Annotated in this window: 217 protein-coding genes and 3 tRNA genes (2 of these 220 only partly in view); 124 read left to right on the forward strand and 96 right to left on the reverse strand. The window is 59.8% G+C overall.

Annotated elements, in window-relative coordinates; translation table 11 throughout:
• The 3 genes in view from ACA071_RS05730 to plsB are tightly spaced (at most 52 nt apart) and all read right to left on the reverse strand, a layout consistent with a single transcriptional unit that may run on beyond the window.
• A protein-coding gene (locus ACA071_RS05730) for a DUF4197 domain-containing protein (RefSeq protein WP_169371412.1) crosses the window boundary here: on the reverse strand, positions 1-43 show its start. Its footprint begins 647 nt before the window's first position; only the first 43 of its 690 coding nucleotides appear in the window; the start codon lies at positions 41-43; its stop codon lies beyond the left edge, outside the window.
• A gap of 28 nt (positions 44-71) precedes the next feature.
• Positions 72-470, reverse strand: a complete 399-nt coding sequence (locus tag ACA071_RS05735; protein ID WP_497643508.1) for a YbaY family lipoprotein — start codon at positions 468-470, stop codon at positions 72-74.
• 52 nt (positions 471-522) lie between these two features.
• Positions 523-3,027, reverse strand: coding sequence for a glycerol-3-phosphate 1-O-acyltransferase PlsB (gene plsB, locus ACA071_RS05740; protein WP_497643509.1), 2,505 nt, complete (start codon positions 3,025-3,027; stop codon positions 523-525).
• Positions 3,028-3,192: 165 nt separating this feature from the next.
• Between plsB and ACA071_RS05745 the strand changes: the two genes are divergently transcribed.
• Positions 3,193-3,402 carry a cold-shock protein gene (locus ACA071_RS05745; RefSeq protein ID WP_123405723.1) on the forward strand — a complete coding sequence of 70 codons (210 nt, stop codon included), beginning with the start codon at positions 3,193-3,195 and terminating at the stop codon, positions 3,400-3,402.
• A gap of 127 nt (positions 3,403-3,529) precedes the next feature.
• On the opposite strand, the gene ACA071_RS05750 is transcribed toward ACA071_RS05745, so the two are convergent.
• From ACA071_RS05750 to ACA071_RS05765, 4 genes are all read right to left on the reverse strand, one after another.
• A complete protein-coding gene (locus tag ACA071_RS05750) occupies positions 3,530-3,907 on the reverse strand; it encodes a hypothetical protein (protein WP_497643510.1) in 378 nt (125 codons plus the stop codon).
• A gap of 75 nt (positions 3,908-3,982) precedes the next feature.
• Positions 3,983-4,792: a putative RNA methyltransferase gene (locus ACA071_RS05755; RefSeq protein WP_497643511.1), complete on the reverse strand. Its 810-nt coding sequence runs from the start codon at positions 4,790-4,792 to the stop codon at positions 3,983-3,985.
• Entirely contained in the window at positions 4,792-5,943 is a 1,152-nt protein-coding gene (gene dapE / locus ACA071_RS05760) for a succinyl-diaminopimelate desuccinylase (RefSeq protein WP_497643512.1), read from the reverse strand. Before dapE ends, ACA071_RS05755 begins: the two co-directional genes overlap by 1 nt.
• Before the next feature lie 197 nt (positions 5,944-6,140).
• Positions 6,141-8,732 (reverse strand): glycosyltransferase, encoded by a 2,592-nt coding sequence (locus ACA071_RS05765; RefSeq protein ID WP_497643513.1) that lies wholly within the window; start codon positions 8,730-8,732, stop codon positions 6,141-6,143.
• A 219-nt stretch (positions 8,733-8,951) separates the two neighbouring features.
• On the opposite strand from ACA071_RS05765, the gene tcdA reads away from it, so the two are divergent.
• Entirely contained in the window at positions 8,952-9,761 is an 810-nt protein-coding gene (tcdA, locus tag ACA071_RS05770; protein ID WP_173860471.1) for a tRNA cyclic N6-threonylcarbamoyladenosine(37) synthase TcdA, read from the forward strand.
• Between the two features lie 113 nt (positions 9,762-9,874).
• Here tcdA and ACA071_RS05775 read toward each other — a convergent pair whose 3' ends face one another.
• The 4 genes from ACA071_RS05775 to ACA071_RS05790 form a co-directional block, all read right to left on the reverse strand.
• Positions 9,875-10,279, reverse strand: coding sequence for a SufE family protein (locus tag ACA071_RS05775; protein ID WP_497643514.1), 405 nt, complete (start codon positions 10,277-10,279; stop codon positions 9,875-9,877).
• Positions 10,276-11,481 (reverse strand): aminotransferase class V-fold PLP-dependent enzyme, encoded by a 1,206-nt coding sequence (locus ACA071_RS05780; protein ID WP_497643515.1) that lies wholly within the window; start codon positions 11,479-11,481, stop codon positions 10,276-10,278. The genes ACA071_RS05775 and ACA071_RS05780 overlap by 4 nt, the downstream gene beginning before the upstream one ends.
• A 155-nt stretch (positions 11,482-11,636) precedes the next feature.
• Positions 11,637-12,671, reverse strand: a complete 1,035-nt coding sequence (gene dapD, locus ACA071_RS05785) for a 2,3,4,5-tetrahydropyridine-2,6-dicarboxylate N-succinyltransferase (RefSeq protein WP_497643516.1) — start codon at positions 12,669-12,671, stop codon at positions 11,637-11,639.
• Between the two features lie 33 nt (positions 12,672-12,704).
• Positions 12,705-13,067 (reverse strand): ArsC family reductase, encoded by a 363-nt coding sequence (locus ACA071_RS05790; protein ID WP_497643517.1) that lies wholly within the window; start codon positions 13,065-13,067, stop codon positions 12,705-12,707.
• Positions 13,068-13,343: 276 nt separating this feature from the next.
• Here ACA071_RS05790 and ACA071_RS05795 point away from each other — a divergent pair, with 276 nt between their 5' ends.
• Entirely contained in the window at positions 13,344-14,975 is a 1,632-nt protein-coding gene (locus ACA071_RS05795) for a Na+/H+ antiporter (protein WP_497643518.1), read from the forward strand.
• Here the strand turns inward: ACA071_RS05795 and ACA071_RS05800 are convergent.
• The 5 genes from ACA071_RS05800 to map all read right to left on the reverse strand — a co-directional run bounded on the left by ACA071_RS05800 (position 14,968) and on the right by map (position 21,464).
• A complete protein-coding gene (locus tag ACA071_RS05800; protein WP_497643519.1) occupies positions 14,968-15,729 on the reverse strand; it encodes a hypothetical protein in 762 nt (253 codons plus the stop codon). The two genes, ACA071_RS05795 and ACA071_RS05800, sit on opposite strands and share 8 nt — an antisense overlap.
• Positions 15,730-15,773: 44 nt before the next feature.
• Positions 15,774-16,517 (reverse strand): M12 family metallopeptidase, encoded by a 744-nt coding sequence (locus ACA071_RS05805; protein WP_497643520.1) that lies wholly within the window; start codon positions 16,515-16,517, stop codon positions 15,774-15,776.
• Between the two features lie 174 nt (positions 16,518-16,691).
• Positions 16,692-17,891, reverse strand: a complete 1,200-nt coding sequence (gene dapC / locus ACA071_RS05810; RefSeq protein WP_497643521.1) for a succinyldiaminopimelate transaminase — start codon at positions 17,889-17,891, stop codon at positions 16,692-16,694.
• 43 nt (positions 17,892-17,934) lie between these two features.
• Entirely contained in the window at positions 17,935-20,637 is a 2,703-nt protein-coding gene (locus ACA071_RS05815) for a [protein-PII] uridylyltransferase (RefSeq protein ID WP_497643522.1), read from the reverse strand.
• Between the two features lie 44 nt (positions 20,638-20,681).
• Positions 20,682-21,464 (reverse strand): type I methionyl aminopeptidase, encoded by a 783-nt coding sequence (gene map / locus ACA071_RS05820; RefSeq protein WP_123508101.1) that lies wholly within the window; start codon positions 21,462-21,464, stop codon positions 20,682-20,684.
• Positions 21,465-21,837: 373 nt separating this feature from the next.
• Between map and rpsB the strand changes: the two genes are divergently transcribed.
• From rpsB to ispD, 23 genes are all read left to right on the forward strand, one after another.
• Positions 21,838-22,575: a 30S ribosomal protein S2 gene (gene rpsB / locus ACA071_RS05825; protein WP_003219330.1), complete on the forward strand. Its 738-nt coding sequence runs from the start codon at positions 21,838-21,840 to the stop codon at positions 22,573-22,575.
• 192 nt (positions 22,576-22,767) lie between these two features.
• A complete protein-coding gene (tsf, locus tag ACA071_RS05830) occupies positions 22,768-23,631 on the forward strand; it encodes a translation elongation factor Ts (RefSeq protein ID WP_497643523.1) in 864 nt (287 codons plus the stop codon).
• 210 nt (positions 23,632-23,841) lie between these two features.
• Positions 23,842-24,585 carry a UMP kinase gene (gene pyrH / locus ACA071_RS05835; RefSeq protein WP_003172271.1) on the forward strand — a complete coding sequence of 248 codons (744 nt, stop codon included), beginning with the start codon at positions 23,842-23,844 and terminating at the stop codon, positions 24,583-24,585.
• On the forward strand, positions 24,582-25,139 hold the full coding sequence (gene frr / locus ACA071_RS05840; protein WP_131059158.1) for a ribosome recycling factor: 558 nt from the start codon (positions 24,582-24,584) through the stop codon (positions 25,137-25,139). The genes pyrH and frr overlap by 4 nt, the downstream gene beginning before the upstream one ends.
• Before the next feature lie 13 nt (positions 25,140-25,152).
• Positions 25,153-25,908, forward strand: a complete 756-nt coding sequence (gene uppS / locus ACA071_RS05845; RefSeq protein WP_497643524.1) for a polyprenyl diphosphate synthase — start codon at positions 25,153-25,155, stop codon at positions 25,906-25,908.
• Entirely contained in the window at positions 25,908-26,714 is an 807-nt protein-coding gene (locus ACA071_RS05850) for a phosphatidate cytidylyltransferase (RefSeq protein ID WP_497643525.1), read from the forward strand. Before uppS ends, ACA071_RS05850 begins: the two co-directional genes overlap by 1 nt.
• Positions 26,711-27,901: a 1-deoxy-D-xylulose-5-phosphate reductoisomerase gene (gene ispC, locus ACA071_RS05855; RefSeq protein ID WP_497643526.1), complete on the forward strand. Its 1,191-nt coding sequence runs from the start codon at positions 26,711-26,713 to the stop codon at positions 27,899-27,901. Before ACA071_RS05850 ends, ispC begins: the two co-directional genes overlap by 4 nt.
• 54 nt (positions 27,902-27,955) lie before the next feature.
• Positions 27,956-29,308 (forward strand): sigma E protease regulator RseP, encoded by a 1,353-nt coding sequence (gene rseP / locus ACA071_RS05860; protein WP_497643527.1) that lies wholly within the window; start codon positions 27,956-27,958, stop codon positions 29,306-29,308.
• 74 nt (positions 29,309-29,382) lie between these two features.
• The gene (bamA, locus tag ACA071_RS05865; RefSeq protein WP_497643528.1) at positions 29,383-31,773 is read left to right on the forward strand and encodes an outer membrane protein assembly factor BamA; all 2,391 of its coding nucleotides are present in this window, start codon (positions 29,383-29,385) and stop codon (positions 31,771-31,773) included.
• A 45-nt stretch (positions 31,774-31,818) separates the two neighbouring features.
• Complete coding sequence (locus ACA071_RS05870; protein ID WP_092272436.1) at positions 31,819-32,322, forward strand: OmpH/Skp family outer membrane protein; 504 nt, start codon at positions 31,819-31,821, stop codon at positions 32,320-32,322.
• A gap of 3 nt (positions 32,323-32,325) precedes the next feature.
• Positions 32,326-33,381: a UDP-3-O-(3-hydroxymyristoyl)glucosamine N-acyltransferase gene (lpxD, locus tag ACA071_RS05875; RefSeq protein ID WP_497643529.1), complete on the forward strand. Its 1,056-nt coding sequence runs from the start codon at positions 32,326-32,328 to the stop codon at positions 33,379-33,381.
• Between the two features lie 108 nt (positions 33,382-33,489).
• Entirely contained in the window at positions 33,490-33,930 is a 441-nt protein-coding gene (gene fabZ / locus ACA071_RS05880) for a 3-hydroxyacyl-ACP dehydratase FabZ (RefSeq protein ID WP_017336708.1), read from the forward strand.
• Positions 33,927-34,703 (forward strand): acyl-ACP--UDP-N-acetylglucosamine O-acyltransferase, encoded by a 777-nt coding sequence (gene lpxA / locus ACA071_RS05885; protein ID WP_497643530.1) that lies wholly within the window; start codon positions 33,927-33,929, stop codon positions 34,701-34,703. The genes fabZ and lpxA overlap by 4 nt, the downstream gene beginning before the upstream one ends.
• A gap of 2 nt (positions 34,704-34,705) precedes the next feature.
• Positions 34,706-35,836, forward strand: coding sequence for a lipid-A-disaccharide synthase (gene lpxB, locus ACA071_RS05890; RefSeq protein WP_497643531.1), 1,131 nt, complete (start codon positions 34,706-34,708; stop codon positions 35,834-35,836).
• Positions 35,833-36,474: a ribonuclease HII gene (gene rnhB, locus ACA071_RS05895; protein WP_497643532.1), complete on the forward strand. Its 642-nt coding sequence runs from the start codon at positions 35,833-35,835 to the stop codon at positions 36,472-36,474. The genes lpxB and rnhB overlap by 4 nt, the downstream gene beginning before the upstream one ends.
• A 76-nt stretch (positions 36,475-36,550) precedes the next feature.
• Positions 36,551-40,072 carry a DNA polymerase III subunit alpha gene (dnaE, locus tag ACA071_RS05900; protein WP_497643533.1) on the forward strand — a complete coding sequence of 1,174 codons (3,522 nt, stop codon included), beginning with the start codon at positions 36,551-36,553 and terminating at the stop codon, positions 40,070-40,072.
• A gap of 140 nt (positions 40,073-40,212) precedes the next feature.
• Positions 40,213-41,160 carry an acetyl-CoA carboxylase carboxyltransferase subunit alpha gene (locus tag ACA071_RS05905; protein WP_497643534.1) on the forward strand — a complete coding sequence of 316 codons (948 nt, stop codon included), beginning with the start codon at positions 40,213-40,215 and terminating at the stop codon, positions 41,158-41,160.
• Positions 41,161-41,287: 127 nt separating this feature from the next.
• Positions 41,288-42,601, forward strand: a complete 1,314-nt coding sequence (gene tilS, locus ACA071_RS05910; RefSeq protein WP_497643535.1) for a tRNA lysidine(34) synthetase TilS — start codon at positions 41,288-41,290, stop codon at positions 42,599-42,601.
• 274 nt (positions 42,602-42,875) lie between these two features.
• Positions 42,876-44,507 (forward strand): CTP synthase, encoded by a 1,632-nt coding sequence (gene pyrG, locus ACA071_RS05915; RefSeq protein ID WP_497643536.1) that lies wholly within the window; start codon positions 42,876-42,878, stop codon positions 44,505-44,507.
• A 5-nt stretch (positions 44,508-44,512) separates the two neighbouring features.
• Entirely contained in the window at positions 44,513-45,358 is an 846-nt protein-coding gene (gene kdsA / locus ACA071_RS05920) for a 3-deoxy-8-phosphooctulonate synthase (RefSeq protein ID WP_054047163.1), read from the forward strand.
• A 156-nt stretch (positions 45,359-45,514) separates the two neighbouring features.
• Complete coding sequence (gene eno / locus ACA071_RS05925) at positions 45,515-46,804, forward strand: phosphopyruvate hydratase (RefSeq protein ID WP_169371384.1); 1,290 nt, start codon at positions 45,515-45,517, stop codon at positions 46,802-46,804.
• Between the two features lie 172 nt (positions 46,805-46,976).
• Complete coding sequence (ftsB, locus tag ACA071_RS05930; protein WP_008028992.1) at positions 46,977-47,255, forward strand: cell division protein FtsB; 279 nt, start codon at positions 46,977-46,979, stop codon at positions 47,253-47,255.
• Positions 47,252-47,959 carry a 2-C-methyl-D-erythritol 4-phosphate cytidylyltransferase gene (ispD, locus tag ACA071_RS05935; protein WP_497643537.1) on the forward strand — a complete coding sequence of 236 codons (708 nt, stop codon included), beginning with the start codon at positions 47,252-47,254 and terminating at the stop codon, positions 47,957-47,959. Before ftsB ends, ispD begins: the two co-directional genes overlap by 4 nt.
• 67 nt (positions 47,960-48,026) lie before the next feature.
• On the opposite strand, the gene ACA071_RS05940 is transcribed toward ispD, so the two are convergent.
• Positions 48,027-48,923: a LysR family transcriptional regulator gene (locus ACA071_RS05940; RefSeq protein ID WP_497643538.1), complete on the reverse strand. Its 897-nt coding sequence runs from the start codon at positions 48,921-48,923 to the stop codon at positions 48,027-48,029.
• Positions 48,924-49,030: 107 nt separating this feature from the next.
• Here ACA071_RS05940 and ACA071_RS05945 point away from each other — a divergent pair, with 107 nt between their 5' ends.
• The 8 genes from ACA071_RS05945 (at position 49,031) to rpoS (ending at position 56,165) form a co-directional block, all read left to right on the forward strand.
• Positions 49,031-50,143, forward strand: coding sequence for an S-(hydroxymethyl)glutathione dehydrogenase/class III alcohol dehydrogenase (locus ACA071_RS05945; protein ID WP_033059912.1), 1,113 nt, complete (start codon positions 49,031-49,033; stop codon positions 50,141-50,143).
• Between the two features lie 8 nt (positions 50,144-50,151).
• Positions 50,152-50,997, forward strand: a complete 846-nt coding sequence (gene fghA, locus ACA071_RS05950; protein WP_497643539.1) for an S-formylglutathione hydrolase — start codon at positions 50,152-50,154, stop codon at positions 50,995-50,997.
• A gap of 43 nt (positions 50,998-51,040) precedes the next feature.
• Complete coding sequence (gene ispF, locus ACA071_RS05955) at positions 51,041-51,514, forward strand: 2-C-methyl-D-erythritol 2,4-cyclodiphosphate synthase (RefSeq protein WP_010462780.1); 474 nt, start codon at positions 51,041-51,043, stop codon at positions 51,512-51,514.
• On the forward strand, positions 51,511-52,569 hold the full coding sequence (gene truD / locus ACA071_RS05960; protein ID WP_497643540.1) for a tRNA pseudouridine(13) synthase TruD: 1,059 nt from the start codon (positions 51,511-51,513) through the stop codon (positions 52,567-52,569). Before ispF ends, truD begins: the two co-directional genes overlap by 4 nt.
• A complete protein-coding gene (surE, locus tag ACA071_RS05965) occupies positions 52,557-53,306 on the forward strand; it encodes a 5'/3'-nucleotidase SurE (protein ID WP_497643541.1) in 750 nt (249 codons plus the stop codon). Before truD ends, surE begins: the two co-directional genes overlap by 13 nt.
• Positions 53,307-53,347: 41 nt before the next feature.
• On the forward strand, positions 53,348-53,983 hold the full coding sequence (locus tag ACA071_RS05970; protein ID WP_173860469.1) for a protein-L-isoaspartate(D-aspartate) O-methyltransferase: 636 nt from the start codon (positions 53,348-53,350) through the stop codon (positions 53,981-53,983).
• A gap of 211 nt (positions 53,984-54,194) precedes the next feature.
• Positions 54,195-55,052 carry a peptidoglycan DD-metalloendopeptidase family protein gene (locus ACA071_RS05975; RefSeq protein WP_497643542.1) on the forward strand — a complete coding sequence of 286 codons (858 nt, stop codon included), beginning with the start codon at positions 54,195-54,197 and terminating at the stop codon, positions 55,050-55,052.
• Positions 55,053-55,157: 105 nt separating this feature from the next.
• On the forward strand, positions 55,158-56,165 hold the full coding sequence (gene rpoS, locus ACA071_RS05980; protein ID WP_054047143.1) for an RNA polymerase sigma factor RpoS: 1,008 nt from the start codon (positions 55,158-55,160) through the stop codon (positions 56,163-56,165).
• Positions 56,166-56,624: 459 nt separating this feature from the next.
• Here the strand turns inward: rpoS and fdxA are convergent, their stop codons facing one another.
• Positions 56,625-56,963, reverse strand: coding sequence for a ferredoxin FdxA (gene fdxA, locus ACA071_RS05985; RefSeq protein ID WP_497643543.1), 339 nt, complete (start codon positions 56,961-56,963; stop codon positions 56,625-56,627).
• A 142-nt stretch (positions 56,964-57,105) separates the two neighbouring features.
• Complete coding sequence (mutS, locus tag ACA071_RS05990; RefSeq protein ID WP_497645274.1) at positions 57,106-59,673, reverse strand: DNA mismatch repair protein MutS; 2,568 nt, start codon at positions 59,671-59,673, stop codon at positions 57,106-57,108.
• Positions 59,674-59,883: 210 nt separating this feature from the next.
• On the opposite strand from mutS, the gene ACA071_RS05995 reads away from it, so the two are divergent.
• The 23 genes from ACA071_RS05995 (at position 59,884) to recX (ending at position 77,585) form a co-directional block, all read left to right on the forward strand.
• On the forward strand, positions 59,884-60,618 hold the full coding sequence (locus ACA071_RS05995; protein WP_497643544.1) for a LexA family transcriptional regulator: 735 nt from the start codon (positions 59,884-59,886) through the stop codon (positions 60,616-60,618).
• 524 nt (positions 60,619-61,142) lie between these two features.
• Positions 61,143-61,484, forward strand: a complete 342-nt coding sequence (locus ACA071_RS06000; protein WP_497643545.1) for a phage holin family protein — start codon at positions 61,143-61,145, stop codon at positions 61,482-61,484.
• A 37-nt stretch (positions 61,485-61,521) separates the two neighbouring features.
• On the forward strand, positions 61,522-62,028 hold the full coding sequence (locus tag ACA071_RS06005; protein WP_497643546.1) for a hypothetical protein: 507 nt from the start codon (positions 61,522-61,524) through the stop codon (positions 62,026-62,028).
• Positions 62,029-62,031: 3 nt separating this feature from the next.
• A complete protein-coding gene (locus ACA071_RS06010; protein WP_497643547.1) occupies positions 62,032-62,643 on the forward strand; it encodes a phage baseplate assembly protein V in 612 nt (203 codons plus the stop codon).
• A 10-nt stretch (positions 62,644-62,653) separates the two neighbouring features.
• Positions 62,654-62,986: a phage baseplate protein gene (locus ACA071_RS06015; protein ID WP_497643548.1), complete on the forward strand. Its 333-nt coding sequence runs from the start codon at positions 62,654-62,656 to the stop codon at positions 62,984-62,986.
• The gene (locus ACA071_RS06020; RefSeq protein ID WP_497643549.1) at positions 62,983-63,978 is read left to right on the forward strand and encodes a baseplate J/gp47 family protein; all 996 of its coding nucleotides are present in this window, start codon (positions 62,983-62,985) and stop codon (positions 63,976-63,978) included. Before ACA071_RS06015 ends, ACA071_RS06020 begins: the two co-directional genes overlap by 4 nt.
• Positions 63,975-64,610: a phage tail protein I gene (locus ACA071_RS06025; RefSeq protein WP_497643550.1), complete on the forward strand. Its 636-nt coding sequence runs from the start codon at positions 63,975-63,977 to the stop codon at positions 64,608-64,610. The genes ACA071_RS06020 and ACA071_RS06025 overlap by 4 nt, the downstream gene beginning before the upstream one ends.
• On the forward strand, positions 64,611-66,545 hold the full coding sequence (locus ACA071_RS06030; protein ID WP_497643551.1) for a phage tail protein: 1,935 nt from the start codon (positions 64,611-64,613) through the stop codon (positions 66,543-66,545).
• Positions 66,546-66,555: 10 nt separating this feature from the next.
• A complete protein-coding gene (locus tag ACA071_RS06035) occupies positions 66,556-66,981 on the forward strand; it encodes a phage tail assembly chaperone (protein ID WP_497643552.1) in 426 nt (141 codons plus the stop codon).
• 97 nt (positions 66,982-67,078) lie between these two features.
• Positions 67,079-67,264: a hypothetical protein gene (locus ACA071_RS06040; RefSeq protein WP_149657352.1), complete on the forward strand. Its 186-nt coding sequence runs from the start codon at positions 67,079-67,081 to the stop codon at positions 67,262-67,264.
• Positions 67,265-67,266: 2 nt separating this feature from the next.
• Entirely contained in the window at positions 67,267-68,433 is a 1,167-nt protein-coding gene (locus ACA071_RS06045; RefSeq protein ID WP_497643553.1) for a phage tail sheath protein, read from the forward strand.
• Positions 68,433-68,939, forward strand: coding sequence for a phage major tail tube protein (locus tag ACA071_RS06050; RefSeq protein WP_497643554.1), 507 nt, complete (start codon positions 68,433-68,435; stop codon positions 68,937-68,939). The genes ACA071_RS06045 and ACA071_RS06050 overlap by 1 nt, the downstream gene beginning before the upstream one ends.
• 93 nt (positions 68,940-69,032) lie before the next feature.
• Entirely contained in the window at positions 69,033-69,632 is a 600-nt protein-coding gene (locus ACA071_RS06055) for a phage tail assembly protein (protein ID WP_497643555.1), read from the forward strand.
• Between the two features lie 128 nt (positions 69,633-69,760).
• Entirely contained in the window at positions 69,761-72,052 is a 2,292-nt protein-coding gene (locus ACA071_RS06060; protein ID WP_497643556.1) for a phage tail tape measure protein, read from the forward strand.
• Positions 72,052-72,435, forward strand: coding sequence for a phage tail protein (locus tag ACA071_RS06065; protein WP_149657347.1), 384 nt, complete (start codon positions 72,052-72,054; stop codon positions 72,433-72,435). Before ACA071_RS06060 ends, ACA071_RS06065 begins: the two co-directional genes overlap by 1 nt.
• Entirely contained in the window at positions 72,428-72,640 is a 213-nt protein-coding gene (locus ACA071_RS06070; protein WP_149657346.1) for a tail protein X, read from the forward strand. The genes ACA071_RS06065 and ACA071_RS06070 overlap by 8 nt, the downstream gene beginning before the upstream one ends.
• A gap of 9 nt (positions 72,641-72,649) precedes the next feature.
• Entirely contained in the window at positions 72,650-73,666 is a 1,017-nt protein-coding gene (locus ACA071_RS06075; RefSeq protein ID WP_497643557.1) for a phage late control D family protein, read from the forward strand.
• A 264-nt stretch (positions 73,667-73,930) separates the two neighbouring features.
• Positions 73,931-74,326: a phage tail assembly chaperone gene (locus ACA071_RS06080; RefSeq protein ID WP_497643558.1), complete on the forward strand. Its 396-nt coding sequence runs from the start codon at positions 73,931-73,933 to the stop codon at positions 74,324-74,326.
• A gap of 27 nt (positions 74,327-74,353) precedes the next feature.
• The gene (locus ACA071_RS06085) at positions 74,354-74,893 is read left to right on the forward strand and encodes a glycoside hydrolase family 19 protein (protein WP_497643559.1); all 540 of its coding nucleotides are present in this window, start codon (positions 74,354-74,356) and stop codon (positions 74,891-74,893) included.
• On the forward strand, positions 74,875-75,393 hold the full coding sequence (locus tag ACA071_RS06090; RefSeq protein ID WP_497643560.1) for a lysis system i-spanin subunit Rz: 519 nt from the start codon (positions 74,875-74,877) through the stop codon (positions 75,391-75,393). The genes ACA071_RS06085 and ACA071_RS06090 overlap by 19 nt, the downstream gene beginning before the upstream one ends.
• A gap of 79 nt (positions 75,394-75,472) precedes the next feature.
• A complete protein-coding gene (locus ACA071_RS06095; protein WP_497643561.1) occupies positions 75,473-75,973 on the forward strand; it encodes a CinA family protein in 501 nt (166 codons plus the stop codon).
• 83 nt (positions 75,974-76,056) lie between these two features.
• Positions 76,057-77,109: a recombinase RecA gene (gene recA / locus ACA071_RS06100; RefSeq protein ID WP_403106900.1), complete on the forward strand. Its 1,053-nt coding sequence runs from the start codon at positions 76,057-76,059 to the stop codon at positions 77,107-77,109.
• Positions 77,110-77,117: 8 nt separating this feature from the next.
• Positions 77,118-77,585, forward strand: a complete 468-nt coding sequence (gene recX, locus ACA071_RS06105) for a recombination regulator RecX (protein WP_497643562.1) — start codon at positions 77,118-77,120, stop codon at positions 77,583-77,585.
• A gap of 51 nt (positions 77,586-77,636) precedes the next feature.
• Here the strand turns inward: recX and ACA071_RS06110 are convergent, their stop codons facing one another.
• On the reverse strand, positions 77,637-78,755 hold the full coding sequence (locus ACA071_RS06110; protein ID WP_497643563.1) for an LOG family protein: 1,119 nt from the start codon (positions 78,753-78,755) through the stop codon (positions 77,637-77,639).
• Between the two features lie 349 nt (positions 78,756-79,104).
• On the opposite strand from ACA071_RS06110, the gene ACA071_RS06115 reads away from it, so the two are divergent.
• Positions 79,105-79,299: a hypothetical protein gene (locus ACA071_RS06115; RefSeq protein WP_054047053.1), complete on the forward strand. Its 195-nt coding sequence runs from the start codon at positions 79,105-79,107 to the stop codon at positions 79,297-79,299.
• Here the strand turns inward: ACA071_RS06115 and ACA071_RS06120 are convergent, their stop codons facing one another.
• On the reverse strand, positions 79,300-79,725 hold the full coding sequence (locus ACA071_RS06120; protein ID WP_497643564.1) for a PA3611 family quorum-sensing-regulated virulence factor: 426 nt from the start codon (positions 79,723-79,725) through the stop codon (positions 79,300-79,302).
• Between the two features lie 190 nt (positions 79,726-79,915).
• Here ACA071_RS06120 and ACA071_RS06125 point away from each other — a divergent pair, with 190 nt between their 5' ends.
• The 3 genes from ACA071_RS06125 (at position 79,916) to ACA071_RS06135 (ending at position 81,961) form a co-directional block, all read left to right on the forward strand.
• The gene (locus ACA071_RS06125; protein WP_497643565.1) at positions 79,916-80,674 is read left to right on the forward strand and encodes a tRNA-uridine aminocarboxypropyltransferase; all 759 of its coding nucleotides are present in this window, start codon (positions 79,916-79,918) and stop codon (positions 80,672-80,674) included.
• Positions 80,675-80,871: 197 nt separating this feature from the next.
• Complete coding sequence (gene erdR / locus ACA071_RS06130) at positions 80,872-81,522, forward strand: response regulator transcription factor ErdR (protein WP_010462704.1); 651 nt, start codon at positions 80,872-80,874, stop codon at positions 81,520-81,522.
• A gap of 76 nt (positions 81,523-81,598) precedes the next feature.
• Positions 81,599-81,961 (forward strand): diacylglycerol kinase, encoded by a 363-nt coding sequence (locus tag ACA071_RS06135; RefSeq protein ID WP_007947182.1) that lies wholly within the window; start codon positions 81,599-81,601, stop codon positions 81,959-81,961.
• Here ACA071_RS06135 and ACA071_RS06140 read toward each other — a convergent pair.
• The gene (locus ACA071_RS06140; protein WP_497643566.1) at positions 81,958-82,884 is read right to left on the reverse strand and encodes a LysR family transcriptional regulator; all 927 of its coding nucleotides are present in this window, start codon (positions 82,882-82,884) and stop codon (positions 81,958-81,960) included. The genes ACA071_RS06135 and ACA071_RS06140 overlap by 4 nt on opposite strands.
• Before the next feature lie 142 nt (positions 82,885-83,026).
• Between ACA071_RS06140 and fpr the strand changes: the two genes are divergently transcribed.
• Positions 83,027-83,806, forward strand: a complete 780-nt coding sequence (fpr, locus tag ACA071_RS06145) for a ferredoxin-NADP reductase (protein ID WP_003443014.1) — start codon at positions 83,027-83,029, stop codon at positions 83,804-83,806.
• A 167-nt stretch (positions 83,807-83,973) separates the two neighbouring features.
• Here fpr and tsaA read toward each other — a convergent pair whose 3' ends face one another.
• From tsaA to rimO, 6 genes are all read right to left on the reverse strand, one after another.
• Positions 83,974-84,675: a tRNA (N6-threonylcarbamoyladenosine(37)-N6)-methyltransferase TrmO gene (tsaA, locus tag ACA071_RS06150; RefSeq protein ID WP_497643567.1), complete on the reverse strand. Its 702-nt coding sequence runs from the start codon at positions 84,673-84,675 to the stop codon at positions 83,974-83,976.
• A 141-nt stretch (positions 84,676-84,816) separates the two neighbouring features.
• Complete coding sequence (locus tag ACA071_RS06155) at positions 84,817-85,587, reverse strand: SDR family oxidoreductase (protein ID WP_497643568.1); 771 nt, start codon at positions 85,585-85,587, stop codon at positions 84,817-84,819.
• A gap of 193 nt (positions 85,588-85,780) precedes the next feature.
• Positions 85,781-86,248: a YehS family protein gene (locus ACA071_RS06160; RefSeq protein ID WP_497643569.1), complete on the reverse strand. Its 468-nt coding sequence runs from the start codon at positions 86,246-86,248 to the stop codon at positions 85,781-85,783.
• A 75-nt stretch (positions 86,249-86,323) separates the two neighbouring features.
• Entirely contained in the window at positions 86,324-87,034 is a 711-nt protein-coding gene (locus ACA071_RS06165) for an rRNA pseudouridine synthase (protein WP_497643570.1), read from the reverse strand.
• A gap of 82 nt (positions 87,035-87,116) precedes the next feature.
• Entirely contained in the window at positions 87,117-87,590 is a 474-nt protein-coding gene (locus tag ACA071_RS06170) for a GNAT family N-acetyltransferase (protein WP_497643571.1), read from the reverse strand.
• A 112-nt stretch (positions 87,591-87,702) separates the two neighbouring features.
• The gene (rimO, locus tag ACA071_RS06175; RefSeq protein WP_497643572.1) at positions 87,703-89,040 is read right to left on the reverse strand and encodes a 30S ribosomal protein S12 methylthiotransferase RimO; all 1,338 of its coding nucleotides are present in this window, start codon (positions 89,038-89,040) and stop codon (positions 87,703-87,705) included.
• 289 nt (positions 89,041-89,329) lie between these two features.
• On the opposite strand from rimO, the gene ACA071_RS06180 reads away from it, so the two are divergent.
• Positions 89,330-91,231, forward strand: a complete 1,902-nt coding sequence (locus tag ACA071_RS06180) for a potassium transporter Kup (RefSeq protein WP_497643573.1) — start codon at positions 89,330-89,332, stop codon at positions 91,229-91,231.
• Positions 91,232-91,491: 260 nt separating this feature from the next.
• Here ACA071_RS06180 and ACA071_RS06185 read toward each other — a convergent pair whose 3' ends face one another.
• The 5 genes from ACA071_RS06185 to ACA071_RS06205 all read right to left on the reverse strand — a co-directional run bounded on the left by ACA071_RS06185 (position 91,492) and on the right by ACA071_RS06205 (position 96,402).
• Positions 91,492-92,790: a virulence factor family protein gene (locus tag ACA071_RS06185; RefSeq protein WP_497643574.1), complete on the reverse strand. Its 1,299-nt coding sequence runs from the start codon at positions 92,788-92,790 to the stop codon at positions 91,492-91,494.
• Positions 92,790-95,432, reverse strand: coding sequence for a bifunctional lysylphosphatidylglycerol flippase/synthetase MprF (gene mprF / locus ACA071_RS06190; RefSeq protein WP_497643575.1), 2,643 nt, complete (start codon positions 95,430-95,432; stop codon positions 92,790-92,792). The genes ACA071_RS06185 and mprF overlap by 1 nt, the downstream gene beginning before the upstream one ends.
• A 277-nt stretch (positions 95,433-95,709) precedes the next feature.
• Positions 95,710-95,786 (reverse strand) — tRNA-Met (locus tag ACA071_RS06195).
• Between the two features lie 230 nt (positions 95,787-96,016).
• Positions 96,017-96,093, reverse strand: a tRNA-Met gene (locus tag ACA071_RS06200).
• A gap of 232 nt (positions 96,094-96,325) precedes the next feature.
• Positions 96,326-96,402 (reverse strand) — tRNA-Met (locus tag ACA071_RS06205).
• A 300-nt stretch (positions 96,403-96,702) separates the two neighbouring features.
• Between ACA071_RS06205 and dinB the strand changes: the two genes are divergently transcribed.
• A complete protein-coding gene (dinB, locus tag ACA071_RS06210) occupies positions 96,703-97,764 on the forward strand; it encodes a DNA polymerase IV (RefSeq protein ID WP_497643576.1) in 1,062 nt (353 codons plus the stop codon).
• 99 nt (positions 97,765-97,863) lie between these two features.
• Here dinB and ACA071_RS06215 read toward each other — a convergent pair whose 3' ends face one another.
• From ACA071_RS06215 to ACA071_RS06230, 4 genes are all read right to left on the reverse strand, one after another.
• The gene (locus tag ACA071_RS06215; protein WP_497643577.1) at positions 97,864-98,817 is read right to left on the reverse strand and encodes a hypothetical protein; all 954 of its coding nucleotides are present in this window, start codon (positions 98,815-98,817) and stop codon (positions 97,864-97,866) included.
• Between the two features lie 17 nt (positions 98,818-98,834).
• On the reverse strand, positions 98,835-100,550 hold the full coding sequence (locus ACA071_RS06220) for a proline--tRNA ligase (RefSeq protein WP_497643578.1): 1,716 nt from the start codon (positions 100,548-100,550) through the stop codon (positions 98,835-98,837).
• A 130-nt stretch (positions 100,551-100,680) separates the two neighbouring features.
• Positions 100,681-102,240, reverse strand: coding sequence for an AmpG family muropeptide MFS transporter (locus tag ACA071_RS06225; protein ID WP_497643579.1), 1,560 nt, complete (start codon positions 102,238-102,240; stop codon positions 100,681-100,683).
• A gap of 43 nt (positions 102,241-102,283) precedes the next feature.
• Complete coding sequence (locus ACA071_RS06230) at positions 102,284-102,637, reverse strand: MGMT family protein (protein WP_497643580.1); 354 nt, start codon at positions 102,635-102,637, stop codon at positions 102,284-102,286.
• A gap of 163 nt (positions 102,638-102,800) precedes the next feature.
• Between ACA071_RS06230 and ACA071_RS06235 the strand changes: the two genes are divergently transcribed.
• Positions 102,801-103,808, forward strand: coding sequence for a DUF481 domain-containing protein (locus ACA071_RS06235; RefSeq protein WP_497643581.1), 1,008 nt, complete (start codon positions 102,801-102,803; stop codon positions 103,806-103,808).
• 66 nt (positions 103,809-103,874) lie between these two features.
• Here ACA071_RS06235 and ACA071_RS06240 read toward each other — a convergent pair whose 3' ends face one another.
• Both ACA071_RS06240 and ACA071_RS06245 read right to left on the reverse strand, forming a co-directional pair.
• Positions 103,875-105,335 carry a toxin-antitoxin system YwqK family antitoxin gene (locus tag ACA071_RS06240; protein ID WP_497643582.1) on the reverse strand — a complete coding sequence of 487 codons (1,461 nt, stop codon included), beginning with the start codon at positions 105,333-105,335 and terminating at the stop codon, positions 103,875-103,877.
• Between the two features lie 131 nt (positions 105,336-105,466).
• Positions 105,467-105,676: a cold-shock protein gene (locus ACA071_RS06245; protein WP_002554837.1), complete on the reverse strand. Its 210-nt coding sequence runs from the start codon at positions 105,674-105,676 to the stop codon at positions 105,467-105,469.
• Positions 105,677-106,031: 355 nt separating this feature from the next.
• On the opposite strand from ACA071_RS06245, the gene dcd reads away from it, so the two are divergent.
• Positions 106,032-106,598, forward strand: a complete 567-nt coding sequence (gene dcd / locus ACA071_RS06250) for a dCTP deaminase (protein ID WP_054047011.1) — start codon at positions 106,032-106,034, stop codon at positions 106,596-106,598.
• A 106-nt stretch (positions 106,599-106,704) separates the two neighbouring features.
• Positions 106,705-106,914 carry a hypothetical protein gene (locus tag ACA071_RS06255; RefSeq protein WP_497643583.1) on the forward strand — a complete coding sequence of 70 codons (210 nt, stop codon included), beginning with the start codon at positions 106,705-106,707 and terminating at the stop codon, positions 106,912-106,914.
• A 49-nt stretch (positions 106,915-106,963) separates the two neighbouring features.
• On the opposite strand, the gene pdeM is transcribed toward ACA071_RS06255, so the two are convergent.
• The 11 genes from pdeM to ACA071_RS06310 all read right to left on the reverse strand — a co-directional run bounded on the left by pdeM (position 106,964) and on the right by ACA071_RS06310 (position 120,945).
• Complete coding sequence (pdeM, locus tag ACA071_RS06260) at positions 106,964-107,620, reverse strand: ligase-associated DNA damage response endonuclease PdeM (RefSeq protein ID WP_497643584.1); 657 nt, start codon at positions 107,618-107,620, stop codon at positions 106,964-106,966.
• The gene (locus tag ACA071_RS06265; protein ID WP_497643585.1) at positions 107,620-110,106 is read right to left on the reverse strand and encodes a ligase-associated DNA damage response DEXH box helicase; all 2,487 of its coding nucleotides are present in this window, start codon (positions 110,104-110,106) and stop codon (positions 107,620-107,622) included. The genes pdeM and ACA071_RS06265 overlap by 1 nt, the downstream gene beginning before the upstream one ends.
• Before the next feature lie 120 nt (positions 110,107-110,226).
• A complete protein-coding gene (locus ACA071_RS06270) occupies positions 110,227-110,991 on the reverse strand; it encodes an ABC transporter ATP-binding protein (protein ID WP_403017677.1) in 765 nt (254 codons plus the stop codon).
• Positions 110,992-111,004: 13 nt separating this feature from the next.
• Positions 111,005-112,123, reverse strand: a complete 1,119-nt coding sequence (locus tag ACA071_RS06275; protein ID WP_497643586.1) for a succinylglutamate desuccinylase/aspartoacylase family protein — start codon at positions 112,121-112,123, stop codon at positions 111,005-111,007.
• A 13-nt stretch (positions 112,124-112,136) separates the two neighbouring features.
• Positions 112,137-112,847 (reverse strand): ABC transporter permease, encoded by a 711-nt coding sequence (locus tag ACA071_RS06280; protein WP_497643587.1) that lies wholly within the window; start codon positions 112,845-112,847, stop codon positions 112,137-112,139.
• On the reverse strand, positions 112,844-113,572 hold the full coding sequence (locus ACA071_RS06285; RefSeq protein ID WP_497643588.1) for an ABC transporter permease: 729 nt from the start codon (positions 113,570-113,572) through the stop codon (positions 112,844-112,846). Before ACA071_RS06285 ends, ACA071_RS06280 begins: the two co-directional genes overlap by 4 nt.
• Positions 113,573-113,628: 56 nt before the next feature.
• Positions 113,629-114,411, reverse strand: a complete 783-nt coding sequence (locus ACA071_RS06290; protein ID WP_497631413.1) for a transporter substrate-binding domain-containing protein — start codon at positions 114,409-114,411, stop codon at positions 113,629-113,631.
• A 310-nt stretch (positions 114,412-114,721) separates the two neighbouring features.
• Positions 114,722-116,410, reverse strand: a complete 1,689-nt coding sequence (locus tag ACA071_RS06295; RefSeq protein WP_497643589.1) for an ATP-dependent DNA ligase — start codon at positions 116,408-116,410, stop codon at positions 114,722-114,724.
• Complete coding sequence (locus ACA071_RS06300; RefSeq protein WP_497643590.1) at positions 116,407-117,438, reverse strand: ligase-associated DNA damage response exonuclease; 1,032 nt, start codon at positions 117,436-117,438, stop codon at positions 116,407-116,409. The genes ACA071_RS06295 and ACA071_RS06300 overlap by 4 nt, the downstream gene beginning before the upstream one ends.
• Positions 117,439-117,620: 182 nt before the next feature.
• Positions 117,621-120,071, reverse strand: a complete 2,451-nt coding sequence (locus ACA071_RS06305) for a penicillin acylase family protein (protein ID WP_497643591.1) — start codon at positions 120,069-120,071, stop codon at positions 117,621-117,623.
• A gap of 229 nt (positions 120,072-120,300) precedes the next feature.
• Positions 120,301-120,945 (reverse strand): glutathione binding-like protein, encoded by a 645-nt coding sequence (locus ACA071_RS06310; RefSeq protein ID WP_497643592.1) that lies wholly within the window; start codon positions 120,943-120,945, stop codon positions 120,301-120,303.
• Positions 120,946-121,090: 145 nt separating this feature from the next.
• Here ACA071_RS06310 and ACA071_RS06315 point away from each other — a divergent pair, with 145 nt between their 5' ends.
• On the forward strand, positions 121,091-121,648 hold the full coding sequence (locus ACA071_RS06315) for a cysteine hydrolase family protein (protein WP_497645275.1): 558 nt from the start codon (positions 121,091-121,093) through the stop codon (positions 121,646-121,648).
• Between the two features lie 130 nt (positions 121,649-121,778).
• Here ACA071_RS06315 and ACA071_RS06320 read toward each other — a convergent pair whose 3' ends face one another.
• The 4 genes from ACA071_RS06320 to ACA071_RS06335 form a co-directional block, all read right to left on the reverse strand.
• Entirely contained in the window at positions 121,779-121,994 is a 216-nt protein-coding gene (locus tag ACA071_RS06320; protein WP_054046981.1) for an SEC-C metal-binding domain-containing protein, read from the reverse strand.
• 5 nt (positions 121,995-121,999) lie between these two features.
• Positions 122,000-122,485 (reverse strand): LEA/WHy family protein, encoded by a 486-nt coding sequence (locus tag ACA071_RS06325; protein WP_497643593.1) that lies wholly within the window; start codon positions 122,483-122,485, stop codon positions 122,000-122,002.
• Positions 122,486-122,649: 164 nt separating this feature from the next.
• Positions 122,650-123,126 (reverse strand): YchJ family protein, encoded by a 477-nt coding sequence (locus ACA071_RS06330; protein ID WP_497643594.1) that lies wholly within the window; start codon positions 123,124-123,126, stop codon positions 122,650-122,652.
• Positions 123,127-123,130: 4 nt separating this feature from the next.
• A complete protein-coding gene (locus tag ACA071_RS06335; protein ID WP_497643595.1) occupies positions 123,131-123,628 on the reverse strand; it encodes a DUF6231 family protein in 498 nt (165 codons plus the stop codon).
• A 190-nt stretch (positions 123,629-123,818) separates the two neighbouring features.
• Here ACA071_RS06335 and ACA071_RS06340 point away from each other — a divergent pair, with 190 nt between their 5' ends.
• The 4 genes from ACA071_RS06340 (at position 123,819) to ACA071_RS06355 (ending at position 126,509) form a co-directional block, all read left to right on the forward strand.
• On the forward strand, positions 123,819-124,514 hold the full coding sequence (locus tag ACA071_RS06340) for a PA1041 family peptidoglycan-binding anchor lipoprotein (protein WP_497643596.1): 696 nt from the start codon (positions 123,819-123,821) through the stop codon (positions 124,512-124,514).
• Positions 124,515-124,606: 92 nt separating this feature from the next.
• Positions 124,607-125,329 carry a PA1041 family peptidoglycan-binding anchor lipoprotein gene (locus ACA071_RS06345; RefSeq protein ID WP_497643597.1) on the forward strand — a complete coding sequence of 241 codons (723 nt, stop codon included), beginning with the start codon at positions 124,607-124,609 and terminating at the stop codon, positions 125,327-125,329.
• Positions 125,330-125,479: 150 nt separating this feature from the next.
• Positions 125,480-125,758 (forward strand): DUF1145 domain-containing protein, encoded by a 279-nt coding sequence (locus ACA071_RS06350; RefSeq protein WP_427632536.1) that lies wholly within the window; start codon positions 125,480-125,482, stop codon positions 125,756-125,758.
• Positions 125,751-126,509, forward strand: a complete 759-nt coding sequence (locus tag ACA071_RS06355) for a collagen-like protein (protein WP_497643598.1) — start codon at positions 125,751-125,753, stop codon at positions 126,507-126,509. Before ACA071_RS06350 ends, ACA071_RS06355 begins: the two co-directional genes overlap by 8 nt.
• A gap of 110 nt (positions 126,510-126,619) precedes the next feature.
• Here ACA071_RS06355 and ACA071_RS06360 read toward each other — a convergent pair whose 3' ends face one another.
• Positions 126,620-127,078 carry a CopD family protein gene (locus ACA071_RS06360; RefSeq protein ID WP_497643599.1) on the reverse strand — a complete coding sequence of 153 codons (459 nt, stop codon included), beginning with the start codon at positions 127,076-127,078 and terminating at the stop codon, positions 126,620-126,622.
• Between the two features lie 99 nt (positions 127,079-127,177).
• Between ACA071_RS06360 and dinG the strand changes: the two genes are divergently transcribed.
• The 5 genes from dinG to pdxH all read left to right on the forward strand — a co-directional run bounded on the left by dinG (position 127,178) and on the right by pdxH (position 135,160).
• Complete coding sequence (gene dinG, locus ACA071_RS06365; protein ID WP_497643600.1) at positions 127,178-129,322, forward strand: ATP-dependent DNA helicase DinG; 2,145 nt, start codon at positions 127,178-127,180, stop codon at positions 129,320-129,322.
• Positions 129,323-129,417: 95 nt separating this feature from the next.
• Positions 129,418-131,913, forward strand: a complete 2,496-nt coding sequence (locus ACA071_RS06370) for a beta-agarase (protein ID WP_497643601.1) — start codon at positions 129,418-129,420, stop codon at positions 131,911-131,913.
• A 204-nt stretch (positions 131,914-132,117) separates the two neighbouring features.
• Positions 132,118-133,263, forward strand: a complete 1,146-nt coding sequence (locus ACA071_RS06375; RefSeq protein ID WP_497643602.1) for a serine hydrolase domain-containing protein — start codon at positions 132,118-132,120, stop codon at positions 133,261-133,263.
• Positions 133,264-133,376: 113 nt separating this feature from the next.
• Positions 133,377-134,489: an OmpA family protein gene (locus ACA071_RS06380; protein ID WP_497643603.1), complete on the forward strand. Its 1,113-nt coding sequence runs from the start codon at positions 133,377-133,379 to the stop codon at positions 134,487-134,489.
• Between the two features lie 23 nt (positions 134,490-134,512).
• Positions 134,513-135,160, forward strand: a complete 648-nt coding sequence (gene pdxH / locus ACA071_RS06385; RefSeq protein ID WP_497643604.1) for a pyridoxamine 5'-phosphate oxidase — start codon at positions 134,513-134,515, stop codon at positions 135,158-135,160.
• Between the two features lie 5 nt (positions 135,161-135,165).
• On the opposite strand, the gene ACA071_RS06390 is transcribed toward pdxH, so the two are convergent.
• Positions 135,166-135,402: a hypothetical protein gene (locus ACA071_RS06390; protein ID WP_497643606.1), complete on the reverse strand. Its 237-nt coding sequence runs from the start codon at positions 135,400-135,402 to the stop codon at positions 135,166-135,168.
• 167 nt (positions 135,403-135,569) lie between these two features.
• On the opposite strand from ACA071_RS06390, the gene ACA071_RS06395 reads away from it, so the two are divergent.
• A complete protein-coding gene (locus tag ACA071_RS06395; protein ID WP_497643608.1) occupies positions 135,570-136,034 on the forward strand; it encodes an outer membrane lipoprotein in 465 nt (154 codons plus the stop codon).
• A 71-nt stretch (positions 136,035-136,105) separates the two neighbouring features.
• On the opposite strand, the gene ACA071_RS06400 is transcribed toward ACA071_RS06395, so the two are convergent.
• From ACA071_RS06400 to nhaA, 4 genes are all read right to left on the reverse strand, one after another.
• Entirely contained in the window at positions 136,106-136,375 is a 270-nt protein-coding gene (locus ACA071_RS06400; RefSeq protein ID WP_497643609.1) for a pyocin S6 family toxin immunity protein, read from the reverse strand.
• Complete coding sequence (locus tag ACA071_RS06405; protein WP_497643610.1) at positions 136,372-136,626, reverse strand: colicin E3-like toxin immunity protein; 255 nt, start codon at positions 136,624-136,626, stop codon at positions 136,372-136,374. Before ACA071_RS06405 ends, ACA071_RS06400 begins: the two co-directional genes overlap by 4 nt.
• A gap of 7 nt (positions 136,627-136,633) precedes the next feature.
• Entirely contained in the window at positions 136,634-137,854 is a 1,221-nt protein-coding gene (locus tag ACA071_RS06410; RefSeq protein WP_497643611.1) for a colicin E3/pyocin S6 family cytotoxin, read from the reverse strand.
• Between the two features lie 120 nt (positions 137,855-137,974).
• Positions 137,975-139,162 carry a Na+/H+ antiporter NhaA gene (gene nhaA / locus ACA071_RS06415; RefSeq protein WP_497643612.1) on the reverse strand — a complete coding sequence of 396 codons (1,188 nt, stop codon included), beginning with the start codon at positions 139,160-139,162 and terminating at the stop codon, positions 137,975-137,977.
• A 258-nt stretch (positions 139,163-139,420) separates the two neighbouring features.
• Here nhaA and ACA071_RS06420 point away from each other — a divergent pair, with 258 nt between their 5' ends.
• Complete coding sequence (locus tag ACA071_RS06420) at positions 139,421-140,515, forward strand: PLP-dependent cysteine synthase family protein (RefSeq protein ID WP_497643613.1); 1,095 nt, start codon at positions 139,421-139,423, stop codon at positions 140,513-140,515.
• A 134-nt stretch (positions 140,516-140,649) separates the two neighbouring features.
• Here ACA071_RS06420 and ACA071_RS06425 read toward each other — a convergent pair whose 3' ends face one another.
• From ACA071_RS06425 to ACA071_RS06435, 3 genes are all read right to left on the reverse strand, one after another.
• Positions 140,650-142,263, reverse strand: coding sequence for an NAD(P)/FAD-dependent oxidoreductase (locus ACA071_RS06425; RefSeq protein ID WP_497643614.1), 1,614 nt, complete (start codon positions 142,261-142,263; stop codon positions 140,650-140,652).
• A gap of 94 nt (positions 142,264-142,357) precedes the next feature.
• The gene (locus ACA071_RS06430) at positions 142,358-143,011 is read right to left on the reverse strand and encodes a COG3650 family protein (protein ID WP_497643615.1); all 654 of its coding nucleotides are present in this window, start codon (positions 143,009-143,011) and stop codon (positions 142,358-142,360) included.
• 59 nt (positions 143,012-143,070) lie between these two features.
• On the reverse strand, positions 143,071-143,670 hold the full coding sequence (locus ACA071_RS06435) for a short chain dehydrogenase (protein WP_497643616.1): 600 nt from the start codon (positions 143,668-143,670) through the stop codon (positions 143,071-143,073).
• Positions 143,671-143,775: 105 nt separating this feature from the next.
• Between ACA071_RS06435 and ACA071_RS06440 the strand changes: the two genes are divergently transcribed.
• Positions 143,776-144,696, forward strand: a complete 921-nt coding sequence (locus ACA071_RS06440; RefSeq protein ID WP_497643617.1) for a LysR family transcriptional regulator — start codon at positions 143,776-143,778, stop codon at positions 144,694-144,696.
• A 130-nt stretch (positions 144,697-144,826) separates the two neighbouring features.
• Here ACA071_RS06440 and ACA071_RS06445 read toward each other — a convergent pair whose 3' ends face one another.
• The 6 genes from ACA071_RS06445 to ACA071_RS06470 all read right to left on the reverse strand — a co-directional run bounded on the left by ACA071_RS06445 (position 144,827) and on the right by ACA071_RS06470 (position 150,674).
• A complete protein-coding gene (locus ACA071_RS06445) occupies positions 144,827-145,072 on the reverse strand; it encodes a DUF6124 family protein (protein ID WP_497643618.1) in 246 nt (81 codons plus the stop codon).
• Positions 145,073-145,671: 599 nt separating this feature from the next.
• Entirely contained in the window at positions 145,672-146,373 is a 702-nt protein-coding gene (locus ACA071_RS06450; protein ID WP_201201292.1) for an ABC transporter ATP-binding protein, read from the reverse strand.
• The gene (livG, locus tag ACA071_RS06455; RefSeq protein ID WP_497643619.1) at positions 146,374-147,141 is read right to left on the reverse strand and encodes a high-affinity branched-chain amino acid ABC transporter ATP-binding protein LivG; all 768 of its coding nucleotides are present in this window, start codon (positions 147,139-147,141) and stop codon (positions 146,374-146,376) included.
• Positions 147,138-148,394, reverse strand: a complete 1,257-nt coding sequence (locus ACA071_RS06460; protein ID WP_497643620.1) for a high-affinity branched-chain amino acid ABC transporter permease LivM — start codon at positions 148,392-148,394, stop codon at positions 147,138-147,140. Before ACA071_RS06460 ends, livG begins: the two co-directional genes overlap by 4 nt.
• Positions 148,391-149,314 carry a high-affinity branched-chain amino acid ABC transporter permease LivH gene (livH, locus tag ACA071_RS06465; protein WP_497643621.1) on the reverse strand — a complete coding sequence of 308 codons (924 nt, stop codon included), beginning with the start codon at positions 149,312-149,314 and terminating at the stop codon, positions 148,391-148,393. Before livH ends, ACA071_RS06460 begins: the two co-directional genes overlap by 4 nt.
• 232 nt (positions 149,315-149,546) lie before the next feature.
• The gene (locus ACA071_RS06470; protein ID WP_497643622.1) at positions 149,547-150,674 is read right to left on the reverse strand and encodes a branched-chain amino acid ABC transporter substrate-binding protein; all 1,128 of its coding nucleotides are present in this window, start codon (positions 150,672-150,674) and stop codon (positions 149,547-149,549) included.
• Positions 150,675-151,013: 339 nt separating this feature from the next.
• On the opposite strand from ACA071_RS06470, the gene ACA071_RS06475 reads away from it, so the two are divergent.
• A complete protein-coding gene (locus ACA071_RS06475; RefSeq protein WP_133837346.1) occupies positions 151,014-151,319 on the forward strand; it encodes a DUF2288 domain-containing protein in 306 nt (101 codons plus the stop codon).
• A gap of 345 nt (positions 151,320-151,664) precedes the next feature.
• Here ACA071_RS06475 and ACA071_RS06480 read toward each other — a convergent pair whose 3' ends face one another.
• Entirely contained in the window at positions 151,665-153,860 is a 2,196-nt protein-coding gene (locus ACA071_RS06480) for a hypothetical protein (RefSeq protein WP_169371284.1), read from the reverse strand.
• Positions 153,861-154,056: 196 nt separating this feature from the next.
• Between ACA071_RS06480 and ACA071_RS06485 the strand changes: the two genes are divergently transcribed.
• Positions 154,057-154,953, forward strand: a complete 897-nt coding sequence (locus tag ACA071_RS06485) for an NAD(P)-dependent oxidoreductase (RefSeq protein ID WP_497643623.1) — start codon at positions 154,057-154,059, stop codon at positions 154,951-154,953.
• On the opposite strand, the gene ACA071_RS06490 is transcribed toward ACA071_RS06485, so the two are convergent.
• Together ACA071_RS06490 and ACA071_RS06495 are read right to left on the reverse strand one after the other, a co-directional pair.
• Positions 154,844-157,126, reverse strand: a complete 2,283-nt coding sequence (locus tag ACA071_RS06490; protein ID WP_497643624.1) for a putative bifunctional diguanylate cyclase/phosphodiesterase — start codon at positions 157,124-157,126, stop codon at positions 154,844-154,846. The genes ACA071_RS06485 and ACA071_RS06490 overlap by 110 nt on opposite strands.
• A 149-nt stretch (positions 157,127-157,275) precedes the next feature.
• On the reverse strand, positions 157,276-157,641 hold the full coding sequence (locus ACA071_RS06495) for a YkgJ family cysteine cluster protein (protein ID WP_032834782.1): 366 nt from the start codon (positions 157,639-157,641) through the stop codon (positions 157,276-157,278).
• Between the two features lie 300 nt (positions 157,642-157,941).
• Between ACA071_RS06495 and ACA071_RS06500 the strand changes: the two genes are divergently transcribed.
• Entirely contained in the window at positions 157,942-159,291 is a 1,350-nt protein-coding gene (locus ACA071_RS06500; RefSeq protein WP_497643625.1) for a spinster family MFS transporter, read from the forward strand.
• A 200-nt stretch (positions 159,292-159,491) separates the two neighbouring features.
• Here the strand turns inward: ACA071_RS06500 and rapA are convergent, their stop codons facing one another.
• Positions 159,492-162,338 (reverse strand): RNA polymerase-associated protein RapA, encoded by a 2,847-nt coding sequence (gene rapA, locus ACA071_RS06505; RefSeq protein WP_497643626.1) that lies wholly within the window; start codon positions 162,336-162,338, stop codon positions 159,492-159,494.
• A gap of 240 nt (positions 162,339-162,578) precedes the next feature.
• Here rapA and ACA071_RS06510 point away from each other — a divergent pair, with 240 nt between their 5' ends.
• The gene (locus tag ACA071_RS06510) at positions 162,579-162,920 is read left to right on the forward strand and encodes an aspartate-semialdehyde dehydrogenase (RefSeq protein ID WP_497643627.1); all 342 of its coding nucleotides are present in this window, start codon (positions 162,579-162,581) and stop codon (positions 162,918-162,920) included.
• A gap of 76 nt (positions 162,921-162,996) precedes the next feature.
• Here the strand turns inward: ACA071_RS06510 and ACA071_RS06515 are convergent, their stop codons facing one another.
• The 3 genes from ACA071_RS06515 to ACA071_RS06525 form a co-directional block, all read right to left on the reverse strand.
• A complete protein-coding gene (locus ACA071_RS06515; protein WP_497643628.1) occupies positions 162,997-164,187 on the reverse strand; it encodes an aminotransferase class V-fold PLP-dependent enzyme in 1,191 nt (396 codons plus the stop codon).
• Positions 164,184-164,654, reverse strand: a complete 471-nt coding sequence (locus ACA071_RS06520; RefSeq protein WP_497643629.1) for a RidA family protein — start codon at positions 164,652-164,654, stop codon at positions 164,184-164,186. Before ACA071_RS06520 ends, ACA071_RS06515 begins: the two co-directional genes overlap by 4 nt.
• Positions 164,655-164,742: 88 nt before the next feature.
• Positions 164,743-165,615, reverse strand: a complete 873-nt coding sequence (locus tag ACA071_RS06525; protein ID WP_497643630.1) for a LysR substrate-binding domain-containing protein — start codon at positions 165,613-165,615, stop codon at positions 164,743-164,745.
• Between the two features lie 169 nt (positions 165,616-165,784).
• Between ACA071_RS06525 and ACA071_RS06530 the strand changes: the two genes are divergently transcribed.
• Positions 165,785-165,946 (forward strand): hypothetical protein, encoded by a 162-nt coding sequence (locus tag ACA071_RS06530; protein ID WP_008016476.1) that lies wholly within the window; start codon positions 165,785-165,787, stop codon positions 165,944-165,946.
• Positions 165,947-166,090: 144 nt separating this feature from the next.
• On the forward strand, positions 166,091-166,204 hold the full coding sequence (gene ccoM / locus ACA071_RS06535) for a cytochrome c oxidase subunit CcoM (RefSeq protein WP_054046898.1): 114 nt from the start codon (positions 166,091-166,093) through the stop codon (positions 166,202-166,204).
• Between the two features lie 247 nt (positions 166,205-166,451).
• On the opposite strand, the gene ACA071_RS06540 is transcribed toward ccoM, so the two are convergent.
• Together ACA071_RS06540 and ACA071_RS06545 are read right to left on the reverse strand one after the other, a co-directional pair.
• Positions 166,452-167,927 carry an inorganic phosphate transporter gene (locus ACA071_RS06540; protein ID WP_497643631.1) on the reverse strand — a complete coding sequence of 492 codons (1,476 nt, stop codon included), beginning with the start codon at positions 167,925-167,927 and terminating at the stop codon, positions 166,452-166,454.
• Positions 167,928-168,303: 376 nt separating this feature from the next.
• Positions 168,304-168,504: a hypothetical protein gene (locus tag ACA071_RS06545; RefSeq protein WP_133837358.1), complete on the reverse strand. Its 201-nt coding sequence runs from the start codon at positions 168,502-168,504 to the stop codon at positions 168,304-168,306.
• A gap of 674 nt (positions 168,505-169,178) precedes the next feature.
• On the opposite strand from ACA071_RS06545, the gene pcaR reads away from it, so the two are divergent.
• From pcaR to pcaC, 11 genes are all read left to right on the forward strand, one after another.
• The gene (pcaR, locus tag ACA071_RS06550; protein ID WP_133837359.1) at positions 169,179-170,021 is read left to right on the forward strand and encodes a pca regulon transcriptional regulator PcaR; all 843 of its coding nucleotides are present in this window, start codon (positions 169,179-169,181) and stop codon (positions 170,019-170,021) included.
• Between the two features lie 186 nt (positions 170,022-170,207).
• On the forward strand, positions 170,208-171,554 hold the full coding sequence (gene pcaK, locus ACA071_RS06555) for a 4-hydroxybenzoate transporter PcaK (protein ID WP_497643632.1): 1,347 nt from the start codon (positions 170,208-170,210) through the stop codon (positions 171,552-171,554).
• A gap of 280 nt (positions 171,555-171,834) precedes the next feature.
• On the forward strand, positions 171,835-172,692 hold the full coding sequence (locus ACA071_RS06560; RefSeq protein ID WP_054046891.1) for a CoA transferase subunit A: 858 nt from the start codon (positions 171,835-171,837) through the stop codon (positions 172,690-172,692).
• Positions 172,692-173,471 carry a CoA-transferase subunit beta gene (locus tag ACA071_RS06565; protein ID WP_169371271.1) on the forward strand — a complete coding sequence of 260 codons (780 nt, stop codon included), beginning with the start codon at positions 172,692-172,694 and terminating at the stop codon, positions 173,469-173,471. The genes ACA071_RS06560 and ACA071_RS06565 overlap by 1 nt, the downstream gene beginning before the upstream one ends.
• Positions 173,468-174,673: a 3-oxoadipyl-CoA thiolase gene (pcaF, locus tag ACA071_RS06570; RefSeq protein WP_497645276.1), complete on the forward strand. Its 1,206-nt coding sequence runs from the start codon at positions 173,468-173,470 to the stop codon at positions 174,671-174,673. Before ACA071_RS06565 ends, pcaF begins: the two co-directional genes overlap by 4 nt.
• A 35-nt stretch (positions 174,674-174,708) precedes the next feature.
• Positions 174,709-175,413, forward strand: coding sequence for a protocatechuate 3,4-dioxygenase subunit beta (gene pcaH / locus ACA071_RS06575; RefSeq protein WP_497643633.1), 705 nt, complete (start codon positions 174,709-174,711; stop codon positions 175,411-175,413).
• Position 175,414: 1 nt separating this feature from the next.
• On the forward strand, positions 175,415-175,981 hold the full coding sequence (gene pcaG, locus ACA071_RS06580) for a protocatechuate 3,4-dioxygenase subunit alpha (protein ID WP_497643634.1): 567 nt from the start codon (positions 175,415-175,417) through the stop codon (positions 175,979-175,981).
• 192 nt (positions 175,982-176,173) lie between these two features.
• Positions 176,174-177,478 (forward strand): MFS family transporter, encoded by a 1,305-nt coding sequence (locus ACA071_RS06585; protein ID WP_497643635.1) that lies wholly within the window; start codon positions 176,174-176,176, stop codon positions 177,476-177,478.
• A gap of 45 nt (positions 177,479-177,523) precedes the next feature.
• Entirely contained in the window at positions 177,524-178,888 is a 1,365-nt protein-coding gene (locus ACA071_RS06590; RefSeq protein ID WP_497643636.1) for a 3-carboxy-cis,cis-muconate cycloisomerase, read from the forward strand.
• An 11-nt stretch (positions 178,889-178,899) separates the two neighbouring features.
• Complete coding sequence (gene pcaD / locus ACA071_RS06595; RefSeq protein ID WP_497643637.1) at positions 178,900-179,706, forward strand: 3-oxoadipate enol-lactonase; 807 nt, start codon at positions 178,900-178,902, stop codon at positions 179,704-179,706.
• Between the two features lie 10 nt (positions 179,707-179,716).
• The gene (pcaC, locus tag ACA071_RS06600; protein ID WP_010462533.1) at positions 179,717-180,109 is read left to right on the forward strand and encodes a 4-carboxymuconolactone decarboxylase; all 393 of its coding nucleotides are present in this window, start codon (positions 179,717-179,719) and stop codon (positions 180,107-180,109) included.
• 98 nt (positions 180,110-180,207) lie between these two features.
• On the opposite strand, the gene ACA071_RS06605 is transcribed toward pcaC, so the two are convergent.
• The 4 genes from ACA071_RS06605 to emhA form a co-directional block, all read right to left on the reverse strand.
• Positions 180,208-181,467 carry an OprD family porin gene (locus ACA071_RS06605; RefSeq protein ID WP_497643638.1) on the reverse strand — a complete coding sequence of 420 codons (1,260 nt, stop codon included), beginning with the start codon at positions 181,465-181,467 and terminating at the stop codon, positions 180,208-180,210.
• A gap of 382 nt (positions 181,468-181,849) precedes the next feature.
• On the reverse strand, positions 181,850-183,310 hold the full coding sequence (gene emhC, locus ACA071_RS06610; RefSeq protein WP_497643639.1) for an efflux RND transporter outer membrane subunit EmhC: 1,461 nt from the start codon (positions 183,308-183,310) through the stop codon (positions 181,850-181,852).
• Positions 183,307-186,456, reverse strand: a complete 3,150-nt coding sequence (gene emhB, locus ACA071_RS06615; protein WP_497643640.1) for an efflux RND transporter permease subunit EmhB — start codon at positions 186,454-186,456, stop codon at positions 183,307-183,309. Before emhB ends, emhC begins: the two co-directional genes overlap by 4 nt.
• 3 nt (positions 186,457-186,459) lie before the next feature.
• Positions 186,460-187,614: an efflux RND transporter periplasmic adaptor subunit EmhA gene (emhA, locus tag ACA071_RS06620; RefSeq protein WP_497643641.1), complete on the reverse strand. Its 1,155-nt coding sequence runs from the start codon at positions 187,612-187,614 to the stop codon at positions 186,460-186,462.
• 265 nt (positions 187,615-187,879) lie between these two features.
• Here emhA and emhR point away from each other — a divergent pair, with 265 nt between their 5' ends.
• Entirely contained in the window at positions 187,880-188,512 is a 633-nt protein-coding gene (emhR, locus tag ACA071_RS06625) for an efflux system transcriptional repressor EmhR (RefSeq protein WP_497643642.1), read from the forward strand.
• 249 nt (positions 188,513-188,761) lie between these two features.
• Here the strand turns inward: emhR and ACA071_RS06630 are convergent, their stop codons facing one another.
• The 4 genes from ACA071_RS06630 to ACA071_RS06645 all read right to left on the reverse strand — a co-directional run bounded on the left by ACA071_RS06630 (position 188,762) and on the right by ACA071_RS06645 (position 192,167).
• Positions 188,762-189,418, reverse strand: a complete 657-nt coding sequence (locus ACA071_RS06630) for a hypothetical protein (RefSeq protein ID WP_497643644.1) — start codon at positions 189,416-189,418, stop codon at positions 188,762-188,764.
• A gap of 186 nt (positions 189,419-189,604) precedes the next feature.
• Complete coding sequence (locus tag ACA071_RS06635; protein ID WP_497643645.1) at positions 189,605-190,654, reverse strand: alkene reductase; 1,050 nt, start codon at positions 190,652-190,654, stop codon at positions 189,605-189,607.
• A gap of 22 nt (positions 190,655-190,676) precedes the next feature.
• Positions 190,677-191,843: an MFS transporter gene (locus ACA071_RS06640; protein ID WP_497643646.1), complete on the reverse strand. Its 1,167-nt coding sequence runs from the start codon at positions 191,841-191,843 to the stop codon at positions 190,677-190,679.
• Positions 191,844-191,846: 3 nt separating this feature from the next.
• Positions 191,847-192,167: an ArsR/SmtB family transcription factor gene (locus ACA071_RS06645; RefSeq protein ID WP_497643647.1), complete on the reverse strand. Its 321-nt coding sequence runs from the start codon at positions 192,165-192,167 to the stop codon at positions 191,847-191,849.
• Between the two features lie 170 nt (positions 192,168-192,337).
• Between ACA071_RS06645 and ACA071_RS06650 the strand changes: the two genes are divergently transcribed.
• Positions 192,338-192,910: an acyl carrier protein phosphodiesterase gene (locus ACA071_RS06650; protein WP_497643648.1), complete on the forward strand. Its 573-nt coding sequence runs from the start codon at positions 192,338-192,340 to the stop codon at positions 192,908-192,910.
• Positions 192,911-193,000: 90 nt separating this feature from the next.
• Here the strand turns inward: ACA071_RS06650 and ACA071_RS06655 are convergent, their stop codons facing one another.
• Complete coding sequence (locus ACA071_RS06655; RefSeq protein ID WP_497643649.1) at positions 193,001-193,795, reverse strand: lysophospholipid acyltransferase family protein; 795 nt, start codon at positions 193,793-193,795, stop codon at positions 193,001-193,003.
• The gene (gene olsB, locus ACA071_RS06660; RefSeq protein WP_213937402.1) at positions 193,795-194,550 is read right to left on the reverse strand and encodes an L-ornithine N(alpha)-acyltransferase; all 756 of its coding nucleotides are present in this window, start codon (positions 194,548-194,550) and stop codon (positions 193,795-193,797) included. The genes ACA071_RS06655 and olsB overlap by 1 nt, the downstream gene beginning before the upstream one ends.
• 154 nt (positions 194,551-194,704) lie before the next feature.
• On the opposite strand from olsB, the gene ACA071_RS06665 reads away from it, so the two are divergent.
• The 5 genes from ACA071_RS06665 to ACA071_RS06685 all read left to right on the forward strand — a co-directional run bounded on the left by ACA071_RS06665 (position 194,705) and on the right by ACA071_RS06685 (position 199,134).
• A complete protein-coding gene (locus ACA071_RS06665) occupies positions 194,705-195,583 on the forward strand; it encodes an acyl-CoA dehydrogenase middle domain-containing protein (RefSeq protein WP_497643650.1) in 879 nt (292 codons plus the stop codon).
• Between the two features lie 176 nt (positions 195,584-195,759).
• Positions 195,760-196,854 (forward strand): serine hydrolase domain-containing protein, encoded by a 1,095-nt coding sequence (locus ACA071_RS06670; RefSeq protein WP_497643651.1) that lies wholly within the window; start codon positions 195,760-195,762, stop codon positions 196,852-196,854.
• Positions 196,851-197,174: an amidase gene (locus ACA071_RS06675; protein ID WP_497643652.1), complete on the forward strand. Its 324-nt coding sequence runs from the start codon at positions 196,851-196,853 to the stop codon at positions 197,172-197,174. The genes ACA071_RS06670 and ACA071_RS06675 overlap by 4 nt, the downstream gene beginning before the upstream one ends.
• 210 nt (positions 197,175-197,384) lie before the next feature.
• The gene (locus tag ACA071_RS06680) at positions 197,385-197,975 is read left to right on the forward strand and encodes a YceI family protein (RefSeq protein WP_497643653.1); all 591 of its coding nucleotides are present in this window, start codon (positions 197,385-197,387) and stop codon (positions 197,973-197,975) included.
• A 1-nt stretch (position 197,976) separates the two neighbouring features.
• Positions 197,977-199,134: a phospholipase D-like domain-containing protein gene (locus ACA071_RS06685; protein WP_497643654.1), complete on the forward strand. Its 1,158-nt coding sequence runs from the start codon at positions 197,977-197,979 to the stop codon at positions 199,132-199,134.
• Positions 199,135-199,259: 125 nt separating this feature from the next.
• On the opposite strand, the gene bglX is transcribed toward ACA071_RS06685, so the two are convergent.
• Positions 199,260-201,551, reverse strand: coding sequence for a beta-glucosidase BglX (bglX, locus tag ACA071_RS06690; protein WP_497643655.1), 2,292 nt, complete (start codon positions 201,549-201,551; stop codon positions 199,260-199,262).
• 239 nt (positions 201,552-201,790) lie between these two features.
• Here bglX and ACA071_RS06695 point away from each other — a divergent pair, with 239 nt between their 5' ends.
• The 5 genes from ACA071_RS06695 (at position 201,791) to ACA071_RS06715 (ending at position 206,387) form a co-directional block, all read left to right on the forward strand.
• A complete protein-coding gene (locus tag ACA071_RS06695) occupies positions 201,791-202,399 on the forward strand; it encodes a LemA family protein (protein WP_497643656.1) in 609 nt (202 codons plus the stop codon).
• The gene (locus ACA071_RS06700; RefSeq protein ID WP_497643657.1) at positions 202,399-203,355 is read left to right on the forward strand and encodes a TPM domain-containing protein; all 957 of its coding nucleotides are present in this window, start codon (positions 202,399-202,401) and stop codon (positions 203,353-203,355) included. Before ACA071_RS06695 ends, ACA071_RS06700 begins: the two co-directional genes overlap by 1 nt.
• A gap of 33 nt (positions 203,356-203,388) precedes the next feature.
• Complete coding sequence (locus ACA071_RS06705; protein WP_497643658.1) at positions 203,389-204,147, forward strand: TPM domain-containing protein; 759 nt, start codon at positions 203,389-203,391, stop codon at positions 204,145-204,147.
• Between the two features lie 28 nt (positions 204,148-204,175).
• On the forward strand, positions 204,176-204,793 hold the full coding sequence (locus tag ACA071_RS06710) for a TPM domain-containing protein (RefSeq protein WP_497643659.1): 618 nt from the start codon (positions 204,176-204,178) through the stop codon (positions 204,791-204,793).
• Positions 204,794-205,169: 376 nt separating this feature from the next.
• Positions 205,170-206,387, forward strand: coding sequence for a class I SAM-dependent methyltransferase (locus tag ACA071_RS06715; RefSeq protein ID WP_497643660.1), 1,218 nt, complete (start codon positions 205,170-205,172; stop codon positions 206,385-206,387).
• Positions 206,388-206,480: 93 nt separating this feature from the next.
• Here the strand turns inward: ACA071_RS06715 and ACA071_RS06720 are convergent, their stop codons facing one another.
• The gene (locus tag ACA071_RS06720) at positions 206,481-207,371 is read right to left on the reverse strand and encodes a DMT family transporter (RefSeq protein ID WP_497643661.1); all 891 of its coding nucleotides are present in this window, start codon (positions 207,369-207,371) and stop codon (positions 206,481-206,483) included.
• A 318-nt stretch (positions 207,372-207,689) separates the two neighbouring features.
• Here ACA071_RS06720 and ACA071_RS06725 point away from each other — a divergent pair, with 318 nt between their 5' ends.
• The 3 genes from ACA071_RS06725 to ACA071_RS06735 all read left to right on the forward strand — a co-directional run bounded on the left by ACA071_RS06725 (position 207,690) and on the right by ACA071_RS06735 (position 209,099).
• The gene (locus tag ACA071_RS06725) at positions 207,690-208,271 is read left to right on the forward strand and encodes a DJ-1/PfpI family protein (RefSeq protein WP_054046826.1); all 582 of its coding nucleotides are present in this window, start codon (positions 207,690-207,692) and stop codon (positions 208,269-208,271) included.
• A gap of 14 nt (positions 208,272-208,285) precedes the next feature.
• Entirely contained in the window at positions 208,286-208,591 is a 306-nt protein-coding gene (locus ACA071_RS06730) for a ribbon-helix-helix domain-containing protein (RefSeq protein ID WP_201195320.1), read from the forward strand.
• Between the two features lie 163 nt (positions 208,592-208,754).
• Entirely contained in the window at positions 208,755-209,099 is a 345-nt protein-coding gene (locus tag ACA071_RS06735; protein ID WP_497643662.1) for a YegP family protein, read from the forward strand.
• 132 nt (positions 209,100-209,231) lie between these two features.
• On the opposite strand, the gene ACA071_RS06740 is transcribed toward ACA071_RS06735, so the two are convergent.
• Both ACA071_RS06740 and ACA071_RS06745 read right to left on the reverse strand, forming a co-directional pair.
• Positions 209,232-210,119, reverse strand: a complete 888-nt coding sequence (locus ACA071_RS06740; RefSeq protein WP_497643663.1) for a dihydrodipicolinate synthase family protein — start codon at positions 210,117-210,119, stop codon at positions 209,232-209,234.
• A gap of 31 nt (positions 210,120-210,150) precedes the next feature.
• Complete coding sequence (locus tag ACA071_RS06745; protein ID WP_497643664.1) at positions 210,151-210,933, reverse strand: aldolase; 783 nt, start codon at positions 210,931-210,933, stop codon at positions 210,151-210,153.
• 159 nt (positions 210,934-211,092) lie between these two features.
• Between ACA071_RS06745 and ACA071_RS06750 the strand changes: the two genes are divergently transcribed.
• Positions 211,093-211,635 (forward strand): helix-turn-helix domain-containing protein, encoded by a 543-nt coding sequence (locus tag ACA071_RS06750; RefSeq protein ID WP_497643665.1) that lies wholly within the window; start codon positions 211,093-211,095, stop codon positions 211,633-211,635.
• Between the two features lie 113 nt (positions 211,636-211,748).
• Here ACA071_RS06750 and ACA071_RS06755 read toward each other — a convergent pair whose 3' ends face one another.
• Positions 211,749-212,768: a DUF4917 family protein gene (locus ACA071_RS06755; protein WP_497643666.1), complete on the reverse strand. Its 1,020-nt coding sequence runs from the start codon at positions 212,766-212,768 to the stop codon at positions 211,749-211,751.
• A gap of 157 nt (positions 212,769-212,925) precedes the next feature.
• Here ACA071_RS06755 and yiaY point away from each other — a divergent pair, with 157 nt between their 5' ends.
• Complete coding sequence (gene yiaY, locus ACA071_RS06760) at positions 212,926-214,074, forward strand: L-threonine dehydrogenase (protein WP_497643667.1); 1,149 nt, start codon at positions 212,926-212,928, stop codon at positions 214,072-214,074.
• Here yiaY and ACA071_RS06765 read toward each other — a convergent pair.
• Positions 214,071-215,237: an MFS transporter gene (locus ACA071_RS06765; RefSeq protein WP_497643668.1), complete on the reverse strand. Its 1,167-nt coding sequence runs from the start codon at positions 215,235-215,237 to the stop codon at positions 214,071-214,073. The genes yiaY and ACA071_RS06765 overlap by 4 nt on opposite strands.
• A gap of 17 nt (positions 215,238-215,254) precedes the next feature.
• Positions 215,255-216,481 (reverse strand): aminotransferase class I/II-fold pyridoxal phosphate-dependent enzyme, encoded by a 1,227-nt coding sequence (locus ACA071_RS06770; protein ID WP_497643669.1) that lies wholly within the window; start codon positions 216,479-216,481, stop codon positions 215,255-215,257.
• 200 nt (positions 216,482-216,681) lie between these two features.
• Here ACA071_RS06770 and ACA071_RS06775 point away from each other — a divergent pair, with 200 nt between their 5' ends.
• The 4 genes from ACA071_RS06775 (at position 216,682) to ACA071_RS06790 (ending at position 221,398) form a co-directional block, all read left to right on the forward strand.
• Positions 216,682-217,590: a LysR family transcriptional regulator gene (locus ACA071_RS06775; protein ID WP_497643670.1), complete on the forward strand. Its 909-nt coding sequence runs from the start codon at positions 216,682-216,684 to the stop codon at positions 217,588-217,590.
• 175 nt (positions 217,591-217,765) lie between these two features.
• Positions 217,766-218,959 (forward strand): CaiB/BaiF CoA transferase family protein, encoded by a 1,194-nt coding sequence (locus tag ACA071_RS06780; protein ID WP_497643671.1) that lies wholly within the window; start codon positions 217,766-217,768, stop codon positions 218,957-218,959.
• Positions 218,956-219,882, forward strand: coding sequence for a hydroxymethylglutaryl-CoA lyase (locus tag ACA071_RS06785; RefSeq protein WP_497643672.1), 927 nt, complete (start codon positions 218,956-218,958; stop codon positions 219,880-219,882). Before ACA071_RS06780 ends, ACA071_RS06785 begins: the two co-directional genes overlap by 4 nt.
• A 184-nt stretch (positions 219,883-220,066) precedes the next feature.
• Positions 220,067-221,398: an MFS transporter gene (locus ACA071_RS06790; protein ID WP_497643673.1), complete on the forward strand. Its 1,332-nt coding sequence runs from the start codon at positions 220,067-220,069 to the stop codon at positions 221,396-221,398.
• A 78-nt stretch (positions 221,399-221,476) separates the two neighbouring features.
• Here the strand turns inward: ACA071_RS06790 and ACA071_RS06795 are convergent, their stop codons facing one another.
• Entirely contained in the window at positions 221,477-221,965 is a 489-nt protein-coding gene (locus tag ACA071_RS06795; protein WP_497643674.1) for a DMT family transporter, read from the reverse strand.
• A gap of 78 nt (positions 221,966-222,043) precedes the next feature.
• Here ACA071_RS06795 and ACA071_RS06800 point away from each other — a divergent pair, with 78 nt between their 5' ends.
• From ACA071_RS06800 to ACA071_RS06825, 6 genes are all read left to right on the forward strand, one after another.
• Positions 222,044-222,961 carry a LysR substrate-binding domain-containing protein gene (locus tag ACA071_RS06800; RefSeq protein WP_497643675.1) on the forward strand — a complete coding sequence of 306 codons (918 nt, stop codon included), beginning with the start codon at positions 222,044-222,046 and terminating at the stop codon, positions 222,959-222,961.
• 1,668 nt (positions 222,962-224,629) lie between these two features.
• A complete protein-coding gene (locus ACA071_RS06805; protein WP_497643676.1) occupies positions 224,630-225,367 on the forward strand; it encodes a PA3715 family protein in 738 nt (245 codons plus the stop codon).
• Positions 225,364-226,119, forward strand: a complete 756-nt coding sequence (locus tag ACA071_RS06810; protein ID WP_497643677.1) for a PA3715 family protein — start codon at positions 225,364-225,366, stop codon at positions 226,117-226,119. The genes ACA071_RS06805 and ACA071_RS06810 overlap by 4 nt, the downstream gene beginning before the upstream one ends.
• 6 nt (positions 226,120-226,125) lie before the next feature.
• Positions 226,126-226,566: a fosfomycin resistance glutathione transferase gene (gene fos / locus ACA071_RS06815; RefSeq protein WP_497643678.1), complete on the forward strand. Its 441-nt coding sequence runs from the start codon at positions 226,126-226,128 to the stop codon at positions 226,564-226,566.
• Between the two features lie 34 nt (positions 226,567-226,600).
• Entirely contained in the window at positions 226,601-227,239 is a 639-nt protein-coding gene (locus ACA071_RS06820) for a LysE family translocator (protein WP_497643679.1), read from the forward strand.
• Positions 227,240-227,319: 80 nt separating this feature from the next.
• Positions 227,320-227,864, forward strand: partial view of a sensor domain-containing protein gene (locus ACA071_RS06825; protein ID WP_497643680.1) — the start only. Its footprint extends 805 nt past the window's final position; only the first 545 of its 1,350 coding nucleotides appear in the window; the start codon lies at positions 227,320-227,322; its stop codon lies off the right edge, out of view.

Consider the following 227,864-nt stretch of genomic DNA (forward strand, 5'->3'; position numbering starts at 1 on the left):
AGCCTGCGCACAGGCCGGCGAAGCGAAGGGTAGGGCGGAGCATGGCGGCTTCCTTGTACGGAGAAGGGAAATTAGCGGACGGCGTCGACGCGGATTTTCAGCGGTTGCGGGTCGTTGCCATCGAGTTGCACAGCATGGTTTTCGGTGGTGATGAACATCAGCTCACCGTTCACTTCGATGCGCGCGCTGACCGAATAACGGTGGCCAGGTTTGACCTGTGCCGGGTCGTAGCTCAGATGAAACGGCAGCGGCACCTGGCCTTTGACCGGACCTTTCTGCTCGTCGAGGACCACGGCCGGTGCGTCGGCCAGGGACACGTCCTGCAGGCTGACGCTCAAGGTGGCGCTGGGCGGCAGGGCGATACGTTGCAGGTAGAACACTTCGCCATCGAGGCTGGTTTTAGCGGCGGGGTGCATGGATTGGCAAGCTCCCAGCAAAGCGGTCATGGCCAATAGAGAGAGTTTTTTCATCGGAGATCTCCGTATCGAAGGCGCCAGAAATAGCCTGGCGCCTGTAGGGGATTTAATCAGCCTGCGTCGGAGTGACGACCTGATCTGCCGCATCTTCACTGCGATGCAACGCCACCTGACGGATCGACAAGCGAATCTCCGCCGGTAATACGCGCTTCGCCGCGCCTTCCGCCAGTTCACCGAGCAACTCGTGATAGCTCAGCTTGCCGGCTTCATCGCGCTTGAGTACGTCGAGATCGAGCAGGGTCTGGATGAAGTGGCGGAACAGGCTCTTGTCGAAGAATTCCGGGGCGTTCAGGCCATGGAGGATCGACAGGCGCTGGGCCATGACCGTGCACAAGTCTTCCAGTTCTTCGGCGCTGACGCTGTTCTGGCCGCTGTTGAGCAGCAAGGACACAGTCATGTAGAAGCGTTGCAGGGTCTGGGCGATGCTTTTCGACAGCAGGGTCAGCAGCACGAAATGCCGCGAGCTTGGCGCCGGACGCAGGTACACATCGTTCTCGAAACGCAGCAGGCCTTGCTCGACAAAGGCTTCGAGCCATTGATCGACCACGGCCTCCAGTTCATCCATGGACCAGCGAATGAACAGTTCCGATTGCAGGTACGGATACAGCGCGCGGGTATAGCGCAGGATCTGTTCGCGGCTCATGCGCGAGGCGCTCTGGAAGAAACTCGCCAGCAGCGCCGGCAACGCGAAGATGTGCAAAACGTTGTTGCGGTAGTAGGTCATGAGGACGGCGTTCTGCTCGTCCAGATACAGAATCTTGCCCAGGGCATCGCTCTGCTCGGACAGCAGGTCCATGTCCTTCACATGTTCGATCAGCGCCCGACCGTCACCTTCCGGTAACGTGGTGTGCGGCGAGTACGGAACCTTGCGCAACAGCGCCAGGTACAAATCGAGTACCCGCGCCATCGCGCGATCGTCCAGAGCCAGTCGGCTGGTGGACAGCAGCGCCAAAGCCACGAGGTTCACCGGATTGATCGCGGCCGCTTCGTTCAAATGCTGCGCAACTTTCTCCCCTAGACGGTTAGTGGTTTCGTTGAGCCAGGCCGGTTTGAACTGCGGGCCGAGTTCCTGTTGGCGCCAATCCGGCTGCTCGCTGTCGAGGAATTCCGCCAGTTTGATCGGTTCGCCGAAGTTCACTGCCACTTGGCCGAAGCGCTGCTTGAGGGCGCCGATGACTTTGAAGATGTCGAAGATCGACTCTTTCTTCTTGCTCGCGCCACGCAGTTCGCCGAGGTAAGTCCGGCCTTCCAGGACACGCTCATAGCCGATGTACACCGGGATAAACACGATGGGCATGCGCGACGAACGCAGGAAGCTGCGCAGGGTGATCGCCAGCATCCCGGTTTTCGGTTGCAGCATGCGCCCGGTGCGCGAACGGCCGCCTTCGACGAAGTACTCGACCGGGAAGCCTTTGGTGAACAATGTGTGCAGGTATTCGTTGAACACCGAGGTATAGAGCGGGTTGCCCTTGAAGGTGCGGCGCATGAAAAACGCACCGCCACGGCGCAATAGGCTGCCGATCACCGGCATGTTCAGGTTGATCCCGGCGGCGATGTGCGGCGGGGTCAGGCCGTTGCGGAACAGCAGATACGAAAGCAGCAGGTAATCGATGTGGCTGCGGTGGCAGGGCACGTAGATGACTTCGTGACCCTGTGCGACGTTCTGCACGCCTTCGATGTGGTTGACCTTGATCCCGTCGTAGATCTTGTTCCAGAACCAGCTCAGCACCACTTCCAGAAAACGGATCGCGGTGTAGGTGTAGTCGGAGGCGATCTCGTTGCCGTAGCGCAGGGCCTGGGCCTTGGCTTTCTCCGGGGAGATGTTTTCGCGCTCGGCTTCATCGAGAATCGCTTGCTTGACCAACGGCTGATTGAGCAAGCCTTTGACCAGGTTGCGACGGTGGGAAATGTCCGGGCCGATGACGGCGGCTTTGAGGTTGCGGAAGTGCACCCGCAGAATCCGCTGGGCCATGCGCACGGTGCGTTCGTGGCCCTTGTTGTGCTCGATCAGTTCGCGCAGATGGATCGGCGCCGAGAACTGTACGCGGGTCTTGCGCCCCAGCACGATGATGCTCAGCAACCGGCGCAAACGCCCGGTGACCGCCCAGCTGTCGGCGAACAACAGCTTCCACGGGCTCGACTCGCTGTCCGGCGACTGGCCCCAGAACACGCTGACCGGAATGATCTGCGCATCTTCGGCGGCATTCTGGCTCAGGGCACTGACCAGTCGGGTCAGGGTCGGCGGCGCGCCGCGTTTGTCCTGGCGGCCTAGCCAATCGGGCTCGGGTGTCAGGTAAAAGAACGCGGCAGGCTCTAGCAGATTACCTACCGAAACCGGCAGCACCGGGCGTGGTAGGCCGGCCTTGGTGCACTCGGCGTCGACCACGGCCAGGTCGGTCAGTGAAGGGTTTTGCAGGACGTAGAACACCGGACGGCTGCGGTCGAGGTTGAGGGTAAAGGACGACTGGTTGATCGTCTCCGAGCGAACCCAGAGGTACAACAGTCGGCGCAGGGTGCCAAACACAAGACGACGGAACGGGGAGCGGGTCATACGGCTTCTGCGTGAGTGAATAAAACCGAGCAAATGCTCGGGCGGCCGATAGTGTGCCGGATTCATCGAAAATCGGCAAAAAAGCGCTCAAGTAATCTTGAGTTGAGAGTTTTGGTGCCTGTCATATACTCGACCGCTCAAAATAAAAAGAAGAGGGACTGATACATGGCAACGCGCGAAACCGGCAGTGTGAAGTGGTTCAACGACGCCAAGGGCTACGGCTTTATTCAGCGCGAGGACGGGGTGGACGTGTTCGTGCACTACCGCGCGATCCGTGGCGAAGGCCACCGTTCGTTGGCTGAAGGCCAGCAGGTTGAATACGCCGTGGTGACGGGGGAGAAGGGTTTGCAGGCTGAGGATGTGGTGGGGTTGTAAACCCACTCTCTAGATCGTTCCCACGCTCTGCGTGGGAATGCAGCACGGGACGCTCTGCGTCCCTTTCACAGCCGAACGCGGAGCGTCCGTTGAGGCATTCCCACGCAGAGCGTGGGAACGATCGGTGTCAGGCGGTTTTCCAGGTGATCTCTTCTTCGCCATCAACGCTGATGCGCATCCAGCGATCCGCCGACTCTTCACCTTCTTCCTCGACCCACGTACCCGGCGCGCAACGCACTTCGACGTTCAGCGCGGCAAAGGCGGCGCGGGCGCAGGCGATATCGTCTTCCCACGGGGTCTGGTCGCTGTCCAGGAACAGGCTGTTCCACTTGCCGACAGCTTTCGGCAGCCAGGTCACGGGCACGTTGCCGGCCTTGCACTTGTAAGTCTGGCCCTTCTTGACCCATTCACTGCACTGGCCCAACGCTTCGCTAAGCCAGTCGGCGACGGCTTTGTAGTCGACGTCAGCGTCTTTCAGGTAAATCTCGATATCGGGTTGGCGCATGGATGTCCTCACTGCGGTCTTGAAAAATCCATTCGCGGATTTAGCCGGCCTCAAGCTGTTGCTCAAGACCAAAAATTATTGAAGTACAAAGTAATCGTAACGCATCGACACAGTGACCTCGAACGGCTCGACCTGTTCGATGACGGCCGCGCGGCGTTCGGCACTGGCGCGCCAGCCGTGGGGGGTCATGGCCAACAGGTTGGCACGATCCTGACCACTTTCCAGTATCAGTTCGAATTCCAGGGTTTCGCTGTGCGCCAGCGCCATGCCTTCCGGCACCAGGGCCAAATGCTTGTCGTCGGTGTATTCACGAACTTCGTCATACAGCCGTTCGCGCAATTCCATCAGGTGGCCGCTGGTCGGCCCGACTTTCATCAAGCCGCCGCCAGGGCTGAGCAAGCGTTTGGCTTCTTCCCAGTCCAACGGGCTGAAGACACTGGCGAGGAACTGGCAACTGCCGGACGCCAATGGCACCCGCGCCATGCTGGCGATCAACCAGGTCAGTGCCGGATTGCGTTTGCAGGCGCGTTTGACCGCTTCCCGGGAAATGTCCAGCGCGTAGCCATCGGCATTCGGCAAGGCTTCGGCGATTTGCGCGGTGTAGTAACCCTCGCCACACCCGATGTCGAGCCAACGCTGGGGCGCGTACTGCGCCGCCAGTTCCGCCAGGCGCTTGGCCACCGGCGCGTAATGGCCGGCGTTCAAGAAGTCGCGACGGGCCTCGACCATCGCCAGGTTATCCCCAGGGTCGCGGCTATTCTTGTGCTGCACCGGCAGCAGGTTCAGGTAACCCTGGCGCGCGCGGTCGAAACGATGCCCGGCGGGGCAAGCCACGCCGTTGTCCACCGCGTTCAGCGGTTCGCTGCAGATCGGGCAGGCCAGCATCAGGCGAGCAACTTGATCAGGGTCTGGTAATAGATTTCGGTCAGCACATCGAGGTCGGCGGCCAGCACGCGCTCGTTGACCTGGTGGATCGTCGCGTTGACCGGCCCCAGTTCAACCACTTGGGTGCCCATGGTCGCGATGAAGCGCCCGTCAGAGGTGCCACCACTGGTGGAGGCCTTGGTTTCGCGACCGGTGATGTCCTTGATGCTCGACGCGACGGCATCCAGCAAAGCGCCCGGCTCGGTGAGGAACGGCAGGCCCGACAGCGCCCAATCCACGTGCCAGTCCAGGCCATGCTTGTCGAGGATATCGGCCACACGTTTCTGCAGGCCTTCGACGGTGGATTCGGTGGAGAAGCGGAAGTTGAACACCGCCACCAAGTCACCTGGAATCACATTGGTCGCGCCGGTGCCGGAGTTCACGTTGGAAATCTGGAAACTGGTCGGCGGGAAGAAGTCGTTGCCGTGGTCCCAATGCTCTGCGGCCAGTTCAGCCAGCGCCGGGGCGGCGAGGTGGATCGGGTTTTTCGCCAGGTGCGGATAGGCTACGTGACCCTGAATACCGCGTACGGTCAGCTTGGCGCCGAGGGAGCCGCGACGGCCATTCTTGACCACGTCACCGACCAGGGTGGTGCTCGACGGTTCGCCGACGATGCACCAGTCCAGACGCTCTTTACGGGCGGCGAGGCGTTCGATCACAGCCTTGGTGCCGTGGTGCGCCGGGCCTTCTTCGTCGCTGGTGATCAGGAAAGCGACTTTGCCCTTGTGATCCGGGTAGTCGGTAACGAAACGCTCGGCGGCTACGGTCATGGAGGCGAGGCTGCCTTTCATGTCCGCCGCGCCACGACCGCACAACATGCCGTGTTCGTCGATCAGCGCGTTGAACGGGTCGATCTGCCAAGCCGTGACAGGACCGGTCGGGACCACGTCGGTGTGGCCGGCGAAGCACAGCACCGGGCCGTCGTGTTTGCCGTGGGTGGCCCAGAAGTTATCCACATCTTCGATGCGCATTGGTTCAAGCATGAAACCGGCATCGCCCAGGCGCTGCATCATCTGCTTCTGGCAATCGGCGTCGACCGGCGTCACGGACGGACGGCGGATCAGGTCGATGGCGAGTTGAAGGGTCGGCGAAAGGTCGGCGTGGGCCGTCATGGAAAACTCCGGAAGCTAATTGTGTAGGAGCAAGGCTTGCCCGCGATGAACGATGATGGGGTCTTTCTGTTACACCGAGTCGCATCAATCGCGAGCAAGCTTTGCTCCTACAGGAATTGGTGCTGGGCGCGCAAAATGGCGGTTATCTTAAAGCAAAACGGCGGCCATTGGCCGCCGTTTAGTGCATCTGTACTGATTTAGACAGCCGGTGCAGGCTCAGGCTCGGCAACCGGTTTCGGCAGCGAAGACAGGAACGCCATGATCAGCGCCGCCAGGTACGGCAACGACTGTACCAGCAACATGATCACCCAGAAGCGCATGTCGTTGCTCGGCAAACCGTTCACCAGGAAGATCCCCAGCGCCGCGCCCCACAACAGCAGCATGATGAACATCTCTTCACGAGCCTCCGAAATCGCCACCCAGAAGCCGTGGTTATCGGCATTTTTCGGTGTACGGAAGAACGGAATGCTGCTGGTGAAGAAGCCGTACAGCACGGCTTTGGCGATGGTGTGCGACAACGCCAGCCCGGCCAGTGCCGCGCAGAACGCATCCTTCAGGTTGACCCCGACCGCACGGCGGTACAGGAAAATGATCTTACCCACCTTGAACACGAACAGCGCCAAAGGCGGGATCGCGAAAATCAACAGCGGTGGATCGACCCGTTGCGGCACGATGATCATCGCCGCAGACCACAACAGGGCGCCGACGGTGAAGAAAATATTCATGCCGTCCGCGACCCACGGCAACCAGCCCGCGAGGAAGTGGTAACGCTGGCCACGGGTCAGCTCGGTGTCCTTGCCGCGCAGCAAACTGGCAGTGTGACGCTTGATGATCTGAATCGCGCCATAGGCCCAGCGGAAACGCTGTTTCTTGAAGTCGATAAAGGTATCGGGCATCAGGCCTTTGCCGTAGCTGGTGTGGTAATACGCCGCCGACAAGCCTTTTTCAAACACCCGCAGACCCAACTCGGCGTCTTCACAGATGCACCAGTCGGCCCAGCCGAGTTCCTCGAGCACCGAGCGACGGGTCATGGTCATGGTGCCGTGCTGGATGATCGCGTCACGGTCGTTACGGGTGACCATGCCGATGTGGAAGAAGCCTTTGTATTCGGCATAGCAGAGCTTCTTGAAGGTGCTTTCGTTCTGGTCGCGATAATCCTGTGGCGACTGCACCACGGCGATTTTCGGGTCGGCGAAGTGCGGCACCATATGCTTGAGCCAGTTCGGGTCGACGCAGTAGTCCGAGTCGATCACCGCAATCACTTCGGCATCCTTGGCGGTGTGCGGAATCAGGTAATTCAGCGCGCCACCCTTGAAACCGGCCAACGGGGCGACGTGGAAGAACCTGAAGCGCGGGCCGAGGGTTTCACAGTAATCGCGCACCGGTTCCCAGACCGCCGGGTCCTTGGTGTTGTTGTCGATGATCAGGACTTCGAAGTCCGGATAGTCGAGGTTGGCCAGGGCGTTGAGGGTCTGTTTGACCATCTCCGGCGGCTCGTTGTAGCACGGTACGTGAATCGACACTTTCGGTCGGTAGTCCGAATCACCTTCGACCGGCAGGAATTCTCGCCGGCGCTTGTGGGTCCAGACCGCTTCGGCCAGTTCGTGGGCTTCGGTCAGCAATACGATAAACACCCCGAGCGCACCGAGGGCGAGCAAAAAGCCCACCGTCAGGCTGAACCAGGTGCTGTATTGCTGGCTGTAGTCGTAACCGATCCACACCAGAACCGAACCGCACAAGAACGCGATGAAGGTCAGGAAGGTGCGGCCACGTTGGCGCAGGGCCGAGCCGTCGATCATCAGCAAAGTCAGGGACAGCAAGGCCAGCACCGCCGAGCCGATCGCCAGCACCCGCCATTGCGGGATCGCGACCACCGGGCCTTCGAAGTTGAATTTCTGCTGGCGTGCGGCGTTGAACACGCCCCAATACGCGCCTACCGAGCCTTCGTCGCTGGCCTTCCACGGCTGGTCAAACGCTTCGATCACGAAGTAGTTGAAGCCCTGACGGTTCAGCTTGTTGACCAATGTCCGCAGGTAGATCGCCTGATCTGCCGGGCTCGCGTCGGTGCCACCACGCATGCGGCCGTTGCTCGGCCAGCCAACCTCCGAGAGCAGCAGCGGTTTTTTCGGGAACATCTTTTTCAGGTCCCGGGCACGGTCGAGGACGAACTGACCGGCCTTGTCCACCGGGATGAATTCCCAATAAGGCAGAACGTGCGCGGCGATCAGGTCGACGTGCTTGGCCAGTTCCGGGTGTTCTTCCCAGACGTGCCATTGCTCGGACGTGGTCACCGGCACTTTCACGGCGGCGCGGACCCGGTCGAGGATGACGCTCAGCTCGGCGGCGGTAATTTCCTTACGGAAGATCGCCTCGTTGCCTACAACCACCCGAACCACGCTGCGGGAAGTGTTGGCCAGTTCGATGGCGCGCAGGATCTCGCGCTCGTTGCGTTCCTGGTCCGGGCTGATCCAGATACCCAGGGTCACCCGCAGGCCGAACTCTTCCGCCAGTTTGGGGATGTCCTCCAGCGTGCCGTCGACCGAGTAGGTACGGATGTTGTCCGTCAGCTTGCTCATGATCTCCAGGTCGCGACGCATTTCATCGTCGTTCGGGAATTGGTCTTTCTGTGGGTACTGGCCTTGTTGAAACGGCGAGTAGGAAAAACCGGAGATCTGTTCAGGCCAGTTGGGGGCGGTGACCGGGCGGTTGATCAACGCCCAGAAGCCAGTAAACAAGGCAGCGATGGCGAGCACCACGACCAGGTTGAGTCCAAATTTACGCGATGACATAGCTTTTTCGGGTTCCAGAGGCTGTGGAACGAAGGAACGGTCGGCATGCTGCCAAGGGGCGCGCATCCTACACCGTGCTTTCCCTTACCGTACAGCAGGCGGGGAAAAGCCTCACATTTGGCACTCAAGTTTGTCTTAAGTTCTTACACTTGTAGCTTGAGGCTTAAAACTTGTCGCTGCGAAGCCCTATAATGCGCGCCGGTTTTTGGGGTAATGGTCATGAGTACAGAAGATCCGCGGTTTGCCGGCATCGCTCGGTTGTATGGCATCGAGGGCCTGGAGCGCTTGCGCGCGGCCCATGTGGCGATTGTCGGCGTCGGTGGCGTCGGTTCCTGGGCGGCGGAAGCGGTGGCCCGGTGTGGCGTGGGCGAGATTTCGCTGTTCGACCTGGACGACGTCTGCGTCAGTAACGCTAACCGTCAGTTGCATGCGCTGGACAGCACCGTTGGCAAACCCAAGGTCGAAGTGATGGCCGAGCGCCTGCGCGGGATCAACCCGGACTGCACGGTGCACGCGGTGGCGGATTTCGTCACCCGTGAGACCATGGCCGAGTACATCACGCCGAACATCGACTGCGTGATCGACTGCATCGACAGCGTTAACGCCAAGGCTGCGCTGATCGCCTGGTGCAAACGCCGCAAGATCCAGATCATCACCACCGGCGGTGCGGGCGGGCAGATTGACCCGACGCTGATCCAGGTTTGCGACTTGAACCGTACCTTCAACGATCCGTTGGCCTCGAAAGTGCGCTCGACATTGCGCCGCGACTACAACTTCTCCCGCACCGTGACCCGCCATTACAGCGTGCCGTGCGTATTCTCCACCGAGCAACTGCGCTACCCGAAACCGGATGGCAGCATTTGCTTGCAGAAGAGTTTTGTCGGCGATGGCGTGAAGCTCGACTGCGCCGGTGGGTTTGGTGCGGTGATGATGGTGACGGCGACGTTCGGCATGGTCGCGGCGACCAAGGCTGTGGATAAGATTGTGGCGGGTGTGCGGCGGCCGGCGGATCGTATCAAACCTGCCTGACCCCGATCATTCCCACGCTCTGCGTGGGAATGCAGCCCGGGACGCTCCGCGTCCCATCCAGAGCCGAACGCGGAGCGTCCGTTGAGGCATTCCCACGCAGAGCGTGGGAACGATCAGCCAGCCAACTCGTTCATTCGCTGTAACACGGCATTGAGACCATTACTGCGCGAAGGCGACAACTGCCGGCTCAATCCAAGCTGACTGAACCACTCTGGCAAATCCACCTGCTGCAACTCTGCGGCCGACAACCCGTTAACCCGCGCCAGCAGCAACGCCACCAGCCCCCGAATCAACCGCGCATCGCTGCCAGCGCTGAACTGCCAGTGGCCATCCTGCAGCGCGCCCACCAACCACACTTGGCTTTCACAGCCATGCACTCGGTTAGCCTCGACTTTATCCACATCGCTCAACGCCGGCAGGCGCTCGCCCCATTGCATCAAAAGGCGCGCCCGCTGTTCCCAGCTTCCGGCCTGTTGAAAGGCTTCCAGTGCCGCAACGGCATCGGCCGGCAAACTCATCGCAGCAACTCCAAAGCCTGATCCAGAGCTTCGAAAAACCGCTCCAGGTCTTCGGAATCGTTATAAAGCGCCAACGACACCCGAATCGCCCCGGCCAGTTCGAAGCTTTTGAGCAACGGCATGGCGCAGTGATGACCGGCGCGCACAGCGATCCCTTGTTCGGTCAGCAGATGCGCCAGATCCGAGTTATGCACACCCTCGACGATAAAACTGGCCAACGCCAGTTGCGGCTTGCCCAACAAACGGATGCCATTGCGCGCCTGAAGGCCTTTGAGCAGATAGTCATGCAGCGCCGCTTCGTGGGCAGACACCGCGTCCTGATCCAGACCGGCGAGGTAACCCAGGGTCGCCCCAAGGCCAATCACACTGGCAATCGGCGGTGTGCCGGCCTCGAAACCCAACGGTGCCGGGCGGAAGCGGGCGTCGTGGTAGTTGGCGTCCAACACCATTTCGCCACCGAATTGCCATGGCCGCAGCTGTTCAAGGGCCGCATTGCGCCCGAACAGCACGCCCAGGCCATCGGGGCCGTAGAGCTTGTGGCTGGAAAACACATAGAAGTCGCAACCCAGCGCCTGCACGTCATGCCGGCCGTGGACCACGCCTTGGGCGCCATCGACCACGGTCAGCGCGTTGTGCGCCTTGGCCAGCGCCAGCAATTCGGGCAACGGCTGCCAGGCGCCTAACACGTTTGACAGCTGACTGACCGCCAGCAACCGGGTGCGCGGGCCGATCAACTGCGCGGCAGTCTCGAGGTCGATCACACCGTCGGCGTCCAGCGGCAAAATCAGCAGTTTCAGATCGCGACGCAAGGCCAGTTGCTGCCAGGGCAGCAGGTTGGCGTGATGCTCCAGGGCGCTGATGACAATTTCATCGCCCGGATTGAATAAGTGTTCCAGGCCATAGGCCAGGAGGTTCAGCGCAGACGTTGCGCCGTGAGTGAAGATGATCTGCCCGCAATCGCCGGCATTGAGCCATTGCGCGACTTTGCTGCGGCTGTTCTCGAACGCCTGGGTCGCATGAGCGCCCGGCAAGTGTTGCGCCCGATGCACGTTGGCCGCGCCGTTGGCGTAGTAATGCCCCAGGGCGTCCAGCAGAGCTTGAGGTTTTTGCGTGGTGGCGGCGTTGTCCAGATAGGTCTGGTCTTGCCGTTGCAAGGCGGCGATGGCCGGAAAATCGGCGCGCCAGGGAGAGGGAATCATCATGGTGTTCGGCCCTGGTAAACATGGGCGGGGTATACGCCTGACCTTCCTGGCCTTGTAGGAGCAAAGCTTGCTCGCGAAGGGGCCCTTGAAACAGCCAAAAGCTTCGCGGGCAAGCCTTGCTCCTACAAAGTGCAGGGAATCGTTTGACGCTCTGCTTAGTTGTGAGCGTGCAGCGCTTCGTTCAGTTCGATGGCCGATTTGTGGGTTTTGCATTCCACGGCACCGGTTTCCGAATTGCGACGGAACAGCAGGTCTGGTTGACCGGCCAGTTCACGAGCCTTCACGACTTTGACCAGTTTGTTGTTCTCGTCCAGCAGCGCCACTTTGGTGCCAGCGGTCACGTACAGGCCCGATTCAACAGTGTTGCGGTCGCCCAACGGGATACCGATACCGGCGTTGGCGCCGATCAGGCAGCCTTCGCCGACCTTGATCACGATGTTGCCGCCGCCCGACAGGGTGCCCATGGTCGAACAGCCGCCGCCCAGGTCCGAACCCTTGCCGACGAAAACGCCAGCCGAAACACGACCTTCGATCATGCCCGGGCCTTCGGTACCGGCGTTGAAGTTGACGAAACCTTCGTGCATCACGGTGGTGCCTTCGCCCACGTAGGCGCCCAGGCGGATACGCGCGGCGTCAGCAATACGCACGCCGGCCGGAACCACGTAGTCGGTCATTTTCGGGAACTTGTCCACCGAGAACACTTCCAGCAGCTCGCCGCGCAGGCGCGCTTCCAGTTGATGTTCGGCCAGTTCGGCCAGATCGATCGCGCCCTGGCTGGTCCAGGCAACGTTCGGCAGCAGCGGGAACACGCCGGCCAGGTTCAGGCCGTGCGGCTTGACCAGACGATGGGACAGCAGGTGCAGCTTGAGGTAAGCCTCAGGCGTGGACGTCAGTTGCGCATCTTCAGCCAGAATGGTCGCGACCAGCGGCTTGTGGCTTTCGGCTAAGCGGGTCAGCAGCGCGGCTTGGCCTGCGTCGACACTTTTCAGCGCTTCAGCCAGTTGCGAGGCCTGGGCGGTGGTGAACGCGATGGCCTGATTGCCTTCGGTGTAGCCCAGAACCGGGGCAATGGCAGCGACCAGTTCAGCCGATGGATTGAGCAGCGGCTGTGCGTAAAACACTTCCAGCCAGGTGCCTTGACGGTTTTGAGTGCCGACACCAAAGGCCAGGCTGAACAGAGAATTGGACATGTTGATACCTCTAACAAAAAGGAACGGGCTGCCTTACTTGAGTGCGGCCGCGTAGATATCTGGCTTGAAGCCAATCAGGGTTCGGTCACCGAGATCAAGCACCGGGCGCTTGATCATCGAGGGTTGTGCGAGCATCAGTTCGATGGCTTTCGCTTGGTCGAGATCGGCTTTGCGTTCGTCGTCGAGTTTGCGAAAGGTCGTGCCTGCACGGTTCAACACCACTTGCCAGCCGTGCTCGTCGCACCATTGGGTCAGGTGTTCACGGTCGATTCCGACCGCTTTGTAATCATGAAAGTCATAGCTGACAGCGTGTTCATCGAGCCAGGTGCGCGCCTTTTTCATGGTGTCGCAGGCTTTGATGCCGAAAAGGTGCAACGTTTTACTTGAAACGGTCAAGGAATTGCCCCCTTTACAGGTGCTGGAAAAAAATGGTGACGGATTATGCCATGGCCTTCCGGTTAAAGCGCAAAACCTGTAGGAGCAAAGCTTGCTCGCGATGGCGGAGTGTCAGGCAACATTGATAGCGACTGACCCACCGCTATCGCGAGCAAGCTTTGCTCCTACAGGTTTTGCGGTGTTTGTGGGCGATGCGACATTGGTGCAACGGCCAGCCGCCAGTCTAAGCGGCTAATATGGCACTTCAATGCTGTCGATTGCCTGGGAAAACGCTTTATGCAGACCGCCTACACCGTCCTGATCCTGTTGATGCTGGTCGGCGTCTCACGTCTGATCGGACGGGTGATCCCGTTGCCATTGCCGCTGGTGCAAATCGGCGCGGGCGCGTTACTGGCCTGGCCGACGTTGGGGTTGCACGTGGCGCTGGATCCAGAGCTGTTCCTCTTTCTGTTCCTGCCGCCGCTGTTGTTTTCCGATGGCTGGCGCATGCCCAAGCGTGAACTGTGGCGGTTGCGCGGGCCGATCCTGACGTTGGCGGTCGGCCTGGTGCTGTTCACCGTGGTCGGCGCCGGGTATTTCATTCATTGGTTGATCCCGAGCATTCCGCTACCGGTGGCGTTTGCCTTGGCGGCGGTGCTGTCGCCGACCGATGCCGTGGCGGTCTCGGCGATTTCCCAGAACCGTCTGCCGACGCCGCTGATGCACATGCTGCAGGGCGAGGCCTTGATGAACGACGCCTCGGGCCTGGTGACCTTCAAGTTTGCCCTGGTTGCCGCCGTCACCGGTGTGTTCTCCCTGGCCAACGCCAGTCTGACGTTTGTGTTAGTCGCTGTTGGCGGCCTGGCGACCGGTGTGGCGTTGAGCTGGCTGGTCGGGCGCTTGCGATCGTGGATGATCGCCCGCGGCTGGGATGATCCGGCGACTCACGTGGTTTTTATGTTGCTGTTGCCGTTCGCCGCTTATGTACTGGCCGAACGTCTTGGGGCCTCGGGGATTCTGTCGGCGGTGGCGGCGGGGATGATGCAGAGCTGGCTCGACCTGTTGCCGCGCCAGACCAGCACCCGGTTGCTCAATCGCAGCGTCTGGTCGTTGTTGGAGTTCGCCTTCAACGGTTTGATCTTCCTGCTGCTGGGCTTGCAATTGCCGGACATTATCAAGGCCGTAGCCAGCCACGAAACCTCGTTGTGGCCGACGCTGCTCTATCGGTGCCTGGATGTGGTGGCGATTTTCCTGGTGTTGCTGGTGCTGCGGTTTGTCTGGGTGCAGAGCACTTGGCGGATGTCGGGCCTGCTGCGGCGCTGGCGTGGCAAGGGTGAGCTGACGCTGGTGCCCACGGCGCGTTCGTGCTGGTTGCTGACAGTTGGCGGCGTTCGCGGTGCGGTGACTCTGGCGGGCGTGCTCTCGGTGCCGTTGCTGATGGGTGCAGACGCATTTCCTGAGCGTGACCTGCTGATTTTCATCGCCGCTGGGGTGATTCTGTTGTCGCTGATTGCCGCGTGCATTGCTTTGCCGCTGTTGCTGCGAGGCATCGAGAAAAGCCCCGACGACAAGCGCCGCAATGAAGTGCGCGAGGCCTGGCGCAAAACCGCTGAAGCGGCGATTCATGCGCTGGAAATCGAAGAGGCCAAGCCTGCGGATGCGGCTGAGGCAGCGCTGGCGGCTGAACTCAAAGCGCGGATCATGTCCGAATATCGTCATCAACTGGAGGTGTTCAACGATTCCGCCGAAGCCCAGGCGCTGGCGTTCCAGATGGATCTGCTGGAACGACGTCTGCGCTTGAAGGCGTTGCGGGCGCAACGCCTGGAGTTGTACAGCTTAAGTCGTCATCACCAGATTGGTGATGACGTATTGCGTGAGGTGTTGGGGGAACTGGATTTAAGTGAGGCCAACCTGGGGCAGGTCAAATAGTGTCGGGGTAAGGGTAGGCCTCAGCCATGAACGCCTTGTCCTTCTCACTGAGCACCAGGTTGAGGTCAATCTTGAAGTCGCCGTGGGTCCATTCCTGACGGATCGCATAGTGCATGATCGACTTCGGGTCATAGGGCGAGTGTCGGACTTCGTTGCCATCGAGGCGATTGAAGTAACGTTGATTAATAACATCGCGCACGTAATCGTAGTGGTCGCCGTCTTCCTCGTAATCGTCCGCATTCCCGCCATGCGCCTCGTAGACCGCGGGCTTGTTCCAGGGAATGTTCGCCTCGGGATGCTGATGCTCATGCTGGGCGCCCAACACATGGCCAAACTCGTGCATCACATTGGCGGCGAAAAACCCCGGCATGCGCATGTCCGGCGACAGGCCCATGGTCGGGCCCTCTTCACGCAGCAACGCATCGGTGCCGACAGTCGACCAGTAAGTGCCGGGAGTACAGCTGATGCGGATGTCACCTTCTTCACCGTCAACGAAGTCGAATTTCAGGTTGATATGCGGCAGCCAGTGATTGGCGGCGGCGATGGTGGCCTCTTTGAAGGCTTGATCCCCGTCCAGAAAAGCAATGCGCAAGGTGCGGCCAGGTGCCCAGAAGTGCGTGTGCTTGATGGCGGCACGCTTACCGCGACCGGGTGCCGCCATACGCCGATTTGCAGGGTTTTCGCTGATGGCAACGTCATAAGAAACATGGATGTCTGCAGCTTCTTTAATCAAGCAAGGTGTTGCGTTATTCATGCGGTAACTTCCGTGTTAGTTGTTGGGGCATGGCGTGGCAATTATCAGGCATCGACAGCGGGTGTCGGTTTTGGATAGGCTCGGCGCATATTGCGTCGATCAAGTTTGCTGATTTGAGTGTTGTCACCTACTTCCCAGTCACCGAGGGTCAACTCATTGATTACTTTGTAATGCATGACCGAATCCCGGTCATAGGGGCCATGGAGAACTTCATCGTTGGGCAGGGTATTGAACACGTTGAAGTCAATTTGTTCTTCGGTCCATAAGTAGTGGGTCTTATAAAACTCATAGACCTTGGGTTTGTCCCACGGAATATTCGCCTTGGGGTGCTGATGTTCGTGTTCGAGGCCTAACGCATGCCCGAATTCGTGAAGTACGGTGACATCAAACTCAGGGTGTTCAGGCATCGTGCCCAGGCTCAGCGTGGGCTTGTCCTCAGCGATGAGCAATGCGTCGGTGCCGATAAAAGACTCGTTGTATTGGCCGTGGGTGGTGATGCGGATATGACCGGGTACCGTCTCGTCAAAGGTGAACGTCAGGTGAGTGGAGGGCTCCCATTGGCGGATGAGACTTTCTATCCGGCGTTTAAGGCTATCGGGTAACGCTTCCATAAATGTAATGTTTAGCACCCGGCCAACGCGCCAGAACTTGTTCCAAGTACCGACCGAACGTTTATGGCGTCCACCGGGAGCTGTCTGTTTTTCGTTGTTAGGGTTTTCTTCTACAGCGACAAAGTAAGACGCCAGCTCATTGGCGGGCTTCATTATTTTGCAAGGTGGGTTATTCATAGTTGACGTCCATGTGCTTAAAAACAACAACCGAGTCATTCGGGTGTCGAGCGAGCAATGGAAGGCTAAGCGAGATACGCCAAGTTGTTAAGTTTAAATAAGGGTGAGGCTGTTACTTGATGTTGATGCGGCCCGCACGGCATTGCACCGTGCGGGTTGTCTTGTTGTTTCTGTTTATGCCTTGCTGGCAATAAACGCGCGAATCCGCTGAGCGGCTTCTACACACTCCGCCAGTGGCGCGACCAGTGCCATGCGCACGCGACCGGCCCCTGGATTGAAGCCTTCGACTTCTCGGGACAGGTACGAGCCAGGGACCACAGTGACATGTTCTTGCACAAACAAATCACGGCAGAACGCCTCGTCATCACCTTTAACGTTCGGCCACAGGTAGAAACCGCCGTCCGGGCGCTGCACGTCCATCACCGGGCTGAGAATTTCCAGCACTGCATCGTACTTTTCGCGATACAACGCACGGTTGGCCCGGACATGCACTTCATCGTTCCACGCGGCAACGCTGGCCAGTTGCGTCTGAACCGGCATCGCGCAGCCGTGGTAGGTGCGGTACAGCAGGAAGCCCTTGAGGATATCGGCATCACCCGCCACAAACCCCGAACGCAGGCCTGGCAGGTTGGAGCGCTTGGACAGGCTGTGGAACACCACGCAGCGCTTGAAGTCCTTGCGGCCCAGTTCCACGCAGGCGCTGAGCAGGCCCGGCGGCGGGGTTTGTTCGTCGAAGTACAACTCGCTGTAGCACTCGTCGGCGGCGATCACGAAGTCGTATTCGTCGGCCAGGGCGATCAGTTTTTTCAGGGTGTCGACCGGGATCAACGCGCCGGTCGGATTGCCTGGCGAGCACAGGAACAGGATCTGGCAACGTTTCCAGATGTCTGGCGAGACGGCATCGAAATCCGGGTTGAAGCCGTTTTCGTCCAGGCACGGCAGGTAGTGCGGCTTGGCGCCCGCCAGGAACGCGGCACCTTCGTAGATCTGATAGAACGGATTCGGGCTGACCACCAGGGCGTCATCGCCACGGTTGACCACGGTTTGGGTGAAGGCAAACAGCGCTTCACGGGTGCCATTGACCGGCAGCACGTTGCGCGCCGGATCGAGCCAGCCGCTCGGGACGTTGAAACGACGTTCACACCAGGCAGCGATGGCCTCACGCAGGGCCGGAACACCGAGGGTGGTCGGGTACACGGCCATCTGATCCAGATTACTGGCCAAGGCTTCGGCGACAAAGCTTGGCGAGCGGTGCTTCGGCTCGCCAATGGACAGCGCGATAGGGCGCTTGTCCGGGTTTGGCGTGACGCTGCCAAGCAGGGCGCGGAGTTTCTCGAACGGGTAGGGCTGCAGCTGGTTCAGAGCGTTGTTCATCGGTGTGGGGTCTCGTTCAAAGCGGCTGAATCCTGGCGCGCGGCTAGATGCTGATGCGCGACAGTTTGATCTCGGGTTCGTGGCTGACGCTCAATTGTTCGACGATCGCATCCTGCAAACGGCTGCACAGCAACGGGTCGGACAACGGCTGGTTATGCGCGTCGGTGATGAAGAACACGTCTTCCACACGCTCGCCCAACGTGGCGATCTTGGCGTTTTGCAGCGACAGGTCGAATTCGAGGAAGATCGTGCCGATCCGCGCCAGCAGGCCCGGGCGGTCGGGGGCGCTGAGCTCCAGCACTGTGACCGGACGCTGGGCGTCGTTGTGGATCGTCACCTGTGGCGCAAACGCGAAGTGCTTGAGCTGGCGTGGCACCCGGCGCTGGATGATCGTCGGGTAGTCGTCCGGGTTGCGCAGGGCTTCGGTCAGGCCTTCGCGGATCTGCTTGACCCGTGTCGGGTTGTCGCCGATCGAATCGCCATCGGTATCGAGCACGATGTAGGTGTCGAGGGTGAACTGGCTGCTGGAGGTAATGACCCGGGCGTCATGAATGTTCAGGTTGAGCTGGTCCATCGCCGCCACGGTCACGGCGAAGAAGTCATGCTGGTCCGGCGCATAAATGAAGATCTGCGTGCCACCCTCGAATTCGCGCTGGGTGGTTTCCTTGATCAGCACCAGGGGCCCGCCATCGGCCGGCTGCTGCAGGATCGCGTCACTGTGCCAGGCCACGTCGCCGGCGGTGTGGCGCAGGAAATAGTCGTCACCCAATTGCGCCCACAGTTGCTCGACGTCGTCCGGATCGGTGCCACCGCGCACCAGAATGTCCAGGGCCGCGCTCTGGGTCTGGCGGATCTGTTCTTCGCGATCTACCGGGTTTTCCAGGCCACGGCGCAAGGCACGCTTGGTCTCGGTGTAGAGCTGGCGCAACAGGCTGGCGCGCCAGGAATTCCACAGCGTCGGGTTGGTGGCGTTGATGTCGGCGACGGTCAGTACATACAGGTAATCGAGATGGGTTTCATCGCCGACGATCTGCGCGAAATCGTGGATCACCTGCGGGTCGGACAAGTCTTTGCGCTGGGCAGTGGTCGACATCACCAAGTGGTTCTGCACCAGCCAGACGATCAGGCGACTGTCCCACGTCGGCAACTGATGACGCTGGCAAAAGGCTTCGGCATCCACCGCGCCGATGTCCGAATGATCGCCATGCCGGCCCTTGCCGATGTCGTGGTACAGGCCGGCCAGGTAGATCAGTTCGGGTTTGGGCAGCTTGGCCATGAGCTTGCTGGCCAGCGGGAATTTTTCCGACACCTGGGTGTACTGCAACTTACGCAGGTGCTTGATCAGGTTCAGGGTATGGGCATCGACCGTATAGATGTGGAACAGGTCGTGCTGCATCTGCCCGACGATAAAGCCGAACTCCGGCAAATAGCGCCCGAGGATGCCGTAACGGTTCATCCGCCGCAGGTTGCGGTGGATGCCGATCTTGCACTTGAACAACTCGATGAACAGGCTGGTGTTGCGAATATCGTTGCGGAAATCGTCGTCGATCAGGTGGCGGTTTTCCCGCAGCAGCCGAATGGTATCGGCGCGCACGCCTTTGATTTCCGGCTGCTGGGCCATCAGCACGAAGATTTCGAGCATGGCGAACGGCGTACGACGGAACACGTTGTCGTTGCGCGCCTCGATGTAGCCATCGTGCAGCTGGAACCGCGAGTTGATCGGCTGCGGCGGCGCTTCGTCTTCCGGCGCGAGGATGACTTCCTCGAAGTGCTGGATGATCAGGTCGCTGAGCTGGGCGATGCTCATGACCACCCGGTAATACTGCTGCATGAAGTTTTCGATGGTTTGCTTGGCGTCATCGCCCTCGAAACCCAGCAGCCCGGCGATGGAGCGCTGGTGATCGAACAGCAAGCGGTCCTCGGAACGCCCGGCGAGCATGTGCAAGGCGTAACGGACCTTCCACAGGAACTCCTGGGACGAGGCCAGCAGGGCGTTTTCGCTCTCTACCAAAAAGCCTTCGCCGGCCAGGGCCCGCAGGTTCAGGGTGCCGTATTCGCGACGGGCCACCCACAAAATCGTCTGGATATCCCGCAGGCCGCCGGGCGAGCCTTTGACGTTGGGTTCCAGGTTGTATTCGGTGTCGTTGTATTTGTGGTGTCGGGCCTTCTGCTCGGCGCGTTTGGCCAGGAAGAAGTCCTTGCTCGGCCACATGTGCGCAGTGCTGGTGACGTCCAGCATGCGCTGGCGCAGGCGCTCGGGGCCGCAGATGGTGCGGCTTTCCATCAGGTTGGTGACCACCGTCAGGTCGGCGCGGGCCTCGACGGCGCATTCGTCCACCGAGCGCACGCTCTGACCGACTTCCAGGCCGATGTCCCACAACAGCGTCAGAAAACGCTCGATGGAATCGCGGAAAACTTCGTGGTCGGCGCTGTCCAGCAGGATCAGCAAGTCGATGTCGGAATAAGGGTGCAACTCACCGCGACCGTAACCGCCAACCGCGACCAGCGCGATGTCGGCGTCTTCGCTCCAGTTGAACTGCTCCCAGGCTTTTTGCAGGATGTTATCGACGAACCAGGCGCGATCCTCGATCAGCCGGCGAATGTCGCGGCCGCTGCGAAAGCGCCCGTCGAGCACCTCGCGGGCCTGGCGAATCGCCTTCTTGAAGGCCGCGATCGGGCTGGCCTTCAGGGCCAGTTCAGCCTGGAACTGGCCACGGTCGAAGAGTTCGGGATCCACCTGCGGCATCGATTGGCTTTCCTTTCTATAAGGCTAGGGGCAGAACGCGGCTATCAGGCCGAAACGCGCGGGATGGTGTCATCGGCGCGCAGGGTGAAGATCTCGTAGCCGGTGTCGGTCACCAATAGCGTGTGTTCCCACTGGGCGGAAAGCTTGCGGTCCTTGGTGATCGCGGTCCAGCCGTCGCCCAGGACCTTGGTGTCGGCCTTGCCCTGGTTGATCATCGGCTCGATGGTGAAGGTCATGCCGGCCTTGAGTTCCATACCAGTGCCGGCGCGGCCGTAGTGCAGGATCTGCGGCTCTTCGTGGAACACCTTGCCGATGCCGTGGCCACAGAACTCGCGAACCACCGAGAAACCGTTCTTTTCAGCGTGCTTCTGGATCACTTCGCCGATGTCGCCCAGGCGGCAGCCGGGTTTGACGATTTCGATGGCCTTGTACATGCATTCCTGGGTGACCTGCGACAGGCGCTCGGCCCAGACCGGCACAGTGCCGACGTGAAACATGCGACTGGTATCGCCGTGGTAGCCGTCCTTGATCACGGTCACGTCGATGTTCACGGTGTCGCCATTCTTCAGCGGCTTCTCGTTCGGGATGCCGTGGCAGACCACGTGATTGATCGAGGTGCAGATCGACTTCGGGAAACCCTTGTAGTTGAGCGGGGCAGGGATGGCTTGCTGCTCGTTGACGATGTAGTCGTGGCAGATGCGGTCCAGCTCTTCGGTGGTGATGCCCGGTTTGACATGTTCGGCAATCATTTCCAGCACATCGGCGGCCAGTTTGCCGGCGATCCGCATTTTGGCGATGTCCTCGGGGGTTTTGAGGGTGACGGTCATACAGGCTCTCTCTGCGCACAACGGCGCTTACTAATTCGGGATGGGCATTGCGCGATCGATCTTCGCGGCCCTGAAAAACGCGATTCTAACAGACGATCAGCGCAAATCTGAGCCTCTGTGCATCGCTTCTCTCTATAGATAGGCGCATTCTTGAGCGATTCCAAGGGCGCTGATAAAGGCGCGCGCCAGGAATTGAGAATCCGGGTTCCGTTTTTTGCAGCCCTGTGATATAAAATGCGCCGCTTTCCGGGGATACCCCGAAAGGCTTAAATCCACACACGTGTCGACACGATGACCTGGGTGCCTTCAGCTGATGCTGCTGGTTGGTCATTGGGATACGTGGAGGCCAAACCCGACTTATTAAGGAACTATCATGTCCCAAGTCAACATGCGCGATATGCTGAAGGCCGGTGTGCACTTCGGTCACCAAACCCGTTACTGGAACCCGAAAATGGGTAAATACATTTTCGGCGCGCGTAACAAGATCCACATCATCAACCTTGAAAAAACCCTGCCAATGTTCAACGAAGCTCTGACTTTCGTAGAGCGCCTGGCCCAGGGCAAAAACAAGATTCTGTTCGTCGGCACCAAGCGTTCCGCTGGCAAGATCGTTGCTGAAGAAGCAGCACGTTGCGGTTCGCCGTACGTCGATCACCGCTGGTTGGGCGGCATGCTGACCAACTTCAAAACCATCCGTGCTTCCATCAAGCGTCTGCGTGACCTTGAAGTGCAAGCCGAAGACGGTACTTTCGCCAAGCTGACCAAGAAAGAAGCGCTGATGCGCACTCGCGATCTTGAGAAGCTCGATCGTTCCCTGGGTGGTATCAAGGACATGGGCGGTCTGCCAGACGCTTTGTTCGTTATCGACGTTGATCACGAGCGCATCGCGATCACCGAAGCCAACAAGCTGGGCATCCCGGTTATCGGCGTAGTCGATACCAACAGCAGCCCGGAAGGCGTTGACTACATCATCCCAGGCAACGATGACGCAATCCGCGCTATCCAGTTGTACATGGGTTCGATGGCTGACGCAGTAATCCGCGGTCGCAACCACGTTGCTGGCGGCACCGAGCAGTTCGTTGAAGAAGCTCCGGTAGCAGCAGCTGAGTAATTGACGCCTTGGCGTTGACTCAGTAAGCAAAAAGGGGGCTTGGCCCCCTTTTTGCCACCTCGGAAACCATTTGTCGGCAGCACAGCTACAGCTTCTGTAACGTGCAGCGGCTTACAAGGGTGGTTCGGGAAGAATTGAACGCCCGTTCGATCGGGTGGAATGGTTGATAACCTATCCAAGAGGATTTTTGAAATGGCAGAGATTACTGCAGCGTTGGTTAAAGAACTGCGTGAGCGTACTGGCGAAGGCATGATGGATTGCAAAAAGGCCTTGACCAAGGCCGGCGGCGACATCGAAAAAGCCATTGATGACATGCGTGCTTCCGGCGCTATCAAGGCTGCCAAGAAAGCTGGCAACGTTGCCGCTGAAGGCGCGATCTCTCTGAAAGAAGACGGCAAATCTGCCGTTCTGCTGGAAGTGAACTCGCAGACCGACTTCCTGGCTCTGCAGGACGACTTCAAGGCATTTGTTGCTGCAAGCGTTGAAAAAGCGTTCGCTGACAAGCTGACTGAAGTTGCTCCGCTGATCGCCGCTCAAGAAGCTGATCGCCTGGTACTGGTCGGCAAGGTTGGCGAAAACGTCAACATCCGTCGCCTGGCTCGCGTTGAAGGTGACGTTGTTGGTGGTTACCTGCACGGCAACAAGATCGGTGTTGTGGTTGCCCTTAAAGGCGGCAGCGTCGAGCTGGCCAAAGACATCGCCATGCACGTAGCGGCGACCAACCCTGAATTCCTGCTGCCATCGGAAGTTTCCGCTGAAGCGGTTGAGCGTGAGAAGGGCGTGTTCCTGACCCTCAACGCTGACAAGATCGCTGGCAAGCCAGAAAACATCGTTGAAAACATGGTCAAAGGCCGTATCAGCAAGTTCCTGGCCGAAGCCAGCCTGGTTGAGCAGGCGTTCGTTAAGAACCCTGAAATCAAGGTCGGCGAACTGGCCAAGAAAGCCGGTGCTGAAATCGTTTCCTTCACCTACTTCAAAGTAGGCGATGGCATCGAGAAGCCGGTCGACAACTTCGCTGAAGAAGTTGCTGCCCAGCTGGCTGCCGCCAAGCAATAAGACGGTTTTTTAACTGTCGCCCTGAAGAGGCTGCCCGCTTACGCGCGCAGCCTCTTTTCAGATGGGCCACCAATTTTTATTGGTTTCCCTTTGGAACTGGCTTACAAAGCCATGTTCCGATGGCGCTGAAGCAGCGCCAAGCTAGAGTGAACGCCAGCTGTAAACAGCTCGCAAAGAATTTTTTACAATACGCCGCAGGAGAGATTCGCAATGGCTCAGCAGGGCAGTGGTTATCAGGCTCGCTATAAACGCATTCTACTCAAGCTTAGCGGCGAGGCCCTGATGGGCTCGGAAGAGTTCGGGATCGATCCGAAAGTTCTGGATCGCATGGCGCTGGAAGTCGGCCAACTGGTCGGCATCGGTGTGCAGGTCGGTCTGGTGATCGGCGGCGGCAATCTGTTCCGTGGGGCAGCGCTGAGCGCGGCCGGCATGGATCGGGTCACCGGTGACCACATGGGCATGCTGGCCACTGTGATGAACGCCCTGGCCATGCGTGATGCGCTGGAACGTGCCAATATCTCGGCCATCGTGATGTCGGCCATTTCCATGGTTGGCGTGACCGATCACTACGATCGCCGCAAGGCCATGCGCCACCTGAACGCCAAGGAAGTGGTGATTTTTGCGGCCGGTACGGGCAATCCGTTCTTCACTACGGATTCGGCCGCTTGCCTGCGTGCAATCGAAATCGATGCCGATGTCGTGCTCAAGGCGACCAAGGTCGATGGCGTCTACACCGCTGACCCATTCAAAGACCCGCATGCCGAGAAGTTCGATCATCTGACCTACGATGAAGTGCTGGATCGCAAGCTGGGTGTGATGGATCTGACGGCTATTTGCCTGTGCCGCGACCACAAGATGCCATTGCGCGTATTTAACATGAACAAGCCCGGCGCCCTGCTGAACATCGTACATGGCGGCGCTGAAGGGACCCTGATCGAGGAAGGCCAACAATGATCAACGAAATCAAGAAAGACGCTCAAGAGCGCATGCAGAAATCTCTGGACTCTCTGAACCATGCATTTGGTCAGATTCGTACCGGCAAGGCTCACCCAAGCATTCTGGGCAGCGTGATGGTGCCGTACTACGGCGCAGACACCTCCATTACCCAGGTGGCCAACATCACGGTAAAAGACTCCCGGACCCTTCAGGTCGTGGCGTTTGAGCGCAATATGCTCGCGGCAGTCGACAAAGCGATCCAAAGTGCCGGTTTGAACCTCAACCCGACCAACCTGGGTGAGTTGCTGCTGATCTCCATGCCTGCCCTGACTGAAGAAACCCGCAAGGGCTTCACCAAGCAGGCGCGTAGCGCAGCTGAAGATGCTCGTGTTGCCGTACGCAATATTCGTCGTGATGCACTTGGCGACCTGAAGAAGCTGGTCAAGGACAAGGAAATCAGCGAAGACGAAGAGCGTCGTGCCGCTGCTGATATCCAGAAGCTGACCGACAAGGCTGAGGCCGATATCGACGCAGCGACCAAGCAAAAAGAAGCGGACCTGATGGCCGTATAAGGGTCGCGTTTTCATGGATAAGACCAAGCAGACTGCGCCGTCCGCGGTGCCGCGCCATGTCGCGATCATCATGGATGGTAACAATCGCTGGGCGAAAAAACGCTTTATGCCGGGTGTCGCCGGGCATAAAGCGGGTGTGGATGCGGTTCGTGCGGTAATCGAGGTGTGCGCCGAGGCCAAGGTCGAGGTGCTGACCCTGTTCGCCTTTTCCAGTGAAAACTGGCAGCGCCCGGCCGATGAGGTCAGTGCCTTGATGGATCTGTTCTTCAAGGCGCTGCGTCGCGAGGCCAAGCGCCTCAACGACAACAACATCAGCCTGCGCATCATTGGCGACCGTTCGCGTTTTCACCCCGAGCTTCAAGCAGCCATGCGCGAAGCCGAGGCAATTACCGCCGGTTCCAATCGTTTTATCCTGCAGATCGCCGCCAACTACGGCGGTCAGTGGGATATTGCGCAAGCTGCGCAGCGTCTGGCGCGAGAAGTTCAGGCCGGGCATCTGCGCCCGGAAGACATCACCCCGGAACTGCTGCAAACCTGTCTGGTAACCGGCGATCTGCCGCTGCCGGACCTGTGCATCCGTACCGGTGGGGAACACCGCATCAGCAATTTCCTGCTGTGGCAGCTGGCTTACACCGAGCTGTACTTCTCCGACCTGTTCTGGCCGGACTTCAAACACGAAGCCATGCGCACCGCGCTGGCCGATTTCGCTTCTCGTCAGCGCCGCTTCGGTAAAACGAGCGAGCAGATCGAGTCTGGAGCCCGGGTTTAATGCTTAAACAACGAATTATTACTGCGCTGATCCTGCTGCCGATTGCCTTGTGCGGGTTTTTCCTGCTCGAGGGCTCCGGTTTTGCGCTGTTCATCGGGCTGGTCGTGACCTTGGGTGCATGGGAGTGGGCCCGCCTGGCAGGTTTCACCGCCCAACCGATTCGCGTTGCCTATGCCGCTGTGGTCGCGCTGATGCTGTTCGTCATGTATATCCTGCCCGGGCTCGCGCCTTGGGTGTTGGGCGCCTCTGTGCTCTGGTGGGTAGTGGCGACGTATCTGGTGCTGACGTACCCGCGCTCCAGCGAACACTGGGCCAGCGCGGCCTGCAAGCTGGTGATCGGTTTGCTGATCCTGCTGCCGGCCTGGCAAGGTCTGGTCCAGATCAAGCAAGAGCCCTTGGGTAACTGGCTGATCATGGCAGTCATGGTGCTGGTCTGGGGCGCCGATATCGGTGCGTACTTTTCCGGCCGCAAATTCGGCAAGCGCAAGCTGGCACCGCAGGTCAGTCCCGGCAAAAGCTGGGAAGGCGTCTATGGCGGCCTGGCACTGAGCCTGGTGATCACGCTGGTGGTCGGTCTGGTTCGCGACTGGACGGTGGCGGAACTGCTCAAAGGTCTGGTCGGTGCCGCATTGATCGTGTTCATTTCGGTGGTGGGCGACCTCACCGAAAGCATGTTCAAGCGTCAGTCCGGGATCAAGGACAGCAGTAATCTGCTGCCAGGTCACGGCGGCGTGCTGGACCGTATCGACAGCCTGACGGCAGCGATTCCGGTCTTCGCGGTGCTGTTGTGGATGGCGGCACCGTGAGCCGTCCACAGCAGATTACCGTCCTGGGGGCGACGGGCTCGATTGGCCTGAGCACCCTGGATGTCATCGCGCGTCATCCCGAGCGTTATCAAGTGTTCGCATTGAGCGGTTTTACTCGACTGAGTGAGCTGCTGGCCCTGTGTGTACGGCATACACCGCGGTTTGCGGTCGTGCCTGAAGCGGGTGCTGCCCGTACGCTGCAGGACGACTTGCGCGCTGCCGGCCTGTCGACGCGCGTTCTGGTGGGGGAGGCGGGCCTGTGTCAGGTCGCTGCCGATCCTGAAGTCGACGCGGTCATGGCGGCCATCGTCGGTGCGGCGGGCTTGCGTCCGACCCTGGCGGCGGTCGAGGCGGGCAAGAAGATCTTGCTGGCTAACAAAGAAGCGCTGGTGATGTCCGGCGCGTTGTTCATGCAGGCCGTGCGCAAAAGCGGTTCGGTGCTGCTGCCGATCGACAGCGAGCACAACGCGATTTTCCAGTGCATGCCAAACGATTTTGCCCGTGGGCTGGGTGCGGTTGGCGTGCGTCGGATTTTACTGACAGCCTCTGGTGGACCGTTCCGACAGACGCCGATGGCCGAGCTGGCGCATGTTACTCCCGATCAGGCCTGTGCTCACCCGAACTGGTCCATGGGTCGCAAGATCTCGGTCGACTCAGCCAGCATGATGAACAAGGGGCTTGAGCTGATCGAAGCCTGCTGGCTGTTCGATGCCAAGCCCTCCCAGGTCGAAGTGGTGATTCATCCGCAGAGCGTTATCCACTCGCTGGTCGACTATATCGATGGTTCGGTATTGGCCCAGTTGGGTAACCCGGATATGCGCACACCGATTGCCAACGCCCTGGCCTGGCCAGAGCGGATCGACTCGGGTGTTGCCCCACTGGATCTGTTTGCCATTGCGCGCCTGGATTTCCAGGCGCCCGATGAAGAACGTTTCCCGTGCCTGCGCCTGGCGCGGCAAGCGGCAGAGGCGGGCAACAGCGCGCCGGCCATGCTCAATGCGGCAAATGAAGTGGCGGTCGCGGCGTTTCTCGACGGACGGGTTCGTTACCCGGAAATCGCGAGTATCATCGAGGAAGTCTTGAATCTCGAGCCTGTGGTTGCGGTGAATGATCTCGAGGCGGTGTTCACCGCAGACGCCAAGGCGCGTCTGCTGGCCGAACAGTGGTTGAGTCGTCACGGGCGATAAGTGCTGCCGTACGTTAGCCCCATGCAGCACTGGATAGGATTGCGGAGAAAGTAGATGAGCGCGCTCTATATGATTGTCGGCACCCTGGTAGCCCTGGGCGTGCTGGTCACCTTCCACGAATTCGGCCACTTCTGGGTCGCGCGTCGCTGTGGGGTCAAAGTGCTGCGTTTCTCCGTGGGCTTCGGTATGCCGTTGCTGCGCTGGCACGACAAGCAAGGCACGGAGTTCGTGCTGGCGGCCATCCCGCTGGGCGGCTACGTGAAGATGCTCGACGAGCGCGAAGGCGAAGTGCCGGTCAATCAGCTCGATCAATCCTTTAATCGCAAATCCGTGCGCCAGCGCATTGCCATCGTTGCGGCGGGTCCGATTGCCAACTTTCTGCTGGCGATGGTGTTTTTCTGGGTGTTAGCCATGCTCGGCAGCGAGCAGGTGCGCCCGGTTATCGGCGCGGTCGAGTCGGGCAGTATCGCGGCCAAGGCCGGTTTGAGCCCGAATCAGGAAATCGTTGCCATCGATGGTGAGCCGACTTCCGGATGGGCCGCCGTGAACTTGCAACTGGTCCGCCGCCTTGGCGAGAGCGGTACCTTGCAGTTGCTGGTGCGTGAACAGGGTTCTACTGCCGATTCGCCGCGAGAGCTGGCGCTGGATCATTGGCTCAAGGGCGCCGATGAGCCGGACCCGATTCGCTCGCTGGGTATTCGCCCATGGCGTCCGGCGTTGCCGCCGATCCTGGCGGAACTCGATTCGAAAGGGCCGGCGCAAGCCGCGGGCCTGAAGACCGGTGACCGGTTGTTGGCGCTTGATGGCAAGTCACTGGATGACTGGCAGCAAGTAGTCGATACCGTGCGTATGCATCCGGATACCAAAATCATGCTGCGCGTCGAGCGCGATGGTGCTCAAATCGACGTCCCTGTGACGCTGGCGGCTCGCGGCGGGAGCAAGGCACCCACAGGTTACCTGGGTGCTGGAGTGAAAGCAGTCGATTGGCCACCAGAGATGATTCGCGAGGTCAGCTACGGTCCGGTGGCGGCAATTGGGGAGGGTGCCCGACGCACCTGGACCATGAGTGTACTGACCCTCGATTCGCTCAAGAAAATGTTGTTCGGCGAGCTCTCGGTAAAAAACTTGAGTGGACCGATAACCATTGCTAAAGTGGCGGGCGCTTCTGCCCAGTCGGGTGTCGCTGATTTCCTGAATTTCCTTGCTTATCTGAGTATTAGCCTGGGAGTTCTGAATTTGTTGCCCATTCCAGTACTGGATGGGGGGCATTTGTTGTTTTATCTGATCGAGTGGGTGCGTGGTCGCCCCTTGTCAGATCGGGTGCAGGGTTGGGGGATACAGATCGGTATCAGTTTGGTGGTCGGGGTGATGTTGCTTGCTCTGGTCAATGATCTGGGTCGACTGTAACGCTTCGCTGAATTGCGAATCTGCCGCATTTTGCGGCAGTTTGTTTATTGCCAGTTGGAATAAGAAAGGACTTCATGAAACGTCTGCTGCTAACTGCGGTTCTCACCGTATTGATGATCGCCGAAGTTCACGCCGAGTCCTTCACTATCTCTGATATTCGCGTCAATGGCCTCCAGCGGGTCTCCGCGGGTAGTGTCTTTGGTGCTTTGCCGTTGAACGTCGGTGAACAGGCGGATGATCGTCGCCTGGTGGAATCCACTCGTGCGTTGTTCAAAACCGGTTTCTTTCAAGATATCCAGCTGGGTCGCGAAGGCAATGTCCTCGTTATCACGGTAGTCGAGCGGCCGTCGGTCGCCAGTATCGAGATCGAGGGTAACAAGGCCATCTCCACTGAAGACCTGATGAAGGGCCTCAAGCAATCCGGGTTGTCCGAAGGCGAGATCTTCCAGCGTGCCACCCTTGAAGGTGTGCGTAACGAACTGCAGCGCCAGTATGTCGCTCAGGGCCGTTACTCGGCGACCGTCGACACCGAAGTGGTGGCGCAGCCGCGTAACCGCGTGGCGTTGAAGGTCAACATCAACGAAGGCACCGTTGCCGCTATCCAGCACATCAACGTGGTGGGTAACACGGTCTTCGCCGATGAAGACCTGATCGACCTGTTCGAACTCAAGACCACCAACTGGCTGTCGTTCTTCAAGAACGATGACAAGTACGCTCGTGAAAAGCTCTCCGGTGACCTGGAGCGTCTGCGCTCCTACTACCTGGACCGCGGCTATATCAACATGGATATCGCTTCGACCCAGGTGTCCATCACCCCGGACAAAAAACACGTCTACATCACCGTCAACGTCAACGAAGGCGAGAAGTACACCGTTCGTGACGTGAAGCTCAGCGGTGACCTGAAAGTGCCTGAAGACCAGGTCAAGTCCCTGCTGCTGGTCCAGAAAGGCCAGGTGTTCTCGCGCAAGCTGATGACCACCACTTCCGAACTGATCACCCGTCGTCTCGGTAACGAGGGTTATACCTTCGCCAACGTTAACGGCGTGCCTCAGCCTCATGATGACGACCACACGGTAGACATCACTTTCGCTGTTGATCCGGGCAAGCGTGCCTACGTGAACCGCATCAACTTCCGTGGCAACACCAAGTCCGAAGACGAAGTGCTGCGTCGTGAAATGCGTCAGATGGAAGGCGGTTGGGCTTCGACCTATTTGATCGACCAATCCAAGACCCGTCTTGAGCGTCTGGGCTTCTTCAAGGAAGTCAACGTCGAAACCCCGGCCGTTCCGGGCGTGGACGACCAGGTTGACGTGAACTACAGCGTTGAAGAGCAGGCTTCCGGTTCGATTACCGCCAGTGTCGGTTTCGCCCAGAGTGCCGGTCTGATCCTCGGTGGCTCGATCACCCAGAACAACTTCCTGGGTACCGGTAACAAGGTCAGCATCGGTCTGACCCGAAGCGAATACCAAAGTCGCTATAACTTCGGTTATGTCGACCCGTACTGGACTGCTGACGGTGTGAGCCTGGGTTACAACGCGTTCTATCGCACCACTGACTACAAAGACCTCGACGTCGATGTAGCAAGCTATGCGGTAGACAGCCTGGGTGCTGGCGTAAGCGTCGGTTACCCGATCAGCGAAACGTCGCGCCTGACGTTCGGCCTGACTGCTCAACAGGACAAGATCAAGACCGGTCAATACACCGTCGACGAGATTTTCGACTTCGTAAACCGTGAAGGCGACAGCTACCTGAACTTCAAGGCCTCGGCCGGTTGGTCCGAGTCGACGTTGAACAAAGGCGTACTGGCGACCCGTGGCCATTCCCAGAGCCTGACTCTGGAAACCACGACCCCTGGCAGCGACCTGTCGTTCTTCAAACTTGATTACCGCGGTCAGTTGTTCCAGCCAATCACTGAGAACTACACCTTACGCCTGCATACCGAGCTCGGTTATGGCGATGGCTACGGTTCCACCGATGGCTTGCCGTTCTATGAAAACTACTATGCTGGTGGTTTCAACTCTGTTCGTGGCTTCAAGGACAGTACCCTTGGCCCGCGCAGTACGCCAAGCCGTGGCTTTGATAAGACGGGTAACGCCGGTACCCTCGCCGACCCGGACCAGGATCCGCTGCCGTTCGGTGGTAACGTCCTGATCCAGGGTGGTGTCGAAGTGCTGTTCCCGCTGCCATTCGTCAAGGATCAGCGTTCCCTGCGTACTTCGGTATTCTGGGATGTGGGTAACGTATTCGATTCCAAGTGCGACAAGACGACTAACGCCAATGTCGGTTCGACCTCTCAAACAGAGTGCAACGACATCAGCCTGAGCAACGTAGCCAGTTCCGTCGGTGTCGGCGTGACATGGGTTACCGCACTGGGTCCTCTGAGCTTCGCGTTGGCCATGCCGATCAAGAAACCGGATGACGCTGAGACTCAAGTGTTCCAATTCTCCCTCGGCCAGACGTTCTAAGCGTCTGACCCAAGATAACGACAATGGATTTTGTAGGAGTGCATCGTGCGTAAGTTGACTCAATTGGTTCTCCTGGCGACCGTACTGGTAGCAGGTCCGGCTTTTGCCGACATGAAAATCGCCGTCCTGAACTATCAGATGGCCCTGCTGGAATCCGACGCGGCCAAGAAATACGCCGTGGATGCGGAAAAGAAGTTCGGCCCGCAGCTGAGCAAACTCAAGACACTGGAAAGCAGTGCCAAGGGTATCCAGGACCGTCTGGTGGCCGGTGGCGACAAGATGCAGCAAGGCGAACGCGAACGCCTGGAGCTTGAGTTCAAGCAAAAGGCCCGTGACTTCCAGTTCCAGTCCAAGGAATTGAACGAAGCCAAAGCCGTTGCCGACCGTGAAATGCTGAAGCAGCTCAAGCCGAAACTGGACAGCGCTGTGGAAGAAGTCATCAAGAAAGGTGCTTTTGACCTGGTCTTCGAGCGTGGCGCAGTGATTGATGTCAAACCTCAGTACGACATCACTCGCCAGGTTATCGAGCGCATGAATCAGCTGAAGTAATCCATGACAGCGACTATAAAGCTCGGCCAATTGGCCGAGTTCCTCGGCGCCACCCTACGTGGCGACCCGGAGAAAGAAATTACTGGGCTAGCCACTTTGCAAGAGGCTGGCCCAGCTCAGTTGAGCTTTCTGGCAAACCCGCAATACCGTAAATACCTGCCGGACAGTAAAGCCGCAGCCCTGTTGCTGAAGGCCGCTGACGCTGAAGGATTTGCCGGTAATGCGCTGGTCGTGCCTGATCCGTACCTGGCTTACGCCCGTGTTTCCCATCTGTTCGATCCCAAGCCAAAGGCGGCTGCCGGTATTCATCCGACAGCCGTGGTAGCGGCGGATGCGGTGGTCGATCCGGCGGCAAGCATCGGGGCTTTTGCGGTGATCGAAAGCGCCGCGCATATTGCGGCGGGTGTGACCGTCGGGGCGCATTGCTTCATCGGTGCGCGCTGCGAGATTGGTGAGGGCGGCTGGCTGGCTCCGCGGGTCACGCTGTACCACGACGTGCGCATCGGCAAACGCGTAGTCATTCAGTCGGGTGCCGTACTCGGTGGCGAAGGTTTTGGTTTCGCCAACGAGAAAGGTGTCTGGCAGAAAATCGCCCAGATCGGTGGTGTGCTGGTCGGCGACGACGTGGAGATTGGCGTAAATACCGCCATCGACCGTGGTGCGCTGGCCGATACTATCCTCGGCAATGGTGTGAAGCTCGACAATCAGATTCAGATCGCCCACAACGTCCAGGTCGGTGACCACACCGCCATGGCCGCGTGCGTGGGGATCTCCGGCAGCACCAAGATCGGCAAGCACTGCATGCTCGCCGGCGGTGTAGGGCTGGTGGGGCATATCGAGATTTGCGACAACGTTTTCCTGACCGGGATGACCATGGTGACCCACTCGATTACCGAGCCGGGTTCCTATTCTTCCGGTACAGCCATGCAACCGGCTGCCGAGTGGCGCAAAAGCGCGGCACGCATCCGTCAGCTCGATGACATCGCGCGACGTCTGCGACAGCTGGAAAAGCGAGTAGGGGAAGTGACCCCTGGCGGTAATGCTTCATCAGATGGCTGATACCATTTCCATATCAAGTGTGCACAGCCGCTAGACTGCCTCCTTGATTTGCTAGAGGGGTGCGCGTCAGTCGCGCTCTCCCAATCTTTACATAGGCTTCCCCCCGAAATGATGGACATCAACGAGATTCGCGAATACCTGCCTCACCGTTACCCGTTCCTGCTGGTGGACCGGGTCGTGGAACTGGATGTGGAAGGCAAGCGCATTCGCGCCTACAAGAATGTCAGCATCAACGAACCGTTCTTCAATGGTCACTTCCCTGCGCATCCAATCATGCCGGGCGTACTGATCATCGAAGCGATGGCTCAGGCTGCCGGTATCCTTGGTTTCAAAATGCTCGACGTGAAGCCTGCTGACGGCACGCTTTACTACTTCGTCGGCTCCGACAAGCTGCGTTTTCGCCAGCCTGTCACCCCAGGCGATCAGTTGATCCTCGAAGCCCGCTTCATCAGCTGCAAGCGCCAGATCTGGAAGTTCGAATGCCAGGCTTCGGTCGATGGCAAGCCAGTCTGCTCCGCTGAAATCATCTGCGCGGAACGCAAACTATGAGTTTGATTGACCCTCGCGCAATCATCGATCCGACAGCCATCCTGGCTGACGACGTCGAGGTCGGCCCCTGGTCGATCATCGGCGCAGGTGTGGAAATCGGCGAGGGGACAGTGATCGGGCCGCATGTGATTCTCAAGGGCCCGACCCGAATCGGTAAGCACAACCGCATCTACCAGTTTTCCTCGGTAGGTGAGGACACGCCCGATCTGAAATACAAAGGCGAAGAAACCCGCCTGGTCATCGGCGACCATAACGTCATCCGCGAAGGCGTGACGATTCATCGTGGCACTGTTCAAGACCGTTCGGAAACCACCCTGGGTGATCACAACCTGATCATGGCTTATGCCCACATCGGCCACGACAGCGTTATCGGCAACCACTGCATCCTGGTCAACAACACCGCGCTGGCGGGCCATGTGCACGTTGAAGACTGGGCGATCCTGTCCGGCTTCACCCTGGTTCATCAGTATTGCCACATCGGCGCCCACAGCTTTTCCGGTATGGGCACCGCCATTGGCAAGGACGTTCCAGCGTACGTCACGGTATTCGGCAACCCCGCCGAAGCCCGCAGCATGAACTTCGAAGGCATGCGCCGTCGCGGTTTCAGCGAAGATGCGATCCATGCGCTGCGTCGTGCCTACAAGGTGGTTTACCGTCAGGGCCTGACGGTCGAACAGGCGCTCGGCGAACTGGCCGAACCCTCGGCACAGTTTCCGGAAGTCGCGGTGTTCCGTGATTCCATCCAGTCTTCGACCCGCGGCATCACTCGTTAATCATGGCTAATCTGCGTATTGCGCTGGTGGCGGGTGAGGCTTCCGGCGACATTCTGGGCGCCGGTTTGATGCGCGCGCTCAAGGTCCGGCATCCAGCGGTGGAGTTCATTGGTGTCGGTGGTCCGTTGATGCAGGCCGAAGGCCTGACTTCGTACTTCCCGATGGAGCGCCTTTCCGTGATGGGCCTGGTCGAAGTGCTGGGTCGCTTGCGTGAGCTGCTGGCTCGGCGCAAGAAGCTGATCGCGGATCTGATCGCCGAGAAACCGGACGTATTCATCGGTATCGACGCCCCGGATTTCACCCTCAATATCGAACTCAAGCTGCGTCAGGCCGGGATCAAGACCGTGCATTACGTCAGCCCGTCGGTCTGGGCCTGGCGACAGAAGCGCGTGCTGAAGATTCGCGAAGGCTGCGACCTGATGCTGACGCTGTTCCCGTTCGAAGCGAAATTCTACGAAGAGAAGGGCGTGCCGGTGCGGTTTGTCGGGCATTCCCTGGCCGATGCGATTCCGCTGGAAGCCGATCGCGCTGCGGCGCGGGCTGAGCTTGGCTTGCCAGACGGTCCGTTGGTGGCGCTGATGCCCGGCAGCCGTGGCGGCGAAGTGGGTCGTCTCGGTGCGTTGTTCCTCGATACCGCCCAGCGTCTGCGGGCCCTGCGTCCGGGCGTGCGATTCGTCATGCCTTGCGCCAACCCCGAGCGCCGTGCGCAGCTCGAAGAGCTGTTGGCCGGTCGCGATCTGCCGCTGACCTTGCTCGATGGCAAATCCCATCTGGCCCTGGCGGCCTGCGATGCGGTGTTGATCGCCTCCGGCACGGCGACACTCGAAGCGTTGTTGTACAAACGACCGATGGTGGTCGCCTATCGCCTGGCACCGCTGACGTTCTGGATTCTCAAACGCATGGTGAAAAGCCCCTACGTCTCCTTGCCGAACTTGCTGGCCCAGCGCCTGCTGGTGCCCGAGTTATTGCAGGACGATGCGACGGTCGAAGCCCTGGCCCAGACGCTGTCGCCGCTGATCGACGGTGGCGAAGAGCAGACCCGTGGCTTCGATGAAATTCACCGGACCTTGCGTCTGGATGCCTCCAACCAGGCGGCGGATGCCGTGCTGAACCTAATCGGCAAATCCCAATGAGCAAAACAAGCGTACAGATGGGCCTGGACTTCACCCTGGTCGCCGAAGTTGATGATCTGGTCGCCGGTGTCGACGAAGTCGGTCGCGGCCCGCTCTGCGGCGCCGTGGTCACGGCTGCGGTGATTCTCGACCCGAATCGGCCGATCCTCGGCCTGAACGACTCGAAGAAGCTAACCGAGGCTCGCCGCGAAAAGCTCTACGACGAAATCTGCGAGAAAGCGTTGAGTTGGTGCATCGCCCGCGCAGAAGTCGAGGAAATCGACGAGCTGAACATTCTGCATGCCACCATGCTGGCCATGCAGCGCGCCATCGAGGGCCTGCACATCCAGCCGAAACTGGCGATGATCGATGGCAACCGTTGTCCGAAACTGTCCATGCGCGCCGAAGCAGTAGTGCAGGGCGATGGCAAGGTCCCGGCCATCGCTGCCGCGTCGATTCTGGCCAAGGTCAGCCGCGATCGTGAAATGGCCGCTTTCGAATTGATTTATCCGGGTTACGGCATTGGCGGCCACAAAGGCTATCCGACGCCCGTTCATCTGGAAGCCCTGGCCCGTTTGGGGCCGACGCCGATCCACCGCCGCTCGTTCGCCCCGGTACGCCTGGCCTACGAAGCGCGGGAAAACCTGATCGAGAGTTAGTCGCAAGGCTGATGTTTTTCCCAAGGCCCGGTACAATCCGGGCCTTGTTGTTTTCATGACATAACGCAGGATCACTATGCCGGCTTCATTCGTTCACCTACGCCTGCACACTGAATATTCCCTGGTCGACGGTCTGGTGCGGATCAAACCGCTGGTCAAGACCCTGGTCGGCATGAACATGCCCGCCGTGGCGGTCACTGATCAGAACAACATGTGTTCCCTGGTCAAATTCTATAAAGCCTCGATGGGCGCAGGCATCAAGCCGATCTGCGGCGCCGACCTGTGGCTGTCGAACAAGGATCCGGATAACGCCCTGAGCCGGATCAGTCTGCTGGCGATGAACGCTGTGGGTTATCGCAACCTTACCGAACTGATCTCCCGCGGCTTCATCGACGGCCAGCGCAACGGCTCGATCATCATCGAGCGCGAATGGGTGGCCGAAGCCAGCGAAGGCTTGATCATGCTGTCGGCGGCCAAAGAGGGCGAAATCGGCCTGGCCATGCTCGGCGGCAACCCGGCGGAAGCCGAAGCCCTTGCGCGTGAATGGATGGCGGTGTTCCCGGATCGTTTCTATCTGGAAATCCAGCGCACCAGCCGCCCCAACGACGAAGAGCAACTGCACGGCGCCGTGGCCCTGGCCGAGAAGATTGGCGCGCCTTTGGTTGCGACCAACGACGTGCGCTTCATCAAGCAGGAAGACTTCGAAGCCCACGAAACCCGCGTTTGCATTGGTGAGGGCCGTGCCCTCGACGATCCGCGGCGTTCGAAGAATTATAGCGATCAGCAATACCTCAAAAGCGCTGAGGAGATGGCGGAGCTGTTCAGCGACATCCCCGAGGCGCTGGAAAACACCGTCGAGATCGCCAAGCGCTGCAACATCGAAGTGAAGCTGGGCAAGCACTTCCTGCCCAACTTCCCGATCCCTGATGGCATGACCATCGACGAGTATTTCCGCAAGGTGTCGTTCGATGGCCTGGAAGATCGCCTGAGTGTTCTGCTGCCCAAGGACACCACTGAAGACTACGAAGCCAAGCGCCAGGTTTACGTTGATCGGCTGAATTTCGAGCTGGATATCATCATCCAGATGGGTTTCCCCGGTTACTTCCTGATCGTGATGGACTTTATCCAGTGGGCCAAGAGCAATGGCGTCCCGGTAGGTCCGGGTCGGGGGTCGGGTGCCGGGTCGCTGGTGGCCTATGTGCAGAAAATCACCGACCTCGACCCGCTGGAATATGACCTGCTGTTCGAACGTTTCCTTAACCCGGAACGGGTATCGATGCCCGACTTCGACGTCGACTTCTGCATGGACGGGCGTGACCGGGTTATCGAATACGTGGCCGAGAAGTACGGCCGCAACGCGGTAAGCCAGATCATCACCTTCGGTTCCATGGCTGCTAAAGCGGTGGTCCGCGACGTGGCGCGGGTGCAGGGCAAGTCCTACGGCCTGGCGGATCGTCTGTCGAAGATGATCCCGTTCGAAGTCGGCATGACCCTGGAAAAAGCCTACGAGCAGGAAGAAATCCTGCGGGACTTTATCAAGGTCGATGAAGAAGCCGCGGAAATCTGGGAGATGGCCCGCAAGCTTGAAGGCGTTGTGCGTAACGTCGGTAAGCACGCCGGTGGTGTAGTTATCGCGCCGACCAAACTCACGGACTTCTCGCCGATCTATTGCGACGAGGCCGGTGATGGTCTGGTAACCCAGTTCGATAAAGATGACGTTGAAGCCGCCGGTCTGGTGAAGTTCGACTTCCTCGGCCTGCGGACCCTGACAGTCATCGACTGGGCGCTGAAAACCATCAACCGCGACCGTGCCAAGGTCGATGAGCCGCCGCTGGACATCGCGTTCATCCCGCTGGATGACAAGCCGACTTACCAGTTGCTGCAAAAAGCCGAAACGACTGCGGTATTCCAGCTTGAATCCCGCGGCATGAAAGAGCTGATCAAAAAGCTCAAGCCCGACTGCCTGGAAGATTTGATCGCACTGGTGGCCCTGTTCCGTCCGGGCCCGCTGCAATCGGGCATGGTGGACGACTTTATCAACCGTAAGCACGGTCGCGCCGAACTCGCGTACCCGCACTCGGACTACCAGTACGAAGGCCTCAAGCCAGTACTGGCACCGACTTACGGCATCATCCTGTATCAGGAACAGGTGATGCAGATTGCCCAGGTCATGGCCGGTTACACCCTCGGCGGTGCGGACATGCTGCGTCGAGCCATGGGTAAGAAAAAACCCGAAGAAATGGCCAAGCAGCGCGGCGGTTTCATTGAAGGCTGCACCGCTAACAACATCGACCCGGACCTGTCCGGTAACATTTTCGACCTGGTAGAGAAGTTTGCCGGTTACGGCTTCAACAAATCCCACTCCGCCGCTTACGGACTGGTGTCTTACCAAACGGCGTGGCTGAAAACGCATTACCCGGCGCCGTTCATGGCCGCGGTACTGTCGGCGGATATGCACAACACCGACAAGGTCGTGACCTTGATCGAAGAAATTCGCACCATGAAGCTGCGTCTCGACGCGCCGGATGTGAATACTTCGGAATTCAAGTTCACGGTGAACGACGAAGGCCGGATCATTTACGGCCTCGGCGCGATCAAAGGTGTGGGTGAAGGTCCGGTGGAGGCGATTACCGAAGCGCGTCAGGCTGGTCCGTTCAAGGATCTGTTCGACTTCTGCGCCCGTGTCGATCTCAAGCGCATCAATAAGCGTACCCTCGATGGTCTGATCCGCAGCGGTGCGCTGGATCGTCTCGGTCCTTACTTCCATGATGAGCAGAAAGCCTATCAGGCCAATATCGACCGCAACCGCGCGGTCTTGCTCAACGCGATGGAAGGGGCGATCAAGGCCGCCGAACAAACCGCGCGTACCAAGGACAGCGGTCACGTCGATCTGTTTGGCGGCCTGTTCGTTGAGGAAGACGCCGACGTCTACGCCAATCACCGCAAAGCCAAGGAACTGACCCTCAAGGAACGCCTGAAGGGCGAGAAAGACACCTTGGGCCTGTACCTGACCGGTCACCCGATCGACGAATACGAAGGCGAGATCCGCCGTTTCGCCCGTCAGCGCATCATTGATCTGAAACCGGCGCGGGATACGCAGACGGTCGCGGGCATGATCATCGCCTTGCGGGTCATGAAGAACAAAAAGGGCGACAAGATGGGTTTCATCACCCTCGACGACCGCTCGGGCCGGATTGAAGCGTCGCTGTTTGCCGAGGCGTTCCACTCCGCGCAGTCGCTGTTGCAGACTGACGCGATGGTGGTGGTTGAAGGAGAAGTCAGCAACGACGACTTCTCTGGTGGCTTGCGTCTGCGGGTCAAACGGGTGATGAGCATGGAAGATGCGCGCACCAACCTGGCCGAAAGTCTGCGCCTGAAGCTGCACACCAAGGATTTGAAAGGCGATCAGCTACGCTGGCTCGGTGAGCTGTTCAAGCGTCACCGCGGTGCGTGCCCGATCACCATGGAGTACACCAGTCCGGATGCGAAGGCCTTGCTGCAGTTCGGCGAGACCTGGCGGATCGACCCGGCGGATACCTTGATTCAAGCCCTGCGTGACCAGTTCGGGCGAGACAACGTCTTCCTCCAATACCGTTGACGGCCAGGCCCTATCGTTAGGGCCTGATCTCGACCTGAATTTTTAATCTCGACCTGAACGCGCCTCTCCCTTAAGGTAGGGCGCGAATAGACAACCGGCCGGCCCAAGCTCTCTTGGATGTCGACCCAAGACGGACGCCTATGAACCCGAATTTTCTAGATTTCGAACAGCCGATCGCCGACCTGCAAGCCAAGATCGAAGAGTTGCGCTTGGTCGGTAATGACAATTCGCTGAATATCGGCGATGAGATCTCCCGCCTGCAGGACAAAAGCAGCACCTTGACCGAAGACATCTTCGGCAAGCTGACCAGCTGGCAGATCGCGCGTCTGGCGCGTCACCCGAAACGTCCATACACCCTGGACTACATCGAACACATCTTCACCGAGTTCGACGAACTGCACGGCGACCGTCACTTCTCCGACGACGCTGCCATTGTCGGCGGTATTGCCCGTCTGGACGATGAGCCGGTGATGATCATCGGTCACCAGAAAGGCCGTGAAGTGCGCGAGAAGGTTCGCCGCAACTTCGGCATGCCGCGTCCGGAAGGCTACCGCAAGGCTTGCCGCCTGATGGAAATGGCCGAACGCTTCAAGATGCCGATCCTGACCTTCATCGATACCCCGGGCGCTTACCCAGGCATCGACGCCGAAGAGCGCAACCAGAGCGAAGCGATTGCCTGGAACCTGCGGGTCATGGCGCGCCTGAAGACTCCAATCATCGCCACCGTGATCGGTGAAGGTGGTTCCGGCGGTGCGTTGGCCATCGGTGTGTGCGATCAACTGAACATGCTGCAGTACTCGACCTACGCGGTGATTTCGCCGGAAGGTTGCGCTTCGATTCTGTGGAAAACCGCCGAGAAAGCCCCGGATGCCGCTGAAGCCATGGGCATCACCGCCGAGCGCCTGAAAGGCCTGGGCATCGTCGACAAAGTGATCGGCGAGCCGTTGGGCGGCGCCCACCGAAATCCGGCGGCTGCGGCGGCATCGATCCGTGCCGAGCTGAGCTCGCAACTGGCGATGCTGAAGAAGTTCGACAACGAGGCGCTGCTGGCCCGTCGCTATGAGCGTCTAATGAGCTACGGTCTCTGATCGATCGCTCCTGCATCACCCTGTAGGAGCAAGGCTTGCCCGCGATGGGGACGCTGCGGTTTAACTGACCGACCGCGTTATCGTTCATCGCGAGCAAGCTTTGCTCCTACAAGGTTTTGGTGTGCCCATGTCTCTACACGCAAAATTGCTCAAGCAACTTGCCCCCTGGCACGCTGCCACAACCTGGCGTATCGCCTTCTCCGGCGGCCTCGACTCCACCGTCCTGCTGCACCTTCTCGCACACCTCGCCAAAACCGAATCCCTGCCGGCGCTCAGCGCCATCCATGTCCATCACGGCCTTCAGGCTGCGGCTGATGCGTGGCCGGATCATTGTCAGTCGGTCTGTGATGCCTTGGGTGTGCCGCTGGAGGTTGTTCGCGTCCAGGTTCAGCCCGGCGCGAGCCTTGAGCGTGTCGCCCGGGATGCGCGTTATGGCGCCTTCACTGCGGCGACTCAAGTCAACGAAGTGCTTCTGACCGCTCAGCACCGTGACGATCAGGCCGAAACCCTGTTGTTCCGATTGTTGCGCGGGGCTGGGGTGCGGGGGTTGTCGGGGATGCCAAGTGAGCGGGCGTTGGGGCGGGGGCATTTGCTGCGGCCGCTATTGGATGCCAGTCGGGCGGAACTTGAGGCGTATGCCGCTGAACATCAATTGAGCTGGATCGAAGACCCTTCGAATGAGGATCGGCAGTTTTCGCGCAATTACCTGCGTCATCAAGTGTTCCCGGTGCTGACCGAGCGCTGGCCGCAAGCGCAGGCGACCATGGCCCGCAGCGCGGCGCATCTGCGCGAAGCCCAAGGGTTACTCGATGAATTGGCCTGGATCGATCTGCTCGAGGCGGGCAGCAGCAGTGATTTCGATTGGCTGGGATTACCGTCCCTGGAACTGGCTGCATTGGAAAAGCTGTCCGCTGCACGTCAACGTAATGCCTTGAGTTACTGGTTAAAGACGCGGTCACGCCTGCCGGACAGTGACCATTGGTCGGGTTGGCAAGATCTGCGCGATGCCACTGGCGATGCCCGTCCAGTCTGGCGGCTGGCGGACGGTGAACTGCACCGGGCGGGCGGGCGTATCTGGTGGTTGTCCGGTGCCTGGCTGCGTACGCCACCGGTGGCCGAACGCTGGGCGGACCCCACGTTGGCGCTGGCGTTGCCGGACAATGGCTTGCTTACACTGACCGGGCAAATCCCCGATGGCCCGCTGCATATCCGCTATCGTGAGGGAGGCGAGATTATGCATTTGCCGGATCGCGGTCACCGCGACCTTAAGCGTTTGCTTAACGAAAGGGCTGTCCCGGCATTCGCCCGTGGCAGATTGCCGCTGCTCTATCGCGGTGAGCAATTGCTGGCTGTGGCGGGGCTGCGGGGGTTGAATGGCAGTGCACGGGACGGCTGGAATTTGCATTGGCAGCCGCTGAGCGAAGATCAAGGTTTGAGCTGAAAGGGGCTTTCCGGTAGACTACGCTCCCTTCTTGATACAACTTCTGTGGATTCGCCTGAATTGCAGGAGTTGCCGATTACCAAGCAGTCTTTGCTGGGCGATTCCAAAAAATGTGTAGCGAGCAACGCACCGGTGTTTCATCTCCCGGTCTGTCCCAACGCGGCGGTTTTTTTGAAAGATGCACTGTGATTAATGCAGGTGATCGGGGGCTTCGGCCTTCCTTCGCTTTCCCCGGCGGCTCGGACCGCTTTAACGCAGACTTCTAGGGTTTTTCATGACGCGCTACATATTCGTCACGGGCGGTGTTGTTTCTTCATTGGGGAAAGGCATTGCCTCGGCTTCATTGGCGGCCATCCTGGAGGCGCGGGGACTTAAGGTCACCATGCTGAAGCTGGACCCGTACATCAACGTTGACCCGGGCACCATGAGCCCGTTCCAGCACGGTGAAGTGTTCGTCACCCACGACGGCGCCGAGACCGACCTGGATCTGGGCCACTACGAGCGGTTCATCCGCACGACCATGACCCAGAACAACAACTTCACCACTGGCCGTGTCTACGAACACGTCCTGCGCAAAGAGCGCCGTGGTGATTACCTGGGCGCCACCATCCAGGTGATCCCGCACATCACCGACGAAATCAAGCGCCGGATCATCAAGGGCGCCGGCGATGCCGACGTAGCGATGGTCGAGATCGGTGGCACCGTGGGTGACATCGAGTCGCAACCGTTCCTCGAAGCGATCCGCCAATTGCGTTTCGAAGTCGGCGCCAAGCGCGCGATGCTGATGCACCTGACGCTGGTGCCGTACATCGCCACTGCTGGCGAAACCAAAACCAAGCCAACCCAGCACTCGGTCAAGGAACTGCGTTCCATCGGCCTGCAGCCTGACGTGCTGGTTTGCCGCTCCGACCACCCGATCGACATCTCGTCGCGTCGCAAGATCGCCCAGTTCACCAACGTTGAAGAACGTGCGGTGATCGCCCTGGAAGACGCCGACACCATCTACAAGATCCCGGGCATCCTGCACTCCCAGGGGCTGGATGATTTTGTTGTCGAGCGTTTCGGCCTGCAATGTGGCGGCGCCGATCTGTCCGAGTGGGAAGCCGTGGTCGACGCCAAGCTCAACCCTGAGCACGAAGTCACCATCGCCATGGTCGGCAAGTACATGGAACTGCTGGATGCCTACAAGTCGCTGATCGAAGCGATGAGTCACGCCGGCATCAGCAATCGCACCAAGGTCAACCTGCGCTACATCGATTCCGAAGACATCGAAAACCAGGGCACTGCGCTGCTGGAAGGCGTCGACGCAATCCTCGTACCGGGCGGCTTCGGTCTGCGTGGCGTGGAAGGCAAGATCACTGCCGTTCAATTCGCTCGCGAAAACAAGGTTCCGTACCTGGGCATCTGCCTGGGCATGCAAGTGGCCGTGATCGAGTTCGCTCGTAACGTGCTGGGCTGGAAAGACGCCAACTCCACCGAGTTTGATCGTGCAAGCGGTCACCCGGTCGTGGGTTTGATCACCGAGTGGGAAGATGCCACCGGCGCCGTCGAAACCCGTACCGAAGCGTCCGACCTGGGCGGCACCATGCGCCTTGGGGCACAGGATTGCCTGCTGGAGCCGGGTTCGCTGGTTCACGATTGCTATGCCAAGGACGTGATCGTTGAGCGTCACCGTCATCGCTACGAAGTGAACAACAACCTGCTGCCGCAAATCATGGAAGCCGGCCTGAAAGTCTCCGGTCGTTCCGGTGATGGTGCGCTGGTTGAAGTGGTTGAAGCACCGGATCACCCATGGTTCGTTGCTTGCCAATTCCACCCTGAGTTCACCTCGACACCGCGCGACGGTCACCCGTTGTTCACCGGCTTCGTCAAAGCAGCGTTGACTCAACACCAGAAGAAGGCGTAATTCCTATGGCGCAGAAGATCATCCGTGTAGGCGATATCGAGATTGCCAACGACAAGCCAATGGTGCTTTTCGGTGGCATGAACGTGCTGGAAAGCCGCGACATGGCGATGCAGGTCTGCGAAGAGTACGTAAAGGTTACTGAGAAACTCGGTATCCCTTACGTGTTCAAGGCCAGTTTCGACAAGGCTAACCGTTCCTCCGTGACCTCTTACCGTGGTCCCGGCCTGGAAGAGGGCATGCGGATCTTCCAGGACATCAAGCAAGCCTTCGGCGTGCCGATCATCACCGACGTCCACGAGCCTGAGCAGGCCGCGGTCGTCGCTGAAGTCTGCGACATCATCCAGCTGCCGGCCTTCCTGTCGCGCCAGACCGATCTCGTGGTCGCGATGGCCAAGACCGGCGCGGTGATCAACATCAAGAAAGCCCAGTTCCTTGCACCGCACGAGATGAAACACATCCTGAGCAAGTGCGTGGAAGCGGGCAACGATCAGTTGATCCTCTGCGAACGCGGTTCGAGCTTCGGCTACAACAACCTGGTCGTCGACATGCTCGGCTTCGGCATCATGAAGCAGTTCGAATACCCGGTGTTCTTTGACGTGACCCACTCGTTGCAAATGCCCGGCGGTCGCTCCGATTCCGCTGGTGGTCGTCGCGCCCAGGTCACCGATCTGGCCAAGGCTGGCATCAGCCAGTCGCTGGCGGGTCTGTTCCTCGAAGCCCACCCGGATCCGGACAACGCCAAATGCGACGGCCCTTGCGCCTTGCGTCTGGACAAACTGGAGCCATTCCTGGCCCAGCTCAAAGCGTTGGACGAACTGGTGAAGAGTTTTCCGACGGTAGAAACCGCGTAAACCTCATTTCTCCGGTAAAGTACCGCACGATTTAATGTTCAGGCCCTCGGGCCTGAGCCTTATCGTCCGCAAGACTGCCCGCTGCACATCACTTGCCGACGGTAAAAGATTTCCTCTAGCTGCGTCGTTTTCGTCAACTTTGGAGTGTTTACAACAATGGCAAAAATCGTCGACATCAAAGGTCGTGAAGTTCTCGACTCCCGTGGCAATCCCACCGTCGAAGCGGACGTGCTTCTCGATAACGGCATCATCGGTAGCGCTTGCGCGCCGTCCGGTGCTTCCACTGGCTCGCGTGAAGCACTCGAGCTGCGTGATGGCGACAAGAGCCGTTACCTGGGCAAGGGCGTACTCAAAGCCGTAGGCAACATCAACGGTCCGATTCGCGACCTGCTGTTGGGTAAAGACCCAAGCGACCAGAAAGCCCTCGATCACGCGATGATCAAGCTCGACGGTACTGAAAACAAAGGTTCCCTGGGCGCCAACGCGATCCTCGCCGTTTCCCTGGCTGCGGCCAAGGCCGCAGCACAGGACCAGGACCTGCCGCTGTACGCTCACATTGCCAACCTGAACGGCACCCCGGGTGTTTACTCGATGCCGGTTCCGATGATGAACATCATCAACGGTGGCGAGCACGCCGATAACAACGTCGACATCCAGGAATTCATGGTTCAGCCGGTTGGCGCCAAGTCTTTCTCGGAAGGCCTGCGCATGGGCACCGAGATTTTCCATCACCTCAAAGCTGTGCTGAAGGCCCGTGGCCTGAGCACTGCCGTCGGTGACGAAGGCGGTTTCGCACCAAACCTGGCCTCCAACGAAGACGCGTTGAAAGTGATCTCCGAAGCCGTGGCCAACGCCGGTTACAAGCTGGGCACCGACGTGACCCTGGCTCTGGACTGCGCGGCCAGCGAATTCTACGAAGACGGTAAATACAACCTGTCCGGCGAAGGCCATGTATTCACCTCTGAAGGTTTTGCTGACTACCTCAAAGGCCTGACCGAGCGCTACCCGATCATCTCCATCGAAGATGGCCTGGACGAATCTGACTGGGCTGGCTGGAAAGTTCTCACCGACAAGATCGGCGAGAAAATCCAACTGGTAGGCGACGACCTGTTCGTGACCAACACCAAGATCCTGAAAGAAGGCATCGATAAAAAGATCGCCAACTCGATCCTGATCAAGTTCAACCAGATCGGCACCCTGACCGAAACCCTGGAAGCCATCCAGATGGCCAAGGCCGCTGGTTACACCGCCGTGATCTCGCACCGCTCCGGCGAAACCGAAGATTCGACCATTGCCGACCTGGCTGTGGGCACCGCGGCTGGCCAGATCAAGACCGGCTCCCTGTGCCGTTCCGATCGCGTTTCCAAGTACAACCAACTGCTGCGTATCGAAGAGCAGTTAAATGGCAAAGCCAAGTACAACGGTCGCAGCGAGTTCCGCGGCTGATCGGTACGTGGTAAAAAAAGACACCGGATTGTGTCGAAAAACCGCGACAGCGACGTTTTTGCCACTAATCTGATGCCTTAAGAGCACAAGCCTGGGTCTTCCAGGCTTCGTGCTATCAGAAGCTTCATAGTTTTGGCATGGCTGTTTTTTTTCACTGGATACCTGATATTCGATGCGCAGTCCCAATTGGTTGTTCCTCGTCTTGCTCTTGTTGCTGGCTGGCCTGCAATACCGCCTGTGGGTGGGAAATGGCAGTCTGGCGCAAGTGGCCGAGCTGACTCAGCAGATCGCGGATCAACACGCTGAGAATGAAGGCTTGCTGGAACGCAATCGGGTGATGGACGCCGAAGTCAGCGAGTTGAAAAAAGGCATGGAGACCGTTGAAGAACGGGCTCGTCATGAGTTGGGCATGGTCAAGGACGGTGAAACCCTTTACCAGTTGGCTCAATGATCCAGTCGTTACCGGCCTTCTGGGCCGTGATTCCTGCCGCGGGCGTCGGTGCCCGTATGGCCGCGGACCGTCCCAAGCAATACTTGCAACTGGGCGGGCGCACTATTCTCGAACACAGCCTCGGCTGTTTCCTTGATCATCCTGCCCTGAAAGGATTGGTGGTCAGTCTTGCTGTTGATGATCCTTATTGGCCGAACCTGGCCTGTGCTTCCGACGCTCGTATTCAGCGGGTCGAGGGTGGTGCGGAGCGTTCCGGGTCGGTGCTTAATGCGTTGCTGCACCTGCACGCGTTGGGTGCTGATGATGAGGATTGGGTGCTGGTGCACGATGCCGCGCGGCCGAACCTGGCTCGGGACGATCTCGATAAGTTGTTGAGTGAACTGGCGGACGATCCGGTCGGTGGTTTGTTGGCGGTTCCTGCGCGGGACACCCTCAAGCGCGTCGACAAGCACGGTCGCGTCGTCGAAACCGTGGATCGCAGTGTGATCTGGCAGGCTTATACGCCGCAGATGTTTCGCCTGGGGGCGTTGCATCGGGCGTTGGCGGACAGTCTGGTCGCGGATGTTGTGATTACCGATGAGGCGTCGGCGATGGAATGGTCGGGGCTGGCGCCGCGCTTGATCGAAGGGCGCTCCGACAATATCAAAGTCACACGCCCCGAAGACCTGGAATGGTTGCGCCAGCGTTGGGCTAACCGCCGCTAAAAGATCGCAGCCTTCGACGGCGCCCATAGACGCGTAGGAGCTGCCGAAGGCTGCGATCTTTTGGTCTTCAATCCCGATACTCCGGCCGCTCAGCCAACCCTTCCTTCAAATAATCCACCAACTTGCGCACCTTCGGCGACAGATGACGTTGCTGCGGATAAAGCGCCCACACCGCCGTGTTCGGCGGTTGATGCGCTTCCAGCAGCGAAATCAATGCGCCGCTATTCAAGTGCTCCAGCACGTAATAGTCCGGCAACTGACACAGCCCGACCCCTTGCAATGCCGCATCCAATACCGCTTGCCCACTGTTGCAACGCCAGTTTCCCTGTACCCGTTGGGAAAATTCCCGCCCGTTCTGTTCCAGTTGCCAGAGGTCCGAACTGCCGATGAGGCAGTTATGCCGGCTCAATTCCGACAAGCTATGTGGCCGACCGTACCGTTCCAGGTAGGACGGCGATGCGCACAGGTACATGCGTCGCGGTGCCAGGCGTGTCGCCACCAGTCGTGAGTCTTGAAGGCGGCCGAGACGGATTGCCAGGTCCAGCCCTTCATGCACCAAATCGAGTTGGCGGTTGCTCAGTTCGATGTCGATCTTCAATTGTGGGTAGAGCCCCATAAAGCGCGTCACCAGAGGCACGATGAATCGCTCGCCGTAAGCCACCGCACAGGTCATGCGCAGCATGCCTTTGGGTTCGCTGGTCAGATCGCCGACCGCGCGCAACGCTTCTTCGCGACCATCCTGCAAGCGCTGGCAATGCTGCAGGAACGTTTGCCCGGCTTCGGTCAGGGTGACCCGGCGGGTACTGCGGTAAAGCAGTCGCGTCTGAAGGCGCTCTTCCAGGCGTACGATTTGTCGACTGACATGGGAGGAAGAAACCCCAAGACGCTCCGCCGCCGCGGTGAATTGACTGCATTCGGCGACGGCGACGAACTCGTCGATTCCTTCCCAGCGGTTTTCGGACATTTAGGATTATCCCTGTACGGCAATAATATTTTGCATTTGCCCCGATTATTCATCGTACGGCGGTGTATTACACTCCTTGTCTCGTTTTTATTCACTGGAGAGTCAGCATGATCAAGTCGCGCGCCGCCGTTGCCTTCGAGGCCAAGAAACCCCTCGAGATCGTTGAAGTCGATGTCGCCATGCCGAAAGCCGGTGAAGTCCTGCTGCGCGTGGTGGCGTCCGGTGTTTGTCACACCGATGCCTACACCTTGTCCGGCGCTGACCCGGAAGGCATCTTCCCGTCGATCCTCGGCCACGAAGGCGGTGCCGTGGTTGAAGCCATCGGCGAAGGTGTGACCTCGGTCGCTGTCGGCGATCACGTGATCCCGCTTTACACCCCGGAATGCCGCCAGTGCAAATTCTGCCTGTCGGGCAAAACCAACCTCTGCCAGGCCATTCGCGCCACCCAGGGCAAAGGCCTGATGCCGGATGGCACCTCGCGCTTTTCCTACAAGGGTCAGCCGATTTTCCACTACATGGGCACCTCTACGTTCTCCGAATACACCGTGCTGCCGGAAATCTCTGTCGCCAAGATCCCTAAAGAAGCGCCACTGGAAAAAGTCTGCCTGCTGGGCTGTGGTGTCACTACCGGCATCGGCGCGGTGCTCAATACTGCCAAGGTAAAACCGGGTGACACCGTGGCCATTTTCGGCCTGGGCGGCATTGGTCTGTCGGCCGTGATCGGCGCGGTCAAAGCCAAGGCTGCACGCATCATTGCCATCGACATCAACCCGGCCAAGTTCGAGATCGCCAAGCAACTGGGTGCAACCGATTGCGTGAACCCGAAAGACTTCGACCGTCCGATCCAGGAAGTCATCGTCGACATGACCGATGGCGGCGTCGACTTTTCCTTCGAATGCATCGGCAACGTCCAATTGATGCGCGCGGCCCTTGAGTGCTGCCATAAGGGTTGGGGCGAGTCGGTGATCATCGGCGTGGCCGGTGCCGGCCAGGAAATTTCCACCCGTCCGTTCCAGTTGGTGACCGGTCGCGTCTGGCGCGGTTCGGCGTTCGGCGGCGTGCGTGGTCGCACCGAATTGCCAAGCTACGTCGAAATGGCGGAAACCGGCGAGATCCCGCTGGATACCTTCATCACCCACACCATGGGCCTGGAAGATATCAACAAGGCGTTCGACCTGATGCATGAAGGCAAGAGCATCCGTTCCGTCATCCATTTCTGAGGTCGGTCATGAGCCTGGAAAATATCTCCTGCCAGAAAAGCTTCGGCGGCTGGCACAAACGTTACCGGCACCGCTCCGACGTGCTCGGCTGCGACATGACGTTTGCCGTGTACCTGCCGCCGCAAGCGGAGCAGGGTGGCAAGTTGCCGGTGCTGTACTGGCTGTCCGGCCTGACCTGCACCGACGAGAACTTCATGCACAAGGCCGGCGCCATGCGCATGGCCGCCGAGCTTGGGCTGATCATCGTTGCGCCGGACACCAGCCCGCGTGGCGCTGATGTGCCGGGTGATCCGGATGGCGCCTGGGACTTCGGCCTCGGCGCCGGGTTCTACCTGAATGCCACGCAGGAACCGTGGTCCCGGCACTATCGGATGCATGACTATGTCGTGCAGGAGTTGCCAACATTGGTCGAGGCGCATTTCCCGGCGTCGGATAAGCGCGGCATCAGCGGTCATTCCATGGGCGGTCACGGCGCACTGGTCTGTGCGTTACGCAATCCGGGGCGTTATCAGTCGGTGTCGGCGTTTTCGCCGATCAACAATCCGATGGATTGCCCGTGGGGTCAGAAGGCGTTCTCCCGTTACTTGGGTGAAGACCGTTCTAAGTGGCGCGAATGGGATGCTTGCGTCCTGATCGCCGAGGCCGATGAGCAGTTGCCATTGCTGGTCGATCAAGGTGATCGCGACGACTTCCTCGCCACCCAACTCAAGCCTGAAGCCCTGCAACAGGCTGCCAAACTGGCCGGTCATCCGCTGACGTTGCGCTTGCAACCGGGCTACGACCACAGCTATTTCTTCATCGCCAGCTTCATAGACGATCACTTACAGCATCACGCGCGCGCCCTAGGCGTGTAATGCAGGTAGAATCACGCCCTGACAAAAATCGGGGCGTTTTTTTATGCGTATTGGCCACGGCTATGATGTGCACCGTTTCGCTGAAGGCGATTTCATTACTCTGGGCGGCGTGCGCATTGCACACGGCTTCGGGCTGCTCGCTCACTCCGACGGTGACGTCCTGCTGCACGCCTTGAGCGATGCCTTGCTCGGCGCCGCGGCGCTGGGTGATATCGGCAAGCACTTCCCGGACACCGATCCAACTTTCAAAGGCGCCGACAGCCGCGTGCTGTTGCGTCACGTCGTCGCACTGATCCACGCCAAGGGCTGGAAAGTCGGCAATGTCGATAACACCATTGTTGCCCAGGCGCCTAAAATGGCCCCGCATATCGAATCGATGCGCGCGCTGATTGCTGCGGATCTTCAAGTTGAGTTGGATCAAGTGAACGTGAAAGCTACCACCACCGAAAAGCTCGGCTTTGTCGGTCGCGAAGAAGGCATTGCCGTGCATTCCGTTGCCTTGTTGCTGCGCGCATGAACGAACTGCAACTGCTCGGCCCACGGGCCTATGGTGAAGCCCTCGGCACGGCGGTACTGAAAGCCACGGCAGAAGATTTTCAGGTCGATGAAGTGCTCAACATCCCGCTCAGCGGCGATGGCGAACACCTGTGGATCTGGGTGGAAAAACGCGGTCTGAACACCGAAGAAGCCGCACGGCGCATTGCCAAAGCGGCGGGTGTGCCGTTGCGTACCGTCAGCTATGCGGGCCTCAAGGACCGTCAGGCGCTGACCCGTCAGTGGTTCAGCGTGCAACTGCCGGGCAAGGCCGACCCTGATTTGTCGGCGGCCGAAAACGATACGCTGAAAATCCTCAAGACCGGCCGACACAAACGCAAGTTGCAACGCGGTGCCCACTCGGCCAATGGCTTCACCTTGCGCCTCACCCAGTTTGCCGGCGACAAGGCGGCGATCGAAGCACGTCTGCAACTGATCGCCCAACAAGGTATTCCCAATTATTTCGGCGCCCAGCGCTTCGGCTTTGATGGCGGCAACGTAGTCGATGCCCGCGCCTGGGCTGCGCGCAAGGCGCTGCCGGAGCAGCGCAACGTGCGTTCGCGTCTGCTTTCCACCGCCCGCAGTTTTCTGTTCAATCAGGTGCTGGCGGCGCGTGTTGCAGATGGCACCTGGCAGCGTGCCCAGGTCGGCGATCTGCTGGCCTTCACCGACAGCCGCAGCTTTTTTCCGGCAGGTGAAGCAGAGTGCAGCGATCCGCGGCTGGCGATTCTCGACCTGCATCCGACCGGTCCGCAGTGGGGCGAAGGTGACTCGCCGACCACGGGCGCTGTCCATGAACTGGAGCAGGCAATCGCCAGCCGCGAAGCAGACTTGCGCGATTGGTTGATTAACGCCGGAATGAGCCACGAACGTCGCATCCTGCGGCTGCCCATTGGTGGGTTGACGTGGCATTATCCCGAGCCTGACATTCTGCAACTGGAATTCGTCCTCCCGGCCGGATGCTTCGCCACCGTATTGGTGCGCGAACTCGTCGATCTGGTGCCGGTGGGGCAGACGGACAGCCCATGCGTATTCTGATTTCTAACGACGATGGGGTAACCGCACCCGGTCTCGCCGCGCTTTATGCTGCGCTGGCGGATTTCACCGAGTGCGTGGTTATCGCCCCGGACCAAGACAAAAGCGGCGCCAGCAGCTCGCTGACGCTCGACCGTCCGTTGCACCCGCAAACCCTGGCCAACGGCTTTATCAGTATCAATGGCACCCCCACCGATTGCGTGCACTTGGGCCTTAACGGCTTGCTGGAGCACCAGCCGGACATGGTGGTTTCCGGTATCAACCTGGGTGCCAACCTGGGGGACGACGTGCTGTATTCCGGCACCGTGGCGGCAGCCCTTGAAGGTCGCTTCCTGGAGCGCCCTTCGTTTGCCTTTTCGTTGGTCTCACGGCAAGTGGAGAACCTTCCCACAGCCGCCTACTTTGCGCGCAAACTGGTCGAAGCCCACGCTGACCTCCAGCTACCCCCGCGCACGGTACTGAACGTGAATATTCCGAACCTGCCGCTGGACCACATCCGCGGTATCCAGTTGACCCGTCTCGGGCATCGCGCCCGCGCCGCGGCACCGATGAAAGTCGTCGATCCGCGCGGCAAATCCGGTTATTGGATTGCTGCCGCAGGGGACGCCGAAGACGGCGGTCCGGGTACCGATTTCCATGCGGTGATGCAGGGCTATGTCTCAATCACTCCACTACAACTGGATCGCACCTTCAATGATGCCTTCAGAAGTCTCGATGGCTGGCTGGAGGGGCTGCACTAATGGGTCGTGAACAAGACGATATGCTGCGTCGCGGCATCGGCATGACCTCTCAGCGGACCCGCGAGCGTCTCATTCAGCGGCTATATGAAGAGGGGATTTCCAACGCCAAGGTGCTGGAAGTCATCCGCCGTACACCGCGTCACCTGTTCGTCGACGAGGCGCTGGCTCACCGCGCCTACGAAGACACGGCGCTGCCGATCGGTAATAACCAGACCATCTCCCAGCCTTATATGGTGGCGCGCATGAGCGAGCTGCTGCTGGAGGCGGGTCCTCTGGATAAGGTGATGGAGATCGGCACCGGCTCGGGTTACCAGACGGCCGTGCTTTCGCAGCTGGTGGAGCGGGTGTTTTCCGTGGAGCGCATCAAGGTGCTGCAAGACCGGGCCAAGGAACGCCTGGTCGAGTTGAACCTGCGCAACGTGGTCTTCCGCTGGGGTGATGGTTGGGAAGGTTGGCCGGCGCTGGCACCTTATAACGGCATTATCGTCACCGCCGTCGCTACCGACGTACCCCAGGCACTGCTCGATCAGTTGGCGCCGGGTGGACGCTTGGTGATTCCGGTCGGCTCCGGTGAAGTCCAGCAATTGATGCTGATCATCCGTGAAGAACAGGGCTTTTCCAGGCGCGTTCTGGGGGCGGTGCGCTTTGTGCCATTGCTCAATGGACCGCTGGCCTGAGCATTTGTTTTCGCGCGCTGAATTCTCTTCGATCGGCCGTGTCTTACAGCGGCATCGATACGTTAAACGCAGTTCATCGTCAGGCAGCAAACGTGTGCGCGAAGCCATTTTGCTTCATTAAGGGTAAAGCCTGTACGGCCCGTTATACTTGCGACATTTCGTGCCGGAACACGGCAATCCACATTTTCAGCCACCACAAAGGGAGCGGCGGGTGAGTCTCACAGTCATTGCGCAGCGTATGGGTACAACAAGCTTTCAGCGCCTGGTGACTGGCCTTGTCTTGAGCACGTTGCTGGTCGGTTGCTCCAGCACCAAGTCGAGCACAGTCGGCGTGGTGGATCGCAACAACAGCGTCGCCCAGCGTCCGGCAGTGACCACGGGTCAATATGTCGTTCGACCTAAAGACACCCTGTTCTCTATCGCCTTTCGCTACGGTTGGGACTACAAAGCCCTCGCAGCACGGAACAATATTCCTACGCCTTACACGATCCATCCGGGTCAGACGATTCGCTTCGATGGTCGTAACGGTTCAACGCCTACGGCGGTCGTCAGTTCGTCCAATTCAACGCCATCGTCGTCGCTGAAAACCACGGTAATCCGGCGCCAGCCTAATGGCGCAACGACCAGTACAGCGGTGGTTGCACCGTCCGTCGCGAGCAAGCCAGCCCTCGCACCACTGCCTCCTGCAGGTCCGGCCCCGACCGGCTGGGGGTGGCCTTCTAATGGCATATTAATTGGAAAATTCTCTTCAAACGGTAGTTTGAATAAAGGAATTGATATCGCCGGGGATTTGGGACAGCCTGTTTTAGCTGCGTCTGATGGGACGGTGGTATACGCCGGGAGTGGCTTAAGGGGCTACGGCGAATTAGTCATCATCAAACACAGCGATACCTACGTCAGTGCCTACGGACATAACCGCAGGCTGTTGGTTCGGGAGGGGCAGCAGGTCAAAGTCGGACAGACAATTGCCGAAATGGGGTCAACAGGTACAGACCGGGTGAAACTGCACTTTGAGATTCGCCGACAAGGTAAACCTGTAGATCCGCTGCAATTCCTGCCACGTCGTTGATTTGTTGTCAGCCTGTTCCGTCGCGTAGAGGGAACAGGCTCCAGCGTTGCCAAGGATAAAGGCGCCGCTTGAGCTTGAGGTCGAACTCACCAAAGGACTATAACAATGGCTCTCAGTAAAGAAGTGCCGGAGTTTGACATCGACGATGAGGTTCTCCTTATGGAGACCGGCATCGCTACGGATTCGATGTCGAATGATGAAGGGGCTGCACCGCCTTCCGTTCGTGCCAAATCCAAACACTCCGCTTCGCTAAAGCAACACAAGTACATCGACTACACTCGGGCACTCGATGCCACGCAGCTGTACCTCAACGAAATCGGCTTTTCCCCACTGCTCTCTCCGGAAGAAGAAGTTCATTTTGCGCGCTTGTCGCAAAGTGGAGATCCGGCCGGGCGCAAACGCATGATTGAAAGTAACCTTCGGCTGGTGGTGAAAATCGCCCGGCGTTACGTCAATCGTGGCTTGTCGCTGCTGGACCTGATCGAAGAGGGCAACCTCGGGCTGATCCGGGCCGTGGAAAAGTTCGACCCTGAGCGCGGCTTCCGCTTTTCGACCTACGCAACCTGGTGGATTCGTCAAACCATCGAGCGCGCGATCATGAATCAGACCCGGACCATCCGGTTGCCGATCCATGTGGTCAAAGAGCTGAACGTGTACCTGCGGGCTGCACGGGAGCTGACGCAAAAGCTCGATCACGAACCTTCACCCGAAGAAATCGCCAACCTGCTGGAAAAACCGGTAGGCGAGGTCAAGCGTATGCTCGGCCTGAACGAGCGGGTTTCTTCGGTCGACGTCTCGCTGGGTCCGGATTCGGATAAAACCCTACTGGACACCCTTACCGACGATCGTCCAACCGATCCATGCGAACTGCTGCAGGACGATGACCTGTCCCAGAGCATCGATCAGTGGCTCTCGGAGCTGACCGACAAGCAACGCGAGGTGGTCATACGCCGCTTCGGCCTGCGCGGTCACGAGAGCAGTACGCTTGAAGATGTAGGCCTGGAAATCGGTTTGACCCGGGAGCGGGTCAGGCAAATCCAGGTGGAAGGGCTCAAACGCCTTCGAGAGATTCTCGAGAAGAACGGCCTGTCGAGTGAGTCGCTGTTTCAATAAGCCTTCACTCAATGGCACCCAAAAGCCCCGACTGGTTCGGGGCTTTTTGCTGCCTGGGAGAAATATCGGGTTCGTAGACTCGCGTTGTAAGACTTTGCTTACTCTTTCGTAAGTGTTCGTTATTTTTACAGGTTGGCAGTTGTCTATTTCGACCGCAGCATCATTTTAACTGGCTGTTTTATATGGTTATTTTGTTTTGTTTCGCGCATATGACAAGCCGTTTCAGCCGTGAAGGGCGGTTGCTCATGCCGGGGAATTCTCTAGTATCTGGGTTGTGTCGACGGATCGACACGCCCTTCAAGGAAGAGGGGAAAGGACATCGCAGGACGCGGTTCATCAGGACGATGAAAAGGAATACAGGGAATAGGGAAAAAATGTGGGCGGGTCAAACCGCCCCTTTTTTTGCCTTGAAAAAAGCAAAAAGGCCCGCAAGGGGCCTTTTCGAGAACGCGGGGTAAATCAGCGTTCGAGGTCTTTCAGCTTGCTGCCTACAGATTTGTTAAGCACGCGATCAAACACTTCTGCATCAGGCATCGATTCTTTCTTCTCGGTGATGTTCGGCCAGATTTCGGCCAGATCAACGTTAAGCTGAATGAATTCCTGCATGTCTTCCGGGACTTCATCTTCGGAGAAGATGGCCACGGCCGGGCATTCTGGTTCGCACAGTGCGCAGTCGATGCACTCATCCGGGTGAATCACCAGGAAATTCGGGCCTTCGTAAAAGCAGTCCACCGGACAGACTTCTACGCAGTCGGTGTACTTGCACTTGATGCAGTTGTCGGTGACGACGAAGGTCATTTCTAATTTTCTCCTCAGGCGGCGGCAGCGGAGCCCCTTCACGTTGGGGTCGCCAGGTTCGGGAGCGATAGTCTGCTGGCCAGGCTATGAGCCAGCAGCATCCCAAACCGCGCGAGATTCTAACAGCTTGCACGCAAGTGCGTTAGATCCGTGTCTTTAGTGTATAGAGCATTTCGAGCGCGCGACGCGGACTCATATCGTCCAGATCCAGTTTGGCCAGTTCATCCAGCACCGGATGCGGCAGACTGGCGAACATGTCGCTCTGCTGCGGCGCCGCCGGTTTGCCTTTGACAGCCTTGGGCACTTCGTGGGGCAGGGCTGTGGCTTCCAGTCGACCCAAGTGCTCACGAGCACGCACGATCACTTCGCTCGGTACACCGGCCAACTGCGCGACGGCCAGGCCGTAGCTCTGGCTGGCAGGCCCCGGCAGCACATGGTGCAGGAACACGATGCGTTCGTTGTGCTCGGTCGCATTGAGGTGCACGTTGGCCACCAGCGGCTGGGCTTCCGGCAACACTGTCAATTCGAAGTAGTGAGTGGCGAACAGCGTGTAGGCGCGCAGATGCGCCAGACGCTCGGCCGCAGCCCAGGCCAGGGACAGACCATCGAAGGTGCTGGTGCCGCGTCCGACTTCGTCCATCAGCACCAGACTGCGTTCGGTGGCGTTGTGCAGGATGTTCGCGGTTTCGCTCATCTCGACCATGAAGGTCGAGCGGCCGCCCGCCAAATCATCGCTGGAACCGATCCGGGTGAAGATGCGATCCACCAGGGACAATTCACAACTGGCCGCCGGTACGAAGCTGCCGATATGTGCCAGCAACACAATCAACGCGGTCTGACGCATGTAGGTGGATTTACCGCCCATGTTCGGACCGGTGATCACCAGCATGCGCGTATTGTCGTCGAGGCTCAGGTCGTTGGCCACGAACGGCGTGCTCAGCACTTGCTCGACCACCGGGTGACGACCCTGGCTGATGCGCATGCACGGCTCGTCGACGAAGCGCGGGCAGTTCAGGTCGAGGTTCAGCGCGCGTTCGGCGAGGTTGCTCAGCACGTCCAGTTCGGCCAGTGCGGCGGCGGTGTCCTGCAACGGCGGCAGTTGCGAAATCAGATCCTCGAGCAGCGCTTCGTAAAGCATCTTCTCGCGGGCCAGGGCGCGGCTCTTGGCTGACAGCGCCTTGTCTTCGAACGCCTTCAACTCCGGCGTGATGAAACGCTCGGCGCCTTTGAGCGTCTGGCGACGGATGTAGTCTGCCGGCGCCGACTCTGCCTGCTTGCTTGGCAACTCGATGAAGTAACCATGAATGCGGTTGTAGCCGACTTTCAGGTGCGACAGACCGGTACGAGCCTTCTCGCGGGCTTCGAGGTCGATCAGGAACTGCCCGGCGTTTTCGCTGAGCGATTGCAAATCGTCCAGCTCGGCGTCGTAACCGGTTTTCAACACGCCGCCGTCACGGATGACCGCCGGCGGGTTGTCGATAATGGCTTTTTCCAGCAACGCCGCCAGTTCCGGGTAAGTGCTGGTGGTCGCGGCCAGTTGAATGATGTGCGGGGCTTCGAGTTCGGTCATCGCCACTTGCAACTCGGGCAGTGCGCCGAGGGCATCGCGCAGACGCGCCAGGTCACGAGGGCGGGCATTACGCAGGCCGATCCGCGCCAGAATCCGCTCGATGTCGCCGATTTCCTTGAGCTGTGGTTGCAGCTTTTCGAAACGGTAGCCGTCGAGCAGGCAGGTGATCGAGGTCTGACGCGCCAGCAACACGGTCAAATCCCGCAGCGGACGGTTCAGCCAGCGGGTCAGCAAACGGCTGCCCATGGCGGTCTGGCAGCGATCGACCACTGATTGGAGGGTGTTCTCGCGGCCACCGGCCAGGTTGGTGTCCAGTTCCAGGTTGCGACGACTCGCGCCGTCCAGCACCACGGTGTCGTCCAGACGTTCATGACGCAGGCTGCGCAAGTGCGGCAGGGCAGTGCGCTGGGTTTCCTTGGCATAGCTGAGCAGGCAACCGGCAGCGCCGATGGCCAGGGTCAGGTTCTCGCAGCCGAAGCCTTTAAGGTCTTGGGTGGAAAACTGCTGGCAGAGACTTTTCAGCGCAGTGTCGCGCTCAAAATCCCACGGCGCCCGACGACGAACCCCACGGCGTTTTTCCGCCGGCAGGTCCTTCGGCCAATCATCCGGGATCATCAGCTCCACCGGATTGACCCGCTCCAGTTCCGCCAACAGGTTTTCCCAGCCTTTGATCTCCAGCACGGTGAAGTTGCCGCTGGTGATGTCCAGCACCGCCAGACCGAACAGACGCTCGTCGCCCAGCACCGCCGCGATCAAGTTGTCCCGACGCTCATCCAGCAACGCTTCATCACTGACTGTACCCGGCGTGATGATCCGCACCACCTGACGATCCACCGGCCCCTTGCTGGTAGCCGGGTCGCCGACCTGCTCGCAGATCACTACCGACTCGCCGAGCTTAACCAGTTTCGCCAGGTAACCTTCGGCGGCGTGGTAAGGAATCCCACACATCGGAATCGCCTGGCCGGCCGATTGCCCACGGGCGGTCAGGGTGATGTCCAGCAACTTGGCGGCCTTCTTCGCGTCTTCATAGAAGATCTCGTAGAAGTCACCCATGCGGTAGAACATCAGCTGGTCAGGGTGCTGATTCTTCAGGCGCCAGTATTGCTGCATCATCGGCGTGTGCGAGGACAGATCGGAGATAGCTTTATTCATCGGAAATCAGGAAAACTCGTTGAAAGGTGTAGGGCAAAGGAGGGGCATCGGCCCGGCTTTTCCGCGATGGGCGCAAGGTTAACATGAGCGGTCTGCCGGACGCAGGCATCTAGGCTCTGTGGCCTATTACGACTATTTTTTGCGTTTTATGCATATCTGCATTTGTTTTCCGGAAAAAGATCAAGCACTATTCGCGTTATGCAAAAACGCAATGTTTCTTCAGTCTTAAGAGCGCTGCTCGATCAGCACGGGATCTCCCCCACGGAGCTTCACCGTCGCACCGGCGTGCCTCAATCCACACTCTCGCGCATCCTCAGCGGGAAGATCGTCGATCCTTCGGATAAGCACATCTCGAAAATCGCCGAATACTTCGCCGTGAGCACCGATCAATTGCGCGGGCGCGCGGATGTTGCGCCGGCCGCAGGTATAGGGCGCGAGCCCATACATTCCGAACTCAAGGACATAAGCTTGTGGGACGACGATACCCCTGTCGATGACGACGAGGTGTCGGTCCCCTTTCTTCGCGAGGTTGAATTGGCTGCGGGATCAGGAAGATTCGTCATCGAAGAAAGCGAGCGCTCCAGCTTGCGCTTCGGCAAGCGCAGTCTGCGTCACAACGGCGTGCAGTTCGACCAGGCCAAGTGCGTGACGGTGCGCGGCAACAGTATGTTGCCGGTGCTGCGCGATGGTGCCACGGTCGGTGTGAATGCCGGTAAATGCGGAATTGGCGACATCGTCGACGGCGACCTGTACGCGATCAACCATAACGGCCAGTTGCGGGTGAAACAGCTTTATCGCCTACCCACCGGTATTCGTTTGCGCAGCTTCAATCGCGATGAGCACCCGGACGAGGACTACACCTTCCAGGAAATCCAGGAAGAGCAGATCGTCATCCTCGGTCACGTCTTCTGGTGGGGCATGTACGCCCGCTAACCTCAACGCTGTCAGATAAAACCCGCCACCCGGCGGGTTTTTTTTCGCCTGCCGAAAGCCATCCAGCGCCTTTGCTGCCGGGGCTTTCATGCGCCTGTGCATTGACTTCGCATAAATAAATGCATTTATGCATTGACTGTATATGCATCCATGCATATTCTTTGTCTCAAGCCGCTCAACAAAGCAGCTCGAAACGAAGCTCTTTAGTTCCACCACAAAGGCAGCGATGAACCGGCCTCAACGGTTCAGAGGGTTGGCAACTGACCCGGGTGTGCAGCGTAAAGCACCAGAAGCAGTTATCCGGCGGGCAGGGACCGCGGTCGGAAAAACAATTTGAATGGACTCGTACCGCGCCAGTAGCGCCGAAAAGTCAGCTTCCTTTTTCGCACACAGGATTAAAGGGAAGGCGAAGGACCGCATTGCTGAAAAGCCCGGCGATTGCCGGGCTTTTTGGAATGCCTACCTGAAGAAACATCGTTTGAAACCAACCTGCATCACTCATCAATTACCTACGGAGGCGTGACATGACAAACGAGCAACAAGCGTTGCTGGACATGCCGATCTGGCTTGTCATCGTCCTCGCCCTGGTGGGCGGGGTGTCCGGCGAAATGTGGCGCGCCGACAAGGAAGGCGCCCGAGGCTGGGCGCTGTTGCGGCGCCTGGCGTTGCGCTCCGGGGCCTGCGTGATCTGCGGGGTCTCCGCGATCATGTTGCTGTACGCCGCCGGCGTGTCGATCTGGGCCGCATGTGCGTTTGGCTGCCTCACGGCGATGGCGGGGGCGGACGTGGCCATTGGGCTTTATGAGCGTTGGGCGGCGAAGCGGATTGGTGTCTGCGACGTCCCGCCGCGTTCGGATCAACAGTAAAAAGCTCGACCCGTGCTACCGAAACAGGAGGCCATTAATGCCCGTTGTCATCGAAAAACCTTCACAGCTTGTGTTGGCCATTACCGAGGCGTTGCGCATCGCCATTCCCGCCGTGAAGGTCGGGAGTCCTCAAGACTTTACCGACGACTCGACATGGGTGTTTATCACCATCGAGCAAGATGCGCCGGGCAGCCGCGCCAATAACGGACGCATCGCCCATGTCCTGAGCATTTCATTGCAAATCGTGTCGTCCGCGACAGGGCTATCGACCTGCGACCTGGCCAGCGACCTGAAAAACCTCATCACCGACAACAGCTGGAAACTGCCGGCCGATCAATGCGACCTGCCGCTGAGCATCAACGTCCTGCCGTCCACCTTCCTTAGCGGCACCCGGGAATACAACGCCTGGACCGTTTCATTCACCCAGACGCTGTACCTCGGGCCGCTGCTGCTGGAAGACCCGACGGGCATCCCGAAATTCGTCCGGACCTGGGAAGTCTCGAACATCGACGACCCGGATCAATACACCGCCCTCGAGGACTAGCCCATGTTTGACGCGCTGTTACGCATGCAACTGGGTCCGATCATCGAGCGCCTGGCGCAGATGGAGACCGAGCTGGAGGACCTGTATCGGCGCGCCGACAGTTTTTGTCGGATCGGCGTGTGCCAGGAAGTCGATGCCGCCAGCAACACCTGCAAGGTGCGCCACGGTGAATTGTTGACCCCGGCCATCCGTTTTTTCAACCCGAGTGCCGGGGCACAACGCGAGTCGCGGATCCCCTCCGTCGGCGAGCAATGCCTGCTGCTGAACCACGGCGGCGGTGAGGGCGGTGGCCAATCCGTCGCGCTGTTCGGCCTTAACGGCGACCAGTTCCCTCCGGCTTCGACACAGGCTTCGCTGACCCGTCGCCTCTATCAGGACGGCACGGAAAGTGGCTACGACGACGCCAGCCATGTCTTGCACTGGAACAACGGCCCGGCGGCCTTCACCGGTTCTCGCGAATCACTTGAACTGAGCATCGGCCCGGCCCGACTGGCGATGACGCCCCAGGCGATCACTTTGCAACTGGGCGCGGTCGGTTTGCTGATCGACGCTGCCGGTGTGCACCTGAGCGGTCCGGTGGTGGATCACCAGGGCCGTGTCATCAGTACCGCATAAAGAGTTTCCCATGATCGGAATCGATAGAAACACCGGAGCCACCGTCGACGACTGGCTGCAGTTTGTGCAGCGCGCCACCCGGGCCTTGACCACGCCGTTGGGCACTCGTCAGAAACGTCCTCTGTACGGAAGCACACTCCCCGAATTGCTCGGGCAGAACCTCGGCGACGACGTGCTGATCCTGGCCCAGAGTCATGCCGCACAGGCGTTCTACAGCAAACAGAACGGCATCGACGATTTTCAACCGCAGGTCATCGTGGCCAGCCGCCATGGCGCGGGGTTGTTGCTGCGCTTCGCCGGTACCTGGAAAAACCGTCAACAATCCTTCGAGGTGGTGACATGAGTATGTTGATCCCCGGCCAGAACCAGTTGGCCGAGCCAGCCATCGTCACCGTCGAAGTCTTCGAGGACTTGCTCGCCGAGTTCAAGACCTTCGTCGTTGAATACGTCGGCGCCCGCTCTCCCGAGAGCGCGGCAAAACTGCTGGTCAGCCTGGAAAACGAAAGCGAATTGCTGACCCTGGCCCTTGAGGCTTTTTGTGTGCGGCTGCAAACCCAGGAACGCAAATATAACGCCCGGATCAAGCAGATGCTGGCGTGGTGGGCTACCGGCAGCAACCTCGATGCGCGGTTGGCGGACATGGGCCTCGAGCGTCAACTGCTGGACCCGGGCGACCCGGCGGCATTCCCGCCGATCCCCCCGGTTTTCGAAAGCGACGACGATGCACGTTTGCGTTATTACCTGGCGCCCCATGCCCCGGCAGCGGGTTCGCGGATGCAGTATCGCCGGGAAGTATTCACCCTAGGCGAACGGCCGGCGGTGAAGGTCGAAACCGCCGCGGCGGGCGTGGTGACAGTCACCTACACCTTCGACCCGGACGGCTATGCCGCGCAGGTCAAGGACGGCAACGGACGCCGCACTGCGCCCGGCGAAGTGATGGTCACAGTGCTGGCCCGGGAGGGCGATGGCACGCCATCCGCCGACCTGCTCGACGGTGTTCGCCAGCATTTCGCCCGGCCGGATGTACGTCCCGAAACAGACCTGGTCACGGTGCAGGGCGCGCAAATCAAGAACTACAAAATCCGTGTGGTGGCGAAGATCAACGCCGGTCCTGATTCGGGGTTGACCAAGGTCGCCGCGCAACAGCAGTTGCAAGCCTATGCCGATACTTGTCATCGCCTGGAAGGGCGAGTCGACCCGAGCTGGATCGACTACACGCTGCACAGCGCCGGCGCGGTGCAACTGCAAATCCTGGAGCCGCTGGCGCCAATCGTGACCAGCGCATTTCAAGCCCCGTACTGCACGGGTGTCGAGGTTGAGGTGGACACGTTATGAGTGACGACTCACCTCGCCCAAGCCTGTTGCCGGCCAACAGTTCGCCGCTGGAAAGAGTGCTTGATCTTGGTTTCGGCCGATTGCTTGAGCGCATTACCCCTCCGTTTCCGCAGTTGATGAACCCCACCGAAACACCGTTGGCGTTCCTGCCGTACCTCGGCGCGGATCGCGGGGTCAGTGAATGGAGCTCTGAGGCTGGCGAGTCTGAAAAACGGTTAACGGTAGAACTCGCCTGGCCCACTGCGCGACAGGCCGGTACTCGAAAGGCCCTGGAAAACGCGGCCAAAGGTTTGCAACTGATTCCCGAGGTGCGCGCCTGGTACGAACAGTCGCCTGCGGGCCAGCCTTACAGTTTTTCCGTCAGGGCTTTTTCCGAGCAGCCCTACAGCGAAGAAATCGATGCGCGTCTTGACCGACGCCTGGCCGACGCCAAAAGCGAACGCGACACCTTGACCGTCTCCGTCGGCCTGAGCGCCTTCGGCAATCACGTCATCGCCGCCGCCACCGTGTGCGGCGAACTGACCACGGTTTATCCGATTGTCATCGAAGGGCTCGAAGCCTCGGGCCAGGTCTTCATGGCCGCCGGGTTCTACACCGTCGAAACCTCCACTATTTATCCTCAGGGGTCCTAAATGGCCGACTACTACACCCTGCTTACCAACGCGGGGATCGCCTACGAAACTGCCTGCAAAGCGGCGGGCCTGCCGATCAAGTTGTCACAGATTTCCGTCGGCGACGGCGGTGGCGCGGTTTACAACCCGGCGGCAACCGACACCGCGCTCAAGCGCGAAGTCTGGCGCGGGCCGCTCAATGCACTGTTCCAGGATGAGAAAAATCCGAGCTGGTTGCTCGCTGAAGTGACCATCCCGCCGGATGTTGGCGGCTGGTATGTGCGTGAGGCCGGGATCTGGACCGATACCGGCATTCTCTATGCCATCGTCAAATACCCGGAGTCGTTCAAACCGGTTTTGGCAACGTCGGGGTCGGGCAAAGAGTTTTACATTCGCTCGATTTTCGAGACCAGTAATGCGTCGTTAGTAACGTTGTTGATTGACGACACCGTGGTTAAAGCGACGCGTGCGTGGGTGACTTCCTATGTCGCGGACGAACTCGCCAAACTCGACAGCAAGCAATCGGTGCGTGTAGCGACTACCGCCAACATTACGCTCGCCGGGCCTCAAACAATCGATGGCGTGGCCGTAGTTGCGGGTGATCGTGTTCTGGTTAAAAACCAGACGGCCGCGAAAGATAACGGCATTTATGTGGCGGCGGTTGCTGCCTGGGTTCGAGCGAAAGACGCGGACATAAGCGCAGAGGTGACGCCGGCCTTGGCCGTCTCCGTAGAGCAGGGGGCGACGCAGGCCTACACTCGCTGGCAACTGGTCACTGACGGGGTGATTGTCCTGGGCACCACGGCGCTGACGTTCCAGAACGTGACGCAAGGTTTCGCACCGCTCAATTCGCCGGTATTGATCAGTCCCACGGCGACATTTACACCGCCTCAATTCGATAGCAGCAAGTGGCTCGCAACGACTGAGTTTGTGAAGCGTCAAGGTAAGCAGTTTTCCGTCAGTACCAGCATCAACGGTAGCGGGGCGATCCCGGCTACTTCTGTCGGTCAGTTGTTCGCGCTGTTTGGTAGTGTGGCAAGTACCATCAATCTCCCATCAGCCGTCAGTCTGCCGGTGGGGGCGACGGTAACGATCAACAGTTACAACACGGCAACGGCGGCGATAACCCGTGCTGGTACTGACGTTATCTACGGTGCCGATCCTGGGCAGTCCGTTAGCGTGCCGAGTATGTCGATGCTCTATGGCGACCTTCTTGAGTTGACGTTACTCAGCAATACTACCGGCTCGGGGGCGTGGTACGTCAGCGGCGGTAATATGGTGGTTAGCGCTGCTGTCCCGCAGTTTGATAGCAGTAATCGGACAGCATCCACGCAGTTTGTGCAGCGTGCCCAAGGGAGTTTCAGTGGACAAACGACCATCGCTGCTCTTCCTGCCTCGCTGACTCCCGCTATGGCCGGGCGCAGGATTGTCGTCACCGGGCCGGGGACGCTTACCCTGCCGCCATTGGTCGCGAGCCCTGTCGGGACCAAGTTCTACATTCTCAATATTGGAACCGGTGACATCACTGTCAATCGTCAAGGTGCCGACACGATTGTAGCGCTTGCCAAGTCGCTCACGAGCGTTACGATTCAAAGCGGCTCTAACGTCGTATTTACTTGCGGCGATCTCAACTATGTCGTTGAGGAAGGCGTTTCTTCTCTGAAGTATTCAAACGAGTTTGCTTCATCGTTAGCTACAAATGGTTATCAGAAGCTACCGGGCGGAATGATTATCCAGTGGGGCGTTAAAGCTGCGTCGGCCTCGACGGGCAACAACCCGATTGTGTTCCCCATCGCATTTCCTAACGCTGCTTTGGTCGTAACTCTTGGGTTTTGGCTGACCTCCACGGCGAACTATTACATGACAGGAATCAACTCAAAATCGACAACAGGATTCAATCTTTATAACCCGCAGGCCGCGACATTGGTGCATGACTGGATTGCCATCGGCTACTAAGGAGAAGTCTATGTTTGCTTCAAAAGAAACCCGGGGGTTCTACGACACAGCAACCCATGCCTGGATGCCGGACGACGTGGTTGAAATCTCTGAAGAGCGTCACGCTGAGCTACTGGCGGGGCAGTCGAAAGGCCTGGTGATTACCTGGGGTGATGATGGATATCCGGTATTGGTCGATTCGCCGCCGCCTTCCTTGGAAGACACCGCAGTGGTCGAGCGCGCATGGCGTGATTTGCGGCTTTCCGTCACCGACGGTGTGGTTTCCCGCCACCGCGACGAACTGGAGGAAGGCATTGCGACCACCCTCACGGCTGAGCAATACGCTGAGCTGCAAGTCTATCGCCGCTTATTGCGTGACTGGCCTCAAGGGACTGAGTTTCCCCTGGCGAATCACCGCCCGGTTGCGCCGCCCTGGTTGACTGGATCGCTTCAATAAACGCCCCGCACCGTCGGGGCGTTTTCTTATCCGCTAATCAACACCCAACAGCCCCTTCCTAAAACCAAGGGGCTTTTTCGTCTCTGGAGAAACCCAAATGGCAGAACGCCAAACCTACACCGTCCTCGTCCCGTTCCCCGTCGGGCGTGGTCACTGGTCGACCGCTGGCCAGGACCTTGACCTGCTCGACGTCGAAGCCAATGCACTGCTCAGCGCCGGTCGCCTGGAGCTGAAATCCACATCCACCCAGGCCAAAAAGGCCGCTGCCAAGAAGGCTGAATAACCATGGCTGAGGTTTTGAACTTCGAGCACAACGGCATTACCGTCAATGCCACTGAATCCCCCGAGGCCATGGGTGGCCTGGGCGATAACGTGATTGGCCTGGTCGGCACCGCGCCGAAAGCCGATCCGCTGATTCCGCGTAACTCCCCGTTCCGCATCAACAGCTTCACCACTCAAAGCCTGCTCGATCCGACCGGCGCCGAGTCGGGCACGCTGTATCACGCGGTGTACCAAATCCTCAAAGTGGTGAAGGTGCCGATCTATGTGGTGATCGTCGAAGAGGGCACCGCCCCGGCGGACACCATCAACAACGTGATCGGCGGCATCGACCCGGTGACCGGTCGCAAACTGGGCCTGGCCGCGCTGGGCGGTGTGCCGGAAGACCTGACCATCATCGGTGCTCCAGGCTTCACCGGCACCAAGGCTGTGGCCAGTGAATTCGCTTCCTTCGGCAAGCGCATCAAGGCTCGGGTAGTGCTCGACGGCAAGGACGCCGCGGTCGCTGATCAAGTGACTTACAGCCAGGAATTGGGCGGCGCCGACCTCGGTTTCGACCGTTGCCTGGTCGTGCACAACATGCCGGCCGTTTACTCCAAAGCGGCGAAGAAGAACGTGTTCCTCGCGCCTTCCAGCCTGGCGATTGCCGCACTGGCCAAGGTCAAGCAATGGGAGAGCCCGGGCAACCAGGTGACCTACGCCGAAGACGTGTCGCGGGTCGTGGAATACAACATCCTCGACACCTCCACCGAGGGCGATCTGCTCAACCGCTACGGCATCAGCTACTACGCCCGCACCATCCTCGGCGGCTTCTCGCTGCTGGGTAACCGCTCGATCACCGGCAAGTTCATCAGCTACGTCGGCCTCGAAGATGCGATCAGCCGCAAGCTGGTGAAAGCCGGGCAGAAAGCCATGGCCAAGAACCTGACCAAGTCCTTCATGGATCAGGAAGTCAAACGCATCAACGACTGGTTGCAAACCCTGGTCGCCGACGAAACCATCCCGGGCGGCAGTGTGTACCTGCACCCGGAATTGAACAGCGTCGAGAAGTACAAGAACGGCACCTGGTTCATCGTCATCGACTACGGCCGCTACGCGCCGAACGAACACATGGTTTACCAACTCAACGCCCGCGATGAAATCATCGAGCAGTTCCTGGAGGATATTCTCTAATGTTTACCAACCGCGTAAGACAGGCCATCGCGGCCACCCTGCAAGGCCTGCCGTTGTCGGCGACGGTGGAAGATTTCCTGCCACCGAAGATCGAATTCGAAATGGAAGATATGCGCGGCGGGCGCTTTATCACCGAGCAAATGGCCAAGAGCGCCAAAGCGCTCACGTGCATCCTGACCCTCCAGGGCATGGGCCCGGAAATCATGCTGGCCTTGGGTGTAAAACTGGGTGACGACATCCTGCTGAACGTCCGCGAGGCCGGTCAGGATCAGGACGGTAACACCTGGTTCACCTACCACACCGTCGGCGGCAAGCTGAAAACCCTGACCGAGACCAAGATGGAGATGAGCAAAAAGCCCACGACGGCGCTGGAGCTCTCTTGCCGCACCTACAACCGTATCGAAAACGGTATTCCGGTGATCGACATCGACGTGCGCACCCAGAAGTTCATGCTCAACGGCGTCGACATTCTGGGTGACGCCCGCCGCGCCGTATTGCTGCCGTAACCCTCGCGACACCGTCCTGTCTGGCCGCCTTCACCCGCCGATGTCCTGGTCTGCTGCGGGCGGCTTTTTTGTACCCACAAGGAATTTTCTTTCATGTCCTGGATGCCTCCTAAACATGTCCTGTTGTCGCCGATCACCGGTGACGACGAGTCGCAGATCGAGCAGATCCAACTCAAGCCGCTGTTTTACGCCGCGCAAAAAGAGGCTCTGGCCCGTGCCGGCGAGGATGAGGACGATCAGTTTTTCGAGCTGGCGAAATTGGCCACGGGCTTGTCGATCAAGGAACTGGATCAGCTTAAGCGCCCGGACTACGTGAGCATCGCGCAATACGTGCATGAGATGTCGACTCGGCCAACGTCGTATTTCCTGCAGCAGGCTGGCGAGGCTGATGAAGTATTGGACGTCGAGCTGTCTGACGATCCCGATCAGGTGCGACTGCTGCAACCGCTCAACGTGACGGGCCGTAGCATGACCTCGCTAAGCCTGGAAATGCCCGTGCTGCGCGCCACCAAAGCCATGAAGAAACTGAAGACGGCCAAGGAACGCGCCGAGTTCATTACCGCGCACTGCACCGGGCTGATGCTGCCCGATCTGGCCTCGCTGACCGTCCCCGACTGGACGCAGTTGCAGGTGCGCATCGACGATTTTTTAAACAAACCGGCGGACTTCTTTCGGAGCGCGACATCGAAGTAATCCTCGATGTGGTACCGCTCATTTACTCGGTAAGTGAGGCGGAAATTCTGGAGTGGGACGCCGGCAAGGCATTGCGCCGCTACGACATCGCGGTGACTCGCCTTGGCGTGAAACAGGAGTAGAGCGGGATGGCGGAAGATACCTATTCGCTCAAGTTCACAGCAGTCAATCAGGACGACTGGGCGTTGAGTGGCGCCGGCAAAACCGCCGATCTGATGCCACCTGATGCGTCTGCCAGGTCGCAACAGCTTGTTTCGGGTGCTGGTCAGCCAATGCCCGGTTTAAATCAGGCGTTTGCTGGGCTGAGTCTGGCGTTGGCGCAAGCCAGCCTGGAAATCAACTCATTGTCGGCGGAGCAGGCCCGGCTCAGAAACGTGCTTGAATCGATCAATACGACGATCTCGTCGCAGCGTTCGCTGTTGCAGGCGATGAATGACAAGCCTGCCGCCACGGGCAGCTCAGGCTCTGGCGCTGAACAGAAGACCAACGGATCGGGCGGTGACAATCCGCCATATGAGGGCTTGAGGCCCGCCATTAATCTGGATGCGGCCATGGCCGAGTTGGGGTTGGTGATTCGCTTTGAGGGCGATCAACGCCAGGCATTGGCAATCACCAACGAGAAAATGGCCAGTGAGCGGCTGGTGGCCCCGAGCAAGGCGACAGCCGTTGATTTGGCGCGGGTCGAATACGCCGCCGCCAAGGCCGGCGTAGGCAACGACCAGCGCGACAAACAAGGCAACGTCGATACGGTTGCGCGGCAGGCCACGATTGTCGATTTCACCCGCGATGCAGCAATCACGGCGTCGGCGTTCAAGCTGCAGGTGCAGGATGCCGCCGAGCTATTGATCGGCTGGCGCACCTCGATGAACCTCGATCGTTTGCAGACCCAGGACCTGGCGGATGCCACGAGTGTGCTCGGCAATAGTATGAGTGCTTCCGAGGCGGACATCGGCGCCATTCTCACCAATTATGGTGCCGCAGGGACCAACGCGGGGCTGGCTCCCGAGCAAGCCGCCGCGTTCTCGGCAGCCTTGCTCAATGCCGGCGTTAAACCGGCCGATGCGGGTGTCGCCTTCGAGAAAATCACCACGACGCTAGCGCGGGGCGAGGCGACGACGCCAGGTCAGCAAGCCGCCTGGGCGCAACTGGGGCTCGATCCCAAGGCGCTGGCTGGTGGGATGCAACAGGATGCACCCGCCACCATCGTCTCGGTACTCGAGGCGCTGAAGGCGCAACCCGCCGCGGAACGCGCAGGGCTGGCCACGCAGTTGTTCTCGGTCGACAGACCGATCCTGCAGATGCTGCAGAACACGAGCGAAGTCGAGCGCGCCTTTTCGTTGGTCGCCAACAAAAAACTGTATGCGACATCGGAGCTGCACGATCAGGGTGCGGCCCAGCAATCGGCGCTGAAACTCTCGGACAGTTCGCAATCGCACTGGAACGTTTTCAACGCCCAGTTGGACCGTCTCAAGACCTCAAGCGGTAATACGGTGCTGCCGGTGTTCGATGCACTGCTGGCGCCGACCGGTGCGGTCATTGATGGCCTGAGCCGTTTTGCCGAAGCATTCCCGGTCGCGACCGGTGCACTCCTGGTGGGCGCCGCGGCGTTCAAAGGGGTGAAAATCGTCGACAAGGTCAAAGACTGGTTGGGCGGGGGAGGCGGTAGCAGCGCCGGCAAAGGCACCGGCAGTGGTGCTAGCGCGGGCAGTCTCGGCGGCAGATTGATGAGCCGCGCATCGGCGCTGGGCAGTCTTGCGCTGACCCGACTACAAAACGTTCAGGCGGGAGTGATGACCCGTGCCCGGACGCTTGCCACCGCCGCCAACAGCAGGATGGCGGGCCTGATGTCCGGCTCTGGCAGGCGCTTGATCAGCCAGGGGACCAGGATCGGTCGCGTGGCGGGCCCGCTGGCCCTCCCTTTGATGTTGGTCGATGCCGGCCTTGAAGTCGCGGAAGGGATACGCAAGGACGATGCCCGAATGGTCGGCGGCGGCCTCGGCTCTGCGGCGGGTGGGCTGGCGGGTTCTTACGCCGGAGCCGCGGCTGGTGCAGCGATTGGCACGTTTATCTTTCCGGGCCCGATGACCTTGGTCGGTGGTCTGCTTGGTGGAGTGCTGGGCGGTATGGCGGGCAGTGAGGTCGGGCATCAGGCCGGTTCGTGGCTGGGCGAGAAGCTTGGCAAGCCGGTTGACCGCCTCGACCCACCGGACCAGGTGAGCAAGAACCTGGCCGGCGCCCAGGCGAATAACCGGCAGATCAACTTCGCGCCGGTCATTCACATCACTGGCCAGGATCCGACCCAGGCCAGGAAGATCGCCAACCTGGTCACCCAAACGATTCAGGCGCAATTCGTGCCCATGATGATGGGCAATCCACTCGCCGCGCGACGTAATGCGGCCCTGACTGATGGAGGTGTTTGATGCGACAGCAAATGGCCCTGGGCAGCTTCATTTTTGGCCTGTCCAGAGACTTCGCCTACAGCGGCCTGGTTCGTAAGACGGACGGCGGTTGGGTGGATCTGAACATCCTCATCAGCAAGCCTAAATCCAGTCAGGTCGGACAGGCCCTGGAGACGCTGAGCATCACGGGGAAGTCGATGTATGCGGTAGCCATGGAACGACTCGACGAGTTGCGTGCGCTGCAGGCGCTGCGCGTGCCGCTGCCATTGGTTGACGGTATCGGGCGCAACTGGGGTTTGTGGCGAATAACCAGCGTGACGGAAACCCAAAGCGAGATCATTGATGACGGGACCGCGATGTTGAATGCATGGGCTATCGAGTTGACGGAGTTCATCCATGCGTAGGGTCAGGAGTATCGCCGGCGACTCGGTCAACCTGTTGCTCTTTCGTGAGCTTGGCCGCAGTGACGACGCCGCCGAGGAAGCCCTTTGGCGACTCAATCCGACCCTGGCCGAACAAGGGGCGGTTTTGCCGGCGGGAGTTTGGGTGGTGCTGCCCGAGATGACCACGCAGACGACGGCCACGGCTCCCGTGTCGGCCTGGGATTAAGGAGGACGTATGACACTTGGATTTACGCCCGCCGTGGAAATCTACGGGGCCAATGCTGCGCTGCTCAACGAGCGGCTGGTCCAGTGGGAGTATATCGATGCTTCCGGGATCCAGTCCGACCAGATCAAGCTCCTCATCGATCTTGAAGGGCTGGAGGGCCTGCCCAGCCTGGGCGGCAGGATCGGCTTTCAGGTGGGCTACAAAGAGTCGGGCCTGGTGGACAAGGGGGTGTTTGTCATCACCCAGCGCACGCCTTTTCTGTATCCCTTGCAGCTGTCGCTGATCGCCATGTCGGCGCCTTTCAGCGAGCACGATGAGACCGAGTTCATGCAACGCCGATCCGCCAGTTACGGCCCCACGACACTCGGTGCGCTGTTTCGCGAGCTGACCATGCGGCATGGATTTTCGCCGCGTGTGGCACCGCTGCTGGAGACGCAAAAAATTGATCATATCGACCAGTGCAACGAAACGGACATGGGCTTTCTGACTCGCGTCGCCCACATCTATGGCGCAGTTACCAAACCGGTGAACGGCCTGTATGTGTTGGCTTCGGGGGGGCAGTTGACGTCCATTTCCGGCAAGCCCCTGAAGGAAGTGCTGCTCTCGGTGACAAAGGATAATCGCCCCGGTGACCAAGCATTTACCACGGCGGTTATCGATGAAACAGCCCGATCAAAATACAAGGGATGCCGTACCACCTGGTGGGACGCGGCGGCCGGCAAGGAGCGTGAGTTTCACCTGGGTATCAAGCCGTTCAAGACGTTTCCACGGCGTTGCCAGAATGAAGACCAGGCCAAGGCCGCCGCCGAGGGCGAGTTACGTCGCCTGGAGCGCGACGCTTTCAAGCTGACCATCAGTTGCCCGGGACATCCGGACCTGGCAGCGGAAGGCGTGATCCTGCTCGATGCCAGTTGGCCCCGGATCATGCAGGGTCGATGGTCGGTCACCAAACTGACGGCCAGTGGCAGCCGCAAGGAAAGCTATCGATGCATCGTTGAGGCCCATTGCCTGGATCCCCGGCAGTAACGATCGCATTCCCGGTCCGGGTCTTCATGAACAGAGCCTTTTACGGGTTTTGCAGGTGGTATCGCAAAACAGCAAAAGCCGAAGTCGAAGATTGACGCAGATTGAACTGCAACCCGGTTTCCCGAAAGTCATCGATTGGCCGACCGCGCCTGACGCCGTTGTTGTGCTCGCCCAGGTTTAATTCACAACAGTCTATGGACTTTAATCCGTGGCGCACTGTTGTTAGTGCGTCACTCCTTATGAAGTGGTGAATAGGAGGTTCTCGTGGGTTATCTGAAAAGTGCAGTAGGCTCTGGTTGGATGAATAGTCAGTCAGTAGACGATATTTCCGTGGCCGGTGCGCCTGAATCATTGATTCCGGTGCAATGGGATAATGCAGTTGTCGACGAATTGGTTAATCGCAATCAATTGGAAAACCATCGACAAGATGCGGCGCGCACATGGCGAGATGAACAAATTAATGCCAGTCAATGGCTGCTGGATCGCGATCGTGATGAAATCGCAGCGGGTATGTCGCTGACACTAACCACAGAAGATTTTTACGAGTTGATTGAGTATCGGCAGGAACTGCGGGATTGGCCTCAACGCTCCGGATTCCCCAAAAAAACCAGTAAACCATTGCCTCCGGACTGGTTGATGAAAATGCTCCAGGGAGTATAAGCAATTCCTCTTGAACAACAGCAACTGATGCAGATATTTCCCAACGCCCGCTCCCAAGCGGGCGTTTTCATTTCCGCCCTCAACACCGCCATGACCCACCGCAACATCAACACCCCCAAACGCATCGCAGCTTTCCTCGCGCAAGTCGGCCACGAATCGGGGCAGTTGCAGTACGTGCGGGAACTGGGCAATAACCAATACCTGAGCAAATACGACACCGGCACCCTGGCCTTGCGGTTGGGCAATACCCCGGAGGCTGACGGTGACGGCCAGAAGTACCGTGGTCGTGGGCTGATCCAGATCACCGGTCGCGACAACTACCGCCAATGCAGTCTTGGATTGTTCGGTGACGATCGTTTGCTGTTTTTACCCGAACTCCTGGAAAAACCGCAATGGGCCGCCGAATCCGCCGCGTGGTTCTGGGAGCTGAACGGCCTGAATGAACTGGCCGACCGCGACCAGTTCAACAGCATCACCCGGCGGATCAATGGCGGTCTGAACGGGCTCGAGGATCGCCTGCAACTCTGGGCACGGGCGAGGGCGGTGCTATGCCAGCCTTCGGTCTGATCTCCTGGCGGGTGATTGGCGTCGCCGTGTTGGTCGGGTTTTCGGCGGTGCTGGCCTGGCACGTTCAGGATTGGCGTTATGGCCGGCAACTGGCGGAACAGGCCAGGTTGCAGGCCGAGACGCTGAATCAGCTGACCCAGGCCGCCGCAACGCAACAACAGGCCGAACAAGGCAAGCGTCTGGCCTTGGAACAATGGCTGTCCGCCAGTGAACAAACCCATTATCGAGCGCTTAGCGATGCCCAACGTGATCAAGGTCGCCTGCGCGATCGTCTTGCCACTGCTGATGTGCGCCTGTCAGTCCTCCTCGATGCCAATGACGTTGCCGCAAGCTGCGCAATGCCAGCCGCCTCCAGCGCCAGCGGCGTGGATCATGGCGCCTCGCGAGCCCGACTTGACCCGGCGCATGCTCAACGAATTATCGCCATCACCGACGCCGGCGACCGCGGATTGATTGCCTTGCAGGCTTGTCAGGCCTATATCAAGGCCATCGTTCGCTAACATTTTGATCGGTTCTGTATCTTGCAAGCGCGATGTGCTCGTGTACGGTGGTTCCATTCAGCCCGATCAGGAGAGGACCGTGAAAGAAATCACCCAGCTGGCCGCTGAACTTGGCAGGCGCTTGCAGGTTCTCAATGCCCACGTCACCACCGCCGAGTCCTGCACCGGCGGCGGGATCGCCGAGGCGATCACCCGCATTCCCGGGAGTTCGGCGTGGTTCGAGGCCGGTTACGTGACGTACTCCAACCGCCAGAAAACCCAGCAACTGAATGTGCCCGAAGAGTTGTTTGCGACGGTGGGGGCGGTCAGTCGCGAGGTGGTCGAGGCCATGGTTCTTGGCGCGCAAGACAAAAGCCATGCGCGTTTTGCTGTAGCGGTCAGCGGTGTGGCGGGGCCGGACGGTGGTTCTGCGAGCAAACCGGTGGGCACAGTCTGGCTGGCCTGGGGCGTCGGGGAAGCGCTATTCAGCGAGGTCCAGCACTTCCCCGGCAACCGCGACGAGGTCCGCCGACAAACGGTTAAGGCCGCGCTAGAGGGGCTGCTGCGCCATGCCGCTGGAGAAATCTCAAATCAGGGGTAGGCGATCCTGAAACGCTGTGGAATAATACTGGCTACTTATACAGGTGTTGGCCGTCAGGCCTTATTGATTACGTGAGGACTTTAATGGACGACAACAAGAAGAAAGCCTTGGCTGCGGCCCTGGGTCAGATCGAACGTCAATTCGGCAAAGGTGCCGTAATGCGTATGGGCGATCAGGACCGTCAGGCGATCCCGGCTATTTCCACTGGCTCTCTGGGTCTGGACATCGCGCTCGGCATTGGCGGCCTGCCAAAAGGCCGTATCGTTGAAATCTACGGTCCTGAATCCTCCGGTAAAACCACGCTGACATTGTCCGTGATCGCCCAGGCTCAAAAAGCCGGCGCGACCTGCGCATTCGTCGACGCCGAACACGCCCTCGACCCTGAATATGCCGGCAAACTGGGCGTCAACGTCGACGACCTGCTGGTTTCCCAGCCGGACACCGGCGAGCAGGCCCTGGAAATCACCGACATGCTGGTGCGTTCCAACGCGGTTGACGTGATCATCGTCGACTCCGTAGCCGCTCTGGTGCCGAAGGCCGAGATCGAAGGCGAAATGGGTGACATGCACGTGGGCCTGCAAGCCCGCCTGATGTCCCAGGCGCTGCGTAAAATCACCGGCAACATCAAGAACGCCAACTGCCTGGTTATCTTCATCAACCAGATCCGTATGAAAATCGGCGTGATGTTCGGCAGCCCGGAAACCACCACCGGTGGTAACGCGCTGAAGTTCTACGCTTCGGTTCGTCTGGACATCCGTCGTACTGGCGCGGTGAAAGAAGGTGACGAGGTTGTCGGTAGCGAAACCCGCGTCAAGGTTGTGAAGAACAAGGTCGCTTCGCCGTTCCGTCAGGCCGAGTTCCAGATTCTTTACGGCAAAGGCATCTACCTCAACGGCGAGATGATCGATCTGGGTGTTCTGCACGGTTTCGTCGAGAAGTCCGGTGCCTGGTACGCCTATGAAGGCACCAAGATCGGTCAGGGCAAGGCCAACTCGGCCAAGTTCCTGGCAGACAATCCGGAAATCGCCGCGAAGCTCGAGAAGCAGCTGCGTGACAAGTTGCTGACCCCAGCGCCGGACGTCAAAGCATCGCCAGTCAAAGCGACTGCTGATGACCTGGCTGACGCGGATATCTGATTGATCCGATGACCGCCGTACTCGATACACTCGTCGCGGTGCGGCGAACCGCCATGGACCTGCTCGCGCGACGCGAGCACGGTCGAGTCGAGCTGACGCGTAAACTGCGTCAGCGCGGCGCTCTCCCTGAGATGATCGACACAGCACTTGACCGACTGACGGAAGAGGGGCTGCTGTCCGAATCCCGTTACCTCGAAAGCTTTGTGTCCTACCGTGCCCGTTCCGGTTACGGCCCTTTGCGCATTCGTGAAGAGTTGGGCCAGCGCGGCCTGCAACGTACCGACATCGAGCTCGCCTTGCGCGAGAGCGGTCTCAACTGGCAGGAACAACTGGAAGATACCTGGCGACGCAAATTTGCCGGGCATTTACCGATAGACATGCGCGAGCGTGCCAAGCAGGGGCGGTTCCTGGCTTATCGGGGGTTTTCCATGGAGATGATCAACCGATTGTTCAGCGGTCGAGGAATGGACGACTAAATAAAAACGGCCCGCTATTTCGATAGCGGGCCGTTTTTTTTTGCCTGTTGTTTACGTCACCTTGGACGGTTCCCGCGTGCGCTGTTGCGCCTGGGGTTTGGGCTGCGCCCAGTTTTCCGGCAGGTTGATGAAGTCCACCAGTTCCCGCAGACGCCCATGATCACGGGCATTGAAGGTAAAGGCCAGTCGCGCCAGATGGCTGAACTGCGGCTCATCGTGCTCCTCGCCGCTGTAGACGTGCTGATGGAAGTGATCGCTCAGGCACAGGTCGGCGAATGCCGTCTGCATGTGTTCGAGCGCTCCGTCGCTGAGCTGGTGATTCATGCGAATCACGAATTGATGCTTGAGCCAGCGGCTGGAGTGGAAGTTGCTGTAGAACTGGTTGATCTGCTCAACCGCCTCTTCGGCGCTGTAGACCAGGCTCACCAGCTTCATGTCGGTGGGCAGGATGTAACGGTTTTCCTCCAGTTGATGGTGGATGAAGTCCAGCGCTCCCTGCCAGAACGTGCCACCCGGCGTATCCAGCAACACCACCGGCACCAAGGGGCTTTTGCCGGTCTGGATCAGCGTCAGCACTTCCAGTGCTTCGTCCAGCGTACCGAAACCGCCCGGGCACAGGACCAGCGCGTCGGCTTCCTTGACGAAGAACAGCTTGCGGGTAAAGAAGAAGTGGAAGGACAGCAGGTTGGTGGTGCCCTGCACGGTAGGGTTGGCATGCTGCTCGAAGGGCAGGGTGATATTGAACCCCAGACTGTGTTCCAGGCCCGCGCCTTCGTGGGCGGCGGCCATGATGCCACCGCCGGCACCGGTGATGACCATCAGGTCCGAACGCGCCAGCGCGGCGCCGAGTTCCCGGGCCATGCCATACAGCGGATGTTCGATCGGTGTTCGGGCCGAGCCGAACACAGTGACTTTGCGCCGACCCTTGAACTGCTCCAGCACACGGAATGCGTGCTCCAGTTCGCGCAGGGCCTGCAGGGTGATCTTGGCGTTCCAGCGGTTGTGATCTTCCTGGGCCATGCGCAGCACGGTCAGGATCATGTCGCGGTAAATCGGGATGTTGGGGCTGTTGGGTGAAACCAGGTTGAGTTGCTCTTCGACCTTGCTGGTGAGGTCGTGGCCGCTTTCTTCAAAATGACGGCTGAGGAGGTCATTCGGTAGGTAAGGCATTCAACTTCTCCTTGCATGCAGGCTGTGTTTTTTCCATCGCATGAAAAAAACCTTCGCAACAACAAATGCACAACGGGCCGCTCCTTTTCGGCCTCAAAGACAATGTGAATACTCTGAATCTAGACCTTCGCGGTGATTTGCGCTGACTTGATCATTGCGCCGCAAAGTCTTTCCTGGCAACCGCTTATTGGCGATTTGCAAGGTGGTTTCACCGCTCGTCTGAACGCAAGCCCACTGGCTGTGGCTCTGATTTACTAAGTTACAGGCGTGACACGACAACTTTGCGTCAAAGGCAGTACGCCAAGTTCATGCGGTTCAGGGATTTGAGTGTGCAGGGAGGCGGGAAATCATGGCCAGATTGATTCTGGAGATCGATGCGCAACTGTATCGATTATTGAAATCGTCAGCCGAGACCAATCATTTGAGTCTTGAAGAGGAGTGCTGCCGGCGTCTGGGCGGTGGTGAGCGCCGTTCGCGTTATTTGCAGGCCTTGCTGGCAGAACTGCGCGCCGAGGATGAACAGCGGCGCGCCAATTCCCGATGATTACTTCTTCTTGGCCGGGGCCGCTTTCGGGCAATCCGATTCCTGATAGCTGGCGGAACCGACCGAGCGGTTGGTCTTCACCTCAGTGAAGTCGTAACGCATTACTGCGCCCTTGGCCATCAGCTTACGGAACGATGGGTTGTTGCAGACAGAGGCACCCAGCTGGAAATACACAGCTTTCGGATCGGCACGCATCTTGTCGGCGTGGCTGCTTTGCACGCTCAAGTGGTTGATCAACGTATTGCCTTCGGCGGTGTAGCCCTGATCAAGAATGTCCTCGTTGATCGCCCGCGGTGTGCCGACACTGCTTTGTACGGCGACGTTTCGCAGCTCTCTGTTGAGGTTCTGCTCACTCAAGGAAGCAGCCTGAGCGCTGAAGGACGACGCCAATAGAACGGCAGCGGTGGGAACGATAAGGCGCAGCATGAAACTCTCCTGGTTCAGTGACTGGTTGGTTCGACCCGTCACGTGACTGTGCGTTCAGTGGCGGCGAATTATAGGGGAGCGGGTCCGGACGGTACAGGCTTGCGCCGGCCGCTCTGATAAACTGCCGGCACTTTCTGCCTTGCCGAGTGTTTTTTGTGTCGATTTTCCTTACCTGTCGGCGTTGCCTGCGATGAACCTTGAAACCCCACGCTTCGCGGCGAACGCCGTGGCCCGCTTGCGCGATGAGCGCGAGGAGGAAGGCATCAAGCCGATCCAGGCCCGTGGCTGGCGGGCAACCCGTTGCCGCGCCTGCCGGGTGATCGAGAGCCATTGCCTGTGTGCCTGGCGCCCGCAGGTCGAGACCCGCTCCGGGGTGTGCCTGATCATGACCAACAAGGAAGTGTTCAAGCCGAGCAACACCGGTTGGCTGATTGCTGACGTCGTGCGTGACAACCATGCATTCATTTGGTCGCGCACAGAGACCGATCAAAAACTGCTGGACCTGTTGACTGACCCGCAATGGCAGCCCTACCTGGTGTTTCCGGGCGAGTACGTGGAGCCCGAGCGCGTGACCAACACCGTGGACATCGAGAGCACCAAGCGCCCGCTGTTTATCCTGCTGGATGCGACCTGGACCGAGGCCCGGAAGATTTTTCGCAAAAGCCCTTATTTTGACCGGTTGCCAATCCTCAGCCTGCTACCGGAGAAACTCTCCCGCTACCGCTTGCGCCGTTCGACCCGCAGCGAACATCTATGCACCGCCGAGGTGGCGGCGCTGTGCCTCGATCTGGCGGGTGATACCGACGCGGCCTCGGCACTGGACGCTTACTTCGATGTGTTCAGCCAGCACTACCTGGATGCCAAGCACCAATTGGATATGAACGTTGCAACGCCGGCCCACGCCGAGTTGATGCCTTTCGTGCAGAACACGGTTCCGGTCATCAGCTGATTGTCGCCCATACTGCAAAGAACTGTACCGGCCATGCACCTTGACCACCCCGACTTCGCTGGGCATGCTTGGCGCCGATTAGGGCGCGGCCAGAGTTTGAAACGCCGCTTGATCACGTGATTGGCGTTGAACGTGCCCTGTTGGTGCAGCTCCGTGGCTGTACCTTGAGTTGTTTGAAAAACAGGATCATTTGAAAAATGGCCACATACGAAATCCTGATTGCCGATGACCACCCTCTTTTTCGAAGTGCATTACACCAAGCGTTGACCCTGGGCCTGGGCCCGGATGTCCGTCTGGTAGAAGTGGCGAGCATTGCCGAACTGGAAACCCGCCTGGACGAAAAATCCGACTGGGACCTGGTGCTGCTGGACCTGAACATGCCGGGGGCCTACGGATTTTCCGGGCTGGTGCTGTTGCGCGGTCAGTACCCGCAGATTCCGGTGGTGATGGTCTCGGCCCAGGAAGAAGCCTCGATCATGGTCAAGTCCCGTGAATTCGGCGCCAGCGGTTTCATTCCCAAGTCGAGCGACCTGAGTGTCATTCAAAAAGCTGTGCGTGCGGTGCTTGATGGCGACGTCTTCTGGCCGCCCCAGGCATTCGAAGCGGTCAGCGTGTCCGCCGAAGCCAAGGCTGCCAGTGAGGGGCTTGCGAGCTTGACGCCCCAGCAGTTCCGGGTGCTGACTATGGTCTGTGAAGGGTTGCTGAACAAGCAGATTGCCTATGAGCTGAGCGTGTCCGAAGCGACAATCAAGGCGCATGTGACGGCGATTTTCCGCAAGCTCAACGTGCGGACCCGAACTCAGGCGGCGTTGCTCCTGCAACAACTTGAGTCAATTTCCAGCCATTAAAGCGTTACGTATTCACGCTTTTTTGACTTTATTTACTCTAGCTTTCCCACTCCCTTTTGGTTCAGTTGCCTACCCTATGTCACCTTTTAAAGGCCAGACCGGCCTAAAACGCATCCTCAACGCCTCCGGCTACTCGCTGGATGGCCTGCGCGCAGCCTTTACCGGTGAAGCGGCGTTTCGGCAACTGGTGTTGCTCAACGTCATCCTGATTCCGATTTCGTTCTTCCTGAACGTCAGTCGGGTCGAACAGGCGCTGCTGATCGCCGTGTGCCTGCTGGCCTTGATCGTCGAGTTGCTCAATTCGGCGGTAGAAGCGGCCATCGACCGCATTTCCCTTGAGCTGCACCCACTGTCCAAGAACGCCAAGGACATGGGCAGCGCCGCGCAGTTCGTGGCGTTGACCATGATTGCGCTGGTGTGGGCGGTGATTCTGCTTTAAGCGATGGTGGGCAGCACGATCTCGTCGCTGCGCTGCACCCCGGCGGTGAAGGCGCGGCACAGGTCGAGGAATTCGCGCATCGCCGGCGTCTGGAATTTCTGTTTGTGCCAGATGAAATAGAACTGCCGCGCCAGGTCCAGATCCGGCGTCTCCACCGCCACCAGGCTGCCGCGGCGGAACGCATCACGCAACGCCAGCCGCGAAATGCAACCGATCCCCAAGCCTGACTCGACCGCGCGTTTGATCGCTTCGGTGTGTTCCAGCTCCAGGCGAATATTCAGCGCGCTGCGATGATGACGCATGGCCTGGTCGAAGGTTAGCCGCGTGCCAGAGCCCTGTTCGCGCAGGATCCAGGCCTCGTGGCTCAGTTCTTCCATGGTCGCGATGCCGCGTTTGGCCAGCGGATGCTGGGGCGCGCAAAACACTACCAGCTCATCCTCGACCCAGCTCTGCACTTCGATGTCCGGGTGGCTGCAGTCGCCTTCGATTAGACCCAGATCAATTTCATAGTGGGCGACTTGTTGCACGATGTTGGCAGTGTTCTGTACGTGCAGCTTCACTTGGCTTTCCGGGTGGCGCTGCATGAAGCTGCCGATCAGCAACGTCGCCAGGTAATTGCCGATGGTCAGGGTCGCGCCGACCGCCAATGAGCCGAAACCAGACTTGCCGTTGAGCAGGTTTTCGATTTCCTTGGACTGGTCGAGCAGCGCCACTGCCTGGGGCAATAGCTGTTTACCGAGGGCGTTGAGGCTCAGCCGTTTGCCGGCGCGGTCGAACAGCTGACAGCTGGACTGACGCTCTAGCTCGGTGATTGAGGTGCTGGCCGCCGATTGCGAGAGGTTGAGCAGGCCCGCAGCACGGGATACGCTTTCCTGCTGAGCGACGGCGACGAAGACTTGAAGTTGACGTAGAGTAAATCGCATATCTATATAACCGATAACCCTTATCTTAATAATCCAGTTAACAGATATTGTGGCTGCCATTAGAATGCGATGCAATTGCGCGCGGCTGGTTCTCTTTCTTTAGAAGAGCAGCGCAGACCCAATCTCCAGGAGTCCCACGTACATGAGCAACATGAACCACGAGCGTGTCCTCAGTGTTCATCACTGGAACGACACTCTGTTCAGCTTCAAGTGCACCCGCGATCCGGGCCTGCGCTTCGAGAACGGTCAGTTCGTGATGATCGGCCTGCAACAGCCCAATGGCCGCCCGCTTATGCGCGCTTACTCGATTGCCAGCCCGAACTGGGAAGAACATCTCGAGTTCTTCAGCATCAAGGTGCCTGATGGTCCGCTGACTTCCCAGTTGCAGCATCTGAAGGAAGGCGACGAGATCATCATCAGCAAGAAGCCTACCGGCACGCTGGTGCTGGATGACTTGAAGCCTGGCAAACATTTGTACCTGCTCAGCACCGGCACCGGTCTGGCGCCGTTCATGAGCGTCATCCAGGACCCGGAAACCTACGAGCGTTTCGAAAAAGTGATCCTGTGCCACGGCGTGCGTTACGTCAACGAAGTCGCCTACCGCGAATTCATCACCGAGCACCTGCCGCAGAACGAGTTCTTCGGCGAGGCCCTGCGTGACAAGTTGATCTACTACCCGACCGTGACCCGCGAGCCGTTCGAGAACGAAGGCCGCCTGACCGACCTGATGCGCAGCGGCAAGCTGTTCAGCGACATCGGCCTGCCTCCGATCAACCCGCAGGACGACCGCGCCATGCTGTGCGGCAGCCCGAGCATGCTCGACGAAACCAGCGAAGTGCTGAATAGCTTCGGCCTGAAAGTTTCGCCGCGGATGCGCGAGCCGGGTGATTACCTGATCGAGCGAGCGTTCGTCGAGAAATAAGCTTTGGGTGACGCAGAGCGTCACTGGATGCATTCCCACGCAGAGCGTGGGAACGATCAGCCCCCGTTGCCTGTGCAGGCAATGGGGGCTTTTTTATGCCCGACGCAATCTCTGTTGGAAATACGTGCGTCGGGCGCCATCGCTGTAGGAGCAGCCTTCGGCAGCTCCTACGGGTTGGGAATCGGGATGACTTCGAGGACGCGGATCATTCCGACTTCGGGGTAATGCCAACGCACATCGACATCCCAGAACTGCGCGCCATATTCCCTTTCCGGTGTAGGAGTCTGGTAGGCGGGACGTGGGTCTTGTGCCAGACATTGCTCGATCAATTCCACCAGCGGCTCGTCAAGGCGCTGAGCGTGCTCGTGAGCCTGTTGCAGCGCTGAATCCGTCCACTGCACGGGAATCAGCAGCGGCGCAGCGCTGGCGATGTTGTTGGAGGCGCTGTCGATGATGTCGGCGTAAGGCACGTAGGGTTTGATGTCGAGTATCGGCGTGCCGTCCAGTAAGTCGATGCCGGAAATCCACAGTCGATTGGCTTCGACCTTGTCCAGTTTGACCACTGACTGGCCGATCCCGTTGGGCCGGTGCGTCGCGCGGGTAGCAAACACGCCCATGGATTTGTTACCGCCCAGGCGAGGCGGGCGGACTTTCAGGCGTGGCTTTTCTTCCAGGGCCTGATGAAACAGGAACAGCAACCAGACGTGGCTGACCTGCTCCAGCCCCTGCACCGCATCGCCCTGGTCGAACGGCGCCACCAATTCCAGCACACCGCGAGCGGCCGGGGCCAGTTGCGGTTGGCGCGGGATGGCGAATTTCTCCTTGAAGCAGGAGCGCACGAAGCCGATGGGGGAAACGCTGTAGGTCATGGTTTTGGGGTCGAAGCGGGATCAGGGTGGGCATGATAACCCACCCCATGATCGTTCCCACGCTCCGCGTGGGAATGCAGCCCGGGACGCTCCGCGTCCCCAAAGCGGACGCAGAGCGTAGGAACGATTATGGTGAGGCGATCAGAGGCTGAACCCACCATCCAACGGAATGATATTCCCCGTCATATACGCTCCGGCGGTACTCGCCAGGCTGATCGCCAGCGCCGCCATCTCTTCCTCCCGGCCCCAGCGCTTCATCGGAATCAGCGCCGTGTCCTCCGCCAACGCCTGTTCATCATTACCAATGTGCTGAGTCATCTTGCTCGGAAACCGCCCAGGCGCGATCACGTTGACGTTGATGTGCTGGCTCACCAGTTCCCGCGCCAGAATCCGCGACAGTTGATGTAAGGCAGCTTTACTTGGCCCATAGGCGTAAGCCTGTTCACCAAAGGAAGAAATCCCCGCCACCGAGCCGATGTTGATAATCCGCGCCGGATTGGCTTCAGAACCTGCTTTGCGCAGCAACGGCAAAAACTGCTGGATGCAGTTGAACACCGACGTCACGTTCAACTGCATGACCTTTTCCCAGCCCTTGATCGGGTAACTTTCCAGCGGCGCACCCCAGGTGGTGCCGGCATTGTTGACCAGTATGTCCAAGTGCTCGATCTGCTCACCCAAACGCGTAGCCAGTTGTAGCACACCTTCTTCGGTAGCCAGATTGGCCGATACACCATGGCAGCGACCGAAGGCACTCAGCTCCTCGGCCGTTTGCAGGCAGGCCTCGGCATCCCGGGCGCAGACATACACGGTGGCGCCGGCCTCGACATAAGCCTTGGCGATCATTTTGCCAATACCACGGGTGCCGCCGGTCACCAGAGCGGTGCGGCCTTGCAGGGAAAAGTACGGGTGCATGGCGAATCCTGAGAGCTGAGGGTCAATACACCCTAGTCGTCAGCCGCCAGAAGCGGAGCCACTATTTTTGCGAGGAATGGGGGGCCATTCGGCCCAGCTGCAAGTTTCAAGTTTCAAGCTACAAGCTACAAGCTACAAGCAGACACGATTCACTTGCAGCTTGCAGCTTGCAGCTTGCAGCTTGCAGCTGCCTTTATGCTCTCACTCGAAGAGTGAGCCCCTTGAGGAAGTTGCGCAGCAACTGGTCGCCACAGGTACGGTAGTTGGTGTGGCCAAACTTGCGGAACAGCGCGCTCAGCTCAGGCTTGGACACCGGGAACTCGGAGGCCTTGAGGATCGCGTGCATGTCGTCTTCTTTCAGCTCGAAGGCCACGCGCAGTTTCTTCAGGATGATGTTGTTGGTCACTGGGGTTTCGATCGGCTGTGGCGGACGGCTTTCGTCCTTGCCGCGCTTGAAGATCACCAGGCCATCGAGGAAGTGTGCGATGACTTCGTCCGGGCAACGAACAAAGCCTTCCTCGTCTTCTTCTTTCTTGTCGAGGTACGTCACCAGGTCTTCCATGGTCACGTCCATGCCGCCGAGCTTGATGATCTCGATGACTTTCTTGTCGCTGATGTCGAGCATGTAGCGCACGCTGCGCAGTACGTCGTTATGAATCATGGTGTGCAATCCTGATATTCAGCAGTGGGCGTCGCATAAAACAGCGACGCCGAGATGTAGGGCGGCGTGAAAGTCTTAGAACTTCTCTTTGCCGGACAGATAGCGCCATTGCCCCAACGGCACTTTGCCGATGGACACGCCGCCGATGCGAATACGGCGGATGGCGACGACCTTCAGGCCCACGGCTTGGCAGAACAGGGCGATCACGCCCGGTTGTGGGTTCTTCATCGCAAAGCGCAGACGGTTTTCGTTCTGCCAGCTGGCCTTCACCGCCGGCAGTTCCTTACCCTTGTAAGTCAGGCCATGGTTCAGGCGATTGAGGCCGTGAGCGACCATGTCGCCTTCAACCTCGACCACATACTCTTGCTCGATCTTCGCGGAGTCGGCAGTCAGCTTGCGCAGAATCTTCCAGTCCTGGGTGAACACCAGTAAACCGCTGGCGTTGGCCTGCAGGTCGGTGCTGGCGGTCAGGCGCAGGAAGTGGCCCTTGAGCGGACGTTTGCTGAAGCGGTGTTCTTCGCTCAAGGTCTCGGCGCTGATGGATGCCATGGCCGTTTCCGCGTCCATGCCGGCCGCGACGTTGAACAGAATGGTCACAGGCTCCGGCGCGGTGGCCTTGGCCTCCGGGTCGAGCGCGACGGTCTGATTGTCGACCTTGAACTGCGGCTCGTCGATGACTTCGCCGTCCACGGTGACCCAGCCGCCCTCAATGAACAGCTCAGCCTCCCGACGGGAACAGCCGACGAGTTCGATGAGGCGTTTGGAGAGACGAATCGGGTCAGTCATGACAGGGCCGTAACAAAAAGGGGGTGGGCATTGTACCTGCTGGGCGCCGGTTAATCGCGGGTCCATTTGCGCCATGTGGCTTTTAGCCGCGATGAGCGCGCAGATTCGCCTGTTTCATGCGCATATGCAGCAGCGGATAAGGCTGGCCCATGCCGTCGTGCTCGGTGCGGCCGATCACCTCGAAACCCTGCTTGAAGTAAAATCCGAGGGCTTGCGGGTTCTGTTCGTTGACATCCAGTTCATCGGCGTTCAGGTGTTCCAGGGCATAACGCAGCAGCTGCTTGCCCAGGCCCTGGCCGCGATGGGCCGGGTCGATAAAGAGCATTTCGATCTTGCCCGCCGCGACGCCGGCGAACCCGGTAATGCGCTGGCGCGAGTCTTTGGTGCAGATCAGCATCACCGCGTCGAGGTAGCGAGTCAGCACCAGGTTCTTCAGCAGATCGATATAACTGTTCGGCAGAAAATCATGGGTGGCACGTACCGAGGCCTCCCACACCTGGGTGAGTTCTTCGTAGTCGCTCTGTTTCGGTGTGTGGATGACCGAATGTTGGCGCATGCCCGCCTGCCCCTCGTTGTGTGAATGATGCGAATCCGTTCTCCACAAAACGATAGACGTAAAAAAGCCCCGCATCTCGTCAAGAGAGCGGGGCTTTTCGTATTTTTTGCGTTTAGATCTGTTCAGCCCACAGGTCGTATTCGTCGGCGTCGGTCACTTTGCACCAGACTTTGTCACCTGGCTTCAGGTTGCTGCCGTTGTCGATAAACACGTTACCGTCGATTTCCGGGGCGTCGAAGAAGCAGCGGCCGACCGCGCCTTGCTCGTCGACTTCGTCCACCAGCACTTCGATTTCACGGCCGACGCGCAGTTGCAGGCGTGCCGAGCTGATGGCCTGTTGGTGCGCCATGAAGCGGTCCCAACGGTCTTGCTTGACGTCGTCCGGCACGATGGCCGCGTCCAGCAGGTTGGCCGGTGCGCCTTCGACCGGCGAGTACTGGAAGCAGCCAACGCGATCAAGCTGCGCCTCGGTCAGCCAGTTCAGCAGGTACTGGAAGTCTTCTTCGGTTTCGCCGGGGAAGCCGACGATGAAGGTCGAGCGGATGATCAGGTCCGGGCAGATCACGCGCCAGTTCTTGATCCGCGCCAGGGTCTTGTCTTCGAAGGCCGGGCGTTTCATGGCTTTGAGGACTTTCGGGCTGGCGTGCTGGAACGGGATGTCCAGGTACGGCAGGATCTTGCCGGCGGCCATCAGCGGGATCAGCTCGTCGACGTGCGGGTACGGGTAAACGTAGTGCAAGCGAACCCAGACACCGAGGGAACTCAGGGCTTCACAGAGTTCGGTCATGCGGGTTTTCACCGGCGCGCCGTTCCAGAAACCGGTGCGGTATTTCACGTCGACGCCGTAGGCGCTGGTGTCTTGCGAGATCACCAACAGCTCTTTGACGCCGGCCTTGACCAGGCGCTGGGCTTCGTCGAGCACGTCACCGACCGGACGGCTGACCAGTTTGCCGCGCATCGACGGGATGATGCAGAAGCTGCAGCTGTGGTTGCAGCCTTCGGAAATCTTCAGGTACGCGTAGTGGCGCGGGGTCAACTTGATGCCTTGCGGCGGCACCAGGTCGATCAGCGGGTTGTGATCCTGGCGCGGTGGCACGGCGTCGTGCACGGCGTTGACCACTTGCTCGTACTGCTGCGGACCGGTCACGGCCAGCACGCTCGGGTGCACCTTGCGAATATTGCCTTCTTCGACGCCCATGCAGCCGGTCACGATGACCTTGCCGTTTTCCTTGATGGCTTCGCCGATCACTTCCAAAGATTCAGCCTTGGCCGAGTCGATGAAACCGCAGGTGTTGACCACCACGACATCGGCGTCCTCGTAAGTGGACACGACGTCATAGCCTTCCATGCGCAGCTGGGTAAGGATGCGCTCGGAGTCGACCAGTGCTTTGGGGCAACCCAGGGATACGAAGCCAACCTTTGGATTGGCCGGCGCAGGAGTGGTGGACATGTCTAACCTCGGTATTTGTGACGCCTCCAGCCGTGATCGGCAAGGCGACAAACGGGCGCTTTGTTGCGCCTCTGATCAAAAAGTGCGCAATTCTAGCGATGAGAGGCGCACTTGACCAGCTTTATGCAGGGAAATACGACGAGTGCTGCGCTATGCTTCGCGCCGTTACGCTTTACCGAATTTTTACAGTCAACGAAACGTCTGTAACCTTAAGTAAAACAGCGCATGCTGCACGGCAAAGCATAGTGCTTCTTATAAGAAGTCCGGGTCTTAGTAGTAGGAGTTTTGGATGGGGCAGGCAAGTAGTCAGGCGACGAGCGCTGAGCATTCGGCAGCAAAACCGATCGGCATGCTGGTCGCGGCGGTCGGGGTGGTTTACGGCGATATCGGCACGAGCCCGCTGTACACCCTGAAAGAAGTGTTCTCCGGTGCCTACGGCGTACCGGTCAACCATGACGGCGTGTTGGGCATCCTGGCGCTGATCTTCTGGTCGTTGATCTGGGTCGTCTCGATCAAATACATGATGTTCGTGCTTCGCGCTGACAACCAGGGCGAAGGCGGGATCATGGCCTTGACCGCACTGGCCAGGCGGGCGGCGGCGGGGCACCCGAAGTTACGTTCCCTGCTGGTGGTCTGCGGGTTGATCGGTGCGGCGCTGTTTTATGGCGACAGCATGATCACTCCGGCGATTTCTGTACTCTCGGCGATTGAAGGCCTGGGGCTGGCATTCGATGGCATCGACCATTGGGTGGTGCCGCTGTCGTTGATCGTGCTGGTGGCGCTGTTCCTGATTCAGAGTCACGGCACCGCGCGGATCGGCATTTTGTTCGGGCCGATCATGGTCACCTGGTTTGTGGTGCTCGGTGCCTTGGGCGTCTACGGCATCCTGCAGCACCCGGAAGTGTTGCACGCGATGAACCCGGTGTGGGGCGTACGTTTCTTCGTCGCCCACCCAGGCATGGGAGTGACCATTCTTGGTGCCGTGGTGCTGGCATTGACCGGTGCCGAAGCACTGTATGCGGACATGGGCCACTTCGGTCGCAAGCCGATTGCCCGTGCGTGGTTCATCCTCGTGCTGCCGGCGCTGGTGTTGAATTACTTCGGCCAGGGCGCGTTGCTGCTCGGTGATCCGGAAGCCGCCCGCAACCCGTTCTATCTGTTGGCGCCGAGCTGGGCGTTGATTCCGTTGGTCGGCTTGTCGACCATGGCGACTGTGATCGCCTCTCAAGCGGTGATCTCCGGTGCGTTCTCCCTGACCCGTCAGGCGATCCAGCTCGGTTACATTCCGCGCATGCACATCCGGCACACCTCCAGCGCTGAACAAGGCCAGATCTATATCGGCGCAGTGAACTGGGCGCTGATGGTCGGCGTGATTCTGCTGGTGCTGGGCTTCGAATCCTCCGGTGCCCTGGCCTCGGCTTACGGTGTGGCGGTGACAGGCACCATGCTGATGACCACCATTCTGGTGTCGGCGGTGATACTGCTGCTGTGGAAATGGCCGCCGATCCTCGCGGTTCCATTGTTGTTCGGATTCCTGTTGGTGGACGGTCTGTACTTCGCTGCCAACGTGCCGAAGATCATTCAGGGCGGGGCGTTCCCGGTGATCGCCGGTATCGTTCTATTCGTGCTGATGACCACATGGAAGCGAGGCAAACAACTGCTGGTCGAACGTCTCGACGAGGGCGGATTGCCGCTGCCGATCTTCATCAGCAGTATCCGCGTACAACCGCCGCACCGCGTCCAGGGCACCGCCGTGTTCCTCACCGCGCGCCCGGACGCCGTGCCCCACGCGTTGTTGCACAACCTGCTGCATAACCAGGTGTTGCATGAACAAGTGGTGCTGCTGACGGTGGTGTACGAAGACATCCCGCGGGTGCCGGCATCCCGGCGTTTCGAGGTGGATTCCTACGGCGAAGGGTTCTTCCGGGTGATCCTGCACTTCGGCTTCGTCGACGAACCAGACGTGCCGCAAGCGCTGAAACTGTGTCATCTCGACGACCTGGACTTCAGCCCGATGCGCACCACCTACTTCCTCAGCCGCGAGACGGTCATCGCCTCCAAACTCGAAGGCATGGCCCGCTGGCGTGAGGGGTTGTTCGCCTTCATGTTGCAGAATGCCAACGGTAATTTGCGCTTCTTCAATCTGCCGCTGAACCGGGTGATTGAGTTGGGGACTCAGGTGGAGATGTAAACCTCGCTAAAAAGCCCCCGTTGCCATTGAGGTAGCGGGGGCTTTTTTGTGTCTGGGCACATCACCCCAATGCAATGAAGATCCTCTGTGGGAGCGAGCTTGCTCGCGATAGCGGTGGATCAGTCGCTATCCATGTTGCCTGTGCCGACGCTATCGCGAGCAAGCTCGCTCCCACAGGGGGATTGGTGGTGTGGCTGCCAGAATGAAAAAGCCCCCGCAACCATAAGGCTGCGGGGGCTTTTTATTCGGCGGGGCTCAGATCACTCCTGCGCCGTCGCTTCTTCCTTGGCCTGGCGCTTGACGATGATGTCCACCAAGCGCTGTGCCAGCGCCGGGTAGTTCTCGTCGAAGTGGTGACCGCCAGGCAGTTTCATGGCTTCGCCCACGGCGGTCTTGTCGGTGCAGCCGCTTTCGTCGACTTCTTCTTCGCCGTAGATGCACACCACTTTCTCAGGTGGCAGCTTGGCCATTTCCGGGCCGGTGGCGGCTTCTTTGCCGGCGTTGCCGAGCCAGCCTTCGACTTCGATTTCGAAGCTGCCGGTGCGGGCGAAGGCGAGCAGGATGATGGCGTCGACCCGTTGTTGTTCCGATTCCGCGAGGCGGTTGTAGATCGCCGGCAGTACGTCGGCGCCGAACGAGTAACCGGTCAGGATGAAGCGCTTGGTGCCCCACTTCTGACGGTAGTGCTGCATTAGCTCGGCGAGGTCCAGGGCGCTTTGCTCCGGGCTCTTGTGCTGCCAGTAGTAGCGCAGGGTGTCGATGCCGACCACCGGGTAGCCGATCTTGGCCATCTCGCCCGCGACGTCGCGGTCGAGGTCGCGCCAGCCGCCGTCACCGGAGAGGAACAGGGTGACGGTGTCTTTGGCTTGCCCGGCCGGCACTTCAACCACTGGAATTTGCAGGCCGCCAGCGGCTTTATCGCCACCGACGAGGATTTTGCGCAGTTCGTTGTTCAGCACTTGCGGCAGGTTGATGTCGTAGTCGCTGATGCTGGTTTCGGCGTTGGGTTGGTCGCGCACGAAGCCCGCGCTGGCGTCGTCCGGGTTGTCGTTCCAGGCCACCAGCCAATGGCCGTGGGCGGCGCTTTTTGGCAGCAGGTGCGTGCAGCCACCCTTTTCCAGAGCCAGGTCCACCGACACGGCCTGGGCCTTGTCGTTCTTCTGCTCGGACAACCAGCGCCAGGCCAGTACGGCGCCAGGGCCGATGCCACTGACCAGGGTCGCCGGGCCTTTCAGCTCGCGCAGACCGGATTGCAGGGCACGACTTTGCAGCAGGCAGTCTTTGGGCAGGATCACTTGAACGATTTGCGCCGCAGCGCTGCGGCTCAGGGACTTCAGTTGTTGATCGCTGAGCTTCTGTTCAGCAGTGACCGCCACCAGCACCTGAGCCTTGGGCGTGGTGCCGGGAATAACCCGGGTCATGGCGGCGCCGTCGGCCGGCGTCAGCAGTTCGAGGGTCGGTTCCGGTGCCGGGCGTTTCATGTACCAGTAACCGCCACCGACAATCAGGGCCAGCACTACCAGTGTGGCCAGTACGTACCGCAAGGAGCGTTGAATCATCAGCGTTTCACCAATCCAGTCAAGCCGCCCGCAATCAGGGCAGCAGTATCGGCCAGGGCAACCAGCGGATCGAGTCCGGCGGGCACGGCCATATAACGGGGTTCCCAGTCAGGCTGGAATTTGTCTTTGAAGCGGCGCAAGCCTTGGAAGTTATAGAGCTGCTCACCACGGCGGAAAACCATCGAGCCCAGGCGCTGGGTCAGTGGCGCGCCGCGACGGGGTTGTAGACCCGACAGCGGCACCATGCCCAGACTGAAACGCGCATATCCATGATTTTTATAATGTTGAATCAGACCGACCATCATGAACTCCATGGTCAGCTTGGGGGCGTCCGGGTGCGCGCGCATCAGGTCGAGGCTGGCCAGGTCATGGCCGTAGGTCTCGAGCAGGTTGGCGAACGCCACCGGGCGCCCTTCGAAACGGATCACCGCCACGCGGAAATGCTTGAGGTAGTCATCGCTGAAGCGGCCGAGAGAGAAGCCTTTCTCGCGCACGTTCTTGCCGGTCAGCCAGGCATCGGAAATCACCTTGAGCTCATCCATCGGCGCGTGGCCAGGCTCGTGGATTTCCAGCGACAGGCCGTCACGGGTGCCGCGATTCCAGGTGTAGCGCAGGTCTTTCATCTCTTTGCCCTTGGCTTCGAGATCAAAGCGATGCAGATCGACCCGGGCTTCTTCGCCGAGCTTGATCGCGGTCAGGCCGATGTCCATGTAGTACGGCAGATTCTCGGCGCGTACTTGATAGAAAACCGGGCGGGCGTGGTGGATGTCGCAAAGGTCGCGGAACTGCCAGATCATTTCCGCCCGTTGCTGGGTCGGGCCGATCGGGTCGTACAGCGCCACCAGGCTGCGGCCACGGCGGGCATACATCAGGAACGCTTCGTCGTTAGGGTGAAACAACAACGCCTTGTCACCGGTCAGGGCGAGGCCACCGTCGGGTTGCGATGAGGCCATGAGGATCTTTACTGCGCGATCCAGTTCATCCGGCGTTGGCAGATGAATGACTGGGCGCGCGGTGCGCAGCAGCCAGGTCAAGGACACCACCACCAACAATACCGCAGCGCCCAACAACGAACGCAAGCCACGTGGCGCGTCAGCGTCGAGGGTGAACTGCCACCACAGTTGATGGCTGTAGGGAACGTCCTGATAGGCAAACAGCAGCAGCCAGATCGACGCGCCAAGTACGCACAGGCTGGCGACCAGGTACAGCGGCGAGAAGGGCAGTTCAGTCAGACGGCTGGCGCGATAGAACGAACGGCGGAACACCCCGAGCAAGCTCGCCGTCAGGGTCATCAGGCAAGCTTCTTCCCAGTCGAAACCCTTGAGCAGCGAGAGCAGGGCGCCGACCAGCAACAGAATCGTGGTCAGCATCCACGCCGCCGACAGTCGACGGCGCAGGCCCTGGGCTAGCAATAGACAGAGCACGCCGATCAGGCTGGCACCAAAGTGCGAGGCGTCAACCAGGCGATGAGGAATCAGGAAGCCGATGTGCTCCAGGCGCGTGTCGATTTCCGGGGTCGCGCCGGAGAACAGCAGCACCACGCCGGACAAGAACACCAACAGCGCCAGAATCGGTGCAGCCAAGCCAGAAGCCGCCCGCAGCGACTGACGGGACTGGAACAGGCGCTGGCCTTCGTTGATCAGCAAGAATACGCAGGCCACCAACAACGGCAACACCACATAGATCAGTCGATACAGCAGCAGGGCGGCGGCCAATGGCGCGGCACCGAGGGTGTCAGCGAATGCGGCCAGCAGAATCGCTTCGAACACTCCGACACCGCCGGGTACATGGCTGAGCACGCCAGCGGCCAGGGCCAACAGGTAGACCAGCAGGAAGGCGCCAAAGGGAGGGGCTTCCGGCAGCAACAGATAAAGCACGGTCGCGGCGGCGGCCACGTCCAGTGCGGTGATGACCAGTTGCAGGAAGGTCAGGCGCCGGCCCGGAAGGCGCAGCGTGCGGCGCCCGGCCTTGACCAGCAGGTTGTCCGGATAAGGCTGCTCCGGCAGTCGACGGCGATAGATGCCGATGGCCAGCACGGTCGTGAGCAACAGCACGGCGGCGGCAATCACGCCCAGCAATGTTTCGGAGAGGCCCAGGGCGGCGGAGGCGGCGGGCAGGTTGCTCAGGGTCGCCAGTGCTGCCAGAGGGGGCAGGGCGCAGCCGAGCGAAAGGCTGGCAAACAGCGTCATGTGGGCGACGTCGGAAGCCCCCAAACCATGACGTGCATATAAACGGTAGCGAACCGAGCCGCCCGAGAGCATCGACAGACCGATGGCATTACCGATGGCGAAAGCGGTGAAACCGCCCAGAGCGAGGGTTCGTGGCGCCAGGGTGACGCCGGCATAGCGGCTGGCGGACCATTCATAGCCGAGCAAAATGATGAAGCCGACGACGGTCGCGCCCAAAGCACCGATCAATGCCGGTTTCGGGACGTCCAGGATCGAGTCGTGAAGCGCATACAGATCGAGTTCGCTTAATAGATGGCGACAGGCAATCAGCGCGATAGCGAACAACAGCAAAGTAACCGCAAGACCTATGGGCTGACGGTATTTACTGACCCGATCAAGCAGGCGCAAACGCTCGGGCTTGATAGGTTGTGTCGCTGTGACGGTGTCTTGTGTATCAGACGAGTTGGCGCGCATCAATCACCTCTTGGATTGTGCGCGACAGGATGGAGGTATCGAGCCAAGTTACCAATCCCTGTAGAAAAAAATAATCACAAATATTAACGCTTTTCGCCGGTTCGAGGCGATGGCGCGTCATCGGTCGTAGAGGGCCTGCCTGGCACAGAGCATAGTCTGAACTCAGAGCCTTGGTGATCCCGAACGGTTCACTGCACAGTGACAGATCATTGTTGCGAAAGGACTTTTTCAACAGATACAAAAAAGGCCACTCTTTCGAGTAGCCTTTTTTGATGTTTGGTTGCGGGAGCCGGATTTGAACCGACGACCTTCGGGTTATGAGCCCGACGAGCTACCAGACTGCTCCATCCCGCGTCTGTGTGGCGGCATTCTACAGGCGAACGACGGAGTGTCAACCGTTAATCCTGAATAGGGTCAAATAAGCGTAAGTGAGCGGCGAGCGGTCGCAGGGGAGGCCTAAGTTTCGGAATAGGAACGATTTCTTGTTTCTGCGTCGTCAGCCGTTACTTGCTCGTTTCTATTCAAATTTATAAAAGAGACGCGCACAAAAAAGGCCACTCTTTCGAGTAGCCTTTTTTGATGTTTGGTTGCGGGAGCCGGATTTGAACCGACGACCTTCGGGTTATGAGCCCGACGAGCTACCAGACTGCTCCATCCCGCGTCTGTGTGGCGGCATTCTACAGGCGAATGCCTGAGTGTCCACCGTTAATCCTGAATAGGGTCAAATAAGTGTAAATGAGCGGCGAACGGTCGTGGGGGAGACTTAAGTTGCGGAATCGGAGCGATTTCTCGTTTCTGCACCGTCAGCCGTTACCCGCTCTTTCCTATCTAGTATTTACAAAAAGCGACGCGCACAAAAAAGGCCACTCTTTCGAGTAGCCTTTTTTGATGTTTGGTTGCGGGAGCCGGATTTGAACCGACGACCTTCGGGTTATGAGCCCGACGAGCTACCAGACTGCTCCATCCCGCGTCTGTGTGTCGGCATTCTACAGAGGATCGGCGATCTGTCAACCTTCAACTCAGAGAAAACCTCTTCCCGTTCAATCGCTTAGCTTGAAATTAGGGCTGGGTGATTGGCTGCAAGGTCGGTGTGGCAAGGCTTTAAGCTCTATCGGGTGAGGCTTGACGATTGAAAAAATAAATTCAACTGGCACTTTTCCTACGGGGGGAAAGAACATTCAGAGTACTGGTGCTATATACAGGTGTCAGTGAGATACTGCCGATCCGGCTCGTCATCACGTCATTTCCTTGCCATGAACACTGCCTTTATATGACTCAGCGCAAAATCATCCACGTCGATTGTGACTGCTTCTACGCTGCCATCGAGATGCGTGATGACCCGCGCCTGGCCGGTAAGCCACTGGCGGTGGGCGGGTCGGCGGACCGACGCGGGGTGATTGCCACCTGTAATTATGAGGCGCGGGCCTATGGTGTGCGCTCGGCGATGTCTTCCGGGCATGCCTTGAAGCTGTGCCCGGACCTGACCATCGTCAAGCCGCGGATGGACGCCTATAGAGAAGCGTCGAAGGAAATTCACACGATCTTCAGCGATTACACCGACCTGATCGAACCGCTTTCCCTGGATGAGGCGTACCTGGACGTGTCGGACAGCGCGCATTTTGGCGGCAGCGCCACGCGAATTGCCCAGGACATCCGCCGTCGCGTCTCCAATCAGTTGCACATCACGGTCTCGGCGGGTGTGGCGCCGAACAAGTTTCTCGCCAAGATCGCCAGTGACTGGAAGAAGCCCAACGGCTTATTCGTCATTACACCGGATCAGGTGGAAGACTTTGTCAGCGGATTGCCGGTGAGCAAGCTGCACGGCGTGGGCAAGGTCACCGCCGACAAGCTCGCCAGGCTCGGCATCATTGATTGTTCGCAGCTGCGTGAGTGGAACAAGTTGGCACTGGTGCGCGAATTCGGCAGTTTCGGTGAGCGACTCTGGAGCCTGGCCCGTGGGATCGATGAGCGACTGGTGCACAACGACAACCGTCGGCAATCCATCAGCGTCGAAAATACCTACGACGTCGATCTACCGGATCTGGTGAGTTGCCTGGACAAACTGCCTGAATTACTGGAAACCCTCGCCGGACGCATGGCGCGGGTCGACAGCAGCTACCGGCCGGGCAAGCCGTTCGTCAAAGTGAAATTCCATGACTTCACCCAGACCACGCTGGAGCAGGCCGGGGCAGGGCGGGATCTGGGGAGCTATCAGTTGTTGTTGACCCAGGCGTTCAATCGCGGCGGTAAACCGGTGCGGTTGTTGGGGGTCGGGGTGAGGCTGGAGGATTTGCGCGGTGGGTTTGAGCAGATGGAGTTGTTTGAGCGGTGAGATTCTAAAAAGCAAAAGATCGCAGCCTTCGGCAGCGCCTACAGGATGTATATCGATCCAATGTAGGCGCTGCCGAAGGCTGCGATCTTTTAAAGGCTGTTAATTCGGGTTTGGATCAGCCACCAGTCGCCCGGCATCCCTGGTCAAGGACTTGAGGAATTCGGTCTGCAGCTCAGGATCGTTGCGCGTCAGTTCGATCAGGCTCTGTTCCAGCTCACTGGCTTCTTCTTCCAGACCCAGCTCCGACAGACGTTTGACCCGGTGTACCCACTGGCTCACTTCGTCGTCTTCGAGGTCGTCGTAAATCAATCCGTGGGCTTCGAGCAGTTTGCCGCGCAAACCGCTGCTGACCGCCAGGGACGAGTCGGTGTGCACATCGTCCTGGGCATCTGCGACGGTAATCAACAGCCGGCTCAGATGGTTGATGTCATGTTCAGCGAACGGACTGTCCAACAGGTTCAGGCGCAATACGCCGTTTTTGTCGGTGCTCAGTTCGAAGGTTTCCTTGCCGGCCTTGACCTGCACCGGGCGCTCGCTCCAGGGCAGGCTCGAGTATTCCGTGCGTTTGTCGCGCTGGACTTCGTCGATGCCAGCCAGGTTTTGCTGGGCGCGACCGTGAGACTGCACGTTCATGAACGGGTTGATCCCGGCAACACCGTAGCTCAGCCAGTCCTTCGTCACGCTGTCGGGAAGATTGCCGAGGGCAAACACGTTGACCACATTCGCGCCGACGCCAGCCACTACGGCCACCATGCCCAGCGGGATCTCGTAGACCTCCCGCCAGGGTTGGTACGGCGTGTAGCGGTCGTAATGACGCGTGACTTCGAATTCGGTGACTTCGAAGGTTTTTTGCTCGTGGATTTTCACCCGACGTTGTGGCAGCTCAAGCACCTTGGGCTCACCGACATCGATCTGCAGGCTGTGATCGAGCAATTTTCGCTCGACCCGTTCCTCGTGCTCGCTGCGTTGTGACATCTGATTGGCACAACCGCTGACCAGCAGGGTGCCGCACAGGGCAGCACCACCGAGGCCTAAGGTGTTTCGCTTGAACATGACTTCTCTATCTGGTGTCAGCGGCGGATACGGGCCTGGAGGAAGGACAGCACGTCAGCGACCGGCAGGGCTTGCGCCTCGGCCTCGGTGCGGCTCTTGTATTCCAGATTGCCTTCGGCGAGGCCGCGGTCACTGACCACGATCCGGTGAGGAATGCCGATCAGCTCCATGTCCGCGAACTTGATGCCCGGGCTGGTTTTCTTGTCGCGGTCGTCCAGCAGCACTTCAAAACCGGCCGCAGTCAATTCTGCGTACAGCTTGTCGGTGGCTTCGCGAACCTGCTCGTTGTCGTAGCGCAGCGGTACCAGGGCAATCTGGAATGGTGCCAGTGTGTCGCTCCAGATAATCCCTTTGTCGTCGTTGCTCTGCTCGATGGCGGCTGCCACCACGCGGGAAACGCCGATGCCGTAGCAACCCATTTCCAGGGTGACCGGCTTGCCGTTCTCGCCCAGCACTTCGCACTTCATCGCTTTGCTGTACTTGTTGCCCAGCTGGAAGATGTGCCCGACTTCGATGCCGCGCTTGATTTCCAGGGTGCCCTTGCCATCCGGGCTTGGGTCGCCGGCCACGACGTTGCGCAGGTCGGCCACGGTCGGAACCGGCAGGTCGCGTTCCCAGTTCACGCCGAAGTAGTGCTTGTCGTCGATGTTGGCGCCAATACCGAAGTCGCTCATCAGCTCGACCGAACGGTCGATGATGATCGGTAGCGGCAGGTTCAACGGGCCGAGGGAGCCGGCACCGGCGCCAATCGCATCACGCAATTCGCTTTCCGAAGCCATCACCAGCGGGCTGGCAACGCCTGGCTGTTGGGAGGCCTTGATTTCGTTCAGCTCATGGTCGCCACGGATGATCAGGGCAATCAGCTTGCCTGCTTCTTCAGCGTGAACCACGAGGGTCTTGATGGTCTTTTCGATCGGCAGATTGAAGCCTTCGACCAGTTGCGCAATGGTCTTGGCGTTCGGGGTGTCGACCAGACGCAGCTCTTCGGCCGGAGCGGCGCGGGAGGTTTCACGCGGTACGGCCTCGGCTTTCTCGATGTTCGCGGCGTAGTCGGAGCCGTTGCTGAACACGATATCGTCTTCGCCGGACTCGGCCAGTACGTGGAACTCGTGGGAGCCGGCACCGCCGATGGAGCCGTTGTCGGCTTCAACAGGACGGAACTTCAGGCCCAGACGGGTGAACACGTTGCAGTAAGCCTGGTGCATGCGATCGTAGGTGATCTGCAGCGATGGCTGGTCTGCGTGGAAGGAGTAGGCGTCCTTCATGATGAATTCGCGACCGCGCATCAAGCCGAAGCGTGGACGGATTTCGTCACGGAATTTGGTCTGGATCTGGTACACGTTGATTGGCAGCTGTTTGTAGCTGCTTAGCTCATTGCGCATCAGGTCGGTGATCACTTCTTCGTGGGTCGGACCGGCGCAGAAGTCGCGACCGTGGCGATCCTTGAAGCGCAGCAGTTCAGGGCCGTACTCTTCCCAACGACCGGATTCCTGCCACAGCTCAGCCGGTTGAGTGCTCGGCATCAACACTTCAAGCGAGCCGGCGGCGTTCATTTCTTCACGAACGACGGCTTCGACCTTGCGCATCACTCGCAAACCCATGGGCAGCCAGGTGTACAGGCCCGAGGCGAGTTTGCGGATCATGCCGGCGCGCAGCATCAGCTGGTGGCTGATCACGACCGCGTCGGAAGGCGTTTCTTTCTGTGTGGCGAGCAAAAATTGACTGGTGCGCATGGTTGGCCGTTGTCGGTTGCTGATGACGAGAAATGACGGAGCATTGTACGGGCGAGATCTGCTGACGTACAGAAGTGCGGCCGGCGGTGTGGCTCGATGGCGGGAAACCTCCCGCCATTCGGGACATTTCCTACGACTCTTCCACGGCCGGCGTCTGCACCGGTTCAGGCGTCGGCTTCGGGCCGGCCCGGCGGCTCTCCTGGAACCAGTGCAGAGCGATCAGCAGCAATGTCGGAACACCGAGCAGGGCGGTGATCAGGAAGAAGTTGTGATAGCCGAATTTCTCCACCATGACCCCGGAGTAGCCGCCGATCAGGCGCGGCAGCAAGAGCATGATCGAGCTGAGCAGGGCGTATTGGGTGGCGGAGAACTTGAGGTTGGTCAGGCTCGACAAGTAAGCGACGAACGCCGACGTCGCCAGGCCCGAGCTGAAGTTGTCCAGGGAAATGGTCAGGATCAGCATGTTCAGGTTGGCGCCCATGTCGGCGAGCATCAGGAACAGCAAGTTGGTGCCGGCCGATGTGATACCGCCGATGAGCAGAATCGGCAGGATACCGAAGCGCACGATCAGCAGGCCGCCCATGCCGGCGCCGACCAGGGTCATGATCAGGCCGAAAATCTTGCTGACGCTGGCGATCTGATCCTTGGTGAAGCCCTGATCGATGTAGAACACGTTAGCCATCACGCCCATGACCGTATCGGACATCCGGTAGGTGGCGATCAGTCCGAGCAGCAGGAACGCTTGCCAGCGGTACCGCAGAATGAAGTCGTTGACCGGTGTCAGCACCGGCGCCAAGCCGCGGCGACCCATGGCCGACAGGCACAGGGCTGTGAGCGTGATGTAGAGGATCGCCCGCAGGAACGCGCGGTCTTCTAGCAGCAGGTCAAGCAGGCTCTCGCCCTGGAACAGCACGGCGGCGAAATCAGTGTTGTAGAGCTGGGTGAACATGGCCGGTACGGACACCAGCAGTACGATCAGGACAAACACCGAGGCCAGTTGATGCGCAAAGCTGTAGCGCCCCGCTTGCAACTGAGTGCGCAGCGGTACTGGCGGTTCGCGCATGAACAGACTGGTCAGCAGTGCAGGAATCATCAAGGCGCCGAACAGCACATAAGTGCCGGCCCATGCCGAATGTTGGTAGTTGAAGCCCGTGGAGCCGAAGCCTTCCGCGAAGAACAGGGCGCCAGCGGTGGCCAACAGTGCAGCGATGCGGTAGCCGGACATGTAGCTCGCGGCCAGCGCAGCCTGACGACTGTCTTCGGCGATTTCCAGGCGATATGCGTCCACAGCGATGTCTTGTGTCGCCGAGGCGAAGGCCACGATCACGGCGATGGCGATCAACCAGGACAAATGCTTTTGCGGGTCGCAGAAACCCATGCCGATCAGGCCGAGGATCACCAGCGACTGGGATAGCACCAGCCAGGAGCGTCGTCGACCCAGCTTGCCGAGGAATGGCAGGCGCCATTGGTCGAGCAGCGGGGACCACACCCATTTAAAGGCGTAGGCCAGGCCTATCAGGCTTGCGTAGCCAATGGTTTCGCGGGCCACACCGGCCTCGCGCAACCAGACCGACAGCGTCGAAAACACCAGCATGTAGGGCAGGCCGGCGGCGAAACCAAGCAACAACAGCACAAGTGTCGAAGGGCTGGCATAGGCGGCGAGCGCGGCGCGCCAGGTTTTACGGGGCATGGGCTGGAGTCTGCCTCAAGATTACGGAAACAAAGCGCGCACTCTAACCGCTGTGCTCTACCGGGCGCCAGCCATGACGCTGAATATCAACACGATTGTTCAGGATACTAATGCCCTCCATGCGCAAGCGTGCCCGTTGTTCATCCCCCGACGGGCTGCCCACCGGCAGGCTGATCCGACCACCGGCACCCAGCACCCGGTGCCAGGGCAACTTGGTGTCGCCGGGCAACTGGCTCAGTGTGCGTCCGACCCAGCGCGCCGCGCGGCCCAGTCCTGCCAACTCGGCCAGTTGCCCGTAACTCACGACTTTGCCCTCGGGTACTTGGGCCAGGGTCAGATAGAGCGCCGTGCGTCGGATTTGCGCCGGGTCTTCGGTTTCGGTGGTCGGGTCTGTCACGTCCGCAGTTCCTGAAGAAATTCGCTTTGCAGCCAACAGATTAAGTCCTGACGTGCCAATTGAGAAATGAACTCAATAGAAATAGTCGGGTCAGTCCTTGCTAGCGCCTTATTCCTAGGGATAATGCCGACTTTTTTCGCAAACCAGAGCCTTTGATCTGCTTATGTTGCCCAGAACCTTGCTGTGCCTCGCTGTTTTCAGTGCTTCCACGCCTTTGCTCGCCGACACCGTATGGTTGAAAAACGGTGACAAATTGAGCGGCAAGATCACCGTATTCGATGGCGGCAAGCTGCTGATCCAGACCGAATATGCCGGTGCGGTTCCGATTGACTGGAAACAGGTCAAAACCCTCGAAAGCGATCAGGAATTACTGGTCAAGCAGGATGCCTACAACGGCGAGAAAGCCAAATCATTGAAGGCTGCCGAAGATGGCAAGGTGACTCTGGCCAATGGCGAGGCGCCGAAAACCGTTGAGTTGGCGAGTATCCAACAGATCCTCAAGCCTAAACCGGTGGTCGAAGATCTGGTCTGGAAGGGCAATGTCGACATGGCCCTGGATTACCAGCGCGCCGAGAAGGACACCGACGACTACGATGTCGGCTTCAAGACCTCGGCGCGGCATGGCCGCTGGCGGCATACGGCCGAGGGCGAGTACAACCGCGAGTTCCAGGATGACGTGGTCACCACCGACAACTGGCGTGCCGAATACTCCCTTGACCGATTCCTCACCGAGCACTGGTACTGGGATGGTCGCGTGAACTACAAGCGCGACAAGGTCGAAGAGCTGTCCCGTCAGCGCGTGGTCGGTACCGGTCCGGGGTATCAGTTCTGGGATAACGAGCTTGGCGCATTCTCGCTCGGTTCGCTGCTCAACCGCACCGATTACGAATACCGCGATGGCGGCAAGGACAACTTCTATTCGGTGGCCATGAAGTGGGACTACAACCGTTACCTGATTGGCAAAAAGGTCGAGTTCTTCACCAATGGCGAATTGGGCAAGCCGCTGTCCGGCGTGGCCGATTACGCGCTCGATGCCGAATTGGGCTTGCGCTACAAAGTCACCGACTGGGCTTCGCTTAACCTCAAGGCCGAGCGCGACATCATCAGCGGCACCGATGATGCTGATTTGAGCAAGACTCGCTATACCGCAGGGTTTGGCGTGGCCTGGTAACTGTCGTATTTGCACAAAAAAAGCCCCGTCACCGTAAGGTTGCGGGGCTTTTTCTTGGGCGGGCGATTAGCTGGCTGTAGGCGCTGGTGATTCGGGTCGAGTGCATTCACCCTGACGGACCCCAGCCTCATATCGGCATTCGCCGTTCGGGCTGCCATCCTCTTTCCACATGTGCATCACACCTTGCTCGCGGCCCTCGACGTAATCGACCGACGTATTCATCTGGCCGTTTTCCCACCAAGTGATGGACGGGCCTTCAAGTTTGCCGTCCTTGTAAGTTTTTTGTTCCTTGAGCTGGCCGTTGGCGTACCACTCTTTGAAGTCGCCCTGTTCGCGGTGCTGCTCATCCCACTGCCATTGCACGGTTTGTACACCCTGGACGTTCCAGCTGGCATGACTGCGCTGGACGGAGTGCTCGTCCACAAAGACTTTCTGTTTCACCGTTGCATTCGGGTGATACTCGATTTGCCAGCCCTGCGGCGCGTTGTCGACGTAGTCCGTGCTGCTTTCCAGTGAGCCGTCCGGAAAGTAGGAAAGGTTGGGGCCGACCATTTTGCCGTTGACGTATTGAGCGCGCGATTTGATTTTGCCATCGGGGTAATAGCCGAGAATCGGGCCGTTCAGAACATCATTGTCATAGGTGAGGCGGCCGATCACTGCGCCGTCTTCGTCATATTCCAGATACTCGCCATCCACGTGCTTGCCGGCGTGCCAGTTGTAGGACTCAGCCTTTTTGCCGTTATCGTGGTAGGTGGTCTCCCAGCCTTCCAGTTTGTCATTCAAGTAATGGGCGCGCTTGGTGACAATCCCGCTTTCGGAATAGGTGATTACCTCGCCCTGGGTTTGGCCCTTGGCGTCGTTCTGATAGCTTTGTCCGAGCTTTCCATTCGAGTAGTAGGATTTTGAGGCAAGGACCGGCTTGCCTGACACATAGTCCTTGGCATCGACGTAATAGTCGCGACGCACGCTGCCTGATTCGATGTAAAAGACTTTGGCGTGCCAGGCTTTGCGCTTGCTGTCGTAGGCCATCGGCATTTTCAGGAAGAAAGACGCCTGGCCTTTGCTGGTCGGTGCATAGTCCTCGTCCAGATACAACGTTCCGTCTACCAAGGATGCTGTCAGGTCACCGCATTCTTCGGGCGTGCAGGGGCGGACCTTTTCAAAAAAAGCCCGTTTGCCGTCACATTCCGAGAGCGTGATCAGCAGCGGGGTTTCGTCGTCGATCAGTTGCTGGACTTCATTAAGCAGTCGGCCAAACGATTCGTTGGGTACGCCCACCGATTCTGGTGTGAGGTAGACCTCGTTGCTGCCGCAGGCGTGTGCCGTAGAGAGTTCCAGCAAAGCCGCCGCACGCAGTTCTGCCTGAGGGACGCCTTGAATGGCTGGGCCTTTGGCGATATAGGTGGCGTGGGTATCCATGCCGACGATGATGGTCGGATGGTCGGGGCGGGGATTGGCGTGAGTCGAGAAGGGGAGTGCGAGCGTGATCAGCGCTGCGCCCAGGGTTTTCCATTGGTTGAACGGCATCCTGCTGCTTCCATGTGATTTCCAGGTGGCGAATCATATAGAAGGACGAGAGGAGGGCGTAAGGCAAAAACAGACGCCCACAAAAAAGCCCCGCTTTTAAGGGCGGGGCTTTTTACTAAAGCAAGTACAAGTTAGATAACTTGAACTTCTTCAGCTTGCATGCCTTTCTGACCGCGGGTAGCGATGAAAGAAACCTGTTGGCCTTCTTTCAGGCTTTTGAAGCCGTCGGATTGGATAGCTTTGAAGTGAACGAACAGGTCGTCACCGGATTGTGGAGTGATGAAGCCGAAGCCTTTTTCATCGTTGAACCACTTAACGGTACCAGTTTGGCGATTAGACATGGTGTAACTCCTTGAACAAAGATAACTGCGACGCAGGAAGAACCCTGGCCGAGACTGAGTGCAAAGAGCAGGAAAAATTCTTGTAGATGGTTGGATCGAAATTCAACATATCGTGTAGAGATTCTCAGTGACACAAGCAGCACAGTGGCGCCACCTTAACCCTTTTTCCGGAACGTGCCAATGCTTCCTGCGAAGGTTTCTCTGTTTTCGTGACTGACGGTGCATCGTTTTGGCGGAAAGAGCCGGCAATCAGGGGGGATCGGCGAGAATTACGCCTCGCACTTTGAACCCGGAGCGCGCGCCTAGTAAGATGCCGGACAGAATTTTTCCACCTCGCTATTCAGGACACCCCGCCATGAGCATCAAATCGGACAAGTGGATTCGCCGCATGGCGCAAGAGCACGGCATGATCGAACCGTTCGTCGAGCGCCAGATGCGCGGCGAAGGTGCCGAGCGCCTGATTTCCTATGGTGTGTCGAGCTACGGCTACGACGTACGTTGCGCCGGTGAATTCAAGGTGTTCACCAACATCAACTCGGCCATCGTCGACCCGAAGAACTTTGACGAAAAGAGCTTCGTCGACGTAACCAGCGACGTCTGCATCATCCCGCCGAACTCGTTTGCCCTGGCGCGCACCGTGGAATTCTTCCGCATTCCGCGCAACGTACTGACCATCTGCCTGGGTAAAAGCACCTACGCCCGTTGCGGCATTATCGTCAACGTGACGCCGCTCGAACCTGAATGGGAAGGCCACGTGACCCTGGAATTCTCCAACACCACGACCTTGCCGGCGAAAATCTACGCCAATGAAGGCGTGGCACAGATGCTGTTCTTTGAATCCGACGAAGAGTGCGAAGTCTCCTATAAGGACCGTGGCGGCAAGTATCAGGGCCAGCGCGGCGTCACTTTGCCACGCACCTGATCCGTCCATCTGACAGTTGCCGGGAATTCTTCAGCAGGTAGACACTCTATTGGGTGTACTGCCCGGTTTGCGCACAGTAAACCGGGCCACTGCTCAGGAGTGCTCCATGAAGATCGATCCCCGAATAAGTGCCGAACTGGCAAGGCTTGAGCCCAATCAGATTGGCGTTATGGCCTGGTCCTTGTTGGCACATCCGCCCATCAGCATGGCTGGGGGCATTCCCGGTCAGCCTGATCCCGATACCCCCAACGAACAGCCCACCGAGCCCGGTGAGCCGACCCTGCCGGACGAGCCGCCTCCGGCGCCTGTTGCCTGACACGTGCTGTTGAAAATGAATGGCCAGTCAGCTGTAGTCCTTAAAGACTTCAGCTGACTGGCCATATTTCGTTGTCGCCAATAACAAAGATCTTACAACTGTCCTCCTGCGCGATCTGATACCCGCCGGTAAACGCGCCGAACGCGGGCAACAGGCTGATTTCCGTCCCGAGCCTGAAACACGGCAATCGCAAGCTTTGACGTCCTCTGCCATTCAACCGGTAGACCGGATGCACATGCCCCGCGAGTACATGGCGGCTCGGGTGAGGATCAGGTTCGTGCTGCAGGGCAAATGGCCCCAGTAGCAGAGGTTCTGGTACCACGCGGATGTTCAACGACAACGGTGGATCGCCAGCGCGCTTGTCATGATTACCGCGAATCAGCGTTATAGGCAGCTCGAGGTGGCGTCCTCGCCATTCTGCCAGGGCCTTCAACGTCTCCTTTGCGTGGGAGCCGGGACCATGAAGGAAGTCGCCGAGGAAAATCAGCTGACGACAGGGCAGGGCACTCAGCAACTCATCCAGCACCGCGATGTTTTGTCCGGTGGTACCCCGTGGTACGGGCTGACCGAGACTGCGATAGGCCGCGGCCTTGCCGAAATGCACATCGGCGATCAACAGCGCTTGCTGCACCGGCCAGTAGATGGCTTTCTCGGGCAGCAACCAGAGTTCTTCGCCGGCCAGACGCACTGGATAAGGCGCGCTCATCAGGCTTTCCCGGTTTCAGCGGTTTTTTCCAGATCGCCGACCATTCGCCGGATGCGATCCGCCAGTTTCTCGGAACTCATGCTCTCGCGCATCCGTTCCACCTGCAGCGGAAAGCCCAGCGGCGTAGGACGCTTGATCTGATGCAGGTCGAATCTCAAGCTATTGATGCGTTCCAAGGTCTGCTCCAGTCGTCGAATATCCAGTTCTTCTCGTAGGACTTCTTCCCCGGCTTGGGCCAGCAACAAGTTGTCGGCGTCGTATTGTTTGAACACTTCAAAGAACAAACCGCTCGATGCTTGAACCTGTCGCGTGCTTTTGGGCGCGCCGGGGTAGCCGGCGAACACCAGTCCAGCAATTCTTGCGATTTCCCGAAAACGCCGAAGCGCCAATTCACCGGCATTGAGGCTGGCGAGCACATCGGCCAGCAGATGTTCGGCGCTGAACAAATCGGGATTCAGGTGATGGGACCAGTCGATAGCGGTCGCGCTGAGCAGTTCCAGTCCATAGTCGTTGACTGCGATAGAGAATGTCACCGCTTGCCGCTGACTGACCCGCCAGGCCAGCAGGCTCGCCAGCCCCAGATGCACCTGGCGCCCGGCGAAGGGGTAGAGGAACAAGTGCCAGCCCTCGCGGGATTTCAGCGCTTCGGCCAACAGGCTGGTCTCGGTCGGCAGCCCGGACCAGCGCTGTTGCACTTCCAGCAGTGGACGCAACGCGATCATTTCAGGGCCGACAAAGTGACCCGATGCCGCCGCACTGAATCGCGCAACCACCGCTTGGGCCAACTCGCTGGACAGTGGCATACGCCCGCCATTCCAGCGCGGCACTGCGGCTTTTTTCACGTTGCTGCGCCTGACGTACGCGGTCATGTTTTCAACCCGTACCAGTTCCAGCAAACGCCCTGCGAACAGAAGGCCGTCGCCTGGTTTGAGCCTTGCGATAAAACCTTCCTCGACACTGCCCAATTGCTTGCCGCCACCACCCTTGCTCCAGAACTTCAGCGCAATGCTCGCATCGCTGACGATGGTGCCGATGCTCATGCGATGCCGGCGCGCCAGCCGCGCATCCGGCACACGCCAGACGCCCTGTTCATCCGGTTCGACCCGGCGATAATCCGGATAAGCCGTCAGGGAAAGTCCACCGTGGCGTACGAAAGCCAATGCCCAGGCCCAATCCGCCGGCGTGAGGTCCCGATAAGCCCAGGTGCCGCGCACTTCTTCGTACAGCTCATCCGGCATAAACCCACCGCCCAACGCCATGCTGACCAGATGCTGCACCAGCACATCCAGCGGCTTGTGCGGCGACTCCCGAGGTTCTATACGGCGTTGCGCCACGGCGCCTTCAGCGGCAGCCGCTTCGATCAGTTCCAGGCTGTGCGTCGGCACCAGCGTCACCCGCGAAACCCGCCCCGGCGCATGCCCGGAACGCCCTGCACGCTGCATCAGCCGCGCCACGCCTTTGGCCGAGCCGATTTGCAGCACGCGTTCCACCGGCAGGAAATCCACGCCCAAGTCGAGGCTGGAGGTGCAGACCACCGCTTTGAGCTGCCCGTCCTTGAGCGCGCGCTCGACCCAGTCTCGGGTGTCCCGGGACAGCGAACTGTGATGCAAGGCGATCAACCCGGCCCAATCCGGGCGCGCCTCCAGCAGCGCCTGATACCAGATCTCCGACTGGGCGCGGGTGTTGGTGAAAACCAGAGTGCTGGGGCTGGAGTCGAGTTCGGCGACCACCTGCGGCAACATCTTCAAGCCGATGTGCCCGGCCCAGGGAAAACGCTCGATGGCAGGCGGCAACAGCGTATCGACCCGCAGCTCCTTGCCGTTTTCGCCTTGAACGCTGATACCGCCACCTTGTGGGATTAATACCTGTTCGGCGTGGGCCTGATTTCCCAGCGTTGTGGAAACGCCCCAGACGATCAAGTCCGGATGCCATCGGCGCAAACGTGCGAGGGCCAATTGCAGTTGCACGCCACGCTTGTTGCCGAGCAACTCGTGCCATTCATCGACCACCACCATGCGCAATGTCGACAACGCGGTTTGCGCATCGGCACGGGCGAGCATCAGGGTCAGGCTTTCCGGGGTGGTGATCAGTGTGGTCGGCAGGCGCCGGCTCTGGCGGGCGCGTTCGCTGCTGCTGGTGTCGCCGGTGCGCAGGCCGACGCTCCAGGGGATTTGCAAGGCGTGTAGCGGCGCTTCCAGCGCTCGCGCAGTGTCGGCGGCCAAGGCACGCATGGGCGTTATCCACAGCATTGTCAGCGGTGGTGCCACCGGTTTGCGTTTGCGAGGCGTTTCAACAGGTGCAACAGACGAGGCGAAGCGATTGAGCGCGGCAAACCACACCGCATAGGTTTTACCGGCACCGGTACTGGCATGCAGCAACCCGGACTCGCCCCGCTTGACCGCCGCCCACACCTGTTTCTGAAAGGCGAACGGCTTCCAGCCGCGAGCGGTGAACCATTGCTTTGCGTAGTCGGGGGAGGTTCCCATGCCGGCCGTGTGCGCTCTGAAAGTCTTCTTTCAGTGACCGCGCCGCGATGCGAAAGGTTTAATGGCGGTGCGCGGTCCTGTAGGAGCAAGCCTTTGCTCCTACAGGGTCAGGACGGTGTATTACTTGAGGTTGCCGCTCAGAAACTGCTTCAACCGCTCACTCTTCGGACTGCCCAGCACATCCTCCGGCGCCCCTTCTTCCTCCACCAACCCCTGGTGCAGAAACAACACCTGGCTCGACACTTTGCGGGCAAAGCTCATCTCGTGAGTCACCATGATCATGGTCCGGCCTTCTTCGGCCAGGCCCTGGATCACGCGCAGTACTTCGCCCACCAGTTCCGGGTCGAGGGCCGAGGTCGGTTCGTCGAACAGCATCACTTCCGGCTCCATGGCCAGTGCTCGGGCGATAGCTACCCGTTGCTGTTGGCCGCCGGACAGAAATGCCGGGTACTGATCGGCTACGCGCGCCGCCAGGCCCACTTTGTCGAGATATCGCCGGGCGCGGTCTTCCGCTTCCTCTTTGCTGCACCCCAACACCCGGCGCGGCGCCATGGTGATGTTTTCCAGCACCGTCATGTGGCTCCACAGGTTGAAATGCTGGAACACCATCGCCAGGCGCGTGCGGATCCGTTGCAGTTCATCGGGATCGGCCACGTGCATGCCGTGACGATCCTTGACCATGCGGATGTCCTTGCCATCCAGGCTCATGGCGCCGTCATTCGGTTGTTCGAGGAAGTTGATGCAGCGCAGGAAGGTACTTTTCCCCGAGCCGCTGGCGCCGATCAGGCTGATGACGTCGCCGGTGTTGGCCTTGAGCGAAACACCTTTGAGCACATGATGGTCGCCATAGCTTTTATGCAGGCCGTCGATGGTCAATTTATACATGGGGCATGCATCCTCAAGGCGAAAGTAGGTAGCCGCTGCGATAGGCTTCGGTGCCCGCGACGTGGGCGATCACCATGCCGGCAGTGGCCATGCGGCGCAGCGAGCGGGCGTACATCAACCCGGCGGCGTTGCAATGGATAGGGGTGACGCGGTCAAGGATCGGGTCGATGACTTCGGCAATCAGTTGCCCAGCTTCCAGGTATTGCCCCGGCACGGCGGTGAACACCAGCAACCCGCCGACGGGCGTGGCCACGGGTTCCACACCGGCCAGCGGGGTGGCCGGGTAGGGCAGCTCGGGCAAAGGCGCAGGTGTGCCGGCAATGGCGCCGAAGTGAATCAGGTAATCGATCAGCGCCTGGCAATCGGCGCTGGCCAGCGGATGATAGACGTCGCCCTGGCCGCGCAATTCGACGGTGACCGAAAAGCTGCCCAGCGGAATATCGAAGTGCTCGCCGAAGCGCTCCTTCAACTGCCACCAGAGCAAGGTGAAGCATTCATCGAACGACTGGCCGCCGGAATCGGTGGCCAGCAAACTCGCCTCGGCGCCGATGTAACGCGCCAGTGGCTCGACCTGCGGCCAGGCCTCGGGCGTGGTGTAGAGGTGCGCGACGGCTTCGAAATCGCAATGCAGGTCCAGCACCATGTCCGCGTCGCAGGCCAGGCGTTGCAGGGTCAGGCGCTGGGATTGCAGTTGGGTGCCGGCGGTCTGGCGGGCGAGGGCGTTGCGCAGACTGGTGCGGATCAGTTCGAGGTTGTGCTGCGGATCGTCGCCAAGCTGGCCTTCGATCTCGTTACCAACCTCTTCGCTCAAATCGACGAACCAGCGGTTGAAGTTCTGCCCGCTCTCCAGTTCGTAGCGGCCCAGCGGCACGTCCATCAGCACTTGTTCGAGGCCGACCGGGTTGGCCACGGGCACCAGCACGATTTCGCTGCGCAGGCGGCCGGCGGCTTCGAGCTGCGTCAAACGCTGCTTGAGGTGCCAGGCCACCAGCATGCCGGGCATTTCATCGGCGTGAAGGGACGACTGAATGTAGATCTTGCCTTTGGCCGACGAAGGGCCGAAGTGAAAGCTGTGGATCTGTCGTGCGGTCCCCGGCAGCGGGGCCAGCAAGTCATGTTTCTGGTGGCGCATGTTGTAAGAAATCCTAGTGAGTCGGCCCGAGGAAGGCCAGCCATCGGCGTTCGGCGAGACGGAACAGGCCGACCAGCGCAAAGGTCACGGTCAGGTAGATCAGCGCGGCGATGCCGAACGACTGGAAGGTCAGGAAGGTCGCCGAGTTGGCGTCCCGCGCGACTTTCAGGATGTCCGGGATGGTCGCGGTGAACGCCACGGTGGTCGAGTGCAGCATCAGAATCACTTCGTTGCTGTAATAAGGCAACGAGCGACGCAGGGCCGACGGCATGATCACGTAGGCATAGAGCTTCCAGCCTGTCAGACCGTAGGCCTTGGCGGCTTCGACTTCACCGTGGTTCATGCTGCGGATCGCCCCGGCGAAAATCTCCGTGGTGTAGGCGCAGGTGTTCAGGGCGAAGGCGAGGATGGTGCAGTTCATCGCATCGCGGAAGAACGCGTCCAGCACCGGTTGCGCACGAATGGCCGCCAGGCTGTAAATCCCGGTGTAGCAGATCAGCAACTGGATATAGAGCGGCGTGCCGCGGAACAGGTAGGTGTAGAACTGCACCGGCAAGCGGATGTAGAAGTGCGGCGAAACCCGGGCGATGGACAGCGGGATCGACACCAGGAAACCGATGAAGATCGAAGCGCTGAGCAGCCACATGGTCATGGCCAGGCCGGTGATGTGATAGCCGTCGGTATAAAGGAAGGGTTTCCAGTATTCCTGCAAGAGTTCGATCATCGTACGGCCTCCCGGGAGCCGGCGGCGTAGCGGCGTTCAAGCCAGCGCAGGACGAAGTTGGAAGCACTGGTGATCAGCAGGTAAATCAGCGCGGCCAGGACCAGGAAGTAGAACAGTTGATAGGTGCTTTTACCGGCGTCCTGCGCGGCTTTGACCAGGTCGGCGAGGCCGATGATCGACACCAGCGCGGTGGCCTTGAGCATCACCATCCAGTTGTTACCAATGCCTGGCAGGGCGAAGCGCATCATTTGCGGGAACACCACGATCCAGAAGCGCTGGCCGCGTTTGAGGCCATAGGCAGTGGCGGCTTCGACTTGGCCACGTGGCACGGCAAGGATCGCCCCACGGAAGGTTTCAGTGAAATACGCGCCATAAATGAAGCCCAGGGTGATGACCCCGGCGCTGAACGGGTTGATCTCGATGTATTCCCATTCCATGAAATCGGTAAACGACGTCAACCAGGTTTGCAGGCTGTAGAAAATCAACAGCATCAGCACCAGGTCCGGCACGCCGCGGATCAGCGTGGTGTAGACCTGCGCGGGCACGCGCACCAGTTTGACTTTGGACAGTTTGGCACTGGCGCCCAGCAAGCCGAGTAACACGGCCACCAAGAGCGACAACACCGATAATTTGATGGTCATCCAGGTGCCTTCCAACAGCAAAGGACCGAAGCCCTTAAGGCTGAAGGCTGAGAGCCCCAGGTTTTGTAAGAGGTTTTCGAACATAAATCAGCAACCTGATCGAGTAAAAAAAGCGCCCATCGCGAGATGGGCGCCGGGCATTATTTGCCGCTGTACAGATTCAGATCGCCAAAGTGTTTCTTCTGAATGGTGGCGTAGGTGCCATCGTCGTGTAACGCTTTGATACCTTTATCCAAAAGTGCCTTCAGGTCTTTGTTACCTTTAGAGATACCGATAGCTGTTTTGGCAGGCAGCAATTCGCTGTCCACCGGCTTGCTGATTTCGTAACCAGCGCCATTGGGTGACTTCAAAAAGCCCAATTCGGCTTGCAGCATGTCCTGGATCCCGGCGTCGAGACGACCGGAAGTCAGGTCGGAATACACCTGATCCTGGTTCTGATAGGCCTGGGTTTTCACGCCAGCCTTGTCCAGAACGGCTTTGGCATAGGCTTCTTGAATGGTGCCTTGTTCGTAGCCGACGGTTTTGCCCTTGAGCGAAGCGACGTCTGCCGTTACGCCAGAACCTTTTTTGGACACGTACGCGGTCGGGCCGGAGAACAGCTCGCTGGAGAAGTCGATGACTTTTTCGCGAGCCGGGGTGACGGTCATCGAAGAGATCACACCGTCGAATTTATTGGCCTTGAGGCCCGGAATCATGCCGTCGAAATCGCTTTCGACCCATTTGCACTTGACCTTCAGCTCGGCGCAGATTGCGTTGCCCAGATCGATATCGAAGCCCACCAGGCTGCCGTCGGCCGCTTTCGACTCGAATGGTGCGTAGGAAGGGTCAACGCCAAAACGCAATTCTTTGTATTCCTTGGCCAGCGCGGAGCCGGCAGCCATGCACAACGCCAGTGCAGAAAGGGTCAGCAATGCTTTTTTCATTATTCAATCCCTAAGAACCAATATGAGCGCTTGTGGCGCAGAATTATTGTTACTGGAAAGCGTAAGACCTAATGAAAGTAGCAATTTCCGAACCAGAGTCCCGAACAAGCGTTTTAAAAGGTGAAGAAAGAAAGGGCACGGGCGGATTTGTGCACGAAAATGGGCGTCGGAAATTTCCTGCACCAACTTGGTTCGCCGGATCGTTCCCACGCTCTGCGTGGGAATGCAGCCCGGGACGCTCCGCGTCCCAAGAGCGGACGCGGAGCGTCCCTAGAGGCATTCCCACGCAGAGTGTGGGAACGATCGGGTGTCAGCTAAGCAGGTCCTGCAGTGTGGCCAGGCTATCGGCTTCTTCCACCGACTTATCCTGTCGCCACCGCAACATCCTGGGAAACCGCACCGCAATCCCGCTCTTGTGCCGCCGGGACAGGGCAATCCCTTCAAATCCCAGCTCGAACACCAGGCTCGGCTTCACGCTGCTCACCGGCCCGAACTTTTCTACTGTGGTTTTGCGCACAATGCCATCGACCTGACGCATTTCCTCATCGGTCAGCCCTGAATAAGCCTTGGCAAACGGCACCAGCGTCCGTTCGCTTGCGTCGGGCGGTCCGTCCCACACAGCGAACGTGTAATCGCTGTAGAGACTTGCCCTACGGCCGTGCCCCCGTTGGGCATAGATCAGCACCGCATCGACGCTGAACGGTTCGACTTTCCATTTCCACCACACGCCCATGTCCTTGGTCCGACCCACGCCATACAGCGCATCCCGAGCCTTGAGCATCATGCCCTCGACCCCCAATCGACGCGACGCTTGCCGTTGCCCGGCGAGGTCGAACCAGTCTTCACCGGTGAGCACCGGAGATGCCCGCAGCACCGGGCTGTTGCAACTGTCGATGACTTGCTCCAGTTGAGTGCGACGTTCTGCCTGAGTGTGGTTGCGCCAGTCTTCCCCTTGCCATTCCAGCAGGTCGTAGGCGAGTAACACCACCGGCACTTCATCGAGGATTTTCTTGCCGAGGGTTTTACGGCCGATGCGCTGTTGCAGCAGGGCGAAGGGTTGCACCGCGGGAGGATTTGGGAATTGCGGGTCGAAGGCATCCTCGGTGGTGGGTTGGGCAGATTTCCAAGCGACGATTTCTCCGTCGATCACTGTGCCGTCCGGCAAACCGTGGGTCAGCGCCTCCAGTTCGGGAAAACGCTCGCTGACCAGTTCTTCACCCCGGGACCAGATCCACAGCCGCCCCTCACGCTTGACCACTTGGGCGCGGATGCCGTCCCACTTCCATTCGACTTGCCATTGGCTGGCCGGTCCGAGAAGTGCCTCAAACTGCTCCACCGGTTGTGACAAAGCGTGGGCGAGGAAAAACGGATACGGCTGACCGCCCCGTTGGGCATGTTCGTCGGCGGATTGCGGCGCGATGAGTTTCAGGTAACTGGTGGCACTCGGACGGTTGGACAGGTCGGTGTAACCCACCAGCCGCTGCGCCACTCGTTTGCTGTCGAGCCCGGCCATGCCGGCCAGCGCCCGAGTGACCAATAGCCTGGAGACGCCGACGCGAAAACTGCCGGTGATCAGTTTGATGCACAGCATCAGGCTCGGGCGGTCCAGTTGCGCCCAGAGGGCGGGCAGTCGCCGGGCCAGGAACTCCGGGGTTTCACCGCGCAAAGGCAGCAATTTGTCTTCGATCCAGGTCGCCAGCCCATCGGTAGAACTGTGGGGCGTTTCGGGTAGCACCAGCGAGATGGTTTCCGCCAAATCACCGACGGCTTGATAGCTCTCTTCGAACAGCCACGACGAGAGCCCGGAAATCTCCACTGCCAGCTCACGCAGCGCACGCACCGGCACCAACTGCCGAGGCCGACCGCCCGAGAGAAAGTACACCGCCCACGCGGCATCTTCCGGTGCGGCTTGGGCGAAGTAAGCCTGCATCGCCGCCAGTTTGGCGTTGCTCGAAGTGGTGGCGTCGAACTCGGCGTACAACGCGGCGAAGGCTTTCATGGCAGCACCTCGGCGGTTTCCACCGCGACGGCGTGGTCTTCTTCATTGTCGCCGTACTCGGTGCTGAAACCTTGGGCATCCAGCCCTTGTTCGCGCAGATGCCGCACCAGCACGCCGATCGAGCCGTGGGTGACCATCACTCGCTCTGCCCCGGTCTGGTCGATGGCCCAGAGCAGGCCCGGCCAGTCGGCATGGTCCGAGAGGACGAAACCGCGATCCACACCGCGCCGCCGCCGAGTACCGCGTAAACGCATCCAGCCGCTGGCGAATCCATCGCTGTAATCGCCGAAGCGGCGCATCCAGCTGCTGCCAGCGGCCGAAGGTGGGGCGAGAACCAAAGCCTGGCGCATGATCGGATCGGTCTTTTTTAATTCGCCGGCGTAAATCGTTGGCGGCAGATAAATCCCTGCTTCGCGATACACCCGGTTGAGCGGTTCCACTGCGCCATGCACCAGAATGGGGCCGATGCTGGCGTCGATGCCGTGGAGAATGCGTTGCGCCTTACCGAAGGAATAGCAGAACAGCACACTGGCTTTTTCGGCCGCGATGTTCGCCCGCCACCACTGATTGATCTCGGCAAATACCTGCACCTGGGGCTGCCAGCGGTAGATAGGCAGGCCGAAGGTCGATTCGGTGATGAACGTGTGGCAACGCACCGGTTCGAACGGCGCGCAGGTGCCGTCGGGCTCGATTTTGTAATCCCCAGAGGCGACCCAGACTTCACCGCCGTATTCCAGGCGCACTTGGGCCGACCCGAGGACATGGCCGGCCGGGTGAAAACTCAAGGTGACGCCGTGGTGCAGCAGGCGTTCGCCGTAGGGCAGGGTTTGCAGGTTGATGTCCTGGCCCAGACGCGTGCGCAGAATCCCTTCGCCGGGGGCCGCTGCCAGGTAGTGTTGATTGCCGGTTCGAGCGTGATCGCCGTGGGCATGGGTGATCACCGCGCGCTCCACCGGGCGCCACGGATCGATATAGAAATCCCCGGCGGGGCAGTACAAACCTTCGGCGCGCGCGATAACAAGATCCATGTCGTTACCAAAATGGAGGGACTTGTTAGCTATGAGGTTTGCGCGAGGCTAGAAGTTCTATCGAGCTGATCGTTCCCACGCTCTGCGTGGGAATGCCTCTAGGGACGCTCCGCGTTCCAATGGGACGCGGAGCGTCCCGGGCTGCATTCCCACGCGGCGCGTGGGAACGATCAGTCAGCGGGTTATTTACCCGGTGTCAGGGTCAACCGCGTCTTGCCATACGCCTTGTCAAAGTTCTGTGGCTGCATCGGCAGGCTCATGTACTGGCCCTTGAGCCACGGATCGATGCTGTCGAGGTAGTTCGGGCTGGCCGGGTTGCCGGACTGGCCGCTGCCGTTCTGGCCCATCAACGGTTCGGCCTGGCCGAAGTCGACGATAAAGCGCATGGACGGCGCCAGCGTGGTGTTGAAGTCCTGGCCCCAGGCGAACGCGGCGGTGTTCAGCGTGGTGTGATCGCCACCGGCCGCGAGCGGACCGCGCACGGTCTGGCCACTGGCATTTTTCCACTCGTAGCGATGCAGTTTGCCCCACTGCCAGGCCTTGTGATCGCCGCCCAACTGACTGTCGCCGGCACTGATCGCCGCCGCCAGGCTGCGGGCGAGGATCGCCGGTTTGTCTTCTTTCTGCGGCGTGCGCGCGTCCTCCCAGAACGGGCTGTCTTCGCGACCCAGCAAATGATCGGCCTGGGCCGCGTAGGACAACTTGCCGTTGGCAACAAAGGCTTTCCACGCCGGGCCGCTTTCCGGGCCCAGTTCGTCGAGGAAAATCTGCTTGGCGCTTTCCTGCAAGAACAGCTCATAAATCGCCGCATCGGCAGACGTTGGACTGAGCTTGCCGTCGAACGCCATCAAGTGCGCCAGCGCCTCACGGGCCTTGCTGCGATCAGCTTCCGGCAACGCGTCGATCGCCTGTTTCAGCGGCTGGGCCATTCCCGGCGCTGTAAACATTTTTTTCAGTTTGGCGGCGAAGGTGGTGGTCTGGTCGTACTGCATGGCGATCAGGCTGCGGGTGTCGTGCTTGCCCACGCCGGCCAATTCGGCCAGACGTTCGCCACGTTCCGGGGCGGACCAGGAATTAGACAACTGCATGCCGTAACCATGGGGGATGACCCGCTGGTTGGCGGTGCCGAGCCAGCCCTGGGCCGGATCCTGGTCATACGGGTGCAGCATCGGGTCGGCGTAACCGTCCCAATCGTAGCGACCTTCCCAGCCCGGCGACGGCAGCAGGCCTTCGCCTTCGCGGCGGTTCGGGTAGCGACCGGTGACTTGCCAGCCAATGTTGCTGGCGTCGGCGAAGACCAGGTTCAGGGCGATGGCGCGGATTTCACGGCTGGCGTCCGAGGCTTTCTCGACGGTCTGCGCGCGGGACAGGTCGAAAAACGCGTCCAGGGTCTTGTCGTCGGTGAAGCTCGGGGTTTGCAGCGCCAATCCGAAACCATTGGCCATGCTCAGGCCCTGGGCGCTGTTGAGCAGCGGCCCGTGGCGGGTTTCGTACACCGCTTCGCGAATCGGCCGCTGGCCTTTGACGAAGTAGGTTTCGTTGCGCACGACCACCGGCTGCCACTTGCCGCCGACTTCGTAGGTAAGGCCATTGCCCTGGCGTTTGATTTTTTCCAGGAACAGGTCCTGGTTGTCGCCCATGACCGTGGTCATGCTCCACGCCACTTTGCCGTTGAAGCCGCCGAGCACCATCGGCAGACCGGCGATGCTGACGCCGGCCGCCTGATATTTCGGCGCGCGGATCTGCACGTAGCTGAACAACGACGGCACGCCCAGCGGCCCGTGGCTGTCGCTGGCCAGCAGGCTTTTGCCGCTGCGGCTGCGTTGCGGGCCGATGGCCCAGTTGTTCGACGACGTGGCGCCGAGCAGATTCAGATCGGAGAGTTGCCCGGTGGCCTTGGTGATTTCCACCAGGCCGGGGATCGCGCCGTTGAGCTTGATGCCCTGGAGCTTGTCGGCTTCGCCTAGCGGCAGTTTTTCGTCGGGCGCGGACGGCGTCAGCCACGGCAGCTTGTCGGTAGTGACCGTTTGCGCCAGCACCAGCGAGGAGATTTCTTCCGGCAGGTTGGCCGATTGGCTGAAATTCAACAGGCAGAAAATCAGCGCCGAGTCTTCCGGCTTCCAGTATTCAGGCTTGTAACCGCTGGCCGCGAGGTCGGCCGGCAGTTTGTCGCGGTAGCGGAACAGGTAAGCGTTGACGCCCCGGGCATAGACTTCGAAGAAGCGCTTGAGCCGCGGCGACGAGGCTTTGTACAGCTCGCCGGCGCTTTTCTTCAGGTTGATCGCGCGCATATAGCGGTCAGCGTCGAGCAGGTCCGCGCCGGACATTTCTGACAGACGGCCTTCGGCCAGCAGGCGCATGGTCACCATTTGCGTGAGGCGGTCGCTGGCGTGGACGTAGCCGAGGGCGAACAGCGCGTCGTGGAAGCTGTTGCTTTCGATCAATGGCATGCCCATGGCATTGCGTCGAACCGACACGTTCTGCGCCAGGCCCTTGAGCGGCTGCACGCCTGAGTTGGGCGGGAGGGTGTCCTGGGTGTTCCAGGTCTGACAACCGGTCAGGCTCAAAACACCGGCCACTGCTGCGGCAACGCCGAACCGGGGAAGAAAATGTGTGAGGGCTGGCGAGGCCATGGCAAAGCTCCTGCGGGGGTAGTAACGCAATAAAGGCGCTACGTTAGTGAGCAGGAGGTGGCCGCGCAAGCGGCGGCGGGGTTATTTCTTCACCGTGATCGTCGTGATCGTTCCCACGCTCTGCGTGGGAATGCAGCCCGGGACGCTCCGCGTCCCATCCAAAGCCGAACGCGGAGCGTCCGTTGAGGCATTCCCACGCGGAGCGTGGGAACGATCGGCGGACAAACGGTCAGGATTTAGGCGGGTTGACCTTCGCTGCCAGTGCATACGCCTTCACCGTCGCCGGGCGGTTCTGGATGTGGTTGAACCAGCGCAGCACGTTGGGGAAGTCTTCGAGGTTCTGGCTCTGCCACTTGTGGGACACGATCCACGGGTAGATTGCCATGTCGGCAATGCTGTATTCGTTGCCGGCGACGAATTCATTGCTCGCCAGCTGCTTGTCGAGCACGCCATAGAGGCGAGCGGTTTCGTCGATGTAGCGTTTAATCGCGTAGGGGATTTTTTCCGGTGCAAACTGGCTGAAGTGATGATTCTGCCCGGCCATCGGCCCCAGACCGCCCATCTGCCAGAACAGCCATTGCAATGCTTGCTGGCGCCCGCGCAGGTCCTTGGGCAGGAACTTGCCGGTCTTCTCGGCCAGGTACAGCAGAATCGCCCCGGACTCGAACAGCGACAAAGGCTCACCACCATCGGCCGGCTCGTGATCGACGATCGCCGGGATTTTGTTGTTTGGGGAAATCTTCAGGAATTCAGGTTTGAACTGATCGTTCTGGCTGATGTTGATCGGGTGCACGTCGTACTTGAGGCCGGCTTCTTCGAGGAATATCGAAATTTTGTGGCCGTTCGGGGTGGTCCAGTAATACAGGTCGATCATGGAGTGCTCCAGAAAATGGACGTCGTTAGGTACGGACAGCAACCGCTCGCATTAGGTCGTCCTGTTTGCACCGCAGAGCTTGCCTGTAGGAAGAGGTGATGCTGAAGTGCGTGAAATTCAATGACCCGGCATGAGAAAAGTCAGCATGGAGCTCAAGAACAACGCGGCGCTGATCATCATCGATCAACAGAAAGGCATCCTGCATCCCAGGCTGGGGCCTCGAAATAATCCTCAGGCCGAAGAGCGAATTCTCGATTTGCTGGCGCACTGGCGGCGCACCGCACGGCGGGTGATTCACGTGCAGCACCTGTCCCGTTCACCGGATTCAGTGTTTTGGCCAGAGCAATCGGGCGTGGAGTTTCAGGAACGGTTTCAGCCGTTGGCCGGTGAGCAACTGATTCAGAAACAGGTGCCGGATGCGTTTTGTGCGACGGCGCTGGAGGCGAGTTTGCGTGAGGCGGGGATTGAGCAATTGATCATCGTTGGCGTGGCGACGAACAACTCGGTGGAATCCACGGCGCGAACGGCCGGCAATCTGGGGTTTGAAGCATGGGTGGTGGAGGATGCGTGTTTTACCTTCGACAAGGCTGATTTTTTCGGCAACCCGCATTCCGCCGAGGAAGTGCATGCCATGTCGCTGGCGAATCTGCACGGCGAGTACGCCACCGTCGTCAGCACCGCAGCGATCCTGAACAACGACTGAAAACCTGTAGGAGCGAGCGGTGCGACGATTCGACTGGCCCGCGAAAAAGGCACCGCGGTCACTCAGGCAGACCTCGTCATCGTTCTTCGCGGGCAAGCTTTGCTCCTACCTGAAGCAATGCATCAACGCGTTACGCGCCGTGGCACTTCTTGAATTTCTTGCCGTTGCCGCACGGGCAAGGGTCGTTGCGGCCGACGTCTTTCAGAGCGTTGCGCACCGGTTCCTGGTGGGCGTGGCCGCAGTTCGGGCCGTGGACATGGCCGTGGTCGTGATCATGGTGGTCGTGGGCATGATCGTCGTGATCGTGGTTGCAGTCAGGGCCATGAACATGGGGTTGCTGGGTCATCGGGGTTACTCCGGAATTAAATCGGCGGGGATTATCACGCCATTACGCGCCAGGTGCACGTAGTGCGCGATGAATAAGCCGGTTTCCAGTTCACCTTCCAGACGATAGGGGATGGATTGCTTGGGGCTTTTCAGCAATTTCACCAGGTCCCGCACTTTGGGCCACAGGTTGGTGCGGATCGGCACCTTGAAATAGGCGCTGCGTTTGGGGCCAACGGTGAACCAGTGCTCGTGCTCGCCTTCGGTCAGTAGCATCTCGCCCAAATGGATGCGGTATTCCAACCCGCGCACGGTCAAGTCACTGTCGTTGGGGTTGTCGACGCGAAAGTGCAGGAGGAATTTCTGTTCCAGCAGTTTGGCCCGCACCACCTCGACCTTGACCAGGTGCACCTGGGGCTCCGGTTCATCGTCGCTGAACCAGGACGCACAGCCGCCGAGGCTCAGGATTGCGAGCAGGGTGAGCAGATGTATGAAGCGGGGCTGACGGGGCATGGTGATGTTTCTCCCTTGTGTAGCAGCTGGCGAAGCCTGCGTTCGGCTGCGAAGCAGTCGCCCTCCTGGCAACCCGATCTGACTGACACACCACTGCGCCTGATTTCACGACTGCTGCGCAGTCGAACGCAGCCTTCGGCAGCTGCTACAGGGTGACCATCATCTCAACTACCGAAATACCCCGCACAACACTTCTTGTATTTCTGCCCGCTCGCGCACGGGCAGGCGTCGTTGCGCCCGGCCTTGAGCTGCACAGTCGGGTCGATGAAGTACCAGTGGCCGGTGTTCTGCACAAACGAGGAGCGCTCGCGGTGGCTGTGTTCGCCGGCGCCATCGTGCCAGCGTGCGGTGAAGGTCACGAAGGCGTGTTCCGGTTGCCCGCCAAACACCTCGGAGCTTTCCACCTCAAGGCCCAGCCAGGTGCTTTGGGCGCTCCAGTCGCTGATGGACTGACGATCCAGGCCAGCCTGTTGGGCGGGCAGGGTGGTTGCCACCAGATAATCCACCAGCCCCAACACATAGGCGCTGTAGCGCGAACGCATCAAGGCTTCGGCGCAGGGAGCCGGGTGGCCGGCATGGTAATGACCGCAGCAGGCGTCGAGCAGGGTGCCGCTGCCGCAAGGGCAAATGGATGTACTCATTGCGTTACCACCAGTGTTTCCCGAAGTTTTCCGGATTGGCCCAGAACCGTGCGTTGAGCCAGTCGGGCACCTGTTTATAGTCAAGCAGATCATAGGTGAAGAGCGTCAGCACCTGATCGTCGCGCTGGAAACGTTCGCTGGCTTGCAGGGCCAGGGAGAAAAAGTCGGTTTCCTGCCAGCCGCTGGCCGGCAAGTCCGCCAGCACTGCGATGCGACTGGCGTTGAGATTGCGGATCCCGCCCAGCAAATTCAGGCCATCGCGCTTGGGCAAGTGCTCCAGGCAATCGACCACCAGCGCCAGGTCAAAGCGCCTTGCCGCCAGCTCCGCCGGCAATGGCCCGGGTGCGGCATGGGCGACGCAACTGTCCGGGTGTGCGAGCTTGAAAGCCTCAAGCGCCGGGAACTGGCTGGCACCAATCAGCAACAGGCGCGCGGGGGCGTAGCGGTCAAGCAAAGCGGCCAACGCCTGCTGGGGCGTGCGCGAAGAAATACCTGCAATCATCGAAGATCCTCAATCAGAGCTGCCAAGACTAGCCTGCCCCAACGTTCGGGCCTAGAGCCACTGTGCGGCAAAAGTGCCGATCTGCCGTGAATACGGGGCGAAACGGCATTGGCCTATTGCTGGCGGAGATTAAAACTCGGGTCTTTACTCCCTGAATCGGTTTTAAGCCGATCCCTCAGGAGAACACTAGATGAGCATAGTTCGGACAGCATTACCCTTGGTTCTGCTAACCAGTGTGTTGACTGGTTGCGCAGGTTTGCAGAAAACCGACTGGCCGACCTGTGCGGCAGTCGGTGGCGTCGTCGGTGCGGGGCTGGGTGCGACGGAAAGCGCCGCCTGGGCTGGCGGCGGTGCGCTGTTCGTCGGCGGCATGGCGGCGGCCTATTGCTGGGTGCACGGTGATGGCGACGAAGACGGCGATGGCGTGCCGGACAGTCGCGACAAGTGCCCGGGTACGCCTAGAGGCGTGCAGGTCGATGCTGACGGCTGCCCACCACCCGTCCCTGCACCAGTGGTCGAGGAAGTCGTCGTGGTCAAGGAAGAAACCATCGTGATCCGCGATGTGCACTTCCAGTTCGACAAAGCCACGCTCACGCCTTCCGATAAAGAGGTGCTCGATAAAGTCGCCACCCGCCTGAAACAGGAATCGTCCACCGCACGCCTGACCGTGACCGGCCACACCGACAGCGTCGGCAGCGATGCCTACAACCAGAAACTGTCGGATAAACGTGCGCATTCGGTGGTGGAGTACCTGATCCACGATGGCGTGCCACGCAGCAGCTTCGTGTCGGTAACCGGTAAAGGCGAAAGCCAGCCAGTGGCCGATAACAAAACCGCTGATGGCCGCGCGCTGAACCGTCGCACCGAAATCAAAATCGAGCGTTAAAGTCCCTTCCGCTCCGCGGCTTGTGCAGTCGCGGATGCGGGTCTTTACTCCTGTGTAACCGGTATGGGCCGGTAACACAGGAGCATTCACAAATGAGCGTTCTCACAAGGACCGTCTTGCCGGTTCTGCTGCTTGGCAGCCTGTTGACCGGTTGCGCCACTCACAGCGATGGCACTGCCCCCCTGAATCAACGTACCTGGCCGATCTGCAGCGTTATAGGCGGCCTGGTCGGCGGTGGCCTGGGCGCTATCGAAAGTGGCGGTTGGGCGGCCGGTGGTGCGGCGCTCGGTATCTTGACCGGCGGTTTGATCTGCTACGCCCAGGATGGCGACGAAGACAGCGACGGGGTCTTTGACCGCCGTGATCGTTGCCCTGATACGCCGGAAAATACCCCGGTCGATCATCGCGGTTGTCCGTTGCCGCAATACCCGGTCAGCGTGAAACCCGTCGAACCGGCACCGGTCTCCGAAGTCATCACCTTGAGCGATGCCGGCAACGTGCTGTTCGCTTTCGACAAGTCCGACCTGACACCAGCAGCACGCAGCCAACTGGATGCGCTGATGGCCAAGCTGCAAAACGCTGATGTGGTCAGCATCAAGGTAGTGGGCCATACCGACAGCACCGGTTCGGATGCCTATAACCAGGCTTTGTCGGAACGTCGCGCCAGCAGCGTGGCCGCTTATCTGTTGAGCCAGGGCCTGGCGCCTAACAAACTCACCAGTGAAGGCAAGGGCGAAAGCCAGCCAGTAGCCGATAACGAAACAGAAGAAGGGCGGGCGCAAAACCGACGTGTGGAATTGCACATCAACCGCTGACGCATGACGTAGAGCCTCGATCTAGAGCCGCCGGGCGACCAAAGTCGCGAATCCGGCGGCCGTCTGGATGAATTTTCTCTTGCCCACTGGCGTATCCCTTGCGGAAGCCGTTACTGTGCGCTCAAAGAATAATTCTCAACGGGGGAGCGTATGAAGGTGTTTTGGGGGCTGGGGAAGCTGTTGACCCTGCTGTTCTGGTTGGTGGTGCTGGTCAATCTGCTGATCCCGTTTATCAATCCGCTGCACCTGCTGGTCAACATGGCCGGGGCGCTGCTGGCGGTTATTCATTTTCTCGAAGCGCTGCTGTGTTTCCGCAGCCTCAGAGGTCGCGCCCACCCGTGGCGTGATCGGCTGAAGATTCTGTTTTTTGGCGTTTTCCACCTGCAAACCATTCCGGCCCCGGCCGTACCAGGGGCTTCCCATGCGTAAACTCTGCCTGCTCGCTGCATTCATCAGCCCACTCGCCTGTGCCCAAGTGGTGAGCGTCGAAACCAACTCGCTGATGCGCTTACCCAATACTGCGAGCACCTTGCAGCTGGAAAAACTCGACGTCGCCGACTACGGCACCTTGCTGATTCCCTCGAACGTGACTGAAGTGACGGTCGGCGAATTGCACCTGGGCCGTGACGCGCGGATCGCCATCGTGCCCGGCGAACAGGCGCTGGAACTGAAAGTCAGCCGCGCCAATTTGTCTGAAGGCAGCCTGATCACCGCGCGCGGTGCACCGGGTACTTACCTCAAGGCTGCCCGTTCCGGGCGCAACCTGAACTTGCAGATCAAAACGCTGAGCGCGCCGACATTGACGGTCGATGCGCGCGGTGGTGCGGGTGCGCCGGGTTTTGTCGGTCTGGATGGCGCCAACGGCGAAGAGCCCGGCTGCACCTGGGGCCAGGCCGGTCGTGGGTTCGACGGCACCAATGGCAGCGATGGTCAGCCAGGGGCGGCCGGTGCGCTGGTGCGCCTGGAAGTGCCGCGGGATTACCCCGCGGAACAAATCAAGGTTCAGGTTGCCGGCGGTGCCGGTGGTCTGGCCGGCCCTGGCGGTAAACCGGGGGCGGGCGGCAAGGCCAAGGGTTGCCTGGTTTACAAGGCCGATGGCGGCAAGAGCGGGCGTCCAGGCGTTGATGGTCAGCCAGGACCCGTCGGCGCGGCGGGGGCGGTGACGGTTCAGCGGTTGTAACTTCTACACGGATTGTTCCCACGCTCTGCGTGGGAATACAGCCCGTGACGCTTCGCGTCACTGGACGCGGAGCGTCCCTTGAGGCATTCCCACGCAGAGCGTGGGAACGATCACGGCCGAGCCGCCGCAATCGCCACCAGCACCAACCCAACCAGCAGATTAATGCCCACCAACTTGCGAATCTTCCCCAGCGCAGCGGCACCCGCCGGCCAATCCTGCGCGTCCACTGCCGTGCGCAACTCCGGCAGCAACAACGCCTGAATCCGGATAAACAGCGCGGTCATCACCACGTACAAGCCCATCATCACCTGTACATAGCGCGGCGCCATCTCAAACCCGGCGAACTGCAGATGAATCATGCCCACGCCGCTGATCGGCAAAAGGACCACCGCCACCCAGACCCAGCGGAAAAAACCTTGAAACACTTCTACCCACAGCTTCAACCGGCCGGGGCCTTCCAGGGCCTTCATCGCCGCCGGGCGCAGGACCATCCAGGCGAAAAACATGCCACCCACCCATACCAGGGCGGACAGGACATGCAGGGTATAAACAAGGCTAAAAGCGGTCATTGAGGTACTCCGTTCTGCGCGGGATTAATTAGCGCGGTATGATAGCCGCCGATCCGAACCACTGAAAATTTATCCAGCGTTTTTTGCGCCCGACAATCCATGATCAGCACCGAACTCAAAACCACGATCCAGGGCGCCTACACGCGTTTTCTTGAAGCCAAGAGCCTCAAGCCGCGCTACGGCCAACGCCTGATGATCGCCGAAATTGCCAAAGTCCTCGGTGACATCGACACCGACGACGAAGGCCGGCGCAGTGGCGATCCCGCGATTGTCGCGGTGGAAGCCGGCACCGGTACCGGTAAAACCGTGGCCTACAGCCTGGCGGCGATCCCGACAGCCAAGGCGGCGGGCAAACGCCTGGTGATTGCCACGGCCACTATCGCCCTGCAAGAGCAGATCGTCTTCAAGGATTTGCCCGACCTGATGCGCAACAGCGGGCTGAATTTCAGCTTCGCCCTGGCCAAGGGCCGTGGGCGCTACATGTGCCTGTCCAAGCTCGACATGTTGCTCCAGGAAGGTCACGCGCAAACCGCCACGGCGCAGTTGTTCGAAGAAGAAGGCTTCAAGATCGAGGTCGATGAGGCCAGCCAGAAGCTCTTCACCAGCATGATCGAGAAGCTGGCCGGCAATAAGTGGGACGGCGACCGCGACAGTTGGTCCACCGCTTTGGAGGACGCCGACTGGGCGCGCCTGACCACTGATCACAGCCAATGCACCAACCGTCATTGCCCGAACTTCGGCCAATGCGCCTTTTACAAGGCCCGCGAAGGCATGGGCAAGGTCGACGTGATCGTCACCAACCACGACATGGTCCTGGCCGACCTGGCCCTGGGCGGCGGCGCCGTGCTGCCGGACCCGCGCGACACCATCTACGTGTTCGACGAAGGCCACCACCTGCCGGACAAGGCGATCGGTCACTTCGCCCACTACACGCGCCTGCGTTCCACCGCCGACTGGCTGGAAACCACCGCCAAGAACCTCACCAAATTGCTCGCCCAGCATCCGCTGCCGGGCGATTTGGGCAAGTTGATCGAACAGGTGCCGGAGCTGGCGCGGGAGATCAAGACCCAGCAGCAGTTCATGTTCACCGCCTGCGAGCAGGTCGCCGATTTCAAACCCGGCGAAGACGTCGAAGGCCGTGAGCGGCCGCGTCACCGCTTCGTTGCCGGGGTCATCCCCGAGCACATGCGCGAGATGGGCATCGAGCTGAAGAAAGCCTTCGCCCGCCTGACCGATTTGTTCACCCGTCTCACCGAACTGCTCAAGGAAGGCATGGACGGCGAGGTCAACATCGGCATCGCCAGCAATCAGGCCGAAGAGTGGTATCCGCTGTTCGGCAGTCTGTTGTCGCGCTCTTCGGGCAACTGGGAGTTGTGGACCGCGTTCACCGCCGAAGACCCGGAAGACAACCCGCCGATGGCCCGTTGGCTGACCCTGGCGGAAAGCGGTTCGTTGTTCGACATCGAGGTCAACGCCAGCCCGATCCTCGCGGCGGAAATGCTTCGCCGCAACCTGTGGAACGTGGCCTATGGCGCCTTGGTGACGTCGGCAACGCTGACGGCACTTGGCACGTTCGACCGCTTCCGCATGCGCGCCGGCCTGCCGAAAAAAGCTGTCACCGCTGTGGTCCCGAGCCCGTTCCACCACGCCGATGCTGGCGTGCTGCGGGTACCGGACTTGAAAGCCGACCCGCGTGACGCGCCGGCCCATACCGCCGCAATCATTCGTGATCTGCCATCACTGGTCGAAGGTTCGCGCGGCACCCTGGTGCTGTTCTCCTCGCGCAAACAGATGCAGGACGTGTTCGACGGCCTGGACCGCGACTGGCGCAAGCAAGTGTTCATTCAAGGCAACCTGTCGAAGCAGGAAACCCTGAACAAGCACAAGGCGCGGGTCGATGGCGGCGACTCCAGCGTGCTGTTCGGTCTGGCGAGTTTTGCCGAAGGCGTCGACTTGCCCGGTGCCTACTGCGAACACGTAGTGATCGCCAAGATTCCGTTCTCGGTGCCTGACGATCCGGTGGAAGCCGCATTGGCCGAATGGATCGAAGCCCGGGGCGGCAATCCGTTCATGGAAATCTCCGTGCCGGACGCCTCGCTGAAACTGGTCCAGGCTTGCGGTCGTTTGCTGCGTACCGAAGAAGATCGCGGCACCATCACCTTGCTCGATCGGCGCCTGGTCACCCAGCGTTATGGCAAAGCGATCCTCAATGCGTTGCCACCCTTCCGACGTGAAATTTCCTGATACACGCGTGGGCAGTTTTGCCCACCGCGTTGTCTATCTCTCTGCCATCGCTTTTCCACTGGCCATCGCTGGTCGTTAGGGAGAACTTCGTTCTTATGATTCGCCGTTCGTTGCCTGCTGTATTCGCCCTGTTGTTCGCAACGCCCTTGCTCGCCGCTCCTGCCGGCCAGCAGACGCTGTTCAACTTTGTGCGCCCCGCCGACGTGGTCCAGGTGGCGACCCAGGACGCCAGCCTGCCGCAATCCAACGCCGAGCAAACGGCCGAAGGCGAAGTGCTGCGCCGGGTAACCTTCAATCCGGTAGCCCAGCCAACCTTACGCCTGACCCCGCAAACCGGCGCCTGGGACTGGTCGCAGTCGGGCGTCATGACCTTGCGGGTCCAGAGCGCCATGGACTGGGCCGTGACCCTCTACGTGAAAATCCAGAGCAACGACGGCAAGACCCTGATCAGCCGCGTCGACCTGCCGGCCGGCCCGGCGCAAACCTTGTTGGTGCCATTGGTCGCCAGTTCGCCGTTGAGCCAGGGCATGAAAGCCGGACCGCCGATGCCGATGACCGTCGACGGTCAGCGTGTGTTGCTCGCCAGCAGCAGCGGTGAGCTGGATCGCAGCCAGGTGGTGTCGGTGAGCTTGTCGATGGATCAGCCGAAAGTCGCCCAGAGCATCCTGCTGGAGCGCTTCGGCGTGCAGGACGGCGAGGACGTGAGCAAAGCCGTCTACGGCGGTCTCGTCGATGCTTACGGTCAATCGACCCGCGTCAAATGGCCGGAAAAAGTCAGCAGCGACGAGCAACTGAAATCCGCTGCCGCGAAAGAACAGCAACAACTGAAAACCTGGCTGGCCGAGCGCGAGAAGTCGTCCCTGGACAAATTCGGTGGCTGGAACAAAGGCCCGGCGTTCAAGGCCAGCGGCTTTTTCCGCACCGAGAAACGCGATGGTCGCTGGTATCTGGTGACACCCGAAGGGCATCCGTTCTATTCCCTGGGTGTGAACACTGTTGCCCCGGACGTCGATCAAACCTACATCGCCGGTCGCGAGTGGATGTTCGACAACCTGCCAAAACCCGACGAACCGCTGGCCAGTCACTATGGCGAAGGCGACAACCGTGGCGGCAACGGCGCCGACCAGGGCCGTGCCTATAACGTTGGTCGCTGGTACGACTTTTACGGCGCCAACCTGCAGCGTCTCTATGGTCAGCCGTGTGCGGTGACCAGCGACACCAAGGCCGGCGTTGCCGAAGCAGCCAAGGCTGATGCGGTGGCACAGACGGCTGAAAAAGCCGCTGAGCAACCTGTCGCGCCTTCGACGACCGAATCCGGTATCGCCGAAGCAGCCAAGACTGGTGCAGTCGACGCAACAGTCGCAAAAGTGGCCGAACCTTGCAAAGCCGTGGTGGATGAACAACGCTGGACCCGCCACACCCTGGATCGCCTGCAAGCCTGGGGCTTTAACACCGTCGGCAACTGGAGCGCCCCGGCGCTGGGTGACGCGGATCGCGTGCCATACACCTTGCCGCTGTCGATCGTCGGCGATTACGCCAGCATCAGCACTGGCACCGACTGGTGGGGCGGCATGCCCGATCCGTTCGACCCGCGTTTCGCCATGGCCACCGAACGTGCCGTGGCCATTGCCGCCCGGGATCACCGCGACGATCCGTGGCTGATCGGCTACTTCGCCGACAACGAACTGGCTTGGGCCGGGCCCGGCGACGAACCGAAGGCCCGTTACGCCCTGGCCTACGGCACCTTGAAAATGACCACCGACGTGCCGGCCAAACGCGCGTTCCTCAAGCAATTGCGCGACAAGTACCGCAACCAGGCGGGCCTGTCGAAAGCCTGGGGCATTGACCTGCCGGCGTGGGAGTTGATGGAAGATCCGGGCTTCGAAGCGCCGCTGCCAAGCGCCGATCACCCGGAAATCGAAGCCGACTTCAAATACTTCCAGAAGGTCTTCGCCGACACTTACTTCAAGACCATTTCCGATTCGCTCAAGTGGCACGCGCCGAACCAGCTGTTGCTGGGCGGCCGCTTCGCCATCAGCACCCCGGAAGCCGTCGAGTCCTGCGCGCAGTATTGCGATGTGTTGAGTTTCAACATGTACACCCTGCAACCGCAGGACGGTTACGACTTCGCCAAACTGCGCAGCCTGGATAAACCGGTGCTGATCACCGAATTCAACTTCGGCTCGGCGGATCGCGGCCCGTTCTGGGGCGGCGTGACGCAACTGGCGAAAGAAGAAGACCGTGGCCCGGCTTACGCCAACTTCCTCAAACAGGCGATGAGTGAGCCGTCGATTGTCGGGGTTCACTGGTTCCAATACCTCGATCAACCGGTGACCGGTCGCCTGCTGGATGGCGAGAACGGGCACTTCGGCCTAGTGGGTATTACCGATCTGCCGTTCCAGGGCTTTGTCGACAGCGTGCGTAAAAGCAATCTGCTGACCGTTGATCAACTGGGCAAAGAGGCCGAAAAGGCCAAGGCCGAGGCGGATAAAGCCAGCCATGCCGCCGAGGGCGGCCGTAAAGGCGACGCCGGTAAAGGCCCGGGGCAGGGCGCCGGGCATGCGGGTGGGCATTCTGGCAACGGGCATTAAAATCTGAGAAAGCCAAGATCGCAGCCTGCGGCAGCTCCTACAGTGGGATTGTGTTCACCCTGTAGGCGCTGCCGCAGGCTGCGATCTTTTGATCTTGACCGTTGGGAGGACGGGGCAACCGCCCAGCCCGCCCCTGTTCCCAAAAAGCTCTAGGGCTGGAACAATGCGGACCACTTTGTAGAGCGTTTATCCGGGGAGTTGCGTTTGCAGATTCAGGGTCATTACGAGCTTAAGTTCGAAGCAGTGCGCGAAGCCTTTGCCGCACTGTTCGACGATCCCCAGGAACGTGGCGCGGCGTTGTGCATCCAGGTCGGCGGTGAAACCGTGCTCGACCTCTGGGCCGGTACCGCCGACAAGGACGGAACCGGAGCCTGGCACAGCGACACCATCGCCAACCTGTTCTCCTGCACCAAGACCTTCACCGCCGTCACCGCGCTGCAACTGGTGGCCGAAGGCAAGCTGCAACTCGATGCCCCGGTGGCCCGCTACTGGCCCGAATTCGCCGCCGCCGGCAAAGAATCCGTGACCCTGCGCCAATTGCTCTGCCATCAGGCCGGTCTGCCGGCCCTGCGCGAGTTGCTGGCGCCCGAAGCCTTGTATGACTGGCAAACCATGGTCGACGCGCTGGCCGCCGAACAACCCTGGTGGACGCCGGGCCAGGGCCACGGTTATGCCGCAATTACTTACGGCTGGCTGGTGGGCGAGTTACTGCGCCGTGCCGACGGTCGTGGTCCGGGGGAATCCATCGTCGCGCGGGTCGCCAAGCCTTTGGGCCTGGACTTCCACGTCGGCCTGGCTGACGACGAGTTTCACCGCGTGGCGCACATCGCGCGCGGCAAGGGCAATGTCGGCGATGCCGCGGCCCAGCGCCTGTTGCAAGTGACCATGCGCGAACCAACGGCCATGACCACCCGGGCCTTCACCAACCCGCCGTCGATCATGACCAGCACCAACAAACCGGAATGGCGGCGTATGCAACAACCCGCCGCCAACGGCCACGGCAATGCCCGCAGCCTGGCCGGGTTCTACGCCGGCCTGCTGGACGGCAGCCTGCTGGAAAGCGAAATGCTCGATGAGCTGACCCGCGAACACAGCCTCGGCGAAGACAAGACTTTACTGACCCGGACCCGTTTCGGCCTGGGTTGCATGCTCGATCAACCGGATGTGCCGAATGCCACCTACGGTCTCGGTCCACGGGCGTTCGGCCACCCTGGCGCGGGCGGTTCCATCGGTTTTGCTGACCCAGAGCACGATGTGGCCTTCGGCTTTGTGACAAATACCTTGGGGCCGTATGTTTTGATGGATCCACGCGCGCAGAAGCTCGTACGTGTGCTTGCCACTTGTCTGTAAAGCTTCGTTGAAAGGTCCTGCACCGGAACCTCGTTACCTTTTTCGATTCAAAGCGTCTGTTTATGCAGTCCCGATGTGGGCTTGTGTTTATTACTTCATTTTGTGGATATCCAATGTCATCCAATAAAACTCTTGCTCTGGCACTGTGCTTCGCCGTTACCGGTTGTGCGCAAACTCCGCAAAATGACGCCGACGGCGCCAGCCACTGGTGGCAGTTCGGTTCTTCCGACAAAGTCGCCGCCAAAGCGCCGGCCCCAGCCGTCGATCCACTGAAAGCGGCGATCACCGCACCCGTGGTCAAGGCTGAAAGCAGCAGCCGTTGGTACTGGCCGTTCGGCTCCGATGAAAGCGCCGACAAACCTGCGGCCAAGGCCGACGTCAAAGCTGAAGCCAAACCGGCAGCCGTCGCCAAGGCTGACGCCGACGCGGGTGACAAGTGGTGGTGGCCGTTCGGTGGCAAAGATCAGAGCACCGCCAAAGCCGTGCCGATGCCCGATCCGAAAGTCACCCAGGCCTGGCTCGACGATTACGAACCGCGCCTGCGTGAAGCGATCAAGGACAGCAACCTGCAACTCGAACGCCGAGACAACGTGCTGGTGGTAACGGCGCCGGTGGACGGCTCGTTCAACCCGGATCGCCCGGCCATGCTGCTGCCGGTCACCCTGGGCCCGTTTAGCCGCGTTGCGAAAATCCTTGAAGTCGATCCGAAGACCGCTGTATTGGTCCTCGGTCACAGCGACACATCCGGCGCGGCTCCGGCCAACGTCAAATTGAGCCAGGAACGCGCCCAGGCTGTGGCGGCGATCTTCCGTCTCAGCGGTTTGCAGCGCGATCGCCTGATGCTGCGCGGCATGGGCGGTGAAGCACCGCGTGCGGCCAACGACAGCAATGAAGGCCGTGCCTTGAACCGTCGCGTGGAACTGCTGGTGACCCCGCAGAACACCATGGTGGCGTTGCTGAGCAAATACAACATGCCAGCGCCGGCACCGGTCAGAATGGTGGCCGTCCAGGACGTCAAGCCAGTGGCCAAACCGGTCACCCCGGCGCCAGCGGCCAAGAAAGCCGCTGTGCCCGCCGCGAAAAAGGCTCCAGTCAAGAAAGCCGCAGCCAAAGCTCCCGCCAAAAAAGCGCCAGCCAAAGCCGCGACCCCGGCGAAAAAGCCTGCGCCGGCCAAGGCCGCTGCTGACTCGAAGAAAGTCGTCGCCGCGGATGCTGCGAAGAACTGATCGTTAACCAGAAGGAATGTGCCATGACCCAGGCCCTGGCTGATATGCGTCGCGACTACACCCGTGACGGCCTGACCGAGGCGCAAGCCCCGGCCGAGCCGTTCGCGCTGTTCCATCAGTGGTTCGCCGACGCGGTGAAAACCGAACAGGTGCCGGTCGAGGCCAATGCAATGACCCTGGCCACCGTCGATCTGGACGGTCGGCCCCATTGCCGCATTCTGCTGCTCAAGGGCCTGGATACTCAGGGCTTTACTTTCTTCACCAACTACGACAGTGCCAAGGGCCAACATCTGGCGGTGAATCCGTTCGCGGCCATGACGTTCTTCTGGCCAACCCTGGAGCGCCAGGTGCGCATCGAGGGGCGCGTGGTCAAGGTCACGCCCGAGGAGTCCGACGCCTACTTTCAGGTGCGGCCCCTGGGCAGCCGCCTCGGTGCCTGGGCTTCGCCCCAGAGCCGGGTGATTGCCGATCGTGGTGAGCTGGAAGAATTGCTCAAAATCACCGAGCAGCGCTTCACTGATACCCAGCCGCATTGCCCGGAACACTGGGGCGGTTACCGTTTACTCCCCGAGCGCATCGAGTTCTGGCAAGGCCGTCCGAGCCGCCTGCACGATCGCCTCAACTACCGCCTGCAAGGCGCCGACTGGATTCTTGAACGTCTGGCACCCTAAGCAGTCTACCGACCGGGATAGCCTGCCGCAGCGGCCTCAAGCCACTGTGGCAGGTCCCGACGCTTGATCTTCTGCGCCTGAGCGTTCGTTAGTTGCTGGAGCATGAAGGCTTTTTTATGCTCGTCCTTCCCGGCCAGCGCTAACGCCAGATCGCGGTCCATCCAGCGTTTGATCCGTACGTACAGCCACCAGTGGAAGTACAAACCGGCCACGGTCGTGACGACAATGATGAAGTAATCCATGAAAAATCCTTGGGTCAATGGCGCAGGTTTTGGTAATTGCCGCTACTGTGGTGTGAGTTCGAGGTGTCTGTACCGGGCCTGAATGAAACCAATTTTATCCGGGCGATGCCGTGACAGGCGTCAAGCTGCGGAGTTTAATGAATACCTGTCCTTTGGAGTTTGATGCTATGCGTAAGTCTGTTCTGCTGGTTGCTTCCTTTTCCACGATGGCGATGTTGCTCACCGGCTGCCAATCCAGCCTGACCGGTGACTCCTACTCCCGTGACGAAGCGCGTCGCGTGCAGACGATTCGCATGGGTACCATCGAATCCCTGCGCCCAGTGAAAATCGAAGGCACCAAGACCCCAATCGGCGGTGTAGCCGGTGCCGTAGTGGGCGGTGTTGGCGGCAGCGCCATCGGTGGCGGTCGCGGCAGTATCGTTGCCGCGGTGATCGGTGCCGTTGCGGGTGGGCTGATTGGTTCGGCCACTGAAGAAGGCCTGACTCGCGCCCAGGGCGTAGAAATCACCGTGCGTGAAGACGACGGCAGCATGCGCGCCTATGTGCAGCAGGTTCAAGAGAATGAAGTGTTCCGTGTGGGCGAGCGGGTGCGGATTTCCACTGTTGGCGGGACGAGTCGCGTTTCGCACTAAGCGCAAGCGAGTAACAAAACAAAACCCCGATCAGGTGACTGGTCGGGGTTTTTTGTGTCTGTGGTTTCCGCTTAGGTTTTATTCAGCACCGTTAGGCGTTGGCAAAGTCCCAAGTAATAAACCAAATCGTTCCTGAAAGAACTACCAACGATTTCCATAATCGCAACAGCTTGAGTGTGGGATAACTCGTGCTCACCTTCAGGTATATCCCACAAAGTCGACCAGCCCATTGCCTTAAGCACCGCTCCTTCTAAGGCTTGCGGTACATCCTTTTCGTACTGTAGTGAATCGTCGGTATTGGGTTCAGGGAAGAATCCAGAGAGTGCGATAAAGATGTTCACCAGGCCTTCCTATACCGAAATGATATTTGGTAATCGAAGGTGGCTGGTTCAATTCTGTGAGTAAACAGGGGCTGAAGTTTCGGAATCCAGTCCGCTTTTACATCGAAACCACCATCATAAATATTGCCGTCACCCATCAAGCCCAATGCGTCAATTGTTGAGCCGTCGTCGCCTAAATCTGCGGAGTATTCTTTCCCTTCTGCTACTTCTGTTTTTTTATCGTACCAATCCAAAATGACTTTCAAGCCCATACATTCCTCACAAGTACTTTTTAATGCTTCGTTTCTTCTTGGGTGGATCTATTTGCTCGCCCGTCGTGTGATCGAATGAGCCTAGATGACTGCCATCGCTAGCGAGGTATGCCTCTAATTCACCGTGCAGGGAATCCCATTCATAAATCGTCCGTCCTTTAGCATCCATCCAGCGGGACCTGAGCCCACCGCCCCCTTGTTTGGGCGTTTTCTTTTTAACCTCCTTCAACCCTGAAAAGCCTGTGATCTCTTCTGTTTCAGGTGGTGAGTGATAGTCGTGATCAGGGTTCGGAGGTTTTCTTCCAGATACGTTAACCACAATGTAAACCGGCGATACCCCCGATCCAGCCGGAAACACAAGAATGAAATCCTTGTACTCAGGTGGATAAACCGGGTTCACGATGATGCTGTCCGCCGCTTTCGTCGGCGGGTAAACCCAGATGTGCGGCGCTTGTGGCGCGGCTTCCAAAGCAGGAATACCGAGGATGTCGGAACCGTCCACCGCCGGGGTCCAGATCAGCTCAACGCCATCCCCGAGATGGGCCACTTGCTGACTGTCGCGCAACTCGAATTTCGCGACATCCACCATTTCCCAATCACGATTCTTGCCGGTGTAGAAGGCGTAGCCCTTGAGGCTGCCATCAGCCTGTTGCTCGACCCTTAGCCGAACACGCGTGCGCGCCTGTTTCAGCGCGCGCAATTGGTCTTCGGTATAGAGCGCGCTATCGCCCAGGCTTGGCGTCCAGAACAGCGCGACCAAACCGGTCAACGCGGTTGCCCCAGCCACGCCGAGGGTTGGCAAGGCAGGAATGGCCGGGGCGCGTAAAGCGATACGTCCGATGCCAAGTGGGAGGCTATTGGCGCTGATGGTCTGCAGATTCAGCAGCCCTGCATCGTCCACCTCGCGGGCACCAAGCCAGGCGACTTCCCCGTAATCCTTGAGGCTGTCGGTGGGCACCATGCCCGACGGGTTCGAGTAATCGATGATGGCGTTAGGCAGTTTGCAGGACTTGGCAAAGATACAGCCTGCGCGAGGCATTTCATCTTTAGAGGAAGGGGGCGAAAGACTGCGTTCGAAGGCGTCTTGCCGGGCAAGCATGGCCTCGTAGGCACTTTGCCGGGCGTCCCGCTCAGCCAGTTCGGTGCTGGTCATGAAGCGGTGGGTGACGCGATGCCCGTCACCAGACGGCGGGTTTTTAACCCGGGGAATGTCCTTGTTGCCAGCCACTGATCGTCCTTTCATTCGTCCATCGGCAACCCCGCTAAAGGGGCTGCACGACGTTAACGAATGTGACTAATCGTGGCTGTAGGACGAGTCTCTGATGGTCCTAGGAGTGTTCTCCGTTACTCAGGATTGCAGAGCAGTGCGCTTGCGACTCGCCGCCGCCGTCACCGCATAACCAATCAACGCCGCCAATATCGAACCGGTCAAGATTCCCATCCGGTCCATCCCGGCGTATTCACTGGCGCCCGGCACAAACGCCAGGGAACCGACAAACAGGCTCATGGTGAAACCAATCCCGCAGAGAATCGCCACGCCCAACACCTGGCCCCAGTTGGCGCCCTGGGGCAGGGCGGCGATGCCGATTTTCACGGCCAGCCAAGTCAGCCCGAACACGCCGACGGTTTTGCCCAGCAGCAGGCCGACGGCGATGCCCATCGGTACGTGATGAGTGAAGCTTTCCACGGTCACGCCGCTCAGGGACAAGCCGGCGTTGGCGAAGGCGAACAGCGGCAGGATGCCGTAGGCCACCCACGGATGCAGCGCGTGCTCCAGGGTCATCAGCGGTGAAGGCTCGGCATTCTTGGTGCGCAATGGAATGCAGAACGCGAGGGTTACGCCGGCCAGTGTTGCGTGGACACCGCTCTTGAGCACGCACACCCAGAGGATAAGGCCGATGATCATGTACGGCCCGAGCTTGACCACGCCGAGCCGGTTCATCGCGATCAGCGCCACAATGCACGCCCCCGCTAATGCCAAGGACAGCGTCGACAGTGTGCCGGAATAGAAAACCGCGATGACGATAATGGCGCCAAGGTCATCGATGATCGCCAGGGTCATCAGGAACAGCTTCAGCGACACTGGCACGCGCTTGCCCAGCAGGGCGAGTACGCCGAGGGCGAAAGCAATGTCGGTGGCCATCGGGATCGCCCAGCCGCCCAGCGCTGCCGGGTTGTCACGGTTGAGGAACCAGTAGACCAACGCCGGCACCACCATGCCGCCAATCGCCGCCGCACCGGGCAGGACGATTTGCGACGGTTTCGACAGCTGACCGTCGAGGACTTCGCGCTTCACTTCCAGGCCAATCAGCAGGAAGAACATCGCCATCAGGCCGTCGTTGATCCACAGCAGCAAGGGCTTGGCGATTTTCAGCGCGCCGATCTGGGCCACCACGGGGGTGTCCAGCAGGCCGTTATACAGCCACGACAGCGACGAATTGTTGATGATCAGAGCCAGGGCTGCGGCGGCGATCAATAACAGACCGCTGGCAGCTTCCAACTGAAAGAAACGCGTGAACGTGCTACGCAGAGGCAAGGTCGCTCTCCATCGATGAATTCAAAAGGTGGCACACCCTAACCCGTACCGTTAGTTGTTAAAACAAAAGTTATATTCTTTTTTGTTATATGCCGTTACAACGCCAACGGCTGCAAGGCCCAACGAGGACTGAGCCTAGCAGTTGCCGGACGTATTGGACCTCAGCTGTATCTGTGCGTGATGCAGGAATTTTCCTAAGCTTGTGGGCTGAGCCTTGAAACAAGGCCGACTCTTGCCTGATTCAACGAGATCACCACCATGAGCGACAACCGACAGTGGGCCCGCGAAGCCATCCGGATCATCGAAGCCGACTTCCAGCGCAGCGCCGACACCCACCTGATTCCCTTGCCACTGCCGGGGCTGCCAGGCATCGAGTTGTACTTCAAGGATGAATCCAGTCATCCCACCGGCAGCCTGAAACATCGACTGGCCCGTTCGCTGTTCCTGTATGCGCTGTGTAACGGCTGGCTCAAGCCCGGCGCGCCGGTGATCGAGGCGTCCAGCGGTTCGACGGCGATTTCCGAAGCGTACTTCGCCCGTTTGCTCGGTTTGCCGTTTATTGCGGTGATGCCGGCGACCACTTCCAAAGAGAAGATCGCGCAGATCGCTTTCTACGGTGGCAAGAGCCATTTGGTGGACGATCCGACCCAGATCTACGCCGAATCCGAGCGCCTGGCTCGGGAAAACGATGGCCACTTTATCGACCAGTTCACTTACGCCGAACGCGCCACCGACTGGCGGGCGAACAACAACATCGCTGAGTCGATCTTCCAACAGATGCGCTTCGAGCAGCACCCGGAGCCGAGCTGGCTGATTTCCAGCCCCGGCACCGGCGGCACCACGGCGACCTTGGGCCGTTACGTGCGTTATCGCCAGCATTGCACCCGCGTGCTGTGCGCTGATGCCGAGCGTTCGGTGTTTTTCGATTACTACCAGACCGGCGATGCCAGCCTGCGTTTGGATTGCGGTTCACGGATTGAAGGGATTGGCCGGCCACGGGTGGAGGCGTCGTTTCTGCCCAAGGTGATTGATGCGATGGTCAAAGTGCCGGACGCGCTGTCACTGGCGGCCATGCATTACCTGGCGCAACGTTTGGGCCGGCGCGTGGGCGGGTCGAGCGGAACCAACCTGATCGGCGCCTTGATCGCAGCGCAGCAGATGGTAGCGGCGGGGGAGTCGGGGTCGATCGTGGCGATTCTGTGCGACGGCGGCGAACGCTACGCCACCACCTATTACGACCAGGATTGGCTCAAGGGCCAGGGGTATGAGTTGAGTGGGTTGATCGATGCCGTGGCGGCGAGTGTCGAGCGCGGTGAGCCGCTGCCGGCCACCGTACTGCGCGCCAACATTTAAAACCGTCCCTCTGATGATCGTTCCCACGCTCCGCGTGGGAATGCCTCACCGGGCGCTCTGCGTCCGCTTTTGGGACGCGGAGCGTCCCTGGCTGCATTCCCACGCGGAGCGTGGGAACGATCGCCATGCTGATATCAGGCTTCGAGGCCAAGAATGTCGCGAGCTACCGCTTCAGCAATCCGAATCCCATCGACACCCGCCGACAAAATCCCGCCCGCATAACCCGCGCCTTCACCGGCCGGGAACAAGCCTTTCACGTTCAAACTCTGCATCGATTCGTTACGGGTAATCCGCAGCGGCGACGAGGTGCGCGTCTCGATCCCGGTCAACACCGCGTCGTGCAGCGAGTAGCCACGAATCTGCTTCTCGAACGCCGGCAACGCTTCACGAATCGCTTCGATGGCAAACGCAGGCAAGGCCAAGGCCAAATCACCGAAGGAAACACCCGGCTTATAGGACGGTTCAACGCTGCCCACTTCGGTGGACGGCTTGCCTGCGATAAAGTCGCCGACCAGTTGCGCCGGCGCTTCGTAGTTGCTGCCGCCCAGAACAAAAGCGTGGGATTCCAGGCGTTCCTGCAACTCGATGCCGGCCAGCGGACCGCCCGGGTAATCGACTTCCGGGGTAATGCCGACGACGATCCCGGAGTTGGCGTTGCGCTCGTTACGCGAGTACTGGCTCATGCCGTTGGTGACCACGCGGCCCGGCTCGGACGTCGCCGCCACCACCGTGCCGCCGGGGCACATGCAGAAGCTGTAGACCGAACGGCCGTTCTTGGCGTGGTGCACCAGTTTGTAGTCGGCGGCGCCGAGTTTCGGGTGTCCGGCGTATTTGCCCAGGCGCGCGCGGTCGATCAGCGACTGCGGGTGTTCGATACGGAAACCCACCGAGAACGGCTTGGCTTCCATGAACACGCCACGGGCGTGAAGCATGCGGAAGGTGTCGCGGGCGCTGTGGCCCAGGGCCAGAATCACGTGTTTCGAATGGATCTGCTCGCCGCCATTGAGCTCGACGCCAACCAGTTGGCCGTCTTCGATCAACACGTCGGTGACCCGTTGCTGGAAGCGTACTTCGCCGCCCAACGCACGAATCTGCTCGCGCATGTTTTCCACCACGCCGGTCAGGCGGAACGTGCCGATGTGCGGTTTGCTGACGTAGAGGATTTCTTCCGGCGCGCCGGCCTTCACAAACTCATGCAGGACTTTGCGTCCGATGAACTTCGGATCCTTGATCTGGCTGTAGAGCTTGCCGTCGGAGAACGTCCCCGCGCCGCCTTCACCGAACTGCACGTTGGATTCGGGGTTGAGCACGCTTTTACGCCACAGGCCCCAGGTGTCCTTGGTGCGCTGGCGCACTTCGGTGCCGCGTTCGAGGATGATCGGCTTAAAGCCCATTTGCGCCAGCAGCAACCCGGCGAAAATCCCGCAGGGGCCGAAACCGACGACAATCGGGCGCTGCGCAAGATCAGCCGGCGCCTGGCCGACCACTTTGTAGCTGACATCCGGCGCCACGTTGACGTTACGGTCATCGGCGAACTTGTGCAGCAACGCCGCCTCATCCTTGGCGGTGAGGTCGATGGTGTAGATGAAACACAGTTCGGAGGACTTTTTGCGCGCATCGTAGCTGCGCTTGAACAAGGTGAATTCGAGCAGGTCATCACTGGCGATGCCCAGGCGCTGCACGATGGCAGGGCGCAGGTCTTCTTCGGGATGGTCGATCGGCAGCTTGAGTTCGGTGATTCGTAACATGACAGGATCCGGTTCGCGGGGCGCACAACTGCGCCAAGGCGTTTGAAGGCGGCGATTATAAGCCCCAAACGCCGGTCCCGTGAGGCAAAAACGATCAGTCGTTACGCGAGCCGCCGAAATACCCGCAGCCGCGCTGCACCTGGCCGTCGATCCGCAGTTCGGCGCTCATGTGCTGGATGCTGCCGGTGCTGCTGTCGACGCAACGATTGGGCGCGACCCACAGTTCGATGTGCTTGCCGTTGGCTTCGCTGCTGAGGTTGAAACGACCGTCGCCCAGTTGCTCTTCAACATACGGCACGGCCAACGGTGGTTCGCCAGCGCGGTCGATGGCCATGCCTTTGCCGCTGACTTTGACGTTCCACTCAGGCCCATGGCCGGCGGCCCGCAGGATCAACAGTTTGAAATTGGGATCGTCGCACGCCGTGCCCGAGCGTTCGACGCGGTACAACTGCGCAAGATCCAGGCGGCCGCCCTCGATCCGGCCACGCACGTCGGCGAACAACTTGCCCTGGTCATCGGCCAGGCTCGCGGCCTCTTGCAGGACGCTGGTGCCGCCGGTGTCGTTGACCTCCAGGCTGCGCTGTTCATTGCACGGCTGGAACATCAGCTTGCCGTCCGCCGCAGTCAATTGCCCCTGCATGCGGGTCTGGCCGACATGGGAGGCGCTCTGCCGCGGGCCATCGAACAACTGGCACGCGGCGAACAACGGAAGCAGGGCAACAAGGACGAGGGAACGGGCAACACGCATCTTTGGTTCTCCAGACAAGTGCCGCCACGTTACGCAGCCTGACCGTTCATCACAAGGGTTTAGCCCACGTGAAAGGTCTGACCTGTTTGCAGGCCTTCGACACTTTTGGCGTAGGCCAACGCCACATCCGCTGCGGGAACCGGCTTGTAGCCACGGAAGTACGGCGCGTAACTGCCCATGGCTTCCAGCAGCACAGTCGGGCTGATCGAGTTCACGCGCAGACCGCGAGGCAGTTCGATAGCAGCGGCACGGACGAAGCTGTCCAGCGCACCGTTGACCAACGCGGCCGAGGCGCCGCTGCGGATCGGATCGTGGCTGAGCACGCCGGAGGTGAAGGTGAACGAGGCACCGTCACTGGCAAATTCGCGGCCGATCAGCAGCAGATTGACCTGGCCCATCAGCTTGTCTTTGAGGCCCAGGGCAAAGCTGTCGGCGGTCATTTCGTCCAGCGGGGCGAAGGTTACGTTGCCGGCGGCGCAGACCAGCGCATCAAACTTGCCGGTTTGTTCGAACAGCTTGCGGATCGAAGCGCTGTCGCTGATATCCACGTTGAGATCGCCGCTGTTACGGCCAATGCGGATGACTTCGTGGCGCTGGGACAACTCTTTGTCGACTGCCGAACCGATGGTGCCGCCTGCGCCTATCAACAGAATTTTCATCGTGCCGTTCCTCGTATCAGTAGAAAGAGTGCCCAGTCTAGAGTGGATTTTCCTATTGATAAGCGCGCTAATAGGCAACCTTTGGTTTTCTAATGGAAACAATCCATGAGCGAAATGGATGACCTGGCAGCGTTCGCCGTGTTGATCGAAGCCGGGAGTTTTACCCTGGCAGCCCAGCAATTGGGTTGCAGCAAGGGCCAGCTCTCCAAGCGCATCAGCCTGCTGGAGACGCGGTTTTCCGTGGTCTTGTTGCAGCGCACCACTCGCCGTTTGAGTCTGACGGCAGCGGGCGCGGCGTTGTTGCCGCAAGCCCAGGCGCTTGTAGTCCAAGTGGAGAGAGCGCGTCAGGCATTGGCCCGGTTGAAGGACGACATGGCCGGGCCGGTGCGTATGACGGTGCCGGTGTCGCTGGGAGAAACCTTCTTCGATGGCTTGTTGCTGGAGTTTTCCAGTAAATACCCCGAGGTGCAGATCGAGCTGGACCTGAGCAACAGCTATCGCGATTTGTCCCGTGACGGTTTTGACCTGGCGGTTCGCTCCGAAGTCGGTAATGACGAACGTCTCGTCGCTCGGCCGCTGTTGGCCTGGCATGAAATGACCTGCGCCAGCCCGGCTTACCTTGAGCAGTACGGCGAACCGACGACGCCCCAAGCGTTGGCCGAACACCGCTGCCTGCTCAACAGTCACTACAGCGGCCGCGAAGAATGGCTTTATCACCAGCAACACGAGCTGTTGCGGGTGCGGGTGTCGGGGCCGTTCGCCAGTAACCATTACAGCCTGCTGAAAAAAGCCGCACTGGCCAGCGCCGGCATCGCGCGATTGCCGTCGTACCTGCTGCAAGCGGAATTGGCTGACGGCCGATTGCGTTGGCTCCTGCGTGATTATCAGACCCGGCGTATGCCGATGTACCTGGTGCATCCGTATCAGGGTGGGCTGCCGAAGCGCACCCAGGTGCTGGCGGATTACCTGATTGGCTGGTTCAAGCGCAGTGGTGAGGCGTTGGATCGCCTCCAACGTAGCCCATGATCGTTCCCACGCGACCCGTGGGAATGCCTCAATGGACGCTCTGCGTCCGCCGTTGGGACGCGGAGCGTCCCTGGCTGCATTCCCACGCGGAGCGTGGGAACGATCGGGTCGGGGCGTGTTGGCGAGTTGGTTATTGCGGGTCGATCTGGTCCAGCGCCTGATTCACCGCCAGTTCACCGAGCATGATGCTTTGCTGGATGCCGAGCAGCATGTGGCGGTCCGAGCCTTCGAGGAACGCGGCGAAGTTGCTGGCCATGACGCTGGCCGACGCCAGTGATTCACAGGCATGGCCCAGCAGGGACTGCACGTCTTTACCGGGCGCGACGATGAACATCGGGTTGGCGTTATGTGGAGGATTGGGAGTGTTATTGAACATAACGGGTGCTCACTAGTTGAGGCTGAAACCCTGTTCGCGATCAACTGAAGTTAGGGTGGCAGCGGTGTGCAGGTTAGTCGACCGATGAGCACAGAAACTCGGCGCGCCCGAGGGCGCCCTGCACACAGCCGCCATCAAGTGCAGGGAAGGGATGCCTGACTTTTTTGGCACTTATGCGTTTCTGTGAAAAACAACCGAGCGACTAAACCCGACCACTGATCGGCAGTGGCAGGCAAACGATAAAGACTGGCCCCCAAGCGCACAAGCCGGCGGATTCTGGCTTGGCTGTAGGCAATGACGCAAGGCGCTGTAGCTTGCAGGAAGTAACAGCTGACACTGATTAAACACTCTCTCCACCCACCACAAATCCAACCGTAGGAGCTGCCGAAGGCTGCGATCTTTTGACTTTGATCTGATCGTTCCCACGCTCCGCGTGGGAATGCCTCGATGGACGCTCTACGTCCGCTTCTGGGACGCGGAGCGTCCCGAGCTGCATTCCCACGCAGAGCGTGGGAACGATCAGTCATGAGTTCTTGTGAGGTGTGCGGCATGCATAAAAAAAACGGCCCGAAGGCCGTTTTTTTGTTCACCGCAAAACCTCAACCCCCCAGATACGCCTCGCGCACTTTCGGATCGGTCAGCAGCGCTTCACCGGTGCCTTGCATCACCACCCGGCCGTTCTCCAGAACGTACGCGCGGTCAGCGATTTTCAGCGCCTGGTTGGCGTTCTGCTCAACCAGGAACACCGTCACACCGTCCTTGCGCAGCTGTTCGATGATGTCGAAGATCTGCTGGATGATGATCGGTGCCAGACCCAGCGAAGGCTCGTCGAGCAACAGCAGCTTGGGCTTGCTCATCAGCGCGCGGCCGATGGCGAGCATTTGCTGTTCACCGCCGGACATGGTGCCGCCGCGTTGGGCAAAACGCTCTTTCAGGCGTGGGAAAAGTCCGAGGACCTTGTCCATCTGTTCCTGATAATCGCCCTTGTCAGTGAAGAAGCCGCCCATGGCGAGGTTTTCTTCCACGGTCAGACGGGCAAACACCCGACGACCTTCCGGCACCACGGCAATGCTCTTGCGCATGATCTGCGCCGAGGTTTGCCCCACGAGTTCTTCACCCATGTACTTGATGCTGCCGCTGTGGGCCTGCGGCGAACCGCAAAGCGTCATCAGCAAGGTCGATTTGCCCGCGCCGTTGGCACCGATCAGGGTGACGATTTCGCCCTGGCGGATTTCCACGTTGACGCCGTGCAGGGCCTGGATCTTGCCGTAGAAGGTGGAAACGTTTTCGAATTGCAGCATTTACGCTTCCCCCAGGTAGGCTTTGATCACTTCAGGATTGTCGCGGATCTGTTCCGGCGTGCCGTTGGCCAGGGGCGTGCCCTGGTTGATCACGACGATGTGGTCGGAAATGCTCATGACCAGTTTCATGTCGTGTTCGATCAGCAGCACGGTGACGTTGTGCTCTTCGCGGAGCATGCTGATCAGCGCCTTCAGGTCTTCGGTTTCCTTCGGGTTCAGGCCGGCGGCCGGTTCGTCGAGCATGAGGATCCGCGGACGGGTCATCATGCAGCGCGCGATTTCCAGGCGACGTTGCTGACCGTAGGCCAGGGTGCCGGCCGGACGGTTGGCGAAGGCCTTGAGGTTGACCTTGTCCAGCCAGTACTCGGCAAACTCCATGGCCTCGCGTTCGCTTTTGCGGAACGCCGGGGTCTTGAACAGACCAGCCAGGAAGTTGGTGTTCAGGTGACGGTGCTGGGCGATCAAGAGGTTCTCGACCGCGGTCATGTCCTTGAACAGCCGCACGTTCTGGAAGGTGCGCACCACGCCTTTGCGGGCGATCTCGTGGCCGGGCAGGCCCTCGATGGCCTGGCCATCGAGGATGATGCTGCCGCCGCTCGGCTTGTAGAAACCGGTCAGGCAGTTGAACACGGTGGTCTTGCCGGCGCCGTTAGGGCCGATCAGCGCCACAACCTGCTTTTCGTACACGGTCAGGGCCACGCCGTTAACCGCGAGCAAGCCGCCGAAGCGCATGCTCAGATTTTCGACTTTAAGAATCTCGCGGCTCATTTGCGCAACTCCATATGAGGGCGTTGCATCGGCAGCAGACCTTGAGGACGCCAGATCATCATCAGCACCATCAAGGCGCCGAACATCAACATGCGGTATTCACTGAACTCACGCATCATTTCCGGCAACAGGATCATCACCACGGCGGCGAGGATCACGCCCAACTGCGAGCCCATGCCACCCAACACGACGATGGCGAGAATGATCGCCGACTCGATGAAGGTGAAGGACTCCGGCGTCACCAGGCCCTGGCGGGCAGCGAAGAAACTGCCGGCGAAACCGGCGAAACTGGCGCCCAGGGTGAATGCTGAGAGCTTGATGACCGTAGGATTGAGACCCAGCGCACGGCAGGCGATTTCGTCTTCACGCAACGCTTCCCACGCACGACCGATCGGCATGCGCAGCAAACGGTTGATCACGAACAGCGCACCCAGGGCCAGCAACAGCGCAACCAGGTAGAGGAAAATCACCTTGTTGATCGAGTTGTATTCCAGTCCGAAGTACTCGTGGAACGTCTGCATGCCTTCAGCCGCTTTACGTTCGAAGGTCAGGCCGAAGAACGTTGGCTTTTCGATGTTGCTGATGCCGTTCGGGCCGCCGGTGATGTCGGTCAGGTTGCGCAGGAACAGACGAATGATTTCACCGAAGCCCAGGGTCACGATCGCCAAGTAATCACCGCGCAAGCGCAATACCGGGAAACCGAGCAGGAAGCCGAAGGTGGCGGACATCAAGCCGGCAATCGGCAGGCATATCCAGAAACTCCAGCCGAGGTAATGCGACAGCAGCGCATAGCTGTAGGCGCCGACGGCGTAGAAACCGACGTAACCCAGATCGAGCAGGCCCGCCAGACCGACCACGATGTTCAGGCCCAGGCCCAGCATCACGTAGATCAGGATCAGGGTTGCGATATCCACCGCGCCGCGAGAGCCGAAGAACGGCCACACCAGGGCGCCGATGATCAACGCAATGATGATCCAGCGCTGGGTAGTCGGCAGGGTCAGGAAGTTGCTGGCCTTGGCCGGAATCAACGGCATGGATGGCGAGGACTTCCACGCCTTGCTGATGGTGTCGTTGAACAGCACCCGCAGGAACATCAGGACCGAGCAGATCGCGATGATCGAAAGGGTCATGTTGCTGGTGCCGTGAACTTCCAGGTTGATGCCGACGATGGTCAGTTTCAGACCGAGTACCGGGTAGGCCACAGCCCAGACCAGCAGGGCGCTGAAGAGCGCCTGTTTGAGATTCCTAGTCATACTTTCTCAACCTCCGGACGGCCCAGAATGCCGGTCGGCCGGAATAACAGAACCAGAACCAACAAGCCGAATGCCACGACGTCCTTGTACTGGTCGCCGAAAATATCGGCACCAAAGGCTTCCGCCACCCCAAGCACCAGCCCGCCGAGCATGGCGCCGGGGATGCTGCCGATGCCGCCCAGTACCGCAGCGGTGAAGGCCTTGAGGCCGACGAGGAAACCGGCGTTCGGGTTGATCACGCCGTATTGCATGCTCAACAAAACAGCCGCGATGGCCGCCAGTGCCGCACCAATGACGAAGGTCAGAGCGATGATGTTGTTGGTGTTGATACCCAGCAGGTTGGCCATCTTGATGTCTTCGGCACAGGCGCGGCAGGCGCGACCCAGGCGAGAACGGGAGATGAACAGCGTCAGGCCGAGCATGGCGATCAGGGTCACCACGAACACCACGATTTGCATGTAGGAAATCAGCACTTCTTGTGCGCCACCTGGCCCGAAGGAGAGATTGCCGGGGATCAGGTTGGGGATGGATTTGTCCTTGGAGTCTTGCGCCAGCAGAACGGTGTTCTGCAGGAAAATCGACATGCCAATGGCGGAAATCAGCGGAATCAGACGGTTGCTGCCACGCAAAGGGCGATAGGCAATCCGTTCGATGCTGTAGCCGTAGGCACTACAAACGACGATGCTCGCGATAAAACCGGCGGTCATCAACAGAGGGACACTGTCGAGTCCCATCATGGCCAGGCCCGCGATGGCGATGAACGCCACGTAGGAACCGATCATGTACACCTCGCCGTGGGCGAAGTTGATCATTCCAATGATGCCGTAAACCATCGTATAGCCGATGGCGATCAGGGCATACGTGCTGCCAACGGTCAGACCGTTAACCAGCTGCTGGAAGAAGTGATAGATGTCAGGCATTACAGCGCTCCTAAAAACCTGATACGCATTTCACTGGTGGAGTCATTTTCCCGCTCGAGCCCCGTGGATCTGCATCCACTTCGAATTCGAGGTTTGCCAGCGAACCGCTGATGACGGTTTTGAGATTTTCAGGTGGGGAGACTGGCGGATCACGCCAGCGCGGCCCTATACGTTCGTAAAACAAAGCCCACGGCACGCCGTGGGCTTTATTGGCAGTCAGTCAGGCAACGCCTTACTGAGGCGAAACTTCAGTTTTAGGTTTGCCGAAGTGCCACTCGTAAACCACGAATTTGAAGTCTTTCAGGTCGCCCTTGGCGTCGAAGCTCAGGTCGCCAGTCGGGGTCTTGAAGGAACCTGCGTGGATGGCCGCGGCCACTTTGGCAGGGTCTTCGCTCTTGGCGGCAGTGATACCACCGGCGATGACTTCAACAGCCGAGTAGGCCGGGAACACGAACGGACCGCTCGGGTCTTCTTTCTTGGCTTTGAACGCGTCAGCCAGGGCGATGTTGGCCGGATCCTGATCGAAAGATTTCGGCAGGGTCACCAGCAGGCCTTCGGAAGCGTCCTTGGCGATCTGCGAAATGGAGTCGTTACCCACGCCTTCCGGGCCCATGAACTTGGCTTTCAGGCCTTTTTCCTGGGATTGACGCAGGATCAGACCCAGCTCCGGGTGGTAGCCGCCGTAGTAGACGAAGTCGACGTTGGCTTGCTTGAGCTTGGAGATCATCGAGGAGAAGTCTTTGTCGCCGGCGTTGATGCCTTCGAACACGGCAACTTTCACGCCTTTGCTTTCCAGGGTTTTCTTCACGGCGGTGGCGATGCCTTCACCGTATTGCTGTTTGTCGTGCAGCACAGCAACGATTTTCGGTTTCACGTGATCAGCGATGTAGTTACCGGCGGCAGGGCCCTGGGCGCTGTCCAGACCGATGGTACGGAAGATCATTTTGTAACCACGGGCGGTGATGTCCGGGCTGGTAGCAGCCGGGGTGATCATGATCACGCCTTCGTCTTCGTAGATGTCCGAAGCGGGTTGAGTGGAGCTGGAGCACAGGTGACCGACCACGAACTTGACGCCGTCGTTGACGACTTTGTTCGCTACAGCAACCGCTTGTTTCGGATCACAGGCATCGTCGTATTCAACGGCTTCGAGTTTCTTGCCGTCGACACCGCCCTTGGCGTTGATTTGTTCAATGGCCATTTTGGCGCCGCTGAACTGCATGTCGCCGTATTGGGCTACCGGGCCGGTCTTAGGGCCGGCGATACCGATCTTGATGGTGTCAGCTGCGAACGAATGGCTGGCAACCCCGGCCAGAACCATAGCGGCAAACAGTTTGGAAATCTGCTTAGTAGCCTTAGTCATAGTGCTCCACTCTTACTGTTGTAGTTTTTATAGTCCTGGCGCCGTAGCAGCAGAACCGGGTCAGATATCTTGGATATCCTCCGGAAAATGCCCCCGGCAACTGTACCGGTACAGTGTAGAGCGCCGATTGTTAGCCTGGGAAGGCAGCGCCGGGGGGCAAAACCTGAGGGTGTCGCTTTTTTGAAAGAAAAATACAGAATTGCGGCGGGGGTTCAGGCTGTATTCACAGCAATCCTTGGCTTTCCTGCGCTTTTCATTCGATGACTCAATTGCATCCGGGTTTTTCTGCCGGACCACCGACGTTATCATTCGCGTCGATTTCTTTTCCGGACAGGACCCATGACTCAAGAACCTAGCACCCTCTATGCCAAGCTGCTTGGTGAGACCGCATCTATTACCTGGAAGGAACTGGAACCGTTCTTTGCCAAGGGTGCCCTATTGTGGGTCGACCCAAGCCTGGATTTGATCGCCGCCGCCGAAGCCGTGGCCACGGATGAAGGCGAGAAAGTGGCTGCCTGGCTGGCCGCCGACACCCTCGCCAAGCTCTCTGAAACGCGGGCGCTGGATCTTTTCGAGCGCGATCCCGAGCTATGGGCGGTGGTGGTTTCGCCGTGGATTCTGATCCAGGAAAGGGCGACGAGCTGACGCCGAGCACCAAATCAGTGCGCGACCTGGCTGGCTAAAAGTGTGTAGGCGAGTAGCGTGATGGCATGTTGCCGTAGAGAAAGGCCACAGAAGGGTCTTGGCGAGGGTGACGTAAACGTAACGGGAACAGTTTAGTGAGCAGCCTAACGGCTGCTTAATTGTTTCTGGATGTGATCGTTCCCACGGTCTGCGATCGTTCCCACGCTCCGCGTGGGAATGCAGCCCGGGACGCTCCGCGTCCCATCAGAAGCCGAACGCGGAGCGTCCATTGAGGCATTCCCACGCAGAGCGTGGGAACGATCTAACGGGGCTGCCGAAGGCTGCGATCTTTTCGGGCATTCCCCGTTAAGCGGTTTTACCGGTGTGGTTATTCAGGGAAATAACCTTGGTCTTGCCAATCCGGTGACGATAAATCTCACGCAAGTACTTGATCGCCTTCTTCACACAATCACGGGACAAGCGTATGTCGTTGATCGACACAAACTTGTCCTTGTCGTTGATCAGCTCGCGGTACTTCTTCTCGTACATCGGTTTGATCGCGTACCAGTTGGTGTCGAGGATCTTCGCCGGGTTCTCAAACTCGTTGAGCAGGTCGTCGATCAGGTCTTCGTCGAAGTCTTCATGAATGATGAAGTCGAGGATCGAGTTGTCCAGGGTCTCGTCGAAGCGGTACGGGTTTTTCGCGAAGCAGCGTTTGATGAAAGCCACGATCAGGGTCAGGAAGTCGTCCGACAGGCACGGGCTCTTGGCGATCAACGTGGTCAGCGACAAGTTGGCCGAGGCGCCGATCACCAGCGCATAACGCTTGAGCGTGGTGTTCGGGAACAGGCTGTTGAGGTGCGTCTTCAACCGGTTCAGGTCCATGTAGGACAGCTTGTAGTCCTTGGGCAGCGACACGATCGACACCACCGACGAGCAGTTCTTGAAGAAGTGCAGGTCGTGCAACGCGGCGGCGTCATAACCGGAATTCTTGTACTGCTCCAGCGAGGCGCGATAGCGCTTGGACTCGATCGGCAACAGGCTGATGCCTTCGATGGCCTGGGTGACCTTGTTGAAGTGCGGCAGGTCGATGGAGCGGAAGAACAGGTCGTCGATGTTCAGGCGCTGCGGCTCTTTATCGAACACCTTGAACTTGTCGCTGCTCGGCGCCGGGGTTTCCGGCACCACGGACTCGGCGTAGGCAATCGCCACCGGGCCGGCCAGGCTCATGAACAGGTCGTTGGCGTCCAGGCGAATGGTTTCGCCGATGTCGATGCCGGCGCGACGGAAATAGTTCTGGTCGTAGTCAGTCGTGACCGCCTGCGCCGTCAGAATGTTGAAGATCTGCTGCGAGATGTATTGGTTGGCGTGTTTTTCCATCGCATTGACATCAATGTTCTGGATATTGCCGTCATCGCTCTCTTCTGCGTAACGCATGATGTCGTTGGAGATCAGCATCATCGCGTTCCATGGGCGGATACGGCCCATGACGCTGGCTTCGCTGCTGTCTTCATTGTCGAAGTTGTACGAGAAGTCCCATTCCTCCGACAAGTATTTGCACAGCAGGCGACCGGCGTTGATGTGCAGCGCCTCGGACATTTCGCTGCGGTGGTCGGAAATGTTCGGCAGCACGCAGATGCCGCTGGTGAAGATCGGCTCAAAGACAAAGGCGTGGCCGCTTTTGCTGTCGTGCTCGTCCATCGGCTTGGTGTCGAACGTCTTGTTCATGTACGAGTGCTGCTGGGCCAGGCCGAATTCCGAGGCCATGCCCGAACCGGTACCGCCGCCGGCGCTGAAGATCGAGAAATACAGGCGCGACTGGTTGGCCTTGATCCCGCAGCTGTCGATCAGGTACGAGTGAATCATCTTCCAGTCAGGGCTGGAGAAACGCTGGGTGTCCTTGTTCAGGATGATCTTGGCCAGGTATTGGCCGAGGATCGGCGCGTTACCGGCGCCACCGGCGTGGACTTCCGACAAGTCCATGATTTTCATTTTGCTGTAGTCGCGCAGGAAGCCGCTTTTTTCGCCCTTGCGCGAGAAACGGATGCGCCCGGCGATGTCCTTGTCCAAGTCGCCGAGCATCACCAGCGGCTCGACCAGGAACACCGGTTTGGTGGCCTTGTTCGGCCCCAGGCGCAAGTTGTTACGAATCCACTGGGCCGGGCTGTAGCCTTTTTCGGCGTAGCGTTTGTCCGGCGACAGGCGATCTTCGTTGTTGAATTCGTTGAGGTAGAACTTGCGCGCGTTGTACACCAGTTCGGCCACGTCCAGCGCGATGTTCGAACCGCAGCGGCCGAGGCCGATCAGGCACACCGACGGGAATTCCTGCTCGCTGTGCTGTTCGCTGTCGCCTTCCAGGTGCGGTGGGCGCGGGAACACCATGTCGCGCAGGCCATCGAGGTTATCGAGGATGCGGTCGGTATTGGTTTCGGTGAAGTACAGGTACTGCTGGGTCGCCAGCGGGCGCGACGGGATCAATGGCTTCGACGCTGAAGGGCTGTTGGCCGCCGGGCTCAAGGTCAGATCGGATACCGCAGTGGCCGGATTGTTTTTAGAAGTCATTGTGCGCCATGTACCTGGACTGGTTGGCTCGACGACAAGGCGTCATCGAACTTCACGGAATGGGATCTCGCGTCTTTTTGCGCGCGTATTTTGCCCAAGCGACAAGGTGTTGGCTGGTGCGTCGCTCGGGGGAGTCCTTTCCTGATTTATGATGGATCGGCCATTATTCGGCGATCTTTAATCAAAAGGAGGCAAAATGATGGCCGCTTTACCTTCCCTCGGATTCGCCGGGATCGGCTTGATGGGCTTGCCGATGTGCCGGCGTCTGTTGGCCGCGGGTTATCCGCTGACGGTGTGGAATCGCAATCCGGAAAAGTGCGCACCGTTGGTGGTAGCGGGGGCGCGGCAGGTGGCGACGCCCGCTGAACTCTGTCAGCACGCGGAGGTGGTGATGCTGTGTCTGGCGGACACGGCGGTGGTGCGTGAGGTGGTGTTTGGCCCGGCTGGTATTGCCGAGGGTGGGAAAAGTGCTCAACTGCTGGTGGATTTTTCCAGCCTGGAGCCCACCGCCACGCGGGAAATGGCGACAGCACTTGCCAGCAAAAGCAGCATGAGTTGGCTGGACGCTCCGGTGTCGGGCGGAGTGGTCGGTGCCGAGGCGGGTAGCCTGGCGATCATGGTTGGCGGTGAAGTGGCGGACCTTGAACGCGTGCGGCCGATCTTGCTGAGTCTGGGTCCACGGGTTACCCACATGGGTGCCGTCGGTGCCGGCCAGGTGACCAAGGCCTGCAATCAGATGATCGTCGCCTGCAATGCCCTGGTGATCGCCGAAGTGGTAGCACTGGCCGAACGTTCCGGCGTCGATGCCAGCCTGATCGCCGAAGCGCTGGCCGGCGGTTTCGCCGATTCAAAACCGTTGCAGATCCTCGCCCCGCAAATGGCCGAGAGCCGCTTCGAACCGGTGAAATGGCATGTGCGCACGCTGCTCAAGGATCTGGACACGGCGGTGAAATTTTCTCGCGAACAAGGCTCGGCCACGCCGATCAGCGGATTGGCCGCACAATTGATGCGCCTGCATGGGGGCCAGGGTTTTTTGGAAAAGGATCCGTCAACGTTAGTGCAGTTATACCGCGAGCCAGACTCAGTGGACTGACCGTGTGTGAGTGCTTGCGCTGGTTGATTTCGTTCAGCACCGGGCGTAATTCCTCCAGCGGTACCGGGCGGCTGAGCAGGTAGCCCTGGACGAAATCGCAGCCCAGGCGTTCGAGAAACTCGTATTGCTCGACGGTTTCGACCCCTTCGGTGACCACCTGCAGATGCAGGGTGTGCGCCATGACGATGATCGCCTGGACGATCTCCATGTCCTGAGTCGCCTTGGGGATGTCCTGAATGAATGAGCGATCAATCTTCAGCGTGTTCAACGGCAGGCGCTTGAGGTAGGCCAGGGATGAATAACCGGTGCCGAAGTCATCGATCGACAACGACACCCCGAGGGCGCGAATCTGCCGCAGCAGCACCAGGGTGTTGGCGATATTGCCCATCAGCGCGTTTTCCGTAACTTCCAGTTCCAGGCGCTGGGGTTCAACCCCGGTCACGTGCAGGGCATGTTCGATTTCGTCGGCCAACTCTTCGCGCGCCAGGTTCAGGGGCGAGCAGTTCACCGCAATCTTCAGGGATTCACAGCCGTGACGGGACAACTCGCCCAGGTCTTCACAGGCTTTGCGCAGCACCCAGTTGTCCAGTTCGGCGATCAGCCCGTTGGCTTCGGCGATGGCGATGAAACGCTCGGGGGTGAGCAAACCGTGAGTCGGGTGTTGCCAGCGAATCAACGCTTCGAGCTTGGTGACCTGGCCGGTTTTCAACTCATAGATCGGTTGGTAGTACAGCATCAGCCCCGTGTCTTCGCGCAGGGCATGGCGTAATTCTTCTTCCAGTTGCAGTTCCATCGTCGCCCGGGTCCTGAGGTTCGAGCTGAAAAAGTTCAGGCTGTTGCGACCGTTGCCCTTGGACTGGTACAGCGCCAGGTCGGCGTTTTTCAACAGTTCTTCGCAGGTCTTGCCGTCCTCGGGGAACAGGCTGATGCCGATGCTGGTGGTCATGACCATGCGCCGGCCGGACAGCTCGATGGGCTCTTTCATTTTGTGCATGATGCGCTGGGCCATGTGCCGCGCTTCTTCACGGTCGTGCAGGCCGATGAGGATGCAGAACTCGTCGCCACCGAAGCGCGCCACCACATCGTCGTGGCTGCGTACCGAACCCTTGATGTGGCCGGCTAATACCTTGAGCAATTCGTCGCCGGCGTCATGACCGAGACTGTCGTTGATGCGTTTGAAATGGTCGATGTCGAGGAACAGCACCGCCAGCATGCCGCCTTCGTTGGTCTTCTCGATCAGTTTCTCGGCAAAGATCTGATTGAAGCCGCGGCGGTTGATCAGGTTGGTCAGGGCGTCGTAATGCGCCACCTGTTGCAGCGACATGCGCGCCTGGTCCAGTTGGGTGAGCAGGGTGTTGACCCGACGCAGGTCGTGTTCCTTGATTTGCAGCTTCTTGTCGGCCAGTGCCGCGCTGATGCAACTGCCGATGATCAACAGGGTCATGACCGCCACCGTCAGCCCCAGTTGCAAATGGTTATTTTCACCGGGCAACATCGGCAGCAGGCCGATGGGCAGCACCAGCGTGAGCGCCGCCATGCCGGTGAAATGCATGCTGACGATGCCGGCCCCGAGCACCAGGCTGGCGGTGAATTTGAGCAGTTGGTGATACAAACCGGTGCCATCGCGCAGGTAACTGGAAATCAACAGTGCGGCGAGGCTGGCGCCAATCGCAATGGCGACGGAGAGGGCGAACAGGTAGGGGTTGTAATACGCCGTAGCCACCGAACGCATGGCGGCCATGCCTACATAGTGCATGGTCGCGATGCCCAGGCCGATCCAGACGGCTGCGCGCAGGTATTGCCAGAAATTCACATGAGGGTGACTGAGCGTGTGCATCGCCAGATACGAAGCTGTCAGGGCGAATATCAGCGAGAGCAGGGTGATGGGCAGTTGGTAGTGAATTTCCACCGGTGCCTGAAACGCCAGCATGCTGATGAAGTGCATGGCCCAGATGCCGCCCGCCAGACATAGGGCGCCGACCCAGCGCCAAAGCCGTTGGGACCCGGATTTTTCCACATGGCCGACCCGTTCGGTCATGTCCAGCGTGGCGAAGCCGGCTACACAGGCGACCACATACGCCAGCATCACCAGAAAAGGGTTGTGTGTGCAGTTGAGGATGACCTGCCCGCTTTCTGGCAGCTCGGTAAGGAACTGCAAACCAAGCCAATCCATAGCATGCCCCGTCTCTAAGTCATCATGGCCGGCGCCGTGGGCGCCAGCGAATGCTTTGGAGTATAGAGGTCATGTACAGAGCGCAAGACGTAGTGGCACGTTGACGCTAATGATTTTGGTATGAGCTTTATAACGATCGGCACTAAGCCTCAGGCACTCTGCTCATAAGGCATTTCGAATTCGGGTTGCAGGGCCGGGAGGCCGAACGCGGCCCGCGCCGCATCGCAATCCACGTTCGCCTCGCCGTTGGCCCAGGAGGCATCGAACTCCCGGCAGGTGCTTGAACGCTGATCGTAAATCGAGCACTGCACGGTGCTGCCCACCTCGCCCACCAGCCCGACGCAGCGGGTGGGTTTGCAGTCTGTACCGAGCATCGCCACCCGACTGGGGCTGATGGGGGCGACCAGTTCGTCGGGTACCGTCCCCCCGGCCGAGGTGCATTCACCCCAGAAAAAAGACACGCGAAAATGAGAACAGCAGGCACCGCAATTCAGACACGGACTGGCTTCGGACATGGGCGATAGTCAAAGAGGGATGGGGGCAACGGTGGGTAGATCAGGCCGCTATTCTAGGCTTCGGCCTGGACTTGGGAAGGGGGGCGCGGAGGTATATTTTTCACACAATTCGTCGGTGCCGGGCTTGAAATTTCACGCAATATGTCGGCTCGTTCACACGGAGCTTTGCTCCTATGGGGTGCTGGGTTCCATGGCCTGATATCAGGCTGGCGAATGATGACAGACAGGCCACGCGCGCCTGACTAGATTGCAGTTTCCGGGGGCAGCGACGCCTTCATAACAATAAAAGAGACGGACCCCATGCAGAACTCGACCCAAGCGGCGAATGCCTGGCGCATTCTGTTCCTGCTGTTCCTGGCCAACCTGTTCAACTTCTTCGATCGCACCATCCCCGCCATCATCATCGAGCCCATTCGCATGGAATGGCACCTCAGCGACTTTCAACTGGGAATTATCGGGACGGCCTTCACCATTGTTTATGCTATTGCCGGCCTGCCGCTGGGGCGGATGGCCGATACCGGTTCGCGCGCCAAACTGATGGGCTGGGGCCTTGCGGTGTGGAGCGGGCTGACCGCCGTCAACGGGCTGGTGGGCAGTTTCTGGAGTTTCCTGCTGGTGCGCATGGGCATCGGCATCGGTGAAGCCAGTTACGCACCCGCCGCTAATTCGCTGATCGGCGACCTGTTCCCGGCCCACCGCCGCGCGCGGGCCATGGGCATTTTCATGCTCGGGCTGCCGTTGGGCCTGCTGCTGGCATTCTTCACCATCGGCTGGATGGTCAAGGCTTTCGACAGCTGGCGTGCGCCGTTTTTCATCGCGGCGGCGCCGGGGCTTGTCCTGGCGATCTTCATGTTCTTCATCAAAGAGCCGAAACGCGGCGCTGCGGAAAGCGTGCAGGTGTCCCAAGAACGCGTGGATCGGCCGATCCGTCGGGTGCTGGCGGTGCCGACCTTCCTGTGGCTGGTGATGGCGGGGCTGTGTTTCAACTTCGCAACCTATGCCTGCAACTCCTTCCTGGTGCCGATGCTGCAGCGCTACTTCCTGATGCCCTTGCATGAGGCGGCGGTGGCAACCGGCGTTATCGTCGGTGTGACGGGGTTGTTCGGCCTGACGCTGGGCGGCTGGGTGGCGGACAAGATCCACCAACGCGTGGCCAATGGGCGACTGTTGTTTGCCGCATTCAGTTTGATCATCTCGACCGTGTGCACGGCGTGGGCGCTGCACGCCGGGCGCATCGAGATTGGCATGTTTGTCGCGGTGTTCAGCCTGGGTTGGCTGTTCGCCTACAACTTCTACACCTGCGTGTACACGGCGATCCAGGACGTGGTCGAACCGCGCCTGCGAGCCACGGCGATGGCGTTGTTCTTTGCCGGGTTGTATTTGCTCGGCGGTGGCTTGGGGCCGGTGGTGGTCGGTGGTTTGTCCGATCACTTCGCGAAGACGGCGATGCTGGCGGCGGGGGCCGGGGAGATGACCGAGGCGTTCAAGGCTGTGGGCTTGCACGACGCGATGTACCTGATCCCGGTGGCGTTGTTTTTCACCATGGTGTTTCTGTTTATGGCGTCGCGCTGTTTTGTGCGCGATGCCAAGCGGATGAAAGATGGGTTGGTGGCGGTGGTTGAGCCGCAAATTCCTGCCGTCACCGCGTAATGATCGTTCCCACGCTTGATCGTTCCCACGCTCCGCGTGGGAATGCAGCCAGGGACGCTCCGCGTCCCAAGAGCGGACGCAGAGCGTCCGGTGAGGCATTCCCACGCGGAGCGTGGGAACGATCGGCGGACAAACGATCGGCAGACAAAAAAAGGCCCGCATCTCGGCGGGCCTTTTTTTTTAGCGGTGGAGCAGGGGACTTAACCCGCCACCAACACCCGAATCGCTTCCAGTCGCAGCGCCGCCTTGTCGAGCATGGCCAAGCCTTGCTCGCGCTGGTTGCGCAGGGCGACCAGTTCGCTGTCGCGTACGGTCGGGTTGACCGCTTGCAACGCGGTCAGGCGCGCCAGTTCTTCGTCGGTGTCGGCGGCCAGGCGACGCTGCGCCTCAGCCACACGCTCGGCGTGACGCGGGGTGATTTTCTCTTCGCCGGCGTTGATCCGCGGCGTCAGCTGATCGCGCTGGGCCTGGATAAACTTATTGGCGCTGGCGCGCGGTACGCTTTCCAGTTGATCGTTCAAGGTTTCAAACGACACCCGGCCCGACAAGTCGTTGCCATTGGCATCAAGCAGGCAGCGCAGGGCGGCCGGCGGCAGGTAACGGCCCAGTTGCAGCGAGCGCGGGGCTACCACTTCGCTGACGTAAAGCAGTTCCAGCAACACGGTGCCAGGTTTGAGCGCCTTGTTCTTGATCAGCGCCACGGCGGTGTTGCCCATCGAGCCGGACAGCACCAAATCCATGCCGCCCTGCACCATCGGGTGCTCCCAGGTGATGAACTGCATGTCTTCGCGAGACAGCGCCTGGTTGCGGTCGTAGGTGATGGTCACGCCTTCGTCGTCGCCCAGCGGGAAGCTGGCGTCGAGCATTTTTTCGCTCGGTTTGAGGATCAGGGCGTTTTCCGAATGGTCTTCGCTGTCGATACCGAACGCATCGAACAAAGTTTCCATGTAGATCGGCAGGGCGAACTGATCGTCTTGCTCAAGGATGTCCTCGACCAACTGATCGCCTTCGCCCGAACCGCCGGAGTTGAGTTCCAGCAGGCGATCACGGCCGGTGTGCAGCTCAGCTTCCAGACGCTCACGCTCGCCGCGTGCCTCGTCGATCAGCGCTTGCCACTCGCCGTCATCGGCGTTTTCCAGCAGCGGCAGCAGGCGCGAGCCGAACTGATGCTGCAAGGCGTTGCCGGTCGGGCAGGTGTTGAGGAAGGCGTTCAGCGCTTCGTGGTACCACTGGAACAGCCGCTCTTGCGGGCTGGTTTCCAGGTACGGCACGTGCAGTTCAATGATGTGCTTCTGGCCGATTCGGTCGAGACGACCGATACGCTGCTCCAGCAGGTCCGGGTGGGCCGGCAGATCGAACAGCACCAGGTGGTGCGAGAATTGGAAGTTGCGACCTTCACTGCCGATTTCCGAGCAGATCAGCACTTGGGCGCCAAATTCTTCGTCGGCGAAGTAGGCGGCAGCGCGGTCACGTTCGAGGATGTTCATGCCCTCGTGGAACACCGTGGCCGGGATGCCGGAACGTACACGCAGGGCGTCTTCCAGGTCCATGGCGGTTTCGGCGTGGGCGCAGATCACCAGCACTTTGGTGCGCTTGAGCATCTTCAGCTGATCGATCAGCCATTCGACGCGCGGGTCGAATTTCCACCAGCGTTCTTCTTCGTTGGCGTCCGGCTGGGCCTGGAAGCTGACTTCCGGGTAGAGCTCTGCGTGATCGCCCAGCGGCAGTTCGAGGTACTCGTCGGGGCACGGCAGCGGGTACGGGTGCAGCTTGCGCTCCGGGAACCCTTGCACGGCGGCGCGGGTATTGCGGAACAGCACGCGGCCGGTGCCGTGGCGGTCGAGCAACTCGCGCACCAGTCGGGCGCTGGCTTCGACGTCGCCATCGTTGACGGCAGTCAGTAGGGCTTCGCCTTCATTGCCGAGGAAGCCGTGAATAGTTTTGTGCGCTTCCGGCGACAGGCGTCCTTTGTCCAGCAACTCCTGAACGGCTTCGGCTACCGGGCGATAGTTTTCGCTCTCGGCGCGGAAGGCGTGCAGGTCATGGAAACGGTTCGGGTCAAGCAGGCGCAGACGCGCGAAGTGGCTGTCCTGGCCCAGTTGTTCCGGGGTTGCGGTCAGCAGCAGCACGCCGGGAATGACTTCAGCCAGTTGCTCGACCAGCGAGTATTCCGGGCTGGCCTTTTCTTCGTGCCAGACCAAATGGTGGGCTTCGTCGACGACGAGCAAGTCCCAACCAGCGGCGAACAGCGCGTCCTGGGCTTTCTCGTCGTCCACCAGCCATTCCAGCGCAACCAGCGCAAGTTGGGTGTCTTCGAACGGGTTGGCGGCATCGCTTTCGATGAAGCGTTCTTCGTCGAACAGCGCGACCTGCAGGTTGAAGCGGCGGCGCATCTCCACCAACCACTGGTGCTGCAGGTTCTCTGGAACCAGGATCAGCACGCGGTTGGCGCGGCCCGAGAGCAGTTGGCGATGGATCACCAGGCCGGCTTCGATGGTTTTACCCAGGCCCACTTCGTCCGCCAGCAATACCCGTGGCGCGATACGGTCAGCGACTTCACGGGCGATGTGCAATTGGTGCGCGATCGGCTGCGCACGCACGCCGCCCAGGCCCCAGAGGGAGGACTGCAACTGACGGCTGGTGTGTTCCAGGGTGTGATAACGCAGGGAGAACCAGGCCAGCGGGTCGATCTGCCCGGCGAACAGGCGGTCGCTGGCCAGACGGAACTGAATGAAGTTCGACAGTTGGGTTTCCGGCAGGGTGACCGCTTCGTTCTGCGCGTTGAGGCCGTGATAGACCAGCAAGCCGTCGACATCGTCGACTTCCTGTACGGTCAGTTTCCAGCCTTCGAAGTGAGTGATCGAGTCACCCGGAGAAAACCGCACGCGAGTGAGGGGCGCATTCCGTAGCGCGTACTGACGAGTGTCGCCAGTGGCCGGATAGAGCACGGTCAACAAGCGGCCGTCCTGTGCCAGAACGGTGCCCAAACCCAGCTCGGCTTCGCTGTCACTAATCCAGCGTTGCCCCGGTTGATACTGCTGCGCCATGCTGCCTGACTCCCACCTTGAAAAAGCGGGCTATCTTAACGGAATGAGCCTTCAGGGCCAAAGGATAACTCGCGCCGACGCCGGTGATGGCCGTGATTTTTCGATCTTGGGGAACGCTTGGGTTCTGTGTTGTCGGATAAAACATCGTCGTGTGTGCGTGCGCTGGTTCACAACTTTGCGACCGATGGCTCAAGTCGCCCGCCGCGCAGCCGACAGCCTGATGACAGGAGACTAATAATTATGCTGCAACCGATGCTGCCCTTGAGTGCCGTGCCGATCACCTCACAGCAGGACCCGATCCGCCAGCGCCCGGACATTCCGCCGGTGGTGCCTGTGCAGGAAAGCTCCAGCGAAAGCACGATCGACTTGCAAAAACGCGACCCGGAAGAGGCCGCCCTGCAGCTGCGCGAGGAACAGCGCCGACGGCAGGAGCAGGACCGGCGCCGCCGTGAGGCCGATGAAGATCCTGCTGAACACCTGGCAATCCCCGGCGACGAACTCAACGCCGACAACACCGTGCCGGTCGCGCCACTGATTGAAGATGAGCCGCGCCAGGGCCTCTGGGTCGATATCCAGATCTAGTTTGCCGCCACGCCGCCTGCTGCAATTTCGAAATCCTCACAATCCCCCGCAGGAGCTGCCGAAGGCTGCGATCGTTTCAGACGCCGCTATCTTTGGCCAATTCCCGCAAACTCCCCAGCAGCACCTCAATCTCTTCTTCGGTGTTCAAATAACTTACGGCAATCCGCGCGATGCTCTCCAGCCCTCTGGCCTGCATATCCAGCGGCGTATAAGCCACGCCATTGGCGCCGATGTTGATGCCTTGCCGTGCCAGCCGCAGCTTCAATTCGACGCTGTCCCAACCCTTGAGCGTAAACGCGATCAGCCCGGATTGATGGTCTGTGGGGCCGAGATTATGCAGCGTCAGGCCAGGGATCGTTATCAAGCGTTCGCGCAAAGCCCGACTGAGCGAATCGATCCGCCGACGAATGTTTGCCGGGCCTAAGCCGTTGCATTCCTCCAGCGCATTGGCCAACCCGGCCAGCAGCGCCACGGACACTTCGCTGGTTTCAAAGCGCCGGGCATCGTCGCGCAGGGCAAAGCCTTTGCCGTCCCACGGGGCTGACAGCACATCCAGTTGAGTGGGTTTGAGCTGTTCCATAAAACTCTGCCTTATATAAAGCAGCGCCGTGCCTCGCGGGCCGCGCAGAAATTTTCGCCCAGCACCCTTGAGCACATCGCAGTTCAACGCCTGTACATCACAGGACAGTTGCCCCAGCGCCTGACCGGCGTCGATGAAATACGGGATGCGATGCTGCTGCGCCACGGCGCCAATCGCCTCGGCGGGGTTGATCAGGCCGCCGTTGGCGGGCAGCCAGGTCAGAGCGATCAGCTTCACCGTCGGGTCGATCATGTGCTGGAGGGCGCTCACGGACACTGCGCCCGTCTCGTCGCAGGGGATCACCTCCAATTGCGCGCCGGCGGCGACGGCTCGGGCGATGCAGGCCAGATTGCCGCCCCACTCGTGGCGACCGACCAAAATCCGGTCGCCGGTTTGCCATGGGCCCAACGCACTGAACGCCATGCCCCAGGCCGCCGAGCCACTGCTGGCGAAGGCAATGGCCTCGGGCACGGTGTTGAGCAGGGTGGCCGCCGCTGCTCGGGCGCGGGCCTGGACGCTTTGATCGGCAGCCTCCATCGGACCGCCGAAGGCTTCGCGTTGCAGTTGCCCAAGGATGACGTCGAGGGTGGCCTGACTGGGTAGCGAAGCGCCGGCGTGGTTGAAGTGAATCACGCTGGCGCAACCCGGTGTGGCCGCCCGCAAACGCGCCACTTCGGCGAGGTTCATGGATGCAGCTCGAAAATCGCGTCGATTTCTACCGCCACGCCGCCGGGCAGGCTGGAGACGCCGACTGCCGTGCGCACATGTTTACCCTTCTCACCGAGGGCGTTGACCAGCAGATTAGATGAGCCGTTGGCTACCGCGCCCTGGCTCTTGAAATCGCCGGCGCTGGCGATGAATACACCGAGACGGATGATGCGCACCAGTTTATTCAGGTCATCACCCAGGGCATTGCTGAGCTGGGAAAGCAGACCCAGCGCAGCCAGCTCAGCGGCGCTAACTCCTTCTTCCTCGGACATTGTTTCACCGAGTCGGCCGATGAACGCCGGTTTGCCATCGAGCAGCGGAATCTGCCCGGAAATGAACAACTGGTTTTGGCTGACTATGTGGTTGACGTAGTTGGCGATCGGCTGGCTTGGGGTTGGCAGGGCCAGGCCGAGTTGCAGGACACGTTGGGCGAGTGAGTCGGTCATGGTGAATCCTCCTGAATGAAGGGTTCAGCTTGTTGGCGTCTCGGTGGCGCGACAAACGGATAGATTTAATCCGACGTATTCAAATAACTCATGTGTCGGCGATTTCGTTCAGCCATTGGGCGAAGCATTCGGCCGCGTGGCTCGGTGGTCGATCCGGGGTGACCAGCCAATAGCCGATTTCGCTGGTGAACGGCGGCGTGTCGAAGGCGGTTACCAGCGCGCCTTCCTTGAGTCGGCGCTCAATCAGGTGTTGGCGACCCATGGCGATGCCCTGGCCGGCCACGGCGGCTTCGACGACGATGTTGTAGTCGTGGAGCATGACGCTGGGGTAGTGGCCGAGGTCGATGCCGTTGCAGGCGCTCCAATCGGTCCACTCGAACGGCTGGTGGGATTTGGCCATCAGCAGTGGGCCTTGGTCGACGCCTTGGGCCTTGAACGCCGGGCTGCACACTGGGGTGATTGTTTCCCCCATGAAGCGCCGGGCCAAGACCTTGGGCCAGCCGCCCTTGCCATAACGGATGGCCAGGTCCACTTCACCGCCGTTGACGTCGGCCAGTTGCACTGAAGGCATCAGCTCCACGTGAATGTGCGGGTAACGCGCATTGAAGCCGGCCAAGCGCGGCGCCAGCCATAAGGTGGCGAAAGAGGCGAGCAGGCCGATGCGCAGAGTAGTTTCCTGTTGTTCGTGACCGCGCAGTTCGCGGGTGACCGAGGCAATAGAGGCCAGCGCGGGTTGAATCGTAAGGTAGTAAATTTCGCCTGCCGGCGTCAGATCAATGGCCCGGGTGCGACGGATAAACAGCCGCTGGTTGAGGAACTGCTCAAGTTTCTGCACCTGATGACTGATCGCACTTTGGGTCACGGACAGCTCATCGGCAGCCTTGATAAAACTCAAGTGCCGCGCCACGGCCTCGAAGGCGCGCAGGGTCATCAAGGGTGGCAGATCCTGGTGCAATTCCACGGTTGGGTCCTTTAGGTCATCGCAACGGGCCGATTGTGCGGTGAAAAATCCGCGTGAGCACATATTTTGTTAAGGCCTTGCTCCGCGGGTGACTGGTCAGCGCGGGCGCCAGACCGCATTATTGGCGCAATTCCCACCGAACGTCCTTTCAAGCGATGCACAGAACACCATGAGCCAAGACGACAAACTGATCGACCTTAACGCCGAACGCGCCAAGCGGGTTCATGACCTTAACGACAAGCGCCTGAACGAAGTGCGCCAGGCCTTCGAGCAGGCCATGCCGTTGGGTAAAGCAAAGAAAAAGCCGAAAAACAAACCGAAAAAGCGTTGATACCCCCTGCATCGGTTGATGCAGGTCAGTTATTTTCCCTCCTTTACGCCCAGTCTCGGGCGACATTGATCCCGGTCAATTTTCTCTCCTGCCCGATTGGTTAACTTAGCCCCATCGCAACAGGGCAAGTGCAGGAGGCCAGTCATGTTTTTCGACAACGTGGTGATCGCCGGAGTGCTGACAGTCGGCCTCATGGTTCTGTTTTTTGCAGGGTTTGGATATTTCATCTGGAAGGATTCGCATAAGCGCAAACCGTAGGTCTTCCAGAGCAATGAGCACGCAAGGCATTTTGGGCAACTTCGGTTGCCCTTTTTTTCGCCTGCGATTTTCTACTGATCGTTCCCACGCCCTGCGAGGGAATGAATCCCGTGACGCTCCGCATCACAGGTGGACGCGGAGCGTCCGTGGCGGCATTCCCACGCAGAGCGTGGGAACGATCACTGTTCGGCAGGCATGAAAAAGGCGCGGCTCTTGCGAGGCGCGCCTTTTTCGTTGCAGCGATGGATCAGCTACCCAGTGCCTTCGACGCCAGCCAGAACAGGCCGGCCGACAGGGCCACGGTGGCCGGCAGGGTCAGGATCCAGGCCAGCAGGATGGTTTTGACGGTGCCGCCCTGCAGGCCGCTTTTGTTGGCGACCATGGTACCGGCCACACCCGAGGACAGAACGTGAGTGGTGGACACCGGCAGGCTGAAGATATTGGCCAGGCCGATCATGCAGGCGGTGGTGATCTGCGCCGACATGCCCTGTGCGTAGGTCATGCCTTGCTTGCCGATCTTCTCGCCGATGGTCAGCACCACGCGTTTCCAGCCAACCATGGTGCCCAGGCCGAGGGCCAGTGCAACCGCCAGAATCACCCAGAACGGCGCGTATTCAGTGGTGGTGGTCAGGTCTTTGCGCAGCTTGTCCAAGTCAGCCTTTTCACGGGCTTGCAGGCCTGGCAGCTTGGCGACCTTGCGTGCGGTGTCGTCCAGGCAGAGCAGGTAGCGCCGCACTTCGATGCGGCTTTCCGACGACAGCGAATGGTAGTCGGCTACACCCTTGAGGGTGTCGAGGAGGGCGCTGATGGTCGGTTCGGTCTGCTGCGGGTTGCAGCGGAATTTCTCCGGCAGGTCGCCTTCCACGCTTTTGCCCAGCGCCAGGAACTCACCCAGCGTGTCGGCATTGCGCTTGTAGAACTGGCTCAAGTGCAGGGTCGCATCGCGAGTACGTTCGATCTGGTAAGTGGTGCTGCTCAGGTCGAGAACGAACTGCGCCGGCACGATACCGATCAACACCAGCATGATCAGGCCGATGCCTTTCTGGCCATCGTTGGAGCCGTGCACGAAGCTCACAGCCATGGCCGAAATCACCAAGACCAGGCGGTTCCAGAACGGCGGGTGCTTCTTGTCGTCGAGCTTGCGGCGCTGGTCCGGGGTCTTGTGCATCTTCGACAGCGGGCGCCACCATTTAAGGCCGATCAACACCAGCGCAGCGACAATAAAGCCGGCCATTGGCGAGAACACCAGGGACGCGCCGATATCGATCGCCTTCTGCCAGTTCACGCCATCGGCCAACGGAATGTCGTTGATCAAGGCGTTGGCCAGGCCGACACCGAGGATCGAACCGATCAGCGTGTGGGAGCTGGAGGCGGGGATACCGAAGTACCAAGTGCCCAGGTTCCAGGTGATGGCGGCGGCAAGCAACGAGAACACCATGGCCAGTCCGTGTCCGGTGTTCACATTAATCAGCAGCTCTACCGGCAGCAGATGGACGATGGCATACGCCACGCCAACACCGCCCAGCAAAACGCCGAGAAAGTTGAACACACCGGAAAAGAACACCGCCAGATGAGGCGGCATGGCTTTGGTGTAGATAACAGTGGCCACCGCGTTTGCAGTGTCATGAAAGCCGTTGATGAACTCGAAGGCGAGGACAAAGGCCAGGGCGAGCAAGAGGCTCACAAGCACCCAAGCATCCAGTCCGCTGAATAAATCGATCATGAAGGTTTTCTGACCCGGTCGTAAGGGGGCGCGATTATGCCAGAAAAGACTGGAAATCGATGCACTAGCTGCTCATCGGTAACATTCTTCAACGAATTAGTTTGTCGCAAAGCCCTAAGCCCCAGGTTTTTACTAGGGTTTGCAACTCATTGATTTTCTTTGAAAAGCCAACGCCCGCAGGGGTTTCTCTCGAGAGCGCGAGAGGCTGAAACGCTTGTGTGAAATATCTGAGAAGAGGGTCGGACATGCGCCATTTGCCTCATCCGATGGGTGAGGTGGCCGCTGCCCGCTGGTAGCGGGCGCGAAAGGCATGGTCGATACACCGCGCTTTTAGCGGATGTAGACGCAGACCCTTGAAGGATTCAGGCCAGGGCGGTCAAGGCTCTTCGGCTTTGAGTTCCTTTTCCATCTTCTGCAGTTCCTGGGTGAATGCCTGATCCTGAACGGTGGCGCGTTTACGCCAGGGTTTGCGTTCCGGTTCGGGCTGGGCGGCGTAGGTGGTGACTTCCCCGCCGTAAACATCCTTGTAACGTTGTTCCTGGCGCTCAAGTTCCGCGCGCAGTTCGTCTTTCGTCACAGTGCTACCTGATTAAGTTGAGATGAATTCTGGTGAAACGCGCTGCTTCAAGTTTATTGACCACGCTCGTCGGAAGGACAATACCTGAAAGGCATCGGCTTCTTAACGACACAATGATCAACACTTCCATGTTGCAGGCGGCCACGGCACCAGAGAAAAACAGCTGACGTAGCTTCAGTGTCCTGTTTCAGCGAACGCGTTGGCGGTGCATATGAAATGAGCGTCAGGCGCTTGCTGCGGGCGGCGGCGATGGGACATCGCGCTCCGGGTGACAAAATCGGCAAATAAAAAACCGGTCGGCCACTGAGATGCATTATAGCGGTCGATTCGAAGAACACTATCTCTTGAACGTTAAAAGTTGTTCCTGGTGTGTGATGATTTTGTTACTCGTAACTTTTACGGGTAATTAGAGTGTCCGGGTTGCCAGTTTTCAGCGACTTGTTTCTGACGTCAACAAGGCGAACAAGTTCGGATCATAACTTTGCCCTTTTAAGTCGACGACCGCTTAAGAGTGACAATATCTAACAGCGCTGCGCGCGTCTGACCATGAAGGGCGGGCGATTGCGATTATCGGTCGATGGTTCGATAATCGCCCAATCTTGTTGCCTGCGGCTTGTGTGCAGGCCTTGAGCCGCTTGTAATAGCCATTGATCCGTGTAGGAAAAGGACCTGATATGAACGATCAAATGCGCAACTCCTTCGCTTCAGTGGCGCCGCCGATCGTCGCCTCGCCAGCCAAGCGAATCCAGGCCCTGACCGGCGACCCGGACTTCATGACGTCCCTGGCCCGTGGCCTGGCTGTAGTTCAAGCGTTCCAGGAGCGCAAGCGACACCTGACCATCGCCCAGATCAGCCACCGCACGGAAATTCCCCGCGCCGCCGTGCGACGTTGCCTGCACACCTTGATCAAACTCGGCTATGCCACCACGGACGGTCGGACCTATTCACTGCTGCCCAAAGTCCTGACCCTCGGCCATGCGTATTTATCCTCGACGCCGCTGGCGGTTTCCGCACAGCCGTACCTCGACCGCATGAGCGAGCAACTCCACGAGGCCTGCAACATGGCCACCCTGGAAGGCGATGACATTTTGTACATCGCCCGTTCGGCGACCACTCAGCGCCTGATTTCCGTGGACTTGTCGGTCGGCGGGCGTCTGCCGGCCTATTGCACGTCCATGGGGCGGATTCTGCTCGCCGCCCTGGATGACACGACGCTCGGCGAATACCTCGACCATGCGGAATTTCAAGCCAAGACCAGCCGTACGCTGCACACCCCCGAGGCGTTGCTCGAATGCCTGCAAGAGGTGCGACAGCAAGGCTGGTGCATCGTCGATCAGGAACTGGAGCAGGGCCTGCGCTCGATTGCCGTCCCGGTGTACGACGCTTCCGGCCAAGTGGTGGCGGCACTCAACGTCAGCACCCACGCCGGGCGCGTCAGCCGCAACGAGCTGGAGCAACGGTTCCTGCCGGGTTTGCTGAGTGCCAGCCGAGACCTCAGCGCGCAACTCTTTGCATAAGCAGTGTTCGCCTAAGCTGTTCGATAAACGCACAGAGTTGCGTTTATCGAATTGACGCTGTTTCCCTCGGATCATTAATGTCGCGGCAGCGTCATCCGGCGCTGTTGACCCTCGGTCAGTCGCCGGATGACGACCCCCCAATAATAATGAGAAGAGGCCACGCGTTCTTTGCGTGGAATAAAAATAATGAATCAGCCTCAGTCTGCTGTAGGAAACTGCCTCGACGTGCAGTCCTTCATCAATGCCCAACCCATCTCGCGCTACCAGTGGCGAGTGGTGATCCTGTGTTTCCTGATTGTCTTCCTCGATGGCCTCGACACCGCAGCCATGGGCTTCATCGCGCCGGCCCTGTCCCAGGACTGGGGCATCGACCGCGCCAGCCTCGGTCCGGTGATGAGTGCGGCGCTGATCGGCATGGTTTTCGGCGCATTGGGCTCCGGCCCGTTGGCTGACCGCTTTGGGCGAAAAATCGTACTGGTAGGTGCGGTATTTCTGTTCGGCATTTTTAGCCTGGCCTCGGCCTATAGCTCTAACGTCGATCAATTGCTGGTGTTGCGTTTCCTCACGGGCCTGGGCCTGGGCGCCGGCATGCCGAACGCCACCACGCTGCTGTCGGAATACACCCCGGAGCGCAAGAAATCCCTGCTGGTGACCAGCATGTTCTGCGGCTTCAACCTCGGCATGGCCGGCGGCGGGTTCATTTCGGCCAAGCTGATCCCGGCGTTCGGCTGGCACAGCCTGCTGCTGATCGGTGGGATTTTGCCGCTGATCCTTGCCGTCGTATTGCTGTTCTGGCTGCCGGAATCGGCGCGTTACCTTGTGGTCCGTAACCGCGGCACCGACAAAGTGCGCAAAACCCTGGCGCCGATCGACCCGACGGTGGTGGCCCAGGCGTCCAGCTTCAGCGTGCCGGAGCAGAAAACCGTGAAGGCGCGCAATGTGTTCGCGGTGATTTTTTCCGGCACCTACAGCACCGGCACCTTGCTGCTGTGGCTGACCTACTTCATGGGCCTGGTGATCGTTTACCTGCTGACCAGTTGGCTACCAACGCTGATGCGTGACAGCGGCGCGAGCATGGAGCAGGCGGCGTTTATCGGCGCGCTGTTCCAGTTCGGCGGAGTGCTGAGTGCTGTAGGCGTAGGCTGGGGGATGGACCGGTTCAATCCGCACAAGGTCATCGGCACTTTCTACCTGTTGGCCGGGGTGTTTGCCTACGCGGTTGGGCAGAGCCTGGGCCACATCACGGTGTTGGCGACATTGGTGCTGGTGGCCGGGATGTGTGTCAACGGCGCGCAATCGGCGATGCCATCGTTGGCGGCGCGGTTTTATCCGACCCAGGGCCGAGCGACCGGGGTGTCGTGGATGCTCGGGATTGGCCGTTTCGGCGCGATCCTCGGTGCCTGGATGGGCGCGACGTTGCTGGGGTTGGGCTGGAATTTCGAGCAGGTGCTGACGGCGTTGGTGATTCCCGCGGCACTGGCGACCACGGCGGTGGTGATCAAAGGCATGGTGAGTCATGCGGATGCGACCTGAGGGTGGGTGATCGTTCCCACGCTCCGCGTGGGAATGCAGCCCGGGACGCTCCGCGTCCCATTGGAACGCGGAGCGTCCCCTGAGGCATTCCCACGCGGAGCGTGGGAACGATCGGCGGAACGGATCGATAGCCAGACAACAATCTGTTCGATAAACGAACACTCAGTCGATTATCGGATTGTTCGGCAATTTCCAGCGGCTTAATCTTCAGTGACTTCGGCGCTGAACCTCGCGCCTTTTTCTTCCACTGTCGGTTCACAACAAAACGGGAGCCTGCCCCATGGCTGAAATCCTTTCGCTGCATGACGCGGTGAAGCAATTCGTCAACGACGGCGATACCGTCGCGCTTGAAGGCTTCACTCACCTGATTCCGACGGCGGCGGGTCATGAAATCATTCGCCAGGGCAAGAAAGATCTGACGCTGGTGCGAATGACACCTGACTTGATCTACGACCAGTTGATCGGTGCCGGTTGTGCTCGCAAGCTGATTTTTTCCTGGGGCGGCAACCCCGGCGTAGGCTCGCTGCACCGTCTGCGTGACGCCGTCGAGAAGCAGTGGCCGCATCCACTGGAAATCGAAGAACACAGCCACGCTGACTTGGCGAATGCCTACGTCGCTGGCGCTTCCGGCCTACCGTTCGCAGTGTTGCGGGCCTACGCCGGTTCCGACCTGCCAAAGGTCAATCCGCTGATCAAAACCGTCACCTGCCCGTTCACCGGCGAAGTGCTGGCCGCCGTACCGTCGGTGCGTCCGGACATCACCGTGATTCACGCGCAGAAGGCCGACCGCAAAGGCAACGTTTTGCTGTGGGGCATTCTTGGCGTGCAGAAAGAAGCGGCGCTGGCGGCCAAGCGCTGCATTGTCACCGTCGAAGAAATCGTCGATGACCTCAATGCACCGATGAACTCGTGTGTACTGCCGACCTGGGCCTTGAGCGCGGTTTGCCACGTCCCTGGCGGCGCGCATCCGTCCTACGCCCATGGTTACAACGAGCGCGATAACCGCTTCTACCAGGCCTGGGACCCGATTGCCCGGGACCGCGACACCTTCACCGCGTGGATCAACGAGTACATCCACGGCTGCGCTGACTTCAGCGAGTTCCAGGCCAAGCTGGCCGCTGCATCGGAGGCCAAGTAATGACTTACACCACCAATGAAATGATGACCGTCGCCGCCGCCCGCCGTTTGAAGAACGGTTCGGTGTGCTTCGTCGGTATCGGTTTGCCGTCGAAAGCCGCCAACCTGGCGCGGCTGACTTCCTCCCCTGACGTAGTCCTGATCTACGAATCGGGTCCGATCGGTGCCAAGCCGAGCGTACTGCCGCTGTCGATCGGCGACGGTGAGCTGGCGGAAACCGCCGACACTGTCGTGCCGACCGGTGAGATTTTTCGCTATTGGTTGCAGGGTGGGCGTATCGACGTCGGTTTTCTCGGCGCGGCGCAGGTTGACCGCTTCGGCAATATCAACACCACAGTCGTTGGCGATTATCACCAGCCGAAAGTCCGCCTGCCGGGTGCCGGTGGCGCACCGGAGATTGCCGGTTCCGCCAAGAGCGTGTTGATCATCCTTAAACAGTCGGCGCGCTCTTTTGTCGACAAACTCGACTTCATTACCTCGGTCGGCCACGGCGAGGGCGGTGATTCGCGCAAACGCCTGGGCCTGCCGGGCGCCGGGCCGGTCGGCATCATTACCGACCTGTGCATCATGGAACCGGAAGCCGACACCCATGAATTCGTGGTCACCGCGCTGCATCCCGGCGTGACCCGCGAGCAAGTGGTCGCCGCCACCGGTTGGGCGATCCGCTTCGCCGAAAATGTTGAAAACACCGCCGAGCCCACCGATGTCGAGCTGACGGCATTAAGGGATCTGGAAGCCCGCACCGCCGCTGCCCACGGCCAAGCACCCGGAGAAGCCTGATGCGTGACGTTTACATCTGCGACGCGATTCGCACCCCCATTGGCCGGTTCGGCGGTGGCTTGTCGGCAGTTCGTGCCGACGACCTGGCCGCCGTACCGATCAAGGCGCTGATGGAGCGCAACCCGTCGGTGGACTGGAGCGCGGTAGACGAGGTGTTCCTCGGTTGCGCCAACCAGGCCGGCGAAGACAACCGCAACGTGGCGCGCATGGCGCTGCTGTTGGCCGGGCTGCCGGAAAGCATTCCCGGCGTCACGCTCAACCGCCTCTGCGCTTCGGGCATGGACGCCATCGGCACGGCGTTCCGGGCGATTGCCAGCGGCGAGATGGAGCTGGCGATTGCGGGCGGCGTCGAGTCGATGTCCCGCGCACCGTTTGTGATGGGCAAGGCCGATGCGGCGTTCTCGCGCAATATGAAGCTGGAAGACACCACCATTGGCTGGCGCTTTATCAACCCGTTGATGAAAGCCCAGTACGGTGTCGATGCGATGCCGCAAACCGCCGACAACGTAGCGGACGACTACGAAGTGTCCCGCGAGGATCAGGACGCTTTCGCCCTGCGCAGCCAGCAACGGACGGCGGCCGCGCAAGCTGCAGGATTTTTCGCTGAAGAAATCGTTGAAGTGCGGATTGCCCACAAGAAAGGAGAAACAATCGTCACCCAGGACGAACATCCTCGTGCCGACACCACATTGGAAACCCTGGCCAAACTAAAACCAGTCAACGGCCCGGACAAAACCGTCACCGCTGGCAATGCCTCGGGTGTGAATGACGGGGCGGCCGCAATGATCCTGGCGTCCGCCGAAGCCGTGAAAAAACACGGTCTGACTGCCCGCGCCAAAGTGCTCGGCATGGCCAGCGCCGGGGTCGCCCCTCGCATCATGGGCATCGGCCCGGTGCCGGCGGTGCGCAAACTCACCGAGCGCCTCGGTCTGGCGGTCAGCGATTTCGACGTGATCGAACTCAACGAAGCCTTCGCCAGCCAGGGCTTGGCGGTACTGCGTGAATTGGGATTGGCGGACGACGCGGCCCAAGTCAACCCTAACGGTGGCGCCATTGCCTTGGGCCATCCGTTGGGCATGAGCGGCGCACGTCTGGTGCTGACCGCGCTGCATCAACTGGAAAAAACCGGTGGAAAGAAAGGTCTGGCGACCATGTGCGTTGGTGTCGGCCAAGGTCTGGCCCTCGCGATCGAACGCGTCTGACAGCCGCCGACTAATAAGAACAGAGGAAAAGCGAAATGACTGACAAGCCTGGTTACCGTCGCCCGCAGGAAGGCACCCAGCCGGATTACTTGCACCCGACCTATCAATCCACCAACCGTCGCGCGCCGTCCAAGCCGTTGGTGTTTTTGCCCCATTCGCTGTCGGAAATTACCGGCCCGACTATCGGCGCCGAGCGCATCAACGAGAAGGATAACGACCTGACCGCCCAGCACACGGGCGAGCCACAGGGCGAGCGCATCATCATCCACGGCCGCGTGCTCGATGAGGATGGTTTGCCGGTGCCGGGGATTCTGGTGGAGATCTGGCAGGCCAACGCCGCCGGGCGCTACAACCATGCTCGCGACCTGCACGACGCGCCGCTGGACCCGAACTTCACCGGCACCGGCCGCACCGTGACCGACGCCGATGGCTGGTATCAGTTCCAGACCATCAAGCCAGGCGCCTATCCGTGGGGCAACCATCACAACGCCTGGCGTCCGGCGCACATCCATTTCTCACTGTTTGGGCCGAGTATTCTGACGCGGCTGGTGACCCAGATGTATTTCCCGGGTGATCCGTTGCTGGCCTACGACCCGATCTACAACTGCGTGCCAGATACCCGCGCCAAAGAACGCTTGATCGCCAGTTTCGACCTGGAAAAAACCATTCCTTCCTATGCCCTCGGCTATCGCTGGGACATCGTCTTGCGCGGCCGCGAAGCCACGCCGATGGAGAAATAAGATGACGCTGAACGCGACCACGTCCCATACCGTCGGGCCGTATTACCACATCGGCCTGACCTGGCTGAACCGCGAAGACCTGACCGTCGAACAGACCCTGGGCCAGCGCGTGGCGATCACCGGGCAAGTCATCGATGGCAACGGCGATGTTGTAAACGACGCGATGCTCGAAGTCTGGCAGGCCAATGCGGCCGGCAAATACGACCACCCGGAAGACGATCAGGACAAACCCCGGGACCCGAACTTCGAAGGCTTTGGCCGGGTGCCGGTGGATGCTGAAGGGCGGTTTCGCTTTACCACGATCAAGCCGGGGACGGTGGAAGGGCTGAATGGCACGACCCAGGCGCCGCATCTGGTGGTGTTGGTGTTTGCCCGTGGGTTGGTCAAGCACTTGCTGACGCGGATTTACTTTGATGGCGAGCCGACGAATGTGGCGGATCCATTGTTGGAGTGTGTGCCGTCCGAGCGCCGTAGCACGTTGCTGGCCAAGGCCGATGCATCCGGTGTTTACCAGTGGAACGTGATTTTGCAGGGCACCGATGCGGAGACAGTGTTCTTCGATTACTGACTCTAACCTGATCGTTCCCACGCTGCGTGGGAATGCCGCCATGGACGCTCTGCGTACACTGTGACGCGGAGCGTCACGGTATGCATTCCCACGCAGAGCGTGGGAACGATCATTGTGTTGCCAATGCATCTGCGGAACGGGATTGTTGCGAAGTGTGTCTAGACTCTCACTGTCCCCATTGAGTGAAAAACAATGACAACGACTACCGCCTCTACAGAACACTACACCGGAGAAGAGCGCAGCAAGCGCATCTTCGCCATTGTCGGCGCCTCGTCCGGCAACCTGGTCGAGTGGTTCGACTTTTACGTGTATGCCTTTTGCGCCATCTATTTCGCCCCGGCGTTTTTCCCGTCCGACAACCCCACGGTGCAGTTGGTCAACACCGCCGGTGTGTTCGCCGCCGGGTTCCTGATGCGGCCCATTGGTGGCTGGATTTTTGGCCGTGTCGCGGACAAGCACGGGCGCAAGAATTCGATGATGATTTCGGTGCTGATGATGTGCTTCGGCTCGTTGCTCATCGCCTGTCTGCCGACCTACAACAGCATTGGCGTCTGGGCACCGATCATGCTGCTGTTCGCGCGTCTGCTTCAGGGCCTGTCGGTGGGTGGCGAATACGGCACCACCGCAACTTACATGAGCGAAGTTGCCCTCAAGGGCCAGCGCGGTTTTTTCGCCTCGTTCCAGTACGTGACGTTGATTGGCGGGCAACTGCTCGCGGTGTCGCTGGTGGTGATCCTGCAACAGTTCCTCACCGAAGATGACTTGCGTGCCTACGGCTGGCGGATCCCGTTCGTGGTCGGCGCGCTGGCGGCGTTGATTTCGCTGTTCCTGCGTCGTTCGCTGAAGGAAACCAGCAGCAAGGAAATGCGCGAAAACAAGGACGCCGGCAGCATCATGGCGCTGTTTCGCGACCATAAAGCTGCGTTCATCACCGTGCTCGGCTACACCGCTGGCGGTTCGCTGATTTTCTACACCTTCACCACGTACATGCAGAAGTACCTGGTGAACACCGCCGGCATGCACGCCAAGACTGCCAGTTACATCATGACCGGCGCGCTGTTCCTTTATATGTGCATGCAGCCGCTGTTCGGCATGCTCGCGGACAAGATCGGCCGCCGTAACTCGATGCTCTGGTTCGGCGCCCTCGGGACCTTGTTCACCGTGCCGATCCTGCTCAGCCTGAAAAGCGTCAGCAGTCCATTTCTGGCCTTTGTGCTGATTACCGTGGCGTTGGCGATTGTCAGTTTCTACACCTCGATCAGTGGCCTGGTAAAAGCCGAAATGTTCCCGCCCGAGGTGCGTGCCCTGGGCGTTGGCCTGGCGTATGCGGTGGCGAATGCGATCTTCGGCGGTTCGGCGGAATACGTGGCCCTGAGCCTGAAAGCCGTGGGCATGGAAAACTCCTTCTACTGGTACGTCACGGTAATGATGGCGGTGGCGTTTCTGTTCAGCCTGCGCCTGCCCAAACAAGCGAAGTATTTGCACCACGACCTTTGATCCCTATGCGTGGGCCCGTTCGGCCCACGCTTCCAAGGACTTTTTATGAACCAGCGACCGAACAATCAATTGTTCGATGCCTATTTCACTGCCCGCGATATGCGTGAGGTGTTCTGCGATCAGGGCCGGGTTCAGGCCATGCTCGATTTCGAAGCGGCGCTGGCCCGGGCCGAAGCGCGGGTCGGGTTGATTCCGCACACCGCCGTCGCGGCTATCGAAGCAGCCTGTCAGGCCGGGCATTACGATTTCGCCGCCCTCGGTGAAGCGATTGCCACGGCGGGGAACTCGGCGATTCCGTTGGTCAAGGCCTTGGGCAAACAGATCGCGGCAAGCGACGCCGAGGCTGAGCGTTATGTGCATTTGGGCGCGACCAGTCAGGACGTGATGGATTCCGGTCTGGTGCTGCAATTGCGCCGGGCATTGGAGTTGATCGAAAGCGATCTGGCGCAACTGGGGGAAACCCTGGCGACCCAGGCTCAGCGCTATGCCGCCACACCGCTGGCCGGACGCACCTGGTTGCAACACGCGACGCCGGTCACCCTCGGCATGAAAATCGCCGGTTGGCTCGGTGCGGTGACCCGCAGTCGTCAGCGGTTGCGCGAACTCAAACCGCGATTGCTGGTGCTGCAATTCGGCGGCGCCTCGGGAACCCTCGCGGCCCTCGGCGAACAAGCGATGCCCATCGCCTACGCCTTGGCTGAGGAACTGCAACTGGCGTTGCCGGAGCAACCCTGGCACACCCAGCGTGATCGCCTAGTGGAGTTCGGCGCGGTGCTCGGTCTGATCGCCGGCAGCCTCGGCAAATTCGGTCGCGACATCAGCCTGTTGATGCAGACCGAAGCCGCTGAAGTGTTCGAACCTGCGGCGCCGGGCAAGGGCGGTTCTTCGACCATGCCGCACAAGCGCAACCCGGTGGGCGCTGCAGTGTTGATCGGCGCGGCGACGCGGGTGCCGGGTTTGCTCTCGACCCTGTTCAGCGCCATGCCCCAGGAACACGAACGCAGCCTGGGCCTGTGGCATGCCGAGTGGGAAACCCTGCCGGAGATTTGCTGCCTGGTGTCCGGCAGCCTGCAGCAAGCGTTGCTGGTGGCGGATGGTCTGGAAGTAGACGCGGATCGCATGGCGCGCAATCTCGACCTGACTCAAGGTTTGGTGCTGGCAGAAGCGGTGAGCATCGTCCTCGCGCAACGGGTCGGTCGCGAGACCGCGCATTATCTGCTGGAACAGTGCTGCAAACGCGCGGTGGCCGAGCAACGGCATCTGCGCGCAGTCCTCGGCGACGAACCGCAAGTGACGGCGCAACTGTCGGACGCCGAACTGGATCAACTGCTGGACCCTGCCCACTACCTCGGCCAGGCCCAAACCTGGGTCGAGCGGGCGGTGGCTGAACATTTTGCGTTGACTGCCTGAAGGAGGCTGCCGTGGCATTCGTACAACTCGCCGAGGGCGAACTGCACTACCAAATTCAAGGGCCGCAACTCGATGGCCCGGTCGATGCGCCGGTGCTGGTGTTGTCCAACTCCTTGGGCACCGACCTGCACATGTGGGACGCACAGGTCGCGGCGTTCAGCGAGCATTTCCGGGTACTGCGTTTTGATACCCGTGGTCATGGCCAGTCGCTGGTCACACCGGGGCCGTACACCATCGAGCAACTGGGCCACGACGTTTTGGCGCTGCTGGATGCGTTGCACATCGAGCGCGCGCATTTCTGTGGCCTGTCCATGGGCGGCTTGATTGGCCAGTGGCTGGGGATCAACGCTGGCGAGCGGCTGCACAAATTGATCGTGTGCAACACCGCAGCGAAAATCGGCGATCCGTCGGTGTGGAACCCGCGAATCGAAACCGTGCTGCGGGACGGCCCGGAGGCCATGGTCGCCTTGCGTGATGCATCGATTGCACGCTGGTTTACTGCGGATTTTGCCGAAGCCAATCCGGCGGCGGCGAAGAAGATCACTGACATGCTCGCCGCCACTTCGCCTGAAGGTTACGCGGCCAATTGCGCCGCCGTGCGCGATGCCGATTTCCGTGAGCAATTGTCCTCGATCAAGGTGCCGCTGCTGGTGATCGCCGGCACCGAAGACGCGGTTACGCCGCCGTCTGGTGGGCACTTTATTCAGGCACACGTGCAGGGCGCCGAGTACGCCGAGTTCTACGCCGCGCACCTGTCCAACGTCCAGGCCGGCGACGCGTTCAGCGCGCGGGTGCTGGGGTTTTTGTCGAAGCCTTGAGGGGAATTTTGTGGACGAGAAACAACGTTATGACGAGGGCCTGGAAGTCCGTCGCGCAGTCCTTGGCGACGCCCATGTCGACCGCAGCCTGAATGCGCTGACCGAGTTCAACTCGGAGTTCCAGGAAATGATCACCCGTCACGCTTGGGGCGACATCTGGACCCGCCCGGGCCTGCCGCGCCACACCCGCAGCCTGATCACCATCGCCATGCTGATCGGCATGAACCGCAATGAAGAACTCAAGCTGCACCTGCGCGCCGCCGCCAACAACGGCGTGACCCGCGGCGAGATCAAGGAAGTGATCATGCAGAGCGCGATCTATTGCGGGATTCCGGCGGCGAATGCCACGTTCCACCTGGCGGAGTCGGTGTGGGATGAGTTGGGGGTTGAATCGCGGGAATAGAGTAACGGCCTCAAAAAAGATCGCAGCTTTCGGCAGCTCCTACAGAGGAATGTATACACCCTGTGGAGCTGCCGAAGGCTGCGATCTTTTGATTTGGCTTACAGCAAACTGATCGGATAGCTGACGATCAAGCGGTTCTCATCAAACTCGTTGTTGCTGAAGTCCCGGCGCAGGGTCGAGTTGCGCCATTTGAAGTTCAGGTCCTTGAGTGTGCCGCTTTGCACGGTGTAGCCCAGTTCCGATTCGCGGCCCCATTCCTTGCCGTTGGTGATGGTGCCGGTGTGCACGTTGTCGCCGCTGATGTAGCGGTTCATCAGGGTCAGGCCGGGGATGCCGAGGGCGACGAAGTTGTAGTCATGGCGCAATTGCCAGGAGCGTTCCTGGGCGTTGTCGTAGCTGTTGTTGTAACTGTCGTTGGCCAAAGTGCCGCCGCTGGTGCCGTTGACGCGCATCCAGGCGCTGTCGCCGGTGAGTTTTTGCAGGCCGACGTAGAAGGTGTTGCCGCCGTACTTGGCCGAGAACATGCCAGACCAGGTCTTATTGTCCAACTCGCCGGCCCGGGCACTGCCGTCATCCTTACCGTAGAAGTAACCAATGTTGGCGCCGAGGGTCCAGTCGCCGATGGGCTGGGTGTGGATCAGGTTGATGAATTGCTGGCTGTAGATGTCCTTGAGTTCGGCGTTCCACAGGCCGATCTGAGTGTGCTTGTCATTGAAGACGTACTCACCGCCCTGGAAATTGAAACGGTCGGAGGTGAACGCTGCTTTGCCGACCATCGACATGTCGCTCATGCTGCTGTCGTCCCGTGGGCTGTTGGCGCGGAACTGGCCGCCGTAGAGCGTCAGGCCGTCGATTTCCTTCGACGTGATCTGCCCGCCCCGGAAGGTTTGCGGGAGGGAACGGCCGTCATCCGAACGCAGGATCGGCAGCACCGGCATCCATTCGCCGACCTTCACTTCGGTCTGGGACAGCTTGGCCTTGAACGCCACGTTGGTGCGGCCAAAGTTATCCGCCGGGCGCCCGTCATGATCCAGCGGCAGCAACTGCGTACCGCCCGTGCCTTTACCGCCGTCGAGTTTCACCGAGTACAACCCCAGCACGTCCATGCCGAATCCGACGGTGCCTTGGGTGAAACCGGATTTAGCATCGAGGATGAAGCTTTGCGTCCATTCTTCGGCCTTGCCCTGGGCCTTGGTTGGGTTGGTGAAGTTGCGATTGATGTAGAAATTGCGCAGGTTCAGGTTGACCTTGGCACCTTCGACAAAACCCGATTCTTCGGCCACGACGGGCAGGGCGCTGCCGGCCAATGCGGCGGCGATGAGGCTGGGGAACACGTACTGCGCGGTGGAAGGCTTCATGGGCTCGGGTCTCTCTAATTGTTAGGGGTGAAACGGGGCGCTGCCGCAACCTGAGGGTGCAGACACAAGAGTTGAAATCGAGGGAACGCGGGGGGATATCAGCCGGACAGGGCAGGGCGCGGGGACATGGTGTTGGACCTGTTGTTATTGGTTTTGTGGAGCGAATGGTGCGGGGGATGGGCGGGGGGATTCAATTGGGGAAAGCGGGTTTTGGGCGATTATCGAACGACAAAGATCAGAAGATAAAAATCAAAAGTTCGCAGCCTTCGGCAGCTCCTACGCGCCTGTGGGCGTTGCCGAAGGCTGCGATCTTTTGACTTTCGCTTTTCCCAAGGCAACAAAAAGCCCACCAAAAGGTGGGCTTCTCGTATTCAAAGCGCTATCAGAACAACTTCAACTTCGGCGCTTCTTCTTTCAACGGTTCGTTTTTCGCCGTTTGTTCGTTCCAGCCACCACCCAGCGCCTTGTACAGATTGACTGCGCTGTTCAACTGCGCCAAACGGTCGGTGATCAGCGTCTGTTGGGCGCTGAAGAGCTGACGTTGGGCGTCGAGGAAGGTCAGGTTGCTGTCGACACCAATGCGGTAGCGACGCTCGGCCAGACGGTAGTAGTCCTGGTTGGCGGCGACGAAATCACGCTGGGCCTGCAACTGCTCGGTGTAGGTCTGGCGGGCGGCCAGGCCATCAGCGACTTCCTGGAAGGCCGTTTGAATGGACTTCTCGTAGTTCGCCACGCCGATGTCTTTCTGGATTTTCGAGTAATCCAGGCTGGCGCGCAGGCTGCCAGCGTTGAAGATCGGCAGGTTGATCTGCGGCGAGAACAGCCAGGTCCCCGAACCACCCTTGAACAGACCGGACAGGTCCGGGCTCAGGGTCCCGGCATTGGCGGTCAGGCTGATGCTCGGGAAGAACGCCGCTCGCGCCGCGCCGATGTTGGCGTTGGCGGCCTTCAGGTTGTATTCGGCCTGGAGGATGTCCGGACGACGTTGCAGCAAGTCCGACGGCAGGCCCGGCGGTACATCGCTCAGCAGGTCGTCAGACAATGGCTTGGCGGCTTGCAGGTTGGCCGGGACACCGGTGCCGAGCAGCAGCACCAGGCTGTTTTCATCCTGGGCGACCTGACGGGTGTACTTGGCCAGTTGTGCCCGGGCGTTTTCCACCGAGGTACGCGACTGGGCCAGGTCCAGGGCCGAGGCGACACCGACTTCGTTGCTGCGCGAGGTGAGCTTGTAGCTCTCCTCGAACGCGCCGAGGGTGTCCTGGGTCAGTTTCAGCAGTTCCTTGTCGGCCTGCCAGGTCAGGTAGGCGTTGGCCACGCTGGCCACGAGGCTGATCTGCGTGCTGCGCCGCGCTTCTTCGGTGGCGAAGTACTTCTGCAGGGCTTCTTCGCTCAGGCTGCGAACCCGACCGAACAGGTCGAGTTCATAGGCGCTGATACCGACAGTGGCCGAGTAGGAGCTGGTGATACCTGCCTCGCCGGTCTGCGAGGCTCGTGCCGGAACGCGCTGGCGGCTGCCGGTGCCATTGGCCGAGATCGCCGGGTACAGATCGGCACGCTGGATGCGGTACTGGGCCGCGAAGGCGTCGATGTTCAGGGCCGCGACACGCAGGTCACGGTTGTTTTCCAGGGCGACCTGGATCATCTGTTGCAGCGCCGGGTCATGGAAAAACTGCTTCCAGCCCTGCTCGGCGGCGGCCTGGCTAGGCGCCTGGGCCGGCGAATACGCCGGGCCCTGCGGGAATTGACCTGCCACCGGTGCTGCCGGCTGCTGATAGTCAGGAATCAGCGAGCAGCCACCGAGCACGAAGGCGGCAACAGCTAGGGAGAGTAGCGACTTGCTCATTGGCCAGCCTCTTTAGGATTTTCAATAGCGTCATCCTGATCAGCTTTTTTGCGCTGGCCGATGGACGACACGGTGACGAAGAACAGTGGGACCCAGAAGATCGCCAGGACCGTGGCGGTGATCATACCGCCAATTACCCCGGTACCGATTGCGTGCTGACTGCCCGAACCGGCGCCAGTGGAGATCGCCAGCGGAACCACACCGAGGACGAAGGCCAGCGACGTCATGATGATCGGTCGCAGACGCATGCGGCAGGCCTCGATGGCCGCTTCGCGCAGGCTGCGTCCTTGCTCGTGCAAGTCCTTGGCGAACTCGACGATCAGAATGGCGTTTTTCGATGCCAGACCGATGGTCGTCAACAGGCCCACCTGGAAGTACACGTCGTTGGACAGCCCTCGCAGGCTGGTGGCCATCAGCGCACCGATGATCCCCAGCGGTACCACGAGCATGACCGCGATCGGAATCGACCAGCTTTCATACAGGGCCGCCAGACACAGGAACACCATCAGCAGCGACAGGGCGTACAGCGCTGGCGCCTGGGAGCCGGACAAGCGTTCCTCGTACGACAGACCAGTCCAGGAAATACCGACACCCGCCGGCAGTTTCTTGGCGATGGCTTCGACTTCGGCCATGGCTTCACCGGTGGAGTAGCCCGGTGCCGGAGCCCCGAGAATCTCCATCGCTTCCACGCCGTTATAACGGGCCAGTTTCGGCGAACCGTAGACCCACTCGCCTTTGGCGAAGGCGGAGAACGGCACCATGGTGCCCGCGCTGTTGCGCACATACCATTTCTTCAAGTCTTCCGGGCTCATGCGCGAACCTGGCATGCCTTGTACGTAAACCTTCTTCACCCGACCACGGTCGATGAAGTCGTTCACATAGCTACTACCGAAGGAGATCGACAGCGTGCTGTTGATGTCGGAGAGGGTCAGGCCCAGGGCGCTGGCTTTCTCATCGTCGATTTCCAGTTGGTATTGCGGCTCATCGTTCAAGCCGTTCGGACGCACCTGGTACAGCACCTTGCTCTGTGCCGCCATGCCGAGGAACTGGTTACGCGCCGCCATCAGCTTGTCGTGACCGATACCGGCACGGTCTTGCAGGAACACGTCGAAACCGGTGGCGTTACCCAATTCCAGTACCGCCGGCGGTGCGAAGGCAAACACCATGGCATCGCGGAAGGTAAAGAAGTGCTGCTGGGCGCGGCCTGCCAGGGCAAACACGCTGTTGCTCGCGTCACGCTCGGCCCAAGGCTTGAGCATGATGAACGCCAGACCGGAACTCTGGCCACGACCGGCGAAGTTGAAGCCGTTCACGGTGAACACCGAGGCCACCGCGCCGGACTCTTTCTCCAGCAGGTAGGAACGCATCTCGTCGATCACCACTTGCGTGCGTTCGGCGCTGGAACCGGCCGGGGTTTGCACCTGGGCGAACAGTACGCCCTGGTCTTCTTCCGGCAGGAACGCGGTCGGAATGCGGGTGAACAGCCAGATCATGCCGACGATGATCAGCAGGTAAGCCAGCAGGTACGGGATCTTGTGCTTGAGCATGTTGCCGACACCGCGCTCGTAGCTTCTGAGGCCACGGTCGAAGTTGCGGTTGAACCAGCCAAAGAAGCCGCGTTTCGGTGTGCCATGCTCGCCTTTCGGAATCGCCTTGAGCATGGTGGCGCAGAGCGCCGGGGTGAAGATCAGCGCAACCATTACCGACAGGGCCATGGCCGAGACGATGGTGATCGAGAACTGTTTGTAGATCACACCGGTGGAACCGCTGAAGAACGCCATCGGCAGCAGTACCGCCGACAGCACCAGCGCGATACCGACCAGTGCGCCCTGGATCTGCCCCATGGATTTCTTGGTGGCTTCCTTGGGCGACAGGCCTTCCTCGCTCATCACCCGTTCGACGTTTTCCACCACGACGATGGCATCGTCCACCAGCAAGCCGATGGCCAACACCATACCGAACATGGTCAGGGTGTTGATGCTGAAACCGAACGCCGCGAGGATCCCGAACGTACCCAGCAATACCACCGGTACGGTCATCGTGGTGATGATGGTCGCGCGGAAGTTCTGCAAGAACAGGAACATCACCAGGAACACCAGCACGATCGCTTCGACCAGGGTTTCAACCACACCCTTGATCGATTCGGTCACCACCGGAGTGGTGTCGTACGGGAACACCACTTCCATCCCTTCCGGGAAGAATGGCTTGAGGTCATCGATGGTTTTACGCAGGGCCTTGGCTGTATCAAGGGCGTTGGCGCCGTTGGCCAGTTTCACCGCCAGACCGGAAGCCGGCTTGCCGTTGAACTGCGCCGCGATGCTGGAGTTTTCACCCCCCAGGCCGACATCGGCGACATCACCGACACGAACTTGCGAACCATCCTTGTTGACTTTCAGCAGGATCGCCTTGAACTGCTCGGCAGTTTGCAGGCGGGTCTTGCCGATGATCGTGGCGTTCAGTTGCTGGCCAGGCAGTGCCGGCAAGCCACCGAGTTGACCGGAGGAGATTTGAACGTTCTGTGCCGAGATCGCGGCACTGACATCGGCCGGGGTCAGGTTGTAGTTGTTCAACTTGGCCGGGTCGAGCCAGATCCGCATCGCGTACTGGGCACCGAAGACCTGGAAGTCACCGACACCGGCAGTCCGGGAGATCGGGTCCTGCATGTTCGACACGATGTAGTTGGACAAGTCGTCCTTGGACATGCTGCCGTCTTGCGAGACAACGCCGATCACCAGCAGGAAGTTTTTCACTGCCTTGGTCACGCGGATACCCTGTTGCTGCACTTCTTGCGGCAGCAGCGGGGTGGCCAGGTTCAGTTTGTTCTGGACCTGGACCTGCGCGGTATCGGAGTTGGTGCCTTGCTCGAAGGTGGCGGTAATGGTCATGCTGCCGTCGGAGTTACTTTCCGACGACACATAACGCAGATTATCGATACCGTTGAGCTGTTGCTCAATGACCTGCACCACGGTGTCCTGCACGGTTTGTGCAGAGGCGCCTGGGTAGGTCACGGAGATGGCAATGGCCGGCGGCGCAATACTCGGGTACTGGTTAATTGGTAACTTGAGGATCGATAGAGCCCCGACCAGCATGATCACCAGGGCAATTACCCAGGCGAAAATCGGACGGTCGATAAAAAATTTCGACATGGTTTACTCCCCTTTGCCGCTGTAAGCCTTATCAGCTGTCTGAGCGGGGGCTGGGTTCTTGCCAACGTTAGTAGCTTCCGTGGCCTTAACTTCAACGCCAGGTTTGACGTATTGCAGCCCTTCGGTGATCAGGCGGTCGCCTGCCTTGAGGCCGTCTTCGATCAGCCATTGGCTACCGACGGTACGGCTGGCCTTGAGCTGGCGCAGTTCGACCTTGTTGTCCGGGCCTACGACCAGCGCGGTCGGGGTGCCTTTGAGGTCGCGGGTCACACCTTGTTGCGGAGCAAGGATCGCCGCGCTGTTCACACCGGACTGCAACTGGGCGTGAACGAACATGCCAGGCAGCAGGGTGTGATCAGGGTTGGGGAACACGGCGCGCAAGGTGACGGAACCGGTGGTCTGGTCAACCGAGACTTCGGAGAACTCCAGTTTGCCGTCCTGCTTGTACTGGCTGCCGTCTTCCAGGGTCAGCTTGACCGCGGCCGAGTTGTCGCCGGCCTTTTGCAGGCGACCGCTTTCCAGTTCACGGCGCAGCTCAAGCAGCTCGACCGAAGACTGGGTGACGTCGACGTAGATCGGGTCCAGTTGCTGGATGACTGCCATCGCGTCGGTCTGGCCGCTGGTGACCAGCGCGCCTTCGGTCACCGAAGAGCGGCCGATACGACCAGTGATCGGTGCGTAGACCTTGGTGTAGCGCACATTGATCTGGGCCGATTGCAGGGTCGCTTCCGATTGCAAACGATTGGCCAGGGCCGTGTCGTATTCCTGGCGGCTGACCGCTTGCTCCTTGACCAGTTGCTGGTAACGATCGGAGATCGACTTGGTCTGTTGCAGGTTGGCCTGGGCGCTTTTCAGAGTGGCCTCATAGACCGACGGATCGATCTGATAGAGCTGCTGACCAGCCTTGACGTCGCCACCTTCCTTGAACAGACGCTTGAGAATGATGCCGTTGACCTGCGGGCGAACTTCGGCGATGCGGTACGCACTGGTACGGCCCGGCAGTTCGGACGTCAGGGTAAACGCTTGGGGTTGCAGGGTGACGACGCCGACCTGAGGGGCGGGAGCGGCAGGAGGTGCCTCTTCCTTTTTACATCCGCTGAGCAGCGATGCCAGGGCGACGGCAGTGACCAGGGCGGTAACAGCTGGCTTGAATTGCATGAAAATCCTCGGGTCAGGCGCGCTAAATGCGCACTAGAAAGGTGGAAGGGTAAAAAATGTGCGCTGAGTGGATAAGTAGCTTGCTAAGGAATATACTTACGTTCATGGTTGTTTGTAAATACCTTGGCTGCGTACCCACATCGTTACAAAAGCCGTTCAAAGGTTTGAATTGTAGGCCGGGGACGACGCCCAAGAGCGCTTGCCCCATTTTTGTTCAGCGGATATTCAGACATCGCTGAAGCATCCTGATTGAGGTTGTACTGCCATGGTCCGTCGTACCAAAGAGGAAGCTCAAGAAACCCGTAGCCAGATTCTCGAAGCGGCAGAGAAAGCCTTTTATGAAAGGGGCGTGGCGCGCACGACGCTGGCGGACATCGCTACCCTGGCCGGCGTGACTCGCGGGGCCATCTACTGGCATTTCAGCAACAAGGCGGATCTGGTGCAGGCCATGCTGGATACCTTGCATGAGCCGCTGGATGAAATGGCCAAGGCCAGTGAGAGCGAGCATGAACTCGATCCGTTGGGCTGCATGCGCAAGCTGCTGACTCATTTGTTTCATCAAGTTGCCCTGGACCCGAAAACCCGACGCATCAACGAGATTCTGTTTCATAAGTGTGAATTCACCGATGAAATGTGTGACCTGCGCCAGCAGCGCCGTGCGGTCAGTCTCGACTGTAACGTGCGAATTGCCCTGGCTCTGAGTAATGCGGTGAATAGGGGGCAGTTGCCCGAAGATCTCGATACGGTCCGTGCTGCGATCAGCCTGCATGCCTACATCGACGGCATCCTTTACCAGTGGTTGCTGGCGCCGGACAGTTTCGAGCTGCACACCGAAGCCGAACGCTGGGTCGATACAGGGCTGGACATGCTGCGCTTGAGCCCGAGCCTGCGCAAATGATCGGTTCGGATTGCGTCTACGCGCGAGCGAGCAAAACACGCGCCGCGCGCGTTTTTGTAATGAGTGCTTTTATATACGCACTAGTAGCAGGTTGATAGGTAGTCAGCTACGTATTTTGTAGGGAAATTGTGTCGTCAGTGTGAATAGACATAATCGGAGAATCTGCGTGGGGCCTTTGGCGCGATATCCTCAGACGACCGCGCCGAAACCATTTGACTGTGTAGGTCAATTCAAAACACTTGGACGGGCTCAGTCCAGCGTCATTTCCACTTCGAAATGCCAGGGCGCGTCAGTCTCGTGCTGCACGACTTTGGCCACGCATTGGATGGCTTCCTCCCCTTCGGAGTAAATGGACGCTGTCGGGTGCGGGGTTTCGGTTGGACCGATAATGCCAAAAGTTACTCCGATTTTTAAACCGAATTGGAAGTTAACACTGACATCTTCATCGCGAAAGATCATGAACTTATCAAAAAAAACTTTTTGGCGTTTTGCATTTAGTTTGAATTCATAAGGTATGTAAGGGATCGCGAACTTGAACGCGGTCGGCATGTTTGGGTGGATGACCGATGCCTGCTTGTACCTATCACTCAGTAAAAGGTTGGTGTGGTCGAGTTTCAGTTGGTAGTCGGTGTTGTTGATGACTTTGACAATAACGCTTGTTGCTGTTTTCCTTGTTTGTCCGCGCCACATTTTGATTTGCTCATCGACGGCAATGTTGGCGTGAGATCTGTCTAAAAGCCCGGACCAGTCTGTCTTGAGGTCGGGAAAGAGGTCATTCAGCAGCTTTCGCTGTTCTTTCGTTAGAAATGTGTAAATCAGGTTGAAGGCAGTCTTGAAGGTCTGCTCATCATAAAACGAGAACAATTCGGTTTGTTCGTTTGGGTCGTACTCTACGGTGTCAGTCATATTGATTCCGTTCAATATAATGTGGGTTAGTGTTGCGTTGTGAGCAGGGAGTGTTGGTTTAAGATGGTTTTTTTTCAACTGGATGATGTTGTCTAAATGTGAGTGGTTCGATGTCAGCGTGATGATGCTTGTTGTAATAAAAAAACCCCGACTCTTACGAGTCGGGGTTGTTTGTTTGAAGCATTATTACAGCGTTGGATAGTCGATATAACCGACCGGCCCTTTGGCATAGAACAACTCTGGACGCGCTTCATTAAGTGGCGCATCGGCCTTCAACCGCGCCGGCAAATCCGGGTTGGCAATAAACGGCACACCGAACGCGACTGCGTCAGCCTTGCCCGCGGCCAGCCAGGCATTGGCGCTGTCCTTGGTGAAGCGCTCGTTGGCGATGTAAGGGCCGCCGAAGGCTTCTTTCAATTGTGGGCCCAGGCTGTCGCCGTCTTCTTTCTCGCGGGAGCAAATGAAGGCGATGCCACGTTTGCCCAGTTCACGAGCGACGTAAGTGAAGGTCTCGGACAGGTTGTTGTCGCCCATGTCATGCAGGTCGGCACGCGGTGACAGGTGAACGCCAACGCGGCCTGCACCCCAGACTTCGATCGCGGCGTCAGTCACTTCCAGCAGCAGACGTGCACGGTTCTCCAGGGAACCGCCATAGTTGTCGGTGCGCTGGTTGGTGCTGCTTTGCAGGAACTGGTCGAGCAGGTAACCGTTGGCACCGTGGATTTCTACGCCGTCAAAACCGGCAGCCTTGGCGTTTTCGGCACCGACGCGGTAGGCATCGACGACGTCGGCGATCTCAGCGGTTTCCAGAGCACGCGGGGTTGGGTAGTCGGCCAATGGACGAACCAGGCTGACGTGGCCTTTTTGCTGGATGGCGCTCGGTGCGACCGGTGCTTCACCGTTCAGGTACAACTCGTGGGAAACCCGACCCACGTGCCACAGTTGCAGGAAGATTTTGCCGCCCGCGCCGTGGATCGCTTTGGTCACGTTGGCCCAGCCGCGTACCTGGTCGTTGGACCAGATGCCCGGGGTGTCCGGGTAGCCGACGCCCATCGGCGTGACCGAGGTGGCCTCGCTGAGGATCAGGCCGGCCGAGGCACGTTGTACGTAGTACTCGGCCATCAGCGCGTTCGGCACACGGCCTTCGTCGGCGCGGCAGCGAGTCAGTGGCGCCATGATGATGCGGTTGGCCAACTCGAGGTCGCCCAGTTTGATTGGATCAAAAATCGTCGTCATGAAATACAACCCTCGTGAGGTGTTAGTTGGTAGCAGGGGCCAGTTCGGGATTACCGCTCTGACGGAAAGTAATCAGGGTCACCAGCAGGGCGAGTACCGCCAGTGCGGCGGCCGCGAGTGGCACGCTGGTCAGGCCGAAGCCGTGGGCAATGACGCTGCCGCCGACCCAGGCACCGAGTGCGTTGCCGACGTTGAAGGCGCCGATGTTCAGGGTCGACACCAGGTTCGGTGCCGCTTTGCCGAAGGTCACCACGTTGATTTGCAGCGCAGGGACGGCGGCAAACGACGCGGCGGCCCAAAGGAACAGGGTGATTTCGGTCGGGATCAGCGCGACGCTGGTCCAGGTCAGGACGGTCGAAATCACGGCCATCGAGATGAAGACACCGATCAGCGTGGCCGCCAGGCGTTTGTCCGCCAGCTTGCCGCCGATGATGTTGCCGACGGTCAGACCGAGGCCGATCAGTAGCAGGGTCCAGGTCACGCCTTTGGGTGAGACGCCGGTGACATCGCCGAGCAGCGGGGCGACGTAGGTGAAGAGGGTGAACATCGACGCGGCAAACAACGCGGTCATGCTCAGCGACAGCCAGATCCCGGCGCCTTTGAGGGCCCGTAGTTCGGCGCGCATGTCGAGTTTCTCTTCATCGCGCTTGGCCGGCAGGAAGCGGATCAGGCCGATCAGTGCAATCACACCGATCACTGTCACTGCCCAGAAGGTCGAACGCCAGCCGGCTTCCTGACCGAGCGCAGTGCCCAACGGTACGCCGAGGACGTTGGCCAGGGTCAAACCGGTAAACATCAAAGCCACGGCCGAAGCGCGTTTATTGGCCGGCACCAGGCCGGCGGCGACCACCGAACCGATACCGAAGAACGCACCGTGGCACAGGGCGGTGACCACGCGGGCAAACATCAGCACGTTGTAGTCACTGGCCATGGCGCAGAGCAGGTTGCCGACGATAAAAATCCCCATCAACGCTACCAAAGCGGCCTTGCGCGGCAGTCGGGCGGTGGCCAGTGCCATGAACGGCGCACCGATGGCCACGCCCAGGGCGTAACCGGTCACCAGCCAGCCGGCGCCCGGGATCGATACACCGAGGTCCGCCGCCACATCGGGCAGCAAGCCCATGATGACGAACTCGGTGGTGCCGATGGCGAAGGCGCTCAGGGCCAGAATGAGTAGCGAGAGGGGCATTGATTAATTCCTTGTCGGAGCACTGAGCTCTTTGACGATGGCGTCGAGGGCCGCTTGAATCACGTCCTCGTTGCGTTTGAAGAAGTGCCATTGACCGGCTTTCTGGCTGCTGATCAGACCCGCACGTTGCAACGTTGCCAAATGCGCGGACACCGTCGACTGCGACAGGCCGCAGCGTTGATCGATCTGCCCGGCGCAAATGCCGTATTCGTGGTTGTGAATCTGTTCCGGAAACTGGACCTTGGGGTCTTTCAGCCAGGTGAGGATGTCTCGGCGTACTGGGTGTGCCAGGGCTTTTATTATTTCGTCGAGGTCAAGGGTCATGGTGTGGGCTCGTAATGAGTAAAACGCTATATCGCGATGGGGCGAACTTTAAATCGTTGAATCGCGATATACCAATATGATTTCGATCTGATGACCGTGTAAATCGGTATATCGAGTTATAACGATACGCTGGGTGTAACGATGTGAATGCGCAGTGCTAAGCTGCGCCCATGAATTATCTCGCACATCTGCACCTCGGCGGCCAGCGCCCCGGTCAATGGCTCGGCAGCCTGTATGGCGATTTCGTCAAAGGACGCCTGCAAGGGCAGTTCGACCCGGAAATCGAAGCCGCCATCCAGCTGCATCGCAGCATCGACGTGTTTACCGATCGCCATCCGTTGGTGGATGTCGCCTTGTCGCGGTTTTCCATCACCCGCCGGCGTTATGCCGGAATCGTTCTCGACGTGTTTTTCGACCATTGCCTGGCACGGGACTGGACGCTCTACTCGGATCAGCCACTGGATCGGTTCACCTCGGACGTGTACCGGGTGCTGTCCAGCGAACCGCAACTCCCGGAACGCCTGGCGCAAATCGCGCCGCACATGGTGGCCAATGACTGGTTGGGGTCTTACGAGGATTTCGAGGTGCTGGCGCAGGTACTGCGAGGGATTTCCCGACGGTTGACCAAGCCTGAGGAGCTGGCCGGGGCGATGCAGGAATTGCGGGTGTTGTATGAGCCGTTGAGTGATGACTTTCGGTTGTTCTATCCGCAACTCCAGGATTTCGCGCAGCAGCGGATGTAGCCAAAATCAAAAGATCGCAGCGTTCGGCAGCTCCTACAGGGTGTACACCATCCCAATGTAGGAGCTGCCGAAGGCTGCGATTTTTTGTTTTCAGGCGGCGATGAGTTCACCGACACGCCGCGGTTCGGCAGGTTTCGCCACTTCACCAAACAACGCCCTCTGCACCGCCTGCTGCGCCTCGAACGCCAGCGCCGCACGCTCGCGACCTTCGCAAGCAATCGGCTTGAGCACGTGAATTTCCACCTCGCCCTGATCATTGGCAAACAAGCGCATCAAGTGCGAGAGCAAATCATCATCGCCAATAAACGGCGCCAGCGAATCGATTTCCCCATCACGCAGATAACGAATCGCCACCGGCTGCATCGCGACTTCGGCATCAATCGCCGCTGACAGCAGGCGCCCGTGAAACGTGCGCAACGAACGGCCATCGGTGGTGGTGCCTTCCGGGAACATCAGCAGCGGATGCTGTTGCTCCAAATGACGGGTCATCTGCTTACGGATCAACTGGCTGTCGCCCGAGCCACGGCGGATAAACAGACTGCCAGCCTTCGCCGCCAACCAGCCGGCGACCGGCCAAGTGCGCACTTCAGCCTTGGACAGAAACGACAGCGGCGTGATCATGCCCAGCAACGGAATGTCGGTCCAGGACACGTGGTTGCTGACCCAGAGCATCGGCGTCTTCGGCAGTTCACCATGAACCGTCACGCGAAAGGGCAGGGCATTGCTCAACCGTGCCATGAAAAACCGCGACCAGCGCTGACGACGAACCATCGAATGGGCGATTCCGGCGCGTTCGAACAACCCGAACACGCTGGCCATGGTCAGCCCAAGCGCCACCACGAACAGCACTCGCGCCACTCGCGCGTACACCCGCAGGCGGCTCATCACATGGCCGCCTTGAAGTGCTTGGCGTAGCGCGGGCAGAGTTCGTCGCGCTTGAGCAGGATGAACACGTCGGCGACCTGGAAGTCTTCATCCCAGCACGGTTCGCCGCAGATCTTCGCGCCCAGGCGCATGTAAGCCTTGAGCAGCGGTGGCATTTCGGCGATCACGTTCGAAGGGATATCCAGCGTTGGCAATGGCTTTTTCGGCTCGGCCCGCAGGTGTTCGGTGCACAGGTAGCGTTCGCGCAGGCGCTGCATGATCGCGTGGGCCTGAATCCCGCCGTCCTGCATCGGAATGCTCGCGCAGCCCATCAAATAGCTGTAGCCGCCCTGGTTGAGGACTTCGGCCAGTTCCCCCCAGAGCACCGCGATAGTGCCGCCGTTGCGGTAGGCCGGGTCGACGCAGGTGCGGCCGATTTCGAGGATCGGGCCTTTGAGGTGCACCAGACCGTGCAAGCTGAATTCTTCTTCGCTGTAGAACTTGCCCAAGCTGCTGGCGGCGGTGTGGTCGAGCAAACGAGTGGTTGCCACCAAGCGGCCGGTGTTCAAGTCACGCACGCCGATGTGGGCGCAGTGAACATCATAGTCATCCATGTCCAGACCGCGTTCCGCGCCTTTCAGCTTGGCGTTGAATTCGCCGCTGAACACGTTGAAGCGCAAGGCCTGGGCTTCCTGCAAAGCCTCGCTGCCGATCAGGCGTTCGGCTTGCAGGCGGCGTTCATTGCCGGTGTCGCTGATGCGGGCGATCTGAGTCATTGCGAATCTCCGTACGGGCCGTTCACCCGTCGTGGGTTGCAGCCGATCGACTTTCTTTATGCAGCCGTGTTGTGCAAAGTCAGGCTATGTAGCCCCGGTGTCATCGCCATGAAGCTTTGGTGATGCTTATATGACAGCCCACAAGGAGCCTCTTATGCCCTGGCAAACCCTGTTGAACCGCCGCGAACGCTTGCCCGCCAACGCTGACCTAGCCGAAGGCTTTGCGACGTTGTTGCATCAGTTGGGCACCGTCACGCCGTTCGAACTGGCGGTAGCCGGCGCACGTTTGATGGCGACGCCGGGGCTGGCATTTTTAGTGGGCTATCAAGCAGCGTTGCGCGTGCTGTGGCCGAGTGCGCCGCAGAGCCTCGGCGCCTTGTGCGCGACCGAACAACGCAGCCTGCGCCCGGCCGACATGCAGACCCATCTCAAGGATTTGCGCTTGAACGGGCGCAAGGATTTTGTCACCGCCGGCGACGCCGCCGATTGGCTGCTGATCGCCGCCCGTAGCGAAGAGCCCGGCGAAAACCCGCGGCTGAGCCTGGCAGTGGTGTACCCAGGCGAGCCGGGCGTGCGCCTGGAAAAACTCCCGGCCCTCCCATTGATGCCGGACATCAGTCACAGTCGGGTGTTTCTCGACAACGCCTTTTGCGAATTGCTGGCCGGGGATGGCTGGGACGCTTACGTCAAACCGTTCCGCACCCTGGAAGACATCTATGTGCTGAGCGCCATGAGCGCCTGGTTGTACGGCGTCGGACAGGACAGCGACTGGCCGCAAACCCTGCAACTGAGGTTGCTGGCGCTATTGGCCGGGTGTGCGGAGGCCAGTCGGCAGGCACCGGGCAATCCGGCTGGGCACGTGTTGCTCGGTGGGTTGTTTGCGCAGTTTGATGGGCTCAAGGCTGAGGTGAATCAGGCCTTGGCAGAAGGGCCGCCGTTGTGGGCGGCGATGTGGCAGCGCGATCAAGCGGTGATGGAGTTGGCGTCGGGCGCGCGCGGGAAGCGGTTGGCCAAGGCATTGGCGGCGATTTGAGTGGCTGTGCGTAGGCGCTGCCGAAGGCTGCGATCTTTTGATTTTGATCTTTTCGGAATCGCTGAAAAGCAGGATCAAAAGATCGCAGCCTTCGGCAGCTCCTACTGGGGGGCGTACCGATGGATTGTCATTTATTTCCGCTAGGCTCAGCAGGTCCATCCTCCCGAGCCCTCACCATGTTCAAAGGCTTGTCCCTGTTCTTCATGCTGCTGCTCAGCCTGACGGCCCACGCCGAAAACTGGCCCGCCGAGCAATGGTCGCCAGGCCCGACCATCACCGGCCCGGCCCTTGAAGCCCTGGAAACCTACGCTTTCCCGCCCCGCGATGACACCACCCGCACCGGCATCCGCACCGACGCCTTACTGGTGATCCGCGACGGCCAACTGATCTACGAACGCTACGCCGGCCCGACTCACGCCGACACCCCGCACCTGACCTGGTCGATCAGCAAAAGCCTGATGGCCACAGTCCTCGGCGTGGCCTATGGCGAAGGCTTGTTCACGCTGCAAGACCCGGTGGTGAAGTTTTATCCGACCCTGGAAAATCACCCGGCAATCACCCTGGCCGACCTGCTGCATTGGGCCTCCGGGCTGGACTGGCAGGAAGACTACGAATACGCGCCGCTGAAATCCTCGGTAGTGGCCATGCTCTACACCCGAGGTCACGCGAACATGGCCGCGTTCACCGCCGGGCACGACGAATACGCAGCACCCGGCCAGGCATTTCGTTACTCCAGTGGTGACAGCAACCTGCTGTCGGCGGCGCTGAAAACCATCGTCGGCCCGAGCCGCTATCCAGACTATCCATGGACTGCATTGTTCGAACCCTTGGGCATTCGCCATGCCGTCTGGGAAACCGACGCCACCGGGACGTTTGTCGCGTCGTCCTATGCCTACCTCACCGCCCGGGATCTGGCTCGGGTCGGTTTGTTGATGGCACGGGACGGTCGCTGGGGCGATCGACAATTGCTGCCCAAGGACTGGGTCGCCTTCAACCGCGAACCCTTCGCCGGTTATCGCGCCCATCAGGACGAGGCCGTGCCCGGTGGCCAGTGGTGGCTCAATCGCGCGGTGGACGGCGCGGCACAACCTTGGCCCGCTGCGCCGGTCGACACCTTCGCGGCGTTGGGCCATTGGGGCCAGGCACTGTACGTGATCCCCAGCGAAAACCTGGTGATCGTCCGTTATGCCGATGATCGCGACGGGACGTATCAGCACAATGAATTGCTCAAGCTTGCGCTCAAGGCGTTTGCCGGGAAGGTGCAGCCGTGAGCCGTTTTGTTCGTCGTCGTCCGTTCGCCAGCGTTCTTCTAGTACTGCTGATTTTGCTGCTCGGCTGGATCTGGCAGGAGCGGGTGGCGTTGTGGGCGTTCCCGAACATCATCAGCGCCTACACCGCCAAGGAATATTGTTCGTGCCGGTATGTGATGAACAATGACGCCCAGTATTGCCGTGGGTATGTGAAGCAGTGGTTGCCCACGAGTGGGTTTACCGATGACACCGCGCGTAAGCGGGTGACGGTCAGCGGCCTGGGGCGCAGCAATAGCGCGCAGTGGATCGGCGAGCGCCAGGGCTGTCGCCTGAATCCCTGAACACCACAACCGATGTAGCAGCTGGCGAAGCCTGCGTTCGGCGGCGAAGCCGTCGTCAATCCTGCCACTTGGGCCTACCTGAAACACCGTGGTGTCTGATTTAACGACGGCTTCGCCGCCGAACGCAGGCTTCGCCAGCTGCTACACAGGTTTGCATCTGGCTCGCGGGCGGTTAAGGTTCGCTCAGGTTTTCTTGTCCCACGGGTTTCTATGCTCAACCGCTCCCTTTCCAAAACACTCGCCTTCCTGCTGCTGGCCGGTGCCGCGCTGTCGGCCCACGCCGATTGGTATCTCGATGGCGAGTCGTCGCGGCTGTCATTCATCAGCACCAAAAACGCCAACATCAGCGAAGTGCAGCGCTTCCTGGTGCTACACGGCAAGGTCGATCCCAAGGGTTTGGCGCAAGTGGAAGTCGAGATGGACTCGGTGAACAGCGGTATCCCGCTGCGGGACGAGCGGATGCGCAAGGACCTGTTCGAGATCCAGACCTTCCCCGACGCCGTGATCACCGCGCAAATCGATCTGCGCCCGATCAACGACCTGGCTCCCGGCGCACAGCTGGAATTGCGTTTGCCGTTGACCGTCAATCTCCACGGCAAACAACACGAATACAACACCGAACTGCTGGCGACCCGGCTCGATGATCGGCGCTTTCAAGTGGTGACTTTGGAGCCGCTGGTGATCAACGCTGAAGATTTTGACCTGGCCCCCGGGCTGGACAGTTTGCGCAAGGTCGCCGGATTGTCGGCCATCAGTCTGTCGGTGCCGGTGAGTGCGGTACTGATTTTCACGGCGCGCTGACATGGCCGGTGCCGTATTCCCGTGGCGTGAAGGCAACAGCTTTGAACTGCTGATCGACGGTCCGCAGTTCTTTCCGCGCATGTTGGTGGCGATTGCCCGCGCCGAAGAGCAGGTCGAACTGGAGCTGTATCTGGTGGAGGCGGGGGCCTGCGCGGAGGCGATGGTCCAGGCGCTGGTCCAGGCCGCCGAGCGTGGTGTGCGCGTGCGCTGCCTGTTCGATGACTATGGCAGCCTGGCGTTCACGCTGAATCTGCGCCAACGCTTGATGGCGGCAGGTGTGGAGCTGCGTTTCTACAATCGCCTGAGCTGGCGGCGCTGGGTCGGTAATTTCTATCGTGATCACCGCAAGTTGTTGTTGGTCGATCAAAGTCTGGCGGTGGTCGGCGGCACGGGCGTGACCGACGAATTCTGGACGCCGGGCGAAGACACCAGCGAATGGCACGAAGTGATGGTGGAAATCACCGGCCCGCTGGTGATCGATTGGCAGTTGCTGTTCGACCGCCAATGGATCGCCAACCGCCACCGCCGCGCCTGGAAACCCGCCTCGCACTTCGGCCTGCCGCGTTTGCCGCGAGTGCCGTCCATGGGCGAGGGCATGGGCCGGGTCGCTTATGCCGACGCCCGCCAGCACCGCGACATCCTGCAATCGTTGTTCCGCGCCTTGAACAGCGGCCACCAGCGCATCTGGCTGGCCACGCCGTACTTCCTGCCAACGTGGAAAGTCCGCCGCTCGTTGCGCAAGGCTGCTGCGCGCGGTATCGACGTGCGCCTGCTGCTGACCGGGCCGCGCACCGATCACCCGTCGGTGCGCTACGCCGGGCATCGCTACTACCCGCGACTGCTCAAGGCCGGGGTGAAAATCTTTGAATACCAGCCATGTTTCCTGCACTTGAAAATGGTGCTGGTGGACGATTGGGTGAGCATCGGTTCGTGCAACTTCGATCACTGGAATTTGCGCTTCAATCTGGAAGCCAACCTTGAAGCGCTGGACCCTGGATTGACGGCAGCGGTGGCGGCGAGTTTCGAGAAGGACTTTGCGCTTAGCCAGGAAGTCAGCCTGGAGGCATGGCAACGCCGGCCATTGTGGCGGCGGGTCAAGCAGAGGGTTTGGGGCTGGGTGGATCGGGTGGTGGTGAACCTGCTGGATCGGCGGGGGTAGTTGGTACGCAGATCGTTCCCACGCTCTGCGTGGGAATGCCTCTAGGGACGCTCCGCGTCCGTTGACGCGGAGCGTCACGGGCTGCATTCCCACGCGGAGCGTGGGAACGATCAGTCTGCGCGGGGTTAGAGCAGCTCGAAGCTCTGCTGCGTCACGTCCTGCGAATTCAGGCCAATCTGCACATTGAACTTGCCCGGTTCCGCGGCGTACTTGAGCTGGGCGTTGAAGAACTTCAGGTCCTCCTCGGTAATGGTGAAGTGCACGACTTTCTGTTCGCCGGCCTTGAGCATTACTTTCTGGAAGTTCTTCAGTTCCTTGACCGGCCGGATCATCGAGCCGGTCACGTCCTGGATGTACAACTGCACCACGGTTTCACCGTCACGCTTACCGGTGTTTTTCAGCATGACGCTGGCGTCGAGCTTGCCGGTCTTGTTCAGGGTGGTCGACGACAGCGCCATGTCGTCCACGCTGAACGTGGTGTAGCTCAAGCCGAAACCAAACGGAAACAGCGGCCCGGTGGTGTCATCGAAGTACTGCGAGGTGTAGTTACCCGGTTTGCCCGGCGTGAACGGCCGACCAATGCTCAGGTGGTTGTAGTAGGTCGGAATCTGACCCACCGAACGCGGGAAAGTGATCGGCAGTTTGCCCGACGGGTTGTAATCGCCGAACAGCACGTCAGCGATGGCGTTGCCACCTTCGGTGCCGCTGAACCAGGTTTCCAGAATCGCGTCAGCCTGGTCTTTCTCTTCGAGAATCGACAGCGGCCGGCCGTTCATCAACACGAGCACCAGCGGTTTGCCGGTGGCTTTCAACGCTTTGATCAAATCACGTTGGTTGGCCGGGATGTTCAGGTCGGTACGGCTCGACGATTCGTGGGACATGCCACGGGATTCGCCGACTGCTGCAACAATCACGTCCGCGTCCTTGGCAGCTTTCACGGCTTCATCGATCAGCACTTGGGCCGAGCGCGGATCATCCACCACTTCCGGCGCATCGAAGTTAAGGAAGTTCAGGTAATCGAGGACTTTCTTGTCGCTGGTGATGTTGGCGCCACGGGCGTAGATCAGCGTCGCTTTATCGGCCACGGCGGCGTTCATGCCGTCGAACAGGGTCACCGACTGCGCCGGCTTGCCGGCGGCGGCCCAGCTGCCCATCATGTCGATGGGCGCTTTGGCCAATGGACCGACCAGGGCGATTTTCGCGGTTTTCTTCAGGGGCAGGGTGTCGTTCTGGTTTTTCAGCAACACCAGGCTGCGACGTGCAACGTCACGGGCCTCCGGGCGGTGCATGCGGCTTTCGGCGTAGGTGTCAGCCGGGTCATCTTCAGCCTTGCCAATGCGCAGGTACGGGTCCTTGAACAGGCCCATGTCGTACTTGGCGGCCAGCACTTCACGCACCGCGTTATCAATGTCCTTCTGCTCGATTTCGCCAGCCTTCAACAACCCCGGCAGCTCTTTGCCGTAGAGGGTGTCGTTCATGCTCATGTCGATGCCGGCCTTGATCGCCAGCTTTGCCGCTTCACGACCGTCCGCCGCGACGCCGTGCTTGATCAGCTCGAAAATCGCCCCGTGGTCACTGACCGCCAGGCCCTTGAAGCCCCAGTCCTTGCGCAGCAGGTCGTTCATCAGCCAGGTGTTGGCGGTGGCCGGCACGCCGTTGATCGAGTTCAGCGCAACCATCACCCCGCCAGCACCAGCGTCAATCGCGGCGCGGTACGGCGGCAGGTAGTCCTGGTACATCTTGACCGGGCTCATGTCGACGACGTTGTAGTCGCGACCGCCCTCGACCGCGCCGTACAAGGCGAAATGCTTGACGCTGGCCATGATGCTGTCGGCGGCGTTGGCGCCCTGGCCCTGGAAGGCCTTGACCATCACACCGGCGATGCGCGACACCAGATAAGTGTCTTCACCGAAACCTTCAGAGGTGCGGCCCCAGCGCGGGTCGCGGGAGATATCGACCATCGGCGCGAAGGTGATGTCGAGGCTGTCGGCGGCGGCTTCCTTGGCGGCGATACGCCCGGAGCGGCCGATGGCGTCCATGTCCCAGCTCGACGCCAGGGCAATGGGGATCGGGAAAATGGTCCGGTGGCCGTGGATCACGTCATAGGCGAAGAACATCGGGATCTTCAACCGGCTGCGCATGGCCGCGTCCTGCATCGGACGGTTTTCCGGGCGGGTGATCGAGTTGAACGTGCCCCCGATGTTGCCGGCCGCGATTTCCTTGCGGATCAGCTCCCGAGGCATTTCCGGGCCGATGCTGATCAGGCGCAACTGGCCGATTTTTTCATCGAGGGTCATTTGCTTCATCAGGTTGCTGATGAAAGCGTCCTTGTTCTCTAGAGGTGCGGGGTTCGTGGCGGCCAATACGTTATGACTGGCCAGGCTGACGAACAGGCCCAGCAAACACAGCTTCTTCATGAATAGTTTTCTCAAAGGCCTAAACGGCAGTGAATACGCGCCGATCAGCCAAAATTTAGGGAGCGACTATTGTTGTTCAGGTAAATGCAGCACACTTCTGAAGCGTTTCTTGTACTGGGGGCATCTTTTAGCCCATTGGCACGCTGCAATCCAGTGGCGGCGGCAGATTATGCCCCAAGAGCCTGGTTCAAAGGTTACGGGCAGTTTTTCAACGGATTGTGCACGGGAGCACCACCTACATGAATGTACGACTCAACTATCGTTCGAGCCTGCAAGTCGCAGCGCTGATGCTGTTGACCACGCTGCTGGCCGGCTGTGGCATCAACAACATCCCGACCCTCGACGAACAGGCCAAGGCCGCCTGGGGCCAGGTGCAGAACCAGTATCAGCGCCGTGCCGACCTGATCCCCAACCTGGTGGAAACCGTCAAGGGCTACGCCAAGCACGAAGAAGACACCCTGACCGCGGTGATCGAAGCCCGGGCCAAGGCCACATCGATCCAGGTCGATGCCAGCACTCTCGACAACCCGGAAAAACTCAAACAGTTCCAGCAGGCCCAGGATCAATTGACCGGTGCCCTGAGCCGTTTGATGGTGGTGTCCGAGCGCTACCCGGACCTCAAGGCCAACCAGAACTTCCTGGCCCTGCAATCGCAACTTGAAGGCACCGAAAACCGCATCGCCGTGGCCCGCCGCGACTTCATCCTCGCGGTGCAGAAATACAACACCGAAATCCGCACCTTCCCGGGTCGCCTGTGGCACAGCGTGATGTACAGCGATTTGCCGATTCGCGAGACGTTCGAAGCGACCAGCCCGGACGCCGATAAAGCGCCGCAAGTTAAATTCTGATGGGCGGCGTACAGCGCGTGCTGCGAGGCACGCTGCTGTCGCTGTGGCTGGTAACCAGTTGCGCCGTGATGGCGCAACAACAGGCTCCAACACCCACGGACGGGTTAGCGTTGCGTCAATCGCAGCCCGTTTCGCAGGTCGAGCCAAAACCGGCCACCGCGACGGCAATTCCCTTGGACAGTCTGTTTCCCAAACTGACCGGACGCGTGGTCGACACAGCGCAGTTATTGACACCTTCGGCGGTGGTTTACCTTGAGCAGATGCTTAAGCAGCTGGAACAGGCCACGACCGATCAAGTGGTGGTGGTCACGGTCCCGAGCCTGGGTGGCTACAGCATCGAGGAATTCGGTGTGCAACTGGGCCGGCATTGGGGCATCGGGCAGAAGGACAAGAACAATGGCGTCCTGCTGTTGGTGGCGCGCGATGACCGTAAGGTGCGGATTGAAGTAGGGTACGGACTCGAGGCGCAGATCAATGACATGTGGGCCGGCTATATCATCAATGAATCGATCGTTCCCTATTTCAAGGATGATCTGTACTCATCAGGGATCATTGCCGGGACTACTTCGATCGTAAGAATGCTTGTGCCAACCGACGTACCGAGGGTGGTCCATCGTTCCGTGGAAAGGAGCTGGCTGGATTCGATTGACTGGAGCTGGTGGGTAAAGCTCGTGTTCTTTTTTGTTTTTCTGGGGATTCCAATCGTGGGGTTTCTCAGATCGTGGCAAGAGGAAGAATATTTCCCGTCCGAGTCTGACAAATACACGCCTGTCGATGTTGACGACAGTCCGCCACGACGGGAACCGAAGGCTGACCAGGAATCGAGTTGGAGCTGGAGCAGCAGCTCCATCGCCTCTGACGATTCCAGCAGCAGTTCGAGTTCCGATTCGGACTCGGACCGTTTCTCGGGCGGCGGTGGCAGCTTTGGCGGTGGCGGGGCTTCCGGCAGTTGGTAGTGCGCCGGGTGAACAATTAAGGAAGAGGTGCTGATGGGAATCTTCAAATCCGGCCTGGTGCTGTTGCTCTGGGTTGTTGCAGTCACGGCCCAGGCCGAGTTGAAGTTCCCGCCGCTGACCGGGCGGGTGGTGGACGATGCGCAGATGATCGAGCCGGCGGTGCGCGAGCAGTTGACCCAACAGCTCCAGGCCCATGAAACCGCCACCGGCGAGCAATTGGTGGTGGTGACGTTGCCGGATTTGCAGGGCACCGACATCGCCGACTTCGGTTATCAACTCGGGCGCGCCTGGGCCATTGGCCAGAAGGACAAGAACAACGGCGCGCTGCTGATCGTTGCTCGCGATGAGCGCAAGCTGCGGATTGAAGTCGGTTATGGCCTGGAAGATCGCCTGACTGATGCCCAGAGTTCGGTGATCATCAATCAGGTGATCACCCCGGCGTTCAAAACCGGCAACTTCAGCAAGGGCATCAGCGATGGCGTCGCGGCCATGCTGGTGGTGTTGGGCGGCAGTCCGCTGGACGAGCCCTCGACGGTGTATGACTCCGGCGGCAATGAGCAGAGCGATTTCGTCTCGCGGCACCCAGGCTTGTTCATCTTTCTGGTGATGCTGTTCATCCTGACGATTTTCATCTGCCAGATGCTCGGTATCCTGCCGGCCGGTCGCGGTGGCTCCGGTGGTTCAGGGGGCGGTTTCGGCGGTGGGGGATTTGGTGGTGGCGGCGGTGGAGGCGGTGGCTTCAGCGGCGGCGGGGGCAGTTTCGGGGGCGGCGGTTCGTCGGGCGGCTGGTGATAACAATAATGAATAGGCACTGATAACCATGGCATTACTGACTGAACACGAACAACGCAAAGTCGCCGAGGCGATTGCCCGGGTCGAGCGCGAAACCGACGCCGAACTGGTCACGGTGCTGGCGGCCCGCGCCGATGACTACGTGTACATCCCGCTGCTTTGGGCCAGTCTGCTGGCGCTGGTGGTGCCGGGTTTTGTGCATTACCTGACCGGCGCGTTGACCATGCACAGCTTGTTGCTGGCGCAGTGGGCGAGTTTTATCGTGCTGTGCCTGGTGTTCCGCATTCCGAAAGTCACCACCCACCTGATCCCGCGCCGGGTTCGTCACTGGCGCGCCTCGAACCTGGCCCGTCGGCAGTTCCTGGAGCAGAACCTGCACCACACTGTGGGCAGCACCGGGATGCTGATCTTTGTCTGCGAAGCCGAACGTTACGTGGAAATCCTGGTGGATGAAGGGATTTCCAGGCGCCTGGACAACAAGACCTGGGACACGATTGTCGCGGCGTTTACCCAACAGGTGAAGCAGGGGCAGACGTTGCAGGGGTTTGTGACGTGTATCGAGGCGTGCGGCGAGTTGCTCAAGGTGCATGTGCCGGTGACGCAGGTGAGGAATGAATTGCCAAATCGGTTGGTGGTGTTGGGTTGACAGCCGGAGTCTTGGCAGCGCCCACTCCTTGTAGCAGCTGCCGAGCCTGCGTTCGGCTTGTAGCAGCTGTCGAGCCTGCGAGACTGCATTCGGCTTGTAGCAGCTGTCGAGCCTGCGAGGCTGCGTTCGGCTTGTAGCAGCTGTCGAGCCTGCGAGGCTGCGTTCGGCTGCGCAGCAGTCGTAAAACCAGACAACGCGGTGTTTCAGACAGACCTGGATGGCAGGAATTACGACTGCTGCGCAGCCGAACGCAGCCTCGCAGGCTCGGCAGCTGCTACAGATCGCACCGTTCGGTAAATAACCGCGTGTCCCAAACCCTCATCCCCCCTAAAATACCCGCCATTCCCGATTTGCACCGCCCGAGGCCGTTTTCCCCATGTCTGCTACCGCCACTCCCGCCAGCCTCACGCCGGATCACCACACCCAGTTCATCGACCTGCTGCAAACCAGCCTCGACGACAATGCCTTCATCAAACTGGTGCTAGCCAAGTACGTCGGCAGCGAAGTGGATTTGCAGCGGCTGATCATCAAGCAGCTCACGGTCAAGGATCAACCCTGCCTGTCCTTCGTCTACCGCTACAAGACTCGCGACATCACCAAAAACTTCCCGCTGGGCGAAGGTGTGGCGACTATCGCCGCACTGCTGCCGGAGGCGTTCAAAAATGCGCATTTGCTGTCCCTGACCGACGAAGCCCAGCTCGAATACAGCAAAAAGGGCAAGAGTTCGCTGTTCAAGAGCAAACCTCAGCAATTGCGCGAAGTGCCGTCCGCCGAGCACAACCGCGAAAAAAACCGCTTCCTCGACCTGAACCGGCCGTTCTTGGCTGATCTGGGTGTGACCAACAGCAAGCACGAGCTGATCCCCGCGATGTCGCGCAAGTGGAAGCAGATCAACAAGTTCATCGAAGTCTTCAGCCATGCCCTGACCACCTCGCCGCTGGCGCTGGACAAACCGGTGCGGGTGGCGGATTTCGGTTCGGGCAAGGGTTACCTGACGTTCGCGATCCACGACTATTTGCGCAACACCTTGGACGCTGAAGGTGAAGTCACCGGCGTCGAGTTGCGCGAAGAGATGGTCAACCTGTGCAACAGCGCCGCTGCGAAGCTGGAACATCCGGGCCTGGTGTTCAAATGCGGCGACGTGCGCAGCGTGGCGCCGAGTGAGCTGGACGTGATGATCGCCCTGCATGCCTGCGACATCGCCACCGACTACGCGATCCACACCGGCATTCGTTCCGGCGCGTCGATCATCATGTGCTCGCCGTGTTGCCACAAACAGATCCGCCTGCAAATCCAGAGCCCGGCGCTGCTCAAACCGATGCTGCAATACGGTTTGCACCTGGGCCAGCAGGCGGAAATGGTCACCGACAGTCTGCGCGCGTTGTTCCTTGAGGCCTGCGGCTACGAGACCAAGGTGTTCGAGTTCATCTCACTGGACCACACCAACAAGAACAAGATGATCCTGGCGGTCAAACGCGCCGAGTCGGTGGACCCGACGCAGCTGTTGGTGAAAATTCAGGAGCTGAAGGATTTCTACCAGATCACTGAACATTGCCTGGAAACCCTGCTTCGGGCTGACGGTTATCTGAGTTAAGGCCGAAAAGATCGCAGCCGGCGGCAGCTCTTACATTTGGATGGCCTACACCCTGTAGGAGCTGCCGAAGGCTGCGATCTTTTGATTTTGCTTTTAGGCTGTAGCAACTCGTGCTGGCTTGACCGACGTCTTGCGCCCGAGCATCACCGTCACAATCACCCCAGCCGCAAACAGCCAGGTAATCGGTTCGATGTGCTCGCCAAAGAACAACGCCGAAAACGCAATCGTGAAAAAGATCTGTAACAACTGAATCTGGCTGACCCGCGCAATCCCGCCCATCGCCAACCCGGCGTACCAGGCAAAGAATCCGATGAACTGCGAAAACAGTGAGACATAGCCAAACGCCCACCAGGTCTTGGCCGAGATCTCGCCCTGATGTTGCAGCGCCAGATAAACCACCGGTCCGATCAACAACGGTGTTGACAGCACCAGCGCCCAGCAGATCACCTGCCAGCCGCCCATTTCCTTGGCCAATCGGCCGCCCTCGGCGTAACCCAAACCACCCACGGCAATTGCCCCGAGCATCAGCAAGTCACCGGCCTGAATACTGCCGGCGCCGCTGATCAGCGCATAACCGAGCACCAGCGCACTGCCCAGCGCGGCGCAGGCCCAGAAGGCTTTCGACGGGCGTTCATGGGACAGCCACGCGGCGTACAGCGCCACGCACAGCGGTTGCAGGCCATTGACCAGCGCACCGTGGGACGCCGGTAAGGTTTGCATCGCCCAAGCTGACAGCACCGGGAAACCGAGGATCACCCCTGCGATCACCAGCGTCAGGCCTTTGACCTGTTTCCAGGTCGGCCACTTCTCCCGCCGCCACAGCAACAGCATTGCCGCCGGCACCGCCGCAAACAACGCACGGCCCAGGCCGTTGAGCAGCGGATGGAGTTCCTGCACGACGATCCGCGTGAAGGGCAGGGTGAGGCTGAAGATGACGACGCCGAGCAGGCCGAGGGCCATGCCGGTGTTTTCGCGCGAGGACATGATGGGGACCAGGATTCAGGGTGATTGGACGTGGTTTCATCTAGCCACAAACCGCGTGGGCTGCGGTGTTACAGCTAGGCACAGAGTTATCCGTACAGTTGCGAGTAATGCTCGCAACGTAGGAGCTGCCGAAGGCTGCGATCTTTTGATCTTGACCTTGATCTTTTCCGGAATCGCTGAGGATCAAGATCAAAAGATCGCAGCCTTCGGCAGCTCCTACAGGTGATCGGCGTAGTAGTCGGTTATTACCTGCCCACGCAGATAAGGACTACCTTGAATACTCCTGCACGCCCACGTATTCCCAGAGGAGTCCTCCCCATGGCTGCCAAGAAAATCCTGATGCTGGTCGGCGATTACGTCGAAGACTACGAAGTGATGGTGCCGTTCCAGGCGCTGCTGATGGTCGGTCACACCGTGCACGCCGTGTGCCCGGACAAAAGCGCCGGCCAGACCGTGCGCACCGCGATCCATGACTTTGAAGGCGACCAGACCTACAGCGAAAAACCCGGACACCTGTTTGCCCTGAATTTCGACTTTGCCAAAGTGAAGGCCGCTGACTACGACGCGCTGCTGGTGCCGGGCGGTCGTGCGCCGGAGTACCTGCGCCTGAACGAAAAAGTCCTGGAACTGGTGCGAGATTTCGACAAGGCTGGCAAGCCGATCGCCGCCGTCTGTCATGGCGCGCAATTGCTCGCAGCGGCGGGGATTCTCGAAGGCCGCGAATGCAGCGCCTACCCGGCCTGTGCACCGGAAGTACGCCTGGCCGGTGGTACGTTCATCGATATCCCGGTGACGGAAGGCCACGTTCAAGGCAATCTGGCCACTGCTCCAGCCTGGCCGGCCCATCCGAGCTGGCTCGCCGGTTTCCTTGGCTTGCTGGGCACCAAAATCACGCTGTAACGAGGGACGTTTCCATGTGCGAGCTCTACGTCAAAGCCGATCCGATCCTCTACGAATCGCGCTCCCGCTCGCTGCGCATCTGCGGGGTAGTGACAACCCTGCGGCTGGAAAACCAGTTCTGGGACATCCTCAGCGAAATCGCCGAGGTCGACGGCATGACCACCAACCAGTTGATCGCCAAGCTGTATGAAGAGGTGATGGACTATCGCGGGGAAGTGGTGAATTTTGCTTCGTTCTTGCGGGTGAGTTGTATGCGGTATTTGTCGCAGCGGCGGGTGGCTGCGCCGGAGTTGTCAGTGGTGCGCACGGCGGTGAAGTAGCGCAGACCGCGCCGACTCCTTCGCGAGCAAGCCCGCTCCCACCTTGGATGCGTTCCCCCGTGGGAGCGGGCTTGCTCGCGAAGGGGCCGGCACAGGCGACAGAAACCACGGCGTGGTCTTTACTCTTTGGCGCGAACCCTCTCAATTGCCAAGGAGAACGAGCATGTCCGGATGGTACGAAGTGAGCAAAACCAGCAGCGGGCAGTTTCGGTTTGTGCTGAAAGCAGCCAATGCCGAAACCATTTTGACCAGCGAGCACTACACCAGCCGCGCCGCCGCCGACATCGGCATTACCTCGGTGCAGAAAAATAGCCCGCTGGATGAGCGCTATGAGAAAAAGACCACCAAGGATGGTCATCCGTACTTCAACCTCAAGGCGGGTAATCACGAGATTATTGGCAGCAGTGAGGCGTATTCCAGCGATGCGGCGCGGGAGAAGGGGATTGCCAGTGTGAAGGCCAATGGGCCGACCACGGTGATCAAGGACAAGACGTTGCCGGTGCTCTAAGTTCACCGCCGATCGTTCCCACGCTCCCGCGTGGGAATGCCTCCAGGGACGCTCCGCGTTCCAATGGGACGCGGAGCGTCCCGGGCTGCATTCCCACGCAGAGCGTGGGAACGATCGGCGGTCTACTCAGGATCAGCGCAAGGCTTTCAACAACCCTTGCAACTGGCTGCAACCTGCCTCGCTCAGTGGAAACACCGGCAACCGCGGATCCCCCACTTCCAACCCGGTCGCCCGCAACCCGGCCTTGATCGTCGCCGGCAAGCCACCCTTGAGAATGAAATCCAGCAACGGCAACTGGCGATAAAACAACTCACGCGCCTTGCCCAGATCGTTGGCCAGCATCGCGTCATACAAATCGAGATTGAGCTGCGGGATGAGGTTCGGCGCCGCCGTACACCAGCCTTTTGCCCCGGCCGCAAACGCTTCCAGCGCCAATGGATTGCAGCCGTTATAAAACGGCACTTGCCCTTCGCCGAGCAATTGCAGCTTGTGCATGCGCTGGATGTCACCCGTGCTTTCCTTGACCATCGTGACGTTTTCGACGGCGTTGAAAATCCGCAGGATCAGCTCCACCGACATGTCCGTCCCACTGGTGGCCGGGTTGTTGTAGAGCATGATCGGCACGCCAATGCTCTCGCCGATGGCGCGGTAGTGGGCGAGGATTTCCGCTTCGCTGAGTTTCCAGTAGGACGCTGGCAGCACCATCACCACATCGGCACCATGAGCTTCGGCGAAACGCGCGCGGCGCACTGCTTTGGCGGTGGTCAGGTCGGAGACGCTGACGACGGTCGGCACCCGTTTTGCCACATGTTTGATACTGAATTCGCTGACCTGATCCCACTCCGCATCGCTCAGGTAAGCGCCTTCGCCGGTACTGCCCAGCGGTGCGATGGCGTGGACGCCGCTGTCGATCAGCCGGTCGATGGAACGCCCGAGCGCGTCCAGATCCACGCCTTCGCCATTGGCGGTGAACGGGGTGATGGTGTAGCCGATGATGCCGTGAATGTTTGGGGTCGACATGGGGTCGCTCCTTTTGAAAATGAGGGTAGGTTCAGTTCAGGCAATCGGCGTGTTGGCGCAGGTTCTGCCGAGCGTAGTAGTTGAACGCCGCCGCGTGACGTTTCGGCTTGGAAATCCAGTCATGGGCTTCGCGGCCCAGTTCCGGCAGGATCGGTTTGATCGTCCCGGCGCTCATGGCCAGCAGCTGCAACTTCGCCGCGCGTTCGATCAATTGTGCAATCACGCAGGCTTCCTCGATGCTCGCGCCGGTGGACAATTGGCCGTGGTGGGAAAGCAGGATCGCCCGTTTATCCCCCAGCCCGGCGGAGATGATTTCCCCTTCTTCATTGCCCACCGGTACACCAGGCCAGGCTTCAAGAAACGCACAATCTTCATAGAGCGGGCACAGGTCCATGTGCGATACCTGCAACGGAACTTCGAGCATCGACAGCGCGGCCACATGAGTCGGGTGCGTGTGAATGATGCAGTTCACGTCCGGCCGGGCGCGGTACACCCAGCTGTGGAAACGGTTGGCCGGATTCGGCATGCCGTGGCCTTCAAGCACTTCCAGGTCTTCGTTGACCAGCAGCAGATTGCCGGCGGTGATTTCATCGAAACCCAGGCCCAATTGCTGAGTGTAATAAGTGCCAGGCTGCGGGCCACGGGCGGTGATTTGCCCGGCCAGGCCGGAGTCGTGGCCATTCTCGAACAGGATGCGGCAGGTCAGGGCCAGCTTTTGCCGGTCGGTCCACGTATTATCCGCCAGGGTGTTTTGCATCTGGATCAGCGCTTGCTTGACCAGTTGGTCTTTGGGTAGTGCTAAGGTCTTGGCCATATCGGTGTCCTTTGGGTTGTTCAATGGACGTCGGGTTTGCCGTTCACTCGTTACTTGCAAGGTCATGGGTGAATGCAAATGACACTAAAGAGGCTATATGACACGTTGTGTCATTGGCAAGGACAAATCGTCGATTCCTTGATGGATTAATTGCTCCACATGTCTATCCGTTTGAAATTACTCAGGAAAAAACTTGGCGTGACCCTGGAGGCCTTGGCCGAAAAGTCCGGCATGACCAAGAGTTATCTGTCGAAAGTCGAGCGCGGGCTGAACACCCCGTCGATTGCCGCTGCGCTGAAACTGGCCAAGGCGCTGAACGTGAAGGTCGAGGAATTGTTCTCCGAAGACAGCATCAGCCTCGACAGCTACAGCCTGGTGCGCAGCGACGAACGCCAGTCCCTGGCCGCCAACGACCACAGCCCCGGTTACGCGGTGCTGGCCCATCAGGTCAGTGAGCGCAGCCTGTTGCCGTTCATCATTTATCCGCCGAGCGAATTCGCTGACAAGACCTTCAAGGAACACCTGGGGGAGGAGTTTTTGTTTGTCCACGAAGGGCAAGTGGAAGTGGACTTCATGAACGAGCGGGTGCTGCTCAATCGTGGGGATGCGCTGCATTTCAATGCGCAGAAACCGCATCGGATCCGCTCAGTGGGGGAGGTTCAGGCGCAGTTGTTGGTGGTGGTGCATAGCAGCGAAGAATGACCTGACTGTTGATCGTTCCCACGCTCCGCGTGGGAATGCCTCAAGGGACGCTCCGCGACCAGTGACGCGGAGCGTCCCGGGCTGCATTCCCACGCGGAGCGTGGGAACGATCCTTAGACTTCAACTGGAACCCTAAGCTTCGTACTCCCCAAAGCATGGGTCTTGGAATCAAAAAACCTCAGCTCAACCCCCGTCCCCTCAAACACCTTCGCGTAATGCCGCTTCTGATGCTGGATAAACGCCTTGGTCCGCGGATAAATCGACACCGCCACCACCTTCGGTTTCGCTTGGCGCAGCGCATGAATGATGTGGCTGTCCTGCTCGCCCAGCGCATGCCCAAAGATGCACAACCCCTCGCCATGCCCCAGTAACTGGTCATAACAGAATGACAAATAATCCGAACTGCGAATGGTCTTGAGCTTGTCCTGCGCCGGCCCTTCATTGACGAACAACGGCACGTCATCCAGGGTCTTGATCGTGTTGTTGATGGCAAAGCTGCCCAGCAACGTACCTTCGGTCGACATCAATTTGCGCGCCGTGCCGTCCTGGTTGCGCACCAGGTGCAGGCCACCGTGCAGGTAAAGTAAACGCGGTTTGCCGGTCGCGCTGGCGCTCAAGTCGAAGCTCGGTTCGCTGCCGTGGAACAGGTCGGTGATTGCATCAGGCTGATGCTGGATCGCCCAGTTACTCAGCAGATCGTAGTTGGTGGTAAACACCGTCCGATAACGACCCAGTTCCTGGTTGATCGTCGCCAGGGTCGAAGGCACGACCAGCCGCCACGGGATATGTACCGCGTGCACGGTGTTGATCAGCGCTTCCTTGATCGCGTAGTAGCGATTGCGCGGCGCGGCGGAGCTGATGGCCAGGGCCTTGTTGACGCGGCTGGTGATTTTCAGCGCGCTGAGGACCTGCTCGAAACTGCGGGTCTGCAGCGCATCAAACACGCTCAGCTCGGATTGGCTCAGGGGTTTTTCTTCGACGGTGCGCGCATTGTCGAACAGCGAGTCGTAGCCGAAGTCGTCCCACACCGCGCGGCTGGCGCCGTTGCCCAGCAGCAGGCCGCTGAACGAAGCGCTGGTGCGCAAGGCGTTCCAGTCTTCAAGTTGGGCATCGACATCCTGGAAATCGGTCATTGCGTTGGTCGTCTCAAAAAGCAAAAAGTCTGATGGGCGGCGACTTTATCACGACCGGGGGTTGAGCCAGATCAACATGCGCCGTGACTGATCGGTCGATCCTGTGCACATCCGCTGAATCGGCGCTGTCGATTCGGCCCCGCCAGGAGATTCGCTCATGAGCAGCACGTTTTTCATCCCCGCCGTGAACATCATGGGCAACGGTTGCCTCGACGAAGCCATGGACGCCATCCGCAAGTACGGTTTTCGCAAGGCGCTGATCGTCACCGACGCCGGGCTGGCCAAGGCCGGCGTGGCGGCGATGATCGCCGAGAAGCTGGCAATGCAGGACATCGATTCGGTGATCTTCGACGGCGCCAAGCCGAACCCGAGCATCGCCAACGTCGAGCGTGGCCTGGGCCTGCTCAAGGAAAGCCGCTGTGATTTCGTGGTGTCCCTGGGCGGTGGTTCGCCCCACGACTGCGCCAAGGGCATTGCCTTGTGCGCGACCAACGGTGGGCAGATCCGCGACTACGAAGGCGTCGATCAATCCGAAAAGCCGCAACTGCCGTTGATCGCCATCAACACCACCGCCGGCACCGCCAGCGAGATGACCCGCTTTTGCATCATCACCGACGAGTCGCGCCACGTAAAAATGGCCATCGTCGACCGCAACGTCACGCCGTTGCTGTCGGTCAACGACCCGGCGCTGATGGTCGCGATGCCCAAGGGCCTGACCGCCGCCACCGGCATGGACGCGTTGACCCACGCCATCGAAGCCTATGTCTCCACCGCCGCCAATCCGATCACCGACGCCTGTGCGCTGAAGGCCATCACCCTGATCAGCAACAACCTGCGCCTGGCCGTGCGCGATGGCAGTGACATGGCTGCCCGGGAAAACATGGCCTATGCGCAGTTCCTCGCCGGCATGGCGTTCAACAATGCGTCCCTCGGTTACGTGCACGCGATGGCTCACCAGTTAGGCGGTTTCTACGACTTGCCTCACGGTGTTTGCAACGCGGTGCTGCTGCCGCATGTGCAGAGCTTCAATGCGCTGGTGTGCGCTGATCGACTGGCCGATGTGGCCCTCGCCATGGGCGCCGACATTCGCGGCTTCAGCCCGGAAGAGGGTGCGCAGGCGGCCATCGCGGCGATTCGCAGCCTGGCCAGGGACGTGGAGATCCCCGGCGGTTTGCGCGACCTTGGCGCCAAGCTCAACGACATTCCGGTCCTTGCCATCAATGCCTTGAAAGACGCCTGTGGCTTGACCAACCCGCGCGCGGCGGATCAACGGCAGATCGAGGAGATTTTCCGCAGCGCGTTCTAAGTGGTTTTGCGGCCCGGCGCGAACCTCACGCAGAGCATTGCGCCGAGGGCCAGCAAAGTACACAACAACGATAACGGCCAGGCTTGCTGACTGGCGATCAGGCTGGCGATGCCGCCGATAACAGCGGCCATCAGTTGATGAATAAAACCGCTCAACGCCATCGCATAAGCGCCGCCGACCGGTGAGCCGTCGTTGGCCAGCGACAGGCTGATCGGATAATTCAACGACTGGCCGAGTACCGCAACGCAGTAAGGTAGCCAGAAAAGCAACGCCACCGAAGTCCCCGCCACGCTCCCCAGCAACATCACCCCGCTTCCAGCCAACACCAGGCCCACACCCAGCGTCATCAGCCAATGCTGACCGGTGCGCAATACGAAGCGATTGACTCCCAGTGCTCCGAGAAAATATGCAGCGCTGATTGGCCATCCCAGCAACCCGTATTCCACGGCGGTCCAGTTGAACGGTCCTTGCAGAATCAATGGTGCCGCCGTGTTGAACGCGATGATCACCCCGTAACCGAGGCCGCCGGCGAGGGCCGGTAGCAGGAACGCTCGATGACGCAGGATGCGCCAGTAGCTCGGCCAGCTGGATGACGGGCGGTGTTCGTCAGTCAGTACCGGGAACGCGACCCGCGCCACGATCACCGCCATCAGCAGACTCACACCACCCAACAGATAAAAGATCGCCGGCCAACCCAACGCCACCTGAATGATTGACCCCAGGTACTGGCCAATCCCCAACGCCACCACAAAGGAAATCGAAATCCACGACAACGCCTTGGCCAGCAGGTCACCACGGAAACTGTCGCGGATCAGCACCCGCACCATCACCGAAATTCCGCTGGCACCAATGCCCTGAAGCAATCGAAAGAACAGGAACGACTCCAGCGTCTGGCCCAGGGGCAGGGCAAGGTTGCCCAGCCCATAAATGCCGAGCGCCGCGAGCAACACCGGTTTACGTCCGATGCGCTGGCCAAGACTGCCCCAGAACAGCATCGGCAGCGCCATGCCGATCAGGTACACCGCCAGCCCCCACGACACCTGGGCCGCATCGGCGGATAGATGTCGGGCAATCTCCGGCAAGGCAGGCAGATAAATGCTCATGCCCAATTGCGCGAGAAAAACCGTGCTGCAAGTGACGAGAAGGGTGGTGCTGCTCTTCATGGAATCTTCCCTGGGTTTCAGCTGCCGACGTCCCGGCCGTGGGTACGCAAAAGCTCGGTGGTGAGTTCACAAAAGTGGCGAATCAACCCGGGCTCCATGTCGGCCCGCAAGGTGATCCGGATGGCCGCCTGACCTTGCGCGACCACCGGAAAAAACACCGCCGAGGTGAAGAAACCGAGATTGGCCAATTCGATCGCGATGGTGTTGGCCAGCATTGCTTCATCACAGCGGATCAGTCGAATCGCCATGTTGCTGCCGTGTTGTTCGGTTCGAATCAGGCTGTCAAAGAGCTGGATATTAACCTGAAGTTTTTCCTGCAACGCGGCGAATTCCGGAGTGCGGTGCAGCTTGATCGATGCTCTGCCTGCACCAATGGCTGCGCTGTTCAGGCTTTGCGACCAGTTGCTTGGGCCGCCGTAACGCTGAATAAGCTTCTTCTGCCGTTCACTGCCGAGCATCACCAGACCACCACTGGCGCCAAACGATTTGGCCAGTGAGGCGACGATCAGACAGTCATCTTCAAGGGCGTGCAGCGTGGGGCGTACAAGGCCGGCGCCGAACGTTCCTACGGCAGAGAGTGCGTGGGAATCGTCCAGGTACAGAAACAGCCCATAGCGATCCTTCAGGTACAAAAGACTCTCCATGTCTGCCACCCCACCCATGCTGTATGCACCATCGGCGACGTACGCAACCGTAGTGTTTTGCTGACACTGCTTTTCCAGGAAATCCATGTCGTTATGGGGGCATGTCACCACCCTGGTTTCGTCCGCACACGCGGCTTTGAGGTGATTCATCGAGTAATGCGCCAACCGGTCGAACACCATCACCGGCGGGCGGTTTTCGGTGAATACGCCACTGGCCAGCAACGGCAGGATCCCGGCACTCGCCGCGCTGCAAGACAAGGTGCTGAGGCAACGGGCGCCGAACAACTCGGACAGTTCGGTTTCGTACTGATCCAGAATCGCCAGTTTGCAGCGGTTTTTTGAGTTGGCGACGCGAAGGGTGCCGGTTTCCCACAAGGTGCTCATGGCGCCTTTGAGCAGATCGGGGTGGTGATCCAGGCCCAGGTAGGACGTGGTGCAGAAGTGATGAAACGCCCGCCCATATTGGTCAACCATTCGGTTGGTGCTTCTGATGTCGACATTAAGTCCCGCGACCTTACCGGCCTCGGCGGTTTCCCAGTCGTGGTCGGCGAGGGCGATCAGTTTTCGATAGTTGGTGAAGGTGTTGGCCGTCTGGTCCATAGAGAGTGTTGCTCCTTGTGTGATGCTGCGTCCTTGTGTGTTTCCAGACTTTACGGAATGCGACGGCGGCGTTGAATCGGCCGATTCCTGCATGTTTGAGTGTTACAAGAGATTTATGTGTAGGACGGCGTCTCGTGATGCTGTGGGCCAAAACCGGGCTATCCTGCCGACTCAGCCGAACCCACGCCATCGAGCCCCCCATGCTGCAAAAAAGCCTGATCCGCCGCCTCGATCTAATCACCCTCCAACTGTTCGTCGCCGTCCACGAAGAGGGCACGCTGACCCGTGCCGCGACCCGGGAAGCGATTGCGGTGTCGGCGGCGAGCAAGCGCTTGATGGAGTTGGAGGAGGCGTTCGGCATCAGTCTGTTCGTGCGCCAGGCCAAGGGCATGACCCTGACCCCGGCCGGGGAAACCCTGTTGCACCATGCCCGGCAGATGCTGTTCAACGTCGAGAAAATGGGGTTGGAACTGGGTGAGCACAGCCACGGGATTCGCGGTTATGTGCGGATGCTGGCCAATCTGTCGGCGATCATTCAATTTCTGCCTGAGGATTTGCGCGACTTCTCCGAGCGTCATCCCCAGGTCAAGACCGACCTCGAAGAACGGCCCAGCAGCGGCGTGATCCAGGGTGTGCTCGACGGCGTGGCGGATCTTGGGATCTGCTCCAGTGACAGCGACGTCAAAGGTCTGCACAGCGTGCTGTATCGCCAGGACAAACTGGTGGTGTTGATGCCGCCGGATCATCCGTTGGCCAGCCGCGAAACCCTGGCCTTCGCCGATACCCTGGGCAGCGATTATGTCGGCCTGCATGCCGCCAGTTCGATCAACATGCGCACCCACGCCGCCGCGCGCAAGGCCGGCAAGGTGCTGCGGCTGCGGATCCATGTGCCGGGGTTCGATGCGATGTGCCGGATGGTCCAGGCCAACATGGGCATCGGCATCCTGCCGCAAAAGGCTTATGAATTGTTTGGCCGGGCGCTGGGGTTGCATGCGGTGCCATTGACGGATGACTGGTCGGATCGGGCGCTGATTCTGGTGGTTCGGGATGAAGCGGGGTTGTCGCCGGTGAGTCGGATGTTGTTTGAGCAGTTGCGCGGGCAGGGTTGAGGTTTTCGTTGGTCGTGATGGCCTCCTCGCGGGCCAGCCTCGCTCCTGCAAGGACAGCGGCAATCTCCCCGACCGTTCGCGTTTCACGAACGCTCGTTGCCAACTGAAGGTTGGATTCCCCACCCCTCGCTCCTCTAGCCTTGGCACATATTCCAAGAATAAGAGGTACCCCGCGATGACTGCCCCCCTGAGTGCAATCAAGGTGATTGAGATCGGTACGCTGATCGCCGCACCGTTTGCCGCGCGCATGCTCGCCGAGTTCGGCGCCGAGGTGATCAAGATCGAAGCCATGGGCCAGGGCGATCCCCTGCGCAAATGGCGAAAACTGCACGAGGGCACCTCGCTGTGGTGGTACCTGCAATCGCGCAACAAGAAGTCCCTGGCGCTGAATCTGAAATCCCCTGAAGGCATCGAACTGGTCAAGCAACTGGCGACCAGCGCCGACGTGCTGATCGAAAACCTGCGCCCCGGCGCCCTGGAAAAACTCGGCCTGGGCTGGGACGTGCTGCACGCCCTCAACCCCAACCTGACCCTGGTGCGGATTTCCGGCTACGGCCAGACCGGCCCGTACCGTGACCGCCCGGGTTTCGGCGCTATCGGCGAGGCCATGGGCGGGATTCGCTACACCACCGGCACCCCCGGTTCACCACCAGCCCGGGTCGGTGTCAGCCTCGGCGATTCCCTGGCGTCGTTGCACGCGGTGATCGGCGCGCTGATGTCATTGCTGCGGGTCAAGACCGGGCAGGGTGGCGGGCAAGTGGTCGATGTGTCGCTGGCCGAAAGTGTGTTCAACGTGATGGAAAGCCTGGTGCCGGAATACGACATGCAGGGCCACATTCGCGAACGCAGCGGCGGCGCGCTACCAGGCATCGCGCCGTCCAATACTTACCTGACTGCCGATGGCGCTTATGTGGTGATCGCCGGCAACAGCGACCCGATCTACAAGCGCTTGATGAACGTGATTGGTCGCAGCGATCTGGCCGAGGCGCCGGAATTCGCCCATAACGACGGCCGCGCCTTGAAAAGCAATGTGCTCGACGCGGCCATCACCCATTGGACCAGCAGCCTGCCAATCGATGACGTGCTGGCAGCGCTGGAAGCCGCCGAAGTCCCGGCCGGACGCATCTATTCCGTGGCCGATATCGTCGCCGATCCGCACTATCAGGCGCGGGACATGCTGCTCAACGCCGAACTGCCCGGCGGCGCCACGGTGAAGATGCCGGGCATCGTGCCGAAACTTTCGGAAACCCCCGGCGGCGTGAACTGGTCCGGGCCGCAACTGGGTCAGCACACCGACGGCATTCTTGCCGGGCTGGGCCTCACGGGTGCTGACATCGAACGGCTGAAAGCCGAAGGGGTGGTGCAATGATCACTGACTTTTCCCAGACGCTGATCGTTCAGGAAGTCTCGCCGCGCGACGGTTTGCAGATCGAGCCGACCTGGGTGGAAACCGCTGACAAGATTGCGCTGATCAATCAACTGTCGTTGGCCGGTTTCAGTCGCATCGAAGCGGGCTCGTTTGTCTCGCCCAAGGCCATTCCGGCGTTGCGCGATGGCGAGTTGGTGTTCGAGGGCATCACTCGGCAGCCCAGCGTGATCTACGTCGCGCTGATTCCCAACCTCAAAGGCGCGCAACGGGCATTGGCGACCAGGGCCGACGAGCTGAACCTGGTGATGTCCGCCAGCCAGACCCACAACCTGGCGAACATGCGCATGCGTTGTGAGGACTCGTTGGCGGCGTTCGGCGAGATCGTGCAATACGTCGGCGGCACACAGGTGCGACTCAACGGCAGTATCGCCACGACGTTTGGCTGCCCGTTCGAAGGCAAGATCGATGAGGATCGCGTGCTGCAAATTGTCGAGGCCTATCAGGAACTCGGGATCCAGGGCGTCACCCTGGCCGATACCACTGGCATGGCCAACCCACGGCAAGTGGATCGGTTGGTGCGACGGGTGTTGCAGCGGGTTGCGCCCGCGGACCTGACTCTGCATTTCCATAACACCCGCGGCCTCGGTTTGTGCAACGTGTTGGCCGCCTACGAGGCCGGTGCCCGACGCTTTGACGCGGCACTCGGTGGCCTCGGTGGTTGCCCGTTTGCACCGGGAGCCTCGGGCAACATCTGTACGGAAGATTTGGTCAATCTATGCGATGAAATCGGCATTTACACCGGTATCGATCTGCCGTTGCTGCTGAAACTGTCCCGAGGATTGCCGGCGCTGCTGGGCCACGAAGTGCCCGGTCAACTGGCCAAGGCCGGGCGCAATTGCGACCTGCATCCGTCCCCGTCCTGACCACCACACACCGCCTGTAGCGGCAAAGCTTGCTCGCGATGACGGCCTCCCATCCAACATCGATGCCGATTGAATGAACGCCATCGCGGGTAAGCGTTGCTCCTACAGAAAAGCGCACTAACGAATCTCAACCAGACAACAAAAACAATCGGACACCCACGGGCAGTCCGCCTGGAGAAACACCATGAGCCTCAACGTACTGGAGGCGGGCGCGAGCCCGTCCCTTAGCCACGATGTCGAAAAAGCCCTGGTCAGCAAAGTCGCCTGGCGCCTGATGCCGCTGATTATGGTCTGCTACCTGTTCGCATTTTTTGACCGCATCAACATCAGCTTCGCCAAGTTCCAGCTGCAAACCGACCTGAGCCTGAGCGACACCGCCTACGGCCTCGGCGCCGGGTTGTTCGTGGTCGGTTACGTGCTGTTCGAAGTGCCGAGCAACATGATGCTCTACAAGGTTGGCGCACGGCGCTGGATCGCCCGGATCATGATGTCCTGGGGCGTCGCCACCGCCCTCATGGTCTTCGTCAATACCGAATGGCAGTTCTACGCGCTGCGCTTTGTGATCGGTGCGATGGAGGCTGGGTTTGCGCCGGGCGTGCTGTATTACCTGACGCTGTGGTTCCCGCAGCACTATCGCGGGCGTATCACCTCGATGCTGTTTTTATCCTCGGCGTTTGCCGGTCTGGTCGGCGCGCCGTTTTCCGGTCTGGTGCTGCAACACCTCGACGGCGTTATGGACATGCGCGGCTGGCACTGGCTGTTCCTGCTGGGTGGAGTGCCCTGCATCCTTCTCGGTTTTCTGGTGTTGAAGTTGCTCAAGGACCGCATCGAAGACGCACATTGGCTGACACCGTCGGAGAAGACGTTGCTGGCCAGCCGTATCGCGCATCACGAGCCGCACAAGGGCGGTGGTTCATTGCTCGCGGCATTGCGGATTCCGGGTTTCCTGACCTTGGGGCTGATCTACTTCCTGATTCAGGTCGCGTCCTATGGCTTGAATTTCTGGGCGCCACAACTGATCCGTAGCGCAGGTACAGAAAGCCCGGTGATGATCGGACTGCTGACCGCAATCCCCTATATCTGCGGTGCAATCAGCATGGTAGTGATCGGGCGGTTGTCTGATGCGACCGGCGAACGCCGCAAGTTTGTTGCCGGTTTGGTGACGCTGGGCGCGGTAGGGTTCTTCTGCGCCGGGATCTTCGCCAACCACACGACCTTCCTGATTGTCGCGCTGGGCTTGCTCGGTGCCGGGATCATTGCCTGCATCCCGAGCTTCTGGACCCTGCCGCCGAAACTGCTGGCCGGCGCGGGTGCAGGTGCGGCGGGCGGGATCGCGGTGATCAACACCCTCGGCCAGTTCGGCGGCATTGTCAGCCCGGTGATGGTGGGGCGAATCAAGGACCTGACCGGCAGCACCACCCCGGCGCTGTATGTCATCGGCGTCGCCGCGTTGATCGCCGCTGCGTTGCTGATGTGGGGGTTACCGCAGAAGCTGCGTACGCTCGACAAGTTTTAAAAGGTCGCAGGCTGCCCCAACGCCGACAGGGACCACGCATCCCTGTAGGCGCTGGCGCAGCCTGCGATCTTTTGATCTTCAAGACGTCGCTATCAACGCTTTACCCGAGGGTCCACTGAACTGAATCAACACCACCCCCGCCACCAGCAACACTGCGCCAAACACCCGGGGCAAGGTCAACTGCCGCTCCACCAACCCGAACAACCCGAAATGGTCGAGCACCATTGACGCAATTACTTGCCCGGTCAGCGCCAGCACCACAAACCCCGACGCCCCGAGCTTTGGCAGCAACATCACCGCCAGCGCCACAAAGCACACACCGAACACGCCACCGGCCCACATCCACAGTGGCGCCTTGCTGACAAACGCGAGGGACGGCAGCGGCAAACGCAGGGCGAGGATGATCGGCAGCAACACCAGCAAACTCACCAGCAACGAGGTCAGCGTCGCCCATAACGGATGCCCGAGGCCTCGACTCAGATTGGCATTGATCGCACTCTGAAACGGCACCACCGCCCCGGCAATCACCGCCAGCAACAACAGACCGGCCCAATGCAACGTACTCATGATCAATACTCCAACAGGTTTTGCTGGACTCTAGGCTATTCGCCGCGCAAATTTAAATTCCAAATTTCTATGCAGAACATGCAGCAGATGAATGATCTTCGACGCATTGACCTCAACCTGCTGGTGATCCTCGACGCCTTGCTCAGCGAGCAACACGTGACCCGCGCCGCCGAGCGCCTGCACCTGAGCCAGCCGGCGGTCAGCCATGCCCTGGCGCGTCTGCGCGATCTGCTCGGCGACCCATTGCTGGTGCGCGCCGGCGCCACGCTCGTGCCGACCCCAAGAGCGCTGGAGTTGATCGCACCGTTGGCCGAAGCCCTGGCCCAGGTGCAATCGCTGCTGGCGCCCAACACCTTCGACCCGGCTACCGCCAAACGCAGCTTTCGCCTGGCGATGTCCGACTACGGCGCTGCCATCGTCCTGCCGGGCCTGATCCGCACCTTGCGCCGGGAAGCGCCGGGCATCGACCTGCAAATCAGCCACGCCAGCCGCGAAGGCATGCTCGATGGCGTGCTGAACGGCGACATTGATGTGGCCGCAGGTGTGTTTCCAGAATTGCCCAACGAACTGCGCAGCACGCCGCTATTCGACGAGCACTACGCCTGCCTGGTCGACCGCCACAGCCTGCCCGCCGACGGCACGCTCGACCTGCCCACCTACCTGGCCCGCCCCCACGTCCTACTGGAAATGCGCGGCAGCGGAACCCCGGAAATCGAACGGGCGCTGACAGCGCTGCGCGAACGCCGTCGGGTGGCGATCAGCCTGCCGCACTGGAGCGTGGCGCCCGAGTTCATCGCCGGCACCGATCTGATCCTGACCGTGGCCTCGCGTGGGTTGCGCGATATTGATGAGCAATCGCTGATCGTCGTCCCACCGCCGTTCCATATTCCGTCGTTCAGCTTTGTGCTGGTCTGGCATAAACGGCGGGGAGGAGATCAGGCGTTGAATTGGTTGAATGGGCGGATTGAGCAGGGAATAAAGCCATTCACTTATTAATCTCAGGCGAAACCCGCTCTTTGTAGCAGCTGGCGAAACCCACTCTTTGTAGCAGCTGGCGAAGCCTGCGTCCGGCTGCGCAGCAGTCGTAAAACCTGAGCACGCGGTCTTCCTGAAACACCGCGTCGGCTGGGTTTACGACTGCTGCGCAGCCGGACGCAGGCTTCGCCAGCTGCTACGGATCGTGTTGTGGCTTGATTGGTTGATATTGGTGCTGAAAATGGGCTGGTTGAGGAAGGGATAAAGCCATTCACTTATTAATCTCAGGCGAACCCCGCTCTTTGTAGCAACTGGCGAAACCCGCTCTTTGTAGCAGCTGGCGAAGCCTGCGTCCGGCTGCGCAGCAGTCGTAAAACCTGAGCACGCGGTCTTCCTGAAACACCGCGTCGGCTGGGTTTACGACTGCTGCGCAGCCGGACGCAGGCTTCGCCAGCTGCTACGGATCGTGTTGTGGCTTGATTGGTTGATATTGGTGCTGAAAATGGGCTGGTTGAGGAAGGGATAAAGCCAGTCATTGAATCTCAGGCGAACCCTGCTCTTTGTAGCAGCTGGCGAAGCCTGCGTCCGGCTGCGCAGCAGTCGTAAAACCTGAGCATGCGGTCTTCCTGAAACACCGCGTCGGCCGGGTTTACGACTGCTGCGCAGCCGAACGCAGGCTTCGCCAGCTGCTACGGATCGTGTTGTGGCTTGATTGGTTGATATTGGTGCTGAAAATGGGCTGGTTGAGGAAGGGATAAAGCCATTCACTTATTAATCTCAGGCGAACCCCGCTCTTTGTAGCAACTGGCGAAACCCACTCTTTGTAGCAGCTGGCGAAGCCTGCGTTCGGCTGCGCAGCAGTCGTAAAACCTGAGCATGCGGTCTTCCTGAAACACCGCGTCGCTGGGTTTACGACTGCTCCACTCTTTGTAGCAGCTGGCGAAGCCTGCGTCCGGCTGCGCAGCAGTCGTAAAACCTGAGCATGCGGTCTTCCTGAAACACCGCGTCGGCTGGGTTTACGACTGCTGCGCAGCCGGACGCAGGCTTCGCCAGCTGCTACGGATCGTGTTGTGGCTTGATTGGTTGATATTGGTGCTGAAAATGGGCTGGTTGAGGAAGGGATAAAGCCAGTCATTGAATCTCAGGCGAACCCTGCTCTTTGTAGCAGCTGGCGAAACCCACTCTTTGTAGCAACTGGCGAAACCCACTCTTTGTAGCAGCTGGCGAAGCCTGCGTCCGGCTGCGCAGCAGTCGTAAAACCTGAGCACGCGGTCTTCCTGAAACACCGCGTCGGCCGGGTTTACGACTGCTGCGCAGCCGGACGCAGGCTTCGCCAACTGCTACGGATCGTGTTGTGGCTTGATTGGTTGATATTGGTGCTGAAAATGGGCTGGTTGAGGAAGGGATAAAGCCATTCACTTATTAATCTCAGGCGAACCCCACTCTTTGTAGCAGCTGGCGAACCCTGCTCTTTGTAGCAGCTGGCGAAGCCTGCGTCCGGCTGCGCAGCCGGACGCAGGCTTCGCCAGCTGCTACGGATCGTGTTGTGGCTTAACTGATTGGCATTGGGCGTACCGGCGGCGGAGGCCAATCGACGTTGCGGTGGCAACAATTTGTTGAGCGGACGCCATGCACCGAGGATAGTGCGCGACAGAATTTAACTGGTTTACATCACACAAGGAACAGGGAATGACATTGAAGTCTGGCTGGATGGGGTTTACAGCGCTGTGCGGTTTGGTAATGACGACGCAGGCATTTGCTGCGTGTGAGAAACCACCGTTTTATGGCGATTTCGGTTACTCGGTCTGCAAGGACTGGCCGGCTTATCCGGGGCTGGCGATTACGGCGTTGTCGCAGTTCGAGTCGGGTTATTCGGCCAGCGATTCCGGTCCTGAGGGTAAATATGATCTCGACCTCGCCGTTGTCTCGGCGGGCGATTCGAAACCGCTGGCGACCTATCACAAGTCATCCGCTTTTGAGTCGGATGCCATTGCCTTCGAAGACCTGCAACTCGATACGGCGCGTTACAAACTCACACCTGACCTGCGAGCCTTCGGCGTGCGCGTCACGTTCAAAGGCTCGTCACGCGTCAATCCAATGGATGAAACGTTGCTCTCGCTCTACGTCAAAGAGGGCAACACGCTGCGTCCGGTCATGGATCGACTCATCACCTATCAGTACGCTGGTGAATGGGATGGCGATTGTGCCGGTGAGCGTAATGAAATCACCCGAACACTCGAAATCGGCAAAACCAGTTCACATGGCTACGCGGACCTGATCGTCAAAACGGTGTCCATGAGCACGGTAGGGAAGGGCGAGGGAGAGGCGTGTGAATCCAACTCCGTTACCGCCAAACCGGTGCAGACGACGCTTCGCTACGACGGTAAAAACTACGTTTTGCCAGGCGACTTCAAGAGCGTTCAATGACTGCGCATCCATCAGGGAAGAACACGATGAGCACACGCAAACTGCTGACCTCACTCACCATCCTCGGCCTTATCGCGGCGGCCAGCCAGGCGCAAGCGGGTTGCGAAGAAGCACCCTCAGGCACGCAGTCGGTCACCCTTTGCAAAGTCTGGCCGGCGTATGACGACCAGACCATTGTGGCCACGTCGACATTCAAGCCGGATTCCCCCGACGGCAACAGCGATGTCGGAAACGTCGATCTGGAGTTGGCGCTCATCCGTTCGTCCAGTGCGAAACGGCTGGCCAGCTACCGTAAAAACGACGCCTATTCTTCGGACGCCGTGGCGTATCAAGGCCTGACCATTGATACGGCACGCTACAAGTTGACGCCGGACGCTCGCGCGTTTGGCATCCGCTCACGTTTTGAAATCAGATCAAGCGTCAATTCTTACCACAAGAATGAACTGGCGTTGTACCTGCGGGAGGGCGCTACGTTGCGCCCGGTGTTGGAAGGGCTGGTGATGTCGACGGGTCGGGGCGAGTCGGATGGCAACTGCGAGGGACAGGGCGAGGGAACCCAAAGAACCGTCGATATCGGCAACACCTTTCATAACGGCTTTGCGGATCTTGTTGTCAGCTCTACCGTGACAGTGACCCAACGCTTTCTGGTGGGCGAAGAGTGCCAGGACAAGTCGAAAAAGTTGAAAACAACCCGGGTCATCCTGAACTACGACGGTAAGCAATACATCGTGCCCGAAGCGCTCAGAGGTTAATCACCCATGCTCACCGGCCTCAACCACCTGACCCTCGCCGTCACCGACCTGAACCGCAGCGTCGCGTTCTATCAAGGTCTGCTGCAACTGCGCCTCGACGCGACCTGGGACACCGGCGCCTATCTCTCGCTGCCAGGCCTGTGGTTGTGCCTTTCCGTCGATCCACTGCGCAAATCCGAACCTGCCCGCGACTACACCCACTACGCGTTCACCGTCAGTGCTGTGGATTTTCCAGTGTTCGTTGAACACCTGCGATCCGCCGGTGTGCAGGAATGGCGCGACAACCGCAGCGAAGGCGCGTCGTTTTACTTCCTTGATCCGGATGGCCACAAGCTCGAAGTCCATGTCGGGGATCTGGCCTCGCGGCTGCAAGCCTGTCGGCAAAAGCCATATGCAGGGATGAAGTTCTTCGACGATCAGTCAGTTGATCGCCAGGAGCTGAGATAGACTTGCGACCAATCGCCCCAAACAGGACTTCCCCATGACCCCATCGCTGCTAATGGCTGTTCTCGCCTCCGGTTTTATCTACGGCATCACCCCCGGTCCGGGCGTGCTGGCGGTGTTCGGAATTGGCGCGGCCCGTGGTCGACGGGCGGGGGCGGGGTTCTTGTGCGGGCATTTGCTTGGGGATGTGGTCTGGTGCAGCACGGCGCTGATCGCGATTGTCGGTGCGCGGGAAATCGGCAGCACGGCGTTTGATGTGTTGGGCGTGCTCAGCGGGCTCTATCTGTTCTGGCTTGGTCTGCGCGCTATTCGTGCTCGCCGCAGCAGCGCCGATGCGCCGCAAGGGCCGGCGCGGCAGCCGTTCTGGCACGGCATCCTGTTTGGCTTGACCAACCCGAAAGCCTACCCGGTGGCGGTGGCAACCTTCACCGCGCTGCTGTCCAGTCGCGCCGAATTGCTCCATTGGTCGATGCTGCCCTGGCTGATTGCCCTGAGCTTCGTGGGTGGATTGCTGGCGTACGCTATCCTCATTGGCATTGTTGGTGCGCGGCAGGTGCGCACCGCGTATCAACGTCATGAACTGTTGATCACGCGGTTATGCGGGGTGATGTTCATCGGTTTCGCCATCAACGCCCTGGCGCATGCGTTGCCGGGCTTGGTCACGAACAAGGCTTGAGTCTGATCGCAGGGCGCGTCAGTCGTACCCGTCAAGGATGGTTCTTTATCGCTGCATTTTCCGGAAACGCGCCCTGCACCATGCCCACCCCAAATTCCGCGCCGTTGGCGAGCTACATCGACCTGTTGCTGGACGCCGTTTGTGCGGTGGATAAACAGGGTCGCTTTGTATTTGTCAGCGCGGCCTGCGAGCGTATTTTCGGCTACACCCCGGATGAGTTGGTCGGCCAGGCGATGATCGACCTGGTGCACCCCGCCGACCGCCAGCGCACCCTCGAGGCTGCGGGGGAGATCATGGGCGGCGAGCCCAAGCTCAACTTCGAAAACCGCTACCTGCGCAAGGATGGCCGGGTGGTGCACATCCTTTGGTCGGCGCGTTGGTCGGAAGTCGATCAATTGCGCATTGCCGTGGCCCGGGACATCACCGAGCGCAAACAGGCCGAGTCACGACAAGCGGCGTTGTATGCGATCTCCGAAGCGGCCCATGCGGCGGAAGATTTGCTGGCGCTGTTCAAGCGCATCCACACGATCATCGGTGAATGGCTGCCAGCGCTGAATTTTTCCGTGGCGCTGTATGACGAACACTGCGCGCAGCTGAACTTTCCCTACCACGTCGACGACCGCGA

It is taken from the genome of Pseudomonas sp. LBUM1646 (assembly GCF_059716165.1).

Bases quoted from the DNA above. Each gene is read 5' to 3' on its own strand.
- ACA071_RS05735 (WP_497643508.1), bottom strand. From the start codon at position 470: ATGAAAAAACTCTCTCTATTGGCCATGACCGCTTTGCTGGGAGCTTGC.
- plsB (WP_497643509.1), bottom strand. From the start codon at position 3,027: ATGACCCGCTCCCCGTTCCGTCGTCTTGTGTTTGGCACCCTGCGCCGA.
- ACA071_RS05745 (WP_123405723.1), top strand. From the start codon at position 3,193: ATGGCAACGCGCGAAACCGGCAGTGTGAAGTGGTTCAACGACGCCAAG.
- ACA071_RS05750 (WP_497643510.1), bottom strand. From the start codon at position 3,907: ATGCGCCAACCCGATATCGAGATTTACCTGAAAGACGCTGACGTCGAC.
- ACA071_RS05755 (WP_497643511.1), bottom strand. From the start codon at position 4,792: ATGCTGGCCTGCCCGATCTGCAGCGAACCGCTGAACGCGGTGGACAAC.
- dapE (WP_497643512.1), bottom strand. From the start codon at position 5,943: ATGACGGCCCACGCCGACCTTTCGCCGACCCTTCAACTCGCCATCGAC.
- ACA071_RS05765 (WP_497643513.1), bottom strand. From the start codon at position 8,732: ATGTCATCGCGTAAATTTGGACTCAACCTGGTCGTGGTGCTCGCCATC.
- tcdA (WP_173860471.1), top strand. From the start codon at position 8,952: ATGAGTACAGAAGATCCGCGGTTTGCCGGCATCGCTCGGTTGTATGGC.
- ACA071_RS05775 (WP_497643514.1), bottom strand. From the start codon at position 10,279: ATGAGTTTGCCGGCCGATGCCGTTGCGGCACTGGAAGCCTTTCAACAG.
- ACA071_RS05780 (WP_497643515.1), bottom strand. From the start codon at position 11,481: ATGATGATTCCCTCTCCCTGGCGCGCCGATTTTCCGGCCATCGCCGCC.
- dapD (WP_497643516.1), bottom strand. From the start codon at position 12,671: ATGTCCAATTCTCTGTTCAGCCTGGCCTTTGGTGTCGGCACTCAAAAC.
- ACA071_RS05795 (WP_497643518.1), top strand. From the start codon at position 13,344: ATGCAGACCGCCTACACCGTCCTGATCCTGTTGATGCTGGTCGGCGTC.
- ACA071_RS05800 (WP_497643519.1), bottom strand. From the start codon at position 15,729: ATGAATAACGCAACACCTTGCTTGATTAAAGAAGCTGCAGACATCCAT.
- ACA071_RS05805 (WP_497643520.1), bottom strand. From the start codon at position 16,517: ATGAATAACCCACCTTGCAAAATAATGAAGCCCGCCAATGAGCTGGCG.
- dapC (WP_497643521.1), bottom strand. From the start codon at position 17,891: ATGAACAACGCTCTGAACCAGCTGCAGCCCTACCCGTTCGAGAAACTC.
- ACA071_RS05815 (WP_497643522.1), bottom strand. From the start codon at position 20,637: ATGCCGCAGGTGGATCCCGAACTCTTCGACCGTGGCCAGTTCCAGGCT.
- map (WP_123508101.1), bottom strand. From the start codon at position 21,464: ATGACCGTCACCCTCAAAACCCCCGAGGACATCGCCAAAATGCGGATC.
- rpsB (WP_003219330.1), top strand. From the start codon at position 21,838: ATGTCCCAAGTCAACATGCGCGATATGCTGAAGGCCGGTGTGCACTTC.
- tsf (WP_497643523.1), top strand. From the start codon at position 22,768: ATGGCAGAGATTACTGCAGCGTTGGTTAAAGAACTGCGTGAGCGTACT.
- pyrH (WP_003172271.1), top strand. From the start codon at position 23,842: ATGGCTCAGCAGGGCAGTGGTTATCAGGCTCGCTATAAACGCATTCTA.
- frr (WP_131059158.1), top strand. From the start codon at position 24,582: ATGATCAACGAAATCAAGAAAGACGCTCAAGAGCGCATGCAGAAATCT.
- uppS (WP_497643524.1), top strand. From the start codon at position 25,153: ATGGATAAGACCAAGCAGACTGCGCCGTCCGCGGTGCCGCGCCATGTC.
- ACA071_RS05850 (WP_497643525.1), top strand. From the start codon at position 25,908: ATGCTTAAACAACGAATTATTACTGCGCTGATCCTGCTGCCGATTGCC.
- rseP (WP_497643527.1), top strand. From the start codon at position 27,956: ATGAGCGCGCTCTATATGATTGTCGGCACCCTGGTAGCCCTGGGCGTG.
- bamA (WP_497643528.1), top strand. From the start codon at position 29,383: ATGAAACGTCTGCTGCTAACTGCGGTTCTCACCGTATTGATGATCGCC.
- lpxD (WP_497643529.1), top strand. From the start codon at position 32,326: ATGACAGCGACTATAAAGCTCGGCCAATTGGCCGAGTTCCTCGGCGCC.
- fabZ (WP_017336708.1), top strand. From the start codon at position 33,490: ATGATGGACATCAACGAGATTCGCGAATACCTGCCTCACCGTTACCCG.
- lpxA (WP_497643530.1), top strand. From the start codon at position 33,927: ATGAGTTTGATTGACCCTCGCGCAATCATCGATCCGACAGCCATCCTG.
- lpxB (WP_497643531.1), top strand. From the start codon at position 34,706: ATGGCTAATCTGCGTATTGCGCTGGTGGCGGGTGAGGCTTCCGGCGAC.
- rnhB (WP_497643532.1), top strand. From the start codon at position 35,833: ATGAGCAAAACAAGCGTACAGATGGGCCTGGACTTCACCCTGGTCGCC.
- dnaE (WP_497643533.1), top strand. From the start codon at position 36,551: ATGCCGGCTTCATTCGTTCACCTACGCCTGCACACTGAATATTCCCTG.
- ACA071_RS05905 (WP_497643534.1), top strand. From the start codon at position 40,213: ATGAACCCGAATTTTCTAGATTTCGAACAGCCGATCGCCGACCTGCAA.
- tilS (WP_497643535.1), top strand. From the start codon at position 41,288: ATGTCTCTACACGCAAAATTGCTCAAGCAACTTGCCCCCTGGCACGCT.
- pyrG (WP_497643536.1), top strand. From the start codon at position 42,876: ATGACGCGCTACATATTCGTCACGGGCGGTGTTGTTTCTTCATTGGGG.
- kdsA (WP_054047163.1), top strand. From the start codon at position 44,513: ATGGCGCAGAAGATCATCCGTGTAGGCGATATCGAGATTGCCAACGAC.
- eno (WP_169371384.1), top strand. From the start codon at position 45,515: ATGGCAAAAATCGTCGACATCAAAGGTCGTGAAGTTCTCGACTCCCGT.
- ftsB (WP_008028992.1), top strand. From the start codon at position 46,977: ATGCGCAGTCCCAATTGGTTGTTCCTCGTCTTGCTCTTGTTGCTGGCT.
- ispD (WP_497643537.1), top strand. From the start codon at position 47,252: ATGATCCAGTCGTTACCGGCCTTCTGGGCCGTGATTCCTGCCGCGGGC.
- ACA071_RS05940 (WP_497643538.1), bottom strand. From the start codon at position 48,923: ATGTCCGAAAACCGCTGGGAAGGAATCGACGAGTTCGTCGCCGTCGCC.
- ACA071_RS05945 (WP_033059912.1), top strand. From the start codon at position 49,031: ATGATCAAGTCGCGCGCCGCCGTTGCCTTCGAGGCCAAGAAACCCCTC.
- fghA (WP_497643539.1), top strand. From the start codon at position 50,152: ATGAGCCTGGAAAATATCTCCTGCCAGAAAAGCTTCGGCGGCTGGCAC.
- ispF (WP_010462780.1), top strand. From the start codon at position 51,041: ATGCGTATTGGCCACGGCTATGATGTGCACCGTTTCGCTGAAGGCGAT.
- truD (WP_497643540.1), top strand. From the start codon at position 51,511: ATGAACGAACTGCAACTGCTCGGCCCACGGGCCTATGGTGAAGCCCTC.
- surE (WP_497643541.1), top strand. From the start codon at position 52,557: ATGCGTATTCTGATTTCTAACGACGATGGGGTAACCGCACCCGGTCTC.
- ACA071_RS05970 (WP_173860469.1), top strand. From the start codon at position 53,348: ATGACCTCTCAGCGGACCCGCGAGCGTCTCATTCAGCGGCTATATGAA.
- rpoS (WP_054047143.1), top strand. From the start codon at position 55,158: ATGGCTCTCAGTAAAGAAGTGCCGGAGTTTGACATCGACGATGAGGTT.
- fdxA (WP_497643543.1), bottom strand. From the start codon at position 56,963: ATGACCTTCGTCGTCACCGACAACTGCATCAAGTGCAAGTACACCGAC.
- ACA071_RS05995 (WP_497643544.1), top strand. From the start codon at position 59,884: ATGCAAAAACGCAATGTTTCTTCAGTCTTAAGAGCGCTGCTCGATCAG.
- ACA071_RS06000 (WP_497643545.1), top strand. From the start codon at position 61,143: ATGACAAACGAGCAACAAGCGTTGCTGGACATGCCGATCTGGCTTGTC.
- ACA071_RS06005 (WP_497643546.1), top strand. From the start codon at position 61,522: ATGCCCGTTGTCATCGAAAAACCTTCACAGCTTGTGTTGGCCATTACC.
- ACA071_RS06010 (WP_497643547.1), top strand. From the start codon at position 62,032: ATGTTTGACGCGCTGTTACGCATGCAACTGGGTCCGATCATCGAGCGC.
- ACA071_RS06015 (WP_497643548.1), top strand. From the start codon at position 62,654: ATGATCGGAATCGATAGAAACACCGGAGCCACCGTCGACGACTGGCTG.
- ACA071_RS06020 (WP_497643549.1), top strand. From the start codon at position 62,983: ATGAGTATGTTGATCCCCGGCCAGAACCAGTTGGCCGAGCCAGCCATC.
- ACA071_RS06025 (WP_497643550.1), top strand. From the start codon at position 63,975: ATGAGTGACGACTCACCTCGCCCAAGCCTGTTGCCGGCCAACAGTTCG.
- ACA071_RS06030 (WP_497643551.1), top strand. From the start codon at position 64,611: ATGGCCGACTACTACACCCTGCTTACCAACGCGGGGATCGCCTACGAA.
- ACA071_RS06035 (WP_497643552.1), top strand. From the start codon at position 66,556: ATGTTTGCTTCAAAAGAAACCCGGGGGTTCTACGACACAGCAACCCAT.
- ACA071_RS06040 (WP_149657352.1), top strand. From the start codon at position 67,079: ATGGCAGAACGCCAAACCTACACCGTCCTCGTCCCGTTCCCCGTCGGG.
- ACA071_RS06045 (WP_497643553.1), top strand. From the start codon at position 67,267: ATGGCTGAGGTTTTGAACTTCGAGCACAACGGCATTACCGTCAATGCC.
- ACA071_RS06050 (WP_497643554.1), top strand. From the start codon at position 68,433: ATGTTTACCAACCGCGTAAGACAGGCCATCGCGGCCACCCTGCAAGGC.
- ACA071_RS06055 (WP_497643555.1), top strand. From the start codon at position 69,033: ATGTCCTGGATGCCTCCTAAACATGTCCTGTTGTCGCCGATCACCGGT.
- ACA071_RS06060 (WP_497643556.1), top strand. From the start codon at position 69,761: ATGGCGGAAGATACCTATTCGCTCAAGTTCACAGCAGTCAATCAGGAC.
- ACA071_RS06065 (WP_149657347.1), top strand. From the start codon at position 72,052: ATGCGACAGCAAATGGCCCTGGGCAGCTTCATTTTTGGCCTGTCCAGA.
- ACA071_RS06070 (WP_149657346.1), top strand. From the start codon at position 72,428: ATGCGTAGGGTCAGGAGTATCGCCGGCGACTCGGTCAACCTGTTGCTC.
- ACA071_RS06075 (WP_497643557.1), top strand. From the start codon at position 72,650: ATGACACTTGGATTTACGCCCGCCGTGGAAATCTACGGGGCCAATGCT.
- ACA071_RS06085 (WP_497643559.1), top strand. From the start codon at position 74,354: ATGCAGATATTTCCCAACGCCCGCTCCCAAGCGGGCGTTTTCATTTCC.
- ACA071_RS06090 (WP_497643560.1), top strand. From the start codon at position 74,875: ATGCCAGCCTTCGGTCTGATCTCCTGGCGGGTGATTGGCGTCGCCGTG.
- recA (WP_403106900.1), top strand. From the start codon at position 76,057: ATGGACGACAACAAGAAGAAAGCCTTGGCTGCGGCCCTGGGTCAGATC.
- recX (WP_497643562.1), top strand. From the start codon at position 77,118: ATGACCGCCGTACTCGATACACTCGTCGCGGTGCGGCGAACCGCCATG.
- ACA071_RS06110 (WP_497643563.1), bottom strand. From the start codon at position 78,755: ATGCCTTACCTACCGAATGACCTCCTCAGCCGTCATTTTGAAGAAAGC.
- ACA071_RS06115 (WP_054047053.1), top strand. From the start codon at position 79,105: ATGGCCAGATTGATTCTGGAGATCGATGCGCAACTGTATCGATTATTG.
- ACA071_RS06120 (WP_497643564.1), bottom strand. From the start codon at position 79,725: ATGCTGCGCCTTATCGTTCCCACCGCTGCCGTTCTATTGGCGTCGTCC.
- ACA071_RS06125 (WP_497643565.1), top strand. From the start codon at position 79,916: ATGAACCTTGAAACCCCACGCTTCGCGGCGAACGCCGTGGCCCGCTTG.
- erdR (WP_010462704.1), top strand. From the start codon at position 80,872: ATGGCCACATACGAAATCCTGATTGCCGATGACCACCCTCTTTTTCGA.
- ACA071_RS06135 (WP_007947182.1), top strand. From the start codon at position 81,599: ATGTCACCTTTTAAAGGCCAGACCGGCCTAAAACGCATCCTCAACGCC.
- ACA071_RS06140 (WP_497643566.1), bottom strand. From the start codon at position 82,884: ATGCGATTTACTCTACGTCAACTTCAAGTCTTCGTCGCCGTCGCTCAG.
- fpr (WP_003443014.1), top strand. From the start codon at position 83,027: ATGAGCAACATGAACCACGAGCGTGTCCTCAGTGTTCATCACTGGAAC.
- tsaA (WP_497643567.1), bottom strand. From the start codon at position 84,675: ATGACCTACAGCGTTTCCCCCATCGGCTTCGTGCGCTCCTGCTTCAAG.
- ACA071_RS06155 (WP_497643568.1), bottom strand. From the start codon at position 85,587: ATGCACCCGTACTTTTCCCTGCAAGGCCGCACCGCTCTGGTGACCGGC.
- ACA071_RS06160 (WP_497643569.1), bottom strand. From the start codon at position 86,248: ATGATTCATAACGACGTACTGCGCAGCGTGCGCTACATGCTCGACATC.
- ACA071_RS06165 (WP_497643570.1), bottom strand. From the start codon at position 87,034: ATGACTGACCCGATTCGTCTCTCCAAACGCCTCATCGAACTCGTCGGC.
- ACA071_RS06170 (WP_497643571.1), bottom strand. From the start codon at position 87,590: ATGCGCCAACATTCGGTCATCCACACACCGAAACAGAGCGACTACGAA.
- rimO (WP_497643572.1), bottom strand. From the start codon at position 89,040: ATGTCCACCACTCCTGCGCCGGCCAATCCAAAGGTTGGCTTCGTATCC.
- ACA071_RS06180 (WP_497643573.1), top strand. From the start codon at position 89,330: ATGGGGCAGGCAAGTAGTCAGGCGACGAGCGCTGAGCATTCGGCAGCA.
- ACA071_RS06185 (WP_497643574.1), bottom strand. From the start codon at position 92,790: ATGATTCAACGCTCCTTGCGGTACGTACTGGCCACACTGGTAGTGCTG.
- mprF (WP_497643575.1), bottom strand. From the start codon at position 95,432: ATGCGCGCCAACTCGTCTGATACACAAGACACCGTCACAGCGACACAA.
- dinB (WP_497643576.1), top strand. From the start codon at position 96,703: ATGACTCAGCGCAAAATCATCCACGTCGATTGTGACTGCTTCTACGCT.
- ACA071_RS06215 (WP_497643577.1), bottom strand. From the start codon at position 98,817: ATGTTCAAGCGAAACACCTTAGGCCTCGGTGGTGCTGCCCTGTGCGGC.
- ACA071_RS06220 (WP_497643578.1), bottom strand. From the start codon at position 100,550: ATGCGCACCAGTCAATTTTTGCTCGCCACACAGAAAGAAACGCCTTCC.
- ACA071_RS06225 (WP_497643579.1), bottom strand. From the start codon at position 102,240: ATGCCCCGTAAAACCTGGCGCGCCGCGCTCGCCGCCTATGCCAGCCCT.
- ACA071_RS06235 (WP_497643581.1), top strand. From the start codon at position 102,801: ATGTTGCCCAGAACCTTGCTGTGCCTCGCTGTTTTCAGTGCTTCCACG.
- ACA071_RS06240 (WP_497643582.1), bottom strand. From the start codon at position 105,335: ATGCCGTTCAACCAATGGAAAACCCTGGGCGCAGCGCTGATCACGCTC.
- ACA071_RS06245 (WP_002554837.1), bottom strand. From the start codon at position 105,676: ATGTCTAATCGCCAAACTGGTACCGTTAAGTGGTTCAACGATGAAAAA.
- dcd (WP_054047011.1), top strand. From the start codon at position 106,032: ATGAGCATCAAATCGGACAAGTGGATTCGCCGCATGGCGCAAGAGCAC.
- ACA071_RS06255 (WP_497643583.1), top strand. From the start codon at position 106,705: ATGAAGATCGATCCCCGAATAAGTGCCGAACTGGCAAGGCTTGAGCCC.
- pdeM (WP_497643584.1), bottom strand. From the start codon at position 107,620: ATGAGCGCGCCTTATCCAGTGCGTCTGGCCGGCGAAGAACTCTGGTTG.
- ACA071_RS06265 (WP_497643585.1), bottom strand. From the start codon at position 110,106: ATGGGAACCTCCCCCGACTACGCAAAGCAATGGTTCACCGCTCGCGGC.
- ACA071_RS06270 (WP_403017677.1), bottom strand. From the start codon at position 110,991: ATGTATAAATTGACCATCGACGGCCTGCATAAAAGCTATGGCGACCAT.
- ACA071_RS06275 (WP_497643586.1), bottom strand. From the start codon at position 112,123: ATGCGCCACCAGAAACATGACTTGCTGGCCCCGCTGCCGGGGACCGCA.
- ACA071_RS06280 (WP_497643587.1), bottom strand. From the start codon at position 112,847: ATGATCGAACTCTTGCAGGAATACTGGAAACCCTTCCTTTATACCGAC.
- ACA071_RS06285 (WP_497643588.1), bottom strand. From the start codon at position 113,572: ATGTTCGAAAACCTCTTACAAAACCTGGGGCTCTCAGCCTTCAGCCTT.
- ACA071_RS06290 (WP_497631413.1), bottom strand. From the start codon at position 114,411: ATGAAAAAAGCATTGCTGACCCTTTCTGCACTGGCGTTGTGCATGGCT.
- ACA071_RS06295 (WP_497643589.1), bottom strand. From the start codon at position 116,410: ATGAAAGCCTTCGCCGCGTTGTACGCCGAGTTCGACGCCACCACTTCG.
- ACA071_RS06300 (WP_497643590.1), bottom strand. From the start codon at position 117,438: ATGGATCTTGTTATCGCGCGCGCCGAAGGTTTGTACTGCCCCGCCGGG.
- ACA071_RS06305 (WP_497643591.1), bottom strand. From the start codon at position 120,071: ATGGCCTCGCCAGCCCTCACACATTTTCTTCCCCGGTTCGGCGTTGCC.
- ACA071_RS06310 (WP_497643592.1), bottom strand. From the start codon at position 120,945: ATGATCGACCTGTATTACTGGACCACCCCGAACGGCCACAAAATTTCG.
- ACA071_RS06315 (WP_497645275.1), top strand. From the start codon at position 121,091: ATGGAGCTCAAGAACAACGCGGCGCTGATCATCATCGATCAACAGAAA.
- ACA071_RS06320 (WP_054046981.1), bottom strand. From the start codon at position 121,994: ATGACCCAGCAACCCCATGTTCATGGCCCTGACTGCAACCACGATCAC.
- ACA071_RS06325 (WP_497643593.1), bottom strand. From the start codon at position 122,485: ATGCCCCGTCAGCCCCGCTTCATACATCTGCTCACCCTGCTCGCAATC.
- ACA071_RS06330 (WP_497643594.1), bottom strand. From the start codon at position 123,126: ATGAGTACATCCATTTGCCCTTGCGGCAGCGGCACCCTGCTCGACGCC.
- ACA071_RS06335 (WP_497643595.1), bottom strand. From the start codon at position 123,628: ATGATTGCAGGTATTTCTTCGCGCACGCCCCAGCAGGCGTTGGCCGCT.
- ACA071_RS06340 (WP_497643596.1), top strand. From the start codon at position 123,819: ATGAGCATAGTTCGGACAGCATTACCCTTGGTTCTGCTAACCAGTGTG.
- ACA071_RS06345 (WP_497643597.1), top strand. From the start codon at position 124,607: ATGAGCGTTCTCACAAGGACCGTCTTGCCGGTTCTGCTGCTTGGCAGC.
- ACA071_RS06350 (WP_427632536.1), top strand. From the start codon at position 125,480: ATGAAGGTGTTTTGGGGGCTGGGGAAGCTGTTGACCCTGCTGTTCTGG.
- ACA071_RS06355 (WP_497643598.1), top strand. From the start codon at position 125,751: ATGCGTAAACTCTGCCTGCTCGCTGCATTCATCAGCCCACTCGCCTGT.
- ACA071_RS06360 (WP_497643599.1), bottom strand. From the start codon at position 127,078: ATGACCGCTTTTAGCCTTGTTTATACCCTGCATGTCCTGTCCGCCCTG.
- dinG (WP_497643600.1), top strand. From the start codon at position 127,178: ATGATCAGCACCGAACTCAAAACCACGATCCAGGGCGCCTACACGCGT.
- ACA071_RS06370 (WP_497643601.1), top strand. From the start codon at position 129,418: ATGATTCGCCGTTCGTTGCCTGCTGTATTCGCCCTGTTGTTCGCAACG.
- ACA071_RS06380 (WP_497643603.1), top strand. From the start codon at position 133,377: ATGTCATCCAATAAAACTCTTGCTCTGGCACTGTGCTTCGCCGTTACC.
- pdxH (WP_497643604.1), top strand. From the start codon at position 134,513: ATGACCCAGGCCCTGGCTGATATGCGTCGCGACTACACCCGTGACGGC.
- ACA071_RS06390 (WP_497643606.1), bottom strand. From the start codon at position 135,402: ATGGATTACTTCATCATTGTCGTCACGACCGTGGCCGGTTTGTACTTC.
- ACA071_RS06395 (WP_497643608.1), top strand. From the start codon at position 135,570: ATGCGTAAGTCTGTTCTGCTGGTTGCTTCCTTTTCCACGATGGCGATG.
- ACA071_RS06405 (WP_497643610.1), bottom strand. From the start codon at position 136,626: ATGGGCTTGAAAGTCATTTTGGATTGGTACGATAAAAAAACAGAAGTA.
- ACA071_RS06420 (WP_497643613.1), top strand. From the start codon at position 139,421: ATGAGCGACAACCGACAGTGGGCCCGCGAAGCCATCCGGATCATCGAA.
- ACA071_RS06425 (WP_497643614.1), bottom strand. From the start codon at position 142,263: ATGTTACGAATCACCGAACTCAAGCTGCCGATCGACCATCCCGAAGAA.
- ACA071_RS06430 (WP_497643615.1), bottom strand. From the start codon at position 143,011: ATGCGTGTTGCCCGTTCCCTCGTCCTTGTTGCCCTGCTTCCGTTGTTC.
- ACA071_RS06435 (WP_497643616.1), bottom strand. From the start codon at position 143,670: ATGAAAATTCTGTTGATAGGCGCAGGCGGCACCATCGGTTCGGCAGTC.
- ACA071_RS06440 (WP_497643617.1), top strand. From the start codon at position 143,776: ATGAGCGAAATGGATGACCTGGCAGCGTTCGCCGTGTTGATCGAAGCC.
- ACA071_RS06445 (WP_497643618.1), bottom strand. From the start codon at position 145,072: ATGTTCAATAACACTCCCAATCCTCCACATAACGCCAACCCGATGTTC.
- ACA071_RS06450 (WP_201201292.1), bottom strand. From the start codon at position 146,373: ATGCTGCAATTCGAAAACGTTTCCACCTTCTACGGCAAGATCCAGGCC.
- livG (WP_497643619.1), bottom strand. From the start codon at position 147,141: ATGAGCCGCGAGATTCTTAAAGTCGAAAATCTGAGCATGCGCTTCGGC.
- ACA071_RS06460 (WP_497643620.1), bottom strand. From the start codon at position 148,394: ATGACTAGGAATCTCAAACAGGCGCTCTTCAGCGCCCTGCTGGTCTGG.
- livH (WP_497643621.1), bottom strand. From the start codon at position 149,314: ATGCCTGACATCTATCACTTCTTCCAGCAGCTGGTTAACGGTCTGACC.
- ACA071_RS06470 (WP_497643622.1), bottom strand. From the start codon at position 150,674: ATGACTAAGGCTACTAAGCAGATTTCCAAACTGTTTGCCGCTATGGTT.
- ACA071_RS06475 (WP_133837346.1), top strand. From the start codon at position 151,014: ATGACTCAAGAACCTAGCACCCTCTATGCCAAGCTGCTTGGTGAGACC.
- ACA071_RS06480 (WP_169371284.1), bottom strand. From the start codon at position 153,860: ATGACTTCTAAAAACAATCCGGCCACTGCGGTATCCGATCTGACCTTG.
- ACA071_RS06485 (WP_497643623.1), top strand. From the start codon at position 154,057: ATGATGGCCGCTTTACCTTCCCTCGGATTCGCCGGGATCGGCTTGATG.
- ACA071_RS06490 (WP_497643624.1), bottom strand. From the start codon at position 157,126: ATGGATTGGCTTGGTTTGCAGTTCCTTACCGAGCTGCCAGAAAGCGGG.
- ACA071_RS06495 (WP_032834782.1), bottom strand. From the start codon at position 157,641: ATGTCCGAAGCCAGTCCGTGTCTGAATTGCGGTGCCTGCTGTTCTCAT.
- ACA071_RS06500 (WP_497643625.1), top strand. From the start codon at position 157,942: ATGCAGAACTCGACCCAAGCGGCGAATGCCTGGCGCATTCTGTTCCTG.
- rapA (WP_497643626.1), bottom strand. From the start codon at position 162,338: ATGGCGCAGCAGTATCAACCGGGGCAACGCTGGATTAGTGACAGCGAA.
- ACA071_RS06510 (WP_497643627.1), top strand. From the start codon at position 162,579: ATGCTGCAACCGATGCTGCCCTTGAGTGCCGTGCCGATCACCTCACAG.
- ACA071_RS06515 (WP_497643628.1), bottom strand. From the start codon at position 164,187: ATGAACCTCGCCGAAGTGGCGCGTTTGCGGGCGGCCACACCGGGTTGC.
- ACA071_RS06520 (WP_497643629.1), bottom strand. From the start codon at position 164,654: ATGACCGACTCACTCGCCCAACGTGTCCTGCAACTCGGCCTGGCCCTG.
- ACA071_RS06530 (WP_008016476.1), top strand. From the start codon at position 165,785: ATGAGCCAAGACGACAAACTGATCGACCTTAACGCCGAACGCGCCAAG.
- ccoM (WP_054046898.1), top strand. From the start codon at position 166,091: ATGTTTTTCGACAACGTGGTGATCGCCGGAGTGCTGACAGTCGGCCTC.
- ACA071_RS06540 (WP_497643631.1), bottom strand. From the start codon at position 167,927: ATGATCGATTTATTCAGCGGACTGGATGCTTGGGTGCTTGTGAGCCTC.
- pcaR (WP_133837359.1), top strand. From the start codon at position 169,179: ATGAACGATCAAATGCGCAACTCCTTCGCTTCAGTGGCGCCGCCGATC.
- pcaK (WP_497643632.1), top strand. From the start codon at position 170,208: ATGAATCAGCCTCAGTCTGCTGTAGGAAACTGCCTCGACGTGCAGTCC.
- ACA071_RS06560 (WP_054046891.1), top strand. From the start codon at position 171,835: ATGGCTGAAATCCTTTCGCTGCATGACGCGGTGAAGCAATTCGTCAAC.
- ACA071_RS06565 (WP_169371271.1), top strand. From the start codon at position 172,692: ATGACTTACACCACCAATGAAATGATGACCGTCGCCGCCGCCCGCCGT.
- pcaH (WP_497643633.1), top strand. From the start codon at position 174,709: ATGACTGACAAGCCTGGTTACCGTCGCCCGCAGGAAGGCACCCAGCCG.
- pcaG (WP_497643634.1), top strand. From the start codon at position 175,415: ATGACGCTGAACGCGACCACGTCCCATACCGTCGGGCCGTATTACCAC.
- ACA071_RS06585 (WP_497643635.1), top strand. From the start codon at position 176,174: ATGACAACGACTACCGCCTCTACAGAACACTACACCGGAGAAGAGCGC.
- ACA071_RS06590 (WP_497643636.1), top strand. From the start codon at position 177,524: ATGAACCAGCGACCGAACAATCAATTGTTCGATGCCTATTTCACTGCC.
- ACA071_RS06605 (WP_497643638.1), bottom strand. From the start codon at position 181,467: ATGAAGCCTTCCACCGCGCAGTACGTGTTCCCCAGCCTCATCGCCGCC.
- emhC (WP_497643639.1), bottom strand. From the start codon at position 183,310: ATGAGCAAGTCGCTACTCTCCCTAGCTGTTGCCGCCTTCGTGCTCGGT.
- emhB (WP_497643640.1), bottom strand. From the start codon at position 186,456: ATGTCGAAATTTTTTATCGACCGTCCGATTTTCGCCTGGGTAATTGCC.
- emhA (WP_497643641.1), bottom strand. From the start codon at position 187,614: ATGCAATTCAAGCCAGCTGTTACCGCCCTGGTCACTGCCGTCGCCCTG.
- emhR (WP_497643642.1), top strand. From the start codon at position 187,880: ATGGTCCGTCGTACCAAAGAGGAAGCTCAAGAAACCCGTAGCCAGATT.
- ACA071_RS06630 (WP_497643644.1), bottom strand. From the start codon at position 189,418: ATGACTGACACCGTAGAGTACGACCCAAACGAACAAACCGAATTGTTC.
- ACA071_RS06635 (WP_497643645.1), bottom strand. From the start codon at position 190,654: ATGACGACGATTTTTGATCCAATCAAACTGGGCGACCTCGAGTTGGCC.
- ACA071_RS06640 (WP_497643646.1), bottom strand. From the start codon at position 191,843: ATGCCCCTCTCGCTACTCATTCTGGCCCTGAGCGCCTTCGCCATCGGC.
- ACA071_RS06645 (WP_497643647.1), bottom strand. From the start codon at position 192,167: ATGACCCTTGACCTCGACGAAATAATAAAAGCCCTGGCACACCCAGTA.
- ACA071_RS06650 (WP_497643648.1), top strand. From the start codon at position 192,338: ATGAATTATCTCGCACATCTGCACCTCGGCGGCCAGCGCCCCGGTCAA.
- ACA071_RS06655 (WP_497643649.1), bottom strand. From the start codon at position 193,795: ATGAGCCGCCTGCGGGTGTACGCGCGAGTGGCGCGAGTGCTGTTCGTG.
- olsB (WP_213937402.1), bottom strand. From the start codon at position 194,550: ATGACTCAGATCGCCCGCATCAGCGACACCGGCAATGAACGCCGCCTG.
- ACA071_RS06665 (WP_497643650.1), top strand. From the start codon at position 194,705: ATGCCCTGGCAAACCCTGTTGAACCGCCGCGAACGCTTGCCCGCCAAC.
- ACA071_RS06670 (WP_497643651.1), top strand. From the start codon at position 195,760: ATGTTCAAAGGCTTGTCCCTGTTCTTCATGCTGCTGCTCAGCCTGACG.
- ACA071_RS06680 (WP_497643653.1), top strand. From the start codon at position 197,385: ATGCTCAACCGCTCCCTTTCCAAAACACTCGCCTTCCTGCTGCTGGCC.
- ACA071_RS06685 (WP_497643654.1), top strand. From the start codon at position 197,977: ATGGCCGGTGCCGTATTCCCGTGGCGTGAAGGCAACAGCTTTGAACTG.
- bglX (WP_497643655.1), bottom strand. From the start codon at position 201,551: ATGAAGAAGCTGTGTTTGCTGGGCCTGTTCGTCAGCCTGGCCAGTCAT.
- ACA071_RS06695 (WP_497643656.1), top strand. From the start codon at position 201,791: ATGAATGTACGACTCAACTATCGTTCGAGCCTGCAAGTCGCAGCGCTG.
- ACA071_RS06700 (WP_497643657.1), top strand. From the start codon at position 202,399: ATGGGCGGCGTACAGCGCGTGCTGCGAGGCACGCTGCTGTCGCTGTGG.
- ACA071_RS06705 (WP_497643658.1), top strand. From the start codon at position 203,389: ATGGGAATCTTCAAATCCGGCCTGGTGCTGTTGCTCTGGGTTGTTGCA.
- ACA071_RS06710 (WP_497643659.1), top strand. From the start codon at position 204,176: ATGGCATTACTGACTGAACACGAACAACGCAAAGTCGCCGAGGCGATT.
- ACA071_RS06715 (WP_497643660.1), top strand. From the start codon at position 205,170: ATGTCTGCTACCGCCACTCCCGCCAGCCTCACGCCGGATCACCACACC.
- ACA071_RS06720 (WP_497643661.1), bottom strand. From the start codon at position 207,371: ATGTCCTCGCGCGAAAACACCGGCATGGCCCTCGGCCTGCTCGGCGTC.
- ACA071_RS06725 (WP_054046826.1), top strand. From the start codon at position 207,690: ATGGCTGCCAAGAAAATCCTGATGCTGGTCGGCGATTACGTCGAAGAC.
- ACA071_RS06730 (WP_201195320.1), top strand. From the start codon at position 208,286: ATGTGCGAGCTCTACGTCAAAGCCGATCCGATCCTCTACGAATCGCGC.
- ACA071_RS06735 (WP_497643662.1), top strand. From the start codon at position 208,755: ATGTCCGGATGGTACGAAGTGAGCAAAACCAGCAGCGGGCAGTTTCGG.
- ACA071_RS06740 (WP_497643663.1), bottom strand. From the start codon at position 210,119: ATGTCGACCCCAAACATTCACGGCATCATCGGCTACACCATCACCCCG.
- ACA071_RS06745 (WP_497643664.1), bottom strand. From the start codon at position 210,933: ATGGCCAAGACCTTAGCACTACCCAAAGACCAACTGGTCAAGCAAGCG.
- ACA071_RS06750 (WP_497643665.1), top strand. From the start codon at position 211,093: ATGTCTATCCGTTTGAAATTACTCAGGAAAAAACTTGGCGTGACCCTG.
- ACA071_RS06755 (WP_497643666.1), bottom strand. From the start codon at position 212,768: ATGACCGATTTCCAGGATGTCGATGCCCAACTTGAAGACTGGAACGCC.
- yiaY (WP_497643667.1), top strand. From the start codon at position 212,926: ATGAGCAGCACGTTTTTCATCCCCGCCGTGAACATCATGGGCAACGGT.
- ACA071_RS06765 (WP_497643668.1), bottom strand. From the start codon at position 215,237: ATGAAGAGCAGCACCACCCTTCTCGTCACTTGCAGCACGGTTTTTCTC.
- ACA071_RS06770 (WP_497643669.1), bottom strand. From the start codon at position 216,481: ATGGACCAGACGGCCAACACCTTCACCAACTATCGAAAACTGATCGCC.
- ACA071_RS06775 (WP_497643670.1), top strand. From the start codon at position 216,682: ATGCTGCAAAAAAGCCTGATCCGCCGCCTCGATCTAATCACCCTCCAA.
- ACA071_RS06780 (WP_497643671.1), top strand. From the start codon at position 217,766: ATGACTGCCCCCCTGAGTGCAATCAAGGTGATTGAGATCGGTACGCTG.
- ACA071_RS06785 (WP_497643672.1), top strand. From the start codon at position 218,956: ATGATCACTGACTTTTCCCAGACGCTGATCGTTCAGGAAGTCTCGCCG.
- ACA071_RS06790 (WP_497643673.1), top strand. From the start codon at position 220,067: ATGAGCCTCAACGTACTGGAGGCGGGCGCGAGCCCGTCCCTTAGCCAC.
- ACA071_RS06795 (WP_497643674.1), bottom strand. From the start codon at position 221,965: ATGAGTACGTTGCATTGGGCCGGTCTGTTGTTGCTGGCGGTGATTGCC.
- ACA071_RS06800 (WP_497643675.1), top strand. From the start codon at position 222,044: ATGCAGCAGATGAATGATCTTCGACGCATTGACCTCAACCTGCTGGTG.
- ACA071_RS06805 (WP_497643676.1), top strand. From the start codon at position 224,630: ATGACATTGAAGTCTGGCTGGATGGGGTTTACAGCGCTGTGCGGTTTG.
- ACA071_RS06810 (WP_497643677.1), top strand. From the start codon at position 225,364: ATGACTGCGCATCCATCAGGGAAGAACACGATGAGCACACGCAAACTG.
- fos (WP_497643678.1), top strand. From the start codon at position 226,126: ATGCTCACCGGCCTCAACCACCTGACCCTCGCCGTCACCGACCTGAAC.
- ACA071_RS06820 (WP_497643679.1), top strand. From the start codon at position 226,601: ATGACCCCATCGCTGCTAATGGCTGTTCTCGCCTCCGGTTTTATCTAC.